188 protein-coding genes, 17 pseudogenes and 1 riboswitch (1 of these 206 only partly in view) are annotated in these 230,686 nt (G+C 69.3%); of the genes and pseudogenes, 113 read left to right on the top strand and 92 right to left on the bottom strand.

Going from position 1 to position 230,686, the window contains the following annotated elements; genetic code table 11:
• Positions 1–134 precede the first annotated feature (134 nt).
• Positions 135–791 carry an Rv1733c family protein gene (locus OG395_RS10670; RefSeq protein ID WP_442818539.1) on the top strand — a complete coding sequence of 219 codons (657 nt, stop codon included), beginning with the start codon at positions 135–137 and terminating at the stop codon, positions 789–791.
• A gap of 188 nt (positions 792–979) precedes the next feature.
• Here OG395_RS10670 and OG395_RS10665 read toward each other — a convergent pair whose 3' ends face one another.
• The 4 genes from OG395_RS10665 to OG395_RS10650 all read right to left on the bottom strand — a co-directional run bounded on the left by OG395_RS10665 (position 980) and on the right by OG395_RS10650 (position 4,484).
• Positions 980–1,855 carry a universal stress protein gene (locus OG395_RS10665; RefSeq protein ID WP_327242672.1) on the bottom strand — a complete coding sequence of 292 codons (876 nt, stop codon included), beginning with the start codon at positions 1,853–1,855 and terminating at the stop codon, positions 980–982.
• A 284-nt stretch (positions 1,856–2,139) separates the two neighbouring features.
• Positions 2,140–2,772 (bottom strand): CBS domain-containing protein, encoded by a 633-nt coding sequence (locus OG395_RS10660; RefSeq protein ID WP_327242671.1) that lies wholly within the window; start codon positions 2,770–2,772, stop codon positions 2,140–2,142.
• Between the two features lie 6 nt (positions 2,773–2,778).
• The gene (locus OG395_RS10655; protein WP_327242670.1) at positions 2,779–3,111 is read right to left on the bottom strand and encodes a CBS domain-containing protein; all 333 of its coding nucleotides are present in this window, start codon (positions 3,109–3,111) and stop codon (positions 2,779–2,781) included.
• Between the two features lie 698 nt (positions 3,112–3,809).
• Positions 3,810–4,484: a CBS domain-containing protein gene (locus tag OG395_RS10650; protein ID WP_327242669.1), complete on the bottom strand. Its 675-nt coding sequence runs from the start codon at positions 4,482–4,484 to the stop codon at positions 3,810–3,812.
• A 273-nt stretch (positions 4,485–4,757) separates the two neighbouring features.
• On the opposite strand from OG395_RS10650, the gene OG395_RS10645 reads away from it, so the two are divergent.
• Positions 4,758–5,666 (top strand): universal stress protein, encoded by a 909-nt coding sequence (locus tag OG395_RS10645; protein WP_327242668.1) that lies wholly within the window; start codon positions 4,758–4,760, stop codon positions 5,664–5,666.
• Between the two features lie 168 nt (positions 5,667–5,834).
• Here OG395_RS10645 and OG395_RS10640 read toward each other — a convergent pair whose 3' ends face one another.
• Complete coding sequence (locus OG395_RS10640; RefSeq protein WP_327242667.1) at positions 5,835–7,034, bottom strand: IS110 family transposase; 1,200 nt, start codon at positions 7,032–7,034, stop codon at positions 5,835–5,837.
• A 261-nt stretch (positions 7,035–7,295) separates the two neighbouring features.
• On the opposite strand from OG395_RS10640, the gene OG395_RS10635 reads away from it, so the two are divergent.
• The 3 genes from OG395_RS10635 to OG395_RS10625 all read left to right on the top strand — a co-directional run bounded on the left by OG395_RS10635 (position 7,296) and on the right by OG395_RS10625 (position 10,995).
• Positions 7,296–8,453, top strand: a complete 1,158-nt coding sequence (locus OG395_RS10635) for an RNA-guided endonuclease InsQ/TnpB family protein (RefSeq protein WP_327242666.1) — start codon at positions 7,296–7,298, stop codon at positions 8,451–8,453.
• A 187-nt stretch (positions 8,454–8,640) separates the two neighbouring features.
• A complete protein-coding gene (locus OG395_RS10630; RefSeq protein WP_327242665.1) occupies positions 8,641–10,215 on the top strand; it encodes an IS1182 family transposase in 1,575 nt (524 codons plus the stop codon).
• A 48-nt stretch (positions 10,216–10,263) separates the two neighbouring features.
• A complete protein-coding gene (locus tag OG395_RS10625; RefSeq protein ID WP_327242664.1) occupies positions 10,264–10,995 on the top strand; it encodes a transposase in 732 nt (243 codons plus the stop codon).
• Here the strand turns inward: OG395_RS10625 and OG395_RS10620 are convergent.
• A complete protein-coding gene (locus tag OG395_RS10620) occupies positions 10,961–12,280 on the bottom strand; it encodes an IS256 family transposase (RefSeq protein WP_442818538.1) in 1,320 nt (439 codons plus the stop codon). The genes OG395_RS10625 and OG395_RS10620 overlap by 35 nt on opposite strands.
• Before the next feature lie 101 nt (positions 12,281–12,381).
• Here OG395_RS10620 and OG395_RS10615 point away from each other — a divergent pair, with 101 nt between their 5' ends.
• Both OG395_RS10615 and OG395_RS10610 read left to right on the top strand, forming a co-directional pair.
• Positions 12,382–13,482, top strand: a complete 1,101-nt coding sequence (locus tag OG395_RS10615; protein WP_327242663.1) for a transposase — start codon at positions 12,382–12,384, stop codon at positions 13,480–13,482.
• Positions 13,483–13,490: 8 nt separating this feature from the next.
• Positions 13,491–13,646, top strand: coding sequence for a hypothetical protein (locus OG395_RS10610; RefSeq protein WP_327242662.1), 156 nt, complete (start codon positions 13,491–13,493; stop codon positions 13,644–13,646).
• Between the two features lie 521 nt (positions 13,647–14,167).
• On the opposite strand, the gene OG395_RS10605 is transcribed toward OG395_RS10610, so the two are convergent.
• Positions 14,168–14,368 carry a hypothetical protein gene (locus tag OG395_RS10605; RefSeq protein ID WP_327242661.1) on the bottom strand — a complete coding sequence of 67 codons (201 nt, stop codon included), beginning with the start codon at positions 14,366–14,368 and terminating at the stop codon, positions 14,168–14,170.
• 513 nt (positions 14,369–14,881) lie between these two features.
• On the opposite strand from OG395_RS10605, the gene OG395_RS10600 reads away from it, so the two are divergent.
• From OG395_RS10600 to mmsB, 4 genes are all read left to right on the top strand, one after another.
• Positions 14,882–15,796: a hypothetical protein gene (locus tag OG395_RS10600; RefSeq protein WP_327242660.1), complete on the top strand. Its 915-nt coding sequence runs from the start codon at positions 14,882–14,884 to the stop codon at positions 15,794–15,796.
• The gene (gene chvE, locus OG395_RS10595) at positions 15,796–16,914 is read left to right on the top strand and encodes a multiple monosaccharide ABC transporter substrate-binding protein (protein WP_442818537.1); all 1,119 of its coding nucleotides are present in this window, start codon (positions 15,796–15,798) and stop codon (positions 16,912–16,914) included. The genes OG395_RS10600 and chvE overlap by 1 nt, the downstream gene beginning before the upstream one ends.
• Positions 16,915–17,167: 253 nt before the next feature.
• The gene (gene mmsA / locus OG395_RS10590; RefSeq protein WP_327242658.1) at positions 17,168–18,718 is read left to right on the top strand and encodes a multiple monosaccharide ABC transporter ATP-binding protein; all 1,551 of its coding nucleotides are present in this window, start codon (positions 17,168–17,170) and stop codon (positions 18,716–18,718) included.
• Positions 18,715–19,956 carry a multiple monosaccharide ABC transporter permease gene (gene mmsB, locus OG395_RS10585; protein ID WP_327242657.1) on the top strand — a complete coding sequence of 414 codons (1,242 nt, stop codon included), beginning with the start codon at positions 18,715–18,717 and terminating at the stop codon, positions 19,954–19,956. The genes mmsA and mmsB overlap by 4 nt, the downstream gene beginning before the upstream one ends.
• 14 nt (positions 19,957–19,970) lie before the next feature.
• Here the strand turns inward: mmsB and OG395_RS10580 are convergent, their stop codons facing one another.
• On the bottom strand, positions 19,971–21,665 hold the full coding sequence (locus tag OG395_RS10580) for an ISAzo13 family transposase (RefSeq protein WP_327242656.1): 1,695 nt from the start codon (positions 21,663–21,665) through the stop codon (positions 19,971–19,973).
• A gap of 80 nt (positions 21,666–21,745) precedes the next feature.
• Here OG395_RS10580 and OG395_RS10575 point away from each other — a divergent pair.
• Positions 21,746–22,900, top strand: a pseudogene (locus tag OG395_RS10575) (aldose epimerase family protein).
• 205 nt (positions 22,901–23,105) lie between these two features.
• On the opposite strand, the gene OG395_RS10570 reads toward OG395_RS10575, so the two are convergent.
• The gene (locus OG395_RS10570; RefSeq protein ID WP_327242655.1) at positions 23,106–23,744 is read right to left on the bottom strand and encodes a CBS domain-containing protein; all 639 of its coding nucleotides are present in this window, start codon (positions 23,742–23,744) and stop codon (positions 23,106–23,108) included.
• 41 nt (positions 23,745–23,785) lie between these two features.
• Positions 23,786–24,244 (bottom strand): Crp/Fnr family transcriptional regulator, encoded by a 459-nt coding sequence (locus tag OG395_RS10565; protein ID WP_266978133.1) that lies wholly within the window; start codon positions 24,242–24,244, stop codon positions 23,786–23,788.
• Positions 24,245–24,884: 640 nt separating this feature from the next.
• Here OG395_RS10565 and OG395_RS10560 point away from each other — a divergent pair.
• Entirely contained in the window at positions 24,885–25,763 is an 879-nt protein-coding gene (locus OG395_RS10560; RefSeq protein WP_327242654.1) for a universal stress protein, read from the top strand.
• 342 nt (positions 25,764–26,105) lie between these two features.
• On the opposite strand, the gene OG395_RS10555 is transcribed toward OG395_RS10560, so the two are convergent.
• The 3 genes from OG395_RS10555 to OG395_RS10545 form a co-directional block, all read right to left on the bottom strand.
• A complete protein-coding gene (locus OG395_RS10555) occupies positions 26,106–26,762 on the bottom strand; it encodes a CBS domain-containing protein (RefSeq protein ID WP_327242653.1) in 657 nt (218 codons plus the stop codon).
• A 10-nt stretch (positions 26,763–26,772) separates the two neighbouring features.
• Positions 26,773–26,922: a hypothetical protein gene (locus OG395_RS10550; protein WP_327242652.1), complete on the bottom strand. Its 150-nt coding sequence runs from the start codon at positions 26,920–26,922 to the stop codon at positions 26,773–26,775.
• A 168-nt stretch (positions 26,923–27,090) separates the two neighbouring features.
• Positions 27,091–29,811 carry a SpoIIE family protein phosphatase gene (locus OG395_RS10545; protein ID WP_327242651.1) on the bottom strand — a complete coding sequence of 907 codons (2,721 nt, stop codon included), beginning with the start codon at positions 29,809–29,811 and terminating at the stop codon, positions 27,091–27,093.
• 428 nt (positions 29,812–30,239) lie between these two features.
• Here OG395_RS10545 and OG395_RS58250 point away from each other — a divergent pair, with 428 nt between their 5' ends.
• Positions 30,240–30,557 carry an FAD-dependent oxidoreductase gene (locus tag OG395_RS58250; protein ID WP_442818536.1) on the top strand — a complete coding sequence of 106 codons (318 nt, stop codon included), beginning with the start codon at positions 30,240–30,242 and terminating at the stop codon, positions 30,555–30,557.
• Positions 30,558–31,100: 543 nt separating this feature from the next.
• Here OG395_RS58250 and OG395_RS10535 read toward each other — a convergent pair.
• Positions 31,101–31,292 (bottom strand): hypothetical protein, encoded by a 192-nt coding sequence (locus tag OG395_RS10535; RefSeq protein ID WP_327242650.1) that lies wholly within the window; start codon positions 31,290–31,292, stop codon positions 31,101–31,103.
• A 525-nt stretch (positions 31,293–31,817) separates the two neighbouring features.
• On the opposite strand from OG395_RS10535, the gene OG395_RS10530 reads away from it, so the two are divergent.
• The 3 genes from OG395_RS10530 to OG395_RS10520 all read left to right on the top strand — a co-directional run bounded on the left by OG395_RS10530 (position 31,818) and on the right by OG395_RS10520 (position 39,607).
• Entirely contained in the window at positions 31,818–34,451 is a 2,634-nt protein-coding gene (locus OG395_RS10530) for a S8 family serine peptidase (protein WP_327242649.1), read from the top strand.
• A 128-nt stretch (positions 34,452–34,579) separates the two neighbouring features.
• Positions 34,580–35,524 (top strand): helix-turn-helix domain-containing protein, encoded by a 945-nt coding sequence (locus OG395_RS10525; RefSeq protein WP_327242648.1) that lies wholly within the window; start codon positions 34,580–34,582, stop codon positions 35,522–35,524.
• Between the two features lie 348 nt (positions 35,525–35,872).
• Complete coding sequence (locus OG395_RS10520) at positions 35,873–39,607, top strand: S8 family serine peptidase (protein ID WP_327242647.1); 3,735 nt, start codon at positions 35,873–35,875, stop codon at positions 39,605–39,607.
• 211 nt (positions 39,608–39,818) lie between these two features.
• Here OG395_RS10520 and OG395_RS10515 read toward each other — a convergent pair whose 3' ends face one another.
• Together OG395_RS10515 and OG395_RS10510 are read right to left on the bottom strand one after the other, a co-directional pair.
• Positions 39,819–41,480, bottom strand: coding sequence for an amidohydrolase (locus OG395_RS10515; protein WP_327242646.1), 1,662 nt, complete (start codon positions 41,478–41,480; stop codon positions 39,819–39,821).
• A gap of 21 nt (positions 41,481–41,501) precedes the next feature.
• A complete protein-coding gene (locus OG395_RS10510; protein ID WP_327242645.1) occupies positions 41,502–42,218 on the bottom strand; it encodes a TetR/AcrR family transcriptional regulator in 717 nt (238 codons plus the stop codon).
• A gap of 69 nt (positions 42,219–42,287) precedes the next feature.
• Between OG395_RS10510 and OG395_RS10505 the strand changes: the two genes are divergently transcribed.
• The gene (locus OG395_RS10505; RefSeq protein WP_327242644.1) at positions 42,288–43,733 is read left to right on the top strand and encodes a purine-cytosine permease family protein; all 1,446 of its coding nucleotides are present in this window, start codon (positions 42,288–42,290) and stop codon (positions 43,731–43,733) included.
• A gap of 163 nt (positions 43,734–43,896) precedes the next feature.
• On the opposite strand, the gene OG395_RS10500 is transcribed toward OG395_RS10505, so the two are convergent.
• Positions 43,897–44,517 (bottom strand): L-threonylcarbamoyladenylate synthase, encoded by a 621-nt coding sequence (locus OG395_RS10500; RefSeq protein WP_327242643.1) that lies wholly within the window; start codon positions 44,515–44,517, stop codon positions 43,897–43,899.
• A 301-nt stretch (positions 44,518–44,818) separates the two neighbouring features.
• On the opposite strand from OG395_RS10500, the gene OG395_RS10495 reads away from it, so the two are divergent.
• The gene (locus OG395_RS10495; RefSeq protein ID WP_327242642.1) at positions 44,819–45,046 is read left to right on the top strand and encodes a hypothetical protein; all 228 of its coding nucleotides are present in this window, start codon (positions 44,819–44,821) and stop codon (positions 45,044–45,046) included.
• 29 nt (positions 45,047–45,075) lie between these two features.
• Positions 45,076–45,906 (top strand): phosphotransferase, encoded by an 831-nt coding sequence (locus OG395_RS10490; RefSeq protein WP_327242641.1) that lies wholly within the window; start codon positions 45,076–45,078, stop codon positions 45,904–45,906.
• A gap of 97 nt (positions 45,907–46,003) precedes the next feature.
• On the opposite strand, the gene OG395_RS10485 is transcribed toward OG395_RS10490, so the two are convergent.
• From OG395_RS10485 to OG395_RS10435, 11 genes are read right to left on the bottom strand one after another with little or no spacing between them, the layout of a single operon-like run.
• Positions 46,004–47,020 (bottom strand): aromatic ring-hydroxylating dioxygenase subunit alpha, encoded by a 1,017-nt coding sequence (locus tag OG395_RS10485; protein ID WP_327242640.1) that lies wholly within the window; start codon positions 47,018–47,020, stop codon positions 46,004–46,006.
• Positions 47,021–47,022: 2 nt separating this feature from the next.
• A complete protein-coding gene (locus OG395_RS10480) occupies positions 47,023–47,247 on the bottom strand; it encodes a recombinase-like helix-turn-helix domain-containing protein (RefSeq protein WP_327242639.1) in 225 nt (74 codons plus the stop codon).
• Positions 47,248–47,276: 29 nt separating this feature from the next.
• Positions 47,277–48,212 (bottom strand): PDR/VanB family oxidoreductase, encoded by a 936-nt coding sequence (locus tag OG395_RS10475; protein WP_327242638.1) that lies wholly within the window; start codon positions 48,210–48,212, stop codon positions 47,277–47,279.
• Positions 48,213–48,249: 37 nt separating this feature from the next.
• Complete coding sequence (locus OG395_RS10470; RefSeq protein WP_327242637.1) at positions 48,250–49,875, bottom strand: thiamine pyrophosphate-binding protein; 1,626 nt, start codon at positions 49,873–49,875, stop codon at positions 48,250–48,252.
• A gap of 9 nt (positions 49,876–49,884) precedes the next feature.
• Positions 49,885–50,673, bottom strand: coding sequence for an SDR family oxidoreductase (locus OG395_RS10465; RefSeq protein ID WP_327242636.1), 789 nt, complete (start codon positions 50,671–50,673; stop codon positions 49,885–49,887).
• 19 nt (positions 50,674–50,692) lie between these two features.
• Positions 50,693–51,448 carry an SDR family oxidoreductase gene (locus OG395_RS10460; protein ID WP_327242635.1) on the bottom strand — a complete coding sequence of 252 codons (756 nt, stop codon included), beginning with the start codon at positions 51,446–51,448 and terminating at the stop codon, positions 50,693–50,695.
• Entirely contained in the window at positions 51,441–51,962 is a 522-nt protein-coding gene (locus OG395_RS10455) for a cupin domain-containing protein (RefSeq protein WP_327242634.1), read from the bottom strand. Before OG395_RS10455 ends, OG395_RS10460 begins: the two co-directional genes overlap by 8 nt.
• A gap of 12 nt (positions 51,963–51,974) precedes the next feature.
• Positions 51,975–52,763 (bottom strand): alpha/beta fold hydrolase, encoded by a 789-nt coding sequence (locus OG395_RS10450; protein WP_327242633.1) that lies wholly within the window; start codon positions 52,761–52,763, stop codon positions 51,975–51,977.
• Positions 52,760–53,557 carry an aspartate dehydrogenase domain-containing protein gene (locus OG395_RS10445; RefSeq protein ID WP_327242632.1) on the bottom strand — a complete coding sequence of 266 codons (798 nt, stop codon included), beginning with the start codon at positions 53,555–53,557 and terminating at the stop codon, positions 52,760–52,762. The genes OG395_RS10450 and OG395_RS10445 overlap by 4 nt, the downstream gene beginning before the upstream one ends.
• Complete coding sequence (locus OG395_RS10440) at positions 53,554–54,498, bottom strand: VOC family protein (RefSeq protein WP_327242631.1); 945 nt, start codon at positions 54,496–54,498, stop codon at positions 53,554–53,556. The genes OG395_RS10445 and OG395_RS10440 overlap by 4 nt, the downstream gene beginning before the upstream one ends.
• Before the next feature lie 31 nt (positions 54,499–54,529).
• Positions 54,530–56,014: an aldehyde dehydrogenase gene (locus tag OG395_RS10435; protein ID WP_327242630.1), complete on the bottom strand. Its 1,485-nt coding sequence runs from the start codon at positions 56,012–56,014 to the stop codon at positions 54,530–54,532.
• Between the two features lie 301 nt (positions 56,015–56,315).
• Between OG395_RS10435 and OG395_RS10430 the strand changes: the two genes are divergently transcribed.
• Positions 56,316–57,680 carry an MFS transporter gene (locus OG395_RS10430; protein ID WP_327242629.1) on the top strand — a complete coding sequence of 455 codons (1,365 nt, stop codon included), beginning with the start codon at positions 56,316–56,318 and terminating at the stop codon, positions 57,678–57,680.
• A 47-nt stretch (positions 57,681–57,727) separates the two neighbouring features.
• On the opposite strand, the gene OG395_RS10425 is transcribed toward OG395_RS10430, so the two are convergent.
• Positions 57,728–59,011: a TetR/AcrR family transcriptional regulator gene (locus OG395_RS10425; protein WP_327242628.1), complete on the bottom strand. Its 1,284-nt coding sequence runs from the start codon at positions 59,009–59,011 to the stop codon at positions 57,728–57,730.
• A 48-nt stretch (positions 59,012–59,059) separates the two neighbouring features.
• The gene (locus tag OG395_RS10420) at positions 59,060–60,154 is read right to left on the bottom strand and encodes an XdhC family protein (protein ID WP_327242627.1); all 1,095 of its coding nucleotides are present in this window, start codon (positions 60,152–60,154) and stop codon (positions 59,060–59,062) included.
• Between the two features lie 142 nt (positions 60,155–60,296).
• Here OG395_RS10420 and OG395_RS10415 point away from each other — a divergent pair, with 142 nt between their 5' ends.
• From OG395_RS10415 to OG395_RS10395, 5 genes are all read left to right on the top strand, one after another.
• Positions 60,297–61,169: an FAD binding domain-containing protein gene (locus OG395_RS10415; protein WP_327242626.1), complete on the top strand. Its 873-nt coding sequence runs from the start codon at positions 60,297–60,299 to the stop codon at positions 61,167–61,169.
• On the top strand, positions 61,166–61,702 hold the full coding sequence (locus OG395_RS10410; RefSeq protein WP_327242625.1) for a (2Fe-2S)-binding protein: 537 nt from the start codon (positions 61,166–61,168) through the stop codon (positions 61,700–61,702). Before OG395_RS10415 ends, OG395_RS10410 begins: the two co-directional genes overlap by 4 nt.
• Before the next feature lie 5 nt (positions 61,703–61,707).
• The gene (locus OG395_RS10405) at positions 61,708–64,095 is read left to right on the top strand and encodes a xanthine dehydrogenase family protein molybdopterin-binding subunit (RefSeq protein ID WP_327242624.1); all 2,388 of its coding nucleotides are present in this window, start codon (positions 61,708–61,710) and stop codon (positions 64,093–64,095) included.
• Between the two features lie 73 nt (positions 64,096–64,168).
• A complete protein-coding gene (locus OG395_RS10400) occupies positions 64,169–64,804 on the top strand; it encodes an SRPBCC family protein (protein ID WP_327242623.1) in 636 nt (211 codons plus the stop codon).
• Positions 64,805–64,903: 99 nt separating this feature from the next.
• Positions 64,904–65,443 (top strand): MarR family winged helix-turn-helix transcriptional regulator, encoded by a 540-nt coding sequence (locus tag OG395_RS10395; RefSeq protein ID WP_327242622.1) that lies wholly within the window; start codon positions 64,904–64,906, stop codon positions 65,441–65,443.
• 125 nt (positions 65,444–65,568) lie between these two features.
• Here the strand turns inward: OG395_RS10395 and OG395_RS10390 are convergent, their stop codons facing one another.
• A complete protein-coding gene (locus OG395_RS10390) occupies positions 65,569–66,732 on the bottom strand; it encodes a glycosyltransferase (protein WP_327242621.1) in 1,164 nt (387 codons plus the stop codon).
• A gap of 174 nt (positions 66,733–66,906) precedes the next feature.
• Between OG395_RS10390 and OG395_RS10385 the strand changes: the two genes are divergently transcribed.
• Positions 66,907–68,133 (top strand): FUSC family protein, encoded by a 1,227-nt coding sequence (locus OG395_RS10385; RefSeq protein ID WP_327242620.1) that lies wholly within the window; start codon positions 66,907–66,909, stop codon positions 68,131–68,133.
• 257 nt (positions 68,134–68,390) lie between these two features.
• The gene (locus OG395_RS10380; protein ID WP_327242619.1) at positions 68,391–68,750 is read left to right on the top strand and encodes a UBP-type zinc finger domain-containing protein; all 360 of its coding nucleotides are present in this window, start codon (positions 68,391–68,393) and stop codon (positions 68,748–68,750) included.
• A gap of 10 nt (positions 68,751–68,760) precedes the next feature.
• On the opposite strand, the gene OG395_RS10375 is transcribed toward OG395_RS10380, so the two are convergent.
• Positions 68,761–69,714, bottom strand: coding sequence for a DUF5996 family protein (locus OG395_RS10375; protein WP_327242618.1), 954 nt, complete (start codon positions 69,712–69,714; stop codon positions 68,761–68,763).
• A gap of 575 nt (positions 69,715–70,289) precedes the next feature.
• Positions 70,290–70,477, top strand: a riboswitch (cyclic di-AMP (ydaO/yuaA leader).
• A gap of 2 nt (positions 70,478–70,479) precedes the next feature.
• On the opposite strand from OG395_RS10375, the gene OG395_RS10370 reads away from it, so the two are divergent.
• Positions 70,480–71,247 (top strand): transglycosylase SLT domain-containing protein, encoded by a 768-nt coding sequence (locus OG395_RS10370; RefSeq protein ID WP_327242617.1) that lies wholly within the window; start codon positions 70,480–70,482, stop codon positions 71,245–71,247.
• Positions 71,248–71,947: 700 nt separating this feature from the next.
• Positions 71,948–73,591: a GMC oxidoreductase gene (locus OG395_RS10365; RefSeq protein ID WP_327242616.1), complete on the top strand. Its 1,644-nt coding sequence runs from the start codon at positions 71,948–71,950 to the stop codon at positions 73,589–73,591.
• A 3-nt stretch (positions 73,592–73,594) separates the two neighbouring features.
• Here OG395_RS10365 and OG395_RS10360 read toward each other — a convergent pair whose 3' ends face one another.
• Together OG395_RS10360 and OG395_RS10355 are read right to left on the bottom strand one after the other, a co-directional pair.
• Positions 73,595–74,074, bottom strand: coding sequence for a carboxymuconolactone decarboxylase family protein (locus OG395_RS10360; RefSeq protein WP_327242615.1), 480 nt, complete (start codon positions 74,072–74,074; stop codon positions 73,595–73,597).
• Entirely contained in the window at positions 74,071–75,150 is a 1,080-nt protein-coding gene (locus tag OG395_RS10355; RefSeq protein ID WP_327242614.1) for an NAD(P)H-dependent amine dehydrogenase family protein, read from the bottom strand. The genes OG395_RS10360 and OG395_RS10355 overlap by 4 nt, the downstream gene beginning before the upstream one ends.
• Positions 75,151–75,398: 248 nt before the next feature.
• On the opposite strand from OG395_RS10355, the pseudogene OG395_RS10350 reads away from it, so the two are divergent.
• Positions 75,399–76,184, top strand: a pseudogene (locus OG395_RS10350) (IS200/IS605 family accessory protein TnpB-related protein); the annotation flags it as partial.
• On the opposite strand, the gene OG395_RS10345 reads toward OG395_RS10350, so the two are convergent.
• Positions 76,164–76,946, bottom strand: a complete 783-nt coding sequence (locus OG395_RS10345; protein WP_327242613.1) for an alpha/beta hydrolase — start codon at positions 76,944–76,946, stop codon at positions 76,164–76,166. The pseudogene OG395_RS10350 and the gene OG395_RS10345 overlap by 21 nt on opposite strands.
• A complete protein-coding gene (locus OG395_RS10340; RefSeq protein ID WP_327242612.1) occupies positions 76,943–78,136 on the bottom strand; it encodes an MFS transporter in 1,194 nt (397 codons plus the stop codon). Before OG395_RS10340 ends, OG395_RS10345 begins: the two co-directional genes overlap by 4 nt.
• 74 nt (positions 78,137–78,210) lie before the next feature.
• Here OG395_RS10340 and OG395_RS10335 point away from each other — a divergent pair, with 74 nt between their 5' ends.
• A complete protein-coding gene (locus OG395_RS10335) occupies positions 78,211–78,969 on the top strand; it encodes a DeoR/GlpR family DNA-binding transcription regulator (RefSeq protein WP_327242611.1) in 759 nt (252 codons plus the stop codon).
• Between the two features lie 57 nt (positions 78,970–79,026).
• Here the strand turns inward: OG395_RS10335 and OG395_RS10330 are convergent.
• A pseudogene (locus OG395_RS10330) lies at positions 79,027–79,224 on the bottom strand (aminoglycoside phosphotransferase family protein); the annotation flags it as partial.
• Between the two features lie 226 nt (positions 79,225–79,450).
• On the opposite strand from OG395_RS10330, the gene OG395_RS10325 reads away from it, so the two are divergent.
• The 7 genes from OG395_RS10325 to OG395_RS10295 all read left to right on the top strand — a co-directional run bounded on the left by OG395_RS10325 (position 79,451) and on the right by OG395_RS10295 (position 83,379).
• The gene (locus tag OG395_RS10325; RefSeq protein ID WP_327242610.1) at positions 79,451–79,939 is read left to right on the top strand and encodes a hypothetical protein; all 489 of its coding nucleotides are present in this window, start codon (positions 79,451–79,453) and stop codon (positions 79,937–79,939) included.
• Positions 79,940–80,266: 327 nt separating this feature from the next.
• A complete protein-coding gene (locus tag OG395_RS10320; protein WP_327242609.1) occupies positions 80,267–80,467 on the top strand; it encodes a hypothetical protein in 201 nt (66 codons plus the stop codon).
• Positions 80,468–80,606: 139 nt separating this feature from the next.
• A complete protein-coding gene (locus OG395_RS10315; protein ID WP_327242608.1) occupies positions 80,607–81,053 on the top strand; it encodes a nitroreductase family deazaflavin-dependent oxidoreductase in 447 nt (148 codons plus the stop codon).
• Positions 81,054–81,718: 665 nt separating this feature from the next.
• Positions 81,719–81,940: a DUF6381 family protein gene (locus tag OG395_RS10310; RefSeq protein ID WP_327242607.1), complete on the top strand. Its 222-nt coding sequence runs from the start codon at positions 81,719–81,721 to the stop codon at positions 81,938–81,940.
• A gap of 99 nt (positions 81,941–82,039) precedes the next feature.
• Complete coding sequence (locus OG395_RS10305; protein ID WP_327249306.1) at positions 82,040–82,483, top strand: type 1 glutamine amidotransferase domain-containing protein; 444 nt, start codon at positions 82,040–82,042, stop codon at positions 82,481–82,483.
• Positions 82,484–82,807: 324 nt separating this feature from the next.
• Positions 82,808–82,939, top strand: a complete 132-nt coding sequence (locus tag OG395_RS10300; RefSeq protein ID WP_327242606.1) for a hypothetical protein — start codon at positions 82,808–82,810, stop codon at positions 82,937–82,939.
• 287 nt (positions 82,940–83,226) lie between these two features.
• On the top strand, positions 83,227–83,379 hold the full coding sequence (locus tag OG395_RS10295; RefSeq protein ID WP_327242605.1) for a hypothetical protein: 153 nt from the start codon (positions 83,227–83,229) through the stop codon (positions 83,377–83,379).
• Between the two features lie 436 nt (positions 83,380–83,815).
• Here the strand turns inward: OG395_RS10295 and OG395_RS10290 are convergent, their stop codons facing one another.
• The 5 genes from OG395_RS10290 to OG395_RS10270 all read right to left on the bottom strand — a co-directional run bounded on the left by OG395_RS10290 (position 83,816) and on the right by OG395_RS10270 (position 92,234).
• On the bottom strand, positions 83,816–87,241 hold the full coding sequence (locus tag OG395_RS10290; RefSeq protein ID WP_327242604.1) for a hypothetical protein: 3,426 nt from the start codon (positions 87,239–87,241) through the stop codon (positions 83,816–83,818).
• A 519-nt stretch (positions 87,242–87,760) separates the two neighbouring features.
• Entirely contained in the window at positions 87,761–88,585 is an 825-nt protein-coding gene (locus OG395_RS10285) for a carbohydrate ABC transporter permease (protein ID WP_327242603.1), read from the bottom strand.
• Positions 88,586–88,695: 110 nt separating this feature from the next.
• Entirely contained in the window at positions 88,696–89,844 is a 1,149-nt protein-coding gene (locus OG395_RS10280) for a carbohydrate ABC transporter permease (protein ID WP_327242602.1), read from the bottom strand.
• A gap of 5 nt (positions 89,845–89,849) precedes the next feature.
• Entirely contained in the window at positions 89,850–91,094 is a 1,245-nt protein-coding gene (locus OG395_RS10275) for a sugar ABC transporter substrate-binding protein (protein ID WP_327242601.1), read from the bottom strand.
• Between the two features lie 90 nt (positions 91,095–91,184).
• Entirely contained in the window at positions 91,185–92,234 is a 1,050-nt protein-coding gene (locus OG395_RS10270) for a LacI family DNA-binding transcriptional regulator (RefSeq protein ID WP_327242600.1), read from the bottom strand.
• Positions 92,235–92,359: 125 nt separating this feature from the next.
• Between OG395_RS10270 and OG395_RS10265 the strand changes: the two genes are divergently transcribed.
• Positions 92,360–94,483 carry an amylo-alpha-1,6-glucosidase gene (locus OG395_RS10265; protein ID WP_327242599.1) on the top strand — a complete coding sequence of 708 codons (2,124 nt, stop codon included), beginning with the start codon at positions 92,360–92,362 and terminating at the stop codon, positions 94,481–94,483.
• Positions 94,484–94,585: 102 nt separating this feature from the next.
• Here the strand turns inward: OG395_RS10265 and OG395_RS10260 are convergent, their stop codons facing one another.
• The 3 genes from OG395_RS10260 to asnB all read right to left on the bottom strand — a co-directional run bounded on the left by OG395_RS10260 (position 94,586) and on the right by asnB (position 99,801).
• Positions 94,586–96,586, bottom strand: coding sequence for a zinc ribbon domain-containing protein (locus OG395_RS10260; RefSeq protein WP_327242598.1), 2,001 nt, complete (start codon positions 96,584–96,586; stop codon positions 94,586–94,588).
• Positions 96,587–96,693: 107 nt separating this feature from the next.
• A complete protein-coding gene (locus tag OG395_RS10255) occupies positions 96,694–97,359 on the bottom strand; it encodes an IS607 family transposase (protein ID WP_327242408.1) in 666 nt (221 codons plus the stop codon).
• A gap of 588 nt (positions 97,360–97,947) precedes the next feature.
• A complete protein-coding gene (gene asnB, locus OG395_RS10250; RefSeq protein WP_327242597.1) occupies positions 97,948–99,801 on the bottom strand; it encodes an asparagine synthase (glutamine-hydrolyzing) in 1,854 nt (617 codons plus the stop codon).
• A gap of 290 nt (positions 99,802–100,091) precedes the next feature.
• On the opposite strand from asnB, the gene OG395_RS10245 reads away from it, so the two are divergent.
• Positions 100,092–100,901, top strand: coding sequence for an inositol monophosphatase family protein (locus tag OG395_RS10245; protein WP_327242596.1), 810 nt, complete (start codon positions 100,092–100,094; stop codon positions 100,899–100,901).
• 353 nt (positions 100,902–101,254) lie between these two features.
• Here the strand turns inward: OG395_RS10245 and OG395_RS10235 are convergent, their stop codons facing one another.
• Together OG395_RS10235 and OG395_RS10230 are read right to left on the bottom strand one after the other, a co-directional pair.
• Positions 101,255–102,121, bottom strand: a complete 867-nt coding sequence (locus OG395_RS10235; RefSeq protein ID WP_327242595.1) for an AraC family transcriptional regulator — start codon at positions 102,119–102,121, stop codon at positions 101,255–101,257.
• A gap of 378 nt (positions 102,122–102,499) precedes the next feature.
• Complete coding sequence (locus tag OG395_RS10230) at positions 102,500–103,270, bottom strand: SDR family NAD(P)-dependent oxidoreductase (RefSeq protein ID WP_327242594.1); 771 nt, start codon at positions 103,268–103,270, stop codon at positions 102,500–102,502.
• A 117-nt stretch (positions 103,271–103,387) separates the two neighbouring features.
• Between OG395_RS10230 and OG395_RS10225 the strand changes: the two genes are divergently transcribed.
• From OG395_RS10225 to OG395_RS10205, 5 genes and pseudogenes are all read left to right on the top strand, one after another.
• A complete protein-coding gene (locus tag OG395_RS10225; RefSeq protein ID WP_327249305.1) occupies positions 103,388–103,996 on the top strand; it encodes a TetR/AcrR family transcriptional regulator in 609 nt (202 codons plus the stop codon).
• A 61-nt stretch (positions 103,997–104,057) separates the two neighbouring features.
• Positions 104,058–104,507, top strand: coding sequence for a winged helix-turn-helix transcriptional regulator (locus OG395_RS10220; protein WP_327242593.1), 450 nt, complete (start codon positions 104,058–104,060; stop codon positions 104,505–104,507).
• A 369-nt stretch (positions 104,508–104,876) separates the two neighbouring features.
• Entirely contained in the window at positions 104,877–105,527 is a 651-nt protein-coding gene (locus tag OG395_RS10215) for an MOSC domain-containing protein (protein WP_327242592.1), read from the top strand.
• A gap of 300 nt (positions 105,528–105,827) precedes the next feature.
• Entirely contained in the window at positions 105,828–106,322 is a 495-nt protein-coding gene (locus OG395_RS10210; protein ID WP_327242591.1) for an AAA family ATPase, read from the top strand.
• A gap of 79 nt (positions 106,323–106,401) precedes the next feature.
• A pseudogene (locus tag OG395_RS10205) lies at positions 106,402–106,626 on the top strand (GNAT family N-acetyltransferase); the annotation flags it as partial.
• 13 nt (positions 106,627–106,639) lie between these two features.
• Here OG395_RS10205 and OG395_RS10200 read toward each other — a convergent pair.
• From OG395_RS10200 to OG395_RS10190, 3 genes and pseudogenes are all read right to left on the bottom strand, one after another.
• Positions 106,640–107,422, bottom strand: a complete 783-nt coding sequence (locus OG395_RS10200) for an IS630 family transposase (protein ID WP_327242590.1) — start codon at positions 107,420–107,422, stop codon at positions 106,640–106,642.
• Positions 107,311–107,781, bottom strand: a complete 471-nt coding sequence (locus OG395_RS10195; protein ID WP_327242589.1) for a helix-turn-helix domain-containing protein — start codon at positions 107,779–107,781, stop codon at positions 107,311–107,313. Before OG395_RS10195 ends, OG395_RS10200 begins: the two co-directional genes overlap by 112 nt.
• A gap of 349 nt (positions 107,782–108,130) precedes the next feature.
• Positions 108,131–108,952 (bottom strand): annotated as a pseudogene (locus OG395_RS10190) (IS5 family transposase).
• 454 nt (positions 108,953–109,406) lie between these two features.
• Between OG395_RS10190 and OG395_RS10185 the strand changes: the two are divergent.
• Positions 109,407–109,733 carry a hypothetical protein gene (locus OG395_RS10185; RefSeq protein ID WP_327242588.1) on the top strand — a complete coding sequence of 109 codons (327 nt, stop codon included), beginning with the start codon at positions 109,407–109,409 and terminating at the stop codon, positions 109,731–109,733.
• 675 nt (positions 109,734–110,408) lie between these two features.
• Here OG395_RS10185 and OG395_RS10180 read toward each other — a convergent pair.
• Entirely contained in the window at positions 110,409–111,146 is a 738-nt protein-coding gene (locus tag OG395_RS10180; RefSeq protein WP_327242587.1) for a flavodoxin family protein, read from the bottom strand.
• A 215-nt stretch (positions 111,147–111,361) separates the two neighbouring features.
• Between OG395_RS10180 and OG395_RS10175 the strand changes: the two genes are divergently transcribed.
• Positions 111,362–113,056, top strand: coding sequence for an acetolactate synthase large subunit (locus OG395_RS10175; protein WP_327242586.1), 1,695 nt, complete (start codon positions 111,362–111,364; stop codon positions 113,054–113,056).
• Positions 113,057–113,227: 171 nt separating this feature from the next.
• On the opposite strand, the gene OG395_RS10170 is transcribed toward OG395_RS10175, so the two are convergent.
• Positions 113,228–113,947, bottom strand: coding sequence for a TetR/AcrR family transcriptional regulator (locus OG395_RS10170; RefSeq protein ID WP_327249304.1), 720 nt, complete (start codon positions 113,945–113,947; stop codon positions 113,228–113,230).
• 94 nt (positions 113,948–114,041) lie between these two features.
• On the opposite strand from OG395_RS10170, the gene OG395_RS10165 reads away from it, so the two are divergent.
• Positions 114,042–115,757, top strand: coding sequence for a CocE/NonD family hydrolase (locus OG395_RS10165; protein ID WP_442818535.1), 1,716 nt, complete (start codon positions 114,042–114,044; stop codon positions 115,755–115,757).
• A gap of 165 nt (positions 115,758–115,922) precedes the next feature.
• Here OG395_RS10165 and OG395_RS10160 read toward each other — a convergent pair whose 3' ends face one another.
• A complete protein-coding gene (locus OG395_RS10160; RefSeq protein WP_327242585.1) occupies positions 115,923–116,597 on the bottom strand; it encodes a hypothetical protein in 675 nt (224 codons plus the stop codon).
• A gap of 408 nt (positions 116,598–117,005) precedes the next feature.
• On the opposite strand from OG395_RS10160, the gene OG395_RS10155 reads away from it, so the two are divergent.
• The gene (locus OG395_RS10155) at positions 117,006–118,007 is read left to right on the top strand and encodes a PHP domain-containing protein (RefSeq protein WP_327242584.1); all 1,002 of its coding nucleotides are present in this window, start codon (positions 117,006–117,008) and stop codon (positions 118,005–118,007) included.
• Here OG395_RS10155 and OG395_RS10150 read toward each other — a convergent pair.
• The gene (locus OG395_RS10150; RefSeq protein ID WP_327242583.1) at positions 118,002–120,860 is read right to left on the bottom strand and encodes a beta-N-acetylhexosaminidase; all 2,859 of its coding nucleotides are present in this window, start codon (positions 120,858–120,860) and stop codon (positions 118,002–118,004) included. The genes OG395_RS10155 and OG395_RS10150 overlap by 6 nt on opposite strands.
• Positions 120,861–121,504: 644 nt before the next feature.
• Here OG395_RS10150 and OG395_RS10145 point away from each other — a divergent pair.
• The 4 genes and pseudogenes from OG395_RS10145 to OG395_RS10130 all read left to right on the top strand — a co-directional run.
• Entirely contained in the window at positions 121,505–122,194 is a 690-nt protein-coding gene (locus OG395_RS10145; protein WP_327249302.1) for a hypothetical protein, read from the top strand.
• On the top strand, positions 122,191–122,871 hold the full coding sequence (locus tag OG395_RS10140) for a DUF4166 domain-containing protein (protein ID WP_327242582.1): 681 nt from the start codon (positions 122,191–122,193) through the stop codon (positions 122,869–122,871). Before OG395_RS10145 ends, OG395_RS10140 begins: the two co-directional genes overlap by 4 nt.
• 38 nt (positions 122,872–122,909) lie before the next feature.
• Entirely contained in the window at positions 122,910–123,608 is a 699-nt protein-coding gene (locus OG395_RS10135; RefSeq protein WP_327249301.1) for a TetR/AcrR family transcriptional regulator, read from the top strand.
• Positions 123,609–123,665: 57 nt separating this feature from the next.
• Positions 123,666–123,845, top strand: a pseudogene (locus OG395_RS10130) (recombinase family protein); the annotation flags it as partial.
• 212 nt (positions 123,846–124,057) lie between these two features.
• On the opposite strand, the gene OG395_RS10125 reads toward OG395_RS10130, so the two are convergent.
• Together OG395_RS10125 and OG395_RS10120 are read right to left on the bottom strand one after the other, a co-directional pair.
• Positions 124,058–126,406: an ABC transporter permease gene (locus OG395_RS10125; RefSeq protein ID WP_327242581.1), complete on the bottom strand. Its 2,349-nt coding sequence runs from the start codon at positions 126,404–126,406 to the stop codon at positions 124,058–124,060.
• The gene (locus tag OG395_RS10120) at positions 126,403–127,110 is read right to left on the bottom strand and encodes an ABC transporter ATP-binding protein (protein WP_327242580.1); all 708 of its coding nucleotides are present in this window, start codon (positions 127,108–127,110) and stop codon (positions 126,403–126,405) included. Before OG395_RS10120 ends, OG395_RS10125 begins: the two co-directional genes overlap by 4 nt.
• 214 nt (positions 127,111–127,324) lie before the next feature.
• Between OG395_RS10120 and OG395_RS10115 the strand changes: the two are divergent.
• The 6 genes and pseudogenes from OG395_RS10115 to OG395_RS10090 all read left to right on the top strand — a co-directional run bounded on the left by OG395_RS10115 (position 127,325) and on the right by OG395_RS10090 (position 135,551).
• Positions 127,325–128,625: pseudogene (locus OG395_RS10115) on the top strand (sensor histidine kinase).
• Positions 128,622–129,320 (top strand): response regulator transcription factor, encoded by a 699-nt coding sequence (locus OG395_RS10110; protein WP_327242579.1) that lies wholly within the window; start codon positions 128,622–128,624, stop codon positions 129,318–129,320. The pseudogene OG395_RS10115 and the gene OG395_RS10110 overlap by 4 nt, the downstream one beginning before the upstream one ends.
• A gap of 319 nt (positions 129,321–129,639) precedes the next feature.
• The gene (locus tag OG395_RS10105) at positions 129,640–131,268 is read left to right on the top strand and encodes an IS200/IS605 family accessory protein TnpB-related protein (protein ID WP_327242578.1); all 1,629 of its coding nucleotides are present in this window, start codon (positions 129,640–129,642) and stop codon (positions 131,266–131,268) included.
• A 182-nt stretch (positions 131,269–131,450) separates the two neighbouring features.
• Positions 131,451–132,002, top strand: a pseudogene (locus tag OG395_RS10100) (AAA family ATPase); the annotation flags it as partial.
• Between the two features lie 1,225 nt (positions 132,003–133,227).
• Positions 133,228–134,451, top strand: a complete 1,224-nt coding sequence (locus tag OG395_RS10095; RefSeq protein ID WP_327242577.1) for an IS110 family transposase — start codon at positions 133,228–133,230, stop codon at positions 134,449–134,451.
• 377 nt (positions 134,452–134,828) lie between these two features.
• Positions 134,829–135,551, top strand: coding sequence for a hypothetical protein (locus OG395_RS10090; RefSeq protein ID WP_327242576.1), 723 nt, complete (start codon positions 134,829–134,831; stop codon positions 135,549–135,551).
• Positions 135,552–136,755: 1,204 nt separating this feature from the next.
• On the opposite strand, the gene OG395_RS10085 is transcribed toward OG395_RS10090, so the two are convergent.
• On the bottom strand, positions 136,756–137,211 hold the full coding sequence (locus OG395_RS10085; protein WP_327242575.1) for an SRPBCC family protein: 456 nt from the start codon (positions 137,209–137,211) through the stop codon (positions 136,756–136,758).
• Positions 137,212–137,475: 264 nt separating this feature from the next.
• Between OG395_RS10085 and OG395_RS10080 the strand changes: the two genes are divergently transcribed.
• Genes OG395_RS10080 through OG395_RS10070 form a run of 3 tightly spaced genes read left to right on the top strand, consistent with a single transcriptional unit; the run spans position 137,476 to position 139,777 of the window.
• Positions 137,476–138,153: an ABC transporter permease gene (locus OG395_RS10080; protein ID WP_327242574.1), complete on the top strand. Its 678-nt coding sequence runs from the start codon at positions 137,476–137,478 to the stop codon at positions 138,151–138,153.
• Positions 138,150–138,827, top strand: a complete 678-nt coding sequence (locus OG395_RS10075; protein ID WP_327242573.1) for an ABC transporter permease — start codon at positions 138,150–138,152, stop codon at positions 138,825–138,827. Before OG395_RS10080 ends, OG395_RS10075 begins: the two co-directional genes overlap by 4 nt.
• Entirely contained in the window at positions 138,824–139,777 is a 954-nt protein-coding gene (locus tag OG395_RS10070; protein ID WP_327242572.1) for an ABC transporter substrate-binding protein, read from the top strand. Before OG395_RS10075 ends, OG395_RS10070 begins: the two co-directional genes overlap by 4 nt.
• 15 nt (positions 139,778–139,792) lie before the next feature.
• On the opposite strand, the pseudogene OG395_RS10065 reads toward OG395_RS10070, so the two are convergent.
• The 3 genes and pseudogenes from OG395_RS10065 to OG395_RS10055 all read right to left on the bottom strand — a co-directional run bounded on the left by OG395_RS10065 (position 139,793) and on the right by OG395_RS10055 (position 142,545).
• Positions 139,793–140,721, bottom strand: a pseudogene (locus tag OG395_RS10065) (PmoA family protein).
• Positions 140,718–141,209, bottom strand: coding sequence for a hypothetical protein (locus OG395_RS10060; protein WP_327242571.1), 492 nt, complete (start codon positions 141,207–141,209; stop codon positions 140,718–140,720). Before OG395_RS10060 ends, OG395_RS10065 begins: the two are co-directional and overlap by 4 nt.
• A gap of 172 nt (positions 141,210–141,381) precedes the next feature.
• Positions 141,382–142,545 carry an ABC transporter ATP-binding protein gene (locus OG395_RS10055; RefSeq protein ID WP_327242570.1) on the bottom strand — a complete coding sequence of 388 codons (1,164 nt, stop codon included), beginning with the start codon at positions 142,543–142,545 and terminating at the stop codon, positions 141,382–141,384.
• A gap of 106 nt (positions 142,546–142,651) precedes the next feature.
• On the opposite strand from OG395_RS10055, the gene OG395_RS10050 reads away from it, so the two are divergent.
• Positions 142,652–143,947 carry an alpha/beta fold hydrolase gene (locus OG395_RS10050; protein WP_327242569.1) on the top strand — a complete coding sequence of 432 codons (1,296 nt, stop codon included), beginning with the start codon at positions 142,652–142,654 and terminating at the stop codon, positions 143,945–143,947.
• A 76-nt stretch (positions 143,948–144,023) separates the two neighbouring features.
• Here the strand turns inward: OG395_RS10050 and OG395_RS10045 are convergent, their stop codons facing one another.
• Entirely contained in the window at positions 144,024–144,596 is a 573-nt protein-coding gene (locus tag OG395_RS10045) for a rhodanese-like domain-containing protein (RefSeq protein ID WP_327242568.1), read from the bottom strand.
• Between the two features lie 78 nt (positions 144,597–144,674).
• On the opposite strand from OG395_RS10045, the gene OG395_RS10040 reads away from it, so the two are divergent.
• Positions 144,675–144,953, top strand: a complete 279-nt coding sequence (locus OG395_RS10040) for a metal-sensitive transcriptional regulator (RefSeq protein WP_266978054.1) — start codon at positions 144,675–144,677, stop codon at positions 144,951–144,953.
• A 27-nt stretch (positions 144,954–144,980) separates the two neighbouring features.
• Here the strand turns inward: OG395_RS10040 and OG395_RS10035 are convergent, their stop codons facing one another.
• The 3 genes from OG395_RS10035 to OG395_RS10025 are packed head-to-tail and all read right to left on the bottom strand — an operon-like array spanning position 144,981 to position 147,584.
• Complete coding sequence (locus OG395_RS10035) at positions 144,981–145,763, bottom strand: sulfite exporter TauE/SafE family protein (RefSeq protein ID WP_327242567.1); 783 nt, start codon at positions 145,761–145,763, stop codon at positions 144,981–144,983.
• Positions 145,760–146,119: a rhodanese-like domain-containing protein gene (locus OG395_RS10030; protein WP_327249300.1), complete on the bottom strand. Its 360-nt coding sequence runs from the start codon at positions 146,117–146,119 to the stop codon at positions 145,760–145,762. The genes OG395_RS10035 and OG395_RS10030 overlap by 4 nt, the downstream gene beginning before the upstream one ends.
• Positions 146,120–146,171: 52 nt before the next feature.
• Positions 146,172–147,584, bottom strand: coding sequence for an MBL fold metallo-hydrolase (locus OG395_RS10025; protein ID WP_327242566.1), 1,413 nt, complete (start codon positions 147,582–147,584; stop codon positions 146,172–146,174).
• A gap of 156 nt (positions 147,585–147,740) precedes the next feature.
• Between OG395_RS10025 and OG395_RS58245 the strand changes: the two are divergent.
• Positions 147,741–147,911, top strand: a pseudogene (locus tag OG395_RS58245) (transposase family protein); the annotation flags it as partial.
• 321 nt (positions 147,912–148,232) lie between these two features.
• Here the strand turns inward: OG395_RS58245 and OG395_RS10020 are convergent.
• Positions 148,233–148,436 (bottom strand): annotated as a pseudogene (locus OG395_RS10020) (alpha-hydroxy-acid oxidizing protein); the annotation flags it as partial.
• Between the two features lie 163 nt (positions 148,437–148,599).
• Between OG395_RS10020 and OG395_RS10015 the strand changes: the two are divergent.
• The 10 genes and pseudogenes from OG395_RS10015 to OG395_RS09970 all read left to right on the top strand — a co-directional run bounded on the left by OG395_RS10015 (position 148,600) and on the right by OG395_RS09970 (position 156,577).
• On the top strand, positions 148,600–149,004 hold the full coding sequence (locus OG395_RS10015) for an Lrp/AsnC family transcriptional regulator (protein WP_327242565.1): 405 nt from the start codon (positions 148,600–148,602) through the stop codon (positions 149,002–149,004).
• Positions 149,005–149,147: 143 nt separating this feature from the next.
• A complete protein-coding gene (locus OG395_RS10010; RefSeq protein ID WP_327242564.1) occupies positions 149,148–149,972 on the top strand; it encodes an LLM class F420-dependent oxidoreductase in 825 nt (274 codons plus the stop codon).
• Positions 149,973–150,059: 87 nt separating this feature from the next.
• A complete protein-coding gene (locus tag OG395_RS10005; protein WP_327242563.1) occupies positions 150,060–150,488 on the top strand; it encodes a TIGR03668 family PPOX class F420-dependent oxidoreductase in 429 nt (142 codons plus the stop codon).
• Positions 150,489–150,549: 61 nt separating this feature from the next.
• Positions 150,550–151,071: a beta-N-acetylglucosaminidase domain-containing protein gene (locus tag OG395_RS10000; protein WP_327242562.1), complete on the top strand. Its 522-nt coding sequence runs from the start codon at positions 150,550–150,552 to the stop codon at positions 151,069–151,071.
• Positions 150,965–151,819, top strand: coding sequence for a discoidin domain-containing protein (locus OG395_RS09995; RefSeq protein ID WP_327242561.1), 855 nt, complete (start codon positions 150,965–150,967; stop codon positions 151,817–151,819). The genes OG395_RS10000 and OG395_RS09995 overlap by 107 nt, the downstream gene beginning before the upstream one ends.
• A gap of 312 nt (positions 151,820–152,131) precedes the next feature.
• Complete coding sequence (locus OG395_RS09990) at positions 152,132–153,097, top strand: NADPH:quinone oxidoreductase family protein (RefSeq protein ID WP_327242560.1); 966 nt, start codon at positions 152,132–152,134, stop codon at positions 153,095–153,097.
• Positions 153,094–154,281: an acyl-CoA dehydrogenase family protein gene (locus OG395_RS09985; RefSeq protein WP_327242559.1), complete on the top strand. Its 1,188-nt coding sequence runs from the start codon at positions 153,094–153,096 to the stop codon at positions 154,279–154,281. The genes OG395_RS09990 and OG395_RS09985 overlap by 4 nt, the downstream gene beginning before the upstream one ends.
• On the top strand, positions 154,278–155,393 hold the full coding sequence (locus OG395_RS09980) for an acyl-CoA dehydrogenase family protein (protein WP_327242558.1): 1,116 nt from the start codon (positions 154,278–154,280) through the stop codon (positions 155,391–155,393). Before OG395_RS09985 ends, OG395_RS09980 begins: the two co-directional genes overlap by 4 nt.
• A 300-nt stretch (positions 155,394–155,693) precedes the next feature.
• Positions 155,694–156,248 (top strand): annotated as a pseudogene (locus OG395_RS09975) (hypothetical protein); the annotation flags it as partial.
• A 134-nt stretch (positions 156,249–156,382) separates the two neighbouring features.
• Positions 156,383–156,577, top strand: coding sequence for a hypothetical protein (locus OG395_RS09970; protein ID WP_266978044.1), 195 nt, complete (start codon positions 156,383–156,385; stop codon positions 156,575–156,577).
• A 266-nt stretch (positions 156,578–156,843) separates the two neighbouring features.
• On the opposite strand, the gene OG395_RS09965 is transcribed toward OG395_RS09970, so the two are convergent.
• The gene (locus OG395_RS09965) at positions 156,844–157,182 is read right to left on the bottom strand and encodes a DUF779 domain-containing protein (protein ID WP_327242557.1); all 339 of its coding nucleotides are present in this window, start codon (positions 157,180–157,182) and stop codon (positions 156,844–156,846) included.
• Positions 157,183–158,045: 863 nt separating this feature from the next.
• Between OG395_RS09965 and OG395_RS09960 the strand changes: the two genes are divergently transcribed.
• From OG395_RS09960 to rbsD, 5 genes are read left to right on the top strand one after another with little or no spacing between them, the layout of a single operon-like run.
• Positions 158,046–159,062, top strand: a complete 1,017-nt coding sequence (locus OG395_RS09960) for a LacI family DNA-binding transcriptional regulator (protein WP_327242556.1) — start codon at positions 158,046–158,048, stop codon at positions 159,060–159,062.
• Positions 159,059–160,603: a sugar ABC transporter ATP-binding protein gene (locus OG395_RS09955; RefSeq protein ID WP_327242555.1), complete on the top strand. Its 1,545-nt coding sequence runs from the start codon at positions 159,059–159,061 to the stop codon at positions 160,601–160,603. The genes OG395_RS09960 and OG395_RS09955 overlap by 4 nt, the downstream gene beginning before the upstream one ends.
• A complete protein-coding gene (locus OG395_RS09950; RefSeq protein WP_327242554.1) occupies positions 160,593–162,542 on the top strand; it encodes an ABC transporter permease/substrate-binding protein in 1,950 nt (649 codons plus the stop codon). The genes OG395_RS09955 and OG395_RS09950 overlap by 11 nt, the downstream gene beginning before the upstream one ends.
• Before the next feature lie 37 nt (positions 162,543–162,579).
• Positions 162,580–163,485, top strand: a complete 906-nt coding sequence (locus OG395_RS09945; RefSeq protein ID WP_327242553.1) for a ribokinase — start codon at positions 162,580–162,582, stop codon at positions 163,483–163,485.
• Positions 163,482–163,871, top strand: coding sequence for a D-ribose pyranase (gene rbsD / locus OG395_RS09940; protein ID WP_327242552.1), 390 nt, complete (start codon positions 163,482–163,484; stop codon positions 163,869–163,871). The genes OG395_RS09945 and rbsD overlap by 4 nt, the downstream gene beginning before the upstream one ends.
• A 48-nt stretch (positions 163,872–163,919) precedes the next feature.
• On the opposite strand, the gene OG395_RS09935 is transcribed toward rbsD, so the two are convergent.
• On the bottom strand, positions 163,920–164,132 hold the full coding sequence (locus tag OG395_RS09935) for a hypothetical protein (protein ID WP_327242551.1): 213 nt from the start codon (positions 164,130–164,132) through the stop codon (positions 163,920–163,922).
• Between the two features lie 190 nt (positions 164,133–164,322).
• On the opposite strand from OG395_RS09935, the gene OG395_RS09930 reads away from it, so the two are divergent.
• A complete protein-coding gene (locus OG395_RS09930) occupies positions 164,323–165,543 on the top strand; it encodes a cysteine desulfurase-like protein (protein ID WP_327242550.1) in 1,221 nt (406 codons plus the stop codon).
• A gap of 365 nt (positions 165,544–165,908) precedes the next feature.
• Here OG395_RS09930 and tnpA read toward each other — a convergent pair whose 3' ends face one another.
• Entirely contained in the window at positions 165,909–166,337 is a 429-nt protein-coding gene (gene tnpA / locus OG395_RS09925; RefSeq protein ID WP_327242549.1) for an IS200/IS605 family transposase, read from the bottom strand.
• 51 nt (positions 166,338–166,388) lie between these two features.
• On the opposite strand from tnpA, the pseudogene OG395_RS09920 reads away from it, so the two are divergent.
• The 4 genes and pseudogenes from OG395_RS09920 to OG395_RS09905 all read left to right on the top strand — a co-directional run.
• Positions 166,389–167,588: pseudogene (locus tag OG395_RS09920) on the top strand (RNA-guided endonuclease InsQ/TnpB family protein).
• A gap of 711 nt (positions 167,589–168,299) precedes the next feature.
• Positions 168,300–168,931 (top strand): annotated as a pseudogene (locus OG395_RS09915) (reverse transcriptase domain-containing protein); the annotation flags it as partial.
• A gap of 33 nt (positions 168,932–168,964) precedes the next feature.
• Positions 168,965–169,474 (top strand): group II intron maturase-specific domain-containing protein, encoded by a 510-nt coding sequence (locus OG395_RS09910; protein WP_442818723.1) that lies wholly within the window; start codon positions 168,965–168,967, stop codon positions 169,472–169,474.
• 130 nt (positions 169,475–169,604) lie between these two features.
• Positions 169,605–170,346 (top strand): annotated as a pseudogene (locus tag OG395_RS09905) (IS701 family transposase); the annotation flags it as partial.
• A 341-nt stretch (positions 170,347–170,687) separates the two neighbouring features.
• Here OG395_RS09905 and OG395_RS09900 read toward each other — a convergent pair.
• The 7 genes from OG395_RS09900 to OG395_RS09870 form a co-directional block, all read right to left on the bottom strand.
• Entirely contained in the window at positions 170,688–171,473 is a 786-nt protein-coding gene (locus OG395_RS09900; protein WP_327242546.1) for an enoyl-CoA hydratase/isomerase family protein, read from the bottom strand.
• The gene (locus OG395_RS09895) at positions 171,470–172,717 is read right to left on the bottom strand and encodes a cytochrome P450 (protein ID WP_327242545.1); all 1,248 of its coding nucleotides are present in this window, start codon (positions 172,715–172,717) and stop codon (positions 171,470–171,472) included. The genes OG395_RS09900 and OG395_RS09895 overlap by 4 nt, the downstream gene beginning before the upstream one ends.
• Before the next feature lie 104 nt (positions 172,718–172,821).
• Positions 172,822–174,201, bottom strand: a complete 1,380-nt coding sequence (locus OG395_RS09890) for a cytochrome P450 (RefSeq protein ID WP_327242544.1) — start codon at positions 174,199–174,201, stop codon at positions 172,822–172,824.
• 10 nt (positions 174,202–174,211) lie between these two features.
• Entirely contained in the window at positions 174,212–174,772 is a 561-nt protein-coding gene (locus OG395_RS09885) for a GTP-binding protein (protein WP_037696762.1), read from the bottom strand.
• 3 nt (positions 174,773–174,775) lie between these two features.
• Positions 174,776–175,168 carry a DUF742 domain-containing protein gene (locus OG395_RS09880; protein ID WP_327242543.1) on the bottom strand — a complete coding sequence of 131 codons (393 nt, stop codon included), beginning with the start codon at positions 175,166–175,168 and terminating at the stop codon, positions 174,776–174,778.
• Positions 175,161–176,003, bottom strand: coding sequence for a roadblock/LC7 domain-containing protein (locus OG395_RS09875; protein WP_327242542.1), 843 nt, complete (start codon positions 176,001–176,003; stop codon positions 175,161–175,163). The genes OG395_RS09880 and OG395_RS09875 overlap by 8 nt, the downstream gene beginning before the upstream one ends.
• Complete coding sequence (locus OG395_RS09870) at positions 176,000–177,187, bottom strand: ATP-binding protein (protein ID WP_327242541.1); 1,188 nt, start codon at positions 177,185–177,187, stop codon at positions 176,000–176,002. The genes OG395_RS09875 and OG395_RS09870 overlap by 4 nt, the downstream gene beginning before the upstream one ends.
• Before the next feature lie 483 nt (positions 177,188–177,670).
• On the opposite strand from OG395_RS09870, the gene OG395_RS09865 reads away from it, so the two are divergent.
• Both OG395_RS09865 and OG395_RS09860 read left to right on the top strand, forming a co-directional pair.
• Positions 177,671–177,793, top strand: coding sequence for a hypothetical protein (locus tag OG395_RS09865; protein WP_327242540.1), 123 nt, complete (start codon positions 177,671–177,673; stop codon positions 177,791–177,793).
• Positions 177,790–178,047, top strand: a complete 258-nt coding sequence (locus tag OG395_RS09860) for a hypothetical protein (protein ID WP_327242539.1) — start codon at positions 177,790–177,792, stop codon at positions 178,045–178,047. The genes OG395_RS09865 and OG395_RS09860 overlap by 4 nt, the downstream gene beginning before the upstream one ends.
• A 179-nt stretch (positions 178,048–178,226) precedes the next feature.
• Here the strand turns inward: OG395_RS09860 and OG395_RS09850 are convergent, their stop codons facing one another.
• Positions 178,227–178,628, bottom strand: coding sequence for a nuclear transport factor 2 family protein (locus tag OG395_RS09850; protein ID WP_327242538.1), 402 nt, complete (start codon positions 178,626–178,628; stop codon positions 178,227–178,229).
• Positions 178,629–178,684: 56 nt separating this feature from the next.
• On the opposite strand from OG395_RS09850, the gene OG395_RS09845 reads away from it, so the two are divergent.
• Both OG395_RS09845 and OG395_RS09840 read left to right on the top strand, forming a co-directional pair.
• Entirely contained in the window at positions 178,685–179,248 is a 564-nt protein-coding gene (locus tag OG395_RS09845) for a PadR family transcriptional regulator (protein WP_327242537.1), read from the top strand.
• A gap of 339 nt (positions 179,249–179,587) precedes the next feature.
• Entirely contained in the window at positions 179,588–181,003 is a 1,416-nt protein-coding gene (locus OG395_RS09840) for a DEAD/DEAH box helicase (RefSeq protein WP_327242536.1), read from the top strand.
• A gap of 138 nt (positions 181,004–181,141) precedes the next feature.
• On the opposite strand, the gene OG395_RS09835 is transcribed toward OG395_RS09840, so the two are convergent.
• A complete protein-coding gene (locus OG395_RS09835; RefSeq protein ID WP_327242535.1) occupies positions 181,142–182,659 on the bottom strand; it encodes a glutamate synthase subunit beta in 1,518 nt (505 codons plus the stop codon).
• A 280-nt stretch (positions 182,660–182,939) separates the two neighbouring features.
• Positions 182,940–183,389, bottom strand: a complete 450-nt coding sequence (locus OG395_RS09830) for a DUF2871 domain-containing protein (RefSeq protein WP_327242534.1) — start codon at positions 183,387–183,389, stop codon at positions 182,940–182,942.
• A gap of 1,067 nt (positions 183,390–184,456) precedes the next feature.
• Here OG395_RS09830 and OG395_RS09825 point away from each other — a divergent pair.
• Together OG395_RS09825 and OG395_RS09820 are read left to right on the top strand one after the other, a co-directional pair.
• The gene (locus tag OG395_RS09825) at positions 184,457–185,707 is read left to right on the top strand and encodes an IS110 family transposase (RefSeq protein WP_327241299.1); all 1,251 of its coding nucleotides are present in this window, start codon (positions 184,457–184,459) and stop codon (positions 185,705–185,707) included.
• A 17-nt stretch (positions 185,708–185,724) separates the two neighbouring features.
• Positions 185,725–186,382, top strand: a pseudogene (locus OG395_RS09820) (serine/threonine-protein kinase); the annotation flags it as partial.
• A gap of 139 nt (positions 186,383–186,521) precedes the next feature.
• On the opposite strand, the gene OG395_RS09815 reads toward OG395_RS09820, so the two are convergent.
• The gene (locus OG395_RS09815; protein ID WP_327249299.1) at positions 186,522–187,196 is read right to left on the bottom strand and encodes a formylglycine-generating enzyme family protein; all 675 of its coding nucleotides are present in this window, start codon (positions 187,194–187,196) and stop codon (positions 186,522–186,524) included.
• A gap of 533 nt (positions 187,197–187,729) precedes the next feature.
• Positions 187,730–189,550 (bottom strand): PucR family transcriptional regulator, encoded by a 1,821-nt coding sequence (locus tag OG395_RS09810; RefSeq protein WP_327242533.1) that lies wholly within the window; start codon positions 189,548–189,550, stop codon positions 187,730–187,732.
• A gap of 250 nt (positions 189,551–189,800) precedes the next feature.
• Between OG395_RS09810 and dnaK the strand changes: the two genes are divergently transcribed.
• Genes dnaK through OG395_RS09770 form a run of 8 tightly spaced genes read left to right on the top strand, consistent with a single transcriptional unit; the run spans position 189,801 to position 198,669 of the window.
• Positions 189,801–191,693, top strand: coding sequence for a molecular chaperone DnaK (gene dnaK / locus OG395_RS09805; RefSeq protein WP_327242532.1), 1,893 nt, complete (start codon positions 189,801–189,803; stop codon positions 191,691–191,693).
• Positions 191,694–191,702: 9 nt separating this feature from the next.
• Positions 191,703–192,224, top strand: coding sequence for a nucleotide exchange factor GrpE (locus tag OG395_RS09800; protein ID WP_327242531.1), 522 nt, complete (start codon positions 191,703–191,705; stop codon positions 192,222–192,224).
• Positions 192,225–192,230: 6 nt separating this feature from the next.
• Positions 192,231–193,199 (top strand): DnaJ C-terminal domain-containing protein, encoded by a 969-nt coding sequence (locus OG395_RS09795; RefSeq protein ID WP_327242530.1) that lies wholly within the window; start codon positions 192,231–192,233, stop codon positions 193,197–193,199.
• The gene (locus tag OG395_RS09790; protein ID WP_327242529.1) at positions 193,196–193,579 is read left to right on the top strand and encodes a chaperone modulator CbpM; all 384 of its coding nucleotides are present in this window, start codon (positions 193,196–193,198) and stop codon (positions 193,577–193,579) included. Before OG395_RS09795 ends, OG395_RS09790 begins: the two co-directional genes overlap by 4 nt.
• Positions 193,570–196,197 (top strand): ATP-dependent chaperone ClpB, encoded by a 2,628-nt coding sequence (gene clpB, locus OG395_RS09785; protein WP_327242528.1) that lies wholly within the window; start codon positions 193,570–193,572, stop codon positions 196,195–196,197. Before OG395_RS09790 ends, clpB begins: the two co-directional genes overlap by 10 nt.
• Complete coding sequence (gene trxA, locus OG395_RS09780; RefSeq protein ID WP_327242527.1) at positions 196,194–196,649, top strand: thioredoxin; 456 nt, start codon at positions 196,194–196,196, stop codon at positions 196,647–196,649. Before clpB ends, trxA begins: the two co-directional genes overlap by 4 nt.
• 18 nt (positions 196,650–196,667) lie before the next feature.
• On the top strand, positions 196,668–196,928 hold the full coding sequence (locus OG395_RS09775; RefSeq protein WP_327242526.1) for a UBP-type zinc finger domain-containing protein: 261 nt from the start codon (positions 196,668–196,670) through the stop codon (positions 196,926–196,928).
• A 37-nt stretch (positions 196,929–196,965) separates the two neighbouring features.
• A complete protein-coding gene (locus OG395_RS09770; RefSeq protein WP_327242525.1) occupies positions 196,966–198,669 on the top strand; it encodes an FAD-dependent oxidoreductase in 1,704 nt (567 codons plus the stop codon).
• 170 nt (positions 198,670–198,839) lie between these two features.
• On the opposite strand, the gene tkt is transcribed toward OG395_RS09770, so the two are convergent.
• Complete coding sequence (tkt, locus tag OG395_RS09765; RefSeq protein ID WP_327242524.1) at positions 198,840–201,023, bottom strand: transketolase; 2,184 nt, start codon at positions 201,021–201,023, stop codon at positions 198,840–198,842.
• 756 nt (positions 201,024–201,779) lie between these two features.
• Here tkt and OG395_RS09760 point away from each other — a divergent pair.
• Genes OG395_RS09760 through OG395_RS09750 form a run of 3 tightly spaced genes read left to right on the top strand, consistent with a single transcriptional unit; the run spans position 201,780 to position 204,607 of the window.
• On the top strand, positions 201,780–201,989 hold the full coding sequence (locus tag OG395_RS09760; protein ID WP_266978009.1) for a ferredoxin: 210 nt from the start codon (positions 201,780–201,782) through the stop codon (positions 201,987–201,989).
• Positions 201,986–203,368 carry an NAD(P)/FAD-dependent oxidoreductase gene (locus OG395_RS09755; RefSeq protein WP_327242523.1) on the top strand — a complete coding sequence of 461 codons (1,383 nt, stop codon included), beginning with the start codon at positions 201,986–201,988 and terminating at the stop codon, positions 203,366–203,368. Before OG395_RS09760 ends, OG395_RS09755 begins: the two co-directional genes overlap by 4 nt.
• A gap of 12 nt (positions 203,369–203,380) precedes the next feature.
• On the top strand, positions 203,381–204,607 hold the full coding sequence (locus tag OG395_RS09750) for a cytochrome P450 (protein WP_327242522.1): 1,227 nt from the start codon (positions 203,381–203,383) through the stop codon (positions 204,605–204,607).
• A 312-nt stretch (positions 204,608–204,919) separates the two neighbouring features.
• On the opposite strand, the gene OG395_RS09745 is transcribed toward OG395_RS09750, so the two are convergent.
• The 5 genes from OG395_RS09745 to OG395_RS09725 form a co-directional block, all read right to left on the bottom strand.
• Complete coding sequence (locus OG395_RS09745; RefSeq protein ID WP_327242521.1) at positions 204,920–206,512, bottom strand: MFS transporter; 1,593 nt, start codon at positions 206,510–206,512, stop codon at positions 204,920–204,922.
• Between the two features lie 173 nt (positions 206,513–206,685).
• Entirely contained in the window at positions 206,686–207,165 is a 480-nt protein-coding gene (locus tag OG395_RS09740; protein ID WP_327242520.1) for a MarR family winged helix-turn-helix transcriptional regulator, read from the bottom strand.
• 337 nt (positions 207,166–207,502) lie between these two features.
• Complete coding sequence (locus tag OG395_RS09735; protein ID WP_327242519.1) at positions 207,503–210,220, bottom strand: M4 family metallopeptidase; 2,718 nt, start codon at positions 210,218–210,220, stop codon at positions 207,503–207,505.
• 151 nt (positions 210,221–210,371) lie between these two features.
• Positions 210,372–210,569, bottom strand: coding sequence for a hypothetical protein (locus tag OG395_RS09730; RefSeq protein ID WP_327242518.1), 198 nt, complete (start codon positions 210,567–210,569; stop codon positions 210,372–210,374).
• A complete protein-coding gene (locus OG395_RS09725) occupies positions 210,560–211,540 on the bottom strand; it encodes a TrmB family transcriptional regulator (protein WP_327242517.1) in 981 nt (326 codons plus the stop codon). The genes OG395_RS09730 and OG395_RS09725 overlap by 10 nt, the downstream gene beginning before the upstream one ends.
• Positions 211,541–212,075: 535 nt before the next feature.
• Here OG395_RS09725 and lpdA point away from each other — a divergent pair.
• The 4 genes from lpdA (at position 212,076) to OG395_RS09705 (ending at position 219,069) form a co-directional block, all read left to right on the top strand.
• The gene (gene lpdA, locus OG395_RS09720; RefSeq protein ID WP_327242516.1) at positions 212,076–213,488 is read left to right on the top strand and encodes a dihydrolipoyl dehydrogenase; all 1,413 of its coding nucleotides are present in this window, start codon (positions 212,076–212,078) and stop codon (positions 213,486–213,488) included.
• Between the two features lie 441 nt (positions 213,489–213,929).
• The gene (locus tag OG395_RS09715) at positions 213,930–214,841 is read left to right on the top strand and encodes an aminoglycoside phosphotransferase family protein (protein ID WP_327242515.1); all 912 of its coding nucleotides are present in this window, start codon (positions 213,930–213,932) and stop codon (positions 214,839–214,841) included.
• A gap of 797 nt (positions 214,842–215,638) precedes the next feature.
• Positions 215,639–217,789, top strand: coding sequence for a zinc ribbon domain-containing protein (locus tag OG395_RS09710; RefSeq protein WP_327242514.1), 2,151 nt, complete (start codon positions 215,639–215,641; stop codon positions 217,787–217,789).
• A 587-nt stretch (positions 217,790–218,376) separates the two neighbouring features.
• On the top strand, positions 218,377–219,069 hold the full coding sequence (locus OG395_RS09705) for a GlxA family transcriptional regulator (RefSeq protein ID WP_327242513.1): 693 nt from the start codon (positions 218,377–218,379) through the stop codon (positions 219,067–219,069).
• Between the two features lie 377 nt (positions 219,070–219,446).
• Here OG395_RS09705 and OG395_RS09700 read toward each other — a convergent pair.
• The 3 genes and pseudogenes from OG395_RS09700 to OG395_RS09690 all read right to left on the bottom strand — a co-directional run.
• Positions 219,447–219,629: pseudogene (locus OG395_RS09700) on the bottom strand (hypothetical protein); the annotation flags it as partial.
• A gap of 285 nt (positions 219,630–219,914) precedes the next feature.
• Positions 219,915–220,127 carry a carboxypeptidase-like regulatory domain-containing protein gene (locus tag OG395_RS09695; protein ID WP_327249298.1) on the bottom strand — a complete coding sequence of 71 codons (213 nt, stop codon included), beginning with the start codon at positions 220,125–220,127 and terminating at the stop codon, positions 219,915–219,917.
• Positions 220,128–220,460: 333 nt separating this feature from the next.
• Complete coding sequence (locus OG395_RS09690; protein ID WP_327242511.1) at positions 220,461–221,024, bottom strand: NADPH-dependent FMN reductase; 564 nt, start codon at positions 221,022–221,024, stop codon at positions 220,461–220,463.
• 97 nt (positions 221,025–221,121) lie between these two features.
• Between OG395_RS09690 and OG395_RS09685 the strand changes: the two genes are divergently transcribed.
• Positions 221,122–221,802: a TetR/AcrR family transcriptional regulator gene (locus OG395_RS09685; RefSeq protein ID WP_327242510.1), complete on the top strand. Its 681-nt coding sequence runs from the start codon at positions 221,122–221,124 to the stop codon at positions 221,800–221,802.
• Positions 221,803–221,963: 161 nt separating this feature from the next.
• On the opposite strand, the gene OG395_RS09680 is transcribed toward OG395_RS09685, so the two are convergent.
• The 3 genes from OG395_RS09680 to ctaD are packed head-to-tail and all read right to left on the bottom strand — an operon-like array spanning position 221,964 to position 224,720.
• Positions 221,964–222,596 carry a TauD/TfdA family dioxygenase gene (locus tag OG395_RS09680; RefSeq protein WP_327242509.1) on the bottom strand — a complete coding sequence of 211 codons (633 nt, stop codon included), beginning with the start codon at positions 222,594–222,596 and terminating at the stop codon, positions 221,964–221,966.
• Between the two features lie 27 nt (positions 222,597–222,623).
• The gene (locus tag OG395_RS09675) at positions 222,624–222,971 is read right to left on the bottom strand and encodes a hypothetical protein (RefSeq protein ID WP_327242508.1); all 348 of its coding nucleotides are present in this window, start codon (positions 222,969–222,971) and stop codon (positions 222,624–222,626) included.
• A gap of 21 nt (positions 222,972–222,992) precedes the next feature.
• The gene (gene ctaD, locus OG395_RS09670) at positions 222,993–224,720 is read right to left on the bottom strand and encodes an aa3-type cytochrome oxidase subunit I (protein ID WP_327242507.1); all 1,728 of its coding nucleotides are present in this window, start codon (positions 224,718–224,720) and stop codon (positions 222,993–222,995) included.
• A 669-nt stretch (positions 224,721–225,389) separates the two neighbouring features.
• Between ctaD and OG395_RS09665 the strand changes: the two genes are divergently transcribed.
• The 5 genes from OG395_RS09665 to OG395_RS09645 all read left to right on the top strand — a co-directional run.
• On the top strand, positions 225,390–226,463 hold the full coding sequence (locus OG395_RS09665) for a DNRLRE domain-containing protein (protein WP_327242506.1): 1,074 nt from the start codon (positions 225,390–225,392) through the stop codon (positions 226,461–226,463).
• Positions 226,464–226,514: 51 nt separating this feature from the next.
• The gene (locus OG395_RS09660) at positions 226,515–228,392 is read left to right on the top strand and encodes a DUF6531 domain-containing protein (protein ID WP_327242505.1); all 1,878 of its coding nucleotides are present in this window, start codon (positions 226,515–226,517) and stop codon (positions 228,390–228,392) included.
• Between the two features lie 413 nt (positions 228,393–228,805).
• Positions 228,806–229,756, top strand: a complete 951-nt coding sequence (locus tag OG395_RS09655) for an RHS repeat-associated core domain-containing protein (protein ID WP_327249297.1) — start codon at positions 228,806–228,808, stop codon at positions 229,754–229,756.
• Complete coding sequence (locus tag OG395_RS09650) at positions 229,757–230,335, top strand: hypothetical protein (RefSeq protein ID WP_327242504.1); 579 nt, start codon at positions 229,757–229,759, stop codon at positions 230,333–230,335.
• A 12-nt stretch (positions 230,336–230,347) separates the two neighbouring features.
• Positions 230,348–230,686 carry the 5' portion of a hypothetical protein gene (locus tag OG395_RS09645; RefSeq protein ID WP_327242503.1) on the top strand. It continues 273 nt past the right edge of the window, so the window shows 339 of its 612 coding nt (coding positions 1–339); it begins with the start codon at positions 230,348–230,350; the stop codon falls past the right edge of the window.

The raw sequence follows: 230,686 nt of genomic DNA, 5'->3' as shown, positions 1-230,686 counted from the left end.
CGTGGCGGCCGATCGTCGAGGTTCACCCGTGAAGACTTCCGCACTCTTCCGGGGGGCCGGACCAGAGCTCATCTCCCGGGCGCCGAACCCACCGCTGAGTGCGGGGACGGCGACGGCACGGGCGGAGGCGTGACATGTTCCAGGCCGACTCGCCCGGATCCGAGCCCACGTGGCCCAGGAAGCGGCACGGAAGCCGCATACGACGACCGTTCGAGCGCCACCGGAACCCACTGCAGCGGACTGCCGACCGTGTCCGCAGCCGCTGGCTCGCCGCTTCCGTGGTGTGTGCGCTGGTGGCAGTGTTCTGCGGCGTCGCTGTCGGAATCAAAGTCTGGGACGCCGACAGCATGACCGCGCAGCACGAGGCCCGACACCGCCACCAGGTGACGGCGACAACGGTCAGCAAGGCCGAAGGCCAACTCCCCGCCCGGTTCGCGGGGGCTTCGGAAGCAACGGCTCGGGCCTTTTGGGAGTATCCCGCCTCCGTACCACATACGGACACCATCGCGGTCACCCCGAACACACCAGTGGGCCGGACGGTCACGCTGTGGGTGGACGACTCGGGCAGGATTTCGGCTGCCCCGCATTCCCGTGGAGATCGCGTCATGCAGGCCGCCGCAGCCGGGGCCTGTGCCATGGGCGTGGTCGCCCTGTCCGCCGGATTGGTTGTCCGCCTCAGGCTCCGCCGCGTCGAGACGCGCAGCCTCGCCCGCTGGGACCAGGAGTGGGAGCGCGTCGAGCCGCGCTGGTCCGGCCGGCTGCGCCGGGACTCGGGGGCCGATGACGACTGACGGCTCCACCGGGGCCAGGACCACCGCCTCTGCTCCGATGCCGAGCAGGGACCCGCTGGAGCCGCTTCCACCGCTGCGCCGCGAACTCGGCACCGGCCCGCGCGGCCTCTCTGCGCAAGAGGCGGCTCGCCGCCGGGGTGATCCGACGCCACGCATCCAGGTCGGCGAAGGGCAGGAGATGCCGCTCCTCACCGGTGGGCGATGACGGCGACGGGCGCACGGGAATGATGAAGGACGGCGTGGGCGACGGGCCCGATGTGCGCGCCCACGGAGGACCGACGGATGCGACGCCCTACGACGACGAGACCCGCCTCGGCTCCGGTCTTCACAAGCTGCTCCGCCGTGTGGCCGACTGTCGCCCGTGCGACCACGTCGACGGACGGGAACATGTCGCGCCAAGGCTGCAGTCTCTCGTCCAGGCCGACGGTCATGCTGTCGGCCAGCTGCTCATGGAGGCTCGCATCGTACGCCGCGCCGTACCCGGCGAGGGGCGGAAGCGTCCAGGTCAACAGCGCATGCAGAGTGCATCGCCGACGTGATGCCTCCTCGAAGGCGAAGTCCAGGAGTGCGTCGCACGGTCGGCCGATATCAATGCCGACCACGATGTCCCGGTCCGTGTGAAGGCCTTCGGCGTGTGGCAGGGCGTCCTCGTGCGCACGTACCAGAATCACGGGTCGCTCGGTCAAGGGGATGGCGCCCATCCCGACCGAACCGAGGACGAACCCGGTCAGTGTGCCGAGCCCCCGGGAGCCGAGAACGAGCATGTCCGCCGAGGCCGCTGCGGTCGCGAGCGAGACTGCCGGCCGGCCGTCGACCGACCGGGCCCGGACCTCCAGTCGATCATGAAGGCGGCGAAGTTCGTCCACTGCGTCACGCAGGAGCGCATCGGCCCACTCACGGCCGGCGGCAGTGCCGGTGGCCGGAACACCGAGGGGGGACGACCAATCCGCGACATGGACAAGATGCAGCGGTGCGTCCCGCAGAAGCGCCTCGCGTGCGGCCCAGTGAACCGCTGCGGTACTTTCCGTCGACCCGTCCAGACCGACGACGATGCTGTGGTTCATGGCGACTCGTCTCCTACGGATGCGGACACGCGGACGCGGGGACGCGGGGTTCGTCGCAGCGCGTGCCGGGTGGATCGCCGGATGTACGAGAGTTCACGACAGGGGGCGGCCTCCTGCCCCGCCGGCGGCGGCAGGGGAAAGTCTGCCGGGGCCGTTTCGGGCGAGTGGCCCGCCCGGCCGACGACACCTGGTGGCCGTGAGGTGGCTCGTGCGGTCCTTGCACGGTGCGCTCCTGGGAACCGCGCCGAACGCACAGGCCATCAGCTCACGTAGGTTCCGATGTCTCACTGAGTTCCTTCCTGTGTTCTCATCTGGCCGTCCGACAGGTCGTCCTGCTCGTAGTCGAGCCGATCGATCACATCCACGACGCCGTCGACGCTCTGGCACATCCGCAGGATCACGGGAACGAGGCTGCTCCGGGGCACGGTGCCGCTGAGGGTGACCAGACCGTCGGCTACTTCTACGGTCAAAGCAGACGGGCTGAGCCCGAGTGCGCAGGTCAGCACATCCTCAAGAATCTCCTCCTGGATCGCGCGATCCCTTCGCAGGAATAATTGGAGGAGGTCGCTGCGGGCGACTATCCCGATCAGCCTGTCCTCGGTGTCGACGACCGGGAGCCTCTTCACTCTGTGCTCCTCCATCACACGAGCGGCACGGACCGCACTCCAGTCGGGGCGGGCGGTGATGGCAGGGCTGGACATGAGATCGACCGCGGTGGGCGTACCACTTCCGGCGTTGCGGCGACGGAGCAGATCGGCCTCGGAGACGACGCCCACGGGATGCCTGTCGTCATCCAGTACGGGCACGGCCGTGATACCGAACTCGTCCAGAAGTCTGGTGATCTCTTTGAAACCCGTGCCGCGCTGGACGCTGACGGCCGTGGGCGTCATCAGATCCGCGACACTGCGATTCCTCATCGGCGATCACCTTCGCGGGGGATTGTCGACGTTCACCCGAACCGCGACGTCCACGACTCCGGGGGCGGCGCCGGCCAGGGGCGCGTCGTGCGTCACCGTTACCGCCGGCGCGGTCATGAGCTGTCCGGCCGTATCGGAGCGCGGCACGTCCACCCCCTGCGCTCTGGGCAGCAGGTCCGCCCCGGAGATCACACCGGCGACCCACCCGTCGTCCGCTACGACCGGCAGCGCGCTGATACGCCACTGCCGCATGGACTCCACGATGTTCTGGGACGCCGCTCCGCGGTCGACCGACACCACAGTGTGGGTGATGTCGTTGACGGTGCGCAGGTGCTGCATGATTCCTCCCGGCGAGGGGTTGGCAACTGGTCGCGGGGGAGCGTGCATAAGGTCGGTATAGCTCGATCGTGTGATGGTCGGCTCGTGGGCTTGTGGTGCTCTGGGGTGGCCGGGGTAACGTCGCCGTGCGATCTGGGACGCCGGGTGCGGTGCCAGTGTGCGGGGCCCCTGCTCCACCGGAGTGATGGTTCAGGGCCTCCCCGTCGCCTCTGGCCGCACCCACTTGGCCAGGTCGCTAGGGGAACTGGCCTCCCGGGATCGGACCACGCACGGGATGCGTGTCGCTGCCTCGGGGTTGAGTACGCCGGGGACCAGTGCGCCCAAGACCGTTCGGGGCGTGCCAGTGCGCGGACTCACTCCCGCTCACTGCTCAGGAACGGTGTCGATACTCCGAGCGTGGGCACCGGCATGCGCAGGGGGTAGGGCCTTCCGGGGTTCGCCGGGGGCTGTTCGGCCCTCGGGCGCATGCGCGGGAAATCACGAGCAGCGGGGGAGGGCCCTTTCCGCGTCCTGCGCGAAGGGCAGGTGTCGAACTGGCGTGCGGCTCGGGTCCGGGCGCGGGGGCCCGCGGGTATCCGGTGGGCGCGGTGCGGCCCACCCAGCACCGTCGCAGCGCTCCGGCCCCGGCCCCGCGGCGCGTAATCCGCTGATCTTGCCCTGCCACCCCCACCGGTCGAGCTGTGGGGGCGATTCGCGGGTCACCACATGGGGTGGGCAGTCCGCTCCGGAGGACGGAGCCGGCCGTCCTCGAGGCGGGTGGTGAGATGGGACATCACCGCGACCACCCCGTCGAGCTGCTCGGTGAGACGTATCAGGACGGGTATCTCGCTCTGCCTCTCAAGTTCGCCTTCGAGGGTGACGACGCCGTCCACCACGTGGACGGCGACCACATCGGCTCTCAGCCCCATGGTGTCGACGAGCACGTCCTCGACGACACGGCGTCGTATTTCCGCGTCGGGTCGCAGAAACAGTCCCAGCAGATCGCGGCGGGTGACGATGCCGATGAGCCGACCCTCCTCGTCCACGACCGGGAGGCGCTCCACGCCGCGGCGCTTCATCAGACGGGCGGCGCCGGTCACGGTCTCGTCGGCGAGGACGGTCACCGCCGGCGACGACATCACCTCTCCCGCGGTGGTGGCCGTCGGCCGGCCCGCGCCCTCGGGAGAGGTGCCGGTCGCCGGCCCGGTGCCCGTCTGTCTGACCAGTAGGTCGCTCTCGGAGATGACACCGACCACCCGGTCTTCGCTGTCGAGCACGGGGAGTCCGCTGATGTTGTGCTGTGCGAGCAACTTCGCGACATCCTTGAAGGAGTTGGCGGAGACGACCGAAACGACCTCGTCGGTCATCAGGTCTCCCACCGTGATGTGCTTCATGGAGGCAACCCCCTGCCTATTCTCAGAGATTCACCGGGGTGTGGCGCCCGTTCTCGTCCCGAACTCAGGATCTGCTGGACCGCGACACCGCAAGCAGGGCCGAACGGGCCTCACCCGGGGACGTTCGGGTACGCCATGGTGCGGGAGAAGCGCACGGGGCGGAGGAGCCGACAGGGACCTTCGGCCCCCGCGGGGTGCTGAGCGGCCCTCTCGCAGTGCAAGGCCGCGGTGCCAGGGTGAGAGGTGCACCGGCAGCTTCGGTGAGGAGGAACCATGAATTCCAGTGACAGGGGTGGCCCGGTTCTCGGAGCGCTCGTGGCCGGGGTGGACGGTTCCGAGCCCGCCATGCGGGCCGTGCTGTGGGCTTCCGATGAAGCCCGACGGCGTGATCGTCCTCTGCACCTCGTCTACGCGGCCGACACGGACAGCCGGATGATCTACGCGTCCATGGAAACCATCGAGCAGGTACGGAACGCGGGTCGAGATCTTCTCGAGGAGACCGCAGCCATGGTGTCCGGGCGCTACCCCGGCCTGAAGGTGACGAAGGAGCTGAGCCGCCGTGAGCCGGTGGTGAGCCTGCACACCGCTGCGGGAAACCACGGCACGATCGTGGTGGGCAACCGTGGTCTCGGAGGTTTCAACTCACTGTTGCTCGGCTCGGTCGGCCTGAAGGTTGCTGCGGGTGCCAGGACGCCGGTGGTCGTGGTGCGCGGCACCGAAGGCGCTCCCGCGGCAGACGTTGTGGTGGCCGCCATCCACGACGAGCACGACGTGGACTGCGCACGCCACGCTGCGCGTGAGGCGGAGCTGCGCAAGGCGTCGTTGCGGCTTGTGCACGTATGGAACGTGCTGGAGTCGGTCGGGAATGTCGTGACGATGCTCGACGCCGTGGACGAGATGGCTCGCAACCACGTTCGCACGTTGATGGGAGTGACGGACCGTATCCGTGCCGACTTTCCAGGACTCACCGTGGAGGCGGATGCGGAGAAGAGCATGTCCGCCGCCGGTGTCCTGGTTGAGGCGACTCGGCACGCGGATCTGCTGATCATGGGTGGGCGGCGCTCGCCCGGGAACTTCGGCCCGACGCTCGGCCGGGTCACCCACAGCCTGCTGCACCATGCGAACTGCCCGGTCGAACTGATTCCGCGGCAGGGCAAGCGGACGACGGGTGAGTCGCAATGAACAGTGAGGAAGACAGCGGGACGCGCTGACTTCACCTGATTTCTCCCAGGATGCCCCGGCCTTCAGGTCGGGGAGGAATGGGTCCTTGGAGCGGAGCCGTGAAGCGGTGGAGTTCTCTGCGTACCTGCGGTGACCTGTGCTTTCGGGTGTTGATGCTCCTATTGGCTGTCAAGCGGCGGTTAGCCAGTCGCGGTAGGCGTTGGCGAGGGTGTGGTCACGGCGGGTGCCGCGTTCGATGCAGGAGATGACTGCGGGCCAGACGTTGAAGTGGTGGGCGGCGGCGGTGAGGGTGATTTTCTTGGCCTGGCGCGCGGGTCGCAGGTCGGCGATGGCGGGGACGGCCACCGCTGTGGTGAGGCAGCGGAAGACTTCCCGGGCGATCGCGCGTTTGAGGAGTCGGATGATCTCTTTCTTGGTCCGTCCGGCTTCGGTCTGCCTGGTCACGTAGTCGCGGGTGCGGCCATCGCTGGCCATCCGTACGAGGGCTATCCGGTAGAGAGCGGCGTTGGCGGCGCGGTCGCCGCCCCGGGAGAGACGGTGGCGGTTGGTTTTGCCGCTGGAGGCGGGTACGGGGGCGGCGCCGCACAGGGCTGCGAAGGATGCCTCGGTGCGCAGGCGTTCAGGGTTTCCGCCGGCTGTGACAAGGAGCTGGGCGGCGGTGTCGGGGCCGACGCCGTAGGCGGCGCGCAGGCCCGGATTCTGCTCGGTGACGGCGGCGTCCAGTGCCGCGGTGAGTGCGTCGTGCTCGGTGGTGAGGGCCTGGACGCGCTGGGCGAGGCTCTTCAGTGCGGTCAGGACGGCGACATGCAGCTGGTCGCCGGTGGGACGCAGGCGGGCGAGGGCGTTGATCTGCGTCTTGCCGTGCAGGGCACGGTACTTGGCGCGGATGCCGTCCGGGGCGGTGATGAGGATGTGGCCGATCTGGTTCAGGGTGGCGGTGCGGGCCTTGATCGCGGACCGGGCTGCGTTGTGGAGGGCGCGTATGCCGCTGACGGTGTCATCCTTCGGCGCGGCTGCCGCCCGTCCGGACAGGGCGGCGCGGGCGGCCGCGTAGGCGTCGATCGGATCGGACTTGCCGATCCGGCGGCGTTCGGCCTTGTCGGGCCGGTTGACCTCCACCACTGCCAGGCCCGCGTGGCGGGCGGCACGGGTGAATCCGAGGCCGTAGGAGGAGGTTCCCTCCACTCCGACGGCGGTCACGGTGCCGTGTGCGTTGAGGAACGCGATCGCCGCGGCGAAGCCGGCGGTCGTGGTCGGGAACTCGGCGTCGGTGACGTGGCCACCGTGGTCGGTGACGACCGCCACGTGGATCGTGTCCTTGTGGGAGTCGACTCCTCCGTACACGGTCTCGTGCGCTGTGTCCGTCATGCCCGCTGCTGTCATGCTGAAGGTGCCTTCCTAGCCGGAGGTGGCGCCCGGCCGGGTGGGGCAGACAGGACATTGAGGGGGCTTCTGACCAAGCTCCTATCAGGTCATGTTCCACCTGGCCGGAGCCATGAAGAACGGGTCCCGGCAGCCGGACAGAACAACCGGAGGACAGCCCAGCAGGGCGTCAGTCAGTGGTGGAGCCACGACCACCGGAACCCACTTACGAGTATCAATGTCAGTGGTCGGGGTTAGGTTGGACGGGTGAAGATTGTGGTGCAGGTGAAGCTGCTGCCGTCGCCCGAGGCGGCGGCGGTTTTGGCTGTGACCCTGCCTGCGTGCAATCGGGCGGCCGATGCCGTATCGGTGGTGGCTTACGAGACGGGCACCACGTCCCGCAACGCGTTGCAGAAGCTGGTCTACGCTCGTGTGAAGGCCGAGTTCGGGCTCGCTGCCCAACCGGCTGTCCGCACGGTGAAGAAGGTTGTTGACGCCTACGCGACGTTGCGTGCGAACATCCGGGCCGGGAACCTCGGCCCCGAGGGATCGAGGCGGCGCAGGCGTGCGGAGTCGAAGCCGGTTGTCTTCCGTCCCGATGCGGCTCAGCCGTATGACGACCGGATCCTGTCGTGGCAGCACGACGCGCAGACCGTCAGCATCTGGACCGTGGGCGGGCGGATCAAGGGCATCCGGTACACCGGGCACCCCGGCCAGTTGGCGATGCTGGCGAAGTACCGGCGAGGCGAGTCGGATCTCGTCCACCGTGACGGGAAGTGGTTCCTCATCGCGGTGTGCGAGGTCCCAGAAGCCGACCGGTTCGAGCCGGCGGACTGGATCGGGGTGGACCGGGGCATCGTGAACCTCGCGACCACATCGGACGGTGACAACTACCAGGGGCGGCGCCTCGGCCGGTACCGGCGCCGGCATGCGGCCAAGCGCGCCGAACTGCAGGCGAAGCAGAGCCGTTCGGCAACCCGCCGGGCCAAGCGCCGGGCAAAGAAGGAAGCCCGGCACGCCGCGCACATCAACCACAGGATCAGCAAGGAGATCGTGGCCGTCGCACAACGCACCGGACGCGGGATCGCCCTCGAAGAACTGAGCGGCATCCGTGACCGGGTACGGCCTTCCCGCGACCAGCGGGCCACGCTCTCCTCCTGGCCGTTCCACCAGCTCGAAGAACACCTGCGGTACAAGGCCCGGCGGGCCGGGGTACCGGTGATCGCGGTGGACGCCCGCTACACCTCGCAGATGTGTCCGCGTTGCGGACACACAGCGAGACACAACCGTCCCACCCGGGACGCCTTCTCCTGCCGTCGGTGCGGGCTCGCTGGCCCCGCCGATCACGTCGCCGGGGTCAACGTGCGCAACCGTGCACGCTCAGCGTGGGTTCTCGTCAACGGACCCGTACCACAAAGGGCTTGACCTCCCTGGCTGGTGGATGCGACCCGTGACCGCCCTGTCGTAGGGGGCAGTCGGGAGCGCGACAAGGTGTAGACGACTGAGCCAACAAGCTCGGTCGTTTACGACTCCGTTGGGAAATCCGCAAACCGGCTTCGTTGGCTTGCCGGGGTTGGCATGATCGTTCTGTTCGTCGGAGCGAGGGGGCTGGGTGTCGCTGGAGTTTCGGGACGACCGTGGGGTGCCGGAGCTGACTGCTCGGGTCGTGCGGGCGTCGTTTCCGAAGGGGACGCTGGCTGTCCGGGTGCGCGAAGTGCTTGGCCCGCTGTTCGAGGACGAATCCTTTGCTGAGGCGTTCGCAACGCGGGGACGTCCGGCGGTGTCACCGGGAGCACTGGCGCTGGTGTCGGTGCTGCAGTACGCCGAGGGCCACACCGACCGGCAAGCCGCTGACCAGGTGCGGGCCCGGATGGACTGGAAGTTTCTCCTCGGCCTGGAACTGGACGACCCGGGGTTCGACTTCTCTGTCCTCAGCGACTTCCGCGCCCGGCTGATCGAGCACGGCTTGGAGGAGAAGGTCCTTGACCTGGTCCTGGATCGGATCTCCGGCCTCGGGCTGCTGCGTTCCGGGGGGCGTCAGCGTACCGACTCCACCCATGTCCTCGCGGCCGTGCGGACGCTGAACCGGATGGAGTTCGTCGGCGAAACGCTGCGGGCGGCTCTGGAGGCGCTGGCCGCAGCCGCTCCGCACTGGCTGTCCCCGCTTGTGACCGCCGAGTGGGTGAAACGCTACGGGGCCCGGATCGACTCCTACCGCTTCCCCAAGGGCGACAATGTGCGCCAGGAGTGGGCCGAGCAGGTAGGCCGTGACGGCTTCACCATCCTGGGGGCCGTCCACGCGCCCGAGGCCCCGCGCTGGCTGCGGGAGATCCCCGCCGTCCAGGTCCTGCGCCGGGCCTGGGTGGAGCAGTACCACCGCGATGGTGAGGGGGTGCGCTGGCGGGAGGGCAAAGACCTCCCGCCGGGCAGACGCCGACTGTCCTCGCCCTATGACCCCGAAGCCCGCTACAGCGTCAAGCGGGGCTCAGGCTGGTGCGGCTACAAGACTCACCTGAGCGAGACCTGCGAGCCCAACGCCCCGCACCTGATCACCCATGTCGTCACTACGGACGCCACCGTCGCCGACACCGAGGTCACCGAGGTGGTCCACCAGGGCATGGCCGCACGTGAACTGCTGCCCGAGGAGCACGACGTGGACGCCGGCTACGTCACCGCCGCCCACATCCTGGCCGCCCGCAGGAAGCATGGCATCGAACTGCTCGGGCCGGTCGGCCTGGACACCCACCACAGCGGGCGCGATGCGCAGACACCGGACCTGACCCAGGCCGCCTTCCACACGAACTGGGAGGCCAGGAAGGTCATCTGCCCCCGGGGAGCAGCCAGCGTCAGCTGGTCCGAACAACGCAAAGCCAGCGGAACCCCGCTCGTCCGCGTGCACTTCGCACTCACCGACTGCGACCCATGCCCTCTGAGACCGAGGTGCACCAAGGCAGCCAACGGCAAGTGGGGCCGCAGCCTGACCCTGCTGCCCCGAGAACAGCAGCAGATCCTCGAACAACGACGCGCAGAGCAGCAAACCGACGCGTGGAAACAACGCTATGACACACGAGCCGGAGTGGAAGGCACCATCTCGCAAGCCGTCCGCCGCACCGGCATCCGCCGCACCCGCTACACCGGAGACTCTGCTGCGCAATTCCGTGCGGGGGTGAGGGTGGGCGCGCGATGATCGTTCGTGTGGTCGTTGTCCTGTCGTGCGGCCGTGGGGGTGGTGTGGATGTCGATGCGGCCGAAGGGGCTGCCGGAAGTCCCGGAGCAGACCGTGCTGGTGGCGCGGGCGGCGTTCCCGCGGGGGAGCCTGGCGATGCGGGTGCGAGACCGGCTCGCGGAGGTCTTCGCGGACGAGCCGTTCGCGTCGGCGTTCGGGGTGCGTGGGGCTCCGGGTCTGTCTCCGGGGGTGTTGTGCCTGGTCACGGTGTTGCAGTTCGCGGAGGATCTGACCGATCGGCAGGCCGCGGCGATGGCGGTGCGGGCGATCGACTGGAAGTACGCGCTCGGGGCGGAGCTGACGGACACCGGCTTCGATGCCAGCGTGCTGAGCAGGTTCCGTTCCCGGCTGGTCGGCAACGGCATGGAACGGGTGATCTTCGATCGTCTCCTTGAGTACTGCCAGGAGGAGGGGCTGGTCGCGGCCGGGGGCAAGCAGCGGACCGATTCCACCCATGTGATCAGTGCGGTGCGGGACTTGAACCGCCTCGAGCTGGCTGGGGAGAGTGTGCGGGCGGCGTTGGAGGCCCTGGCTGTCGCGGCGCCGTCGTGGCTGGCCGGACAGGTCGATGTCGCCGAGTTCGCTCACCGGTACGGGCCGCGGGTGGACGGCGGCGCAGAGGTTGTCAATTCCTTTGTGTATGTCGTGATGCGTGTTCTTGCTGGTCGGGCCCGTGGGGTGGTTACTGAGGGTGATCTTGCTGGGGTCAGAGGGGGAGGCGGTCAGGGAAGGCGAGCATGAAGTGGTTCATGGCGCGCTTCCAGCCGAGGGTGCCGGTGCCCCGGACGCGGCCTTGGGGGATGGGGCCGTCGCCGTCGATGTGCCGGCCCTCGATGCGGCGGATGCCGAGGTAGAGGAGCTTGATGGCGGCGTCGTCGGAGGGGAAGTGGCCGCGGGTCTTGGTGATCTTGCGGAGCTGGTAGTTCAGGGATTCGATCGCGTTGGTGGTGTAGATCACTCGACGGATGTCGCGGTCGAAGGCGAGGAAGGGGATGAAATCCTCCCAGGCCCGCTCCCAACTGGCAATCAAACCAGGGTAGTTCTTGCCGTAGTTCGCCCTCAGCTCGTCCAGGGCGGACAGCGCCTCGGACTCGGTCGCGGCCGTGTAGATGGGTTTGAGGGCGGCGGCGACCTTCTTGCGGTCGCTGTAGGAGACGTACTTCATCGACGCCCGGATCAGGTGGGTCACACAGGTCTGGACCAGGACTTTGTCCCAGACGGTGTTGATGGCCTCGGGCAGGCCGGTCAGGCCGTCGCAGCACACGATCAGCGCATCGCGCAGGCCGCGGTTCTTCAGCTGGCTGAGCACGTTCAGCCAGAACTTCGAGCCTTCGGTGTCCTGGATCCAGATGCCCAGGACGTTCTTGATGCCGTCGACGTCGACGCCGATGACCAGGTGGGCGGACTTGTTGGTGACCATGCCGCCGTCGCGGACCTTCACGCTGAGTGCGTCGATATAGAGGATGGGATAGACCTCGTCAACTGGCCTGTTCTGCCAGGCAGTTATCTCATCGGCCACCACATCAGTGATCTTGGAGACCAGGGCCGGGGAGACCTCGGAGCCGTAGACCTCCTTCAGATGCGCGGTGATGTCGCGGGTGGTCATGCCGCGGGCGTAGAGGGACAGGATCATGTCGTCGACCTGGGCCAGGCGCCGTCGCCCCTTGGGCACGATGACCGGCTCGAAGGCGGCCTTGCGGTCCCTGGGCACGTCCACCGTGACCGGCCCCGCCGTCGTGGTGAGTGTCTTGGGGAAGCTGCCGTTGCGGGAGTTCCCGCTGCCCCGACCGGCCGGGTCGCCGGCCTCGTAGCCCAGGTGGTCGGCCATCTCGACCTGCAGAGCCCGCTCCAGGACCGCCTTCATCATCTGCTGCAGCAGCCCGCCGGCCCCGTCGATGCCGACCCCGGCCTCCTCCGCGTCCGCCAGCATCCGGTCGATCGCCGCAGGCGACAGTGCCCCCGCCAGGCGTCGGGCGGCCTCCTCACGGCTGTCCATGGGCGCGGCCTGCGGGCTGATCTCGTTCATCAAGTCACTCACTGTGTGTCACAAACTCCAGGTCAGGACGGGCCCGACCAGCACCCAGCAAGACCATCACTTACACATAGGAGTGAACACCCTCCTGGCGCATGCCCGCCTCGCAGACGAAACGCGACCGGCTCGCGCAGGTCTTCGGCCAGGACGCGCTGGCGTTGTGCCGGGCGGCCTGGTCACCCGGCACACCCCCATGGATCCGTGAGATCGAGTCCGTACAGATCCTGCGGCAGATCCTCGTCCAGACCTACTGCCTGAGCACCGACACCAGGGGACGGGAGGTGATCAAGAAGCGGGCCGCCGACGACGAGGGTGTCCCGCCCGGTCATCGCCGCCTCGCCTCCCCCTACGACGCGGACGCACGCTGGGCGGCCAAGGGCGAGGATCTGTTCTGGATGGGCTACAAGGTCCACCTCACCGAGACCTGCGACACTCCCACCGAAGCCGAAGCCGAAGCCGGTGTTCGGGCGGCACCGAATCTGATCACGGACGTGTGCACCACAGATGCCACCGTGCCCGATGTGAAAGCGACCGCCCCGGTCCAACAACGCCTGGCCGAGCACGGCATCAGGCCCGCCGAGCACTACCTCGACTCCGGCTATCCATCCGCCGACCTCATCGCCGCCGCGCTGAAACAGGGCACCCATATGGTCACCCCGGTCCTGCTGGATCATTCCACCCAGGCCAAGGCCCACGCCGGCTTCGACAAGAGCGCCTTCACCATCAACTGGAAGGCCCGCCAGGTCCGCTGCCCCGCCGGCAAGACCAGCGCGCACTGGAACCCCGTGAAACAGCACGGAACGGACGCGATCGTCATCACCTTCGGCGTCCGCACCTGCCGCCCCTGCCCCTTCCGGGACCAGTGCACCAGCTCCGCGAAAGGCCGCCGCATGCTCACCCTGCGCCCCAGAGAGCCAGAAGAAGCCCTCACCCAGGCCCGCGCCGAGCAGAAGACCGAGACCTGGAAGGCCAAGTACGCCCTGCGAGCGGGCGTGGAAGGCACTATCAATCAAGCCCTCGACATCACCGGCATACGCCGGGCCCGCTACCGCGGCCTACCGAAAGTCCGCCTCCAACACGCCTTCTCCGCCACCGCGCTCAACGTCATCAGACTCGACGCCCACTGGACCGGACACGACCAGCATCACACCCGCAGCAGCCGCCTCGAACGCCTCGCCTACCGACTCACAGCCTGACTCAGGAATTGCGCAGCAGAGTCACCGGACTACCCAAAACCCACCTCGGCAACGTCCTCGCCGCCACCGCGATCAACATCATCCGCCTCGACGCCTGGCTCACCGGCACCCCACTCGGCAAGACCAGAACCTCCCACCTGGCCCGCCTCGAACTCGCCGCTTAAAACCACGGACACGCAACCGGTTTGCGGATTTCCCAACGGAGTCGTTTACGGCCGAGAAGTTGACGTCTCTCGACGCCGCGGCCGACGGCGGTGGTGCCGACCGTACTCTTCCAGCCATGGTCGTACTCGGCCTCGCCTTCGAGTACACCGTTGACGTACAGCCGGACAAGTCCCGCGGCGGGGTCGTCGACGACGGAGCTGGTACCAGGTGCCGGTCTCGGGTGCAAAGGTTGCGCCCGCGACGGCGGCGGCGTTGTTCGCTTCGGTGGAGTCGGCGGGGAGGCGGGTGAAGGCGAAGACGCCGGTGTCGGCGCGGAGCTGGAGGTAGAAGGCGCTCACGGCAGCACCGTCGGCGGAGACGAAGGTCTGGTATCCGCCGGTACGGCTCAGGCGCACCCAGGCGGCGACGGAGAAGGCGGCCGAGGTGTCGACGACTGTGCCCGCGTGTTCGGCGTAGCCGATTGCCGTCGTGTCGAGGCGGTACGCGCCGGTCTTGGCGGCGCCCCAGGCTGCCGCGCCGGTCAGGGTGACGGTGCACAGCCGTTGCCCGAGGTGTCGGCGGGGCTGGTGCCCGTCCCCTCGTCGAAGGCCCAGTGGGCTGCGGGGGCAGGGAGCGCTTCGGCTGCCGCGGCGGGGGCTGCGACGCCTCCGAGTGCGTACGCGAACGTTACGGCCGTCGCGGCGGCCATCAAGGTGCGGCGGCTCATGTGGTGATCGGTCATACGTGGTGCTCCTCAAGCTCGATATGCGGGTTCGAGATTTCGGACGCTTCTCGGTATGTCGACCGGCGGGAGCCTGCCGTCCCGTACGCCCCTCGTCAACACCACGCCGCACCGATGAAATCGACCGGTGCCGGGCCATTGACGATGCACGCTGTCCGCGACTACGTTCACGCCAGCATTTCGAACATGTGACGAAATACCGAACAGCTTCGGGGGTAACTGCCTTGCGCATGACGGGAATCACCACCCACGTCGCCGGAACGCCCAGTGGCGCCCGCGCCCGGGTGCCGCTCCACACCGACGAGGGTGTCATCGGCGTCGGAGGGGCCCGGTCCGATCGAGCCCGTATCGCTTGTCGCCCATGAACTGGCCCTGGAGGGGCTCTCGCGCGCCATCGTCGTGGTGGGCAGGGGTGATCCCGAGGCCGGCGCGGTCCCGCTGTGCTCGTCGTGGCAGACCCGTGCCGTTGTTGCCGAACCATGTACGAAATATCGAACAATCATGGGGGGTCACGTGACCACTGCCTCAGGAGCCCGCCGTCCCGGCGAATCCGCCCTCGCCGCGCTCGGCCTCGCCGCGCCCGCCGACAATCCTGCCGACTCCTCCCCGCACGCCTTCCCCGACGGCGGCACCTGGCGCACCGAGATCCCCTCGGTGGAGGGCCCCGAGGCGCTCGCCGTCGTACTGAAGGAGTCCTCGCGCCTCGATGTCCCCGTCCACCGCATCAGTCAGGGCAGCGGTGTCTGGATGCTCACCGACGCCGAGATCATCGAGATGGTGGAGGCCTGCGCCGAGCGCGACATCGAGCTCTGCTTGTTCACCGGACCGCGCGGCACCTGGGACATCGGCGGCTCCACGCGTACGGACTCGGGCGGCGCCGGCCTGCGCGCCCGCGGCCACGACGCGCTCGCCGGCTGTGTCGAAGATGCCCTGCGCGCAACGGAGCTGGGCGTCACCTGCCTGCTCGTCGCCGATGAGGGCGTGCTCTGGACGCTCCACCGGCTGCGGGCACGCGGCGTGCTGCCCGCCGACACCACCTTCAAGGTCTCCGCGCTGATCGGGCCGGTCAACCCGGCCTCCTACGCGGTCTATGAGCAGCTGGGCGCGGACTCGATCAACATCCCCTCCGACCTGACGCTCGCTCATTTCACCGAGATCCGGCGTGCCTCCGCGACCCCCATGGACCTCTACATCGAGGCCCCGGACGACCTCGGCGGTTACGTCCGGATGTACGAGGCGGCCGAGCTGATCAGGCGCGGCGCCCCGATCTATCTCAAGACCGCGCGCGAACGAGTCCGCCGCGGCCGTCTTGCGCTCGACCTGCTGGCCCGGCACGGGGCCGAGGTCGGAATGTCACCGCTCGGTTCCCGGCTGCCGGGCACCCTTCGCCGCTTCCCTGTTCTCGACGATGAGACCAACAAGGACTGATGACCATGAGAATCCGTACCATCACGACGGCTGCTGTCGCCTCCCTCACCCTGTGCCTCTCCCTCACCGCCTGCGGTCAGAGCAGTTCGGGCGGCAGCAAGGACACCGGCGCGGAGAGCGCCAAGGGCGGCACCGTCGGCATCGCCATGCCCACCCAGTCCTCCGAGCGGTGGATCGCCGACGGCAAGAACGTGGTCAAGGACCTGCAGGCGGCCGGTTACAAGACCAAGCTGCAGTTCGGCGAGGACGACCCCGACACCCAGGTCTCGCAGATCGAGAACATGATCACCCAGGGCGTCAAAGCCCTCGTCATCGCGGCCATTGACAACAAGTCGCTGAACAACGTGCTGCAACAGGCCGCCGACGCCCATATCCCGGTGATCTCCTACGACCGGCTCATCCTCGGCACCGACCATGTCGACTACTACGCCTCGTTCGACAACGAGAAGGTCGGCACGCTCCAGGGCACCTACATCGTGCAGAAGCTGGGGCTCGCAGACGGCAGCAAGAAGGGGCCCTTCAACATCGAGCTGTTCGCCGGCTCCAACGACGACAACAACACCCAGTACTTCTTCAACGGCGCGATGAAGGTCCTCCAGCCGTACATCGACAAGAAGCAGCTGGTCGTCAAGTCCGGCCAGACCAAGCTCAATCAGGTCACCACCCTGCGCTGGGACGGCGGCACCGCGCAGAAGCGCATGGACGACCTGCTGACGTCCTCGTACACCTCGGGCCGGGTGGACGCGGTGCTCTCGCCGTACGACGGCATTTCGATCGGCATCCTGTCCTCGCTGCGCTCCGACCACTACGGCACGGCGAGCAAGCCGTGGCCGATCGTCACCGGTCAGGACGCCGAGGTCGCCTCGGTGAAGTCGATCATCAAGGGCGAGCAGAACCAGACAGTCTACAAGGACATCCGCAAGCTTGCCGAGGTCGCCACCAACATGGTGGACGCGGCGCTGAGCGGCAAGAAGCCCGAGATCAACGACACCACCTCGTACAACAACGGGAAGAAGACCGTGCCTTCGTTCCTGCTGCAGCCGGTGAGTGTCGACAAGGGCAACTACACCAAGGAGCTCATCGACACCGGCTACTACACGGCCGACGACCTCAAGTGACCCACCAGGTCTCTCAGACCGACCGGCAAATGGAGGGCGGCGTCGCGGGGCCCGGCACGCACATCTGCGGCGTTGTCGTCAGTCAACAACTCCCCCATAGCCCTGAAGGGGCATGGGAGGGGCCCCCTTCGGGTTGCCTCCCTCCTCCGCCTTGCAGCTGCACGCACCGGACCCCGCTCCTTCTCCCACCCTCCCTTTGCCGGTCGGTCTCAGTCCCATCAGTAGCGGCAACGCAGATCAGAAAGGCACGACCATGGCGGGACCCGTCCTGGACATGCGCTCGATCGTCAAGAACTTTCCCGGCGTCAAGGCGCTCTCCGACGTCTCCCTGACCGTTCGCCAGGGCGAGGTCCACGCCATCTGCGGGGAGAACGGCGCCGGCAAGTCGACCCTCATGAAGGTTCTCTCCGGCGTGCACCCGCACGGGAGTTACGAAGGGGAGATCCTCTTCCAGGGCGAGCCCTGCCACTTCAAGGACATCAAGGCGAGCGAACAGCGTGGCATCGTGATCATCCACCAGGAGCTCGCCCTCGTGCCCTACCTCTCCCTCGCGGAGAACATCTTCCTCGGCAACGAGCATGCCGAGCACGGCGTGATCAATTGGCGCGACACCCTGCGGCACGCCACCGAGCTGCTGAGGCGGGTCGGTCTGAGCGATCACCCGGAGACCCGGGTCGCGGACATCGGCGTCGGCAAGCAGCAGCTCGTGGAGATCGCCAAGGCGCTCTCCAAGGAGGTGAAGCTGCTGATCCTCGACGAGCCGACGGCCGCGCTCAACGACGAGGACAGCGGTAAACTCCTCGACCTCATGCTGGAGTTGAAGACCCAGGGCATCACCTCGATCATCATCTCGCACAAGCTCAACGAGATCGAGCGGGTCGCCGACTCGGTGACCATCCTCCGCGACGGCCGCTCCATCGAAACCCTGGACGTGAAGGCCGCTCAGACCACCGAGGAGCGGATCATCCACGGCATGGTCGGCCGCGACCTCGAACACCGCTTCCCCGAGCGCACCCCGCACGAGGCGGAGGCGGGCAGCGCCCCGGCGCTGGAGATCCGCGACTGGACCGTACGCCACCCGATCGACCAGCAGCGCAAGGTCGTCGACTCGGTGTCGATCCAGGTGCGGCGGGGCGAGATCGTCGGCATCGCGGGCCTGATGGGTGCGGGCCGCACCGAGCTCGCGATGAGCGTCTTCGGCCGTACGTACGGGCGTTACGCGGGCGGCACGGTCCTCAAGGACGGCAAGGAGATCCGTACGAAAACCGTCCCCGAGGCGGTCGCGCACGGCATCGCGTACGTCACCGAGGACCGCAAGCACTACGGGCTCAACCTCATCGACACCATCACCCGCAACATCACTCTGAGCGCCCTGCCCAAGGTTGCCGGCCGCGGGATCGTCGACGAACACGGGGAGCGCAAGGTCGCCGAGGGCTTCCGCACGAGCATGAACATCAAGGCGCCGAACGTCTTCGAACGGGTCGGCAGGCTGTCGGGCGGCAATCAGCAGAAGGTGGTCCTCAGCAAGTGGATCTTCGCGGGTCCCGATGTGCTGATCCTGGACGAGCCGACCCGCGGTATCGACGTGGGCGCCAAATACGAGATCTACACCGTGATCGACAGGCTGGCAGCCGAGGGCAAGGCGGTCGTCTTCATCTCCTCCGAGCTCCCCGAACTGCTCGGTATGTGCGACCGCATCTACACGATGGCCGCCGGCCGGCTCACCGGAGAAGTCGCGCGGGCCGAGGCCACGCAGGAAGTGCTGATGCGCCAGATGACCAAGGACAAGAGGGAAGAGCGATGAGCGCGAATCTGACCGCCAACACCCCGACGGCGGCCCCGTCCGGCGGCAAGGACAAGGCCGGGGACAGCCTCCTGCAGCTGATGCTGGACGGGCTGCGCCGCAATATGCGCCAGTACGGCATGCTCATCGCCCTCGGCCTGATCGTCGTCCTGTTCGCCGTCTGGACCAGCGGCGACCTGCTGCTGCCGCGCAACGTCTCCAACCTGGTGCTGCAGAACAGCTACATCCTGATTCTCGCGATCGGCATGATGCTCGTCATCATCGCCGGCCACATCGACCTCTCGGTCGGCTCGCTCACGGCTTTCGTCGGAGCGGCGGCCGCGGTGCTGATGGTCGACCACGAGATGGCCTGGCCGCTGGCCGTGGTGCTGGTGCTGCTGCTCGGTGCCGTCGCGGGAGCGATGCAGGGCTACTTGATCGCGTATCTGGGCATACCGTCGTTCATCGTCACCCTCGCCGGAATGCTCCTCTTCCGAGGTCTGACGGAGATCTTCCTGAAGGGCCAGACGGTCGGCCCGTTCCCGGACGGCCTGCAGACGGTCGCCAACGGCTTCCTGCCCGCGGTCGGACCGGACACCAACTACCACAACTTGACCCTGCTGCTGGGGCTCGCGCTGATCGCCTTCGTGGTCTACCAGGAGGTACGCGACCGCAAGCGGCAGCAGGAGTTCGCGCTGGACGTCCTGCCCGCCAAACTGTTCGCCCTCAAGCTGACCGCGCTGATCGCCGCGGTCCTCACCGTCACCATGCTGCTGGCCAGCTACAACGGCGCACCGGTGGTGCTGTTGATCCTCGGTGTCCTGGTCGTCGGCTTCGGTTATGTGATGCGCAACGCGATCATCGGCCGTCATGTGTACGCGATCGGCGGCAACCTCCCCGCGGCCAAGCTGTCCGGTGTCAAGGACAAGAAGGTCGTCTTCCTGGTCTTCCTGAACATGGGAATGATGGCCGCCCTGGCCGGCCTGGTCTTCGCGGCCCGCTTCAACGCCGCCTCCCCCAAGGCCGGCATCAACTTCGAACTGGAGGCGATCGCGGCCTCGTTCATCGGTGGTGCGTCCATGAGCGGCGGCGTCGGCACCGTGCTGGGCGCGATCATCGGCGGGCTGGTGCTGGGCGTGCTCAACAACGGCATGAACCTCGTCGGGGTCGGCTCCGACTGGCAGCAGGTCATCAAGGGCCTGGTGCTGCTGGCGGCGGTCGGCTTCGACGTGTGGAACAAGCGCAAGGTCGGTTCGTAAGGGCTTGCCGGACATTAACTCGCCGTCTTGATCTCTGATGTCGGGGTGATGCCGAGGTGGGCGGCGAGGTCGGTGAGATCGTCGAGGGTGGCCAGCTGTGTTTCGGCGGGTTCGATGGCGTGCCCGATGTCGTGGAGGAGCCGACGGGTTTGGCTGATGGCCCGGTTGAGGGTCACGGGGGTGATGGTGAAGAGCGGCGCGATGACGACCTGGGGGAGCTTGAACCGCTCGTAGAGGATGGTGGCCAGGAGCCGGTCGACGAGGGTGAGGCCGGGGCGCCGACCGGTGTAGAGGCCGGTGGCGGGGGTCTTCTGCCGGTCGCCGCCGCGTCGTTGGTGAAGGTCCTCTTCCCGCTGGAGCTGTCGGGCCGTTGCCAGTTCGTTGACCAGCTGTTCCCACTGGTCAAGCCGCATGCCGGTCAGGGCCGGGTGAGTCAGCCAGTCGCGTCCGGGGCCGGGCTGGTTCTGTGGCGGGATGGGTGGGACCCCGTCGCGACGGTGTTCCTCGGGGCGCAGGGTGTAGTTCCAGTCGCCGTGCCAGTCATGGCGGCTCAGGGGCAGCGCGGTCATCTGCCCGTCACTGATGCGGATGCCGGTCTCATAGGCAGTGGTGTCGAGTTCGGCGCGGACGGTCAGCCCGGTGCGGGTGGTGGTCGCGGCGATGCTGTTGACGATGACCTCGTGGCTGGTCAGGGGCCTGCCACGCCAGTTCATTGTGATGTGGGAGAACAGCCGGTGTTCGACCTTGTTCCATTTTGAAGTGCCTGGAGGAAAGTGGCATACGGTGATCTCCAGGCCTGTCTCGACGGCCAGGGCAGCCAGCTCGAACTTCCAGGCGCGGGTGCGGTATCCGTTGGACCCGCCCGCATCCGCGGTGATCAGAAGGCGCCGGGAGGCGGGGTAGGCAATGCGGCCGGCCGCATGCCACCAGCGGCGGATCGAGGCGACGGCGAAGGCGGCGGTGTCGTGGTCGGTACCGACGCTGACCCAGCCGGCCTCCGCCGTCAGGTCATAGATTCCGTACGGGATCGCCTTGCCGAGATCGGCGTCGGGGAAGTCGTGAGTGCGGACCCGGACCGGAACGCCCTCGCGATGCCACTCACGTCCGGCGTTCTTGTAGTTCCCGACCAGCTCCTTCTTTTTCGTGTCGACGCTCACCACCGGGTCTCCCACGGCCTGGAACTCCTTGGCCTGCTCGTTGATATAGCGGAACTGCGCATCCCTGTCGGGATGTTGTGCACCTTCAACGGTCTTGGCGTTGCCCTGCAGGCTGAAGCCCTCCTCGCGCAGCAGGACGGCGACCGTGTCCGCCGAGACCCGGTGGCCCTGCCGGGTCAGATCTTCGGCCAACTGCCGGGTCGACTTCACCGTCCATCGCAGCGGCGACATCGGATCCCCGCGCACGTCCGGCTCGACCAGCGCCAGCAGCGCGGGCCGCAGCCCCGGATCCAGGTCCACCGCCCGCTTGCGACCCCCGCCCACCCGGCGGACCCGCCCCAACGGCGCCTCCCCGGACTCCAGTTCAGCTACCCCGCGCGAGACGGTGCCCTCACGCACCCCGGCCGCACGGGCGACAAGCCTGATCCCGCCGTGTCCCAGCGACCGCGCCTCCGCCCCTATGACCAGCCGACGCTGGCGCTCGTCCAAGTGCGGGAACAACGCCTGGAACTTCGCCGTCAGCACCGAATCGGCCCCCTCCGGAATCCCCATACCACAACAACGAGGCACGATCCCGGAAGCGACGGCTTGTTTCCCGGCAAGCCCTAACTTCTCAGAAGGAGCCGCACGACATGGACACGAGCAGACGCACGGTGATATCGGCGGCCGCGGCCGCCGGGCTGGGAGCGAGCACGTCGGTCGGAACGGCCCACGCAGCAGGCAAGCACGGAGTGCCGGTGAAGGAGCTCTTCGGCAGACTCGCCGACGGTACGAAGGTGTACCGGTGGACGCTGGAGAACGGCGGGACCCGGATGAAGGTCCTGTCCTACGGCGGGATCATCCAGTCCCTGGAGATCCCCGACCGTCACGGCCGGCGCGCCAATGTCTCCCTCGGCTACGACAACATCGAGTCGTACGTCGCCGGCACCACCTTCTTCGGCGCACTGATCGGCCGCTACGGAAACCGCATCGCCAAGGGCCGCTTCACCCTGGACGGAACCACTTACCAGCTCTCGGTCAACAACGGCGAAAACAGCCTGCACGGTGGCGCCAAGGGCTTCAACACGCGGGTCTGGGAGGTCGAGCCGTTCCAGGACTCCACGGGCGTCGGCCTCCACCTGCACTAGACCAGCATCGACGGCGAGATGGGATACCCCGGCACGCTCAGGACGAAGGTGACGTACACCCTCACCGCGCGCGGCGACTGGCACATCGACTACGAGGCGACGACCGACAAGCCGACGGTCGTCAACCTCACCAACCACATCTATTGGAACCTCGCCGGCGAGGGCAGCGGCACCATATACGACCACGAACTCGCCGTCGCCGCCTCCCGCTACACGCCTGTCGACTCCGGACTCATCCCGACAGGCGAACTGGCGAAGGTCGCCGGCACGCCCTTCGACTTCCGCCGGGCCAAGACGGTGGGCGAGGACATCCGGGTCGGCAACCAGCAACTGCTGTACGGCCAGGGCATCGACCACAACTGGGTTCTGGACAAGGGGGTCACTGCGGCGCCCGAGCACATCGCGACGCTGAGTGACCCGTCATCGGGCCGGACGGTGATGCTGTCCACGACCGAGCCGGGGCTGCAGTTCTACTCCGGCAATTTCCTGGACGGCGCGTTGGTCGGCACCTCGGGGAAGATCTACCGGCAGGGCGACGGCATGTGCCTGGAGACCCAGCACTTCCCGGACTCCCCGAACCGGCCGTCCTGGCCCTCGACGGTGCTGCGCCCGGGCCGGACGTACCGCACGAGCACGGTCCACACGTTCTCGGCCCACTGAGGGCTGCCCTGATCCGCTGTGCCCCGCAGGCCTTGACCCCGCGGGGCACAGCTATGACCTGAACACCGGGCTCCCCGGTTGGCCGGGGGAAACCGGTCGGAGCCGCACGGGGTGGCTCGCGAAGGGCGATCGCCTCTCGGCGGCGGGCTCCACGCGACTGGTTGTAACAACGCGCGAGCCCACCGACGCCGGCGAAAACCAGCCCCTAACCCGTGGTCCGGTTCAGGTCAAGGTGGATGTCCACAACGCCCTCGACCGCTCGGACGGCTCGGGCCAGCAACGGGATGAGCGTCCGGTCGCGTACCGAGCCGCCGAGCGTGACCACTCCGTCCACGACGGATACGGTCACCGCTCCTCCGGGGCGGGACAAGTCTGTGACGGTGCGGCGGATCTCGTCGGCAAGGTCTTCGTCCGAGCGGAGGAAGACCTTCAACAGATCACTTCGGCTGACGATTCCCTCCAGCAGTCCGGCCGCGTCGACCACCGGCAGCCGCTTCAGGTGGCGCTGGGCCATGATGCGTGCCGCCTCTGCTATGGGGGCGTCTGGATGGACGGTCACTGCCGGGCTCGACATCAGCTCCTGTGCGCTCACGGCGCCCGCCTTCACCCGGTCGGTCAGAGGCAGCTCCGGCCGGGTCGGGTCGTCGGTCCGGGACTCCTCCTTGGGGAGCAGATCGGCCTCCGAGACCACGCCGATCACTCGTCCCTCGCCCTCGAGTACGGGAAGGGCGCTCACCCTCCACTCTTTCATCAGCTCGACGATTTGCTTGTAACTGGCCTGTCCTCCCACCGCGATGGCGGTGTGGGTCATGACGTCGCTGACCGTGTGCGGCGAATGAGGCATGGTGATCTCCTCACCGGGGCCCGTCCGGCCGGGACGGGGGATCAGGTGACATGGGGCAGCCCACTTCCGTGCGGTGCGTACAGGTCCAGCAGACGGGCCCGGGCGGACTGAAGTCGGTGGGCTATCACCCGGCCGACCCACAGGGCCACGGCGGCGGCCAGTTCCGGATCCAAGTCGCAGGCGTGGCGCACCTGCGCGGCATCGAGTTCGTAGGCGCGTACGTGCGTCATCGCCTCGGCTCCCAGCTGCCACACATAAGGGCTGAACAACCATGACCAGCCGATCAGCTCTCCGTGCCCGAGTGACTCGATGACCGCCGGTGGTCCTTTCGGCATGCGGAAGTCGAGGCTGACGGTGCCGGTCCGCACAATCCAGAAGTGGTCGGCCCTCTGCCCCTCCTCAAAGATGCGTGTCCCCTCCGGGAACGACACTTCCCGGGTGAACTGCATGAGCCGGTCTCGATGCTTGGTGCCCAGCGACCGGATGGTTGGAGTGGTCATGATCTGGTCTCCTCCACAGGGCGGCACGGATCTTGAGATCGTTGTTGGCAGTGCCTGAGCCGGAGCCGGGCTCCTCTCGGCACTGTGCGTCCTTGTACTGCGTGCGGGTCCCACCAGTAGGGATCCACAGGGTCGTGCCATCCGCGGGCCGAGGCTGCCGTCGAGACCTGGTCGCCGTCATGTCGATGCTTCCTCCGGCGGAACTGAGAACAGCCTGCGCCGAAAGATCTGTGGTCCCCAGGGGCTCTACGGGGGAGACCTGGGGACCAATCGGCCCTAGATGCGAGCCGGGCTTCGGCGGTCGCCCGCGCGGGCCGCCGACTGCCCGCACGAGGAGTCTGCGCCCTGCTGAGGGAGCGAGCAGGGCATTCGGGTTGCCCGTGCCGCCGCGCTGCACGGCGGGACCCGAGGCGGCGGGGGAGAGTCAGCAACGTACGGGAGCCGGGGCAGCGGGATGGATCCACACCGAACACATACGTCAGGTCCTCCTGAGGGGTATATATCGATCGCACCGTTTATTACGAATATTAGGTCGAATGTCCAGGATCGGGTCCTGATCATCCCTCCTGGGAAGTTCAGGGGGATGGCACGGTGGCGACGTGGGCATCTGACGACAAGGGGACGAGAGGCGATGGGGACCATGGAGCAGCCCCTGATCGTGGGCGTGGATGGATCGGATTCGAGCTTGCGGGCGGTCGACTGGGCCGTGGAGGAGGCAGCCCGTCACGACCTTCCTCTGAGAGTTGTCTACGCCTCCCGATGGGAACGCTACGAGGGGGCAGGTCTGCATCGGGGCGTCGAGCGCCGCTCCGAGCAGATTCTGGCCGACACCATCGTGGCCACCGCGGTCACGCGCGCGAGCATGCGTAATCCGGATCTGAAGATCACCACCGAGGTTCTGGCGGAGGACACGGTCAACGCGCTGCTCGACGAAGCGCGCGAGGCTGCGATGCTGGTTGTCGGATCCAGGGGCCGGGGCCAGCTCAAGGAGCTCCTGTTGGGTTCCGTGAGTCTGGCCCTGGCGTCCCGGGCCCAGTGCCCTGTCATCGTGGTACGCGGCGACGCGGCAGGAACAGCCGGAGCACACGGCCGCATCCTGCTCGGCGTCGCGGACGTGGCCCACGGGTCGGCTGCCGTGAGGTTCGCTATCCGTGAGGCTGCCACCCGGCACTGTGAGATCGACGCAGTACGTGCCTGGCGTTGCCCCGCGTCCGAAGCGGTCGGCCTGCCGCGCGCCAAGGACTCTCCGCCTGCCCTCACCTGGGAGATGCGGGCGGCGACAGAGCTTGACCAAGCGCTTGAGGCCTCGATCGAGGAGAACCCGGCCGTTGCCGTCTCCCGCTCCACTGTCGAGGGGCCGGCCCACCAAGTCCTCGTCCGGCGCTCCGCCGCCGCCGACCTCCTTGTCGTGGGTGCGTCGCGGCGCAAGGGGCACATGGGTCTGCAACTCGGCCGGACGGCCCACACGGCGCTCCATCACTCCAGCTGTCCTGTCGCAGTGGTACCTCACCGTCCATGAACCACCGCCGAGTCATGGAGGTGGACGGACCGTGGGCTGGCAGGTGGGCGTGGCCTGCGCCGCGAAGCACGCCGCAGGGGAACACGCGCGGACCGGCCGGATCGGCGCAGTGCATGGCGGGCCCCAGCGCCGCGGCGGCGGACCGAAGACACTGGGGACGGCCGGAGCCCAGGTCGAGGCATCGGAAGGGCTCTCGTGCGCTCTGGTTGATCCGCGCATGTATGGACTTGTCCTCGCCCATGTCGGAGTGGAACGGCGGGCACCCCTCGGTGACCGGACCCGGTGCAGGGCGCGATCCGGTGCAGCGGTCGCGGACCGCCGGTGCCGCGAGAACGCCGTACGTCAGGGGACGGATGCGTCGTCGACGGCGTATCCGAGGTGCTGCGCCACGTGAACCACTCCGTCGACGGTGCGGCACAACCGTTCGATCACCGGGATCATGCTCTTGAACCGCACAGAGCCGTTCAGTTCGACACGGCCGTCGGTCACTTCGACGGTGATGGCGCCGGGGTCCTGGTGCAAGGTGAGGTCGAGTACGTCGCCGGTGATCTCGTGGCGGATGGTCTCGTCGTCGCGCAGGAAGATCTTCAGCAGATCGCGCCGACTGACGATGCCCACCAATGTGTCCGCCTCGTCCACGACCAGCAATCGTCTGACGCTCTGCGCCTCCATGAGCCGGGCCGCCTCGGCCACGGTCCAGTCCGCCCTGGCGCAGACGGCGGGCGCCGACATCAGTTCCTCGGCCCGCGTGCCCTCCGCTTTCTCCCGCTCACGCGGCTCGGGAGCCGGCAGGGACCGCAGGAAGTCCCCCTGATCGGCGGACTTCGGCAGAAGGTCGCCTTCCGACACCACTCCGAGCGGGTGCCCCACGTCGTCGACGACCGCGACGGCCGACACCTGGTGCTCGGTGAGTGTGCGCACGATGTCCTTGAACGCCGCATTCCCAGGGACCGTCACGACCTCGCGGGTCATCAGCTCGCCAATGTCTCGATGTCTCACCCGTCCACTCCTATCGCCCTGCGGCTTCCTGGGCGTCGACCGACATGTCGTCCTGCTCGTACGTGAGCCGATTGGCCACGTTCACCACTCCGTCGAGGCCCCGGCACACCCGGACGAGGCCGACCGGCCGGTGGTGGCCTGCCACCCGGGGTGCTTTCATGAAATTGACGGAAAGAGTCCGCACCAGGATGCGGAGAAGCGGCTGGCGGCCGTGCACCGCACAATCGGGATCCGCGAGAAGCGGATGGGCTCTTTCCGCCCTCGCGTGGAGTGGCGGCTCACCGGGGGCCACGATTCCGGGGGTGTCAGGATCCGCCGCGGGTGGTGATCAGGACGACGAGGCCGGCGACGGGTCCGTGTCGTTCGCGCCCGGGGCGGATTGAGGCAGCGGCTGCTGCGCCCAGATGACCTTGCCTTCGTGGGTATACCGCGTGCCCCAGTGCTCGGTGATCTGCGAGACGAGGAACAGTCCGCGGCCTCCCTCGTCCATGGTGGCCGCGTACCTCAGATGGGGTGAAGTGCTGCTGCCGTCGGATACCTCGCAGATCAGGTTGCGGTCACGCAGGAGCCGCACCCGGACCGGCGCGGAGGCGTGGCGGATGGCGTTGGTGATCAGCTCGCTGAGAATCAACTCGGTGGTGAACGCCAGTTCCGCCAGGCCCCACGCGTCGAGCTTCTCCGCGACGGCGGCGCGCATCCCGGCTACGGCGGCGGGGTCGAGCGGAACATCCCATTCGGCAATCTGGTCGGCGGAAAGCGCGCGGGTGCGGGCGATGAGCAGTGCTACGTCGTCCTTGGCCTGGGTGGGAAGGAGCGCGTCGAGCACCGCCCGGCAGTGCTGTTCCGGTGAACGGCCGGGATGGGCGAGGGCCTGGCGGAGCAGCTCCATCCCCACATCGATGTCCCGGGTGCGGTCCTCGATCAGCCCGTCGGTGTAGAGGACAAGCTGGGCACCGACGGCCAGATCCAGTTCGGCGGTCTTGAACGGCATGCCGCCGAGTCCCAGCGGTGGCCCGGCAGGAAGCTCGGGGAACTCCACGCGGCCGTCGGGGTGGACCAGCGCCGGGAGATGGTGTCCCGCGCGGGCCATGGCGCAATGCCGGGCGACCGGATCGTAGATCGCGTACAGGCACGTGGCTCCCACGATGCCCGCACCGACGTCCGCGCCCCCCTCTTCCTTGTCGATGCGGTCCACGAGGTCGTCGAGGTGGCCGAGGAGTTCATCGGGCGGCAGATCGAGCGTGGAGAAGTTGTGCACCGCGGTACGTAGCCGTCCCATGGTGGCGGCGGCGTGCAGCCCATGGCCGACGACGTCGCCGACGACCAACGCGACACGGTTGCCCGACAGCGGAATCACATCGAACCAGTCACCGCTGACTCCGGACTGTGCGGGCAGATAGCGGTGGGCGACATCCAGGGCGTTCTGTTCGGGCAGAGCGCGCGGCAGCAGGCTGCGTTGCAACATGACCGCCAGGGCGTGTTCGCGGGTGTACCGGCGTGCGTTGTCGATGCTGACCGCAGCACGGGCGACCAGTTCCTCGGCGAGTGACCGGTCCTCCTCGTCGAACGCTCCGGCCTCCCGCGAGCGCCAGAAGTTGGCCAGGCCCAGAACCACGCCCCGCGCCTGCAGCGGCGTCGTGAGGAGTGAGTGGATTCCGTAGTCGACGACGTTGCCCGTCCGTTCCGGGTCCTGAGCACGCCATTCGGGTGCGGATGACAGATCGTGCACCACCACGGACCGGCCGGTGGCGAATCCGCGTGCCTGAGGCGTGGAGGGAAGAAAGGTGATGAGCGCGCCGCACGGGTAGAGGGGGTGGTCGTCCCGGATGCCGCTGACGGCGGTGCGGCGCAGGTCGGCAGCCGCGCCGGTCGGCTCCTCCCCGAGCAGGACGGGGGCGGCGAGGTCGACCGTGACGAAGTCCGCGAACCGGGGGACGGCCGTCTCGGCCAGTTCCTCGGCCGTGCGCGTCACGTCCAGGGTGGTGCCGATGCCCACCCCCGCGTCGTACAGCAGCCTGAGGCGTTCGTTCGTCGTTTCCACCTTGCCCGTCAGTGCCAGAAGCTGGGTGGAGTCGCGCAGGGTCGCCACCGTTCCCAGGGGGCTTCCGTCACGGGCGGTGCGCCGCTGGTTCACCACCAGCATGCGACCCCCGGCCAAGTACATCTCGTCCGTGGCCACGCGACCGGAGACAAGCAGCTCCGCCGTGGCCGGGTCGAGGCTCTTCAGTTCCTTGACGGGGCGCCCCTGGGCGTCGGGCGGCAGATCGAGAAGCCGTTCGGCCTCGTCGTTCGCCAGCAGCAGCCGACCGTCGTGTCCGACGATGAGCACCCCTTCCCGGACGGCGTGGAGCACAGCGTCATGGTGCTCGTACATGCGGGTCATCTGGGCGGGATCGAGCCCGTGGGTCTGCCTTCGCAGCCGCTTGGCCACCAGGGCCGCCCCACCCGTGGCCAGGCCGAGCGCGCCGGCCCCGCTGGCAAAGATGAACATCAACTGCTTGTCGACCGCGTTGGAGATGTTCTCGACCTTGAGACCAGCCGCCACCAGGCCCACGACGGTCTTGTCGGGAGCGTTGACGGGGACAATCGCCTGGACTTCATGGCCAAGGGGCCCCTGGACGTTTTCCACGTGGACCTGGCCCGCCAGCGAAGGTTTGATGGTGCCGACGAACTGCTTTCCGATGAACTCCGGACGGGGGTGTGTGTAACGAGTCCCATGTGCGTCCGTCACCACGATGAAGTCGAGGCCGGCCAGTTTCCGCGCCACCTCGGTGAGCGGCTGCAGCACTTTGGAGGGATCGGGAGACTGGATCGCCTGCACAATCCCCGGCGAGTGTGCGAAAGTCTCTGCCGCAGCCACCGAACGGCGCTCCGCCTCCGTCTCGGCGTCATGGAACGACTGGAGAACCAGCGCCACAACCGCGCCCGCCACAAGCAGGACAATGACCACCGCCTGCAGGATGAACACCTGCCCGGCTACGCTTCGCGGCCCTTTGCCACTCAGTGACCGAGCCGATCCGCTGCGGGATCGGTCGGAATGGTCGACCATGTCGACATTCCTAACACTTTCTAGCTATGTATGCCCATTGGGTAACCTATCGTCTGATTCCTGCCGATCGACGCATCACGGCCTCGGCTTCGCACAGTGGATGCCATGCGGTGTACGGGACATGGAGACACTCCGGTCGGCGGCGACGAGATCTGGCTCGGGCCCTGCTTCCATCGTGCGCCACCGGGTGGGCTCCCGCGGACCGGACGGGCACGCGCGACACGTGGCGCTCCCTCGCCCGGGCCGGGCCGCACGCGGCCCCGACATGCAACGATTCGGCGGGGGACAGCACTTCCAGCAGAGCAGCGGCAGCCGACGGTGTCGTCCGCTGCGCCGAAGCCAGGGGCACGGTACGTCCACGGCCAGAAAGGGGAGTCACGGTGCAGTCACCTGCCGGGGCATGTGACGTGCGGGTGATCGGAGCAGGGATGGCCCGCCTCGCCTGCGCGCCGGATCTCGCCGGAGCCGGACTCGACGTACGTGTGGTCGAGGCATCGGATGCCCCGGGCGGCAGGATGCGCACCGACCGGCGGGACGGCTTCCTCCTCGACCACGGCTTCCAGGTTTTCAACACCTCGTACCCCCAGGTGAAGAAGCGCATCGCGCTCAGGGACCTCCACCCGAGGCCCTTCACCCCGGGGACGCTCGTGCACCGGGACGGGCGCCGGATCCGGGTCAACGACCCCACACGCCGCCCGCGCGAAGCCGCAGGATCTGCTGCCGGGGCGGTTCGGTTCGGCCCGTGATCTGCTGGCGTTCGGATCACTGACCGTCCGGGACATGCTGCTCCCGGTTGCCGCGATGAAACGCCGGACGGACCGGACGACACCCACCACGCTCGCCGAGGCCGGCGTATCCGAAGAGATGATCGACACTGTGCTGCGTCCGTTCCTGTCGGGTGTGTTCCTGGAGGAGGAGCTGGAGACGTCTTCGCGCTTCTCCTCGGCTGCGACGCCGCCCGCCACCGGCCCACTGTCCTGCTCGGCGCCCCCAACGCAGGCGGTCGGCCCAGTCGCTGGAAACCGGTCTGGACCGCGGCCGGCCATTCCCCGGCCACCCTCTCCGTTCAGCCGGTCGCGGATGGCCCCGGCAGCCCCGTCGTCGCCGTCGGCTCCGCCGGGACCGGAGGACGAGGCACAGTCGTCGGGGCCGACGGCCCGGAGATACGCGCCTGGGACATCTCGACAGGCCGACCGCTCGATCTGCCCATCCACGCCGCGCCGGAACCCGTCACGGCCCTGACCTGCACCACGCTCCACGGACACGACCTTCTCGTCTCCGGCACCGCGTCAGGCGCCGTTCGTGTCCATGACCTCACCACCGGCCTCACCAGCAGTACCGCCTCGGCGTACGAGCGTCCGGCGCCTGTGACCGGCCTCGTCCCACTTGACCTGCACCGCCGCCGGATCGCAGTGAGCGCCGCCGAGGACGGCGTACTTCGAGCCTGGGACCTCGCCGACGCGACCCCGCTGCCGGATCAACTCCTCCTGCCTGCATCTCTGGGACCCGGCCGACGGAGAAACCTTCGGCTCCGCCCCCCCAGCCGCGCCGTCCGTCGCTGTACGCGGTCGGCTGCGCCGTCGTGCACCGGCTGCCGTTCGCTGTCACCGCCGACCGGGACGCCGAACGCATGTGGTCCCTGCGCAGCCTGCGCCCGCGCGAAGTGCACGCGGTTCGTCACGCCGTCACCCGCCACGACCATCTCCTGCATCGAGCTCCGCGGGCGGCCCACCGCTGTCTTCGGCTGCGCCACCGCGTCCGCTATCCGATCGACGGCCACCCGACAGGCTCTCAGAGCGCGCGCAGGCGAGCAGGGCCCGGCGTCCGGCCGGCAGCCGCCGTCACCGGGGGCAGATCCTCATGCAGTCACCCCAACCATCCGATGCCGCTCGGAGATCGGAGAAGGCTCGTGATCCACATGATCGACGTCGACTCTCCGCCATGGCGAAAACACGACACACGGTGACTGTTGCCCTGAGGGGGCCGGTCGCATTTGATCGACCGTCGTGTACAGACACTCGATATCCGCAGCGTCCGCGCTGCTTCTCGTCGCGCTCATCCTGCCCGGTGACCTGGCGCACGCGGACTCGGACGACCTGTCCGGGCCGTCGGTGACGCGCATCGTCACGCTCGACAGCGCCCCGGCCGTGCAGCAGGCCGCCCCGCAGGACCGGGCAGCGGCACGCCGTACGGTCTCCGATACGCAGCGGACCCTGGTCGACGCCGCGCACGACGCGGGCATGGCGCTGTCCGTGAAACGCCGGTACCGCAATGTCGTCAACGGCCTCCTCGTCGAGGTGCCCGCAGGCCAGACCGGCCGGCTGGCCGAACTCCCCGGAGTGGCCGAGGTCACCGAGCCGGTGACGTACGAGATGCCCGAGCGGCCCACCCCGGTGCCCAAGGACGTCCTCGCAAAGGCGGTTGCCCAGGCGGGCCATGACGCACGGTCCGGCGATGCGGCCCCCTCGGGCCGGGAAATCGTCACGGCCACGGATCTCACCAACGTCCCGCAGGCCCATCGCCTGGGCTACACGGGCAAGGGAGTCACCGTCGGCATCATCGACAGCGGCATCGCGTACGACCATCCGGCGCTCGGCGGCGGGGGCTTCCCCAACGCGAAGGTGGTCGGCGGCTACGACTTCGCGGACGAGGACGCCGACCCGTACGACGACAGGTTCGGCCCGGCTGCCGGGCACGGCACCCATGTCGCGGGCATCGTCGCCGGGGACGACGCACACATCGAGGGCGTCGCACCGGACGCGACACTGCGCTCCTACCGGGTGTTCGGTACGAAGAACTCACCGACCGACGCCGTCATTCTGGCCGCCCTCGACCGAGCCGCCGCCGACGGGGTGGATGTCGTCAACATGAGCCTCGGCGCAACCGGTAACCGCAGCAGCAGCGTGCTGTCGCTCGCCGTGAACCACCTGGTGGACTCCGGCGTTCCCACGGTCGTCGCCAATGGAAACGGTTACGCCGGTCCGTTCAACGCCGCTGCGCCCGCGGTCGCGGACGGGGCGATTGCGGTCGGCAGCACCTACAGCAGCCGCTACCCGTTCCTCGCGTTCACACTCGATGACGGCTCAACGGCCCCCGTCCCGTACCTGGACTCCGGGCGGGCACCGGCCGCTCCCGTGACGGGCGCCCACCCGGTGGCCGTCATCGAGTCCAGCTGCGACCCACTGCCCGCCGGCAGCCTCGACGGCAAGATCGCATTGTTCGCCCCGTACACCGGCGCCGACGTCTTCAAGTGCCGGGTGATGGACCTGGCCCGCACCGCCGAGGCCGCGGGTGCGGTCGCCGCGGTCCACTACAACCCGTCGGGCACCGATCCGGATGCGCTGCCGTTCTCGCCCTGCTGCGGCAGCATCGGCATCCCCGTGGTGGGGATCCGCGCACGGGACGCCGAGCGAATCAAGGCCGCGCCGGCCGGGACCGAGCTGTCGTGGGGTGCGTACGCCGGTGCGCCGATGACCGCCGACGCCGCGGGGCTGATGGATCGCAGCTCCTCCTGGGGCCCGGGCAACGAGTTGGAGTTCAAGCCGGACGTCGCCGCTCCCGGCGGGTACATCCTGTCCGCGCTTCCCCCGGCCCAGGACTGGTACGGCGTCATGTCCGGTACCTCGATGGCGTCCCCGCACGTCGCGGGAGTGGTCGCCCTGCTGCTCCAGGCCCGGCCGGACCTCACTCCGGCTCAGGTGCAGACCGCACTGCAGAACACGGCCACTCCGCTCGCCATGACCGGTGATCACGAACGCGGCCGGCAGCCCGTCGCCCAGCAGGGCGCGGGCCGGGTCGACGCGGTCGCCGCACTGGCGTCGGTCTCCGGCGACACCGTGACGGCAACGCCGTCCGAACTCGCCCTGGGCGACCTCGAAGGCCGGCAACGGACCCGCCGGATCACAGTCCACAATCCGACCGCCCGCCCGGTGACCTACCGAATCGGGCAGAGCTCCGCCGTCTCCGCAGCCCCGCCGTACACCAGCGAGTGGCAGCCCACCGACGCCACAGGCGACGCCGAGGTCGACGGCCAGGACAGCATCATCGTGGCCGCGCACGGCAGCCGTACCGTCACCGTGCACATCCGGCAGCCCCGCGACGTCGCCGAAGGAACCCTGTTCGGTGGCTGGGTGGAGTTCACCCGGTCCGGCTCGACGGCTCCGGAGATCCGGGTGCCGTATCTGGGCATGGCGGGCGACTTCGACGCGGTGTCGGCGATCAACCCCACCTTCACCTCGATCAACAAGACGCTGGACAACCCGGCGCTGCGTCCCGCCTACTTCACCTTCGGCAAGAGTGTGCCCACCACCGTCGACCTCACCGACACGTCCACGGCCAACGACAAGGCCTGGGTCATGCTGTCCCACGGTTTCCCCCTGCTGGAGCGGATGCGGCTCCAGGTCCTCGACACCCGTGGCGAGGTGATCGACACCCCGTACGACGCATCGTGGGTGACCCGTAATTCCGGTGCGGGCACCGGGGTGGCGTTCTACAGCTGGGACGTCACACGTGCCGACGGCACCCCGGCGCCCGCCGGTACGTACCGGCTGCGCCTCGTCTTCGACAAGGCGCTCGGCGACCCGCAGGAGTCACCGGGCACCCAGATCTGGACCTCCCCGGAGGTCACCCTGGTCCGCTGACCGCGCGACCCACGTCACACCGGCCGTCGCGGCTTCGACGGCTTCGGTGGCACCGCCTGGGCCCCGCAGCCGGGTGCACCTGGCCGAGCTGCAAGAATCCGGCGAAGGAAACGGACCGGAGGGCGGCTTTGGCACTGGAAGATCTCGGGCTCGGCCCCTGCGAGGAGTCCGTATACAGGGTGCTGATCGAGCGGCCCTCGGCCTCGCTCGCCGAGGTGGCCGCGGCGGCGGCCGTCCCCGACGCGGAAATCGCGGACGCATTGAACTCGCTCGCGGCTCGCGCCCTGGTCAACAGACAGCCTGGAAGCGGCCATTATGTCGCCGCGCCGCCGTCGGTCGCGCTCGGCACGGAACTGACCGAGCGCCGCATCCGCCTCCACCGAGCGGAACTCGCGCTCGCCGAGCTGGTCGAGACCTACCGGACCGGATCCATGGGACGCGCGCAGCGCGATCTCGTCGAGGTCGTCGAGGGGCGGGATGCCGTACGCCAGCGCTACCTCCAGCTCCAGCTCTCCTCCCGGCACGCCATCGACACGTTCGTCACCGGCGACGTCCAGGTGGTCGGCCCGGAGAACACCGAGGAGCCGACCGTGCTGTCGCGCGGCCTGCAGGTGCGCGCCGTCATCGACCAGTCGTTCCTGGGCGAACCGAGCGCGGCCGACAATGTGGACGAGTCCCTCGCCCGGGGCATGCGGATCCGGACGGTCGATGGCGTACCGCTCAAGCTCATCGTCTGCGACGGTGAGATGGCGATGCTTCCGCTGCACGGCTCCGGCAGCGAGGTCGACCCCAGTCTCGTCCTGCGCGGCGGGCTCGCCAACGTCGCCCAGGCGCTCTTCGACGCCGTGTGGGAACGGGCCCGCCCCTACGGCGAACCGCACCACGGGATCGATGTCCTGGACACCCGCATACTGCGTCTCCTGCTCGCCGGTCTCACCGACCACGCGGTGGCCGCGCAGGTGGACATGTCGGCGCGCACTGTGCAGCGGCGCATCCAGGGGCTGATGGTCCAGGCCGGGGCGACCACCCGTATCCAGCTCGGCTGGTACGCACGCCACCACGGCTGGGCGTAACGGCCTCCCCCGTGACAGGGAGTGGGCTCCCGACGCCCTGCGACTCCGCTTGCCGCGTTGTCGTCAGTCACCGACTCCCCCATGGCCTTGAAGGCATGGGAGGGGCCCCCTCCGCGTCGACTCCCTCCTCCGCCTTGCAATCGAAGCCGCATGACGCCGCTCGCTGATCCACTCCCTGCCGTGGGGGAGGCCGTAGGGCGAGTCCGGGCTCCGCGGCCGTCGCTGACGGGTCTCCGCCAAGGCAGCTATCCGCCAGGGCAGAAGGGTCGACACGCACGGTGCCGCCGCGAAAACTCTTCGCAGCACCCGGAACCACCCATTCACCGGGTGCGTGGAGGAGAGTCATCCATGACCAGATTATCCGCGAGGCGGAGATCCCGGCTGCTCGCAGTGGGGGTGTCGCTCGTACTGCTGCCGGCCGGGCAGGCCGTCGCAGCCGGGGCAACGGGGACGGCGGGGGCGGGCACCGACCGTGCCACATCACCCGTGCACGCACCCAGCACCGCGCGAACCGTCACCCTGATCACCGGTGACCAGGTGACCGTGACCGACCTCGGCGCGGGCCGGAAGTCGGTCGCCGTGGAGCGTCCCAAGGGCGCGACCGGAGCGGTTCGCAGTGAGATATCCGACGGCCGGATCACCGTCGTACCTGACGAGGCCCGGCCCTACCTCCAGGCGGGCGTCCTCGACGCCGAGCTCTTCGACGTCACCGCTCTGATCGAGCAGGGGCTCGGTGACCCGTCGTCCGACGGCCTCCCGCTCATCGTGACGTACACGAAGAACGCCCGCAGCGCGACGCCCCACGGAGCCCGCCAGGTCCGTGGTCTGCCGAGCGTGGGCGGTGCGGCCCTGGAGGCGTCGAAGTCCGGGGAGTTCTGGCGCACGGTCGCACCGGACGTCACCTCCGAGGCGCGCAGCGCGACTTCGGGCCGTGTGCGTCTGTCGGGCGGCGTCGAAAAGATCTGGCTGGACGCCCGCGTCGACACCGCGATGGAGACCAGCAACGCCCAGATCGGCACCCCCGCGGCCTGGGAGGCCGGGCTGACCGGCAAGGGTGTCAAGGTCGCCGTCCTCGACACGGGCGTGGACCTGACCCATCCCGATCTCAAGGACCGGGTGAGCGAGACCAAGAGCTTCATCGAGGGGCAGGAGGTCGCCGACCGGAACGGGCACGGCACGCATGTCTCCTCCACTGTCGGCGGCAGCGGTGCCGCGTCCGACGGCAAGGAGAAGGGCGTCGCGCCCGGCGCCACGCTCGCCGTCGGCAAGGTTCTCACCGACCAGGGTTTCGGATCCGAATCGCAGATCATCGCCGGTATGGAGTGGGCGGCCAAGGACGTCCAGGCCAAGATCGTCTCCATGAGCCTCGGATCGTCGCAGGGCAGCGACGGCACCGACCCGATGGCCCAGGCGGTGAACACCCTCTCCAAGGACACGGGCGCCCTGTTCGTGATCGCGGCCGGCAACGCCGGCTACCCCGGCAGCATCGGCTCCCCCGGCGCAGCCGACTCCGCACTGACGATCGGCGCGGTTGACTCCGCCGACCGGCGTGCCCCCTTCTCCAGTCAGGGTCCGCGTTTCGGCGACAACGCGCTGAAGCCTGACCTGTCCGCGCCGGGCGTGGACATCCTCGCGGCCCGCTCGCAGCTCGTGAGCGGCAGCGGCCCGTACACATCGAAGAGCGGTACGTCCATGGCCACCCCGCACGTCGCGGGCGTGGCGGCGCTGCTCGCCGAGAAGCACCCCGACTGGAGCGGACAGCAGCTCAAGGACGGGCTGATGAGCACGTCCAAGCAGATCAGCGGCACGTCGTACGAGGTGGGTGCGGGCCGCGTGGACGTCCCGTCCGCGATCGCCGCGCAGATCACCGCGACCGGCAGCGCCGACCTCGGATTCACCAGTTGGCCCTACGAGGCGAACAAGCCGGTCACGAAGACGCTGACCTACACCAACGCCTCCGACCGGCCGGTCACCCTGGCGTTGACCGCCGAGGGCGCTCCCACCGGCGTGGTCACCCTCGCCGACTCCACCCTCACCGTGCCCGCGCACGGCACCGCGCAGACCACGGTCACCGGTGACGGCACCGCCGCGCCCGTCGGCGCCACCTCCGGCCGGATCGTCGCCAAGGACGGCGACACAGTGGTGGCGCACACGGCCTTCGGCCTGACCAAGGAGGAGGAGCGCTACAACCTCACCGTCCACGTCAAGGACCGCGACGGTGCCCCATCCGCCGCATACGTGGCTGTAAAGCAGCTGGCCAAGGACACGTCGGTCATCCCGGCCTCGGTCGGCGAATCCGGCACGCTCAAGCTGCGCGTGAAGCCGGGCATGTACACCCTGTCCAGCTTCCTCGATGTGCGTGGCAGCAAGGGCAAGGACTCGCTCGGCCTCGGTCTGCTCACCGAGCCCGAGGTCACCATGGACCGCGATCGCGAAGTCACCCTCGACGGAACGAAGTTGCGGGAGATCCGGGCCGAGGTGGACCAGCGGACCGAGACCCGTCAGCTGATCATGAAGTTCAACCGGTCCGCGAACGGCGAGTCCTTCGCGCCGGCCGTGCAGGTCCCGCCGAAGTACGACAGCATCTTCGCCGCGCCGACCCGCAAGCCCGCCACAGGCACCTTCGAGTACCGGACCGTCTGGCGGCTCGGCAAGCCGCAACTCGATGTCGAAGCAGGCGGCCGGCAGCTCGGCGAGACGGCCGTCCAGTACGGATCGGATCTGTTCACCGGGCGGAAGCGAATGTCCCTGGTGGACGCGGGCACTGGAAGCCCCACCGACTACGCCGGCAAGGACGTGACGGGCGACGCGGTCGTCGTGCGCCGCACCGACGCGATCACGCCCGCCGAGCTGGCCCAGAACGCGCAGGACGCGGGTGCCAAGGCCCTGTTTGTCACCGACGAGGTTCCCGGGCGGCTGATGGCCAACTTCAGCGGGGCCGGCGGGGCGACACGTCCGCTGTACATCGCGACGGTGAACGCGGAGGACGGGGCGCGGCTGATCGAGGCCGCCCGGCTCGGCCGGGGCGTGGACCTGACTGGTACTCAGTTCACCCCGTTTGTCTACGACCTCACCGAGGGATACCCGGGGGCGATCCCCGCCGATCTGACGTACCGGCCGGACAGGAGCGAACTGGCCGTCGTCAAGAACAAGTTCCACGCGACGAAGGCCGCCGACGGCGGCGAGTTCCGCTACTCGATCACCGACAGCTTCCCCTACGGCATCGGATTCCAGGAGAAGATCAAGTTCCCCGCGGAGCGCACCGACTACATCAGCTCCGGCCCTGGCGAGGACTGGCACGAGTCCATGTCCAACGGCCCGGGCGCCCTCGAGGAGCGCAGCGGCGTCGTGCACTACCGCGGCGGCACCCGCTCCGGGACGGACTGGTTCAAGCCTGTCTGGCACCCGTGGCTGGGTACCGGCCTCGGCTGGGGCCAGCAGCGCGCGGGCAACTACCTGCAGTTCAACACGCCGGGCTGGGGCGACTCGGGACCGGACCACACCGGCTTCGGCGATGTGTATAACGAGAGCTCGATGACTCAGTTCACCGAGGTGTACGTGGACGGGGTGCGGGTCGACCGCAAGCGCAGCTCGGGGGCGTACGCCCGGAACGTCAAGCCGACCGAGCAGGACTTCAAGGTCGTCACCGACACCACCCTGGACCCGGAGGTCTGGCGGCTCGCCACGAAGGGCCACTCCGAATGGACCTTCAAGTCGTCCGCCACGCCGGCCGACCGGTGGACGTATCTGCCGATGCTCAACCTCGGGTTCGATGTCGACACCGACCTGCACGGTGATGTGCGGGCCGGAAAGCGTCTCGATTTCGGGATCTTCTCCGAGTACGTCAAGGGCGCGCCGGACACCGGGAGGATCACCGGCTCCACGCTGGAGGTCTCCTTCGACGACGGCGCGACGTGGACATCCGTCGAACTCGATGGCGTACGTGGCAAGTCCGCCGCCTGGGTCGGCTCGGTGCAGGTGCCGGACGACGCGCGGTACATCTCCGTGCGGGCCTCGGCCGCCGACGACAAGGGCGGCTCGGTCAAGCAGGAGATCATCCGAGCAGTGGGTGTGCGGAAGTAGCCGACGGGGTGGGAGCCGCGCAGTCGGCGGCACGGCTCCCACCTGCCGCGTGTGCTGAGCACATGGAGCTGACCGCGGCAGCCCTCGCTGCCGTGGTCAGCTGTGCGCAGACCGACGCCCGTGCGGCCGGCCGACGTTCCCGTGCCGCGTAGTCCGGGCCTGCGAAACCGGCCTCCAGGACCGCCGGCCGCGCGTCAGCCGGCATGACGGATCAGAGGGTCGGGTCGCGATGGGTGGGCCGACCGTCGAGGACCGTGAGCACCACAGGGAGTTCGGGCAGATCGGTGGCGGGAGTGGTGAGGGGGTTGTCCGCGAAGACCGTGAGGTCGGCGCGGTTGCCGACGGCGAGCCGGCCGGCCTCGTGTTCCTCGCCCGCCGCGTAGGCCGGGTTGATGGTCATGGACTGGAGGGCTTCCAGGGCGGTCAGTGCCTGGTCGGGGCCGTGCGGAGGCTGGGTGAGATCGCGGCTGGGGCGGCGGTGGCGGGCTCCCGCCATGACGGCCAGCGGGGGATAGGGAGCGATCGGCCAGTCGGAGCCGAGGACGACGGTGGCGCCGGAGTCCCAGAGATCGCGACAGCGCCAGGCGCGGGAGGCGCGCTCCTCGCCGAGGCGGCGGGACCAGTTGTCGGTGTGGTCGGCCCGGGTGAAGTCGCAGCAGTGGGTGGGCTGCATGGAGGCCACGACGCCGAGCTCGGCGAAGCGGCGCAGGGTGTCGTCGGGCACGGTCTCGATGTGCTCGATCCGGTGCCGAACCACGCGATCGCCCGCGGCCAGGGCCTTGTCGACGGAGTCGAGGACGTGCCGGACGGCCGCGTCACCGATGGCGTGGGTCGCGGTGGGGACCCCGGCCCGGTGGAGCTCGCCGACGATGCGGGTGTAGGCATCGGGGTCGGGCCAGAAGGCGTGCGTGGACTCGCCGTGGCAGTCGGGGCGTTCCAGCCAGGCGGTGCCGTTGTCGATGGTGCCGTCCATGAAGAGCTTGACGCCCTCGTTGCGCCAGAGCCCGCCCCCGGTGCCCTGCTCCTCGATGAGGGCGCGCAACGCGTCGGCGTCGGTACCGGGCTGGCACCAGGGCGCGACCCGCAGCCGCAGCGGCAGCTCGCCGGCCGCGTCGAGGTCGGTGTAGAGCGCGAGGCTGTCGCCGTTGGCGTCCATGGCGTGACCGCCGGTGAGACCGGCGGCGGCCATGCTCCGCAGCGCGGCGGCGAGGCGGGCCCGGCGCTCCGCGTGCGTGGGCTGGGGGGCCGCGCGCTCCACGAGTTCGCAGGCGGCGTCCTCAAGCAGCAGGCCCGTCGGCCGGCCCGCCTCGTCGCAGACGACCTCGGCGGCCTGATCGAACCTGCGCGGCCCGTCGACGCCGGCGAGTTCGAGCGCGCGGGGGCTGGCCAGCATGGAATGGGCATCGAAGAGCTGGAGGAGGGCCGGAACGTCGTCCAGTACGGGGGCGAGGGCGGCAGCCTCGATGGGCCGGTCCCCGAAGACGTTCGGGTCCAGACCCCACCCGTGCAGCCAGGCTCCGGGCGCGAGGGTCCGGACCTCACGGGCCAGGGCTTCGCGCACCTCCTCCAGGCCGGCGCAGCCCGACAGGTCCAGTCCCTGGGTCAGTTCGGCCCCGGAGACCGGGTGAAGATGCCCGTCGACCAGGCCGGGAGTCACCACGGCCCCTTTCAGGTCGATCACCGTGGTCGAGGAGTCTGCCAGCGAACGTATCCGCCGGTCGTCACCGAGGGCGGCGATACGCCCTCCGGACACGGCCAGGGCGGTGTCCGGCAGCAGTTCGCCGGTGACCGGGTCGAGCAGCCGGGCTGAGAGCAGGACAAGGGGGTCCCGCCCTGCTCGAGCGAAGTCGAGAGCTTGGGGGAGGGTGCGCACTGTGGCTCCTTGAAGGGCTGGTCAGGTCGGGTCGGCCGGCTGCCCGGCAGCTGGAAGGTCGTCGCCGGCCGCCGCGGGCGCGCCGACCGGGTCCGTGCCGAGTTCGTCGGCGAGGCGGGTGAGCATGCCGCTCGGCAGGCCGAGTTCGCGTTCCGCGATGGCGACGGCCATGCGCATCACCGCGGGCGGACGGTTGCTGGTGTCGGTGTTCGCGTGGGCACCGAGGCCGTCGATCACCACCAGGATCTGAATGGTCGTCACATAGAGGTCGTCCGTGCGGAACTCGCCCCGCGCGACACCCTCACGGATGAGGCCTTCGAGCCGTCCGCGCCAGGCCTCCTCCTGTGTGCCGACCCGGTCCCGCAGGACGGGCCGGTAGCGGCTCAGGTGCCGGGCGTTGATCCAGAGCCGGCTGACGTCGTCGTACGCCTCTCCCGTTGCGTGAGCGAAGAAGCGTGCGAGGTACTGGATGGCGGTGCCGTCACGCCTCTCCGCCGGGACGAGGCGGTCGAGTTCGGCGCTCGCGGCGCTGCCGAATGCCTCGCCGACGAGGTCTTCCACCGCTGGGAAGTAGTGACTGATCAGCCCCGGGCGGACGTCGAGCTCTTCGCCGATCCGTCGCAGAGTGATGCACTCCAGCCCTTCTGCGAGGGCGACGGTGGCGGCCGCGTCGACGATTTCCGCACGTCGGTCCGCCGGTGATTTTCGAATTCGTTTGCGCTGGACGCTTGACGGCATACCCGCGATGTTATTGAGTGTGCGACCAATAAGCAAGCAGGTGGGTACGCCCAGCACTCGGAGGGCTCAATGGCTTCCACGATTTCCGACCCGAACACAGGCGCTGACGACGGACTGCCGTCCTCGGACCGGGCGCGCCGCATCGAGGTCCACGGCATCGACCACATTCCCGAGCGGGAACGCCACGGACGTGCGCGGGACCTGTTCGCCGTCTGGGCGGCGGCGAACGTCAACTACCTGAGCCTGGTGGTCGGCGGCGCGCTGATACTCATGGGCCTGAGCCTCTTGCAGGCCCTCACCGTGATCGTGGTGGGCAACCTCTTCTGGGTGCCGGTCGGCCTGCTGGCCGTCTCGGGACCGGCCTCGGGGACGCCGAGCGAAGTGATCATGCGCGCGATGTTCGGCGTCCGCGGCAACCGGGTGAACATCGCGGTCACCGGCTGGGTGATCTGTATCTGTTACATCGCCCTCAACCTGGCGGCGGCCGCGCTCGCCGCCTTCTCTCTCGTCGAGAAGGCCGGCATCACGCCGAACACGGGCGTCAAGACCGCTGTCGTCGTGGGTATTGCCGCGCTCACGCTGGCCATCAGCGTCTACGGCCATGCCACGATTCTGAAGCTCTACCTCCCGATCACCGTGGTCCTCACCGCGGCGTTCGCTGTCGTGGCCTTCAGCGTGTTCGGGCACGCGGACTTCGGCTACGAGCCGGCCGAGCCGCTGACCGGCGGCAGCCTGTGGGCGGCTCTCGCGGGCGGCGTCACCCTCATCGCCTCGGGCCCGCTCTCGTACACCAACAGTGCCGACTTCTCCCGCTACCTTCCCCGGGCGACATCCCCGAAGGCGATCGTGGGCTGGACCGCGCTCGGCGGCTTCCTGCCCAGTGTCGTCGTCACCGCACTGGGCGCGTTCGCCGCGACCGCGGTCGACATGACCGATCCGCAGACCGCGCTGGAGACGATCCTGCCCGCCTGGTTCACCCCCGTTTTCCTGCTCGCTCTGGTGCTGGGGACGATCGCCATCAACGCCATGACCGCCTACAGCTCCGGCCTCGCCCTCCAGGCCGTCGGCGTGCGTATCCGCCGCTCCCTCAGCGTCATCGTCGACGGAGTCGTCGGTGTCGCCCTGACCCTGTACGCGCTGCTCGTGTCCAACTTCCTCGACACGGTCAGCAACGTCCTCCAGCTGACCGTCGTCCTGCTCGGCCCGAGCATGGCCATCTACGCCACTGACATCCTGCTGCGCCGCAACCGCTATGACGGCCCCGGGCTGACGGACGAGACCCCCGACAGCCCGTTCTGGTTCACCGCCGGCGTCAACTGGGCGGGCGCCCTCGCGCTCACGGCAGGCACCGCAGCGGCGGCCCTCTGCGTGAACACCGTCTACGCCGGCCCGCTCGCCCGCGCCCTGGACGGAGTCGACCTCGCTCTGCCTGTCGGCATCACCGTGGCGTCGGCGGTCTACGCGGTCATGATGCGACGCTCCCGCTGCGCGCCCGGCACGGAGATGCGGGCATGAGCCGACGGCCGAGGGGGTCCTTTCCTCACGTGGATCCTCGACCCCCGCGCACTCCGGCGAGCAGCATGAGCGGCCGGACACGTCCCGGGCCCGACCGCCCCGGGGGCGGCGTCCGAGCCAGGCACGCGGGCCCATGCCTCGCACGTGGTCAGGCCGTTGGTGTCTATTCGAACCGGGTGGTGTCTCCTGCTCCTCGGCGCACGATGATGGCCTCGCCTTCGGAGAAGTCGATGACCGTCGTCGGTTCGGTGCCGCAGTCACCCGAGTCGACCACCGCGTCCACCTCGTGGTCGAGCCGCTCCTTGATCTCCCAGCCCTGTGTCATCGGCTCGTCCTCGTCGGGCAGGAGCAGGGTGCTGGAGAGCAGCGGCTCACCCAGCTCGGAGACCAGGGCCTGGGTGACCACATGGTCGGGAATACGGACTCCCACCGTCTTCTTCTTCGGGTGCAGCAGCTGACGCGGCACCTCCTTCGTCGCCGGGAGGATGAAGGTGTAGCTCCCGGGCGTGGCTGCCTTGATCGCGCGGAACACGTCGTTGTCGACGTGTACGAACTGACCCAGCTGCGCGAAGTCCTGGCACACGAGGGTGAAGTGGTGACGATCGTCGAGGTTCCGGATCGAACGGATCCGGCCGATGCCGTCTCGGTTGCCCAGCTGGCATCCCAGTGCGTAGCAGGAGTCCGTCGGGTACGCGACGAGCGCACCGGAGCGGATGATGTCAGCCACCGTGCTGATGGTGCGCCGCTGAGGATTTTCGGGGTGCACGTCGAAGTACTTCGCCATTCTTGGAGCTTATGTGATCCGGACTGCCATGGTGAGGCATTGAGGCGCGGACAAGGGCGAGGAGCGATTGATCCCCCGGTCCTGGCCCGGGCCGCGAAGCGGACGAACGAACGGACTTCTCCCGAGTCCGGCTGCGTACGCTCGCCATCCGGCACCAGGCGCCGGTCCGTCCACGCGTGCGTGCGCGTACGTTCGCCGCAGCCGATCCGCGGGCGCCTGCGGACGAGACCCGGGCAGGTCGTCTGCTCATCGTTGACGGCTATACCGTCAATGTGTTCCAGGTGGAACGGGAGGAACCCGTGTGTTACCCCGTCAACATCCAACGCCGGACAGCCGGGCGGCCGGCACCATCACCCCGGCCGACGACATGGAGATCTACCACCTGCCCGTCCTCACTCCGCTGATCCTGGGCGGACCGGTCATCGCCGTGGCTGGTGCGATGCTCCCTGCCGGCTGGGCGGCTCGGACCGCTACGGCGACCCCCTCTGCGTACCGAATAGCCGCCTCCGGCCGAAACCGGCATGCGTGAGGTGAGGCATGTCCGGCACGATGCTCGACGTGACTGATGTGACGCCCGAGTTGCTGCCTCATCCTCGCGTGCTTGCTGCTTTCGGTCTGACGGGGCCGCCTGTGCTGTTGGCCGGCGGCCAGGGGCAGAGCGTCTTCGCCGACGGCGCTGTCCTGAAGCCGGCAGGCAGCGCCGAAGGCGTCGAATGGGCTGCGGAGCTGTTCGCCGGAGTTCAGGGAGACGAGGGGTTCCGCGTGCCACGCCCGCTGCGGTCGGCGGCGGGTGGATACGTGGTCGATGGCTGGATGGCCTCCGAGTTCGTTGCGGGGGAGTCGGGCCCTGCGGGGAGGTGGGACGAACTCCTGGTGGCTGGAAGGGCCTTCCACCGGGCTCTGCGGACCGTCTCGCGCCCTGACGGGCTCGATCGCGAGCAGCATCGCTGGGCCGTCGCCGACCGAGTGGCGTGGGGCGAGACGACAGTCGCAGTGCCGCCGGACGTGCGCGAGCCGCTGCGCGGACTCTGCGCGTTGCTGCAGCCGGTCGAAGCGCCCAGCCAACTGGTCCACGGTGATCTCACGGGCAACGTGTTGTTCGCGCCCGGTCTGGCACCGGCTGTGATCGACTTCTCGCCGTACTGGCGTCCGGTGTCGTATGCCGATGCGATTGTGGCAGCCGACGGTCTTCTGTACTACGACGAGGACCGGGAGTTGGTGGAGTCTGCTGTTCCTGGTGCCGACGGACTCCAGATGCTGGTAAGAGCACTCATCTTCCGGCTCGTGGCCCTGGCCGTTCCGCCAGGGCCCGAGGGAGTGGTTCCGGCGGACGAGATGCGGCGCTTCACCCGGGTCGGCGACCGCGTTGCGCGGTGGATCGTCGGGTGACACCGCTCAGGTCCCCGGGAGCGCAGTCCTGCGGCCACGCGTCATGTGCGACGGCAGCGAGGCCAATGCACCGGGGCCGTCGCCAGGACCGTCCTTTTCAGGCGCCCGCCGACGACTGGGCCTCCGCCTCCGCGCGGTACAGCCGACGCAGCCGGACCACGCCCAGGTCGTGCTGGTACAGGTTCTCCCGCTGGTCGGCGTCCGTCGGCATGGCCTCCAGCATCACGCGGTCCTGCTCCAGGACCTCCCAATGGCGCTTCTCGACCAGGGTCTTGTACAGGAAGCGCCAGGACGCGCGCTGCCAGTCCTCGACGCGGCGGTAGCGCCAGAAGAAGACGCCCGTGCGCTGTTCGTCCACCGGGCAGACCATGCCCACGATGCCGAACGGTCCGCCGGGGCCGGCCGACGGCGGGTACGGGATGGACAGGTCGACCCAGTCCACGCCGGTGCGGCACAGTTCCACCCAGTCGAAGTTGACGCCGCGCTGGTCGGTCTTCTCGAAGAAGTAGCCGCGAGCGGTCTCCCGGATGCGGAACTTGGCTGTCGTGTCTCCGTCGAACATCGTGTGTGACTCGTGGTGCAGAAACGCACCGTGCATCGGGTCGAGCAGGTTCTCCACGGCGTACCGCCACGGCACGTTCCATTCGGCGTAGCACAGGAACGCGTCCACCCCGGGGTCCGTCAGCGGCTCGGGCAGCGTCAGCGCGGCCGGCTCGGGGTGCTCCTCGTCACCGAAGTAGGCGAGGATCGCGCCCGCGACCTCGCGCACCGGCAGCGAGGCGACCAGCTTCTTGCCCTCCAGGCTGCAGCCGGGCAGTCCGGGGACGGAGGAGACCGTGCCGTCGGTCTGGACCTCGACGCCGTGGTACCAGCAGGCGACCCGGTCACCGAGGTGCTTGCCGAGCGAGAGCGGCGCGCCGCGGTGCGGGCAGCGGTCCGCGAGCATCGACAGGGTGCCGTCGGAGCGGCGGAACAGCAGCCACTGCTCCCCGAGCGCGGTCACCTTGCGCATCGCGCCCGGGGCGACGAAGTGCGAGGGCACGACGGCGTGCCACTGGTTGCGCAGACCGGTGGCGTAGATGTGGTCCGCGGTGGCGGAGGACGACAGCGTCATGGTCAGGCTCCCAGTCGGTTCATCTCGGCGCGGAAGGATTCCTCGGTCCACGGTGTGCCGTCGGCGGCGTGGACCTGACGGGCGTTGAGCCCGCGGACCACGTCGGTCAGCTCGTGGCCCTCCTTGGTGAAGACGTCCTCGAGGGTCGCGGCGAGCTTGTACTCGTACGGGGTCGGCTCGTGCGTACGGGACTGGTGGACGTCCAGGTACGGCCAGGTGTCGGTCACGGTGTCTCCTGAAAGTGCGGGGGAAGGGGTCACAGGTCGAGGACGAGTCGGCCGGAGGCACACCGCGAGACGCAGATCATCATCGTGGCGCCGGCGGCGTGTTCGGCCTCGCTGAGCAGGAAGTCGCGGTGGTCGGGGGTGCCGTCGAGCACCCGGGTCTCGCAGGACCCGCAGATCCCGTCGCGGCACGAGCTCTGCACGCTCAGCCCGGCGCTCTCCACGGCGTCGAGGATCGAGATGTCCGCGCCGACCGTGACCGTCACCCCGGAGGTGCGGCACTCGACCTCGAACGCCTCGTCGTCACCGGTGCGTTCCACGACCGGTGCGGCGAACCGCTCCAGGCGCAGCCGGTCCTGGGGGCAGCGCTCCTCGACGGCCGTGAGCAGCGGTTCGGGGCCGCAGGAGTACACCAGCGTGCCGTCGGGCAGCTCAGCGAGCGCGGTGTCGAGGTCGATGTGGCCCAGCTCGTCCTGCGGGACGAGTGTGATGTCACCGCCGAGCGCGGCGAGTTCCGAGGTGAACGCCATCGAGGCCCGGCCCCTGCCGCCGTAGACCATCCGCCACGAGGTTCCCCCGCGGGCGGCCTCCCGGGCCATCGCCAGCAGCGGGGTGATCCCGATGCCACCGGCGACGAACACATAGGCGTCGGCGTCCTCCAGCGCGAAGCGGTTGCGCGGTTCGGAGACCGTGACCGGCTGCCCGGGGCGCAACTGTGTGTGCACGTATCGCGAACCGCCGCGCGAGGCGGGTTCGTTGAGCACGCCGATGCGGTAGACGTCCGGCGTGTGCGGGTCGCCGCACAGGCTGTACTGGCGTACCTGGCCGCCGACATGGACATCGAGGTGCGCGCCGGGCGTCCAGGCGGGAAGGGGTTTGCCGTCGGGGTGGGTCAGTTCGACGGACAGTACGCCTTCGGCCTCCCACGTCATACGACGGACGATCAGCTGCAGCGAGTTATCGCTCATGGCCTGTTGCCTCCTTACCGGCAGTACGGGGGCCGGGCTACTGGCCCGGGATCCTCACGGGTGGGGTGAACGGGTTCTTCATCGGGCCCAGTGCCGTCAGATCGACCTCGACGAGGGTCGGTCCGCCCGAGGCGACGGCCTCGTCGAGCACCGGTGCGGCGTGCTCCTCGGCGGCGATCCGCAGATACGGCAGCCCACAGGCGCGTGCCAGCAGTTCGAAGTCGGGGGTGACCAGGTCCACCCCGGACCGGCGCTCGCCGTAACGGTCCTGCATGTTGCGCAGTACGCCGTAGCCGCCGTCGTTGAAGACGATCAGCGTCAGGCGGGGCCGCTCCTGGGCGAGGGTGAGGAGTTCGCCGAGGTGGACGGCGAGTCCGCCGTCGCCGGCGATCACGACGGTGGGCGTGTCGGGCCGGGCGAGCGCCGCGCCGATGCCCATGCCGAGCCCCTGCCCGATGCCTCCGCCGCGCGGGAAGACGTTGTCGCACGGGTCGTACATCTCCAGCAGTCGGTTGCCCCAGCTGCTGGACGGAATGGTGACGTCGCGCGCCACGACCGCTTCGCGGGGAAGCGCGGCGCGGATCGCGTCGCAGATCGCGGCCTGTGGGCCGATGCTGTCGTGCAGGGTCGCCCGCACCTCGGTGCGTACGGCGGCGACGCGGTCCGCCCAGCCGGACTCGGCGGGCCGGGCGTGCGGCAGCAGACCGGTCAGAGCGGCGGCCGCATCGCCGTGCAGGGCGTGGGTGGCCGGGTACACGCGGCCGAGCGCGGCCTCGTCGATGTCCACCTGGATGTGCGCTCCGGGGAGCTTCAGCGTGTAGTCGGCGGTCTCGTTCGAGCGGAAGTGCGTGCCGATCGTGAGCAGTACGTCCGCGTCGGCGAGCAGCGCACGCACCGCGGGGGTGGTGGCGAAGTTGCCGATGACCTGCTCGTGGTCCTCGGGCACTGCTCCGCGCCCGGAGTTCGACGTGAGCAGTCCCGCTCCGGTCGCCTCCAGCAGCCGGACCAGTTCGCCGCGGGCGGCGACGGCGCCGCCACCGGCCCAGATCAGCGGGCGGCGCGCCGAGGCCAGGAGGGCTCCGGCGGCAGCCAGCTCGCTCGCCGCGGGAGCGGGGACGGCGGGCGCGGGGAGCTCGGCGGGTTCGTCGGTCTGCGTCGCGTACTGGAGGTCGATCGGCCACTCCACGCTTGCCGGACCGCCCGGCGCGGTCAGCGTGGCGTGGGCCGCCTCGCGCAGGATCCGTCCCGCCTGCTCCGCGTCCGGCACACTCGCCGCGTACGCCGAGACGGCGGTCAGCATGCCGAGCTGGTCCTTGGTCTCGTGGATGAAGCCCCGGCCGCTGCCCAGGAATTCGCTCTCCACCTGGCCGGTGATGTGCAGCACGGAGCTGCCCGCACTCAGGGACTCGATCAGTGATCCGGCTGCGTTGCCCGCCCCCGTGCCGGTCGAGGTCAGTGCGCAGCCGAGGGTGCCGCGGGCCCGCCCGTAGGCGTCGGCGGCGTTCACGGCGGATGCCTCGTGCCGGACGGGGACGAACCGCAGTTCGCGGTCGACGGCCTCGACGAGCGGCAGGTTGTGCACGCTGACGATGCCGAAGACGGTGTCGATGCCGAGTTCGCGGAGGACGGCGACGAGGAGATCGCCTCCGTTGTCGTAACGCATGGTGTCTCCTCAGAGGATGGAGCGGCCGACTCCGCCGCAGACGTCGATGCTGGTGCCGGTGATGTACGAGGCGAGGGGTGAGAGCAGGGCGACGACCGCGTACGCGACTTCCTCGGCCCGGCCGAGGCGGCCCAGCGCGATGCCCCGGTCGGCGGCCAGTTCCGCCTGCCAGTCCTCGTAGGTCATGCCGGAGTCCGCGGCCGCGTGGCGTCGGGTCCACTGGCCGGTGTCGATGAGTCCCAGACAGACGGAATTGACCCGGATGCCGTCGCCGGCCAGTTCGGCCGACAGGGACTTGGAGAGATTGAGGATGCCGGCGCGGGCGGCGCTCGTCGTGATCAGCCGGGTCTCCGGTTGCTTGGCGAGCACCGCGTTGATGTTGACGATGCTCGCCGCGCCGGAGGCGGCGAGATACGGGCGAGCCGCCTGCAGTGGGTTCAGCACCCCGGCGAACTTCAGCTCCAGCTCGTCGCGCCAGTCCTCGGCGGTGGAGTCGTCGAGACCCTTCATCCGGGACTGTCCGGCGTTGTTGACGAGTCCGTCGATGCCGCCGAACTCCTCGGCGGTGCGACGGACGAAGCCGTGCACCGCATCGGCGTCCCGTACGTCGCACACGCCGGTCAGCAGGCGGTCACGTCCGGCGCCGAGCCGGGCGACCACCTTGGCCAGCCGGTCGGCGTCGCGGCCGCAGGTGGCGACACGGGCACCTTCGTCGAGGAGGGCGCGGACCGTGGCCAGGCCGACGCCCGAGCTGCCGCCGGTGACCACGATGGTGCGGTCGGCGAGGCCCAGATCCATAACTCGTTTCTCCTACAGTTCAGTTCATGGTGAAGCCGCCGTTGACGGCGATCACCTGGCCGGTCAGGTAGCGGGACTCCTCGCCGAGCAGGAAGGAGACGATCCCCGTGAGGTCGTCGGGCTGCTGCGGCCGGGAGATGGCCCGGTTCATGCGGTAGAGGTCGTGCCGCTCGGCGGGCACGGTCTCGGTCGCCTCGCACTCGGTGAGCCCGGGGGCGACCGCGTTCACGGTGATCCCCCTGTCGCCGAGCTCGCGGGCCATGGCCCGGGTCAGCGCGATGACCGCGCCCTTGGAGGCGATGTAGTGGGCCAGGCGCGGGGATCCGTACAGTGCGGCGTCCGAGGCGATGTTGACGATGCGGCCAGGGCCTGCGAAGAGCGGATACAGCGTCTTCGACACCAGCCACGGGCTGCGGGCGTTGACCGTCATCAGCCGGTCCCACACCTCGACGTCGATGTCCTGGAACTCCTTGCCGCCCACGCCGTTGGCGAGCGCCGCGTTGTTGACCAGGCCGTACAGCGTGCCCAGCTCGCGCACGGCGTCGGCCAGCGCGTCCACCGAGGCGGGGTCGGCGACGTCGCAGCGTACGAAGTGTGCGTCGAAGCCCTCCGCACGCAGCTCCGCGACAGCGTGCTCGCCCCGCTCCTGTTCCAGTTCGGCGACGACGACCCGGAAGCCGTCGGCGCCCGCCCGGCGGGCCATGGCCAGTCCCAGGCCACGGCCCGCGCCGGTGACGACGACGGTGCGTGCGTCGGCCGGAGGCTGGTCAGCCACGGGTGACGCCGTGCATCGGCGAGTACTCGGGGTAGGTCGGCACCTGCGGCTTCTGCGTGCCGATGACGACGCAGAACAGGGCGTCGGTGTCGCCCTCGTTCTTGAGCGACCGGGTCACGCCGGCCGGGACGACGATCATGTCGCGGTAGCCGAGGGTACGGTACTCGGCCTCGTTCGGGCCGCGGTGGATGCCGACCTTGACCTCGCCCTCCAGGACGAAGAACGCCTCCTCGACGTCGTGGTGGGTGTGGGCCGGGCCCTCGGCGCCGGGCGGCAGCAGCATGTTGGAGAACGTGAAACCGCCGGACGGGATGATGCGGCTGTCGCTCTCGTGGTTGCCGGTGGCGCCGGAACCGACATAGCGGATCTGGCCGCGGCGGTACTGCGGGCCGGCCTTCTCCTGGAAGGAGAGGGTGTCGAAGTCCGCCACGCGGGAGCTCTTGGTGGCGATGAGGGAGTCGGTGTACGCGGCGAGGTCGCCGCCGTTGTCGTACTCGGTGGTGGTCAGAGGCATGGGGAACAGCTCCTATTCGGGAATGGATGCGGTGATGCGGAGGTGGGAGAGCACCCAGGCGTTGAAGTGCCCGGGCTGCTCCTGGTTGGCCAGGTGACCGGCGTCCTTGACGATCACGTAGGCGGTTCTGTGGATGGCCCCGGCGATGGCCTGGCTCGCCTCGATGCCGGTGACCATGTCCTGGTCGCCGCAGAGCACGAGCGTGGGCGCGGTGATCGAGGGGAGTTCGGCGCGCAGATCGGCCGTGGCCATGGACTCGGCGGCGTACGCGTAACCCGGCAGCCGTACCGATTCCGCCATGGTCCGCACGACCCGGCGCACCAGAGGGTCCGGAGCGCCCGGCGACACCAGCCGGGGTCCGCGCGCCTCGGCGAAGGCGTGCGCGCCGAGCTCGGCCAGCTCGCCCGCCCTCGCCCGCATGCTCTTGGCCTTCGCTTCGTCCGTGCCCGAGCCGGGACTGGAGTCGGCGACGATCAGTGAGGCGACGAGCTCCGGGTGGCGGGCGGCGAGCCGCAGCGCGATCACACCGCCCCAGGAGACGCCGAGCACATGCGCGTTCGTGGCACGCTCGCGGATGAGGGCGGCCGCCGTGTCCGCGAAGTCGTCGAGGGTGGGCGGCTCCTCGGGGTCGGGGGACTTGGCGTAGCCCGGGGCGTCCCACGCCACGACCCTTACGTACGAGGAGAGTTCAGCGAGCTGCGGGGCGAACGCGGCTGACGACGAGCCGATGCCGTGCAGGCACAGCAGCAGCGGACCCCGGTCACCGGCCTCCTCCACATGGACGTCGACGCGGCCGCTCAAAGGATCTGCCCCGTCCGTCCGGCGAGCGCCGCGAGGCTGCGCAGCACCGCGTACGGCACGACCTGGCTGGTTGCCGGATTGCCCGGGTCGGGCAGGTGCGCCACCTCGAAGCGGTACGCACCGTGCGGGCCGGACGCCTCGATCACATGCCGGGTGTGGTGCGCCGCCGGGTCGGCGACGACCTGGACCCGCACAGCGTCCAGGTCGCCGACGGCCAGCGCGACCGACGCGGCCACGTTCGTCGACTTGGGGAACTTCACCGGAACCTCGCGGGCGGTGCCGGACATGACCTCGACCGGTCCGGTTGCCGTCCGCATCCGGGTCAGCAACTCCTCATCCATCCAAGGCTGTTCGAGGGTCGACGGCAGCTTGGTGGTGGTCAGGCGCACCTCGTCCAGCGGGCCGAGCGAGCGTGCCGCCTGGAGCAGGTCGAGACCGCCGACGGCGCCGCCCGTGAAGTACACCCGGCCCGGCCCCGCCGCGAGCAGCCGCTTCGCCAGCTCGTCGTCGGTCAGCGCCCCGCTGCTGGCGATCAGCAGATCGGTGCCGGAGGCCAGCACCCGCTCTCCCCACTCCCGCACGACGCCCTGGCCCGCGGCCTCGACGATCAGGTCGCAGAGTTCCAGGGCCTCCTCGAAGGTGACCTGACGCGCGGGCGCGGCGTCACCGAGGGGACGGTTGTCGACGACGCACACCAGCTCGGCGCCGCCCACCTGCCCATCGGCGAGGGCGCTGCCGACGACCCGGCCGATCGCACCCCAGCCGACCACGCCGACCTTGCGTACGGTGCTCATACGGTTGCCTCCTGGACGTCGAGGGGAGCGAGCGGGCCGGGGTCCGGCGCGCCCGCCATGTGGCAGCGGATCTCCTTCGACGGCGGACCGGCCGTGCCCCACAGGTCGGACAGGTCGGGCACCCGCCGCCACACCCGGGCGATCCAGGCGTCCTCGACGATCTGGGCGACCTCGGACGTGTACTCGCAGACCAGCCCCGACGGGTCGGTGAAGTAGGAGAAGGTGTTGTTCCCGGGACCGTGCCGGCCGGGGCCCCACTGGGGGGTGATGCCGTGGTGGCGCAGCCGGCCGAGGCCCCGCATGAAGTGGTCGACCGAGGTCATCTCGTACGCCACATGGTTGAGCGAGGTCCACTCGGCCTGGTTGAAGGCGATGCAGTGGTGGTCGGCGTTGCAGCGCAGGAACGCCATCTGGTGCTCGGACCAGTCGGAGACGCGCAGACCGAGCACATCGCAGTAGAAGGCGACGGCGGCGTCGATGTCGGTGGTGTTGAGCACGGCGTGCGTGACCCCGACGGGCACGGCGCCGTCCCGGCCGCGCGGGACGACTGCCTCGACCTGGGCGCTGATCTCGATGAGGCGCCCCTCGGGGTCGGTGAACCGCAACCCGTAGCCGCCGCCCGCCTGTTCCAGCGGGCCGGGCCCGAAGACGGGAACGATGGAGCGTGCTTCGAGGCGCCGGGCGGCCTCGTCGACCTCGGCGGGGGTCGCGACGGCGAACGCGATCCGGCCGAGGCCGACCCGCTCCCGCTCGGTCAGATGGAGCACGTGGTGTTCGTCGCCCGTGCCGCGCAGCCAGCGGGCGCCGGTGTCGGACTCGACGGTCCGAAGGCCCCAGACCTCCTCGTAGAAGTCGGCGGCCTCGGTGAAGGCCGGCGTGTGTAGCTCGACGTAGCGCAGGGATCGGAGCCGGGCGATCGGACCGGGCGGTGGTTGGTGCATGAGTCTCTCCAAGACGGGCAGGCGTGCCGGGTCAGTTGGCCCAGGGGAGCGGGAGGTCGGAGGTGCCCCAGTACAGGGACTTCTGGCGCTGGTAGGCGCGGATCGCGTCGCGGCCCTTCTCCGTACCGAGGCCACTGTCCTTCCACCCGCTGAACGGGGTGGAGGCGCTGAACTGCTTGTACGTGTTGATCCAGACGGTGCCGGCCTCGATACGGCGGGCGATCCGCCACGCGGCCCGCAGGTCGCGGGTCCAGATGCCGCAGGCCAGCCCGTAGACAGAGTCGTTGGCCTGGCGGACCAGATCGTCCTCGTCGTCGTAGGGCAGAGCGACCAGCACGGGTCCGAAGATCTCCTCCTGGCAGGTGCGGGAGGTGTTCGGCAGCCCGTCGAGGACGGTCGGCAGGTAGTACGCGCCGTCCTGGTACCGCTCACCCTCGGGGGCGGACCCGCCGCACAGCACCCGCGCGCCTTCGGAGCGGGCGAGGTCCACATAGGCGGCGACGGAGTCGCGGTGGCGGTGGTGCACGAGCGGGCCGACCTGGGTGCTCAATTCGGTGCCGGGGCCGACGCGCAACTTGCGGACCCGGTCGACGAGTTCGCCGACGAAGGAGTCGTAGATCTCGCGGGCCACGAAGAGCCGGGAACCGGCGATGCAGGACTGGCCGCTGGACGAGAAGATCCCGAACAGCACGCCTGCCAGGGCCTGTTCGACCTCCGCGTCGGCGCGCACGATCGTCGGCGACTTGCCGCCCAGCTCCAGCGAGGCGGGGACGAGCTTCTCCGCCGCGACCGCGGCGATGGACCGCCCGGTCTCCGTGCCGCCGGTGAATCCGATGCGGGCGACGAGGGGATGGCGTACGAGGGCGTCCCCGACCACCCGGCCGCTGCCGGGCAGCACCGACAGCAGGGCTGTGGGCAGCCCGAACTCGTCGAGCGCCCGGGTGATCAGACGGCCGAGGGCGAGGGAGACCAGGGGGGTCCAGGCCGCGGGCTTGAGAAGGATCGCGTTCCCGGCCGCGAGCGCGGGAGCGATCTTCTGCGCGTCGCTGGCGACGGGGGAGTTCCAGGGGTTGATCGCGCCGACGACGCCGATCGGTTCGAACACGCTCATCGTGATGTACGGGCCGCGGGACGGGGTGACGGAGTCCTCCGCCGTCTCCAGGGCGGCCGCCATGTAGTGGAAGGTGCCTGCCGCGCTGAGTGCGAGGGCCCGGGTCTCGGTGAGGGTCTTGCCGGTGTCGGCGGTCTGCAGGGCCGAGAGCTCGTCGGCAGCCTCTTCGGTCAGCTCGGCGATCCGGTGCAGCAGCCGGGCGCGCTCGTGGGGGAGCAGGTCCCGCCAGGCGGGGTCCGCAGCTGCCTTCGCCGCGGCCTCGGCCGCTTCGGCGACCTCGTCCGCCGATGCGGAGTGGACGGTGGCGACAATGCGGCCGGTCGCCGGGTCGACGGTGTCGACGGGCTCGCCCGCACCGCGTCGCCACTGGCCCGCGATCAGGATGTCGGTGGGGAAGTGCGGCACGGGAGAACCTCCGGGCGAGGCGACGGAATGAGGGGACTTCGGGTGCGGATGCGCTCGGCGCGAGACCGGAGCGACTGGGTTGCCTGCACTGTCGAAGTGCTAGAAATCTAAGGGCTTAACTTTCTCTGCGCAAGGCCCGAGTTGAAATCGATATCGAGGGGGCCTTGAGCATGGGATCTGTGGCGGCGAGGATGGTCGACGAGTGGATGGCCGTCAGATTTCTAAGCCCTTAACCATTGACCGCTTAGATACGGGACCCTACTGTCTCCGCAACTCCTCTGTCCGCGGAAGGACCCCCTCCATGACGACTGTGGCCGGCAAGCCAGCCCTTGGCTCCATAGCCGCGAGACTTGAACGACTGCCGCACTCGCGCTGGCACGTCAAGGTCCGATTCCTGATCGGCGCCGTCACCTTCTTCGAGGCGTTCGACCAGCTGTTGGCCGCCTCCGCACTGCCCGTCCTGATGAAGGAATGGCACCTGACCACCGGGCAGGCCACCTTCGCCGTGACCTCCGCCTCCATCGGCATGCTGCTCGGGGCACTGGCCGCCGGCTGGATGGGTGACCAGATCGGCCGCGTGCGCACTGTCGCCCTCGGCGTCGCCGTCACCGGTCTCGCCAGCCTCGCCGTCGCCTTCTCCGGCAGCATCGAGACCTTCTCGCTCTTCCGGTTCGTCCAGGGGCTCGGCATCGGCGGTGTCGTGCCCGTCGCGGCCACCTACATCAATGAGATCGCCCGCTCCGACAAGCGGGGCCGCTTCGTCCTGTTGTACGAGATGATCTTCCCGGCGGGACTCGCGGTGGCCACCCTGGTCGCCGTATGGGTGGTCCCCAACTTCGGCTGGCGTGCGATGTTCGTCGTCGGCACCCTCCCGGTGCTGATCGCCGCCCTGTTGCCCCGCCATGTCACCGAGTCCCCGCGCTGGCTGCTGTCCCGTGGCCGCACGGAGGAAGCGGAGGAGGCTCTCGCCCGTATCGAGGCGGAAGTCGCCCAGGCCACTGCCGAGCCGCTGCCCGCACCCGCCGCGACGCTGCCCGACGAGACCTCCCAGGGCCGGCTGAGCGACCTGTTCCGGGGGCGCTATCTTCGGCGGACGGCCGTGCTGTCGGGCCTGTGGTTCGTCGCGTACTACGTCAACCACGGCATCTCCACCTGGCTGCCGTCGCTGTACACGAAGCAGTTCGGGCTGGATCTGACCACCGCGCTCGTCTACACCCTGCTCAGCAACGTCACCGGCCTGCTCGGCACGCTCGTCGTGGCCCTGCTGATCGACCGCATCGGCCGCAGGCCCGCGCTGGTCGGCGCGCTCGTCGGCACCGTGCTCTCGCTGGGCGTCCTCGCACTGGCCGGTGCGACCTCGGGCGGTCAGGTCGCCGTCTTCGCCTCGTGCACGACCTTCTTCCTGTACGCGATCAACGCGGGTCTCTACCTGTACTCGCCCGAGCTGTACCCCACGTTCAACCGGGCCAAGGGCGCCGCGTTCGGCGGTCTGTGGAACCGGTTCGGTGTCATCCTCGGTCCGGTGACCGTCGGCGCGATCATCGGCGCGGGCGGCAGTCTGGCCATCGTCTTCGCGCAGCTCGCCGTGGTGGCCGCGGTGGGCGCCGTGATCGCGTGGTTCGCCGTCGAGACCAAGGGCAGGACGCTGGAGGAGCTCAACGCCTGACACGCGATCGGCAGTCCCGGTGCGGGGCCGGTGTCCCGGAGCAGCGATCACTGCTCCGGGACACCGGCCCCCAGCGTTTGCCCCAGGGCTCCGAGCAGCCCGGAGAGCCGGCGCCGGTCTGCAGCGCCCAGCCCGGCGAGCAACTCCCGCTCCTGGGCCGACCGTACGGCGAAGACCCGGTCGGCGAGTTCGAGACCCTCCGTGGTGAGACGCAGCCGGACGATCCGGCGGTCGTCCGCGTCGCGCTCCCGCCGGATCAGACCCGCCGCCTCCAGACGGTCCGCGTGCTGGGTGAGACCGCCCGCGCGGACCGTGCCGGCCGCCGCCACCTCGCCCATCGTGCGGCGGTAGGGCTCGCCCGCGTCGCGGAGGGTGGCGAGCACGTCGTAAGCGGGCAGGCTGACGCCGTACTCACGGACGGTCCTGCCGATCAGCGCCTGATGGCGAACGGCGCACTCGCTCAGTATCGCGAACAGGGCCGAGGGGGAGTCGTCCGCACCGGGGGCCACGGGCTCCGCGCGAAGAGGCTCAGGGCGTACGGGCTCCGAGCCGGTCACGGAGGGGGGCCGCGGGGCCGCGCCGACCCCGGCCGGCCTGTCCGCGTGCGGGCGCGCGGGCATGCCCTCGCCTGCGGCCGCGGCGCCCGGTGCCGATGGGGCAGCGTCGGCCAGGGCTTCGCCGAAAGCGGTGGTGAGCACGTCCGCCAGCGCCGGAGCGAGCTCCTCGGTCGGGACGGAGGCCGCCGGTTCATGAGCGAAGACATAGCGCTCCATGATCACGCCGAAGAGGACGCTCCGAACCACGGCGGCGCGCACCTCGGCGTCGGCCGAGTCGCCGAGCAGCCGCGTGAGCGGCTCGCCGACCTGCTTCTCCAGGATCGTGCGCAGAAGTTCGGCGCTCGGCGGGTGGCTGACGGCCGAGCGGATCAGTGCGGGCCAGGGATCGTCGGCCGGCAGACGGTCCCACCGGTCGAGGTAGGCGCGGGCGAGAGCCGCGGGCAGTTCGCCCGAGTTGTCGGCCGCGGCCGCGAGCACGTCGTTGGTGACGCCCGACCCGCTGCCCACCGCCTCACGGAACAGACCGTCCTTGGTGCCGAAGTACGCCATCACCAGGCCGGGCGTCACCCCGGCCTCGGCCGCGATGGCGCGGACCCCTACGCCCTTGTAGCCGTGCGCGCCGAACAGCCGCCGGGCCGCGTCGAGGACCGCGTGACGGTTGCCCTCCGGGTCATGGGAGCCGGGGCGGCGCTGCGACGGCTGCCCTTCTCCCTGCCCGGTTCCTGACGTGGGGCTTCCGACCGGTCGCCGACGGCTCTTGCTCTCTGGATCCACAAGGTTCACATTAAACGAGTGTTCATAAAAACAGTCGTTCAAAAGCGGTCACACCCTGTGGACGGGACCGGTTCGCAGAGTGAGGGGGAGTGCGCTGCCGCCGCGCCGCATCGCGACGATCTCGGCCATGATCGACACGGCGGTCTCCTCGGGTCCCCGGCCGCCGAGATCGAGTCCGATCGGCGAGCGCAGCCGTGCGATGTCCGCTTCGGTCGTGCCCGCCGTGCGCAGTCGTGCGAGACGGCCCTCGTGCGTCCGGCGGCTGCCCATGGCTCCGACGTAACCGGCCCGGCTGCGCAGGGCGAGAGCGAGAACCGGCACGTCGAACCGGGTGTCATGGGTCAGCACGCACACCGCCGTCGCAGCGTCGACCAGGTCCTCATGGGCGCGGAACCAGCGGTCGGGCCGGTCGGCGACGACATCGTCGGCCCTGGGGAAGCGTTCGGCCACCGCGAAGGCGGGCCTGGCGTCGCAGACGGTCACCCGGTGGCCGAGCGCGGCGCCGATGTCTGCCAGGGGCCGGGCGAACTCGGCCGCGCCGAAGATCAGCAACCGTGGCCGGGATGCGAAGGACTGCACCAGCAACTCCTGCTGTGCTGCGCAGCCGGTGTCGTCGGTCGAACCGTCCCCGCTGGTCACGAGCCCGCTGGCGCCGCGGCCGAGCATTCCCTCGGCGGCCAGGCTCGCGGCCCGGTCCGCGCGTGGGTCGCCCAGCGAACCCGTCGCCGTCCCGCCGCCGACGACCAGGCCGCCGGCGCTGTCGAGGGGGGTGACCAGGGCGACCGGAGCGCCGGCCGCGATGTCGGCGGCAAGCCGGCCGAGCGGTACCTCCGGACCTACCTCGCGGACCAGTACCTCGATCGTTCCCCCGCAGGTCAGGCCCACCGCGAAGGCGTCCTCGTCACCGACTCCCCAGCGCTCGACCGTCGGGGCGGCGCCCGCGAGTACCTCCTCCGCGATCGCGCAGACGGCGGCTTCGACGCAGCCGCCGGAGACGCTGCCGACAATGCGACCGTCCTCGGACACGAGCATCGACGCGCCCGGACCGTGCGGGGACGAGCCCCAGGTCCGCACGACGGTCGCCATGGCGAAGCGGGTTCCGGAGCGCTGCCAGGCCGCTGCCTGGTCGATGACGTGTCGCATATCGCTCTCCTCGGGCCGTGAAATCTCGGGCAACCTCTTGCCAAGAAGAAACTTTAGTGTAAATCATTTCAGGTACTAGATAGATCTGTCCGTGTCGAATGCCATGACGCGACGACGACCCGAGAGGTCCGGTGACAGCAGGTTGAAACCCACATCCTTCGACTACACCGCCCCCAGCACTGTCGGCGAGGTGGTCTCCCTCCTCGCCGACGAGGAGCGGGAGGCCAAGGTCGTGGCGGGCGGCCAGTCCCTGATCCCCATGCTGAACATGCGCCTCGCCAGGCCCGGGCTGCTCGTGGACATCACCCGCATTCCCGAACTCGGCCGCCTCTATGTGGACGAGTCGGGCAACCTCCGCATCGGAGCCGCAGTACGGCAGGCCCACGCCGCCGCCGACAACGCGGTACGGGACGGATGGCCGCTCCTGGCCGCCGCGATCGGCCACATCGGACACCCGCAGATCCGCAACCGCGGCACCGTCTGCGGCAGCCTCGCCCACCACGACCCGGCCGCCGAACTGCCCACCGCGGCACTGGCCCTGGACGCCCGCTTCGTGATCACCGGGCCGCGCGGCACCCGTACGGTCAACGCCGAGGACTTCTTCGTCGCCACCTTCTCCACCGCCGTCGACGCGGACGAGCTCCTCACCGAGGTCGTGTTCCCGCCACCCCCGGCACACCACGGCTGGGCCTTCGAGGAACTGACCCGCAGGCACGGCGACTTCGCCACCGTCGGCGCGGCAGTCGTCCTGGAAAGGGACACCGCTGCGGGCACCGTCCGCACGGCCCGCGTGGTCTTCTGCGGCGCAGGCCCCGTCCCGGTACGTCTGCCCGCCGCCGAGGATGCGCTCGTGGGCAGTGACGCCGGCGAGCAGGCCCGCGCCGCCGCGGCCCGCGCCGTGCTGGCCGGCCTCACCCCTTCCGACGACGTCCACGCCACTGCCGAGTACCGGCGCGAGGGCGCCGCCCATCTCCTCGTCCACGCCTGCACCACCGCCTGGGAGCGCTGCCGATGACCCCCTCCGTCCCCACCCCGCTCGCCGCGCGCACACCGCCGCTCGCCGAGCCCTCCGCCTGGCACGAGATCGACCTCACCGTCAACGGACGACCGGTCACCGCCCAGGTCGAGTCCCGCCTGCTGCTCAGCGACTTCCTGCGCGACCGGCTCGGCCTCACCGGCACCCATGTCGGCTGCGAGCACGGGGTCTGCGGGGCCTGCACCGTCCTCGTCGACGACGAGCCGGTGCGCACCTGCCTGACCCTGGCCGTGCAATGCGCCGGTGCCGAGATCCGCACCGTCGAGAGCCTGGCCCCCGCCGATGCCCCCCTCACCCCCGTGCAGCGGGCCTTCCACGAGTGCCACGGCATGCAGTGCGGCTTCTGCACGCCCGGATTCGTCATGACGGCGACCGCCCTGACCGAGCGGTCCGAGCGCCCCGACGAGGAACAGGTCGCCGACGCGCTCAGCGGGCATCTGTGCCGGTGCACCGGCTACCGCAACATCCGCCGTGCCGTGTGCCAGGCACTCGACGAGCGATTCGGGGAGTGACCCCCATGTCCCACGACTTCGACCGGACCCGGCCCGGCAACGGCGGCTGGATCGGCCGTTCCGTCCCACGCGTGGAGGACGACCGGCTGCTTCGCGGCAACGGCCGCTACGTCGACGACATCGCGCTCCCGGGCGCCGTCGAGGCCGCCTTCCTACGCAGCCCGCATGCCCACGCCCGTATCGAGTCGGTCGACGTGACCGCGGCCCTCGCCGCACCCGGCGTCGTCGCCGTGTGGACCGGCGACGACGTGGCGGACCTGCCCGCGATGCTGAACAAGGAGGAACTGCGCACCCCGCCGGGCCTCGCCGAGCTCCTGGACCCGGTGGTCCGGATGACGCCCATGCCGCTGCTCGCCCGAGAGAAGGTCCTCTACGTCGGCCAGCCCGTCGCCGTCGTCCTCGCCGGGAACCGCTACCTCGCCGAGGACGCCCTGGAACTCGTCGAGGTGCGGTACGCCCCGCTGCCCGTGCTCGTCGACCCCGAACACGCCCTGATCCCGGACGCGCCCCTGCTGCACGAGGATCTGGCGGACAACACCGCGGTCGCCGTCGCCACTCGCGTCGGCGACCCGGAAGCGGCGTTCGCCGGCGCGCACGCGGTGGTGAGCGAGCAGTTCGATGCCCACCGCTATGTCGCCTCGCCGATCGAGACCCGTGCGATCTCGGCCCAGGTCGATCCGTACAGCGGCCGGCTGACCGTCTGGTCGGGCACCCAGACCCCGCACCGGTTGCGGGACGCCATCGCCCACACTCTCGGCCTGGAATCCGCCACGGTCCACGTCATCGCGGCGGACGTCGGCGGCGGCTTCGGCCAGAAAGGCATCCTCTACGTCGAGGAACTCCTCGTCCCGCACGCCGCCCGTCGCCTCGGCCGCCCCGTGCTGTGGCGCGAGGACCGCAACGAGAACCTCATCGCCTCCTCGCACGCCCGCGAACAGATCCACCGCATCGAGCTCGCCGCGGACGCCGAAGGCCGCCTCATCGCCGTACGCGACCGGATCACCGTCAACTTCGGCGCGTACAACATGACCGGCCTGGTCGTGCCGTACAACTCGCTGTGCCATCTCCTGGGTCCCTACCGCGTCCCGAACGTGCACATCGATGTCGTCGGTGTCCTCACCAACACCACCTTCGCCACGCCCTACCGGGGAGCCGGCCGCCCGGAGACGGTGTTCGCCATGGAGCGGGCGATGGACCGGCTGGCCGCCGAACTGGGCATCGAGCCCGAGGAGCTGAGGGCCCGCAATCTTGTGCGGCCAGACGAGATGCCCTACGCGACCGGACTGGTGGACCGCTCGGGCAGACCGCAGTCCTACGACTCCGGGGACTTCCCCGAACTCCTGCGCCGCACCGTCGCGAAGGCGGACGTCGAGCGGGTACGCGCCCAGCAACGCGAAGGTGCCCGCGACGGCAAGCGAGTCGGCATCGGGTTCGCCATGTACATAGAGGCCACCGGCCTCGGACCGTTCGAAACCGCGCGGATCGACATCGCCCCCAGCGGCCGGGTGCGGCTCGCCATCGGCGCCCCCTCCCAGGGGCAGGGGCACCGCACGTCCATGGCGCAGATCGCCGCCGACGCCATCGGGGTGCCGCTCGATGCCATCGACGTGGTCGGCGGCGACACCGAGGCCACTCCGTTCGGCGTGGGCACCATCGCCAGCCGCGCCCTGGTCAATGCGGGCAACGCCACCCACCGGGCCGGCCGCCTCGTCCGCGAGAAGATCGTCGAAGCGGCGGCCCGCCGCCTCGGTGTCGCGGCGGACGGGCTCGAGCTGAGCGACGGTGTCGTGCAGGCGAAGGAGCCGGGCGGTCCGTCCATCAGCCTGGCGGAACTGGCAGGGAAGGCACCGCTGCCCGGCACCCCCGAACCCACCGACGGCCGGCACGGCACCGAGATCAGCGAGACCGTGCATTTCCGCCCACCGGGTTTCGCGGTCGCGAGCGGAGCACACGCGGCCGTCGTCGAGGTCGACGAAAACACCGGCGAGATCGAGATCCTGCACTACGTCGTCGTCCACGACGCGGGCAACATCGTCAACCCGATGATCGCGGAAGGCCAGGTCACCGGCGGCATCGCGCAGGGAATCGGCGGAGCACTGTACGAGGAGATGGTCTACGGCCCCGACGGCCAGCCCCGCACCGGCACCTACATGGACTATCTGGTACCCACGTCCTCGGAGATCCCCGACCTCGACATGGACGAGATCTTCACCCCGAGCCCCATGAACGACCTCGGCGTCAAGGGCCTCGGGGAAGGCGGCGCGATCGCCCCCCAGGCGGTACTTGCCGGCGCCGTCGAGGACGCGCTGCGCCCCTTCGACGTGGTCGTACGCCGTGGCCCCCTCTCTCCGAGCCGGGTGCGCGCGCTCATCCGTACGGCAGCCCGCACCTGAGTCCGGCCCCACCTGAAACCGACTCCGCATCCACGTCCGGCCCCGGGCCGGACGACTCCCCGATTGGACAACCATGCAGCTCGACCACACCTTTACCGTTCCGGCGGACCCTGACGACGCCTGGAAGCTCTTCCACGACCTCGACCGGGTCGCGCCCTGCATGCCCGGCGCCGTGCTGGACACCCTCGACGCCGACTCGTTCACCGGCCGCGTCAAGGTCAAGATCGGTGCGGTGCAGATGAGTTACCGCGGCGAGGGCACCGTCACCCGCGACGATGCCGCCCGCTCGATGAAACTCGACCTCAGCGGGAGCGAGACCCGCGGCGCAGGCACCGCGTCGGCCGCCGTCACCGCGACGCTGACCGTCGACCCGGCCGGCACCCGGGTGCGCGTACGCACGGACCTCGACATCACCGGCCGTCCGGCGCAGTTCGGCCGGGGCATCATGACCGAGGTCGGCGACCGCATCGTTCAGCAGTTCGCCACCCGCCTCGAAGAGCTGCTGCGGGACGCCGGACCGGCTGCGTCTGCGGTGTCCACGGCGGGCACGACGAAAACGCTCCGGGGCCGGGTCGCGCCCGAGCCGGAGGCCATCGACCTCGGTGCCGCGGCGCTGCCCGTGCTGCTCAGGAAGGCTGCGGCGCCCACGGCGGCCGTGCTGTTCGCGGTGGTGGTGCTCCAGGTGCTGAGGCGGCGTTCCCGCAGGTGAAGCCCTACGGCGCAGGCACCCCCGGTCCCGACTCTTCCCCTCAGCGGTAAGATTCTCAGGGCCGTGAGAAGTCTGCGGGAGCCGTGCGAGGGGTTGAGGATGGCTGGATCGAGGCCGGGGGACCGGGACGCCGTGGCAAAGGTGATCGAGGACTGGGCGCGCGAACGGCCGGAGCTGGACACCAGTCCGCTGGAGGTCCTCGCGCGGCTCCACCGCTCGTTCCTGCGCTACAGCACCAGGCTCACCACGTCGATCGAGCGGCACGGTCTGTCCGTGGCGGGATTCGACGTGCTGACCGCCCTGCGGCGGTCGGGGAAGCCGTTCCGGCTGACGGCGGGCCAGCTCGCCGACTCCGGACTGGTGTCGTCGGCAGGGGTCACCCTGCGGATCGACCGTCTGGAGAAGGACGGCCTGATCGTCCGTGAACGGGATGCCGACGACCGCAGGGTCGTGTACTCGCGTCTCACGGACAAGGGCCTCACGACGGTGGACACCGTGTTCGCGGAGCATCTCGACAACGAACGCCGGATGCTCGCAGGGCTGTCGCCGTCCGAACGCCGCCAGCTCGCGCGGCTGCTGCGCAGGCTGGAGGACTCGATCCTCGAATCCGACGAGGAGCCGCCCGGCGCCGCGCAGTAGAGGGCGTGTCCCGAATCGTCGTGGTGCTCCCTGGTACGTCGCCGACGCCGGACCGGTCGCGCCGCAGGCCAGGCACCGGTGTTCCTGGTTCCGGCACTGACCGCCACGCGTGCCCTGCCCCGGTCTCAGCGAAGACCGGGCGCCGGAACGGCCCCGAGACTGCCGAGCAGTTCGCCGGCTGTCGGCGTGGCACACATCTCGGCCGCCAGGCGCTCGGCACTCGCCCGGTACGACGGTTCCTTGAGTACCCGTTCGACGGCCGACCGCAGGCGGGCGACACCGTCCGGGCCGAACCCGGCCGTCTCCTGCCCCGGTCCGTCCGCCGTGACGGTCAGACCTGCGCCCGCTCCGGTGACCAGCCCCGCGTTCATCGGCTGGTCGGCGAACAGGGGCACGCAGACCAGCGGGACACCGGCGGCGAGGGCGCCGTAGACCGTGCCCGAACCGCCGTGGCAGAGCACGAGGGAGGCGCTGCCCAGTACGTCGGCCTGGGGGACCCACTTCTCCACATGGACATTGCGGGGGATCGCTCCGAAATCCGATACTTCGGTGAGGGGGCCCGTGGTCAGCAGGACGCGCGCCGGTAGCTCGCTCACGGACGCCAGCACCGTCCGGTACAGGGCGGAGGCGTTCGGCATGCCGCCCACCTCGGTGCCGAGCGTGACGTAGACGAGCGGTTCTTCGCTGCCGTGCCACCGGTCCAGCAGAGCGTCCGGGGCGGGTGGCTGGTGGTAGCGCCGGGTCACCGCGTACGGCGAGGGGTCCAGGGACGCGGGGAGCCGGGTCAGATAGGGGGAGGCCCGGAGCCGTTCCCCGATGCCCGCACCGTACGAATCGAGTACCGGGCAGAGCAGTTCGTCGGTGGACTCGGCGAACTCCGCGGCAGAAACGGCGACCTGGGCATGCGGGACACCGTGGCGCTCGGCTGCCACCACCGACGCGAGCTCGTACATCTCGTGCAGGACCAGATCCGGCCGCCACTCCCGGCAGAGCTCCTCCAGCGTCGGCAGCATGGCGGTGGTGCACAGCCTGCCGAACACCTCCCTGGTCATCAGGGACACGCCCTCGTCCGCAGGCAGCCCCAACACCCGCATCATCAGCGGCACGAGCTCGGCCTCCGGCGGCTCCCCGCCGATGCGGTAGGGCTGTTCCCGGGTCGCCAGTAAACGTTCGAGCTTGGGCGGTGCGACGACGAGGACATCGTCCCCACGCGCCGCGCAGGCGTCGATGAACGGGACAAGGGGGTTGAAGTGGCCCGATCCGCTGGTCGAGGCGAAAAGTACACGCATGGCACGACCCTAGGGATCGGAGCCCCACACCCACAGGACTGCATTGCGCCGACTTCCGGCACTCCGCCGCCGTCGCGCCTTGCGAGCTCCTCTCACCCATCGACAGGGCCCACGCGCAACCCGTCCGGTGGATTCGTGGTGCTGCAAGCAGTCGTACGAGGGAAGGAGAGTGAAATGCCTGAAATCTCCGCACCTGTGATCAAGCTCGTACGGCAGACCACCGAGCCTGTCGCGGCGCAGACCCTGCGCTCGACGGCGGCCGCGGTCATCGCGTATGTCGTCGCGGTGTGGACCCTTCCGCAGCCCGCGCCGCTGACGGCTCCGCTGACCGCGCTCCTCGTCGTCCAGGTCACCCTGTACGCGACACTCACCACGGGCATCCGTCGCGTCAACTCCGTCGTCGTCGGGGTGCTCATCGCCATCGGCTTCAGCGCCCTGGTGGGTCTGAGCTGGTGGAGCCTGGGTCTGACGATCTTCAGCTCGCTGATCATCGGCCGGATGGTGCGGGTGGACGAGTTCGTGCCGGAAGTCGCCATCAGCGCGATGCTCGTCCTCGGCGTCTCCCAGGTCGCCGCCACCGCGTGGGACCGCGTTCTGGAGACCCTGATCGGTGCGGGCGTCGGCCTGTTGTTCAACCTGCTCGCACCGCCCGTATGGGTGCAGAACGCAGGCGTGTCCATCGACGAACTGGCACGGGAGATGGGACGGACGTTCCGGGCCATGGGCGAGGAGGTCGGTGGCCACATCTCCGTCGCGCAGGCGGCGGCGAGACTGCACGACGCCCGCAGACTCGACCACGACATCGTGGCCGTCGACGCCTCGCTGCGGCAGGCCGAGGAGAGCCTCCTGCTCAACCCCCGGATCCGGCAGGGTCTTCTGTACCGCATCGTCCTGCGTACCGGACTCGACACACTGGAGATCTGTGCCGTTGTGCTCCGCGTGCTGGCCCGCACGCTGACGGACCTGGCCAAAGCCCGGACCGAGGAAACCATGTTCCCGGAGGACGTGGCCGCCTCGCTCCGGGAACTCTTCGCGCAGATGGCCGACGCCATCGAGAGCTTCTCCACGCTGATCACCACCCCGGTGTCCGCCAATGCCGAGGAGGCGGAGTCGCGACTTGCCGCCGCACTGGCCGCCAGCCGCGCCACTCGGGACGTGGTGGCCGACCTCCTGCTCGAGGACGTCCAGGAGCACCCCCGACAGTGGCAACTGCACGGTGCGCTGCTCGCCGAGGTCGACCGCATTCTGGATGAGCTGGACATCGACAAGCGCGCCGAACGCCTCGGCGAGGAACTCGACCGCCACTCCGATGAACTGCACGAACGCCATCCCCGGCTCGCCGCACTGCGGCGGCGGCTCGGCAGCCACCGGGCCGCGCAGCCGACAGTCCCGGGGGCGTGAGGGCGAGCCGACAGGAGACCACGCGCCCCGCGACGCCCGAATGCCCTGGTCCTGCCGGCGCCCACACACGCGAACGCCCCCTACAGGGTGGGTACTTCACACCGTCGAGCGGCGCCCGGAGTCCGGCACGGCTGTTCGACGCAGGCGGAGCCGGCAGCCCGGCCTTACGATGCAGGAGGGGAACCGGAAGCCTCAGAGCGCCGGGGCCGAGACCCGCAGGGTCCGCGGTCTCGCGCCTGACCACGGAGGCACGTCACATGGCACCTGACCAGATCCCAGGCATCGATCTCGCCGCAGCTCCCAGCGGGGCGGGATGTGCGGACTGCTTGGCGGGCGACGGACCGGGATGGTGGATGCACCTGCGCCGCTGCGCCGCGTGCGGCCACATCGGCTGCTGCGATTCCTCCCCCTCGCAGCACGGTACGAAGCACGCACGCGAGGCAGGACATCCCTTCCTGGCCAGCTTCGAGCCGGGGGAGAACTGGCTCTGGAACATCGAGACCGAGGAATATTACGAGGGATTGGAGCTGCTGCCGCCCACCTCGCACCCGGTCGACCAGCCGACCCCGGGTCCCCAGGGCAAGGTCCCCGCGGACTGGGAGCGGCAGCTGCACTGAACCGCGCTCCTCATCCACCGGCGGACATACGGGTCCTCAGACACGGATCGGTCATCCCGCCGGGACAGGCGAGACGGTCGATGTCCCAGCCGGCGCGCCCCGCTCCGGCCTGATAGGCGCTTTCGTAGAAGGCGAGTACGGCCGCACGGGGATCGCTCTCGGTGCGGGCCGCGTCGTACGGCAGCACCGCCAGGTGGCTGCCGCCACGATCCACCCATTGCGCCGACACCGGAGTGAGCGGTTCCTCCGCCAGCCGCGCCGGTTCGGGAGCGGTGTACGAGTAGAACGCGGGCGCGGCGAACTTGTCGTCACCGAACCAGAAACCGAAGCTGATCACTTCCCGGGAGTAGGCCTCCCGCGTCACCGGGTCGATCCGCTGGGGCTGGTCGATCTGACGCTCCGAAAAGCGGGTGTGGGCGATATCGAAGGTGTGCCAGAAATGGTGCACGGGACTGACTTTCCCCGAAAACCGCGCCGCGAATTCCTCCAGTACCAGCGCCACTTGACTGAGAACCTGCCAATACCGGTTGGCGTGTTCGGGATCGTATGCCGCGTGCTGAGTGTCCTCGGCGAACGGCCGGTCGGCGTCAGGCAGATCGAATGGCTTGGGCACGTTGATATCCACCTCGATACCCAGCGCTTCCAGGGCGGCCATGACCTTCTCGTGGAAGGACGCCACGGACTGGCCCGAAAGCGGGAACGAGACCGTCACGCCGTCCAGTCTTGTGATGACGAGGCGATGGTCGACGAAGTCGAAGTCCACCGTGAAAATCGGGTTGCCGTCGATCTGCCCCATGGGGCGGGTGGTGATACCGCGGCCAGTGAGGTGAAACGGAACGTTCCACCAGTGATTGCGCCGGACACTGGCCGCGAGGCGGATCTTTCCGACGACCTGCGCGAAGCGGTGGAGCGTCTCTTTGGTGTCACGCCACTCGGCGAGCGGCATGGGCGGGAACAGCTCCATCGCCATCACTTCTTTCGTGCTGCCGGACGGTCCCGGTGGGCGGGCAGGGCGTTCTTCCGCACCATCATGGCCATGCCGAAGGCGTACGGCACCTCGTGCGACCGCCCTGGTGTCGTTCGCGTGAACCTGCGCGACCTGGCCGGGGTGGGCGGCCACTCGTGCGCCGCAGTCGGAGCAGACGCGTGACGCGCGGCTGCTCCCTTCCGTCTCCCCGGGGACGCCCTTCCCGACGAGCCGGAGGCCGGAGGGCCTGCCCGCCGACGCCAATATCTGCCTAATGTCGCAATTTTGGCGATTAGGGGAAGCTGCTCGACTGTCTGATGCATGCGCAACCCTCACGAGTCGAGGCTTTACGCGCCGGGCAAATCGCCCTTTTCGGACTGAGTGGTGAGAGTCACCTTTCGGGCGCGCGGACGCAGCGGCGTGCCGCCCGGTTCCCTGCTGCGCCAAGAAAATTGGCTTCGTGGGCAGGGGTGGATTGGGGGAAATTCCATGACTCGATCTTGTAAATGAATTGTGATCGAGAAATGGGGGCTTGTTCAGGTCGGAGTTTCTCGCCTACGGTCACCGTCAATCCGGATGGAACGCCGAATCCTGCCGCCGTCCGGGAACCCGACCACTCATGTACGGCAGGAGCGGGGGACCCAGGCAAGCCGCCGATCCGGTATCCGGAACGGCTAGGGGTGAAGTCGTATTCCCATACGGCCAGGCAACTCCAGCCTCAACCCGACAGCTCACCTCGTAGGCGACGGAGAGGAATGCGCCATGCCCGCAATGGGTAACCACCGTCGTCGTAAGTCCGGTTCGCTGACTCGCGGAATCATTGCCGTGAGCACGGGCGGAGCCGCTCTGGCTCTTCCGATGATCGGGGCGACCGTTGCCTCGGCAGCTCCGGCGCAGCCTGTCACCGCCGCCGCCAAGACGGTGGCGCCCGCTGCCGCCCCCGCCAAGTCGACTGCCGTGCGGGCGGCTACGCCCTCCACCTATTCCGTGATAGCCGGTGACACCCTTTACAAGATCGCCCTGAGCCAGTCCGTGAGCGGCGGTTGGCAGCAGCTGTACAAGGACAATCGAGCGGTCATCGGAGCCGACCCCGGCGTGATTCACCCGGGCCAGAAGCTCACCATCGGCGCCGAGGCCGCGCCCGCGGCTGTCGAGTCCACGACGGCTGCGAGCACCGCCGCTGCTGTCACCCCCAAGCCCGCGACGTACACGAACGACCTCGACGGCTGGATCAAGGAATCGCTGGCCGTCATGGCCAAGCACGGTATCCCCGGCAGCTACGACGGGATCCACCGCAACATCATGCGCGAGTCCTCGGGCAACCCCCGGGCCATCAACAACTGGGACTCGAACGCAGCCAAGGGCACGCCGTCCAAGGGTCTCCTGCAGGTCATCGACCCCACCTTCCGGGCCTACCACGTGCCCGGTACGTCGATGGACCCCTACGACCCGGTCGCCAACATCACGGCCGCGTGCAACTACGCCGCCGCCAAGTACGGCTCGATCGACAACGTGTTCGGGGCCTACTGACCCCCGGTTGCGTTGATTCGGGAATGACGGGTGGCGAAGGTCCGATGGGGCTTCGCCACCCGTTCCCGTCGGTGTCGCGCACGGGAGACGATTCAGAAGTCGATCCGCATGACGGCCCGCCTGAGTGTGGGCCTGCTGACCTCGGCGAACCCTGCGTCGGCGAAAAACGTCACGGCTGCCGACATGGAGCTCGCCCCCAGGGGATGCGCACTGCCGGCCGTGTGATCATCGGTTGGGCCTCGACCGCGCGAGCTCCGCGATCACGCGCGAAATCGACCGTGGCGCGTGCGGGCGCGTACGTGATGCCGATCAGGCGGAAGCCCTTGCGAGTGACGGAGCAGGTCACTGCCCAGGCGCTGTCGCCGGTCCTGTCCTCCTGCCGTCCGGTCCAGGAGGCGCGGGCGGGAAAAGGCGGGGGTAGGGCGTGCGGGGCTCGATCGCGCACCACCCGGCCGGCTCGTCGTCCAGACGGGCGACGAGACCGCTTGTCGAAGAGGCACCGGGATTACCGCACCGCTCTGCTCGCGCAGGCGCGCGTTCGCCGAGGAGGACCGAGCGCCACCGGGGCCGGCCCGCCTGATGCGTGACGTTGCGTGTCCGGGCGCCTCGATCGGGTGCATATTACCCGCAGGTATGTAGTGACTTGACACGCAAACAGCAGTAGAACCAGTTTCACTCTGAAGAGAGTGAGGCGTGTCACATGAGTGACTCCACCATGCATGATGCAGGCCCCAAGGGCGTTTCACGTCGAAGATTCATCACGGGAACTGGTTCTATTTTAGGAGTCGCGGCCCTCGCGGGTCACACCACCCCGGCCCAGGCCGGGGTCGGCTCCGCGGCCGCTCCGATCGGCTCCGGGGCCCATGTCCCGGCCCTGGTGATCGGGTCCGGATACGGCGGCTCCGTCGCCGCACTGCGTCTCGCCCAGGCAGGCGTCGACGTGCACATGATCGAAATGGGCATGGCCTGGGACACCCCCGGCCCGGACGGCAAGATCTTCGCCAACACGACATCCCCGGACAGTCGGTCGTACTGGCTCCGCACCAGGACGAAGCAACCCCTCAGCAACTTCCTCGGCTTCCCCATCGACAAGAACGTCACCCGCAGCACAGGGATCCTCGACGCCGAGGAGTTCAGCGGGATCACCGTCTACCAGGGCCGCGGTGTCGGTGGCGGCTCGCTGGTCAACGGCGGGATGGCGGTCACCCCCAAGCGCGAGAACTTCGGAGCCGTCCTCCCGTCGGTGGACGCCGACGAGATGTACGGCATCTACTACCCGCGCGCCAATGCGGCGCTCGGGGCCAGCACCATCGATCCGGCCTGGTTCGACACCGCCGCGTGCTACCAGTACGCCCGGGTCGGCCGTAAGCAGGCCGAACGTGCCGGCTTCCCGTTCGTCTTCGTGCCCACCGTGTACGACTGGGACTACATGAGGCAGGAAGAGGCCGGAACCGTCTCCAGGTCGGCGCTGGCCGGCGAGATCCTCTACGGCAACAACTACGGCAAGAAATCGCTGCAGAAGACGTACATCGACCGGATCAGAGCCACCGGCAGGGTCGCCATCTCGCCGCTGCACAAGGTCACTTCGGTCGCCCCGGCGGCAGGTGGCGGCTACACGGTCGTCATCGACCAGATCGACACCGGCGGTGTCACCACGGCCACCAAGACGGTGACCGCCGACCGGGTGTTCTTCGCGGCCGGCAGCGTGGGCACCAGCAAGCTGCTGGTCAAGCTGAAGGCCACCGGCGCGCTCCCCGGCCTGAACAACGAGATCGGCAAAGGGTGGGGCGACAACGGCAACGTCATGTGCGGCCGGGCCAATCATCTGTGGGACCCGACCGGCAGCCTTCAGGCGTCCATTCCCACGGGCGGCATCGACAACTGGGCCGCCGGTGGCGCGTTCGCCGAGGTTGCGCCGCTGCCCACCGGGATCGAGACATACGCCTCGTTCTACCTGTCCATCACCAAGAACCCGAACCGGGCCGAGTTCTCCTGGAACGCCGCGACGGGCACGGTCGACCTGAACTGGCAGACAGCTTGGAAGCAGCCGTCCATCGACGCCGCCAAGACGATCTTCGACAGGATCAACCAGAAGGAGGGGACGATCTACCGGACCGATCTCTTCGGCACCTACAAGATCTGGGGCGACCACCTCACGTACCACCCGCTCGGCGGCGCGGTGCTGAACCGGGCCACCGACAACTACGGCCGCCTGCACGGCTACGTGGGCCTGTACGTCATCGACGGCTCGCTGATCCCCGGCAACACCAGCGTCAACCCGTTCGTCACCATCACCGCGCTCGCCGAACGGAACATCGAGAAGATCATCGCCACCGACCTGTGACGATCAACGGCCGGGCAGCGCGCACACGGTGTCGAGACCCAGCACATGGTTGAGCCGGCCGAAGGCCAGCCATGATCCGATGCTCATGCTCAGCTCCACGATCTCGAGCTGGCTGTAGTGCGCGCTCATCCGGGACCAGAACGCGTCGTCGAGGTTGTGGTGATCCAGGGCGTACCGCTCGGCGTATTCGGCGGCCAACCGGGTCCGGTCGTCGAAAACGTCGGTGGTACGCCACTGGGTCACCGCGTCGGCGAATTCCCCCTCGATCTTCACACCGTCCCGTTCGGTCCGCCAGTCGAGGCAGAAGAGGCAGCCGTTGATCTGGGCGATCCGTAACCGCGCGGCTTCGAACTCGCGCAGTCCCAGGGTCGTGTGGGCGTACACCGCCAGCGAGAAGTTCGATGCGGCGATCCCGATCCCGGGCACCATCTCGCCCCACACGTACTCGATCGCGTCCTTGCCCTCGGGGATGTCGATGTTCATGGTTGTCTCCTTCCGAGCCTGCCGACTGCGGGGCGCAGCGGGACGTCGAGCGCGTCATAGAGTCCTGGTTCCGCGTCCACGAGCCAGTCGATGGCGTTCACGAGCCGGCCGACCGCGGTGGCGTTCCCGCCGGCGGATCTGTTCTCGCCCTCGTCGGTGGCCTCGACCGTGACCTCGATGCGCGGGCGGCCCTCGATGATCACTCGATGGGCGCCGTCTCCGCCCGGCGGCGTCGGCCAGTCCGGTGCGCAGGAGGGGTGAATGCGGGTGATGTGCTCGATGACGATGCGTGGTTCGCCCGCGACGATGCCCTGCACTTCGAACCGCACGGCGCCCTGAGTGCCGGCCTCGAACGTGCCCATCGTTCTGGTGCTCACCGTGGCGTCGAGCGAGCGCCGGTCCAACGTCTCACGGATGTCGTCGAGTTCGGCCCCCAGAGCCCTGGCCATCAGCCGTATCTGCCCACCCCACACCATGGTCGGGACGGTCGGTGCGAGCATCAGAGGCTCGTATTCCATCGGCTGGCCCATGCCGACCAGGTACCGGACCGATTCCGCCTGGTCGTAGGTGGAGTAGTCGAAGATCTCCTGACAGCGGATCACGTCCACGCAGGTGCCGAGTCCGCTGATCAGCAGCGGGAGTACGTCATTGCCCCAACCGGGGTCGACACCTGAGACGAACAGCGAGCCGCCACCGGCCGCGATGGCGGCCAGCACCGGATCCCGCAGCTCCGACGGGGCGCCCAACGGGTCGTACAGGGCGTACAGGGCGGGGGTGACGACCACGGCCCCGGCCCGGATCGCCCTGGTGATGTCGGAGAGAGCCTCGTCGGGGCGGATGTCGCCGGACGCGGCGTACACGACGGCCCGCGGACCGGTGGCCAACACGGCATCGACGTCGTCGCCCGCCACGACCCCCAGCGGACGATCGAGCCCACCGAGTTCGCCCGCGTCGCGTCCCACCTTGTCGGGATTGTGGACGAGTACGGCGGTGAGTTGGAGCGCCGGATGGGCCTCGACAGAGCGGATCGCGGCGCGGCCGACGTTGCCCGTGCCCCAGACAACCGTGGAAATCATGCGCGGAGGGTAGCGAGAGGACCTGTCACTTCCTAGTGCCGCGACGCGACGAGTTTGCCGGGCGGAGCAGACGAGTTTGCCGGGCGGGGCAGGGGAGTCGGCCGCCCCCGCGACGCCCCTCGGGCCGCGGCCGCCCGCGTCCGCCAAGGCTGACGGGGACGCCTTGCGGTCGGGGGCCGTTGGTCTCGCGGACGGTCCCTACGTCGGGGGTTGCGAGCTGCTGTCGGTTTGCTGAGCCGTAGTGAGTGAAGACGATTCCACTCGCCGCCGCATGCGCCCAGGGCATGGTCGGCGTCGACACCAACGCCGACCACTTCGCCGCCTACCGGCTCGACCGGCACGGCAACCCGATCGGCGACCCGCACCGTTTCCCCTACGACCTGTCCGGCACCACCGGCCACCGCGACGCACAGATCCGCCACGCCCTGACCCGTCTGATCAACTGGGCGGTGCGGGCCGGGGTCGCCGCGATCGGCATCGAAGACCTCGACTTCACCACCGAGAAGACCCGCGAGAAACACGGCCGCCAGAAGCGGTTCCGGCAGCTCATCTCCGGCATCCCGACCGGGAAACTCAAGGCCCGGCTGGTGTCGGTGGCCGCCGAACAGGGGCTCGCGGTCGTCGCGGTCGACCCGGCCTACACCTCCCTGTGGGGTGCCCAGCACTGGCAGAAACCGCTGGCCACCCCCCATCGAAAGATGTCCCGTCACGATGCCGCCGGCATCGCGATCGGTCGACGCGCCCTTGGACACCCGGTCCGGGATGGGGTATCCCCTGCTCGAACGTAGTTGAGAGCTTGGGGAAGGACGGCACCGCCCCCACACGACCGGAGTGATCGTGCGGGGCATCGGACCGCCCAGGCCGAACCAGGTCACCGGGGGCGTGAGGGAACCCGCCCACCCACCACGGACCGGCCCCCTGGAGGACCGTTGCCGAGCGGGAAGCGAAAGCGGGAACCCAGCGCATCCAACACCGTTCGGGATGCGCCCAGAACGCAACAGTGGGTCCAGGACTCACTTGTGCGCACTGGTTAGGAACGGTGTGCCGCTGAGTACGGTGTCGACGAAGCGGCCGCGCGGCACGGCGTTGGCGGCGAACCACTGGCCCAGACGGTGATCGGCGTCGGGGTGGACGAGCCCGGTGAAGCGGCAGCGCGAGGTGGCCAGGGCACCGGCAACCGCCTGTGTCACGGCCGGGGGAATGATCGTGTCCGTGAGTGGTGTGGCGAGGACCGCGCGGGTGGACAGGAAGCGGAAGACGTCGAGTGCCGGAGACCGCCGCCAGCTGTCCGGCGTGCGGATGATCTCGGTGAATCCCGCGCCGAAGGGAACGGACCATGCCTCGGGCGCGTAGACCGCCGGCGCGCACAGTCCGATGGAGACGACCCGGGATCCGTAGTGCGCCACCAGGTCGGCGACGGTCTGCCCGCTCATGCTGAATCCGATCAGGACCAGCGGGCCGCTGTCGGGAACACGGCTGTCGATCAGGGCTCGGGCCTGGGCGAATCTGCGCTCCAGACTCAGTTCGCTCAGCCGACCGGAGCTGTCACCGTGCCCGGAGAAGTCGAAGGCGAGAGCGTGGTGTCCGCGAGCGGCGAAGTCCGACAGCAGACCGGTGAGGCGTGACGTGTCGCTGGTACCGGCGCCGTGCAGGAGTACGGCTGTGGGGCGAGTGAGCAGGGTGGGATGCGAGATGTGCGGGACTGCTGCCAGGCAACTCAGAGTCTCGCCGTCGCACTTCAGTGGGAAGTGCCGCAGTGTGCTGCACCCCGGGCTCGTGTAGTCCGTGCCCGTCATGCCGCCTCGGCCTCCAGTCGGCTGGGAGCGCTGCGCGGCGAGCGGAGCAGGCCGGCTGCGCACGATGCCATGACGCAGAACCCAAGGGGCAGCAGGAAGGTCAGGTTGAGCGGGAGGAAGTGTGTCAGCGGTCCGATGACGGCGGGACCGGCCAGCATGCCGAGATAGCCCAGACCGGCGACACGCGAGACATTCGTCCCGGCGGCGCCCGGGTCGGCGTGGCCGGCGGCGCTGAAGAGCTGCGGGATGCAGCCGGACAGCCCGGCCCCGAACACGGCCCAGCCGACAAGGGCCAGCGGGATCCAGGTGGAGAACGTGGCTGTCGTCAGCCCCACCGCGGCCAGGGCCGCCCCGTAGCGGAGGATGGCGACGGGCCCGAAGCGCATGGCCACTCGGTCGGTCAGCAGTCGGCCGACGGTCATGGCGGTGGCGAACGCGCCGTAGGCGAGAGCGGCGGTGGCGGCGGTGGCGTTCAGGACGTCCCGCAGATGCAGAGTGCTCCAGTCGTTGGCCACTCCTTCGCAGAGCATGAGCATCAGCGCGAGTGCGGCCAGCGCCCAGATGCGGCGGGATGTCCGGTGTGCCGGTTGCGTCACACCGGCGGAAGCCTTCTCGGCAGGGGAGGGGACGTGTTCGGCGGGCAGGAGCCCGCGGGCGGCGAGTGCGGCGACGGTGAGGCCGAGGACGGCCACCGAGCCGAGGGTCGCCGCCGGGCTCCAGCCCCAGCTGAGTGTGCGCGCGCCCACCAGCGCGGCAAGGACGCCGCCGATGGAGAACGTGGCGTGGAAGGCGGACATGACGGGGCGTCGGTAGCCCCGCTCGACCTGGATGGCATGGGCGTTCATGCTGACGTCGAGGCAGCCGTTGCCGAGTCCGAGCAGTGCGAGTGCGGCTCCCAGCGTCCATGTGTCCGTGGCCAGACCCGGAAGGACCACGGCCGCGCTGCACAGAGCCGCACTCAGTGGGACGACGATGCGTGCGCCCCACCGATCGGTGAGCGGGCCCGTGATCCGCATGCCCGCGAAGGCTCCCGCGCCGAGGACGAGCAGCAGCCAGCCGAGCACGGCATGACTGATGCCCACGTGGCGCTCGACAGTAGGGATGTGGACCACCCACATCCCCAGGACGAAGCCGTTCAGGGCGAAGTAGGCGGTCGTGACCAGTCGGCCGGTCCGCAGCGATCTCTCCATGGCGACGAACATATCGAACATCTTTGATGTTCGAAAGCTTGCGTTGTGAACATCGATGGTGTTCCATCACTGATGTGGCGAGCACTGAGCGACTGAGACGGATCACCGAGGCGGTACGCGACGCGGGCAGGGCCGGCGTCGCGGAGTTGGCCGCCCTGACCGGCGCGTCGGAGATGACCATCCGCCGCGACCTGGAGACCCTGGCCGAGCAGGGCATTCTGGAGCGATACCGCGGAGGAGCGAGGAGTCTGCTGCTGCGCGGCGACGAACCCCCCTTCGGGCTGCGGGCGACGGAGGGGTTGGAGGTCAAGCGACGCATCGCCTCCGAGGTTGCCGGGCTGATCGCCGACGGGGAGTCCGTCGTCCTCGACAGCGGCACCACCTGCCTGGAAGTGGCCCGCGCGCTGGAGCACCGCCGCCTGACGGTCATGCCACTGTCCCTGCACGCGGTGAACGCACTGACCGGAGCACCGGACCTCACGCTGCTGGTGCCCGGTGGCCGCCCCCGGCCGGGAGAGCTCGCACTCACCGGCCCGCTCGCCGAGGCATCGCTGGCCGCCCTGCGTTTCGACACCGCGGTCGTCGGCTGCTGCGGGCTGAACGCCGCGAACGGCCTGACCGCGTACGACGTGGACGACGCCGCCGTCAAGCGATCCGCGATCGCGTCGGCCCGCCGCGTCATCGCGGTCACGGACGGCGCGAAGCTCTCCCGTACCGCCCTTGCTCTCGTCGCGCCCGTCACCGCACTGCACGCCGTCGTCACCGACGAGGCCGCGCCCGAGGCAGAGGTCGACGCACTGACTGCGGCGGGCGTGCTCGTGCGACAGGTGTGACCTGCGCGTCGGTTGAACAGCACGCGCCCGTCACTGCGTCTTCCGTCCTCGGGCGGCTCAGCCGTAACGGTCGAAGAGCGTCTGGAGATACTCCTCCGGTCTGCTGGTGAGCAGAGCCTGGGTGAGGTCGTCCCGCCCCGGTTCGCGCCAGGGCCCGGCGACCTTCTCCGCGGTCGGTGCGTAGGCGAGCGCATCCAGCATCCGCCAGTACAGGTGGGCTGCGGGATCATCGGCCAGGATGCCGCCCTCGGCGACGCAGTGCCCAAGGCTGTCCCATCGTGCCTGGTGAATCAGCGCGCGGCGTCGGATACGGTGCATCGCAAGGCGGAGAGGCGGCCTCATGCTGGGTGCATTCGGGCGTTCCGACAATGCAGCGAGGTGCCGTAGCTGTCGTCGTGCGCCCGCCAGGGATTACGGGACGGCCCTTGGTCAGCGACACTTCGGTGCCGATCGGCTGTCGGGGCGCGCCTAGGCTGTCGGTATGGCTGACCTGTACGCGGTGGACCTCGCCCTGAATCTCGGAGCTTCTGTACCGAAAGCCGTACTCGCCGATCTGCGATGGCATCTGGGCATGTCGGACGGCGGAGCCGAGGACGGAGCCGGGGGTGACGAAGAAGTGCCTGGCGACGCGCTGGACGACAGGTTCCCCTTGCTTGCGGGGCGCGGGCCCGCGGCGCGCGTCGGTGGGGTCCTCGTCGGCGAGCTCGCCCCGACGGCCGGCGGCTGGTGCCTGACGGCACGTCAAGAAGTGCATGCAGAACTGCTGCCGGAGCTGGACTCGCTCGCGGAGCGGCTCGTGTGGAATTCCGTCACCGAGGGAGTCGTCGGGCAGGTCCGGTTCTACGAGGACCACGTCCCGGAGCTGTGGGTCAACAAGTCGGGAACCCTGGTGAAGATCTCCCTGGTTGCCACGGCGACGGCGTCCCCGCCGCCTGGACAGTCGGCGGACAGCGACTCCGCAGCGCCGTGAAAGGGAACTGCCTGCGCAGTTCCGGTCCCCGTCAGGAGGGACCGCGCCGGGAAGGCATGGCGGGTCGACGGCGCCGCGCGCTGAGGACAAGACAGGGCTCCCGCTCCCTGCCCGAGGTGCTTCCGCTGTCCGTCCCGGGCGCGCTCGGAGGTGTGCTGCTGGGCAACAGGGTCCTCGCCGCCATCGGTATCGGCCGGCTCGCTGCCCGCCCCGCCGAACTGCGCCGCTCGCGCGCCGACGCGGAGCTGGCGCTGCGGGTCCTCGGCTCCGGCCGTTCGCCGCACCGCTTGGTTGTCGGACGTCTACGCGGCCTTGCTGTCACAGGAGTTGACGGACCGTATCGCTACCGAAGACGATCTCCCCGTCGTTCATCTGCGTGCCTACGACACGCAGCACAACACCTTCCGCTACCGCCTCAAGCGGCCGGCCCCGGCGGCGGGCATCGGTCTCCACGACCCGAAGGCAGGAGACCCGAAGGCCGGATTCGAGGCCATGCTGCAGCTGCGCCGGAGACCGCCCGACTCCTGACCCCGATCCGGCCGCCGCTGTGACACACGTACGGTCCGCGCCCTCGCGACGGCGGAATGATGAAAGAGTTCTCGGTGCAGTGGGACACGCCGATGTCCGCGTGTCCGAATGTCCGTATGCCGACGATGGGACAGATTCCATGCCTCTCAAGGGTGAGTACGAGCCGAGCCCCGCACAGTGGGTCCGCGATCAGGTCGAGCTGTTCGAGAGCTCGGGCGGCACGGAGGGGACCACGATGCGTGGTCTGCCGGTCATCATCCTGACCACGCGCGGAGCCAAGAGCGGAAAGACCCGCAAGACACCGCTGATGCGGGTCGAGCACGACGGAACGTATGCCGTGGTCGCCTCGCAGGGCGGCGCTCCCCAGCACCCCGTCTGGTACCACAACATCACGGCGGACCCCCGGGTGGAACTCCAGGACGGCACGGTCCGGCAGGACATGAACGCCCGCGAGGTCACCGGTGAAGAGAAGGCTGTGTGGTGGGAGCGCGCGGTCGAGGCGTTCCCCGACTACGCGGATTACCAGCTGAAGACCGACCGGCAGATTCCCGTCTTCGTCCTGGAGCCGGCGGCCCAGAGCCACTGACCACGACAACGGGGAAGCACCATCCGGGTATCCGGCACCGGGGGACCAAAGGGACAGCCGTCGGTGCTGAGACCTGACCTTGATCGCTCGGATGCTCCAGTTCCTGCTCGCTGAGGCGGAACCCATCTCTCCCGGGGCTCGACAGGGTGGCGAAACTCCGCTCTCCCGGCGGCGAGCGGGCCGTCCGTGCGTCGGATGCGGGCAGGGGCGGACCTGCGGTGCAGTTCGCCGTGCGCGGCGGCCCCTTCGGTGTCGGCGAAGGGGCCGGTACAGCGAGGCCCTCGACGGTGTGTTGCCCGCATTCCTCCGGTCTCGATGACCCGCGACTCCCGTCTCGCCTGACACGTGTGCAGCCCGGTCACGGCCCCTCTCAAGTCCGTCCGCGACGGCTTCCTCGCCGAGAACGGCTCGACGCACAGAGCCGACTCGCAGAGACCAGGAGGCAACCTGGGCGAGGACACTCCTCGCGGACCGGCGCGCTTGTGGCCCTTGTGGAAGGAATCCGGACAGGGCACAGGACACTCGCGGGCGAGCCACAGCACTGGGTCGCCATGCTGTACACCGACCTGCAGTGATTGCGTACGGTCACCCTCCGGGGTGCGGCAGAGAGAGGGCACTGATTGGCTGCGACGTGTCCCCACCCCCACCCGTCCCCAGGAGCGATCATGAGCGTTGCAGGCGAGTCCGCCAGTCGTGCGCAGCAGACGCAGGACAAGGTCCGTGAGCTGAACGAGCGTGCCGAGCACACGAGCGATCCCATGGAACGCCGTAGGCTGCACGACGAGGTCCGACGCCTACTTGAGCCCATACAGCAGGGCGGACGCGCGGCCGAGAACAGGCCCGGACGCCGTGCCGGCAGTCAGAAGGACGAGTTCCCGCCCCGGTGACGCACCGTTCGCGTCCAGCGGTACCGATGGCCTCCCCCGACCTGCAGGGGAGGCCATTCGTGCCCGGCGAAGGGACTCCCGGCCGAACCATCCGACAAGCTGGAGCACACCATCTCCGTGGCCGAGGCCAACGTCGAGGACTACGACGCCATCTACCTCACCGGTGGTCACGGCATGATGTTCGACTTCCATCAGAGCCAGGACCTGGAATCCCTGATCGCCCGCTTCTACGACTCCGGCCGGATCGTCTCGGCGGTCTGCCACGGGCCGTGCGGCCTGCTCGATGTCACTCTCGAGAGCGGCGAACCGCTGGTGAAGGGCAAGAGGGGCACCGGGTTCTCCTGGCCGCAGGAGGAGCTCGCCCAGCGGGACAAGGCCGTGCCGTACAGCCTGCAGGACGGGCTGAAGAAGCTGGGAACCGACTACAGCACCGCGGACAAGCCCTGCGACTCATACGTCGTGGAAGACGGTCGCCTGATCACCGGGCAGAACCCCGGCAGCACGAGGGCCGTCGCCGACGCGGTCGTCAAGCACCTCAGCTGACGACCGGAGCCGGGATCTGTCCGGCCGGGCAGATCCGCGGGGTGGGGTCCGTTCCGGGATCGGCTCTCGTCTTCCTCGTCCCGGAGCCTCGACGGCCCGTCGCCTTCGCAACAGTTGGCCGCCGGGGCGAATCAGCGGTTGGTCACCGGGCCCGCGCGGGCTCGTCGGCTCGTACGGTCCACAGAGTGAGCCGGAGACGGTCGCCCTCGCGGGGCGCGAGCCGGCCGGTGTCAGCCGAGTCCGCTTCACGTTGAGGCTGCGGCAACACAGAAGGCGGTCAACCTCCACAACACCCTCGCCGCTGAGGGCATCTACGCCGCCAACGTGGCCATCAACCTCATGATCGGCAGCCAGGCCCCCGAAGGCGTCCCGCACCGCTCGCCCGACGAGATCGCCCTCGACTACTGGGCCCTCCACACTGGTCGCGACCAGGCGGAACACCTCATCGGCGCCTGAGAGCCTGTCGGGTGACCTCTGATCGGGCGGCCACGCCCTGGCACGCACGCTTCCCGCGTTGCCGAAATATCCTGGTAGCTCCTTCCCCGAGCTCTCCGCTTCGTTCGAGCAGGGGAGACCTCATCCGAGGACATCCCGCCGCCTTGGAATCGCACGCACCAGACCGCGTCCACCATCCGATCGAAGGCCACCCGACAGGCTCTGAGGACAGCACGCCGACCACGGGCGGTGACCGGTCCCGTGCCTCCACCGCCTGGTAGCCGCCCGCTCTTCTTCCCCCGAGCATCATGAAGACCATCCTCAGCGCAGGCGGCAACAGCGGCATCGGCCTCCGGGTTGCCCGCGACCTCCTCGCCGACGGCCACCGGCTCATCCTGCTGGGCCGTGACCCGCGTAAGGGCGAGGCAGCCCTCGCCCCACGACCACCCAGCACCTCGTAGACGCCCCTCGCACCCTCACCGGGGTCTGACACCGCAGCATGCGACCCTGGCCACGGCGCGTCAGCCGTCTGCGGCACCGTCCTACGCCCTGCGTTTCGACGCCGTGTGCATCCGGGGATACCCCACCGGCCACTCCGACCACACCGAACGACGCCTCGCCGCGGTCGGGCGGCAGCGTCGGTCCGTCGCCGGCCCAGGAGGCGGGCCCGCCCGCCGGCTGACGCCGCCGACGGGGCGCCGGTCGAGTCGCGCGAGCTTCTCCTCGGCCCTGACCAGGCTGATCCTGAGGCCTTCGACTTCACCGAGCGCAGCGGGCCTGCCAGGTTGCGATCTGGCCCGCCGACCGACCGGCCTCGGCCGTCGTCCCGCCCATGCAGGTGGGGGCCCTGCTCAGGCCGATGCCCGGGCCCGGCCGCCGCAACCCACTCCGATGGCGCTACTCGACTGCCGTGGTCAGCGCCAGGGCTGCCTCTCTTACGTCGGGGTGAGGATGGCGTCGGAGGGCGCGGAGTCGAGTGCGCCAGTCCTGCGTCCAGCCGGTGCGGGCGCCCAGCGCCTGGGTGAGGGCGACGGCAAGCAGGCCGCCTGCGCAGCCGGCGTTCGCCGTGAGCCGCTCGACCGCGCACAGCAGCACGAGCGGGTCTCCAGGGCGACGGACGGTGTTGAGCCGGTTGTGGAGGGTCTCTGCCGTACGGGCGGCCAGGACGGGGCGGCCGGTATGCAGGGCTTCCAGACGTTGCAGCGCAGCGAGCAGCTGCGCCGGTTCCGCGTCGAGGTCGAGGGCCTTGGCGAACAGATGAATGCCCTCCGGCAGGAAATCGGCTGCCCCGCCCAAGAGTTCGGATGCGCGCAGGGCCGCTGCTCGGGGTCCCTTCCCTCCCGTCGCCACCGCGGTCGCGAGTCGCGCGACCAGGTGGCTGATCCGCTGCCGGGCGGGCCGGTCACGCTCGCCCTCCGCGTCCAGGTGACGTGCGGGTGCCTCGGCCTCGGCCGTGACGAGCTGCCCCAGCGCCTCCAGCAGCGGGCCCACGCCGTCGGCCGAAGCGGTCAGCGCCACCAGTCCGTCCGCCGCCGCGCGCCAGGACGAGCGGTTGTCCAGGTCGACGGTGGCCTCCAGCAACAGCTGCTCGGCCTCGGGGTACCACGGCGACCAGCGTGCGAGCAGGCCCATCGCGGCGTCGGCGGTCTCCACGTCGCTGCTGCCCGACACCTGGCCCACCAGCCGGGCGTAGGGGGACCGGTCGTCGGCCCGCAGCTCGTACGGACGGGTGCGCAGGACTGCGGCCTGGGTGACGGGCAGACCGTCGGCGGCGCGTTCCAGCAGGTGCCAGGCCGCGGGTGAGCGCAGCAGCTCGGCGGCAACGGGGACACAGGCCGCCTGCACGTCGGGGTGCTGTCCGGGTAGGTCGAATGCCTCGGCGAGAATCGCGGCGGCGGTGTTGACGGGCAGCCGGGAGGCGGCCAGACGAACGAGTTCCTTGCGACTGGTGACCTTGGCCGCCGGGGCGGGCGCGCCGTCGTCTGCGGGGAGCAGCGCGGCGCGCAGGAGCGCCTGCAGTTGGGACGGGGCGACGAACCTGGCCGCCCGGGTGGCCGCGTAGAGCGCGACCCTCGCCCTGTCGTCCGCGGCGTGGGCGAGCAGGAGGGGTAGTGCCGCGGCGGGACGGTCCGTCCACACCAGTGCTCCGAGGGCGGCTTCGGCGAGGACCGTGTCCGGGGAGTCGATGTACCGGCGGGCGGTCTGGAAACCCAGTTCGGGGATGGAGGCCGAGATGCGGATGTGTCCGGCCCGCACGTGCTTGGGCAGCGAGGCGTCGCCCGCCGCCCTGGTCAGCAAGCTGGCGGCGGCGGCCTGCTGGCGGGGCAGCCAGGTGCCGATGCGGTCGACGGGCGGCAGCCAGCGGGCGCCCTGCGCCAGGAACCGCCCGTAGGGTGGCGTGTCAGCGAGGACGAGGTGCAGGAGGTCCGTGCGGCGATGTGTCAGAACTCGTAGCACCGGGTGCAGTACGACAGCCGACCGTTCGAGTTCCAGCACCTGAACGGCCCGTTCGTCTCGGGTCGAGGGATCGTCGAGCCACAGGTCCACGGCCCGGCTCATGGTCGCGTTGTCGCCGAACTGGATGGCCTGCCAGAGGAGTTCCTGCAGTTCACGCATGTGGTGGGCGCGGCGGCCGAGGGCGCGGGTCAGGGCGAAGGTCAGTGAGTGGTCGACCTTGTCCGCGCCGGCTTCGAGCCATGGCCGGAGAGCCTCGAAGACCTGGAACTCCTGTCCGCGGCGCAGGCAGGTGTCGAGGCGGCCGAGGTTGGCGCCGCCGGTGTGCCCGGAGAGTCGCTGCAGCGTGTCCAACGCCCAGCCCACCAGGGTCTGTTCGCCGCCCACCGCGTGTTCCCGCAGCAGCGCGAGTGCCAGCGAGGAGAGGGCTTGCCGAGTTCGTCCGGAGCTGTCGCGCGCCTCGATGGCATCGGTCGTGATGCGGTCGAGCAAGGTGGCGTCCGCTCCGGTGAAAAGCCCGGGCGAGGTCTGTGCGAGGGCGGCGAGCGCGGATGACCGGACCGGCTCCTGCTCGTTGCGGAGCCGTTGCAGGACGTCGAGCAGTTCGGCGACGGCGGGGGCCTGGCCGGACCTGGCAGCGTTGCGGACCAGCAGCGGGTACGCCAGCGCCCGGTCCTCCGCTGCCGGGCGGCGGGTGGCGGCGAGCAGCTGCGGCTGGGCCTCGGCGACCGGGAGGTGGGCGACGGCGGCCAGCACGGTGTCCCAGCGCGCGCCGCGTTCGGCGGCCTGCGCGGCCATCCGACGCGCCTCGGCGTGCGCGCGGCGGCGAGGCAGTGCCTCGAGGAGGCTGCTGGCCAGGCTGCTGCGGCTGAGGTCCTGGCCGGCGGTGGCGGCATCGTAGAACGCATCGCGCCGGGACGGCGGCAGCGTGCGGAGCAGCAGCGCGAGGGAGTCCGGGTCGTGGCTCCAGGCCCGGCCGAGGTCCGTCAACTCCGGCGGCCCGATTTGGGCGACACGGCTCAGGGCCGTACGGGACACCAAGTCGCGCGGGGGACCGACGAGGCGTTCCGGTGCCGTGATCAGACGGATCGTGCGTCCCGGCGCGGCCTTGAGCAGGACACCCAGGCCGGCGCGTACGGGTCCGGGAAGCTGTGCCGGGCAGTGCAGTTCCAGCAGGTCGAGGACGCGCAGCGGCCGGGCTTCGACTGTTGCCTCGAAGACGTCCGCGTTGCGGTACCACCAGGGCGTGCGCGACTGCTCGGGCAGCTCGGCGAGCTGGCGCGCGACCTCGTCGAGCACCAGGTCCGGGTAGCGGCGGCCGAGGGCGTGCCAGCGGGTCACGGCCAGGAAGAGCCCGGGCAGCAGCCGTTCCACGGCCTCGGGTCCGCACCCCGGCAGCAGCCGTGCGGCCTCCTCGTCGCCCCACAACTCCTGTACGGACAGGATCAGCCGCTCTGCGAGGGCGGTGCGCCGGCTGGCGACGACGACGGTGGCGAGCTGCCGCCGCACGGCCGCCGGTGCGTCGTCCATCGCCCGTTCGAGGGCGGTGTCGCTGATGGGCAGCCGGAGCGAGGACTTCAGCGCATGTCCGCGGACGGTGCCGTCGGGGTCCGCGAGCCGCGCCTCCAGGAAGGCGACGTCCCCTCCGACGGCTGCGGCGAGGACGGCGAGCCTGCGTCCGTGCGGTCCGCGCGTGTCCAACTCGTCGAGCAGCGACCGGAGACGACCCGCGCCGCGGCCGTCGCCGTTGCGGACCTGGCTCTGCGTCCACGTGGCGAGCGCGCGCATCCGGGCGGGGTATGCGAGCGGGTCGAGAGCGGCGTAGAGGTGGTCGACGGCTGTGCGGGGGTCTTGGGGCTCGATGGGCATATCAGCCATTCTGGTGCCACCGGGCCCTCTGCCCGTACAGGTTTTCGCGCGACCCCCACCACCGCTCGACCGCTCGGCGGAGCACGGGCGGTCAGTCGCCCGGACCGGCGTCGGCGTTCGGTCCGCCTCGGGCGGCTGACACGGGTCGACGCGTGTCAGCCGCCCCCTGTTGTCCGTTGACGGAGTGGAGGAGTCAGGGTTGCTGCGTGTCGCTCGCGGGCCCTCTGGGGGCAGCTCCGCATCGCGCGGTCGGACGAGTAGGAGTCCGCCGTCGACCGCGGCAGCACGCATCACCGGAACCGGAAGCCGGCCGATCCGCTCCAGGGCAGCTGAGGCGAGTGCTTCCTCGGGTCGGGTTCCGGCCCCTCGGCAGCTCCGTGGCCCAGCAGTTGCTCTGCACCGGTACCTCCACCCAGCGAGGACACCGTGGGCCTCCACCGCCGTTGCGGTTGCCCGAGTCGACCCGAACGAGCCGTCGGCCTCTGTGCCGATCTCGGTGTGATCCGGGCCGGCCGGCACTCACTCCTTGACCGCACCCGAGTTGGCGCCGCTCACGAAGTAGCGCTGGAAGCAGAAGAACAGCGCGGCCACCGGAAGGGTGGAGAGCAGGGCCGCCGCCAGCTTCAGCGGATACTGCGTTCCGCCACCGAGTCCGCCCGAGACGAAGCGGGCCAGACCCGTGGTGAGCGTCTCGTACTGGCCGGACTGCGTGCTGACGAGGAAATGCGTGAACTCGTTCCACGACCCCTGGAACGACAGGATCGTCAGGGTGATCAACGCCGGTCTGGCCATCGGCAGGACGACGGACCAGAAGATCCGGAACACACCCGCCCCGTCCACCCGCGCGGCCTCCTCGACCTCGCGCGGCACCGATTCGAAGAACTGCTTCATGATGAAGATGCCCGCCGCGTCCACCAGCAACGGCACGACCATGCCGGAGTACGTGTCGAAGAGCCCGAAGGTGTTGAGCACCAGGAACTTCGGGATGAGCAGGGCCACTCCGGGCACCGCCATCACTGCGAGCACAAAGCCGAACAGTACCGAGCGGCCCCGGAAACGCAGCCGCGCCAGCGCGTAGCCCGCCATGGAGTCGAACAGCACCCGGCCCGCGGTCACCAGCACCGCCACCAGTGCCGAGTTGCCGAGCCAGCGCAGGAAGGGCACCCCTTCAGCGGCCTGGCTCAGCCCGAGCAGCCGCTGGTAAGCGGCTGTGGTCGGAGTGGTGGGCAGCAGGGCCAGCGGATGCGCGGCAGCGTCCGGGTCCGTCTTGAATCCGGTCACCAGCTGGAGGGCGAACGGCAGCAGATAGAGCAGACCCAGTCCCAGCACCACGGCGTATCCCACGAGCCGCCACCGCAAGGGGAAACGACTCAGAACAGGGCGTCCGCGGTCGCGCGGGTCGCGACGGTGGGGGGAGCGCTGAGGCCGGTCCCGTATGGCCGTTCCGGCGGCGGTCATCGGTTCCTCCCGGTGCTTGCGCCGCGCTCCCGCAGCGCCCAGCGCTGGAACGCGGTCAGGATGAGGATCAGGGCGAGCAGGACGAACGCGATCGCGGAGCCCTGCCCGAAGTCCGCGTTGTCGAAGCCCGCGGAGTACGACAGGAAGGCGGGTGTGAGCGTCGTATTGCCCGGAGCGCCCTGACCCATCACATACACCTGATCGAAGACCTGCCAGGTGGAGATCAGCCCCAGGGTCAGGACCAGGAACAGCACGGGGCGCAACGCCGGCAACGTCACATGCCAGAGCATCTGGCGGCGGTTGACCCCTTCCATGGCGGCCGACTCCTCCAGCTCCCGCGGAATGTTCTGGAGTGCCGCGAGGAAGATCAGCATGAACGTGCCGGAGGTGGTCCACACGGCGAGCAGGATGAGCGTGCACATCGCGACCGAGGGGCCCGAGAGCCACTCGAACCACGACAGTCCCAGGGCGGAGTGATCGGCCAGCATTCCGGTGGGCCGCTCGGGATCGACGATTCCCAGGCCGCCCAGGATCAGCGAGAGCACCCCGCGGGGGTCGGCGAACCAGTTCGGCCCCTTGATTCCGATCCAGGACAGCATGGTGTTGACGGACCCGCTGCCCTGGAAGAGAAAGAGGAAGACCGTTGAGACGGCGATGGAGCTGGTGACGGACGGGAAGAAGAACGTCGTGCGGAGGGCGCCACGCCCCCGGAGCAGCTTCTGGTTGACGACCAGGGCCAGACCCAGTGCCAGCACGGTCTGCAGGGGGACGGTCAGCAGTACGTAATAGGCGTTGTTACGCAGGGAGGTCGCGAAGAGTGTGCGGTCGAGTCCGTCCTGCGTGAGCAGCGCCCGGTAGTTGTCCAGGCCGACGAAATCGGCCTGGCCGGAGAACGGGTCGGACTGTCCGTCCCAGTGCAGCAGGCTCACCCACAGAGCCATCAGGATGGGAAGCACCATGAACAGGCCGAGGACGAGCACCATGGGGCTGACGAACAGCCAGCCCCAGGTGCCCTCCCCGCGAAGGCCCGCGCGCCGGGCGCGAACCTTCGCGGTCGTACCGGCTCTGCCGGGGGCGCTGTCAGGTGCGCCGGGGGAGCCGGTGGTGCGGGGGATACTGCCGGCGCGCATCGTGCGGATGGGCATGGGGCTCAGTTGCCCTTCGCGATCGCCTGTTCGCCGTTGCGCTGAAGGTCGGCGAGGATCTTCTTCGGGTCGGCGGTGCGCAGCGACTGCAGATCGGTGTTGAACTGGCTCAGGACCTTGTCGAAGCCGGCGATCGTCACCGGGCCCTGCGCGTAGGCGTTGCCCTCCACCCAGGCCTTGGCGGCCGGCTTCTTCTCGGCGTAGGTCTTGAGCGCGCTCGTCCGCGACGGCATGACACCGAACGCGTCGGCGAAGTCGAGCTGTTGCTGCGCGGAGGTCAGGTACTTCACGAGGTCGACTCCCGCCGCCCGGTGCGCGCTGTCGGCGGCGACTCCCCAGCAGTTGCTGAAGGCGAGGGTGCCTTTCCCGGCGGGTCCCTCGGGCAGCGGCGCGACGGTGTACTTCACATCGGGGTAGTCGAGCTTCATGCCGCCCTCGAGCCAGTTGCCCTCGATGGTCATGGCGGCCTTGCCCTTGCCCAGTGCCTCACCGCCCCAGCTGGTGTCCACCTGCTTGGCGAACTTCATCGAGCCGGACTTGAGCAGGGACTGGACGAAGTCGAGCCCCTTGGCGTTCTCCGGGGTGCTCGCGGTCATCTTCTTCTGGTTCGGGTCGGTGAGCCAGCCGCCCGCCTGCTTCATGAAGACTCCGAGCCGCTGGTACTCGTCGCTGGTGACCAGGCCGGTGACGCCGTTGCCGGTGAGCTTGTCCGCGACGGTCCTCAGCTCCTCCCAGCTCTTCGGATAGTCCTTTTCCGTCAGCCCGGCCTTCTTCCACAGGTCGGTGTTGATGGCGAGAGCGAGGGTGGAGGAGTCCTTCGGTAGACAGACCAGTTTCCCGTCGTACGAGAACGAGCCGCGCAGCTGCTCGGAGAAGTCGCCGGCGTCGGATATCCGGTCCCCGTACGGGTACAGCGAGCCGCCCTTCGCGTAGTTCGCGAACTGGTCGGAGTTGACGTAGAAGACGTCCGGCGGCTTGTGCCCGGCGAAGGACTGAGCGAGCTGCTGGTTCATGTCCTTCGCAACCTCGACCGAGACCGAGTTGCCCGACTTCTTCGCATACGCGGCAGCGGCGGTCTTGACTGCCTGGGTCTCGGCGTCCCCCGAGGTGGCGATCAGTACCGTCAGTTTCTGCTTGCCGGCCTTGTCCTGCGCCGGCTCCTTGTCGCTGCCGAAGCTGGATGAGCAGCCGGTGGCGGCCAGGAGCGCCGCGCAGGTGGCGAGAGCGGCGACGGCCGTACGGGTTGCCATGAATTCCTCCAGGTGGGATGAGGGTTGCGGCTCAGCTGCCCGGAAAGGGCGTGCTGTGAATAGGGGCCCGTCAACAGGCGCGGGAGTGGTTCAGTCGTCCGACGCGGATGTGCTGTTCCGCACGACGAGGGACGGTTCGAGCAGGACACGCTCGGGGGGAGCGCCGAGTTCCGACATCCGGGCCAGCAGAAGCCGGACGCATTCGCGGCCGACGGCCTCCAGCGGCTGGGCGACGGTGGACAGTCCGGGGGAGAGGAGGGCCGCCGTGGGGGAGTCGTCGAAGCCGACGACCGCGACATCCTTGCCCGGCACGGCCCGTCGCTCGCGCAAGGCGTGGTAGCAGCCCAGTGCGAGCATGTCGCTGGCGGTGATCACGGCCGTCACGCCCGCGTCGAGCAGTGGTCCGACAGCGGCCTGCGCCGAGGCGATGTCATCGATGCTCTGCGCCCGCTTACCACGCACCGGCAGGCCGTGCCGTTGCATGGCGCGCTGCCAGCCCATGGCACGGTCGTCACCGACCCCGGAGCCGCGCGGCCAGCCGAGGAACGCGATCCTGCGATGCCCCAGAGCCACCAGATGCTCGACCGCGGCGTCCGTGCCCGAGGCGCCGTCGACATCCACCCAGTCGCCGATCTGCCGGCCGGACCACATCCGGCCGAAGCCCACGAACGGGACACCGCGCTTTTCCAGCCAGGCCTGGCGCTGGTCGCCCCGATCGGTGCCGCTCAGCACGAAACCGTCCACGCTGTGCAGGTCGAGGAGCTCCTCGTATCCGTCGAGACCGGCGCTGCCGGGGGGTGAGGCGAAGAGCAGGATCCGATAACCGGCCTCGTCGGCGGTCTGGGACAGGGCGTGCAGAAACCGGTCCATGACCGGGGCCGAGGTGCCAGGGGCGGTGGGACGGATTCCGTACCCGATGAGTTTGCTCGATCGGGTACGCAGGGTCTGAGCCGCTCGGTGCGGCCGATAGCCCAGCTCGTCGATGGTGCGGCGGACCCGCTCCAGGGTTTCCGGACGCAGCAACTCGGGCGAGTTGAGCGCGTTCGACACCGTCTGCGGAGAGACTCCGGCCCGCCGTGCGACCGTGGCCAGCGTAACTGAACCAGTCTTGGGTCCGGGGGAGTTGGGCGAGCGGGGCATCAGTGTCTCCGGAACTGGTCGTACGAGCGGGCGAGTTCATTGGAGCGTTCCAAAACCGTTGTCAACGCACTGAAGTCGTCGTTAGGGTTCTTGGAACGCTCCAATGCCTGAGAGGTTCTGCTCTGTTGGACACCACTGTCAAGACCCACGACATGACGAACTCCGACACGGGGGCCGGCCCGGCGGCCGAAGGCCTCCAGCCGTTCCTGCATGACGCCTGTGTGACGCTGTACGCCCCGAGCTTCGCGATCTCCCACGCGGACGGACAGATCGGCGGTGCCGCCGACGGCTTCTACCACGGCGACAGCAGAGCCCTTGCCCGGCTGACCGTCGCGGCCGACGGAGTCGCGATCGCCCCTGTCCGAGGAGCCTTCCGGGGAGCTGACCGGGCAGCCTTTCGCAGCGTGCTGCGCGGCCTGGGCGAGGAGACACCGGATCCGGCCGTCACCCTGCACCGGCGCCGCCACGTCACCCCCGGGCATCTGGAGGAGACCCTCGAAGTCGCCAACGCCGGGCGGCAACATGTCCATGTCCGGCTGATCGTCACCGCCGGGACGGACCTCGCCCCGATCGAGCGCGTCAAGTCCGGACACGTCGAGAGCCCGGTCATCGCCAACGTCACGGAGGGCGGACTCGGTTGGTCCAGGGACACCTTCGCGGTACGACTCACCAGCTACCCGCGGCCTGCCGCCGTCGACCCGGCCGCCGGAACGCTGGCCTACGACATCGAACTCGCTCCCGGCTCGGCATGGACCGCTGAACTGCACTGCGACGCGGTTCATGAGGACGGCGACCAGTTCCCCGCGCCCCCGGCCGACAGCCTGCCCTGGCGCACACCGGTCCTGCGCAGCGCCGACCGGCGCTTCGACCACTGGCTGAGTCAGTCGGCCGCCGACCTCGACCGGCTGCGGCTGACCGACCCGGTCGATCCCGCCGACCAGTTCCTGGCCGCCGGGGCCCCGTGGTTCCTCACCCTCTTCGGCCGCGACGCCCTGTGGGCGGCCCGCATGCTGCTGCCGCTGGGCACCGGTCTCGCCGCCGGTACGCTGCGCACACTTGGCCGTCGGCAGGGCACGAAGTCCGACCGGCACACAGAGGAGCAACCCGGCAAGATCCTGCACGAAGTACGCCGCGCCACCCAGAACTTCAACGACAACTTCTCCCTGCCCCCCTGCTACTACGGCACGGTCGACGCCACCCCGCTCTGGATCACCCTGCTGCACGACTCCTGGCGCTGGGGCCTCGCGCCCGAGCAGGTCGAACAGCTCCTTCCGCACGCGGAGTCCGCACTCGCCTGGATGCGCGACCACGGTGACGCGGACGGGGACGGCTTTCTGAAGTACATCGACCACACCGGTCGCGGCCTGGCCAACCAGGGCTGGAAGGACTCCGGCGACTCCATCCAGTACCGCGACGGTCGCCTCGCCACCTCCCCCATCGCGCTGTGCGAGGTCCAGGCGTACGCCTACGAGGCGGCCCGCGGCGGCGCGGACCTGCTGCGCGCCTTCGGCCGCCCCGGCGCAGACCAGTGGGAGGAGTGGGCCGAGCGGTTGCGTGACCGTTTCCGCAGGCACTTCTGGGTGGAGGACGAGCGCGGACCGTACCCGGCCGTGGCGCTCGACGGGGAGAAGAAGCCAGTGGACTCGGTCACCTCGGGCTTCGGTCACCTGCTGGGCACGGGCCTGCTCGACCACGAGGAGAGCGCCCTGCTGGCCGCCAGGCTCAGCGCTCCCGACCTCGACTCCGGCCATGGTCTGCGGACCCTGAGCAGCAACTCCGTGTCCTACAACCCGTACGGCTATCACATCGGTTCCATCTGGCCGCACGACACAGCGATCGCGGTGCACGGCCTGGTCAGGGCCGGCTTCCCGGACGCAGCCGCGTCCCTGTCCGAGGGACTGCTGACCGCATCGGCGGCCTTCGACGCACGGCTTCCCGAACTGTTCGCCGGTCATGGAGTGGCGACCGACACCCGGCCCTCGCCCTATCCGGCGTCCTGCCGCCCGCAGGCCTGGGCGGCGGCCTCGTCCGTCATGATCCTCCAGTCGGTGCTGGGTCTCTCCGCCGATGTCCCCGGAGGAATACTCACGGTCGCGCCCGGCTTCGCGGAGGCCTACCGGCCGCTGAAGGTCGAGGGGCTCGCTGTCGCGGACGGGCGGCTGGACATCTCCGTCGACGTCGACGGCACGGCACACATCGAGGCCCCGAAGGGCCTGGTGGTCAGGAGGCAGCACACGACACCCCGTTGACCCGGAGCGGCTGTACCCGATCCGAGGCAGGGTCCCGTGGGCCGGGGTCAGGTCCGGTCTCGGGTCAGAGCGTCTCTAGAACTCTGTGTGTGCCTGTGAGATTCAGGCTTTTCGGGCGCGGCGTGGCCGTGTGCGGTTGCCGTCCGGTGGTCCGATCCTTGGGGTGAGGGGGTGGACTGCGGTGGCGTGCAGGTGGTGGAAGCCGGTCCGCTCGGCGGCGCGGGTGCGTCGTCGACAGGTTCTGCGTGAGAGCCGCCTGCGTCCGGGTAGAGGGTCTTCTTCCGGCCGGACGCGGGCGGGTACTCCATGACCTGGCACCGGCCCGGTGGGGGTGGGTGTCTGGGTGTCATGCCCCGCCGGACGCTGGACCATCCCGGTGGGGGTGGTGGCGGGGACCGTACGCGCGTCGGGCATACGGCGGGAAGTCTTCGGGCCCGGGGCCTGCCCTTGGGCGGCGTGCCGGGTGTCTCGGCCACCAGGGCCGGTGGGCCTGCTGGGGGTGGGGCGGCCCTTGCCCGGGGTGGTGTTGGTTTCGCGTAGCCGGGGTGGGGCCTGCTCCGCTTGGTGTTGGCGGCGCATGCGGTGGGTGGTCTTCTTCGGGCGGCGGACCGGGGTCACGGTGCCGTCGACGGTGGTGCGGATGGTGCGGGTGTGGGTGGTGGGGTCGGTGGTGGTGTGGGTCTGGGCGAGCAGGCCGCGGGAGACGATCCGGCGGGCGGCGGCATGGTCGCGGTCCATGGACAGCCCGCACCGGGTGCAGTGCGCCCATTTCCAGCCGCGTTCGGCCAGCCGGTCGGGGGCGGGGTGGTGGGTGAGGGTGGCCAGGCAGCCGGGGCACAGCTTGGAGGTGCCGCGGGCCGGGACGGTGACCACCGCGATGCCCGCCTTCGCGGCCAGGTGCCGCATCGCCTGGGCCACGGTGCCGCGCACCTGCCCGGACAGGCGGGCATTGCCGCGCCGGTGGCCTCGGGCTTCGAGGGTGGCGAGGTCTTCGAGGTAGACGACGCTCGCGCCGAGCGCTACGGCCTGGTCGACGGCCCAGCGGGCCGCCGACCAGGCCAGCGCGTCGTTCAAGTGCCGGATCCGGGCACACACCCGCCCGTGCTCGACCTCCAGCACCCGGGCCCGATCGAGGTGCTCACCCCAGGCCAGGTGCGGGGAGCCCAGCCCGTCCGCGAGGGCCCGCTGGTGATCGCGTTTGGCCGCGAGGTGCTCACGCACACCGCGCAACCGGTGCAGGGCGGCACTGACCGTCGTGGCGTCGAAGATCAGCGGACGCCCGTCGGTGAGAACCCGCCGGGTCTGTCCTTTGCCGGTCAGGCGGCCGAGCGTGCCGGTGAGCAGGGTGCCCACACCCCAGTCGAAGCCGAGTGCCACGGTATGCCCGCTCGCCTTGGTGGCCGGGGCGGGCCGGGAGTGCGGCAGGTCCACCGCGATCCTTCCGGCCCGGGTGGGGCGCAGGGTGGGGGTGTGCAGCACCGAGTCCACCCCGATGGTGCCCGGGAGCCGGATGTCGATCACGTGCCAGGCCCAGTCACGGCCCGAGGTGGGAGCCGCACACAGCGGAAGCTTGAGACGCAAACGGGCGGTGGTCTCGTCCACCCTGGCCAGGGTGACCTGCTGGCGGTCCATCGCGGCAAGCAGCACCAACTCGCCGACCTGCGGTGGTCCCTCCAGTACGCACAACCCGGTAGGCAGCTTCCCGTGCTCGGCCGCATACGCACGGATCTGGCGGGTGCGGTTACGGATTTCGGCACCCGCCACCCCGGCGGGCAGCAGCTTGCGCAGCGCGGCCCACTCCGCCTCGGTACGCCGACGGGGATCACCGGGCCAGGTGGCCAGGATCGCGGTCACGATGGTGCGCCGGCGCAGGGCCAGGCGCAGAGTCCTGGCCGCGTACTCCTCGGCGCCGCGGCGCACCCGGTCCGACACATACACCCCGGCCGGGGGCGTGACGTCCTGCCGCCAGTTCAGGCGGCGCATCGCCATCCACCCCTTGGACGGCAGGTCCTCGCCCCGCTCGTCCACCCCGGCAGCCAGCACGTCCAGCGAGTCCTCGTCCCACCGCGAAGCCACCAGAGCACCGGTCAGCGACTGACTCAACCGGGCCAGAAAACCCCACTCGTTCGAACAGCAAGCCCTGCCCGACCCGCTTACCACTGCCCTCCAGGACACCACGGAAGGCCGTACACGAAGCCGTCGCCATCAACCTAGCCACGACGTTCACCCGCAACTTCGGCTTCGGCTTCGGCTTTGGCTTCGGGGGCAGGGTGCTCCACGCGGCCCTCGGCCTCGGCCAGAAGCCGCCGACGCGCCGCGCGTGAGCGCATCCCGTACATACGGCCGGCGAAGGTGGCTACCAACGACATGAAGTCGTCCAGCAGCTCCTCCATCCCCCCGGCCGCCCCCTTGGCATGCAACACCTCGACGGTGACGTGGTGATGGGCCAGAACCTGTGTCAACCAGCCCGCACCGAAACGGGCCAGCCGGTCGCCGTGCGTGACCCGCACATGAGTGAACTCACCCGCCGCGGCCCGCTTCAACAGCCGGTCAAGCCCCGGCCGCGACTCCCGCAGTCCCGAGGCCCGGTCCTTGAAGACCGCGACCACCACCCCTGAAGCCGAGGCCCGCAGCTCGGCCTCCTGCGCGGCCAGCGACGACTCCTGCCCGCTGGTGCCCGAGACCCGCACATAAAGCGCCTCGCGCCGCTCAGGCGCATCCGGGGCGCCAGTCAGGGAATCCAACGCCGAGCTGGAGAACCGCCGTTCACGACCCACCCACACCACCGGAACCTTGCCCTCGTTCGCCCACAACCGCAGCGTCCCCGGATGTACACCCACCCTCCGCGCAGCCACCGCCAACCGAAGAAGTTCCATGGCGAGAAACCTACGACCCCGCTCCCACCCACCTCCTCAAAACGGCACGAACATCACACCGTCGCGGGAAGCGGAGCGAAATTGCCTACAGATCCACACGCACTTTGGTAAGTAGCATCCATGAGGCTCACTAAGCGAAACCCTCAACAGTTGAAGACCCTGTCGGGTGACCTCTGATCGGGCGGCCACGCCCTGGCACGCACGCTTCCCGCATTGCCGAAATGTCCTAGTAGCTCCTTCCCCAGGCTCTCAGCTTCGTTCGAGCAGGGGAGACCCCATCCGAGGACATCCCGCCTTGGAATCGCACGCACCAGACCGCGTCCGCTATCCGATCGAAGGTCACCCGACAGGCTCTCAGGCGGCCGAGGCCGTGACGAGGGCCGCGGCCGGCACCCGGAGCACCGTCCGGCGACGGTCCAGGGCGTGGCACATGCGCGCTGGACGCGCGGGCCCTCCCTGGCGCTGTGGCAACGCACGAACCCCGGCTCATGCACCACACTCTCGTGGCGACACCCGTCCAGCACTGTGGGCCGCTTCGCCGTCGCCGGCCATGGGCCCTGCCTTGCCGCGCACCCGGTGGGGGCTGCGTCAGCCGCCGGCGCCGAGCGTGAGCGTAGGCCGTTCCAGTTCGAACCAGACGGTCAGGTCCAGTGTGCGCTCCAGACCGGTGCGGTCCGCGGTGCCGACCTGGCCGGGCTCGGTGGCAATGATCTCCTGCAGCCGACCGCGGTCCAGCAGGTCGAGGGCGGGGCTGTTGCCTGCCGACAGCACGTCGCGGACCTGGTTCTGCAGCTCCACAGCGTAGGCCGGGTCCTGGGTGGAGGGGTACGGGCTCTTGACCCGCTCCAGAACCGAACGCGGCAGCAGGTCCGCGGTGGCCGCCCGCAGCAGACTCTTCTCCCGGCCGTCGAACGTCTTCATCGACCAAGGGGTGTTGAAGACGTACTCGACCAGACGGTGGTCGCAGAACGGAACGCGCACCTCCAGACCGGTGGCCATGCTCAGCCGGTCCTTGCGATCCAGCAGTACCCGCACAAAGCGGGTGAGGTGCAGAAAGCACACCTCCCGCATCCGACGCTCCAGCGGATCGCGTTCCCCGTCCAGGCGCGGCACCTGCGCCATGGCCTCTTCGTAGCGCTGGGCCACGTAGCCTTCCAGGTCCAAACGTTCGCGCAGCCCGGGCTCGAGCACCGAACTGCCGCCGCGGCCGTGCTGGCGCTCCAGGGCCGCCAGCCAGGGGAAAGTGCCGGCATCTCGTGCGGCAGGATCGTGGAACCATGCGTAGCCGCCGAAGACCTCGTCCGCGGACTCACCGGACAGTGCCACCGTGGAGTGCTCGCGGATCGCCCGGAACAGCAGGAGCAGCGACTGGTCCATGTCGCCCAGCCCCAGGGGCAGGTCCCGCGACCGCACGGCTGCGGCGCGCACGCTCGGATCCGCCAGCCCCTCGGGGGCGAGGACGATGTCCTGGTGGTCGGTTCCGACGTGCCTGGAGACGTCGTGCACATAGGGGGTGTCCGGGGTGGCCCGCAGATCGTCGGGGACGAAGTTCTCGCTCTGGCCGACGAAGTCGACGGCGAAGCTGCGCACGGTCTCCTTGCCGCGTAGCTGTTCGGCTGCCAGCGCGGTGACCGCGCTGGAGTCGAGCCCGCCCGACAGCAGGATGCACCGCGGCACGTCGGAGACCAGCTGGCGGCGGACGATGTCGTCGAGCAGCTCGCGTACCCGCGCGACGGTGTCGTCGCGGCTGTCGGTGTGTGCGACAGAGCGCAGCTGCCAGTAGGGGTGGGTGCGCAGGCCGGAGCGGTCGACGGTCACCAGCGTGCCCGGTTCCACTTCCCGCATCCCTCTCCAGATCGCGTGACCTGGGGTCTTGGCCATCGAGAACAGCTCGCGCAAACCCTCCAGATCCACCTCGCGGGGCACCATCGGGTTCGCCAGGATGGCCTTCGGCTCGGAGCCGAACAGCACGCCGTCGTCGGTGGGGAAGTAGTACAGCGGCTTGATGCCCATCCGGTCGCGCATCAGGTGCAGCCGCTCGGTGCGGCCGTCCCAGATCGCGAACGCGAACATGCCGTTCAGTCGCTCGGGGAGGTCGACGTCCCATTCCAGGTAGCCGCGCAGTACGACCTCGGTGTCGCTGTCGGTGCGGAAACGCCGGCCGTTTCGACGCAGTTCGTCGCGCAGTTCCCTGTAGTTGTAGGCCTCTCCCGAGTAGAGCAGCACGACATCGCCGTCCGGCGTGCGCTCCGTCATCGGCTGGACACCGCCGGGCAGGTCGATGATGGCGAGTCGGCGATGACCCAGCGCCGCGTGTCTGTCGAGCCACAGGCCGTGTGCATCCGGTCCGCGGCAGGCCATCGTCACGTTCATGGCTTCGGCGGTGGAGCGTTCCTGTCGCAGGTCGCGCCGGTAGGACACCCAGCCGGAGATTCCGCACATGGGGTGGCCCTCCTTGTCGTGGAGAAAGCATCCAGGGGATGCGCACCTTGCCGACTATAGGGATTAAGCAGACATAACGGGTGGCTGATGTCGGCCTCTCCGCGGCCGTGTCGAACCGCTCGCAGGCCACACGGAACAGCCTCAGGGCACGCTGTGCCCACGGACTTGTACGCCTGGGCGTGGTCAGGTACTGGGCAAGAGTCACCACAGCGAAGCAGGGCTACCGTCGGCGGCGGAAGCGGGTCGATTCCGCTCCGGCCGGTGGAATTGCCACCGATATCATGCCCGGCATGATCAACTCATACGCGAGCCTTGACGATGCTGGGGTTGCGATAGCTGCGGCACATGCCGGCGCCGACGTGGTGCGCACCATGTACGGCCAGCGGCTCACCCGCATCGACAAGGGAGCCGGGGACTTCGCCACCGCCGCCGATCTCGAGGCCGAGAGGACGATCCTCGGCGTCATCCGTGCCGCTCGGCCCGAGGATGCCGTGCTCGGCGAGGAGGGCGGGCAGCAGGGTACCGCCGACGCTGTGCGCCAGTGGCTGGTGGACCCCTTGTGCGGCACGCTGAACTACGCCGTCGGTAACATGCTGGTGGCCGTCAACGTGGCGCTGCGCGACGGGGCGGCAGCGGTGGCCGACCCGTTCAGCGGCGAGGTCTTCTTCACCGACGGTGAGACCGCCCGGGTACGGCACAACGGGGCCGATGCGCAGCTGGTGCCCACGTCCGCCACCCAACTGGTGGACGTCAACCTGGATCCGCCGTTCCCGAACGCACCTGGCTTCCGGGCCGTGGACCTGTTGGCCCACCCGGGGTTCATCGAGCGGTTCCGGCCGCGGGTCGTGTCCACGACGCTGGCGCTGGCCTGGGTCGCTGCCGGCAAGCGTGCCGCGTACGTCACCGATGGCGGCGACCTGTCCGAGAGCGTGCATTTCGCCGCCGGCATCGCTCTGTGCCGGGCCGCCGGCTGCGTCGTCACCGGGATCGACGGCGCCCGGATCGGGCAGGGAGGCCGCGGACTTGTGGTGGCGGCCGACGCCGAAACCCACGGGCTGCTGATGTCGGTGATCCGCGACCGAAGCGATAACCGCACCTGAACGGTCGCCCTCGCGCCGGCCTCAACAAAACCGCGCTCCGCAGGGGTGGGGGCCGGGGTGAGCAGCTGCGGCCCACGCCTGCGCTGCGCGTAGGGAGACGCAAGGAGCGTCATCGGGCCGCACCGCCCGCTCGTCGGCGCCCGCCGGCGGGCACGGTGCAGGACGGCGACCGGCACCTGCCGAGGGAAACGTCGATGTGGTGCTGAGGCAGCCCCTTGACGGGCACACAAACGCCCCAGGGTTCGTCCTGGACCCGGCGAAGAACCTCCTGGCGGTCAACGCCCTGGTCGACGCGCTGTTCTCCCCCCTCGAGACGGCCCGGGGCCGGTTCCGGGCCGCCGAGTGGTGCTCGCTCAGGCGGCGTATCGCTCCACGGGAATCCACAACTCCGCGTCCGCCTGCGCCCCGTCCTGCGTCGGGCGGACGCGCAGGATCTCGGGCCCCTGCCTGCTCCGGTACGGATTCGACGGGAACCACTGCGTGAACACATCCCGCCACAGGTACTGCAGCGCCCGCGGGAACGGGCCGGAGTTCTCGAAGACGGCCCACATCCCTGCCGGAACAGCAAGCACGTCCATATCCTCAGGCGCTTCAGCGTGCGTCACCACGCCGTGGTAGTAGTCGAGTTCACTCCCCTCGGCCCGGCTCGGATCGAGCTGGTCGCTCGCCCCGACGATCCCGTCGGGCTCCTGGTCGGAGAGCGCCGTGATACGCCGTAGCGTCTCGGGACCGATGCCCCGGATGAAGTCGGCGATCGCCGAGTTGACCCCCTCGTGGACGAGCGGGACGCGGGCCTTCTTGCCGACCACACGGAACTCCTCCTTCTCCACGATCCTGTATCGCATGCTGCTGCTCCCTTCAACGATGAGGCGGAAGGACATCCGTGGCTGGGAGTGCAGAGTCGCACCAGCACGCCGGGCCTCGCCCGGACCCACACCGTGTACGGCTCGGAACGCACGCGCAAAGGCTTCTCCCGAGCTGTAGCCGTAGCGCACAGCGACCTCCAGCAGTGTCCGCTCATCGGCGAGCACCTCGGCACCCGCCACGGTCAATCGCCTGCGGCGGATGTACTCCGACAGCGGGATGCCTGCCAACGCGGAGAAGAGTCGGCGGAAGTGGTACTCCGACGTCACTGCGATGTGCGCGAGATCGGCCACGTCGATCGGTTGGTCGAGATGCGACTCGATGTGCTCCATGGCCTGGTTCAGCTGCTCCAGCACCCCCGTCTCCTTCCCTTTCGATCACTCACGTTAGAGAGGCCCACTGTGCCGGACCCGACATCCTGTGCCCGAAGCGGTCGGGTCGACGGTGCACCCGTTCAGCGAGACGGAGAAGCAGGGCGGTCACAGTGTCCAGACGGGCGTGTGAGCTGCTGAAGGTCGCCCGGACCGCTTTCCGCCCCCGCATCGGCAAGCCCGGTCCCCGAGCGGTCCGCGACGCCGAGTTGACGGAACAGAACGCCGACGTTCCCACGGGATTGCGCGGAACCCATGGATCCCCGAGCATCCATGCCATGCTCAAGCGGCAAGGCGCTCGATGCGGCCGCCGCCGCGTCACGCGGCTGATTCCACGGCCCATGAACTCTTCTTGAGTTCGGGCTATTGGGCGATGACGGCGACGCCGGTGCGTCCGCCGTCCACGTCGAGGACGGCACCGTGCACGAAGTTTGCCTCGTCGGAGGCGAGGTAGACCGCTGCGGTGGCGATCGCGTCCGGAAGCCCGAAGCTGCCGGCAGGGGTGCCCTTCATCATGATGTCGCCGGGGTGGACCCCGGTCCCGGCCGGCTCCGGCGTGTGGACCACGCCGGGGGAAATGGCGTTGACGCGGATGCCACGGGGGCCGAACTCGGCAGCCCAGGCACGGGTGAGGGCTTCCATCGCTCCCTTGGAGGAACTGTAGACGGCGCCGATCGGGATACCGAGCCGGGCGATCCACGAGCCCAGGTTGATCACCGCGCCGCCGCCGGCCTCGATCATTGCGGGGACCACCGCGGCGGTCAGGAAGAACGGCGCTTTGACATTGACCGCATAGATCAGGTCGAACGTCTCCTCGTCGGTGTCGGGCGTGGAAGGGCTCGGGTAGATGCCGGCGTTGTTGACCAGGATGTCGATGCGACCACCCAGGGCACGGGCGGCTTCGTCGGCGAGGGCGCGGGAGGCGGGCGCGCTGCCGTCGAGATCCGAGGGCAGGAAGTCCGCCTTGCCGCCTGCGGTGCGGATCGCGGCGACGACTTCTTCGCCGCGCTCCCGGCTGCGGCCGGACACCGCGACGTGTGCTCCTTCAGCGGCGAAGGCCAGGGCGATCGCGCGTCCGATGTTGCTGGTGGCGCCGGTTACCAGGGCGGTCTTGTTCTGCAGACGGTTGCTCATGATGCGATCGACTCCAATTTTCGCAGGGCTTGTGGGGCCGATGGTGACTGGCAAAAAATGGACCTGCAAGTCCAATTTTGCTACGTTGGATTGACTGGTCCGAGGGGAGGAGACGGGATGCGCGGATCGTTGACCGCCAAGGGACAAGCGACGCGTGGCCGGATTGTCCAGGGGGCTGTCGCGGTGCTGCGGGAGAAAGGTGTCGCGGTGGCGACGCTGGACGATGTCCTTGCACGCACTCGTACGAGCAAGAGCCAGCTGTTCCATTACTTTCCCGGCGGCAAGGACGAACTGCTGCTCGCCGTCGCGCAGTTCGAGGCCGACCAGGTACTCGACGACCAGCAACCCCACCTCGGGTGCCTGGACTCGTGGGATGCCTGGTACCGGTGGCGTGACACGGTCATTGCGCGCTACGAAGAACAGGGCGACCAGTGCCCGCTCGGTTCGCTGTTCCTGCAGATCGGCCGCAACACCCCAGGGGCGCGGGCGATCGTGATCGAGTTGCTGCGCCAGTGGCAGGAGCACCTGGCGACGGGGATCCGAGCTATGCAAACCGCAGGACACGTGCCCATCTCGCTCGACGCCGACCGGACCGCAGCGGCGCTGCTGGCGGGAATCCAAGGAGGGGTGTCGATCCTGCTGTCGACCGGTCGATCCAGCCATCTCCATGCGGCGCTCGACGAGGGGATCATGGCGCTGCGCAACGCCGCGTCCGCTGAGATCTGAGCCCACATCTGCGCCCGCCGAGAATGTCGGCCGACGACGTGTACCGCGCTCGGTCGCGGACGTGCGCACACTCGCGGCAACCCGAGTGAACCCTTTCCCCGGATCTCACCGTACCCTCGACCTGGTCGGCGAGAAGTGGACGCTGCTGATCTTGCGTGACGCCTTCAACGGGGTGCGCCGCTTCGATGACTTCCGCCACCATGTGGGGCTCTCGGAGGCGGTCCTGGCCGGCCGACTCCGCAAGCTGGTCGCGGCCGGGATCCTGCATACGGTCCCGTACCAGGAACAGGGCAGCCGTACCAGGCGCGAATATCGCCTGACCCGCAAGGGGCGGGATCTGTGGCCCATTCTCGTGGCGCTCGGGCAGTGGGGCGAGACCTACGTCGCCGACCCCGAGGGGCCGGTGCTGGACATCCGGCACAGCGCATGCGGCGCGCCGGTTCACGTCGTGGTCGAGTGCTCCGGTGAGCATGGTGCGCTCACCCCGGTCGAGGTCACCGTCCTGCCCTGACCTGCGGCCCGGCGTCACACCTGAATGCGGGCGGCGAGCGAGTCGACCTGTTCTGCGGACCGCATCGCTACGACATCCCGTGCCGCCACATCCGGCCTCGGGCGGCGCAGTCCGATCGCCCATACCGTATCTGACGCTATGTCAATTACCTTGCACCAGCCGAAAAAGCCGTGTCCAGGTTCAACGGTCAACCCCCGAAGGCGCGTCGGGATTCCGTACGCAGCCCCTCCCCGTCGCCGTGCCCAGGGGCGGACCGCGGCGTCATGGTCCCGGTGCCCCGCCCGGTGCACGCCGGCTGGGTGATCGACGCCAAAGGGGCGGCAGACAAATGTGTCGCCCCGGCGCGCGGGGGACCGTACCGTCGCCCGAATGAAGCTGCTCTCCGTCAATGTTGGCAAGCCGCGACCCAACCCGTGGAAGCGTCTCAGGGCGACAGGGATCGACAAGCAACCCGTTCATGGTCCCGTCTCGGTCGTCGCCCCCGGCCCGAAGGGCACCGGCGCGGTGGGCCTCGTCGGTGACCGCGTCTACGACGTGAAGCACCACGGTGGTTCCGAGCAGGCCGTCTACGCCTATGCCCGCGAGGACCTCGACGGGTGGCAGACCGAGCTGGGCAGGCCGCTGTCCGGCGGCGTCTTCGGGGACAACCTCACGACACTTGGCCTCGACGTCAACGGCGCCCTGATCGGTGAGCGCTGGCGCATCGGGCCCCAGGTGGTCATGGAGGTGTCGTGCCCACGGATCCCGTGCGCCACGTTCCAAGGCTGGCTGGAGCGCGAGGGCTGGATCAAACGGTTCACGCAGGCCGCACTGCCGGGCGCCTATCTGCGCGTGATCGAGCCGGGAGAAATCCGTGCCGGCGACCCGGTCGAGATCGTGCACCGGCCCGACCACGATGTGAGCGTTGCACTGGTCTTCCGCGCGATGACGCTCGAACCGGAACTGCTGCCGCGGCTGCTGGTCGCCGACGCGTTGCCCGAGGAGAGCAGAGAACTGGCCCGCAGGCGAACGACCACCTAAAGGCCTGTCCCGTAGTCCCTGGCGGAACAGCGCGCGGCGTTGGATGCGGTGCATCGCAAGGTGGCGGAGCGTCCTCATGCTGGGCGTATTCGGGTGTTCCGACAATGCGGCGAGGTGCCGTAGCTGTCGTCGTGCGCCCGCCAAGGATTACGGGACAGCCATTAGCTACTGAACGTGATCGGGTGTTGTCGGGCATGCAGCTCATCGTGCTCCGCATGCCTTGCGCGATGGTGTGGTCGTGTGCCCGGGCGATCGGAATCCGGTTCGTTGCAGGGCGGCGGGACCACTAGGGTCAGGCGGGTGAGTGATCTTCAGCCCGTCGTATGGCTACTTACCGGTATGCCCGGCTCGGGTAAGACCACCTTCGCGAAGGCGTTGGCACGAGGCGGTGTCGTTCGTCTGCCAGTGGATGACCAAATGACAGCCCGGCATGGACGGATCGGTAAGGATCACGCCGAGTACGAACACCTCGCGCTTCAGGCTCCCGTGATCGAGGACGTTCGGCGTCAGCTCGTCGCACTCCTACGGGAAGGCCGTTCGGTAGTGCTGGATCACGGCCTGGGCACCCGCGCGGTCAGGGACGACTACAAGCAGTTGGTCACGGAGTATGGCGCCAAGTGGCGGCTCGTCTACTTCCAGGCTGATCACGATGAGTTGTTGCGGAGACTGGCCAAGCGGAACAACGAACAGGAACATGGCGTGATTTCGCCAGAGACGCTGGCCTGGATCGCCGAGCACTCCGAAGCCCCTGCGAGCGAGGGTGAAGAGCCCCCAGTACTTCCAACCTCAGCCTGACAAGGATTCCGGGCTGAGATGGCTGCCGGTCACGCAGATCCAGGTCCCGGTCGACAGCCGGGCCAGATCAGGTGTCACCGTCGCCCTGCGGCACGCCTTCAACGACCTGCGGCTCCACCGGCTGGAGGCGAACATTCAGCCGGCAAACAAGGCGTCTTTGGCCTTGGTCCAGCGCCTGGGCTTTCGTTACGAAGGTCTGTCGCCCGCCTATCTCTATATCGACGGGGCCTGGCGCGACCACGAACGTTGGTCCATCGCCGCACCGTCTCCATGGACGCCCGATCCTTCCCTTCCCGAGGTCTAGTAGACCGTCGCAGCTAATTTTTGGGATAAAGGTGACGCAGTTTGATGCGTGCGTCGTGGGTGGTGAACTGCCAGTCGACCTGACGTTGGTCGGTGTTGGTGGCGTTCTGCCAGGCTGAGAGTTCGGTGTTGAGGTTGTCGAGGTTGCTGATCCGGCGGTCGAGGCATTGCCGGGTCAGCGCGGAGAGTTCGATCTCGGCGATGTTGAGCCATGACCCGTGTTTGGGTGTGTGGTGGATCTCGAGGCGTTGGGCCAGGGCGAAGGCCTCTTCTGGTTCGAATGCCTCGTACAGTGAGGCGATGCCGTGGGTGTTGAGGTTGTCCATCACCAGCACCACGGCCTCGGCGTCGGGGTAGTCCACGCTCAGTAACTGTTTGACCTGGCCGGCCCAGTCGATCCGGGTCCGCTGGGACAGTGCCTGGACTCGACGCCATCCGCGCAGGGGTTCGACCCACACGAAGATCGAGCACGTGCCGCGGCGGATGTACTCGCTGTCCTGGCAGGCGTCGTGACCAGGGCGGGCCGGGAGCGGGTCGCGGGCATGGTCGAGGAGCTGGTAGGGCTTCTCGTCCATGCACACCACGGGACGTGCCGGATCGTAGGGCCGGGCATAGACGGCCAGCACGTCTTCCATCCGGGCCGCGAACTCCGCGTTCGCTCGTGGTGGGATGGTCCAGCACTTTCTCAGATGAGGACGCAGTTCCGTTTTTTTAAGACCCGCCCGATGGTGGAGTGGTCCAGGTCGGGGATGTCCTCGACCAGCGCGACGTGCTTCTCCAGCAGCCGCAGGGACCACCGGGTATAGCCCTGGGGTGGCTGTGAGCACGCCATCGCGATCAGCCGGGCTTCGACCTCACCGGTCACCGGCGAGGGCACCGGCGGGAGGTCGCGCCTCTTCCGCGCGATCGTGGCGTGCACATCGCCACCGGTCTCGGTGAAACGCTTGGCGACCAGCCGCAACGTCTCACCGGAGACGCCGAGCCGGGCCGCGATCACCTCCTTGGTGTCCACCTCACCCACCGAGCTGTCCAGCGCAAGCAGCACCCGCGCACGCATGATCATCGAGGCTCCACGAACACCTGTCGTGGTCACCCGGACCAGATCCTCACGATCCTGCGCGGTCAAACTGACCGGCCGCTTCTTCTGCGAACCCATGACAACAGTCCTATCTGGCAAGGGGGAAGGAACCTGCCAGACACCAACCTCCCAGTCAGGTGCACCATAACTAAGCGGCGACACGCTACTAGTGCCGTGACCGGCGATGGTTGTCCCGTGAGGAGCGTCGTCCGGTGCGTGCGATCGCAGGGCGGCCGGACGTCCTTGGACGGGGTCTGCCCTGCTCGAACGGAGCGGAGAGCTTGGGGAAGGAGCTACCAGGGCTTTTGGCCGATGCGGAAGGGGGTCCCCCTGGCCCTCAAGGCCTTGGGGGAGGGCGTGCCGGGCGGTGCGACGGGGCAAAGCCTGCCCGGAGGGGCACTGGGCATTTCTTCTGCGGTCACAGCCATTAGTTGATGGCGGAGGTGGCGACGGTGGCTTCGTAGCGGACGGCGAGCTTGTCGTGCCTGGTCGCGACGGCGCGGTGGCGTTTCAGCCGGTTGATGCCGCACTCGACGGCATGCCGTTCGCGGTAGTCGATCTTGCAGAACCTTGGTGGCCGCCCGCTGCGGCTGCCCAGGTTTTTGCGGTGGCGGATCTGGTCGGTCTTCTCAGGGATCGTGCAGGTGATGCCGCGCCTGCGCAGGTAGGCGCGGTTGGCGCGAGAGCCGTAGGCCTTGTCGGCCCGAACCCTGTCGGGCTTGGTACGAGGTCGTCCCGGACCCAGCCGCAGCACGCTGATTGCCTCCAGCACCGGCTGGAACTGCGGGGGAGTCATGCCGCTGCCCAGCGGTGATAACCATCGACAGGACCTTCTGACCCTGCTCGACGGCCAGATGCAGTTTGGCTGTCAGCCCGCCACGTGATCGCCCGAGTCCGTGGTCGACGGGCTCCGCCTGGACGCTGCCCGGCGGTTCTACCTGCAGATCCCCTTTTTACGCGCACCAGCGGCGTGCCGGTGCGCGCGGGCGATCGTAGAGTCCACGCTCATATCTCAGGTGATCAGCTCCTGGGCATCCGCTCTGGCTTGCAGCTCTTTCAAGATCCGCGCCCACGTGCCGTCTCGCCGCCGGCGCCGGAGCAAGCCATAGGCGGTCTCCCACTTGCCGTACCGGGCGGGCGCGTCCCCCCATGGCGCACCTGTACGCGTACGCCACCGAATCCCGTTGATGAGCTGCCGTTTCGTCCACCTCGGCGGACGGCCCGATTTCTTGTCCACCGGCAACAACAATCACCACGGGACGGTTGGCGGGAGAACGCGTCAGCCGGCGGACTGAGCGAGATGGTCGGCGGGCAGGGGAGAAGCTCGCCCTGAGGTCGCAGTCCTGTGGTGGGTCAGTCGACGTACTGGTATCGATGCGCCGGGCTGAACGGCACCGCTCTGCGGCCGTCTCCGGTGGATTCAGCCCAGCAGGCCGCCGGTGCAGCCCTTGCCCCCAGGATCTGAACGGCTCCGCGTTCGGCCTGCTCGCCACCGTCCACTCGCTTGGCAACCTCACCTCCTCCGCCGTGGCCGACGCGCTGTGGACCGCCATATCGCCGACCGCGGCGTTCACCCACCTTGCGGTCGGGATGGTCCTGGCCCTTGCGGGCCTGCTCATGGCGCGCGCGCCGGTGCAGCCCGGCGCTGACATCTCCGAGCCCCTGCGTGATGGGTTGTCCGCGCGGTGCGCGATCCTGGAGACATGGAGATCGAGATCCTGGTCGTACCGGACTGCCCGAACGAGATACCCGCCACCGAGCAGCTGCGCCGCGCGCTTGACGACGTCGGCCTGGGCGACACCACGTTCGCCACCCGGATCGTCACGACCCAGGCGGAGGCGGAGCGGACCGGATTCACCGGTTCGCCGACCGTACTGGTCAACGGGCGCGATCCGTTCGCGGAAGAGGGGCGGGAGCCGGGGCTGGCCTGCCGGGTCTACCGGAGCCCGCAGGGCCTGTCCGGGGTACCGCCGCTGGAGGGGCTGGGGCTGGCACTGAAGAAGGCCGCCGACGCCGATCTGCCTCGCTGACCGGCAACGGGCCGGCTCAGGTGTGGGCGGTCGCAGCCTGCTCCAAGCGGGTGTGCGGGGTGGCGGCGAAGTCCTCGGCGCGTCCCAGTTGCTTGTGCAGGTCAGGACTGTGGCGGCCGTGCGGTAGTGCAGCGTGCTCCTGAGTGCCCGGCCGGTCCACCGTTCGGACCGGTCGGTGAGACAGAGGTGGACCGCTCGCTCGCCGGATTCGGCAGTGTCCGAATGGAGCGCATCGGCCAGTGCCTGCCGCGTTGTCCGGTGGGGGGCGGCGCCGATGAGCAGGCGCAGTACCACCACGACGCCCACCGCGAGTGCGGGGGCGCCGATGATCTGGGCCATGCTTGCCGCACCGGTCAGCTGCAGCCCGTAGCCGAACAGTGAGGCCAGGCCCAGACCGACCGTCACGAAGCGGCTGCCCAAGGCGGGCAGCAACCCTGCCACCCCAATGATCAAGGTGAGGAGGACGACGGCAGCCGGCGACGACACTTCTTCCAGCAGCCGCGGCCCTGCCACACAGGCGACCAGCAGCGGTGCGAAGCCGGCCAGCAGACGAAGGTCGGCGAACAGCGGCCCGCCGTCTCCGTCGCGCGGGACGACCGCCCGCCCGCGTTGCCGGGGGCTGTGGTTGCCGGACCAGGAGCAGAACCGCCTGCATCGACGTTCCGGCTTCTGGCTTCAGCGGTGTTCCGGGTTCGGGAAGTCGAAGCGGCAGCCCGCGTCCCATTCGGATCGCTGGTTGCCGTGCGCCGGAATCCCGCCCGCGCGCTTGAGCATGGCCGCCAGGTGCATCAGGTTCCACGTCATGAAGGTGGTGTTGCGCTTGGTGAACTCGTTGTCGGGTCCGCCGGATCCGGCATCGAGATACGACGGTCCTGGGCCCGCCTCCCCGATCCAGCCCGCGTCGGCCTGCGGCGGGATGGTGTACCCGAGGTGCTGGAGGCTGTAGAGCACATTCATCGCGCAGTGCTTCACGCCGTCCTCATTGCCGGTGATCAGGCAGCCGCCCGCCCTGCCGTAGTAGGCGTACTGACCCTTCTCGTTGAGCAGGCTGGAACAGGCATAGAGCCGCTCGATCACCTTCTTCATGACTGACGAGTTGTCTCCCAGCCAGATGGGGCCGGCCAGCACGAGGATGTCGGCCGCCATCACCTGGTCGTACAGTGCGGGCCACTCGTCACTGGCCCAGCCGTGTTCTGTCATGTCCGGCCATACGCCGGTCGCGATGTCGTGGTCGACAGCCCGTACGACGTCGACGCTTACACCCTGCGCCTCCATCACGGCCCGGCTTCTGTCGATCAGCCCTTGTGTGTTGCTGACTTCGGGTGAGCGTTTGAGCGTGCAGTTGACGACGAGGGCGCGCAGGTCGTCGTAGCGAGCGGGCGACGAGTCGGCACTGGGCGACTGGGTGGTCACAGGTCCTCCTGGCTTCCGCCGCCATGCCGTCACGGCGGCCCAACACCGATCATCGTGCTGGCAGGGATCTGGCTACCGCTGCTACGGCACAGTCGAACACCGCCGATCACCCCGACAGCCGAGCACCCGGCAGGCCGGCCCCTGACGGACGTGCCCTTCACTCGACCGGGGGCTGGTGCGTGGTTCGCCCTCCGGCATGTGCATACGTTCGACCCATGGACACCCACCCCACCTCCGGTCCGCAGAATTCCGGGACGAGGACCGAGGACGTCGCGAACCTGATGGTCCGCTGTCTTGAGGCCGAGGGCGTGGAGTACATCTTCGGGATCCCTGGCGAGGAGAATATCCGTTTCGTCGATGCCCTGGACGGCTCGCGCATCCGATACGTCCTGGTCCGCCACGAGCAGGGCGCCTCGTTCATGGCCGAGATCTACGGACGCCTGACCGGGCGGGCCGGGGTGTGCTCGGCCACGCTGGGGCCCGGTGCGATCAATCTCCTGCTGGGTGCCGCGGACGCGACGACCAACAGCACACCGTTCGTGGCTCTCGCCGCGCAGGGATCGCTGGACCGGGTGCACAAGGAGTCCCATCAGGTCATCGATCTGGTGTCGATGTTCGCGCCGGTCACCCAGTGGTCCGCTCGCGTGGACAGCCCTGTCGCGGTGCCCGAGATGGTACGGAAGGCGTTCAAGACCGCGCAGAGCGAGCGTCCGGGAGCGGTCTTCGTAGCAGTCCCCGAGGACATCGAAGCCTCACGAATCACGAAGCCGCTCAACCCCCTGCAGGTCGACACGGTCCATGCCGACGCGCCGTCGCCCTCACAGATCGCGCGGGCGGCGGAGGTTCTCGCGACGGCGCGCCGACCGGTCGTGCTGGCCGGCCACGGCGCCGCGAGGGGCAAGGCGTCAGAGGCTCTCATGCGTTTTGCCGAGCGGCTGAACGTGCCGGTAGCGACCACCTTCCACGGGAAGGGCGTCTTCCCCGACGATCATCCGAACGCGCTCGGGGCGGTCGGCTTCATGCGCCACGACTATTCCAACTTCGGCTTCGACACCGCAGACGTCCTCATCTGCGTCGGTTATGAAGTCCAGGAGTTCGACCCGGTGAAGATCAATCCGGACGGCGACAAGCGCATCGTGCACCTGCACCGGTTTCCCGCCGAGGTGGATGCGCACTACCCGGTCACGGTCGGCGTCGAGGGCGATCTTTCGCAGGCACTGGACGCACTGGCGGCCGCGCTGCCGGACGGCCTCGACTACGCGTCAGGAACCGGTGCGTGCATCCGGGCCCTGCTCAACGAGGAGCTGGAGTACGGACGACGGAGCGACGCATGCCCGCTCGTGCCGCAGCGCGTGGTCACCGACGTGCGAGCGGCACTGGGGCGCGACGACATCGTGCTCGCCGACACCGGTGCCGGAAAGATGTGGATGGCCCGCCTGTATCCGGCGTACGAGCCGGACACCTGCCTGGTCTCCAACGGACTGTCCACCATGGGCTTCGCGCTGCCCGGTGCCATCGCCGCGAAACTGGCCCGCCCGCAGCAGCGTGTGCTGGCCATGATGGGCGACGGCTCTTTCCTGATGAACTCCCAGGAGCTGGAGACCGCCGTTCGCGAACACATCCCGCTGGTGGTCCTCGTATTGGTCGACGAGGAGTACGGCCTGATCACCTGGAAGATGGAGCTCGAACTCGAACGCCACAGCCACACCCGCTTTACCAATCCGGACTTCGTCGCCCACGCCGAGAGTTTCGGCGCCCACGGCTACCGCATCGAGACGGCCGGTCAGCTACTGCCGGTGCTGCAGCGTGCGCTGGCCGGCGACGGGGTGTCGGTGATCGCCTGCCCCGTCGATTACTCCGAGAACCTGCGGCTCACAGAGCGGCTCGGCGCGCTCCACGGCCCGTTCTGACTCGACGTGTCAACAACGCTCGTGATCAATACACTTTGGGTCTGTTGCGAAAGTGCTGGTCGCAGCCGTTCATGGATGGCTGTGACCAGCACGGTGGCCTCATGGCGGACAGAAGGCCTACGCATGCGCCCGGCGCTGCGGCCGACGTGTCCTTCTCGGAGGGCTTCCGGATCAGTCGGTGTCGAGGCCGTCGACCAGGCGGTTGAGGAACCGGGTGAACGTGGCTTCCGGGGTGAGCGGGCGTCCGGGTGCGGCGAGGGCCTCGGCGAGCTCCGGATGATGGCCGTCCGCGGCGACAGCGGTCAGGTAGCGGGCCTCGGCTGCGGCCCGGTCGGGTGATCCCGCGGCTGCGGTCTGCGCGATCTCGTGGGCGACGTGCCCGGCTACGAATCCGGTGAGCTGGGCGAAGACCTCCAGCTTCGCTGCGCCGTCCAGCCCAGTGGGCCGCAGGGCGGCAAGGGCGCGTTCCAGGAAGGCCAGGGTGTTGGGGCCGGGTGTCCGGCGGGCCGACAGGGCAGTGGGCAGCCAGGGATGCCGGAGCATGTGCGCGCGTTGGAGGTGGGCGATGGCCTTCAGGTCGGTGCGCCAGTCGCCGGTGCGGTCGTCCGCCGTCGACAGTTCGCCGCTGACGTGGTCGATCATCAGTTCCAGCAGTGTCTCCTTGTCGGGGGCGTAGCTGTAGAGCGACATGGCGCCGGCTCCGACCTGTGAGGCGACCCGTCGCATGGTGACCGCGTCCAGCCCTTCCGCGTCCGCGAGGGCGACGGCTGCCGCTGTGATCGCCTCGCGGCTGAAGGTGGGCCTGCGCCCCCTGCGGGGCCGGGTGGGGCCGAGCCAGAGTTCTTGGGGGTCGACGCTCGTGGCGCCGGACCCGCCGTCAGGGGTACCGATCTCCGTTTTCCTTTCCTCGCCGCTGCCTCTCGTGTGGAAGCCATCCAAGCATCCACTATTCTCGTACGTAGTACGAGAATAGTGGAGGGCAACGATGACATCACGCACGCACGACGCCCTGCCGAGGCAGGCCTGGACGCCGCCTTCCGGGAAGCCGCCGCTGTCCGCACGGCTGATGAGGGCGACCTGGCGCAATCTCCCGGCCAAGCGGCACGAAGCCGGGTGGGAGCCGGGTTTGGTGGTCCCGGCCGCCGACGGCAGCCCGTTGCGTACAGATCACTACTTTCCGCGCGCAGAGGGGGACTTCCCCACCCTTGTCGTGCGCTCGCCGTACGGCAGGGGCGTGCCGTGGTCACCCATGTACGGCATGCTCTTCGCCGAACAGGGCTTCCACGTGGTCCTGCAAAGCTGCCGCGGCACCGGTGGCTCGGGTGGCCGGTTCGATCTGTGGCGCAACGAGGCCGACGACGGCCAGGCCACGGTGACCTGGCTTCGAAAGCAGTCCTGGTTCAACGGACGACTGGGCACAGTCGGCCCCAGTTACCTGGGATATGTGCAGTGGGCGCTCGCCCTGGACCCACCACCGGAGCTGAAGGCCATGGTGGTGCAGGTGGGTCTGCACGATCCCTACACCCTGTTTCACACCGACGGTGCACTCCGCCTGGAGAACGCCCTCGCTGTCGGTGTCGGCATGACATACCAGCATCGGGGGATCGGCCCCTTCGTGAGGGCGACGCTGCGCCTGCAACGTCGACTGCGCGCCATCACCACCGCGCAGCCACTACGCGGGGCCCACGTGTCCGCCCTGGGGGGTGAAGTGCCCTGGCTGGACGACGTGATGACGCACCCTGACGCCAACGACCCGTACTGGCTGGGCGCGTCCCCGGGAGAAGCGGCGGAGCGGCTGAGCGTGCCCACCGGCCTGATCACCGGATGGCACGACGCGCTGGCCGACCAGACCTTCGAGCAGCACGGCCGGCTGCGTCGGGCCGGGTGTGAGACCGCACTGCTCGTCGGCCCCTGGACACACACCTCCGCACTTCAACAGGGCTGGCCCGAGGTGTTCGCCGAGAGCCTCGCCTGGCTGCGCGCGCACCTGTGCGCCGACCCCTCCGGCCTGCGCCCCACCGGAGTGCGCGTGCACGTCGGTGGGGCCGGCGAATGGCGGGACCTCGACGACTGGCCGCTGACCCCGGCCGCGACGTCATGGTTCCCCGCCCCGGACGGGTATCTCACCCAGCAGGCCCCCACGGACAACACACCGCTGACGTCCATCCGCTACGACCCGGCCGACCCCACCCCGTCCATCGGCGGCCCTCTGCTCTCCCGTACCGCCGGACCCCGCGACAACAGCGTCCTCGAAGCCCGAGAGGACGTCCTGACGTTCACCGGCCCGCCGCTGGCCGAGCCCGTGGACGTCCTCGGCCCGGTCTTCGCGCGGCTGAGCATCTCCACGGACACCGGATACACCGACGTCTTCACCCGACTGTGCGACGTGGACGCACAAGGCCGTTCCATCAACGTCTGTGACGGACTGACTCAGCTGCGGACGGTGGAGGAGGCGCCCTCGATGGTCACCGTACCGATGAGTTCGACCGCCCACCGGTTCGCCGCCGGTCACCGTATCCGCTGGCAGATCAGCGGAGGCGCCCATCCGCGCTACGCCCGTAGTCCCGGCACCGGGGAGTCGTCGGTCGACGCCACCGACTTCACACCGGTACGCATCACGCTCCACGCGGACTCAGCACTGATGCTTCCCGGAAGCACCCAGGCTGCGCAGCCCTTCGAAGGTGAACAGCCCGACGCATAGACAGCGGGGCGCCACCGGGAAGAAAGGAATACAGTCCCGGCGCACGACGTCCTCGTCCACCACCTGGTGGCCCTCCGGCGGATTCTGCCGCGGGCGGGCCACCCGGCGTCCGGGGAGGGCGTCGTCCGCAGCGCCGCGGTGTCACCGGCGCCGCAGGTCCGGGCCTCAGCAGCCGGGCGCGTGCGGGTCCTCCCAGCGGGCGGGGCCCGGGAGGCTGAGCAGCCGTATCAGGTGGAGCAATTCCTCGGATTCGCCGTGGGCTCGCAGCCGGTCAGGGGCGTGGCGGATGAGCCAGGCGGCGAGCTCGGCGCACATCTCATCCCTGTTCCCACGGCTGTGCCAAGGGAGTTGATCCCCCAGCAGGTCGTACTCCCACTCCCTCACCGCCCGGGCCAGGCTCTGGTCGGCCACGGGATGACGGAGTTCCGCCCAGACGGTGAGCCACGGACCGAGCTCGCCGGACGCCTCGGCGCACAGGACCAGGACCTCGAACGCCGGCACGGTGGGATCCGGGTCGGTGAGACTGAGCGCCCACCAGGCGTGCAGGAACTCCCGCACCGCTGCGGCTTGCCCGACAGGCCACCGTTGCCAGTGGCCTCGGGCGAATGACCATCCGGCCTCCTCCATACCGAGTGGTTCGACGAGGCCACGGACAAGTGCCGCGGCGAACTGAGGCAGGATGCGACGCAGCACGGCCGCGTGGTCGGTCCAGTCCGGGGCATCCCAGGTGCGAAGCAGGAGATCGGGGTCCAACTCCAAGCCCGGCACTTTCAACTGCGCGAGTTCCTCCGCGCTGCCCCAGTGACACGGGCAGTTGTATTCGTCGGAACGGGCGGTCATGCCACGGAAGGTGACGGCGAGGCCGTCCAGTGCAGCGCTGAGACGGAGTCGAGCGGGAGCCTCGTCACGATTCATCGAGGGCGCACGTCCTTCAGGTACTCCAGAGGGCTTCCGCCGGCCGAAGATTCCTATTCTACGTGGCCTCGATACTGGCTTCGTCGTGGCATGGCACGGCGGGAACATCACCGCCTGACGCCATGACCGTGCCACTGTTCCTGTGGCCCACCGACCCGCTTGGTGATCGGTTTGCCCAGGGGGCGAACTCGGCCGAATGCGCACCCCATGACACGTACCTCACCGGACTCGGGCCACCGTCCGTGTACAAGATGCCGCCTGCTGCCGGGCTGTGCCAACGTGGAGGGAGCAGCGGCGCAGCCCCGTCGTGCCGGGGCCGGAAATGAGGTGCCGATGGATCCGGTCGATGCCCTGCGACGGATTGCCTTCCTGCTGGAACGCGACCAGGCCGCCACGTACCGCGTCCAGGCGTTCCGTAAGGCCGCCGCCACGGTGGGGGCGATGACGGGCCACGACATCGCGGAACGAGTGGCTTCGGGGTCGCTGGAGTCGGTCAGGGGCATCGGGCCGAAGACGGCACAGGTGGTGCGTGAAGCGCTCGCCGGGGAAGTCCCTGGCTACCTCCAGCGCCTGGAGGCCGCCGCTGCGGATCCCCTCATGGAAGGGGGTGAAACGCTGCTCGCTCTGCTGCGTGGCGACTGCCATCTGCACTCCGACTGGTCGGACGGCGGAAGTCCGATCGAGGAGATGGGACGGACGGCGATCGAGCTGGGGCACGAGTGGGCGGTCCTCACCGACCACTCGCCCCGGCTGACTGTGGCGAACGGACTGTCGCCCGAACGGCTGCGCCGCCAATTGGAGGTCGTGGCCGCACTCAACGAGCAGTGGGCACCGTTCCGGCTGCTCACCGGCATCGAGTGCGACATCCTTCCGGACGGCTCCCTCGACCAGGAGGACCGACTGCTGGAGCAGCTCGACGTAGTGGTCGTGTCCGTGCACTCCAAGCTGCGGATGGACGCTCGGGCCATGACGCGCCGGCTGGTCGCGGCCGTGCGCCATCCGCAGGCGAACGTACTGGGGCACTGCACGGGCCGCCTGATCACCGGCCGGGGACGCCCGGAGTCGGAGTTCGACGCGGACGAGGTCTTCGCCGCGTGTGCCGAGGCGGGCACCGCGGTGGAGATCAACAGCCGTCCGGAGCGGCTCGATCCGCCCCGACGACTGCTGCGGCAGGCCGTCGACGCAGGCGTGCTGTTCGCGATCGACACCGACGCGCACGCGCCGGGGCAGCTCGACTGGCAGATCTTCGGCTGCGCCCGGGCAGAGAAGTGCGGTGTGCCCGCCGAACGGGTCATCACGTCGTGGCCGGTGGACGAACTGCTGGCCTGGTCATGACGCCGAGCCCGGTCCGTCCGTGGCGAGGGCGAAGACATGGAGGGCCGGTGACTTCGCACCCATGTAGCGGGGCCCCGTGGGCAGAGTGACGGATGCCAGCTGCCTGTGCGGATCGACGTCCACGGCGACGGAGTAGAGGTTCGCGGCACGGGTGCTCTGCGCACGCCCGCCGCCGTTGACCCTGTCGCCGTGGGCCGCGACCGCCGCCTTCTGCGGAACGGTGCTGCTCGCCCAGTCGGGGACGGTGACCGGAGAGGAGACCGTGGTTCCGTCGGTGTAGGTGATCGTCACCGTCCCCGTCAGTCCGGAGGCCGGGGCGTAGGTCGCGGTCATGAGGAGTCCGACACGTGACGCGTTACCGGACAGCGGAACGACCTGGCCATGGGCGAGGGCGTTGTCCTCGACACCGGCAAGCCCGGCAGGAAGGGTGAAGTCCAGGCCGTCGGCATGCACCTTCCCGCCGGCCGCGACACCGCCCGCCGCGAGGTTCTCGGCGGAGAAGCTGGACTGCGCACCGTCGATGTCGCCGGGCTGGGGGTTGCTGTCCCGGGTGACGGCGATGTTGTCGAAGGCCTGGGCCAGGTCGCGCAGCGCGACGGAGGTGAGGGCAGTGGCACGTATCCGGCTGCTGGTCGCCGGGTCGTCTCCGGCCTGCCGGTAGTCCGCGGTCGCCGAGAGCCGGTAGTCGCCGGGTTTCGCGTCCGCGCCGGTCCCGAGTTCGAAGTGCACGGTGCGGCTCTGCCCCGGCGGGACCGTGACGGTTCGGGGGGCGGGCGCGGCCCCCGGCGCCGTGTTGTCGAGCAGGTGGTGGGCCCCGAGGCCCACCCGGACCTGCGGCAGCGCCCGCCCGGTCGTGTTGGTGACCACGACGTCGACGGTGTCGGCGCCATCGGTGGTGAGTGTCGTCGGAGCGTCGACGGAGAGCCGCACGGCTGCGGAACCCGCCAGGAACGCCACCTCCGCGAGTGCCGGTTTCGCCGTCGGAGCGCCGACGAAGCGAAGCCAGCGGTAGCTGCCGGAACCGTCGGTCGGCAGGGTCAGCCAGTCGCGTGTCGGTGTCCACTCCACCGTTGCCAGGGTCCGGCAGCCGCTGTCCGGTCCGTCGGTACAGCCCTGCACGGTTCCGCCGACGAGCGAGGCCAGGTCGGCGGTCGAGTTGCTGCGGGGGAGCAGCCGTACTCCGGCCGGCCGGGTGGCGCCGTCCGTACCGAGGTCGATACCGACGGCGGTGCCCGCGGTACTCGCGACGAACGCAGTCGTCGGGTCGTTGTCGAAGGCACTTGCCACGCCGCTGGGTCCTACCGGAACGCCGGCGACCGGCCGCGCTGCCGGGTCGGCGGTCTCGGGAAGACCCGGCGGGCCACCGATCTCGTCGGCGAGGACTTCGTAGTCGAGATAGCTGCCAAGACGGGGGCTGCCCCACGCGGTGGAGGCAAGGATCTGTACTGGTCGGCGCAGATAGGAAAGCGGGTACGCCTCGGGCATGGTGTACGCGACGTCGCCCCATTCAGCCATCTCGATGCCCCGCACCTGGTCCGAAAGCGGCACGCTGTAGCTGCTGTAGAGCGCGTTGTCGTCGGGGATGTAGTTGCCGTTCGCGGTGCCCGGGGCGTACTTGGGGACGACATACAGGCGGGAGTGCTCGTTGCTGACGACGACGTCGTAGCCCTGGTCGAGAAAGGTCTTCTCGTCGCCGAGCCAGGCCTGGATACGGATGTCCTTGTTGACCGTCACCGACCCGCCGCCTCCGGCCTGCGGCCACCAGCCCCAGATCTGCATCCGCTTGCCGTGCCGGGCGAGCAGCTCGTCGAGATGGTTCTCATAGGCGAGGAAGACGTCTTCGGTCTTCGTGTACCCGTGCGCCGCCGCGTACTCGGCCAGCTGCGGGCACTGCGCCTGCAAGGCGGCGTTCGGGGTCTCGTCGCCGCCCAGGTGGATGATCGGTGAATCGAACAGGTCCGTGATCTCCTCGACCAGTCCGTCGAGCCACGCGACGTTGGCGGGTTTGGTGATGTCGACAGTGAAGCCGGGATCGACCCGTCCAGGGCTGATGATCGAGTTCATCGACGGACAGTCCCACCGCAGACCGGGGCGGTACGAGGTCAGGGTCGTCGCGTGGCCGGGGATGTCGAACTCGGGCAGGACGGTCACATGGTGGCGGGCCGCGAAGTCCTGCACCCGGCGCACGTCTGCCGGGGTGTACGACTTGGCGGCAGCCAGGCCGGGATAGCCGGGGAGATCCAGCCGGAAGAATTCGGAGTCGGTGAGGTGCCAGTGCAGGGTGTTGAGCTTCTGCCACGCCAGTTGACGGATCAGCTGCTCGATGGACGCGACCGACCAGTACGCGCGCGCGGTGTCGATCATCAGACCGCGCTCCTGCTGGACCGGCGCGTCCTGCGCGCTGCCGACCGGAATCGACGCGTGGTCGGGAGCCGCCTTGAGGATCTGCTCGACGGACTGCTCACCGTAATAGGTGCCCGCCGGGCCGGTGCCGGCGACCGTGACCGAGTGCGCGGTCACCGTCAGCCGGTAGCCCTCGCCCGGCCCTTCGCCGCCCGTGGTGAGGAAGATGTCGTCCGGCCCCGGGGCCGTGCCGGCGACCACGGGGAGTGGTTCGGCCCCGAGCCCCGCCAGGTCGGTGGCGAAGGTCCGGGCGTCGGTGTCCAGTGCGTCCGTGTACCGGCGGTCGACGACGATACGGGACCGCTCGGTGAGGGTGAAGGTGCCACTGCCGGCAGACCACTCCTGCAGGGGAGGGACGACGGCCGGGCTCCTCGCCGGTTCCGCCGTGGACGGGGCGTCGGCGCCGGCCGGGACAACGGCCCCGACGGCCATGCCCGTTGCAGCGACCACTGTGACCAACCATCGTCCGATTGCTCGGGACATGAGCCACCCCCAGAAATTGGCGTAGACCACCTGGACGGATGCGGACTTTACTGCGGACGCTCGGCGCGCACCAGGGATCGCGCACGCCGAAAGGCACCAGAGATCCGATCGTTTGCTTGCTGAGCCACTGTCAGGCCTTCGCGTGCAGGGTGGGCAGACCCAAGGAGCGCGCAGTTCGTGGCTGATCTGCTCGAGCATCCGGTTCGCCGGCTGCGGAAGAAAGGTTGGGTGGCTGGCGGATCGGATGCCGGCCGTGGTCCGCCGGCGTTCCGGGGCGGGGAAGACCGGGTGGCAGCCCGCGTCCCGCGACGACGCCGGTCGGTCCGCTGCACCTCGGGGGCTCCACCGTCTGCCGGGAGTGTCACCACGCCACCGGCGCATTGGGTGAGGTGGTGGCCCGCGATCCTGTCCGCGGAGTTCGATCTAGAAGTGCGACGCGACGGTACCTGCTGCGCTCCAACTGGCAGCGATCGTCGCCACGCGCCCCGGCGGGGAGCGTCCCATGTGCGGACACCGCGCTGCTTGAGCGATCGCTCAACTCCCTGTTATTGTCCGCATCTACAGCAGGTTGAGCGATCGCTCAAATGCTGCGGAGCGGGGGCGTGGGCGGAATGGGGCTGTACGTCGAGACGCGCATTCGCGCAGACCTTGAAGACCTCTGGGAGCGGACCCGAAATCCTGTGCAGCACCAGCGGTGGGATCTTCGCTTCACCGAGATCGCCTGTCTGCCGGGCGGGCCCGGCGATACCCAACGGTTCCGCTACGCGACCCGGGTACTCCCCTTCCTGACCATCACGGGCACTGGCATCAGTGCGGGCGAGCGCCGTCGGGCGGACGGCGAGCGGGTCTCGGCGCTTCGGTTCGCATCGGCCCATCCACTCTCCCTGCTCGCCGAGGGCAGCGGCTACTGGCGCTATGTACCGACACCGGACGGCATCCGCTTCCTGACCGGCTACGACTACAGGACGCGTTGGGGTCGCCCGGGGGCCGGAGCGGATCGGCTGGTCCTCCGGCCGCTGATGGGCTGGGCCACGGCCTGGTCCTTCGACCGGCTGCGGCTCTGGTGCGAACGCGGCATCAGCCCTGCCCGCTCGCTCGGGCACGCGCTCGCCGAGGTCGGCGTCCGGCTGCTGGCGGTCCTCTCGCTACTGCCTTTCGGGCCTGCCGCCGCGCTGGTTGCCGTCGTGGCCTCGCTGCTGCTGCCGCCCCTGCCCACCACACCCGCGGCGCGTCGCTGTCTGCGCAGACCTCCGGCCCGGACCGCCACTCCCGCCCTCCTCGCCCGTCTGGAGCATCCATGACTTCGATCTTCCGCTTCGCCATGGGCCAGGACTTCGACCGGCTGCATCCCCAGTTGCGACGGCGCTTCTCGGTCGGCCTGGAGAGTGGGGAGGCCTGCATCGGCCGCGGTGTCATGGACCGGATCTGGCACGGCCGGCCGTTCGTGAAGCCGTTCCTCGCCCTCGGCGGCGCGCGCAATGTCCTCGTTCCCCGGGCCGGCCGTCACATCCCCTTCACGATAGAGAACGTGCCGTACACCGACTCGTTCGGCCGCGAGACCGTCACCTTCGTGCGCACGTTCGCGCTGCCCGGCGGCACGCGCCGGTTCGACGCCACTATGGTCCACAGCCCCGAACGGTCCTGTGTTCTGGACTATCTCGGCACCCACCAGCACCTCGCCAGCGATCTATGGCTGAGCGCCGAGCCCGACGGTTCTCTTCTGATCCGATCCGGCGAACACCGGTTCCGGGAGGGGCCGTTCGACCTCCGTGTCCCGGAAATCCTCGGAGGCGACGCCGAGGTGCGCGAATCCTTCGACGACGTGACCGGCCGGTTCCGTGTTCGGGTAGCGGTGACCAACCGGCGCTTCGGTCCATTGTTCGGATACGAGGGAACGTTCCGCGCCCATTATGTCGACGCCCGCCGACACGGCGTCCGCGCGGGCCTGCGCCCCGTACGGGAAGAAGCGCGGGCGTGACTGAGGCGACCGATGGCCGGGACACCCGGACGAAACTCATGGAAGGCGCCCTGAACACGCTCTCTGAGCACGGGATCGCCAAGACTTCCGCCCGCTCCGTCGCGGCCGCCGCGGGGGTCAACCAGGCTCTGGTCTTCTACCATTTCGGCTCCGTCGACGAACTCCTGGCAGCAGCCTGCCGCTACGGGGCCGAACAGCGCGTGGTCCGCTATCGCGACCGCCTGGCTTCCGTCAGCACTCTCACTGAACTACTCCAGTGCGGACGCGAGTTGCATGCCGAAGAGCGGGCGGGTGGCCACGTCGCCTTCCTCGCACAGCTCCTGGCCGGCGCCCAGACCCAACCCCGCCTCGCTCCGGCAACCGCGGCCGGACTGAAGCTGTGGATCGACGAGATCGAGAAGGTTCTGATCCGGGTCCTCGGCTCCACCGCGCTCGCCGACTTCACCGACCCCGCCGGTCTGGCCCGGGCGGTGGCGGCGTCCTTCGTCGGTCTGGAACTGTACGAAGGGGTCGACCACGACGGCGCCGAACAGGCACTCGACGCGCTGGAGCAGCTCGCCACCCTGGCCGACGTTCTGGAAGAACTCGGGCCTGTGGCCCGACGGACCGTGCGGCACACGATCCGACACACAATGCGGCACACCAGCAGCACGCAAGCCACGACGGACGAGCAGGGGCAGCAGGGCGCACCGACTCCGGCGAGCACCTCCAGGAGGAGGGTGCGGCGCTCGAAGTAGGGGAGGGGGCGGTGTCTCCGGGGGCCAGGGCCTCTCAAGGCGTGCCACGCCTGCCTCATTCCCGGCGACACCCTGGTCGTCCCCTCCCTCGACCGCTACGGCCGCTCACTCCAGGACCTCGTCAACATGGTCGCCGAACTCCGTGAGCGCGGCATCGGCTTCCAGTCCCTGCCCGAGGCGCTCGACACCACCACCCCGGGCGGGCGCCCGATCTTCCACGTCTTTGCCGCCCTGGCGGAGTTCATCCGCGAACTCATCGTCGCCGGGACCCACGAGGGTCTGGCCGCCGCCCGCGGTCGGCGTCTCCGTCTGTACGCTCTGCAACCACATCCCGGAGCTGAAAGAGGTCCGGAACTCCCGCGTCCCGCGCCAGTTGGAGGGAGCCGGCCAACCTGCCCCCACCGCTCGTTGCGTTGGGGGCCGGAGGCACGAGCTCTCACCCTGACCTCCTATTCGGTGCGCAGGGCCGTGGCGGTTCGGGCCCTGGCGGCCCAGCCGGCGGGCAGGAGCGCACCCAGGGTGGCGATGAGCAGGCCGCCGAGTGCGAGCGGGAGCAGTTGGGCCCCGTGGTAGACGGTGATGACGGAACCGGGGAGGCGGAGCCCCACGCTGTCGCCCATCGCGGGGACGACCCAGCCGTGCAGGGCCACGCCCAGCGGCACGCCCAGAGCGCCCGCGACCAGTCCGGTCACGACGACCGAGGTGAGGACCATCGCGACGGTCTGCCGGGGGGTCATGCCGAGCGCCTTGTGGACACCGATCTCCCGGACGCGCTCGCGGGTGTCGAGCAGCACGCCGTTGAGCACGCCGAGCGCGGCGACGGCGACGAGCATCAGCGTGAGGGTCACGGACAGCGCGTTGAGCGTGACGACCATGTCGCCGCCGGCGTCGAGCCCGCCGACCCGAGCGGTGACCCCCAGCGGTGTCAGGTCCTTGTTCAGCGCGTCGACGTAGCCGGTCACGTCGGCGCCTGACGTGACCGCGATGTGATGGCTCGTCTCCGTCAGGTCGGGATGTGCGGCCGTGAGGGTCGAGGCGTCGGTGAAGACCTGCATGCCGTCGTTACGGGGGTCGAGGACCTCACCGACGATTCGGACCGTGACCGGCTCGGCCAGGCCGTTCAAGGTGACGGTGTCGCCGATGCGGGTGCCGGTAGCGGCCAGGAAGGGGGTCGGGACCACGGCCTCGCCGGGCCTGTCGATCCAGCGGCCCGAGACCATCGTGTAGCCGCCCCAGGAAGCGTCGCCGGTGAAGGCGATCACGTCGCTGGTGCCGGTCAGGCCGGACACGGTCGCCCGTACCGTCGCGGCGCTGTAGTACTTCCCGGTTCCGGCGGCGGCCTCGATGGCCGCGGCGACTGCAGCGGGATCCGCCTTGCGCCGCTTCTCGGGGCCAGGGCCTTGGGGTCCGAAGTCCGGCAAGGGCGCGGGCACGACGACATCGGCGGCGTCGTGGGCCTTGGCCTTCATCACCTGGCCGAGCGAGGCGCCCATCCCCACGGTGAACGTGACGGCGAGGGCGCCGAACAGGATCGCCGTGCCCATGGCCAGCGCGCGGGCGGGCCGCGCGAAGGGCCGGGCCAGGCCAAGGGCGACCGGCTGCGGCAACGGCAGCCGTCCGGCCAGGCGGGCCGCCCACCGGCCGCGGCCCGCCGAAGCGGTACGCCCGACGGCGAGCGCATCGACCGTACGCAGCCGCCCAGCCCGCCAGGCACTCGCCCACGCGGTCGCCGCCACCAGGCTGAGCACCCCGGCGATCACCGCCAGGTCGACCCAGGGGGCGATGGCCAGGGACGAGGTGCCGTAGACCTCCTCGGTCTCGGCCAGTACGGGGACGGCGAGCAGGTGGCCGGCGAGGAGGCCGAGGGCCGTGCCGACAGCGGCCGGGATCAGCGCCTGGCCCACGTAGGCCCGCACGACCTGGGCCGGGGTGAAGCCGACGGCCTTGAGGATGCCGATGCGGCGCGTTCCCGTGCCGACGGCCGACGCGACGACGTTGCCGACGATGAGCACCGACATGACCAGGCCCAGGGCACCGAACGCGATGAGGAATGGGACGTAGAGGGCGGTGTCGCGCTCGGCGGTCTTCTTGACGGTGAGCCATGACTGTTCGCCGACGGCCGTTCCCGGCGGCAGGGACTCCGTCACGGCCTTGCCGCCCGCGCTGATCTGCGCGGCGGTGCCCGCGTCGGTGAAGCGGTAGAGCATCTGGTAGCCGCCGCTGCCGGGCGCGGTGAGCGCCGGCATCTGGGACGGAACCACCCAGGCGTCAGCGGTCTGCGTGACCGAGCGGGCCACACCGACCACCGTCAGCGTCGGACCGCCGGACAGATCGGGGAAGGCGACCTTCATGCCCATGGTCGGGAAGAGTGAAGAGTTGGCGGACAGCACGATCTCGCCGGAGTGCGTGGGCCACCGCCCGTCGAGCAGTGCCACCTCGTCCACGTCCCGGCCGGGATCGCCCCGGCCGACCACGGTCATCGGCCACCCGGGGCCCGCCCCGTCCGACCGCGGGATGACCGTCGCCGTACCGAACGGCCCGGCCGCACTGCTCACCCCTTCGGCGTCCCTGGACTTCGACAGCTGCCCGGCACTCACCTTGCCCGCGTCGAACTGCACGGACAGATGCGCGCCGTGCTGCTTGGCGAAGGCCTCGTCGAAGGGCGCGCCGGAAACCACGAGCAGCGATCCGCCGAGGACGGAGGTGGCCACCGCCATCATCGTGGCGAGCCCGATCACCAGCGTCTGCACCCGGCGTCGTCCCACCCCCGAGCGCACCACCTTGCCGAGCGCTCTCATCGGACGGCCTCCGGGGCGACGGCCTGCGACCGGACGTCTTCGGCGATCCGGCCATCGGCGATCCGGACCGTACGGTTCGTGCAGGACCGGGCCAAAGCCAGGTCGTGGGTGACCACGACGACGGTCTGGCCCTCGGCATTGAGGCCGGTGAACAGCCTGCTGACGTCCTGTCCGGCGGCCGTGTCCAGGGCCCCGGTCGGCTCGTCGGCCAGGAGCAGCGCCGGCCGGTTCATCAACGCCCGGGCCACCGCGACGCGCTGCCGCTCGCCGCCGGACAGCCGCCCCGGGTAGGCGCGGGCCTGCCGGTCGATGCCCAGCAGTTCCAGGAGTTCCGCCGCCCGGTGGTCTGCCTCGCCACGTGCCATACCCGCGAGGCGCGCGGGAAGCACGACATTGTCGGTGACGGTCAGATCGTCGAGCAGGTTGAAGAACTGGAAGACCATACCGATCTTCGACCGCCGGTAGAGCGCCGATCCGGCTTCGCCCAGCCGATCCACCCGCACCCCGCCCACGGTGACGGTCCCCGTATCGGGCCGGTCCAGGCCCGCGATCAGATTGAGCAGCGTGGACTTGCCACTGCCGGAAGGGCCGAGGATCGCGACGGCCTCGCCGGGCTGCACGGTCAGCGACGCCTCGTCGAGAGCGGGCGGGCCGTCGTCGTATCGGCGGCTCACCTCACGCAGTTCGACCACCGGCATGGTCATGAAGGGCTCCTTCGATGGGGGCAGTTGGCTGCGTGAACGCTAGGAGCGGGCCCGGCCTGCACGCGTCGCCCGCCCGAACCCATTGCGGTACCGCGCTGGGATGAGCCCCGGAAACGTCATCCCTGCGATGTAGGCGGGTGATGTATCCGGTGCGGTGGGAATGACCACCGGGACGGACTCCGCGGGTTCGCGCGGTGGCGACAATGAACCGGTGATGGACGTACGTACGACGCTGGAGCGGCTGCGGGAAGCCGCCCGCCAGACGGTCCGCGACGCCGGGCTTCCGAGCGGCCCACCGCTGCGGCCCACCCGGCGCGCCTGGCAGTTCGACGCGCTGGTGGCACTGGCACTCGGAATCGCCACCGTCTACTACGGCATCGACAACGCCAATAACGTCGTGGTGCGTGAGATCGCACCCGGCGTGGAGCGCGTCGTGCCGCGCCCGTCCGGCCCCGGCGGCATGGCCTTCATGGTGACCCTCGCGGTCATCGCCTCGGGTGCCCTGGCGCTGCGCCGCCGCTACCCGCTCGCCGTGCTGTGCATCGTGACGGCCGCGACACTGGCGACACCGCAGAGCGTCCTGCGGCTGACCTTCTACGCGTTCGTCATCGCCGTCTACAGCGCCGCCGTGTACAGCCCGTACCGGGTGGTGACCCTGGCGGCGCTGCCGGTGTCGGTCGTCCTGGTCGGCACCTCGGGGAACTCGGTGACACCGATCGTCCCCAACGAATACATCGCCCTGCTGATCCTGGTCCCGATGGCCGTGGCCGCCGTCGGCCTGCGTACCTGGAAACTCCGAACCGACGAGGGCCGCACCCGGCTCTCCGCCCTGGAACGCGAACAGGCCGAGGCGCTGCGCCGGGCCGTCGAGCATGAGCGGGCCAGGATCGCCCGCGAACTGCACGACGTCGTCACGCACAACGTCAGCGTGATGATCATCCAGGCGGGCGCCGCGCGCAAGATCATGAAAACCTCCCCCGAGCAGGCCGGTGAGGCGCTGCTCGCCGTCGAGGCGGGCGGGCGGGCGGCCATGACCGAGCTGCGCCACGTCATGGGACTGCTCACCATGGCCGACGAGGGCGAGGGGGCGGACGGAGGTGCAGACCTGGCCGATACGGCGGCGGAGCTGGCCCCGCAACCCGGCCTGGACCAGCTGGAAACGCTGGTCGGACGGGTCCGGGACACCGGACTGCCCGTCGACCTGACCGTGGCCGGCCCGCCCCGTCCCCTCCCGCCCTCGAACTCGCCGCCTACCGCGTGGTCCAGGAAGCCCTGACCAACACCGTGAAGCACGCGTCCGGCGCCACCGCCACCGTGACCGTCGAATACGGCCCGGAACGGCTCCGGGTGGAAGTCACCGACACCGGTGGACACCCGGGCGCGGCCGCCGGAAGCGGCCGGGGCCTGATCGGCCTGCGCGAGCGCCTCGCCGTCTACGACGGAACCCTGAAAACCGGCCGACGCCTGAGCGGCGGCTACCGTGTGGAGGCCCTGATCCCCTTGGAGACACCGTGACCGAGCCGCTGCGTGTGCTCCTCGCCGACGACCAGACCCTGGTCCGCACCGGATTCCGGTTGATCCTCGGCGCCGACGGCATCGACGTCGTCGCCGAGGCGACCAACGGAACCGAAGCGGTCGAAGCGGTCCGCCGCACACGTCCCGACGTGGTCCTTATGGACGTTCGGATGCCCGAGATGGACGGCCTGGAGGCCACCCGCCGCATCCTCACCGGCGCCCCCGACAAGCCCCGCGTCATCATCCTGACCACCTTTGACCTCGACCGATACGTCTACGCGGCACTGTCCGCCGGGGCCAGCGGTTTCCTCCTCAAGGACGTCACGCCCGAGCATCTGACCGCGGCCGTCCGCACGGTCCGTACCGGCGACGCTCTCCTCGCGCCCGCCATCACCCGCCGTCTCGTACAGCGGTTCACCCAGCGTGGCAGCGACACCGCCGCCCTCCACCGCGACCTCGCCTCGCTCACCCCACGCGAACTGGAGGTCCTCGGCCTGCTGGCCCGAGGGCTGAGCAACGCCGAACTCGCCACCCGCCTCCACCTGGCCGAGGCGACCGTCAAGACGCACGTCGCCCGCATCCTGGCCAAGCTCGGACTCCGTGATCGTGTCCAGGCCGTTATCGTCGCCTACGAGACAGGGCTGGTCAGCGCCGGCGAACGCGAGGCCGCCCAGCAGTCCACCGAGCAGACATAGACCGAAGCCGAGGCTTGGCCGGCCCCCGCGCTGTTGTGCGACGGACCAGGGATCAGTAGTCAGAAACTGCGCATGTCCCGGTAGTTCACGCGTCCGTACCGGCATAGAACGGTCGCCCGATGTCCGCGTTCGGCGCGGTGTGGGGGTTGCGAGCTGCTGTCGGTTTGCTGCATTGAAGTGAGTTGTAGCGAGCGGGAGTGAGTCCTGTGGGTGGGTTTGTGGGGGTGGGAACGGGGGTTCTGGGGTCGAATGGGTGACCTTGACGGTTGTGGCTCGTTGGGTCGGGTGGCAGGTGTCCGGCCCGGGTGGGGGTGATGTGGTGGGTGGTCTGCGGGAGCTGACAGCCTCCTTCGTGGTGCCCGGGCCTTGCGGGGTGGCGGTCCGGGACCGCCTCAAACACCTCACGCCCCAGGACGAGAAGGTGCTGCGCGCGGTCGGCGAGCACCAGGGGGCACTGGCTTCCGGTGATCTCAAGGCCCGCTGTGCGGACGGTCTGGAGCACGGTGCGGAGACCTGGGCGGCGCGTAAGCGGGGGCTGACCGGGGTGTCGTCGTCGCGGATCGCGGGGGCCATCACGAAGGCCACGCACGATCAGTGGGCGCTCGCACGCCGTGGCCAGGCAGCGCACATCCAGAGCCTGGCGGCCGGGATCACGATGCTGCGGCACCGCCTGTCCCTCCCGCTCGGGGAGCCCGGAACGAGGCGGGCCGCGGGCGGCTACCGTTCCAAGGGCGAGTGGTTCCGCAAGTCCCGCCGCCTTGCGATGCTGGAAGCGCGGCACACGGCGGCTGTCGCCGACTGGGAGGCCGGGCGGGTCCGGGTCGTACGGGGCGGTAAGCGTCTCCTCAACACCCGCCACCACCTCACCGAGGCCCAGCTCACCGAAGACCAATGGCGGCAACGGTGGGAGGCGGGACGCTGGTTCATCGCTGCTGATGGTGAGTCGGGGAAGCGGTTCGGGAACGAGACGATCCGCGTCACCGACACTGGTGAGGTCAGCATCAGGCTGCCTGCCCCGCTCGCGCACCTGGCCAACGCCCGGCACGGCCGGTACACCCTCAGTGCCCGCATCGCGTTCGCGCACCGGGGCGCGGAGTGGGCCGACCGCATCGAAGCGAACCGGGCCGTCGCCTACCGCATCCACCTCGACGTGGACCGTGGCCGCTGGTACCTCACCGCATCCTGGCAACGCCCCGCCGTCCGGACCGTCCCGTTGGAGACCGCCCGCGCCCGGGGCATGATCGGCGTCGACACCAACGCCGACCACTTCGCCGCCTACCGGCTCGACCGGCACGGCAACCCGGTCGGCGGGCCGCATCGTTTCCCCTATGACCTGTCCGGTTCGGCCGGTCACCGCGACGCCCAGATCCGCCACGCCCTGACCCGCCTGATCAACTGGGCCAAGCAGGCCGGTGTCGCCGCGATCGGTATCGAGGACCTCGACTTCACCACCGAGAAGACCCGGGAGAAGCACGGCCGCCAGAAGCGGTTCCGGCAGCTCATCTCCGGTATCCCGACCGGCAGGCTCAAGGCCCGGCTGGTCTCGATGGCCGCCGAACAGGGCCTCGCGGTCGTCGCGGTCGACCCCGCCTACACCTCCCTGTGGGGTGCCCAGCACTGGCAGAAACCGCTGGCCACCCCCCAGCGCACCATGTCCCGTCACGATGCCGCCGGTATCGCGATCGGTCGACGCGCCCTCGGGTACCCGGTCCGGCGTCGGACGGCACTGCCCCCACACGACCGGAGTGATCGTGCGGGGCATCGGACCGTCCAGGCCGAACCAGGTGACCGGGGGCGTGAGGGAACCCGCCCACCCACAACGGACCGGCCCCCTGGAGGGCCGTCGCCGAGCGGGAAGCGAAAGCGGGAACCCAGCGTATCCAACACCGTTCGGGATGCGCCCAGTACGCAACAGTGGGTCCAAGACTCACTCATGCGCACTGGTTAGGAACGGTCTGGCACAGTCGGCATCGCGATGTCGAGCTGCGATGCCATGTCCAGCATCCGCCCGGTCGATCACGCCGCTGCTCGGGACTGTTGGGAAGTGCTGGTGGTGGTTGGTGGGAGGAGCACACGGCAGGCGGTCGTCTACTCTCGCAGGGTTTCGATCACCACAATTGGAGTGCTCGTATGACCCTGAGTGTGTTGCCGGTTGACTGCGAACCTGCTGCTGGTGTTGTCCTGCTGAGCGGTGTCCCCGGCAGCGGGAAGTCCACGGTGGCTGCCGCGTTGGCCAATCGGCTGCGGCTGGCAGCGCATGTTGAGGTGGATGAGCTCCAAACGATGATCGTCAGTGGCGGCCGGTGGCCCTCGGCGACCCCCGATCCGGAAGCCGACCGGCAGATCCTTTTGCGGGCCCGCAATGCGTGTCTGCTGGCCGACAGCTTTGCGGCGGCCGGATTCGTCCCCGTACTCGACGATGTCGTGGTACGCCGTTCGCACTTTGACTTCTACCGCGCCTCGCTGACGGCTGCGCCTTTGCATGTCATCTTCCTGGCCCCGGGGCCGGCAACCGCCTGGCGGCGCAATCAGGCGCGGGACAAAGTCCTGGCCACCAACTGGTCACCCCTGGACGAGGCGATGCGCCAAGAACTCGCAGGGGAGGGAACCTGGATCGACAACGCAGAAATGACCGTCGAAGAGACGGTGGAGTTGATCTTGTCCGTGACGGGTCTGACGCCCACTGCCGAAGCCGGCCGGTGCAGCTGGGCGGGCGATGTGACCGATAGCCTCAAGGTGCTGGACCGGTTCCCCAACTGGCGCAATTCGGCCCCAGCAGATTTGGCCGCAGATCAAGAGCCCGGACGACTTCACTCCCGTCAAGGTCGAGATCAAGATCGAATGATAGGGGAACACGAGGCGACTGCCGAACTCCGGCGGGTGGTGGAGGAATTGCGCGCCGCGACCGCCACGCGAAATGAGTGGAGCATGCTGAATTCGCTGCCCGCCGGGGCTCGGCCCGAGACGATCGGAGCCGACCTGCCGGACCGGTACCGGGAGTTTCTCGCGGTATGCGACGGGGGTACATGCGGAGACGTCACCGTGTTCGACGCCGCGACCGTCGGCGGCATGCAGTTCTACGCGGACCCGGTCGACGGGGCCGAGGTCAGCCTCGGCCGCGAGGAATGGTTCTGTCCCGGTGTCGTCTCCGACGAACCGATCTTCGTCAACCGTTCGACGGGGGCGGTCTGGCACTTCCCCGACACCGGGATCGAATGGTGGAAGTCGGCCGCCTTCGAGAGGGCGGCCGACGACTTCACCACGTTCTTCCTGGCGTGGGTGGCGGGGCCGCACTACATGCAGCTCACCGGCTCCCAACCGGAGGAGCAATGGCCCGATCTTCTCAGCATGCTGGGCCGACTGGGGGATGAACGACCGGCTGAAGTGCTTGCCCTGGGGTGACCCGGCCGAGCACTGTCGTCTGTGCCGACCCCTTCAGGACGACGGAGGTCCTGCGGGTCTGCTTCACGGTGAGCAGGGCAGCGCACTCCCAACGACCGGTTCTCCTTGTGGGGAGGTCATCCATGGGTGTCGCCGGGCTGCCCAATCCCTCCGTGGGGGCGACCGGAATGACCACTGCTTCGCCCGTCGAGTCGCTCTCCGACCGCTACGGCTCACCGCGCCCTCTCGCCCCCCCCGTTACCGTTTTCGTGGCCCCGCAATGGGGTGCCTGGCCCCCGGGTCCGGTATGGCTGTGTGCCCCCTGTCGAAGTCGATGACCTGGGGGGTGTTGCCGCCGGGCTTCGGGGCACCGCTTGACCGCTGATGAGGGGCCTGACGACCGCCTGGTCCGGCGCAATGCCGGACCGCTTTGCGGGTGGGGATGTCTGCGTAACGTGGTTGCCGGCGTGTGGTGCCGCAGGGACGGCTGGGAGTTGAGGCGACGAGAGGCGAGGGGCACGCGCACATGGTCGACACGACCGCGACAGATCTCTTCCTCGGTCTGGACCTGGGCAAGGAGTTCCACCACGCCCACGGCCGGACCGCGGACGGCAGAACCGTGCACGACAAACGGCTGCCCAACACCGAGCCGAAGCTGCTGGAGCTGTTCACCAAACTGGTGGCGAAGTTCGGCACCGTACTGGTGATCGTGGACCAGGTCGCCAACATCGGCGCGCTGCCGTTGACGGCAGCCCGCGCGGCGGGCTGCCGGGTCGCCTACCTGCCCGGGTTGTCGATGCGGCGGGCAGCCGACCTTCACCCGGGCGAGGCCAAGACCGATGCCCGCGACGCGTTCGTGATCGCGGAGACCGCCCGGTCCATGCCGCACACCCTGCGCGCGGTGGACCGCGACGACGAGGTGCTGGCCGAGCTGACGATGCTCACCGGCTACGACAACGACCTGGCCGGCGAGGTCAACCGCACCACCAACCGGCTGCGCGGTCTGCTCTCCCAGATTCATCCTTCCCTCGAGCGAGTGCTCGGCCCGCGCCTGGCCTACCCCTACGTCCTGGCCCTCCTGGCCAGGCACGGCTCGCCGGCCAGGCTGAAGAAGCTCGGCCGCACGCGGTGCGAGGCTCTGCTGAAGGCACACGGCTCGCGCAAGGCCCACCACCTCACCACCGAGATCTACGACGCGCTTGCCGAGCAGACCCTGGTTGTTCCCGGCACCGAGGCGTCCGCGCTGATCGTGCCGGGCCTGGCCGCCCAGCTCGCCGCCGCCCATACCCAGCGTCAGGCCACCGAGCAGGAGATCGCCGTCCTGCTGGAGGCCCTCCCTCTTTTCCATCTCCTGACGTCGCTGCCCGGTCTGGGCGTCAGGACCACGGCCGCGGTGATCGTCGCGATCGGTGACGGCACCGGCTTCCCCACCGCCGGACACCTCGCCTCCTATGCCGGACTCGCCCCCGCCACGAAGTCCTCGGGCACCTCCATCCGCGGTGAGCACGCACCCCACCGCGGCAACCGGCTCCTCAAACGTGCCTTGTTCCAGGCCGCGTTCGCCGCGATCGGCTGCAAGAGCGACCCGTCCTCCCGGATCTACTACGACCGCCAGCGCGCACGCGGCAAGACCCACACCCAGGCGGTCCTCCGCCTGGCCCGGCAACGCGTGAACGTCATCCACGCGATGATCCGCACCGGCGCCCTCTACGAACCACGCACTCCGAGTGACGTCGACCTCGCAGCCTGACACCCCATCCGTCTGCCCTTCAGCCCTCCTCACGTCCGCACGCCGGCACGGCCACCCCCGTCCTGCCGGCCACCGAGCTGCCCACCAGGCACCCGATCCGCCGGGAACATCCCGCTTCGCGGGACGTTCCCGAAAACCAGGACCAACCCCTACGAACCAGCCCCGCCAGGCTTGACGAAACAGATAGGGGCACCCCCCCGCGGATCCGCCGACCGCACTGACGTATCAGGTCGGGCTCCGGCTTCTCGTACGTACGCCCGGGCGGCCCCCTGGTGTCACACCTTCGAGATGCCCGATATGACAGCAAAACGGGGGGTTAGTACGTTTCATCACAGGTCGGCTGCACGGTCGGCGTCTCTGAGACAGGAAGAAGTGACATGACCACGCGCAAATTCGCCGTGACCGCCGCCGCAGTAGGCGCATCGGTCCTTGCCGTCACCGGCATCACGTATGCCTCGGCCGACGGATCCACCCAGGCCGCCCCGTCCGTCCAGAAGGCTGCCCCGGCCGCCCCGTCCGTCCCTCAAGCCGCCCCGGCTGTCCCGAAGTCCGTGCCGTCCGTCCCGAAGGCCGCCCCCTCCGGGACGCTCCCTGATGGGGACAGCGGATACGGGATGGGGGACGGCGGTCGTGATGACGGGGGTCGTGATGACGGTGGTCGCGGTGACGGAGGTCGTGATGACGGAGGTCGTGATGACGGAGGTCGCGACTATGGAGGTCGTGATGACGGAGGTCGTGATGACGGGGGTCGCGGTGACGGGGGTCGCGACGGTGGCTACGACCGCGGTTCGGACCGTGGCTACGACGGCGGACAGGACGGACAAATCCAATTCAACGATCGGACGTACTCCGCCGCCTCCGAGGGCTGCATCACCGCGGCCAGCGGACTGGGCTCAACTAGCTTCAGCATCAGCAACGACAGCTGGAAGACCGTTGAGGTCTATCGCGGGTCCACCTGCGACAACGGCTCTCCGGTCGCCACCGTCGGTCCCCACGGCGCCACCCACGGCGTCGTGACCCCCACGGTCCAGGGGGGCCTGTTCGCCAACGATGGCGTCGTGGGCAGCTTCCGGGTGATCGGTGACCACTACAGGTGGTAACCGCGCCACCCGCATCACTTGGAACCCGCGGTCCGTCGGAATCGGTCCGGGGTTTCCGGGAGGTCGGCCAGGGGCAGCAAGGGGCGTCGCGTCGGACAAGGACGCCGCCACCGGGTCCCGACCGGCAGCCGGTGCGCCGTCAACTCCGACGTCAGGAACCCCCGGGGCAGAGCTGGGCAGGTCGATGGCAGAGGAGTGGACAGGCACTCGGGGCTCCTGGTGGATGACGTTGCTCGGCAACTCATCCACCGGGAGCTTCGTCACATCCCCAGGGAAATCTCTTGTGTCCACGGTGCGCAGCTCTCCTCGGATCGCGCCGTTCGCCATTCCGGGACCCGGCATCAGCGGTGCTCGGGGTTGCCGACGTCGAGGCGACAGCCGACGTCCCCCTCCCGGCGCTGCTTCCGTGCGCCGGAATCCACCCGCGTCCTTGAGTAGCCGCGCCAGGTGCATCAGGTTCCTCATCATGAACGCGTATGGCGATGGGTGAGCCGATCTCCGGGCCACCCGTGCCCGCGTCCGGGCCAGGCGTCCGTCTTCCAGCCGTGCCCTTTCATGTCCGCCCACACGCCGGTCGCGATGTCGTGGTCGATCGCCCGGATCAGTTCGGTCGTGACGCCGCGCTCCGCCCTCACTGCGCGGCTGCGGTCGATCAGCCCCTCCGCGTTGCTGATCTCGGGGGGAACGCTGCAGCGTGCAGTCGGTGTGCATCGCGTGCAGAGGGTCGAAGCCGGACGCGTCGTCGGCATGGCCGGGTGTCCCCATGCGGGGGCTCCTCTGTGGGTACGGAAGAAGGTGAGGTCTGTTCATGGTCTACCGTCACGCGCGGGCTCACCCGACGATGGGCGCGCGGTTGCCACCCGTACGCAGCAAGTGCGGCTCACCCCATCGCCTCGCGTGCGAGGTGCGTACGAGAACCCATGTGCCGCGTCCGCCGCTCCGATTGAGTCGTACGGACGTCCGACGACGCTTCGCCTCCCGTATCACGGGCGCCTGGATCGATCGGACCGGCCCGGGCCGTGCTCCTCTGCGGACCGCCGCTCTCCTCTGTCCTGACGTCGGCGGGCCGGGCCCTGCCGTGGCGGGCGAGCCGGCCCCGCGGTCCGGCGCCCGCCGGCCTCGCACCCGCAGCGGAGTGCCCATGCGGTGTTCGTGGAGCTGGTCGACTGGTCGTCGGGACCGGTGATACACGGAGCGGGCGCTCTCAGCGGGCGCTCGACGCCTCCACCGCCACCTTGATCCGCTGCCCGAACGCAGGGGCGTCCCTGCGCGCGGCACCGGCGGCGAAGCCGACGAGGAGCTTGCCGATGCCGTGGCCCTCCAGAACATTGAAGATCCGCACCCGGGTCCTCCCGGCGGCCGTGGCCTCGAGGTCGTAGCCGCCGGTGGTGGCGGTGACGAGGTTCTTCGAGCGTTCCGCCCAGCGGATGCGTGTGGGCGCTACGAGTTCGGTGATCCCGAACTCCCGCTGAGTCTTCATGCCGGCGTCCTTCACCGTGCTCCTGAAGACCGTCCCCACCGCTGTCGGCCCGGTCGGCGACTTGTCGATCCGCTGCACTCGCGGGCTGAACTCCGGGTCGTGCTCGCCATCGGCGAGATAGGCGAAGACTTCGGCAATCGGACGGTCGATCTCGACCGTCGCCTCGAATTGAGTGCCCATGACCTCTCCTCGTCCCCTGATCGCTTGCGCTCCGGCTGCGGGGTGCGGCAGGTGAACGCAGGCCCGCGAAGGCGCGGGATGGTGATCATAAGTCAGGCGGAGGCGGGCGGCAGGCTTGATGGCACAGGGCAACGGACCCGCCTGGTCACCCGAGGGAAGCGGCGACGGCGGCCGCTCCGGGCGCCGCCCTCCGCCCCGCACGCCCGCCCCACGAACAGTCGATCAAGACGCGCGGGTGCCCGGCTCCCGCGCTCCAATGAACTCGTGACCGCGCCCCCCGACGACTGCCTCGCGCGCAATGACTGGATCTGCGGTGCCTATCTGACCAGCCGTCGCGAAATCCTCCGGGACGCCGTCCTCCAGCACCTCCAGCTGACCGCGGTCTCCGTGTGCATCGGACTGCTCCTCGCCCTTCCGCTCGCGCTTGCCGCCCGTCGCCTGCGCTGGGCGGCAGGACCCGTCCTCGGCGTGACGACCATCCTCTACACCGTGCCGTCGCTCGCCATGTTCTCGCTGCTGCTGCCGGTCTACGGACTTTCCGCCTCGCTCGTCGTCGCGGGGCTCGTCCTCTACTCGCTCACCCTTCTCGTACGGAACATCCTTGCCGGACTGCGCGCCGTGCCCGAGGAAACCCGGCAGGCCGCGCGCGGCATGGGCTACGGGCCCGTCCGGCTCCTTGTCGCCGTGGAGCTGCCGCTCGCTCTGCCCGCCGCCATGGCCGGGCTGAGGATCGCCACCGTCTCCGCGGTCTCCCTGGTCACCGTCGGTGCGATCGTCGGCTACGGCGGGCTCGGCAATCTCATCTACTCCGGGATGAACACCTACTTCAAGGCCCAGGTGCTCACCGCGTCCGTCCTCTGCGTCGTCATCGCGGTCGCCGCCGACCTGCTGCTGCTCGGCGCGCAGCGGCTGCTGACCCCGTGGACCCGTAGGCAGTCGTGAACACCCTCTCCGACACCTGGTCCTGGCTCACCAGCTCCGCCCACTGGACCGGCGACAACGGCATCTGGCACCGGCTCGAACAGCACCTGGTCCTCACCGTCGTCTGCCTGCTCATCAGCTGCCTCATCGCGCTGCCCGCTGCTCTCGTCCTCGGTCATCTCGGCAAGGGCGGGGCACTCGCCGTCAACATCTCCAACATCGGCCGCGCCGTCCCCACCTTCGCCGTCCTGGTCCTGCTGCTCCTCACCCCGATCGGCAGGTACGGCGAGGGGCCGACCGTCATCGCCCTGGTGCTGTTCGCCGTCCCGCCGCTGCTCACCAATGCGTACGTGGGGATGCGGGAGGTCGACCGTGATGTCGTACGGGCCGCCCGAGGCATGGGCATGACGGGGCGGCAGCTGCTGCTGCGGGTCGAAGTGCCGCTCGCCCTGCCGTTGATCCTCACCGGTGTACGGATCGCGGCCGTCCAGCTCGTCGCCACCGCCACTCTGGCCGCGCTGGCGGGCGGCGGGGGACTCGGCCGCATCATCACGGCCGGCTTCAACCTCGCCTCCACCCCGCAGGTGGTGGCCGGGGCGATCCTCGTCGCCGTGTTCGCCCTGATCGTCGAAGGGAGCTTCGAGCTCGGGCAGCGGCTCGCCCCCGACTGGGTGCGCGGCGAGGAATCCCGATGAGGGACGGCCGGACCATACCCGTACTCCTGACGCTGCTGCTGACCGCGGCCGCGTGCACCACCGGGCCCGCCCTGGAGGACCAGGGCGAGGTCACCGGTCCGCCGGGCGACAGCAAACACCTCACCATCGGCTCCGCGGGCTTCACCGAGAGCGACCTGCTCGCCCAGATGTACGCGCTGCTGCTCGACCGGGCCGGTTACTCCACCAAGGTCATCTCCGTCACCAACCGGGAGATCTACGAACCGGCACTGGAGAGCGGCCAGATCGACGTCGTACCGGAGTACGCCGCAACCTTCGCCGACTGGCTGAACGCGAAGAAGAGCGGCGCAGACGCCGCCCCCGTCGGCTCACCCGACCTCGACACCACCATGAAGGCCCTGCGCGCCCTCGCCACGCGCCGTGGCCTCACCGTCCTCGCCCCAGGCCGCGCCGTCGACCAGAACGCGTTCGCGGTCACCGCCCCGTACGCGGCGAAGCACCGGCTGAGGACGCTCAGCGACCTGGGCAGGTCAGGGCTTCCCGTGCGGTTGGCCGCGGGCGACGAATGCGTGCAGCGGCCCTACTGCGCTCCGGGACTGAAGAAGACGTACGGCATCGACATCACCGCCGTCGATCCCAAGGGCGTCGGCACCACACAGGCGAAACAGGCGGTCCGGAGCGGTCGGGACCAAATGGTCGTGACCACCACCACCGACGCCACCCTCGACGACTTCGGGCTGGTCCTGCTCGCCGACGACAAGCATCTGCAGAACGCCGATCACCTCGTCCCCGTCGTCAACCGGTCCCGGGCGGGAAGCCCGGGCGTACGCGACGCACTGGACCGGCTCAACACCGTACTGACGACCGCCGATCTCGCCCGGATGAACGAGCAGGTGGACAGCTGGCGGCGGCTCCCCGAGGACGTCGCCCGGAACTACCTGGAGTCCAAGAAGCTCATTCCGCGCAGTTGAGCGGTGTGCGCGCACCTACCAGGGGAGTTCCGCGATCCGTGCGGTGATCCGCTCGCGGTCCCAGACACCGTCCGCGACCAGCACCCGGTAGCGGCGGGTCAGCGTGGCGCCGGGGTCCAGGACCAGCTCGTCGTGGAACGCTGACGACGGTGCCACCGCGGCGAACGGATCGTTGCGTACGAACCAGTGCGCCGGATGCGTTTCGCCCGCGCCCGTGTGGTCGTTCTCCGGTGCATGGACGAAGACGAGCATCGCGTGCCCGTCGGCCCCGTCGTGCTCACCGCTGTACGCCAGCCACGCGGCCTGCCGGCCCATCAGTTCCGGGCCCTCGCCTTCCGCGGTGAGGATCCTGCCGTTCCGGAAGGCGCGCGGGCCGCGCCAGAACAGCCCGGTGTAGCCCGCGTTCGTCCGACCGTGCGTGGTCCGACTGCCGAAGCGCAGTTCCTCGTCCCGGCGGGTGGTGATCGCGGACGACCAGGTCAGCGCCCAGCTGCCGGTCGTGGTGTCCATTCGTGGACGCCGATCCGGCGCGCCTCGTCCGCCCACAGGTCGCCGGTGTGGGGATGCCGGCTCAGCCGCTCGGCGACCGTCGCCCTGCCTCCCCGCACCGCCACCTCGTCGAAGATCCGGTGCGCCGTGGAACCGACCCGCTCCGGGAGCGCCGGATAGCCCTCGCCGTGCACATGGGTGGTGCCGCCCCACAGGTTCTGCCCGGACAGATGGGAGGCCGTGAGCTGCAGGCCCTTGTGCCAGCGGTGGTCGTTGGGGCGGTAGTCGGTCACCACCCGGTCCGACAGGGTGCACAGCGGATGGATGTACGGCTTCGGCGCCTCCCGGCGAGCCTCCGGCCGGTACACGTACCGCATCGGTTCCACTCCGCTGCCGGCCACGGCGACCGCGATGTGGTCGCCGTGGCGGTGGACGAGTTCCAGCGACTCGGTCATGCCGTCACTGCCGACGGCTCGGGCGCCCAGCCGGCGGCACTGCCGTGCAGGGCGCTGTAGTACGGATCGCCGGAGCCGATCTCACCGGCGCGGACGGTGGCACCGGTGAAGGCGGCCTTGTAGAGCGCGGCGACGAGTTCGAGGCTCGTGCGGTCGTCGGCGCCGCTGCTGCTGCGCGGCCTGCGCCCGGGCCGCAGGTCGTCGAGCGGACCGCGCAGCTGCGCCTCGTGAGAGCTGGCCACGTCGGGGCCGAAGGCGGGCCGTTGCTCGGCCGGCATGAGGTCGAGGTCCGTGTACGGATGACCGATGCCCGCGTCCGCGCAGAACGCCTCGACGGAGCCGGCGTTCACATCGACCGCCGCGGAGATCTGCAGCGGCTGTTCGGCGGCGAGGGCGGTGAGCGCGGGCAGATGGCTGTCGCGTGCGATCGCATCCGTGCCGACGATCGCGACCCGGATCGGCCGTCGGTGCGGGGAATCTTTAGACATGACAAGCACCCCCTGGGCGGGCGACAGGGCACTCACCGGATAGCAAGCGCTTTCTCTCCGCGGAAACCTGGGCTTCGCGAGGGAGGCGGGTCAAGGGATCTTCGCACCGGGCATCGGGCGTACCCGATCGACGCGGGGCCCGGCGGATCGGTCGCACCGGCCCACCGGTCCGTCAGGCGTCCGCCACCGAGTCGAACTGCACCTCGCCGCGCCCCACTCCCCGCGCGTCCGCGTCCACCGACCGGCGCAGCGCCTCGTGGAGTTTCGCCGGAGTCAGTACGCCGAGGAAGCGCGACCCCTCCAGCACGGCCACCCACCCTGCGTCGTGCTGCAGCATCTCGCTGAACGCCTGCTTCAGCGGTGCCCCGACCGGTACCCACGCATCCATCCGGCGCGCCAGTTCGCCGACCGTGCCGTGTTCCCCGGCGATCCGCAGTGCGTCCGCCGGCACCCAGCCGTGCAGTTCGCCCTCGCCGCCGAGCACGACCGCCCAGCGGGCCCCCGCGCCGTTCAGCCGGGCCGCCGCCGAGCGTGCGGGTTCGTCGAGCAGGGCGATCGGCGGCTCCTCCAGGTCGTCCCGCTCGATCGTGGTGACCGACAGCCGCTTCAGTCCCCGGTCAGCGCCGACGAATTGGGCCACGTACGGCGTCGCCGGTGTGCCGAGCAAGGTGGCCGGCTTGTCGAACTGCTCGATGCGCCCCTCTCCGTACACCGCGATCCGGTCGCCCATCCGGACCGCTTCCTCGATGTCATGGGTCACCATCAGGACCGTCTTCCTGACGGCTGCCTGCAGGCTCAGGAACTCGTTCTGCAACCGTTCCCGCACCACCGGGTCGACCGCACCGAACGGTTCGTCCATCAGCAGCACCGGCGGATCGGCGGCCAGTGCCCGTGCGACACCCACCCGTTGGCGTTGGCCGCCGGAGAGCTGGGCGGGGTACCGGGAGCCGTACGTCTTCGGATCGAGTCCCACCAGATCCAGCAGTTCCGCCGCCCGCTCCCGGGCCCTGCCCCGCTTCCAGCCGATCAGGGAGGGAACGGTCGCGGTGTTGTCGAGGATCGTGCGGTGCGGGAAGAGTCCGACCTGCTGGATGACATAGCCGATCCGGCGGCGCAGCCGCACCGGGTCGATCCCCGCGATGTCCTCGCCGTCCACCAGGATCCGGCCCGAGGTCGGCTCGATCAGCCGGTTCACCATCATCATCGTGGTGGTCTTGCCGCAGCCCGACGGCCCGACAAGGGTGACGAGTTCCCCCTCGGCGACCTCGAAGGACAGCCCGTCGACCGCGGTTGTACCGTCCGGATAGACCTTGCTGACCTGCTCGAACCGGATCATGACTGCACGCTAGGAGCCCCCCGGGCGCGTCGCACACGGGCCGGGACTGTCCGAGTCACGGGTGTGTGCTGAACTGTCTGTGATACGTCTGATTCAGGAGCACCTTTTGACCAGTTACCGGCAGCCCGGCGTGGTTCTCACCGATCGCTGTTTCACCGTCCCGCTCGATCACGCCGATCCGGGCGGCGAGCAGATCGAGATCTTCGGCCGGGAGGCCGTCGCGAGCGGCAGGGCCGACGACGAGCTGCCATGGCTGGTGTACCTGGAGGGTGGACCCGGCTTCGGTGCCCGTCGTTTCGTCGGTACCGAGGCCTGGCTGGGGCGGGCGGTGAAGGAGTTCCGGGTGCTGTTGCTCGACCAGCGCGGCACCGGGCTGTCCACGCCGGCCAACCGGCAGACTCTTCCGCTGCGCGGCGGCCCGCGTGAGCAGGCCGACTATCTCGCCCACTTCCGGTCCGACAACATCGTGCGCGACTGCGAGCTGATCCGGCCGCAGCTGACCGGCGGCGCCCCGTGGACCGTGCTCGGTCAGTCGTTCGGCGGCTTCTGCGCGGTCCGCTATCTTTCGGCCGCCCCCGAGGGGCTCGAGGCCGTCCTGATCACCGGTGGACTGCCCTCGCTCGACGCCCACGCCGACGACGTGTACCGGGCCGCGTACCCGCGGATCGAGCGGAAGGTCGCCGCCCACTACGCCCGCTACCCGCAGGACGTCGAGCGCGCCCGCGAGGTCGCCGCGTACCTCCTGGAGCACCGCCCGGAGAGTGCCGGACACCGCCTGACGCTCGAGGGATTCCAGTCCCTGGGCATCATGCTGGGCGGCGGCAACGGCAGCCACCAGCTGCACTACCTGCTGGAGAACGCCTTCGTCCGCACGCCGCTGGGCATCGAGCTATCCGACACGTTCCAGGAGGCCATGCGCGCCGCCAACTCATTTGCGGGCCACCCGCTGTACGCCCTGATGCACGAGGCGATCTACGGCCAGGGCAAGGAGCCCACAGGCTGGGCCGCCGAGCGGGTCCGCGCCGAATTCCCGCAGTTCGACGCCGCCACCGCCCTGGCAGGCGACGCGCCCGTGCTCTTCACCGGGGAGAGCATCCATCCCTGGCACTTCGACGTGGACCCGGCCCTGCGCCCGCTGCGCGAGACCGCCGAACTGCTCGCCTCCCGTACCGACTGGCCCGAGCTGTACGACACCGAGCGCCTCGCCGCCAATGACGTACCGGTGGCCGCGGCTGTCTATCACGACGACATGTACGTCGACACCGAGCACGCGCTGCGCACCGCCGCGTCGATCCGTGGTCTGCGCACGTGGGTGACGAACGAGTTCGAGCACGACGGGGTGCGCGCCGGGGGACCGCGGGTGCTCGACCGACTGCTCGCCCTTGTCCGGGATGAGCTCTGACCTGCTTGTCCACGGCAGGAGCCGGTCACGCGCGTGGCGTGACCGGCTCCAGCCGTACGGGTACGTCCGGACCGCTTCAGCCCTGCAGGGCGTCCAGCGTGGCGTCGAAGTCCGCAGCCGAGCGCGGGGCCCGGTTGTGCGGCAACTTCGACAGGACGGCGGCCATTCCACAGGTGTTGGTCACCGCGGAGAAGACCAGACCGGAGCCGACGCCGGCCGACAGCCAGCGCGCGGCCGGGAAACGCCGGCCGGCGAGCAGACCGGCCACCACCAGCGAACCGGCGGCGAACCGGACCTGACGCTCCATCGGCCAGGTGGCCCGGGCGCCGGCGGGACGGTCCAGGTCGTGGCCCTCGCCCTCCCATGCGGACGTGCCGCCGGACAGCGTGACGGCGTCGATGTCCGCCGCGGCGAGGATGTCGCAGGCGCGGGTGGAACGCACGCCGGAGGCGCACACCACGAGCAGGGATCCGCGGGCTGCCGCCGCCTTGAGGGCGGGCAGCGCCTCTTCGAGACGGTCCAGCGGGATGTTCAGCGCGCCGGGCACGTGCCCGGAGGCGTGCTCGCCCGGAGCCCGCACGTCGATGACGGTGAACTCCGCGATCCGGGCTGCGGCCTGGGCGGGGGAGAGGGAGGCGGGGCTGGTCACGAGGGATGTTTCCTTTCGTCGCGGGGGGCGTACCCCGGACAGGGTAGAATACCCCTTGGGGTATTCGGAGGAGGATGTGTGGAAATCGACATGGCGGCCGACGAACTGAAGTCGGTACTCAACCGCCTTCGCCGCGCTCAGGGCCAGCTTGCCGCGATCATCAGGATGATCGAGGAGGGCCGGGACTGCGAGGACGTCATCACACAGATGGCAGCCGTTTCGCGCGCGCTCGACCGGGCCGGCTTCGCGATCATCGCGACGGGCCTTCAGCACTGCATGGCCGACGACGGTGCAGAGCCGGCCGACCGGGACCAGATGCGTGCCCGGCTGGAGAAGCTCTTCCTCTCACTGGCCTGAGCCCGGATCCGGGGTCGGTGCCGTGGCTCAGGCCACGGCATCGACCAGCATGAAGAGGGCCACGGCGAGCAGCGCAGCGCCGAAGATCCGCTGGAGTGCGGCCGTGGACACCTTGGTGGCCAGCCGCTTCCCGTCCCACGCACCGAGGACCGCCGCCGCCGTGAACGGGGCGATCACCGCCCAGTCCAGCGAGGTGGGCGTGGTGAGGCGGGTGGCCAGGGCGGCCGTGGAGTTCACCGTGATGACGAGCAGGCTGGTGCCGACCGCCGCCGTCATGGGCACGGCGAGGACGGTGACCAGGGCGGGAACGGCGAGAAATCCTCCGCCGACCCCGAGGAACCCGGTCACGGCGCCGAGACCGGCCCCGGCGCGGGCGACCCGCCCGGCGCCCGTACGGTCGGCGGCGTCCGCGGTGTTCGGCCCTGCCGAAGCCGCCTCGCACCGCGCAGGCACCCGCGGCCGGATCATCCGCACTGCCGCCACCACCGCGAGCACCGCGAACGCCGCCGTCAGTACTCCCGCCGGAATCCGGACCGACAAGGCCCCGGCCACAGCCGCCGGCACGATGCCGGCGACGGCGAAGAGGCCACCGGTCCGCCAGCGGACGTGACCGTCCCTGGCGTGCGCGACCAGTCCGGTCAGGGAGGTCGCGATGACGATCAGCAGAGCTGCGGTGGTGGCCGCGGCCGGGGTGAAGCCGAGCAGATAGATCAGCGCGGGAACGGCGAGGACACTGCCGCCGCCGCCCAGCCCGCCCAGTGCCAGACCGACCACGGCACCGGCGGCCAGGGCCAGGATGAGGGTGCTCATGCGACGGTGCCCGCCGCTCCGTGACGGTTCCGGACAGGCAGCCCCTCGGCCGCCCAGGCGGTCATGCCGCCGGTGACATCGACGGCCTCGGTGCCGCGTCCGGCGAGAATGCGGGCAGCCTGCCGGGACCGGTTGCCGGAACGGCAGATGACCACCACCGGGCGGCCTGTCGCCGAAGCAGGCAGCGACTGGCCGGCGGCCAGCCGGGAGAGCGGCAGATGGACGGCGCCCGGGGCGTGTCCGGCATTCCACTCGGAGGTTTCGCGTACGTCGAGCAGAACCGCCGCACCATCGGCGGTCCGGTGGAGGGCTTCGGCCGGGGTGACACGGCCGGGGCCGCGCCCGAAGAAGGACATCAGGGAAGACATGGGGAAGTGCTCCAGAAGTGCGGGAGGGGGAGTCCGACGGTCAGGCGGCGGCCGGTGCGGTGCCGGTCGTCCCGTCGGGGGCATCGGCAGCCGGATCCGAGAGCGTCAGGCCGGCGGCCTCCGCCGCGCCGAACCCGTCGTCGACCGCCACGACCTCCCGCCCGGCGGAGTCCAGCAGCGACGCCGCGATCGCCGCCCGCATTCCGCCCGCGCAGTGCACCCACACGACTCCGTCCGGCACCTCGTCCAGCCGCTTGGGCAGCTCGTGCACCGGAATGTGCACCGACCCGGCTATCGCGCCGGCGCTGCGTTCGGTGTCCCTGCGGACATCGAGAACCACCGGCTGCTCGCCGAGCTCGCGTGCCGCGGCGAGGCCCGCGAAGTCCGACCTCCGGAACGAGCGCAGCTCTTCCGTCGTGCGGACCCAGGACCGCGGGTCACCGGTCGCAGCGGCCACCGGGCGGCCGATGCCCACCCGGGCCAGCTCGCGCTGGGCGTGCGCGACGTCGGCGGCGCTGCTCGCCAGCAGGGTGACGGGCCTGCCCCACGGAATCAGCCAGGCGAGATAGGTGGCGAGCTGCCCCTCGCCCTCGAAGTTGAACGAACCGGCGACATGCCCCTCGGCGAACGCCACCCGGCTGCGCAGATCCACCACCCACTCACCTGCGGCCAGCCGCCGCGCGATCTGCTCGGCGTCGGCCGGGGCGGGCGGGGTCAGATCGAGTGGACGGGGACCCGCGGCGTTGGCCGGGCCCATGTGCGCGTAGTAGGCGGGGACGTCGTCCAGCCCGGCGAGCAGCTCGGCGACGAATGTGTCCACGTCCTTGACGAGCGCGTCGTTACGGGCTCGCTCGGCGCCGATCGTCGTGGTGTTCCCGTCGGCCTGCGCCGAGGAACAGAAGCTGCCGAAGCCGTGGGTCGGCAGCACGGGCACGGCGTCGTCGAGCTCGTCGGCGAGCCGGTGCGCGGAGGCGTGCTGGGCGCGGGCCAGCGATGCGGTCAACCGGGGCTCCACCAGGTCGGGCCGGCCCACGCTGCCGATCAGCAGCGAACCGCCGGTGAAGGCGGCCACCGCGCGACCGTCCTCCTCCAGTACGTACGAGGTGTGGTGCGGGGTGTGCCCGGGGGTGGCCATCGCGCGCAGCGTCAGCCCCTCGTCGACCGGGGCTGTGTCCCCGTCGGCGACCGGCACCCGGTCGAAGGAGACCGGTGCGGCGGCGGGCACCAGGTACTGGGCCCCGGTGACACGCGCCAGGTCCAGGCCGCCCGTCACGTAGTCGTTGTGCAGATGTGTCTCCACGACCAGGGCGATCCGCACGCCGCGCCGTGCTGCCGCGGCGATGACCCGGTCGATGTCGCGCGGCGGGTCCACCACGAGCGCGGAGTGCCGGCCGCCCGCCAGATAGCTGCGGTTGCCGAGGCCGGCGGTCTCCAGGGGGTCGACGAAGAACACGGCATGACTCCTTCCGTACGGTTTACCCCAGGGGGTATCTTTCACCGAGGTTAGCACTAATACCCCGGGGGGTATTCTTGGATCCTGGTGTGACGCAGGGAACGACACGGGACGGGCGGCTGGTTCCTGCTCGGTCCGGCGGCGGCGCGAGGTCGCGTGCCCGATCCCCGCCGTGTGCGCGGGCGCCGCTACCGCCTCGGTGTGCTGCTGGCCCTGTGCCTGACGGCGGTGCTCGGCGAAGCCCGTTCCTTCGCGCAGATCGCCCGATGCGCAGCGGACTCCGATCCGGAGGTCCGCGCCGGACTCGACCTCGGCCGCGACACGCCCAACGCTTCCACGCCTCGGGTGACTGCTGGCCCGCATCGACGGCGACGCTCTGGACGACGCCGTCGGCAGCTGGTGCATCACCTACGAGATGTGACCTTCACCGAGGACGCCTGCTGGAGAAAGGCGTCCTCGTCGCGAAACGCGGTCCGTTCGGTGACCGGCCTGCATGAGGGCCCGGGCCGGTTCGGTGAGATGGTGGACCAGGGCGAACCACTCGGTGGGCGAGGGACCGCCGGTGCAAGCGCGGCAGAGATTCGGAGCTGTCCGGGCGACCTGGAACGGCGCGGGCGTGTGGATCTGGCCACGGCTGGTTGGCGGGTTTCAGGTGAGGCGGCGGAGGGCCTCGGGGGTCAGGTCGGCGAGGGTGGGGTAGCCGTCGACGGCCATGATCAGGTCGGCCTCGGCCGGCAGCGAACGCAGGACGTGGACGACGCCGTCGCTGCCGGCCGGAGTCAGTCCGTAGAGATAGGGGCGGCCGATACCGACCGCAGTAGCGCCCAGGGCGAGGGCCTTGATGATGTCCGCTCACGATCGAGCGCGCGACCGCCGGACACGACATCCTCGCCGTCGTCGCCACCCGCGACCTGCTGGCCATCTCCCGCTACACGCTCGACCTGTTCCCGAACCTTCCCGGTATCGCCGCCGTGCAGGCCCGGATCGGCACCCACATGTTCACCGAGGGCAGCCGATGGCGCATCGCCGCCCTGGATCCGGACCAGCGCGCTCAGCTGACCGGCCCGCCCCGGCCCGAACCCCCGCTGCCCCGGGCGAGATCACCCTCTTCGACCGCGCCCTCATCACCCGGCTCGCCCACGACGGCCGCGCTCCCTACCAGACCCTGGCCAACGACCTCGGCGTCAGCCTCTCCACCGCCAAACGCCGTACCGAACTCACCCGCCGCGGCCTCCTGCGGTTCCGCTGCGACTTCGCCATCACGTCCGCGGATCGCTCGATGAGGCTCTCCGCGCCCAAAAACGAGAAGGGCGCGATTTTGCGCCGCCCGCGGCTGCACCACTCGCACGTGAAGGAGTGGCGGGCCGCTCGGGATGCCGGGACGGGCGCGGACTTCGAGACGCGTCCGGACGCTGCGTGACGCTCTCTTGCGGACTGCGAAGTCCGAAACGTGCTCCGCGATGGTTCTCCCGGGTGGTCATGGGAGCGGGATCGCCCGGGGCGGGTAGTCAACAGATCTGTGCCACCCGTTCCTTCCCGTACTCAAGCCTCGACGGAGCCGCCGTGAAATTCGGAGTCTCAACCTTCATCACCGACCAGGGGATCAGCCCGACCTCGCTCGGAACCGCCCTCGAGGAACGTGCTTTCGACTCGTTGTTCATCGCCGAGCACTCCCATATCCCGGCCGACCGCCAGACGCCCTACCCGGGCGGTGGTGAGCTGCCGGAGATCTACTACCGCACCCTTGACCCCTTCGTGGCCCTGACCGCGATCGGAGTGGTGACCGAGCGGCTGCTGCTGGGCACCGGCATCGCGCTGATTCCGCAGCGAGACCCGATCATCACCGCGAAGGAAGTCGCTTCGCTCGATCTGGTTTCCGGTGGCCGGGTGATCTTCGGTATCGGTGTCGGCTGGAACCGTGAGGAGATGAGGAACCACGGCACGGACCCTTCGACCCGTGGTCGGCTGACCGACGAGCGGCTGCGCGCCATGCGAGAGCTGTGGACCGCGGAGAAGGCCGAGTTCCACGGCGAGTTCGTGAACTTCGATCCGGTCTTCGCGTGGCCCAAACCCGTGCAGCGGCCCCATCCGCCGATCTACGTCGGCGGCGGCGAGGGCGCGTTCCCGCGCGTGGCGCAACTCGGGGACGCGTGGCTGGCCAACAGCGTGTCGCCGCAGGAGCTCGGTCCACAGATCGAGCGGCTGCACGCACGTGCCGAACGAGACGTGCCGGTGACGGTGTACGCGGCTCCCGACGAGCCCGAGCAGATCGAGGGCTACGCCCGTCTGGGCGTCGAACGGCTGCTGTTCTACGTGCCGACGATGCCCGAACGGGAGACGCTGGAGTACCTCGACCGGCTGGCCGAAGTGGCTGCCCGGTACCGCTGAGACGCCGGAAACCACTGCGCCTCGGTATGGGGACCGATCCGGAGAACTGCGACCACCGGAACGTCCGTGACTGACGTAAGGAGTGCGATGCCCACTCTGACGAGCGCTGAGGCACGTGAGCGGTTTGCTGCGGCGCGCATCGCCCACCTCGCGACGACCGGCACCGACAGCCGCCCGCACCTGGTGCCGGTGGTGTTCGCCCTGGACGGCGACACGGTGATGCTGGCCGTGGACCACAAACCGAAACGGACGATGCGGCTGAAACGCCTGGCCAACATTGCAGCCAACCCGTCGGTCTGTCTGCTCACCGACCACTACGAGGAGGACTGGGAACGACTGTGGTGGGTGCGGGCCGACGGTGAGGCCCGCGTGCTCCCCCCACCGGACCGCTTCCCCGAGGCTGCCCTCCGGGTCGGCCTGCTCACGGCGAAATACCGGCAGTACGCCGACCACCCTCCCGACGGACCGATGGTCGAAGTCTCGGTGCTGCGTTGGAGCGGCTGGCGCGCATCCTGAGCCACGCGGCCGTACGACCGGGCGGTTCTCGGCCGACGTCGCCGGAAAGCTGCCGGGCGAGTTGGCCGGGATCACCGCCAACCCGGTGATCCAGCCGTACGCCTCCAAGCCCTCGCTCTACACGGTCGCGGACTACTCCTGGAACGACGCCGCCTACGACGAGCGTGGCTCGTGGCTGCGGGGGCTCAAGGAGTACGCGGGCGGCGACGCCCGCACCGAGAAGGCGCTGCGGGCCTTCGCCGACATCAACTACAGCTCGGTCCTGAACAAGCAGGAGGCACCCGACCTGGCGGGCGAGTTCGCCCGCTACTGGCAGTCCGGCGACGCGGACCGGCTCACCTCCGTGCTCCGCGACCTGGGCAACGCGCCGGGCCCGCCTGCGCAGCAGCCTCCCGGACCGCGGCTTCATCGACGACTCGGGCCCCTGGCTGGACGCCACCGAGTCCTGGGCGACCGCCACCCGGACGGCACTGCGCATGGTCGAGGCGGCCCGCGCCGGAAAGGGCGGGCAGGCGTGGGAGCTCCGCCAGCAGCTGCCCGCGCTGGTGGCCGAAGCGAAGTCCTTCACCTACACGGGACTTGACGGCCGCAAGGTGCCGGTCATCGTCGGCAACGGGGTGCTGGACGGATTCATCGACAAGGCCACCGCCGAGCACGACCGGATCATCGGTGTGAGCGGCAGGCCCACGGCATCGACCAGCCTCGGTACGTGCCAGACCAACACCGTTGCCCGGATGCTCGACGGCGACGACTCGAGGTACTTCTGGAGCGACGGTGCGCCCGCCGCCGGCGATCAGGTCACCGTCGACCTGGGCCGCGTAAGGGAGATCGGCGGTATCACCCTGGCCATGGCCAAGCCGGGAAGCACCGGCGACTACCTCCACGATGGGGTGCTGGAGTACTCCGGCGACGGGCAGACCTGGCAGCAGCTCACCGCCTTCTCCGGAAAGCCGGACGTCACCGCGACCGTCCCCGCCGGGACGAAGGCCCGCTATGTGCGGGCGCGGGCAACCGCGGGCCAGACGAACTGGCTCGTCGTACGCAAGTTCGCCATCGAGACGGAGGGCGGTGCAGTGGCCGGCGGACCGCCCGCCGTCGCCGGATCCGCCCTGCGTTCGGCGGCCGACGGCGACCTCGGCATCGTCTACCGGGCGGCGCGCGCGCCCGAGGCCGGTGAGGCGCTGGAGCTGGGGCTCGGCTCCGCGCGCTCCGTCGGGTCCGTCACCGTCCTGCAGCCGGCCGGGTCGGACGCCCTCGCCGACATCCAGCTCCGGGGCACCGACGGGATCTGGAGGACCGTCGGTGCGCTCGACGGCCCCTACACCGGGTGAATGCGACCGGCCGGACGGCCGATGCGGTACGTCTCGCCTGGCGCGCCGGGTCCGCCGCACTCCAGATCGCCGAGCTGGTGGTCGGCTGAACCGGTAACCACGAGGGACCGTCTCGTAGGCCCATGACCCCGGCCGGCCCTGCTCCGGCCCACCGCGCGCCCGGCATCCCCGTACCTTCCGGGGCATGCCAGGCGCGCAGTCCTGTCCCGGTCCGGTCGAAACGGTCCGGGACAGGTTGTTCCCAGAGAGGCAAGCGACCGCTTAGTATGCTCCGGAGCAGTGGAAACGCCGACAGTGTTGTGGAGGCCCCTCATGCAGGCATGGCGAGTGCACCGGAACGGCGAGCCGAGCGAGGTGATGCGGCTCGAAGAGACGGACCGGCCCACGCCAGGCGACGGGCAGGTGCTCCTCAAGGTGCTTGCGGCGAACATCAATTTCCCCGACGCGCTGCTCTGCCGCGGCCAGTACCAGGTACGGCCGCCGCTGCCGTTCACCCCGGGCGTGGAGATCTGCGGTGAGACGCCGGACGGGCGCCGGGTGCTCGCCACTCCCGCCCTGCCGAACGGCGGATTCGCCGAGTACGTCGTCGCCGACGAGGCGGCGCTCCTGTCGGCCCCGGACGCCCTGGACGACGCCGAGGCGGCCGCCCTGCACATCGGCTATCAGACCGGCTGGTTCGGGCTGCACCGCAGGGCGCACCTCCAGGCGGGCGAGACTCTTCTCGTGCACGCCGCGGCGGGCGGGGTCGGCAGCGCGGCCGTCCAGCTCGGCAAGGCTGCCGGGGCCAAGGTCATCGGTGTCGTCGGCGGCCCCGAGAAGGCCAAGACCGCCCATGAGCTCGGCTGCGACCTGGTCATCGACCGGCGCAGCGAGGACATTGTCGCGGCGGTCAAGGAGTTCACCGGCGGACGCGGGGCGGATGTCGTCTACGACCCGGTCGGCGGCGACGCGTACGTCAAGTCCGTCAAGTGCATCGCCTTCGAGGGCCGGGTGGTCGTCGTCGGATTTGCGAGCGGCGTCATTCCCACCCCCGCGCTCAACCACGCCCTCGTCAAGAACTACTCGATCGTCGGACTCCACTGGAGTCTGTACAACGCCAAGGACCCGGCCGCGGTGCGGGCCTGCCACGAGGAGCTCACCGCGCTCGCGGCGCAGGGCGTCATCAAGCCACTGATCAGCGAGCGTGTCGCACTCGACGGGGCGGCGGCCGCCGTTCAGCGTGTCGCCGACGGCACGAGCACCGGCCGGATCGTCGTCCTTGCGGGGGGTGCCCGATGACGACCGTCGACGCGGCCGAACTGCGCCGCCTCACCCGCGAACTGCTCGCCGCCCACCCCCCGGCCGCCACCGACCGGACCGACTTCCTGAAGGCCCGCTTCGACGCCGGACTCGCCTGGGTCCACTACCCGGCCGGGCTCGGCGGACTCGACGCGCCGCGCTCGCTGCAGCCCGTCGTCGACGCTGAACTCGCTGCCGCGGGCGCCCCCGACAACGACCCGCGCCGCATCGGCATCGGCCTGGGCATGGCGGCCCCCACCATCCTGGGTTTCGGCACCGACGAGCAGAAGCAGCGCTTCCTGCGACCCCTGTGGGTCGGCGAGGAGGTGTGGTGCCAGCTCTTCAGTGAGCCGGGCGCCGGATCCGACCTGGCCGCGCTCGGCACCCGCGCGGTCCGGGACGGCGAGGACTGGGTGGTCGACGGGCAGAAGGTCTGGACGTCCAGCGCCCATGTGGCCCGCTGGGCGATCCTCATCGCCCGCACGGACCCGGACCTGCCCAAGCACCGTGGTATCAGCTACTTCATCTGCGACATGACCGACCCGGGCGTCGAGGTGCGGCCGCTGCGCCAGATCACCGGCGAGGCCGAGTTCAACGAGGTGTTCCTCACCGGCGTACGCATCCCCGACAGCAGGCGGCTCGGACCGGTCGGCGACGGCTGGAAGGTCGCCCAGACCACCCTGATGAACGAGCGTGTCTCGATCGGTGGATCCCGCATCCCGCGCGAGGGTGGCATGATCGGCCCCGTCGCCAGGACCTGGCGCGAACATCCCGGACTGCGCACCCACGATCTCCACCAGCGTCTGCTCACCCTCTGGGTCGAGGCCGAGGTCGCCCGGCTCGCCGGTGAGCGGCTGCGCCAGCAACTCGTCGCCGGACAGCCGGGCCCCGAGGGCTCCGGCATGAAGCTCGCCTTTGCCCGTCTCAACCAGGAGATCAGCGGCCTGGAGGTCGAACTCCGCGGTGAGGAAGGGCTGTTGTACGACGACTGGACCATGCGCCGCCCCGAGCTGGTCGACTTCACCGGACGCGATGCGGGCTACCGCTATCTGCGGTCCAAGGGCAACTCGATCGAGGGCGGTACGAGCGAGGTACTGCTGAACATCGTCGCCGAACGCGTCCTCGGACTGCCCGCCGAGCCACGCAACGACAAGGACGTCGCCTGGAAGGACCTGTCCCGATGACAGCACAGACCGAAGAGACCGTGGCGCCCGATCTGCTGTACTCGGAGGCCGAGGACGATCTGCGGGCCGCCGTACGGTCGTTGCTCGCCGACCGGGCCGACGCGCCGACGGTGATCGCCCGAATCGAGTCCGACACGCCGTACGACCCGCAGCTCTGGAAAGCCCTCGGCGCGGACATCGGCGCCGCGGGGCTGCTCGTGCCGGAGAAGTTGGGCGGTCAGGGTGCAAGCCATCGCGAGGCTGCGGTGGTCCTGGAGGAGCTGGGTCGCAGCGTCGCCCCCGCCCCCTATCTGACCAGCGCGGTCGTCGCCACCGAGACGCTCCTCGCACTGGGGACGGAGGACGGACCGGTCGGCGAACTCCTCGGCGAGCTGGCGGCGGGCCGCACGGTTGCGGTCCTCGCCGTACCGTTCTCCGCAGCGGTCGGGACCGTGACGGTGACCGGCACCCTGGACGGGATCGTCACCGCGGTCGCCGACGCGGCCGCCGCCGATCTGCTGCTCGTGCCGACCAGCGACGGCCTGTACGCGGTCGAGGCCGCTGCCACGGGCGTCACCGTCGAGCCGCTCGTCGCGCTGGATCTGACCCGCCCGCTGGCCACCGTCACCCTCACCGCGGCCACCGGCACCCGCCTCGCGGATGCGGAGGCCGCGCGCCCCGCTGTACGCCGCGGGCTGCTCGCCGGTGCCGGACTGCTCGCCTCCGAGCAGCTCGGTCTTGCCGAATGGTGCCTGACCGAGACGGTCCGGTACACCCGCGACCGGCACCAGTTCAACCGGCCCGTCGGCTCGTTCCAGGCGCTCAAGCACCGGATGGCGCAGCTCTGGCTCCAGGTCGTCTCGGCCCGCGCCGCCGCGCGCAACGCCGCGGACGCCCTGGCGTCCGGCAGCCCCGACACACCGCTCGCGGTGGCCGTGGCACAGGCGTACTGCTCCGGGGTCGCGGTCCGCGCGGCGGAGGAGTGCATCCAGTTGCACGGAGGCATCGGCATGACGTGGGAGCACCCCGCGCATCTGTATCTGAAGCGGGCCAAGGCCGACTCGATCGCGTACGGTACGGCGGGGCGCCACCGGGATGCCATCGCCGAGCTGATGGAGCTGCCCGCACCGTAGAGCAACGGCCTTGCGAACAAAGGGACGTGGGGCGGGGATGCGTGGCAGCCCCGCCCCTTCGTCGTTCCCGGCGGGCGGTTCCTGGTCGTCCATTCCCGGTGGCAGCGCCGAGGGGCAGCTGAACCTGTGGAGCTGCAACGGCGGAGGCGACCAGAACCGCGGTGGCGCCACCCCGCGTTGGACGACCCCGGCCCGGCCGGGGAACACCGGTCGACGGGCGGACGACGCCCGGATCAACTCTTGGCAGGTATCTGCCCGACGGAGGTGCCCCGGACCCATACTCGGTCGGGTCCGCCCGTCGGCGCCGTGTACCCGGGCCACCGGGACCCCGTACAGCTGCTCATCGACATCAAGACGGACGGTGCCGCCGCCTACCTCGAACTCGACCGGCAGCTTCAGCGCTACCGCCGGATGCTGACCTCGTACCACGACGGCCGGGTCCGCGCAGGCGCGGTCACCCCTGTCATATCGGGCGACCGGGCCGCCCGCGTCCCCATGGAGGCGCAGCGCACCCGCCTCGCCTTCTACGACGGCCGGCTCGACGACCTCGGCACTGCGGCAACCGCCTCGTTCATCCCGCTCATCAGCAGCAACTGGACCCAGAGCTTCAGCTGGCTGGGCGCGGGCCCCTTCCCCCTCGCCGAACGGGACAGGCTCCGCGCCCTCGTCACCACCGCCCATCGCGAGGGCCGACGTGTGCGCTTCTGGGCCACGCCCGACGTGGCGGGCTCCGAACGGGACGCCGTCTGGACCGAGTTGCTGGCCGCCGGGGTCGACCACCTCAACACCGACGATCTGGCGGGGCTGGAACTCTTCCTCCGCGCGAAGGACAGTGTTGCCCGGGATGGCATCTGACGGGCCGTACGGCCGGAGCAGGTGACAGTCAGTCAACACCCGGATGGCGGACACGCCAGTCCGCCGGATGGCCCCTCCGCTGCGCCACACTGGCGGCCGAATGCCGCATTCCGGCGCGGCGGAGGAGGTTGGCCATGGCCATTTCGATCTCACTGGTGCTGCTTCTGCTGATGCTTGCGGTCCTATTTCTCCGCAACGGCGGACTGAAACCCTCGCATGCGATCGTCTGCGCGATGCTCGGATTCTTCCTTGCGGGTACGAGCATGGGGCCGACGATCCAGGAGGGGCTGACGGCCACGGCGAATGTTGTCAGCAGCCTCCAGCCCTGACGCGCTCCCGCCTGCCTGGGGCACGTTCCGATTCCACGGATGAGCACAGAGGGAGCCGGAGCACGTCGGATCCAGGCCCGTACCGACAGGCAGGAGATCATCAGGGACGGTGAGGCGCACGATCCGATCAACCGGGACGACAGCCGCCCGGGTGCGAAACGATCCGAGGCGATGTGGGACCGACGGCTCCCGGCGCCGTCCCCGGGACAGGGGCGTCCAGATCCTGTCGTGTCCACGGCCCGGGGACCGCGACCGGCCCACGCGGATCAGCCACCGACGAGCCGCGAACGGATCAGGAACCGCACCCCCTCCGGAGCCTCCAGCGAGAACCCGCTGCCCCGCCCCGCCACCACATCGACGATCAGCCGGGTGTGCGCCCATACCTCGAACTGACTCCTCGACATCCAGAAGGGAACACGCTCCGCGACTCCTTCGACGGCGAGCGAGGCCAGCAGCACATCCGAGTCTCCGGTACGGAATTCGCCGTCCTGATAGCACATGGGCGCACTGCCGTCACAGCAACCGCCGGACTGATGGAACATCAGTGGTCCATGGGCCTCCCGCAGCTGTCGCACCAGATCGGCGGCTGCGGGCGTGAGCTCCACGAGAGGTGCGTCCGAAGGGGTCACGTGTCGGCCTTTCGCTGTCCGGCGCCGGTGAGGTGAACTCAGCCAACTCCCCGCAACGTTGCGGCAAGGTTGCACAGCCTCCTCCTGGGGCGGCCGCTGGGTCCAGTAGCGTGTGTATGACGGTGCCTCAGGGGGGGGAGGCGGGGAGAGGGCGACGCGCATGGCGGTGGTCCAGGTGAGGGACGCGAGCAGACCGGCCCTGGTGCGGATCCGCAACGCATCGGCGGTTCACCTGGCGCCGGAAATTGCTGACTTGGGCGTCGGAGGAGGCGCCACCGAGGCTTCCGGCGACCACGGCCGGCAATGCGCCCGGCGTTGTGACGCTTGACGAGTGCCGCGACGGGGCAAAGCTGCGTGGGGTGCCCGGACCGTCCACGGCAGTCATCCGGCTGCCGGCCCTGCGCAGTGGATGAGGAACACCTGCGAGTCGCGCGGTGGCCCGCATGCGGACGGCGCGGGCCTGTTCCGGGTCGCGGCCGATCGGGGCGCCGCAGTCGAACGGCGCGGACATCCACGCCTGTGGGGCGACCACAGGGGAGTCCGCGTGCCCGATGTTGCGCAACCGCCCCGCAGCTCGGTGGCGAAGAGCGCCGCGCCCCCGTACGTGGTGTAGCCGTGCAGCTCCAGGGTGCGACCGCGCCACCACGCCGGGGCGCCGCCCGCGCCACGCCCATATGAGCACTTTTCGTTACGGTTGGGTCTCGCTGCGGGGGTAGGGGGTTGCTCTTGAGGCATGTAATCGTTTCCAATCGTTCGTGTAATCGTTTCCATGATTTCGGCATCCACCGCGATGTCCCTGGATTCGAGGCCCACGGAAACCACAAGGAGGTGGTCCGGCAGTGGCGAGCATCAAAGATGTCGCAGCCGAGGCGGGCGTGTCCGTTGCCACGGTCTCGCGTGTCCTCAACAGTCATCCGTCCGTCAGCCCCGATGCGCGGGCCCGCGTCCTCGCCGCTGTCGACGCGCTCGGCTACCGGCCCAACGCCGTCGCCCGGTCGCTGCGCACCGACCAGACACGCACGCTCGGCCTGATCATCAGCGACGTGCTCAACCCGTACTTCACCGCGCTGGCCCGCTCCGTCGAGGAGGCGGCTCGCGCGCTCGGGTACAGCGTCATCATCGGAAACGCCGACGAGCGGCCCAAGCTGCAGGACCACCACATCCGCACGCTCCTCGACCGCCGGATCGACGGACTCCTCGTCTCTCCCACCGACGGCGGCTCCCCGGAGATACTGGACGCCGCGCGCGGTGGCACCCCGATGGTCTTCGTGGACCGCTGGATTCCCGGTGTGGACGTGCCCGTCGTACGGGCCGACGGCTGTCCCGCCGTCCGAGACCTCGTCGCCCATCTCTACCGCCTCGGCCACCGCAGGCTCGCCATCATCGCGGGCCCGGCCGCCACCACGACCGGCAGTGAGCGAGTCGAGGCCTTCCGGGACGCCCTGGGCGAGCACGGCCTTACGCTGCCCGACGCCTACATCGGGCAGGGCGACTTCCAGGCGGACAGCGGACGACGTGCCACCGAGCGGTTCCTCGCCCTGCCCGAGCGGCCCGACGTGGTCTTCGCCGCCGACAACCTGATGGCGCTCGGCGCACTGGACGCGATCCGCGCACGCGGTCTGCGGGTTCCGCAGGACATCGCGCTCGCCGCGTTCGACGACATCCCGTGGTTCGTCCACACCGATCCGCCGATCACGGCGATCGCCCAGCCGACCGGAGACCTCGGCCGAGCCGCCGTACGGGCGCTGGTCGACGTCATAGAGGGCCGGCCCCCGCAGTCCGTCACCCTTCCCGCACGTCTCGTCGCACGCAGGTCCTGCGGCGAGCCCGCTTCGTACCAGAGGAGCAACCTGTGAGCAGCCAGGACGAGTTGCTGCGCATCGAGGGAATACGCAAGACCTTCCCCGGCGTGGTCGCGCTCGACTCCGTCGACTTCGACCTGCGCCGTGGTGAGGTGCATGTCCTGCTCGGCGAGAACGGCGCAGGCAAGAGCACGCTGATCAAGATGCTCTCGGGTGCCTACCGCCCGGACAGCGGACGGATCCTGTTCGACGGTCACGAGGTACGTGTCCACGGCGCCCAGGACGCCGAGCGGCTCGGGATCGCCACCATCTACCAGGAGTTCAACCTGGTGCCCGAGCTGACCGTGGCCGAGAACATCTTCCTCGGCCGCCAGCCGCGGCGCTTCGGGATGATCGACCGCAAGAAGATGGAGGCGGACGCCGAGGAACTCCTGCGCCGGGTCGGCGTACGCGTCTCACCGAAGGCCAAGGTGCGCGAACTCGGCATCGCCCGGTTGCAGATGGTGGAGATCGCCAAGGCACTCAGCCTGGACGCCCGCGTCCTGATCATGGACGAGCCGACCGCCGTACTGACCAGCGAGGAGGTCGACAAGCTCTTCCGCATCGTCCGGCAGTTGCGCGAGGACGGCGTGGGGATCGTCTTCATCACCCACCACCTGGAGGAGATCGCGGCGCTCGGCGACCGGGTCACCGTTCTGCGCGACGGCCGCAGCATCGACCAGGTGCCCGCCTCGACACCCGAGGACGAGCTCGTACGACTCATGGTCGGGCGCAGCATCGATCAGCAGTACCCGCGTGAACGCCCGGAGACCGGCGATGTGCTGCTCTCCGTGCGGGGGCTGACCCGCGGCGGCGTCTTCCACGACGTCAGCTTCGACGTCCATGCCGGAGAGGTCGTCGGACTCGCCGGACTCGTCGGCGCCGGCCGCACCGAAGTCGTCCGCGCGGTCTTCGGCGCGGACCCCTACGACGCCGGGAGCGTCGAGGTGCGGGGCAAGCGCCTGGGCAGGGGCGACGTGAACGCCGCCATGGGCGCCGGGATCGGACTCGTACCCGAGGACCGCAAGGGTCAGGGACTGGTGCTCGACGCCTCGGTGCAGGAGAACCTCGGCCTGGTCACGCTGCGTTCGGCCAGCCGCGGCGGTCTCGTGGACCTCAAGGGGCAGCGCACGGCAGCCGCCCGGATCGCCGAGCAGCTGGGCGTACGGATGGCGGGCCTCGGTCAGCATGTCCGCACTCTCTCCGGCGGCAACCAGCAGAAGGTCGTCATCGGGAAGTGGCTGCTCGCCGACACCAGGGTGCTGATCCTCGACGAGCCGACCCGCGGCATCGATGTCGGCGCGAAGGTCGAGATCTACCAGCTCATCAACGAACTGACGGCCTCCGGCCACGCGGTCCTCATGATCTCCAGCGACCTGCCCGAGGTCCTCGGCATGAGCGACCGGGTGCTCGTCATGGCGCAGGGCCGGATCGCCGGCGAGCTGCCCGCGCACGAAGCGACCCAGGACGCGGTGATGGCGCTCGCCGTCAGCGCCCCGTCCGTGACAACCACCCCAGATGTGAACGATGAAGTGGAGGGCTCCCGTGGCCACTGACACGCTCAAGAGCAACACGGGCGCGCGTGGCGCCTCGGCGCTCCGCCGCATCCTGCTCGACAATGGCGCACTGAGCGCCCTGGTGGTCCTGGTGGTGGCGATGTCGCTGCTCTCCGGCGACTTCCTGACCACTCAGAACCTGCTCAACGTGGGTGTGCAGGCCTCCGTGACGGCAATCCTCGCGTTCGGTGTCACCTTCGTCATCGTCTCGGCGGGCATCGACCTGTCCGTCGGCTCGGTGGCCGCGCTCTCGGCGACCGTACTCGCCTGGATGGCGACGTCCGAGGGCGTCCCCGTGTGGATCGCGGTGATCCTCGCCGTGGCCACCGGCATAGCCTGCGGCCTCGTCAACGGCGCCCTCGTCTCGTACGGGAAACTGCCGCCGTTCATCGCCACGCTGGCGATGCTCTCGATCGGCCGTGGCCTGTCCCTCGTCATCTCTCAGGGCAGCCCGATCGCCTTCCCCGACTCCGTCTCGGTGCTCGGCGACACGCTCGGCGGGTGGCTGCCCGTTCCGGTCCTCGTGATGGTCGCGATGGGACTGGTCACGGCACTCGTCCTCGGGCGCACATACATCGGCCGCTCGATGTACGCGATCGGCGGCAACGAGGAAGCGGCCAGGCTGTCGGGGCTTCGCGTCAAGCGGCAGAAGCTCGTCATCTACGCCCTGTCGGGTCTTTTCGCCGCCGTCGCGGGCATCGTCCTCGCCTCCCGCCTGGTCTCCGCGCAGCCGCAGGCCGCGCAGGGGTACGAGCTGGACGCGATCGCCGCGGTCGTCATCGGCGGCGCCAGCCTCGCGGGTGGCGTCGGCAAGGCGTCCGGAACGCTGATCGGCGCGCTGATACTCGCCGTGCTCCGCAACGGGCTCAACCTGCTGTCCGTCTCGGCCTTCTGGCAGCAAGTCGTCATCGGTGTGGTCATCGCGCTCGCCGTGCTGCTGGACACGGTACGTCGGCGTGCCGGCGGAGGGTCCCCGACGCCGGCAGCCTCCGGTGCATCAGGTTCGGGCGGCAAGGGAGCGGCGAAACTCGTGATCGCCGCGGTGTGCGTGGCAGCCGTGGTCGCGGCCGTGTCCTTCTTCAACCCCGGCTCCTCCGGTACGACGACCAAGGTCGGCATGTCGCTCTCCACGCTCAACAACCCCTTCTTCGTGCAGATGAAGGCGGGCGCGCAGGCGGAGGCCAAGCACGCGGGCATCGACCTCACGGTGACGGACGCGCAGAACGACGCGTCGCAGCAGGCCAACCAGCTCCAGAACTTCACCGGTGAGGGCGTGAAGTCGATCATTGTCAATCCGGTGGACTCGGATGCGGTGGGACCCGCGGTGCGGGCAGCCAACAAGGCCGACATCCCGGTGATCGCCGCCGACCGCGGCGTCAACAAGGCGGACACCGCGACGCTCGTCGCCTCCGACAACGTCGCGGGCGGCAGGCTCGCCGCGAAGGCGCTGGCCGAGAAGCTCGGCGGCAAGGGCGACATCGTCGTCCTGCAGGGCACCGCGGGCACCTCCGCCAGCCGCGAGCGCGGTCAGGGCTTCGCCGAGGGAATCAAGGCGTACCCGGGGATCAAGGTCGTCGCCTCCCAGCCCGCGGACTTCGACCGCACAAAGGGCCTGGACGTCATGACCAACCTGCTGCAGTCCCACCCGGAAGTCACCGGCGTCTTCGCCGAGAACGACGAGATGGCGCTCGGCGCGGTCAAGGCGCTCGGCAGCAAGGCGGGCACGTCCGTCGACGTCGTCGGATTCGACGGCACCCCCGACGGACTGAAGGCGGTCGGGACGGGCACGCTGTACGCCTCGGTGGCCCAGCAGCCGAAGGAGCTCGGGAAGATCGCCGTGCAGAACGCGGTCGAGGCCGCGCGCGGCAAGAAGGTCGACAGCATGGTCAAGGTGCCCGTGAAGGTCGTGACGCAGAAGAACGTCGCCGACTTCTCCTGACCACCCACCCTTGGATCCCAGTGAAAGAAGGACAGCGATGCAGGACTACGACCTGCTGGTCGTAGGGTCGGCCAACGCCGACCTGGTGATCGGCGTCGAGCGGCGCCCCGCGCCGGGAGAGACCGTGCTCGGCTCCGACCTTGCCGTCCATCCGGGCGGCAAGGGAGGCAACCAGGCCGTCGCCGCGGCCCGCCTCGGAGCCAGGACCGCTCTGCTGGCCCGGGTGGGCGACGACGCCCATGGTCGGTTGCTGCTGGAATCGCAGCGTGAGGCCGGCGTCGACACCGGTGGTGTTCTCGTCGGCGGGGCGCCCACCGGGGTTGCGCTGATCACGGTGGATCCCTCGGGTGACAACAGCATCGTGGTCTCGCCGGGGGCCAACGCCCGGCTGACTCCCGACGACATCCGCGGCGCCGCCGACCTGCTCGCCGGCGCCCGGGTCGTCTCGGCACAGCTGGAGATCCCCCTGGAGACCGTGGCCGAGGTGGCACGAACCCGGCCGCCCGGTGCCCGGTTCGTTCTGAATCCGTCGCCGCCCGCGCCGCTGCCCGACGATGTACTCGCCGCCTGCGACCCGCTGGTCGTCAACGAGCACGAGGCCCGGTTCGTGCTCGGCGCTTCCGCGGGGCCCGGCCCCGAGGACTGGGCCCGGGCACTCCTCGCCCTCGGCCCGCAGTCGGTGGTGATCACCCTGGGCGCGGACGGCGCGCTGGTCGCCGACGGCCGTACGGACGCCGTGGCACGGATCCCGAGTCCCCGGGTGGACGCCGTGGACACCACCGGTGCCGGTGACGCCTTCACCGCCGCCCTGGCCTGGCGGCTCAGCCTGGGCGAGGACATCGCGACGGCTGCCGCCTTCGCCGTGAGGGTGGGCGCCGCAGCTGTCACCAGGGAAGGCGCGCAGGCGTCCTTCCCGACCGCCGAGGAGGTTTCCGCGCTGTGAAGAAGGCCGGAGTTCTCAACCGTCATCTGGCGGGGGCACTGGCCGAGCTGGGCCATGGCGACGGGGTCCTCGTCTGCGACGCGGGCATGCCCGTCCCGGCCGGTCCGCGGGTCGTCGATCTGGCCTTCCGCGCCGGAATACCTTCGTTCGCCGATGTGCTCGAAGGGCTGTTGGACGAGCTGGTGATCGAGGGCGCCACGGCCGCGTGCGAGGTGCGGGAGGCGAATCCGGCGGCCGCCGGACTGCTGGCCGGATGCCTGCCGGATCTGCAGCTGGTTCCGCACGACGAGCTCAAGGCGCTGTCGGCGGGGGCGCGGTTGGTCGTACGCACCGGGGAGGCACGGCCCTACGCGAACGTCCTGCTGCGCTGCGGAGTCTTCTTCTGATCCGTGTGCATATGAGTGAGGCCCGGTCCCGCAACGCGGTGCCGGGCCTCACTCATGCGGCACCCTCGGCGGTTCCGGGCGCTTGCCGGCGCCGTACGACTCCGGCACGGTGGGCACCGTCGCGCTCATCGTGTTCGTATGGGCGGTGCGCTCGGGTGTCGACCAGCTGCGGACCACTCCGACCGCTTCGACCGCGGCGCCGTCCGTCTGAGCGGATCGCGATGCGCCGTACCCACTGTGTGCCGACCTGAAGCGCGACACCACTGATCCTTGCCGGGCGTTCCTGTGGGATCCCGAAGGACCGGCGGCAGACATGCGGAAGGGAGAGAGCCCCGTTCCTCGGCCCCTCGCCGCAGCGGTCCCGGGCAAGCAGGGCTCCCCGCATCGGTAGCCGTGCTCCCGCACCCCGTACCGTGTCGCTCACCTCGTCATCTCGCCTACAGGAGTACGCATGAGCTTTGATGTCGACGCCGTCCGCGCCCAGTTCCCCGCCCTGAAGTCGGGTTCCGCCCGCTTCGACGCCCCCGGCGGCACCCAGACACCTCAGCCGGTGATCGACGCCATCGCGGACGCACTGGCCAACCCGCTGGCGAACCGGGGCCTCACCACCGAGGGCGAGCGCAACGCGGAGGCTGTCGTGACCGGCGCCCGCCGCGCGCTGGCCGACCTGCTGGGTGCCGATCCACGGGGCATCGTATTCGGCCGCAGTTCCACCCAGCTCGCCTACGACCTGTCGCGCACCCTCGCCAAGAACTGGAGCCCCGGCGACGAGGTGGTCGTCAGCCGGCTCGACCACGACTCCAATATCCGCCCCTGGATCCAGGCGGCCGAGACTGTGGGCGCCGCCGTCCGCTGGGCAGACTTCGACCCGGCCACCGGTGAGTTGACGACCGACGACATCGCACAGGTGCTCTCCGCGCGCACCCGCTTGGTCGCCATCACCGCAGCGTCCAACCTGATCGGCACCCGCCCCGACATCCCGGCTGTCGCCGACCTCGTACACCGGGCCGGAGCACTGCTGCATGTGGACGCGGTGCACTATGCCTCGCACGCCATTGTCGACCTGCCCGGCCTCGGCGCGGATTTCCTGGTCTGCTCGCCGTACAAATTCCTCGGCCCGCACCTCGGCGTGCTGGCGAGCCGCCCCGAGCTGCTGGAGACGCTGCGGCCGGACAAGCTTCTGCCCTCCACCGACGCGGTTCCCGAGCGCTTCGAACTGGGCACGCTGCCCTACGAGTTGCTCGCCGGAGCCCGCGCGGCGGTGGACTTCCTCGCCGGACTGGCCCCCAACACCGACGGCACCCGCCGGGAACGGCTGCTCGCCGCCTTCGCGGCGATCGAGACCCACGAGGACGCCCTGCGGGCCCGTATCGAGCAAGGACTGGCCGCCCTCGGCAGTGTCACCGTGCACTCCCGGGCCGCTCACCGCACGCCGACCCTGTTGCTCACCCTGGCGGATCGAAGCGCCACCGTCGCCTCGCGATATCTGGCGGAGCGAGGTGTCGACGCTCCGGCCGGCTCGTTCTATGCGCTGGAGGCATCCCGCAGGCTCGGACTGGGCGACGAGGGCGGACTGCGGATCGGTCTGGCCCCCTACAACAGCGCCGAGGACGTCGACAGGCTGCTGGACGCCCTGTCCGGCTTCCTGGGCACCTCGCCCGCCACCGGCTGACGCGGGCGGCCATTCGCGAGGTGCCGGTGTGCGTCAGGTGTCCTGGCGCCGGGTCGCGCTGTCCTGGCGCAGTTGGCCGGTGCCACGGGGCAAAGCTTGCCGGGAGGGGCACCAGCGCTCCAGCCGGACTTCGGTGTATGTCCTGGTCAACGGCTTGAGCGTGGGGACTGTAGCGGGATGGTGCCGGGTGCGGGGCGGGTTCGCCCGGCCTGCCCCGTGAACGAGTGACCTCGCCGTATGTGGTGGCAGCGGCGGGGATAGCCATCCCTGATCTTGCGTGGGTATCCCCGGCTTCAGTCGGGGAGGGAAACGCATCCTTGGTCCGGAGGCGCGAGGCGCCGGAGTTCGCTGTGCCTGGGGGATGGTCAGGCAGGCCGCTTCTGCCCTTCGATGTACTGGCGGATCACGGTCAGCGGTGCGCCGCCGCAGGATCCCGCGAAGTAGGAGCGGGACCAGAACACCGATCCCATGCCGATCCGGTTGATTCGCCCGGTGTACTCCGCTCGCAGGTACCTGGAGCTGACGCCCTTGAGGCTGTTGATCAGCTTCGACAGGGCGACCTTCGGCGGGTAGTGCACCAGCAGGTGCACGTGGTCGGCTTCGCCGTTGAACTCCCGCAGCTCCGCCTCGAACGTGCCGCAGACCTCGCGCATGATCTCCTCGCACCGCTTCAACATGTCGTCATCGAACACGCCGCGCCGGTACCTGGTGACGAACACCAAGTGGGCATGGAGGTGGGAGACGACGTGGCGACCGGTACGAATATCGGGGTTTGGTTCCCATCGTGGTGACATACGCCAAGCGTAGTATGATCTCCGAAGCGGGCCAGGAAGGGGGTGGGCCGGATGATCCGTGCGTACAAGTTCCTGATGCGGCCCACCGTGGGCCAGCAGGGCGCGCTCGCCGAGATGCTGCGGGATCACTGCTCGCTCTACAACGGCGCGTTGCAAGAACGCCGCGATGCCTACCGGCACAGCTCGAAGACGACGGTCCGGTACGGGCAGCAGTCCGCCCAGCTCAAGGACATCCGGGCCTTCGACCCGGAACGTTAGGGCCGTTGGTCGTTCTCTTCTCAGCAGGCGACGTTGCGACGGCTGGACAAGGCGTTCACCGGTTTCTTCCGTCGGGTCAAGGCCGCAGAGGCACCGGGGTATCCGCGCTTTCGTTCGGGCAAGCGGTTCGACACCGTGGACTTCCCGAAGGACGGCGACGGCTGCCGCTGGGATGCCACCCCGCACGACCCCGTCACCCGCGTCCGCCTCCAGGGCGTCGGACACGTCAAGGTGCACCAGCACCGGCCGGTGGCCGGGAAGGTCAAGACGATCAGCGTCAAGCGCGAAGGGCGGCGCTGGTACGTCATCCTCACCGCCGACCAGGAACAGCCCGAGCCCCTACCGGCGACCGGCAGCATGGTCGGCATCGACCTGGGCATAGCGAACTTCCTCGCCGACTCCCACGGCGAGTTCGTACCCAACCCCCGGCACGGGGCGAAGGCCGCCGCGAAGCTCGAAGCCGCGCAGCAGGCCCTCGCCCGGTGCAAGCGCGGCTCGAAGCGCCGACGCAAGGCCGTGGAGGTTGTGGCGCGGCTGCACCGCAAGGTCCGCCGTCAGCGCCTGGACCACGCGCACAAGACCGCGCTGAACCTGGTGCGTGACCACGATTTCATCGCGCACGAAGACCTCAGGATCCGCAACATGAGCAAGGTCCCGGCTCCGAAGCCGGACCCCGCCACGCCGGGCAGCTTCCTGCCCAACGGGGCCGTCGCCAAGGCCGGGCTGAACCGTTCGATCGCTGATGCCGGATGGGGGGTGTTCCTGACGATCCTCACCGCCAAGGCAGAATGCGCCGGACGGGAAGTGATGGCCGTGGACCCCCGCAACACCTCCCGGCGGTGCCCCGTATGCGGGCACACCGCCAAGGAGAACCGGCCCACACAACAGAAGTTCCGCTGCGTCTCGTGCGGCCACCAGGCACACGCGGACACGGTGGGCGCCCTGAACGTTCTACGGGCCGGGCTGGTCCGTCGCGAAGCCCAACCGGCATAGCGAGAAGCCACCCCCCTTCAGGGGGTGGAGGAGTCAGTACGCCCGACATGGGCAGCAGCTAAAGGGTGAAAGTCCCGACGAGAAGAGGTGAGACTAACTCGCTAGCCGAACGGCAAGGGCGTCATCGCGAGGTGGGGTCCGAAGGAAGCCGGAGGCAAAACCGGGTACCGATGTACAAGAACCGCATTTGAGGCTAGGCGTCTTGGGCAAGGTGGCTGACTGCATCGAAGCCCGTTCTCACCAAGAAAGACGCAGAGTATATGCGGCGGCGATCCGGGGAAAGTTGCTGTTCTTATTCGGGGAGGTCTGCCCGGGTGTCACCTGTAACGGTGTGTCGGCCGGGATTGTGACGACCGATGCCAGCAATGGCACTGGTTTGCCGGACAGAAGTCAGCAGAGGTCATAGTACCGAGACGGGAAGGCAGTAGGCCGACAAGGACTCGGGAAGGGCCGAACGTTTAGCGGATTGGAAGAAGGGTGTCTGCTCGCGCAGGTCACGATGACCGCCGTAAATCTGCCCCGGCAGACCCTGGGGTGACGGGGTCGGTGCATACGACCGCCCAGCCCAAGGGGCGCAGTGACCAGCCGGCGCTACACGCGGACAACAATCACCGCGAGGTCTCCCTCTGGGAGACGGTGTTCTCGAAGGAGAACCTTCTCGCGGCGCTCAGGCGCGTCGAAGCAAACCGGGGTGCCCCCGGCGTTGATGGGATGACGACGGATGAACTCCGGCCATGGATCGCCCAGAACTGGCCCAAGGTATGGGCTGAGCTCGATGCGGGGACATATAAGCCCGCTCCTGTCCGTCGGGTGACCATCCCTAAGCCGAATGGTGGGGAGCGGATGCTAGGTGTCCCACGGGTGCTGGATCGCTTGATCCAGCAGGCAATTGCGCAGGCCCTCGTGCCCGTCTTCGATCCCCACTTCTCTGGGGCGTCGTTCGGGTTCCGACCAGGGCGTTCGGCCCACCAAGCCGTAAGGGTTGGTCGCCGGGCCGTCCAGGACAGAAACCGTTGGGCCGTGGACCTGGACCTCGACAAGTTCTTCGACCGAATGAATCACGATGCGCTTATGGCGCGGGTGGCTCGCCGGGTGAGGGACAGAAAGGTCCTGAAGTTGATTCGGCGGTACCTGGAAGCCGGGATTATGAGCGACGGCGTGATGGTGAGGAACGAGGAAGGGACCCCGCAGGGTTCCCCTTGTCCCCGTTGCTGTCGAACATCATGCTGGACGACCTTGACCGCGAACTCTTCAAACGCGGACACCGGTTCGTGAGGTACGCGGACGATGTGATGATTTTCGTCCGGTCCGAGCGAGCGGCGCAGCGGACCCTCGCCTCGGTCACGGCCTTCATTGAGAAGACCTTGAAACTGAGGGTGAATCGTGAGAAGTCGAAGGCGTGCCCCATCTGGTGGACGTCACTCCTGGGATTCGGGTACTACCTCGCCAAAGGGCAGGTGAAGATCCGGGTGGACCGGAAGGCCGTGAGACGGCTAAAGTCCACCGTTCGGCGAGTCACCTCCCGGACGTGGGGCGTATCGATGGCCCACAGGATGGACAAACTCAACCGTTTCTCGGTCGGCTGGGTGGCCTACTTCAGTCTCTCCGACAGCCTTCGGGTTTTCGAGGAGATTGATCACTGGACCCGCCGCAGGCTACGGCAGGCCCAGTGGGTGCAGTGGAAGACCAGTCAGCGCAAGAACTCCATGCTCCAGAAGCTCGGTTACGAATTTGGAGACCAGGAGCAAGGCGTTGCAGTGCAACGCAAGCGATACTGGCGGGCCTCCCACCTGAAACCACTGGAAATCGCTATGAATAAAGCCTATTGGGATGCGCAGGGCTACAAGTCGTTCAAGGGCTCGTGGTCCCGCCTGAAGCTCGCCTGAGATCAGCTGGACGAACCGCCGGATGCGGGCCCGCATGTCCGGTGGTGTGGGGGGCGGGCCGGGCAAACCGGCCCGCCTACCCGATCTGCATGTGATCGATGACGTGCCTGCCTCCGTGTGGGAACAAGGGCTGCCCAAGTCCTGGACCGACGATCCCGAACGCTGCCACGCTGCCCGCATCCGCCAACACCGCCGATTCGCGACCAAGAACGAACTGGCTCGCACCATGGTCCTGCGGGCCCTTGTCTCGCCGCTGCCCGTCGCCTGGGTCGCGGCAGATGCCGCCTATGGGCAGGACTCTCGCTTCCGACGTTTCCTGGAAGACGCCGGCCTGTCCCACGCCGTGGGAGTGCCGAAGTCGCAGCAGGTCCACGGCCCCCGCATCGAGCACCTCATCGGCCGGGCCCCCGACGAGGCATGGCAGCGGCTCTCCTGCGGCGACGGTGCCCGCCTGCCGGCGGTCTGGGAGTTCGACGGCGACGAGCCCACCCGGCAACGCTGGTTGCTCGCCCGCCCCAGCATCACCAAGCCCGACGAGCTCGCCTACTTCCTCGCATCCGCCCCTTGGACGCCATCGTCGCCGATCTTGTGCAGATTGCCGGATGCCGCTGGAAGATCAAGGAATGCTTCCAGAGCGCGAAGAACGAATGCGGCCTGGACCAGTAAGAAGTCCGCCGCTACGTCGGCTGGCACCGACATATCACCCTCGCCATGCTTGCCCACGCGTTCCTGGCCGTCACCGCCGCCCAGGAACGGCAAAGGGGGAGGCAACCATGACACGCCCAACCTCGTGGACCTCACCCCGGCCGAGATGCGCCGTCTACTGGCGACTACCCACCGGCGTCCTACTCGACAGGGCAACCACGCGATGAACTGGTCGAGATGGCGCCGCCGGCACCAGGCCCGGCCCCGCCGCTGTCACTACACACGGCGAGGTCACTCGTTCACGGGGCAGGCCGGGCGAACCCGCCCCGCACCCGGCACCATCCCGCTACAATCCCCACGCTCAAGCCGTTGACCAGGACATACACCGAAGTCCGGCTGGAGTACTGGCCGCTGGGGCTGCGAGCGCAGCGCGAGATGCCCGACCCGATCGTGAGTGGCCGGGTACCTCGCCGCGCGCACTGTGCCCGCCACACGCGCCGAGGCACCCGGCCGTTCCCATGCCTCGGCGGTCCGTGGCGGGCCGGACGCTTGCATCAGCCTGGGAGGATCAGCCCCTTGCGTGCTGGTGGAGAGTGGCTGCCAGGAGATGGGAGTCGAGCAGGGAGACGTCTGCCGTCCTGTCCGCCCGTGCGTAGCCGGCCAGCATCCGTTTGGTCAGGACGAGCGCTTCGGGCGAGCGTCGGACGAGGGGCCTGGTCCAGGAATCGATCACCTTGTCCAGCTGGTCGAGTGGGGCGGTCCGGTGGAGCAGGCCGATACGGTGGGCCGTGTCGGCGTCGAAGACGTCGCAGGTGAGCATGAGCTCGCGAATCCTCGAGGCGCCGGCCTCGGAGACCAGGCGTCCCATCGCCCCGCCCCACGCCGGCGGTAGCCCTATGCCGACCTCCGGCATGCGAAAGCGGCTGGTGTCGGCACCGGCGCGCAGATCGCAGAAGGCGGCGAGGGCGAGACCCGCGCCGATGACCCGCCCGTGCAACCGGGCGATGGTGACCGCGTGAGTGTTCTCCAGGGCCTGGCACAGGCGGTGCGCCTTGTCGGCGATGCGCCGCAGGCTTACTCCGGACGGATCGGCGGCCAGTGCCTCCTGGTACTCGTTGCGGTCGGCACCCAGGCAGAAGTCCGTACCCAGTGACGACAGCGTCAGGATCCGGACGTCGGGTCTTTCGTGGAGGTCGTCGAGCAGGGTGACGAGGTCGTCGAGGACTGCGGCGTCCAACGTGTCGTCCTGCCCCCAGGGGTTGAGGCGGACATGCAGTACGGGGCCGTCCTGCTCGGCGCGTATCGCCTTGGGACTGGTCCGGGCGTGTGCGGGGGTGAGGGTCGATTCGGTCATGCGAGGGCTACGTCCAGATTCAGCAGGCGCCGGAACGCCACACGGGGCGCCATCGACGGGGGGCGTACGAGGGTGAGGCGGGGAAGGCGCCGGATCAGTTGGCGGAGAAGGGTCTGGGCTTCGAGGCGGGCCAGCGGCGCGCCGAGGCAGTAGTGGATCCCGCCACTGAATGCGAGGTGGCCGGGCGTGCGTTCGGGGTCGAACCGGTCCGCGTCGCTGTGTCTGGCCGGGTCTCGGTTCGCCGCTCCGACCATGAGGTGGACCATCTCGCCGCGGCGGATCTCGACGCCTCCCAGCACGGAGTCCTGCGAGGCGACCCTGCTGATCACGTGGGTGGGGGGGTCGTAGCGGAGCGTCTCCTCCACGAACCCGGGTGCGAGGCCCGGGTTGTCGGCGATCATGTCCCAGCGTTCCGGGCTTTCGACGATCCGGAGTGTCATCGTCGAGAGGAGGGTCGCGGTGGTCTCCAGGGCGGCCAGCAGGACGAACAACACCAGGAAGTAGACCGCCTCGTCGGCCTTGTCCTGGTCGGGCTCGATCACGTCCCACGTCTGGATCCACCGGGTGACGGGGTCATCACCGGGGTGGGAGCGCCGATCACGCACCAGGTCCATGAAATAGGTGCGGAGTTCGGCCGTGGCCGCGTCGGACAATGCCAGTTGGCTGGCCGACGGCAGCAGCTCCTGGGTGAAGACCTGATCGTGTGTCAGCTGCCGGAGCCTGGGCCAGTCGGCCTGCGGCAGCCCGAGCCAGTCACCTATGGTGGCCACCGGCAGCTCCTCGCAGACAAGCTCCGAGAAGTCCGCCTCGCCGGTGCGTATTCGCTCCGCGAAGGCATCGAGGAGCTGATCCGCGGTCCGGTTCACATTGCGGCCGATGCGCTCCACAGTGGCTCGGTCGAAGGTGCCCGCCGCCCGTCGCACCTTGGTGTGGTCCGGGGGGTTGAGCGCGGCGAGCGTGTTGCTCATCTCGCGTGAGGAGGGCGCGTTCCAGCGTGTCCCGGGCCCCTGGCGCTCCCGCCACTTCCTGTCGGGCTCCAGCCATTGACGGCTGCGCAGAACCTGGTCGCAGGCGGCGAAGCTCGTCACGACGGAGCCGCCCCAGGGGGCGGGCACCACCTCGCCCCGCGAGAGGAGTTCGGCGTATATAGGGAAGGGGTCGGCCTGCCCTCTGGCCGTCCGCAGACGGGAGAAGAGGGAGGCGGACGCCCGGCGGTCGTACGACGGGGTAGTGGCAACCACCATGGTGGCGGCTCCTTTCTGAGATCCAGCCGCCATGCATACCCACATGATCGTTAAAGCATCCACTACCGCTGAGTGCTCAGGAGGTTACTAAAATCACTCTTGCCTCACTCGCCCCTGGTCCACGCCAGGAAGCGGCTGAACAGGCCGCCCTTGGGCTGCGGCGCGACACCGGCGTTCGTGCGCGAGGGTCCGGCGGTGGAGGGTGAGGAGGCGGCCGTCTGCTGCTGGGGCATCTGGCCCGCGTTCGATCCGGCCGACTCGGCTGCCTGGGGAACAGCCCTCGGGGTGAAGCGGATCGGGAGGGTGACCAGCGAGCGGCTCCACGGGCTCGGCGCCCAGGTGAGCGCCTTGAACGGGACACGCATCTCGACGTCGGGAAGCCGGTTGAGCAGTGCTTCGACGGCAGTCACGGCGATCATGAAAGCCGGGTCCTTGGCGGGGCAGGCGTGCGGGCCCGCTCCGAACGCCAAGTGCGCCTTGGCGCTGAGCTGTTCGCGATGTTCGGTCAGCTTCGGGTCGGTGTTGGCCGCGGCGAATGAGATCAGGACCGGGTCGTTGGCCCGGATCACCCTGCCGCCGAGCTCGACGTCGTGAGTCGGGTAGTGGGCCGCGTAGTTGGCGATCGGCGCGTAGTTCCAGAGGGTCTGGGAGACCGCGTCCTCGACCGGAAGGCCGACCTGCCAGTCCTCTCCGAGGTACAGGGCGCTACTTGTGCCGATGGCCGCGGCCAGCGGCGCGGTGCCACCGGAGAGCAGGGTGACCAGCTGGTGCAGCACCTCCTCGTCGCTCAGCTGGGCCGGATGCCCCATCAGACGCGTCGTCAGGTCGGCCGCCGGGCGCCGCCGCTTGAGGGCGATCAGCTCGGTGAGCGCCCCACCGAGCACCTCGTCGGCCCCGGGTGTGCCCTCGAAGATGCCACTGATCCCGGCGATCACGCGGTCGCCGATCTCGGGCGGGCAGCCGAACAGGTCGCTGAAGACCAGCAGGGGCAGCGGCTGGGCGTACTCGGCCATCAGCTCCGCCTGGCCGCGGATGTCGGTACTGAACTGGCTGATCAGGTAGTTGGCGGACTGCTGTGTCTGCCTGATGAGCTGGTGCTCGTTGACCGTGGCGAGACTGTCGGTAACGGCCTGACGCAGTCGGGCATGTGCCGCACCGTCACTGAAGAGCGCGTTGGGGCGGTAACCCATCATGGGCAGTGCCGGGCTGTCGGCCGGGACGCGCCCCTCGTTGAGGGCGTTCCAGCGGCGGGAGTCGCGCACGAAGGAGGCGGGGTTCTGCAGGACGTACAGAGCGGCGTCGTAGCTGGTGACGAGCTCGGCCTGGACGTCGGGGGCGATGTCCACGGGCGCACTGAGACCGAACGAACGCAGCTGTGCGTAGTGGCTTTCGGGGTCGGCTCCGAACGAGGGGCCGTACATCTGGACGTTCCCGTGCGCGGGGCAGCCGGGGGGTATCTCCTGCGGTTCATGTGGCTGTTGCATTCCTGCGCTCCTAGCCGAGTTGGGACATGAGGTGTTTCACGAGGGTGATGAGGGCCTGCGCCGAGGAGTTCTCGTCCCGTACGTCGCACTCCACGACAGGGGTCTCGGCGGTGAGGTTCAGGGCCTCGCGCACCTCGTCGAGCGGGTAGTCCGTGGTGCCCTCGAAGTGGTTCACGGCGATGGCGTACGTCAGGCCGAAACGTTCGACGAGGTCCAGGACGGGGAAGGACTCGTGCAGTCGCTCCGGGTCGACCAGGACCAGCGCGCCCAGGGCACCCCGGGAGAGCTCCTCCCACATCTCCTTGAAGCGCTCCTGGCCGGGCGTTCCGAAGAGGTAGAGCACCAGGGTGTCGCTGAGGGTGAGCCGGCCGAAGTCCATGGCGACGGTGGTGGTCTTCTTGTCGGGTGTGCCCGACAGGTCATCGAAGCCCACGCTGGCCTCGGTGATCTCTTCCTCGGTCCGTAGGGGCTCGATCTCGGAGAGACTGCCGATGCAGGTGGTCTTGCCGACCCCGAAGTGCCCCACTATGAGGATCTTCACCGCGTGGGAGACATCTGGATCCAGGTACACGCGCTACGCTCCGAATCGATTCTTCAGGCCCTCGAGCACGGCGCTGACCAGTTCTCTGTCGACACGTTCGGCGCGCGGTATCGGTCTCCTCACGAGGATGAGACTGTCCTCCTCCAACTGCGCCAGCAGGATGCGGACGATGCCCAGGGGCAGATGCGTGTGCCCTGCCACCTCGGCCACGGACAGGAAGCCGTTCGCGACCAGGTCCATGACCTGCCCCGTTTCCGGGGACAGCGTGCGCGCCGCGACCGGTCCGTCCACTGCCGCCGCCGTCACGAGCGTCGTGTGCTCGTACTCGTGGTCCGGGGGCAGCGCTCGTCCGTTCGTGATCACGAAGAGAGGGACTAACGGAGACGTCAGTTCCAGCTCGTCATCCTGCTCGGGCCCGTCAGGCATGGCCTGTCCCCTTCCCCGGTGTCGCCGCCGCGGTCAGTCTGGGAACCACCTCGTGCAGACGCGTGGTGAACTCCTCTATGTCGCAGTCGTGTTCGGCGGCAGCGGCCAGGAAGGCGCCGGGGCCGGCCGCCATCAGGAAGATCCAGCCGTGCTGGAACTCGATGACCGTCTGACGCCATTCCGCGTCCTCGAGGACCCCCGCGAACTGGGAGGTGACCCGGCTGTATGCGTGGATGCCCGTCATGGCCGCGGAGACCGTGTCCGCGAGGTCGCGGCTCATCCCCTTGGTCGCCCCGCGGGGAAGGCCGTCCGATCCCAGCAGCACCGCGTGGCGGGCACCCTTGACCTCGGACATCACCTGGTCGAGCTCGCCAAGGACGAATCCCGCGTCACCGGAGCTCTGCTGCCGGCGGGCGCTCCCCCGCGCACCTCCGGCGTCCTCGGCGCTCACCCTCGGCGGCGAGGTGAGGTTGTTGCCCAGCCGTGCGACGAGGCGGTGCATGCGGAAGGAGATCTGCTGCATGTCCACATCGGGCGCGGCCGCGGCGGCGAGGTAGGCGCCCTGCCCTGCCCCGATCAGGAAGCTCCAGCCATGCGAGAACTCGATGATGGTCTGGTTCCACTGCCGGTCCTCCTCCGGTCCGGCGAAGTGGGCCGTCGCCCGGCTGAGCGACTGCATCCCGGCCATGGCGGCGGAGATGGTGCGCACATCCTTCTCGGCCAGGCCTTCCGTCGCGCCGCGAGGAAGGCCGTCCGCGGACAGCAGGACGGCGTGCCGTGCACGGGGCACGTTGTGCACGATGTCCTCGAGCATCCACGACAGGTCTGCGGTCATGCGTCTTCGGACCCTTCGAGCGAGGTGGCGTCAAGGTTGCGGCCGGAGAGCGTGCCGCGCTGGAAGGCCCCCAGGCTGCGCCCGGAAGCGCGGCCTGTCTCCCCCGGGATCAGCGGCGCCGCCGAGGTGGTGTCGGGATCGGGGACGCTCGCGATGGGCGCCTGGCGTGCGCCGCGCTTGGGCAGACCGTGCATCGTGCGCGACGTCGCGCTCTGGGGCCGGCTCTCGGTGGCGCGCCGGATATCGCTGACCGGAGCCTCCTGGGCGGGCGGTATCTCCTCCATGGTCCACAGCTCCTCGGGCAAGAGGACGACGGCCCTGACGCCGCCGTATCGGGAGACTCCGGTGACGTCCACCTTGAAACCGTGCTGACGCGCGATCAGGCCGACGACCGGGAAGCCGAACTTCGGCTGAGTCCCGAGCTGCGACAGACGGGGGGCGACCTCGCCGGAGAGCAGGGCGGTCGCCCGCTGCCGCTCTTCGTCGTTCATGTTGACACCGGCGTCGTCGATGACGATGCACAGGTTGTTCTGGACGCGCTGGAACGTCACCTCGATCGGCGCGTCGTGCTGCGAGAAGCTGGCAGCGTTGTCAAGCAGCTCCGCCACGGCGAGGGCGACGGGCGCGACCGCGGACGCCTTCAGGGCGAGACCGGCCTGCTGCATGATGGCGACCCGATGGAAGTTGCGGATCTGGCCCTGGGCACTGCGCACCACGTCGTAGACGCTGGCGGGCCTGTTGCGACGGCCGAGCGGCGCACCGCACATGACGGCGATGCCCTGAGCCTTGCGCGCCATCTGGGCGTTGGCGTGGTTGACGTCCAACAGGTCGCTGAGGACGGCGTGTCCGCCGTACTTGCGCTGGATGCCGTCCAGAAGTGTCGTCTGCTCGGCCGCGAGGCTCTGCAGGAAGCTGGCGGCACCCTTGAGGACGGCCTTGGTGTTCTCCTCCGCCGCTTCCTTGGCTTCGCGGAGCGTGGCGTCCTGCTCGTTCCGGAACCTCTGCAGCTCGGCGCGCGACGAGTGCAAGTGGCTGTCTGCCGTGAGTAGCTGGCGCCTCAGTTCGGCCTCGGTATGCTGCTTCTTCGCCCCCAGCGCTCTGTTGCGGGCGACGAGTGCCACGACCGCGACAACGGCTATCGCCGCCACCGCAACCAAGCACCACACAAGTGCGTCTCGATTCATGGAAACCTTTCCCGGCGCATGGCATGCGGACGGCTGCGGATACACCTCGCGAGGACCCGCAACACAGCTGATCGGCACGGTTCACCTGCTGTTACGCGGAGAGCATGCCGCCGATCGCGAATCAACATCTGCGTCAAATGGATCAAGATCACAGATGCCGGGATGCTATCACCGGAACTTCGCCTCCCCGGACGCCTGCTACGGCGCCGCACACGCCCAACACAGCCGCCGCAGCAGCGGGTTGACATGACCTTTCGACCCCGTATCTGCCATCCGCCACCCCTCTCGCCACCGATCCGTCAATCGGTTCTTCATAAGTGGAGTGACAATCTCTCACATCGATCTGAGGCACCGTCAACCGGACCCTTGAAGGACCTCATCCGCAGGTGCCGGCGCCCAGTTCATAGGCGCCGGGTGCGTGTTGTATGCTCGGTGAGAGAACGCCCGCGCAGACACCCGCGCAGGCGCCCGGGGATCCTCCGGATGCACCCTGCACGTTCCGCACAGGCCGATTCGCATGGCAGTGATCCCGTACCCAAGGCGGCCATCCTGCCGCCCGAGGAGCTCGCTCACCATCTGCGTCCCCGCGAAGTGGTGTTCCTGTGAGCACCCCGGCGGGCTACTTCGACGACCTGTACCGGGGCAAGGACGACCCCGGGCACCTGAAGGAGCGCTGGTATGAACAGCGCAAGTACGCACTGACCCTCGCCTCACTGCCCAGGCCCAAGTTGGGGAGCGCTTTCGAACCCGCTTGTTCGGTAGACGAGTTCTCGCGTCTCCTGGCTCCGCGATGCGAGCGGCTGCTCGCCGTCGACCGGGTCGGTCGCCTCCGTCTTGGGCACCGCCCGGCGCCGTGCTGAGCGTCTCGCGGACGCGGTCGGCGAAGAGCTCACCCGTCGCATCCTGCTGCAGCTGCCCGCGGGTTACGGGCTCCTCTTCGGCTGCCCCGAGCCGACCTGGGCGTCGCGCGGAACGATGGGCCGAGTCGTACCCCGGGGCAGGAGCGGGAGTCCGACGGCGAGCGCATGGGCGCGCTCCTTCAGGCGCCCATCGCCTCCGTCGCCTCTCGGGTGATCCGCTCGAACTCGGCGCCCATGGCCGCCGCCAGTGCCTGCGCGGCCGACATGGGGCGAACCATCACCATGAGGTCGTCGATCTTGCCGTCCTCGTCGAAGTGCAGGAAATCGCAGCCGTCGATCTCCCGGTCGCCAACCTTCGCCTTGAAGACGAGGGCGTGGTCGCGGCCGTCGGCCCCCGCTGTCTCGCGTACGTAATGGAAGTCGGTGAAGACTCGCGAGACTCCGCGCAGGATCGATGCGGTGATCGCCTTCCCGGGGTACGGCTTGAATGCCACAGGGCTGGTGAACACGACATTCTCGGCCAGCAGAGCCTCGATCGCGGCGTGGTCCTCGGCCTCGACCGCCTTGCGGAAGGGATGCATACCGGCGACCTCTCATAGGCAAATAGTTGATTAGGTGCAGATGTTAGGCTGCTGCCATGGCATTGCGCAATGCGGTACTCGCGGCACTTCTGGACGGCGAGGCCTCCGGGTACGACCTGGCCAAGGGATTCGACGCCTCGGTGGCCAATTTCTGGATGGCGACCCCGCAGCAGCTGTACCGGGAACTCGACCGGATGGAGTCCGACGGCCTGATCGAGGCCAGGCTCGTCCAGCAGGTGCGGCGTCCCAACAAGCGGCTGTTCTCCCTGACGGAGGCCGGACGCAAGGCCCTGCGCGACTTCACTGCCGAGCTGCCCAGGCCCACGGCCATCCGCGACGAGCTGATGGTCAAGGTGCACGCCATGGACGAAGGCGACCCCGACGCCGTGCGCGCGGCCATCACCGAGCGGCTGGAGTGGGCCAGGGCCAAGCTCGCCCGCTACGACCGGCTCCGGGACCGCCTGCTCGACGGGCGGACGGAGCAGGAGCACCTGGCCCACGCCGAGCGCATCGGCCCCTACCTCACCCTCATGCGGGGCCGGGCCTTCGAGCAGGAGAACATCACATGGGCCGAGCAGACACTGCGCGCCCTGGAACAGCGCACCGGCGTGTCCCGTTAGACCCGGCGTGTCCCGTCAGGCGGTGGGAGCGTCAGCGACGGCCGGGGGAGCAGTCATCCCGGGCGTGCTGCCCGCCACACGCGGAAGCCCCGCGCGGCGGCGTCGAGCAGGCGGCCGGCGCGCGAGTGCGCCCGGCCCGTGCAACGGCCCGGAGCCGTCGTCATTCCCCACGCCGCGCCGGTCCGCCGACGGCTGATCCAGGTGGCGCGCTCCCGGTGGGCCCGGGCTGCTACCGTTGGTCGGATCCCATCATCTTCATTTGCCCGTTCTTGCGGTTTGCCGGCTTCTGCGCCTGCCGGGAATTCCTCGATACGTGCCGCACATCGAGGAAGGCTCGTCATGAAGCACCCAGCTCGCACGGACACCCCGCAGGACGAGTCCGCCCTGGCGGAGACGATCACCCCGGCCCTGCCGGCGGCCGCGTCGTTCGCCGACCTGGATCTTCCGCCCGCCCTGCTGAAGACGCTCACCGGCCTCGGCGTGAACCACCCGTTCCCGATCCAGGCGGCCACACTGCCCAATTCCCTCGCGGGCCGGGACGTCCTGGGCCGGGGCCGGACCGGCTCGGGCAAGACCCTCGCTTTCGGTCTGGCTCTGCTCACGCGGATCGCCGGCAGGCGTGCGGAGCCGAAGCGGCCGCTCGGGCTGATCCTCGTACCGACCCGGGAGCTGGCCCAGCAGGTCGGCGAGGCGCTCACCCCGTACGCCCGGGAACTGAAGCTGCGAATGGCCACGGTGGTCGGCGGCATTTCGATCGGCAGGCAGGCCGGCGAACTGCGGGCCGGGGCCGAGGTCGTCGTCGCGACTCCCGGACGCCTGCACGACCTCATCGAGCGCAAGGACTGTCGCCTGGACCGGGTGCGCATCACCGTCCTGGACGAGGCCGACCAGATGTGTGACATGGGCTTCCTGCCCCAGGTCACCGAACTTCTCGACCAGGTGCGCCCCGACGGCCAGCGGATGCTGTTCTCCGCCACCTTGGACCGCGACGTCGACCTCCTGGTCCGCCGCTACCTCCACGACCCGGTGGTCCACTCGGTCGACCCGTCGGCAGGAGCGGTCACGACGATGGAACACCATGTACTGACCGTCCACGGCGCCGACCGGTATGCCGTCACGACCGAGATCGCGGCCCGGGACGGACGGGTGCTCCTGTTCCTGGACACCAAGCACGCGGTCGACCAGTTGACCAAGCACCTGCGGGCCAGCGGTGTCCGCGCCGCCGCGCTGCACAGCGGAAAGTCCCAGCCCCAGCGCACGCGCACCCTCGCGCAGTTCAAGAACGGTCAGGTCACCGCGCTCGTGGCCACCAATGTCGCCGCCCGGGGCCTGCACGTGGACGACCTCGACCTGGTGGTCAACGTCGATCCGCCCAGCGACCACAAGGACTATCTGCACCGGGCCGGGCGCACCGCCCGTGCCGGTGAATCCGGCAGCGTCGTCACTCTGGTCCTCTCGAATCAGCGCCGCGACATGAGCCGACTGATGGCCGACGCCGGCATTGCGCCGAAGATCACGAAGGTGCGCTCGGGCGAGGCGGAACTGAGTCGGATCACCGGTGCCCGTGTCCCGTCCGGCCTTCCTCTCGACGGTGGTCCTGCCGCGGCGCGTCCCGCCGGCGGCCATGCCCCGTTCCGTGGCATGGGCACAGCCCGGGGTGAGTCCGGGCGTGCCGCCGGCGGGTCCCGCCGCGGAGGCGAGGCCCGGAAGATGGCCGAGGCCCGCAAAGCCGCACGGGTGCGCCGCGGCTCGTAACTGCGCCGGGACCGGGGAGCGGACCGACGGCGGACGACGACCGGCTGAATGCGCGTGCCGAATCGCCGGAACATCGAGGCGTTCCGGCCGGCCCTGAGCCGCGTTCCGTCCCGACCGGCACGGCCACGCCGGAGGCGCTCATGCCGCCAGAGGCCGGTCCTCCGGCGCGATGGGGGCCGGCAGCACGGTGGAGCCACTCAGGTATCGGTCCGTCGCGGCCGCGGCGGACCGACCTTCCGCGATGGCCCACACCACGAGGGACTGGCCACGTCCTGCGTCACCGGCGATGAAGATCCCGTCCGTCCTGATGGGGACCGTCAGCTCGGCCTGCTCGGCCTGCTCGACCGTCTCGGCCGTGAAGGCGGAATTCCGGGCGAAGTTCCCCCGACCGTCCAGGGTGAGCCCGAGCTGCTTCATGAGACCGGTGCCCCGTTCGGGACCGTAGAAGCCGAGGGCGAGCAGGACCAGATCCGCCGGGATCAGCTGCTCGGTGCCCGGCCGCGGCCTTCTCACGACAGGTTCCACCTTCGCCAGGCGCAGTCCGCGCACGTGGCCGGCCCCGTCCCCTTCGAAACGGAGGGTGGCGGAGGCAAAGACTCTCGGATCCGCGCCCTTCCGCCCCCGGGCCTCCTCATGGGCATGGGAGATCCGATAGACCTTCGGATATATGGGCCACGGCTCGGTGTCCCGCCGGGTCTCGCCGGGCTCCGGATTGATATCCAGCTGCACCACGGAACTCGCGCCCTGGCGCAGGACGGTGCCGAGACAGTCCGAGCCGGTGTCCCCGCCGCCGATGATCACGACGTGCTTGCCCTCGGCGGTGACAGGAGGCGAGACGTAGTCGCCCTCCCTCACCCGATTCGCGAGGGTCAAGTAGTCCATGGCCTGATGAATGCCGTCCAGCTCGCGACCGGGGACGGGCAGCTCACGTTGTCCCCTGGCTCCTATCGCGACGACCACCGCGTCATGGCGTCTTCTGAGTTCGGTGGCGTCGAGATCGCTGCCGACGTCCACACCCGTGCGGAACTTGGTTCCCTCCGCCCGCATCTGCTCGATGCGGCAGTTCAGATGGTGCTTCTCCATCTTGAACGCGGGGATCCCGTAGCGCAGCAGCCCGCCGATGCGGTCCGCCCGTTCGTAGACGGCGACGGTGTGACCGATGCGGGTGAGCTGTTGCGCTGCCGCCAGTCCGGCGGGTCCGGAGCCGATGACGGCGACGGTCTTCCCGCTGAGCCGCTCGGGCGGTTGCGGTGCCGCGTACCCGCGCGCCCAGATTTGGTCGGCGATCGCCTGTTCGACGTTCTTGATCGTCACTGGATCGGCATTGATGGTGAGCACGCACGCGTCCTCGCACGGCGCCGGGCACAGCCGCCCGGTGAACTCCGGGAAGTTGTTCGTTGCGTGCAGGCGCTCGGCGGCGGCCCGCCAGTCGGCCCGTGCCGCGTAGGCGTTCCACTCGGGGATGAGGTTTCCCAGCGGGCAGCCGTGGTGGCAGAACGGTATGCCGCAGTCCATGCAGCGCCCGGCTTGCTCGGACACGAGTGGAAGGCGTGGCTGGCCCGCGTAGACCTCGTCCCAGTCGCTCAGCCGTTCATCGACGGGGCGCGCCGGGGCGGGCCGGCGGGGAACTTTGAGGAAGCCGAAAGGGTCGGTCATGCGCCGCCTCCGTCGCCCCTTGCGGTCTATCGGCGTTTCGGCCAGCCTACGCCTGCTTTCTACCGCTTTCATTGGCCTGTGGACTCCGGGACCCGTCCGGGCGGACCTGCGCGGCTCCTGTAATCAGGTCGTCGGCCGAGAACTCTCCGGGCACCCGGTTCCCCTTGAGGCAGTCGAGGTGGTGCTGCCGAACGTGTCGGAGGCGTCACCCGGCCTCGTCCGATACCTCATATCTCTCGCGTGCGAGGGCCTTCACGAGGGTCTCCCCGGCCTCGACGCCTCAGGTCAAGGTCTTCGCGGACTCCGGCTCCGTGGTCCCTGTCGTGGTGGCCTTGTCGAGACGCTTGCCGAGCAGGACGAACAGCAGGATGAGCCCAACGGTGAGCAGAGTGTGGCCCAGGCCGGCGATCCATGGCACGGCCTCGGGGACATGTTTGTCGAGCACTGTCTCGGTGCCGTGGACGCCCATCATGGTGACGGTGATCGCGATGCCCGCGTTGTAGAACCAGAAGAACGCGGTGAAGAGTTTCGTCCCGGACAGCTGGAACTGCTTGTCGAGGGCGAGGACGATGAGGAAGCCCAGCATGCCCAGGGCGAGCAAGTGGGTGTGCATGAGTGCCAGTTGTGTGTCGCCCCGAAAGTCGTGGGCCTTGGTGAACTCCCGGTGGAACAGTCCGGAGATCACTCCCAGAATCATGTAGACGTGTGCCGCTATGTACGACTTCCGCATCTCCGCGCCAGCCCCCTGCCGACCAAGTGCCGCCCCGACGAAAGTCATTGAAGCATTCCGGGTGGTAGTTGTCGGCCGGGTTCGAGAGAACGCACAAAGCCGGGTCGAGTGGACCTCGCCTGCCCCTGCATTGTTCCGGGGGTGTGCCGACCTCCCCGGCCCGGGCCGCAGCCCCGACCGGGCGCCGGGCTGCCGCGGTGTAGGCGCCGGAGCACCGCGCACCCCGACGGCGGCCACTTGATCCCCTGGGAAATCCCCGACGGCTGGGTCGCCGACCTGCGTCGCACCTTCCGCAGCCGGCGCTGAAGAGTCCCTCACAGGACCGGGCCCGGCCGGCACCCGAGGCGTCCGGACGGTCGGCACCCACCTGGTTTCGGGGGCCGGTCGAGGAAACGCGGCTCCTGAAACGAGAAGGCCGCGCAACGTGGCCGACCGGCGGGCACGCCACGGTTGCGCGCCGACACGTGGCCCGTGCTGGACGCGGCGGCCGCGACCGTGCGCGGGCCGAAGTTGCCCGGCACGCTGCCACTCCTGCACTGCCGGCGTGCGGTCCGGATTCTGCCTGGCCTCATCGCGGCAGGCGGAGACGGCTCGTCCTTCGATAGGGTGCCGTTCGACAGTGACAATCCCTGGGGGAGACCTGGGCTGATGAGTGGTCAGCAGCAGGACCGGAGCAGTTCCTAATTCGTGTGTAGGCGGTTCCAGATCAGCTCGTGGGTGAGCTGCTGGACTGTTGAAGCGGGTTGGGTTCGTAGCGGCCGCGTGGGCACCGGGCAGACTCCTGTCGGTTCCCGGCCCGTCGAGGCCTTATGAGAGAACGGTGGCGCCCGGTGTCTTCGGGCCGCTGCGGAACCCAACCCGGCCTCCCGTACGTAGATCGTTGTGGTGTGAGCCCGTCGCAGGGCGACCTCTTCGCTTCCTCCCGAGCCGCCGAGCTCTTCGTAAGACGGAGGCCCCTGCGGTGCGCTGGTGCCGCGAACGGCTAGTGAGATGGCGGACCGAAGAGTCCTGGAATTAGGTCGCCGCGTGGCCCGCACAGGCTCACCACCTGCGCACACAACAAGTGAATGGAGAACCGTGTGACCGTGTTCTGCGGGATCGACTGGGCCGAGAGTCACCATGACGTGGCTCTGGTCGATGACACCGGACAGCTGCTGGCCAAGCGCCGCATCACGGATGACACGGCGGGCTACCGGCTGCTGCTGGACCTGCTCGCCGAGTACGGCGACACCGCCGAGGAACCGATTCCCGTGGCCATCGAGACCGGGCGGGGTCTGCTCGTTGCCGCCCTGAACACCGGAACACGGCCGATCTACGCGATCAACCCCCTCGCCGCGGCCCGCTATCGCGACCGCCACAGTGTCTCGCGCAAGAAGTCCGACGCCGGCGATGCCCTGGTCCTGGCGAACATCCTGCGAACCGATGGACACGCGCACCGCCAGCTGCCCGCCGACACCGATCTCGCACGGGCGATCACTGTCCTCGCCCGTGCCCAGCAAGACGCGGTCTGGGCGCGTCAGCAGCTGGTCAACCAGGTCCGCTCGCTGCTGCGGGAGTTCTTCCCTGCCGCCCTGGACGCTTTCCTGGGCAAGCAGTACGGCCTGGCCCGCCCCGAGGCCCGCGCGGTGCTGACCTCGGCACCGACCCCGGCCAGGGCCGCCAGACTCACCCCGGCCCAACTGCGGGCGGCACTGAAACGCGCGGGCCGCACCCGGGGCATCGACGCCGAGGCCGATCGCCTGCGAACCATTTTCCGCGCTGACTACGCCCACCAGCCGCAGGCCGTCGAGGATGCCATGGGCTATCAACTTCTGGCATTGATACGCCAGTTGCACGCAGCCTGCCTGGCCGCCGAGGAACTCGCGACGGCGGTGGAGGAACATTTTCGCCGGCACCCGGACGCTGAGATCCTCCTCAGCTTTCCCGGCCTGGGAGTACAGCTCGCCGCCCGGGTGCTCGCCGAGATCGGAGACGACCGCAGCCGCTTCGCTGACGCCCGCGCTTTGAAGGCCTACGCGGGATCGGCTCCCATCACTCGCGCTTCGGGCAAGAAACGCTACGTCGGACGGCGCTTCATCAAGAACGACCGACTGATCACCGCTGGATTTCTCTGGGCCTTCTCCTCGCTGAGAGCCTCTTCTGGGGCTGACACGCACTACCGCCGACGACGCGAGCACGGGGACTGGCATGCCCAGGCCCAGCGGCACCTGTTCAACCGCATGATCGGCCAGCTCTACCACTGCTTGCAGACCGGACAACTCTTCGACGAACAGCATGCCTTCACCTCCTCGGCAGCGGTGTTGACCGTCGCAGCTTGACTTCTTAGGCACGTGAGATGTCTCTCAGGTTTCCGGCCGCTCGGGGAGACGACCCGACCACCATCGCCGGATACCGGCTGGCCGCCAACCTCGGCGCGGGCGGCATGGGCAAGGTGTATCTGTCGTACACGCCCGGCGGGCGGCCGGTGGCGATCAAGGTGATTCGCCCCGAATTCGGGCAGGACCCCGAGTTTCGGCGACGGTTCGCCCAGGAGGTCCAGTCTGCGCAGCGGGTGCAGGGCTTGTTCACCGCGCCCGTCATCGACGCCGACACCGACGGTGCGCAGCCCTGGCTGGCTACCGCGTAAGTACCGGGCCCGTCGCTCGCCGGTGCGGTCGTCGCGCACGGGGCGCTGCCTGTCGAGACGGTACTGCTGCTCATCGCCGGCATGGCCGAGGCCCTGCACGTCATCCACGGCGCGGGCATCGTGCACCGCGATCTCAAGCCGTCCCATGTGTTGCTCGCCGCGGACGGGCCGCGCGTCATCGACTTCGGTATCGCCTACGCCGCCGACGCGACCTCCCTCACCGGCAGCGGCGTGACCATCGGCACCCCCTCGTTCAATGGCCCCCGAGCAGGCCGCGGGGCGCAGGGTGACCTCGGCCACCACCGACATCTTCGCGCTCGGCCAGGTCGCGGCGTACGCGGCGACGGCGGTCGAGCCGGTCCTCGGGTCTGCGCGGCGCGGTCCGGGCGGCCGCAGCCGCGCCCACGTCCTCGGCTGGACACAGCAGGCGGCCTACCGCATGGGTCGGCGCCGATGCACCACTGCGCCGGTCCTGCGGGCGAAGCAGTCACTGCACATGACGCACGTCAGCGCAGCACGGAACGCGCGATGCGGAATCCTACGTCGTCGATCCGGAAGGTCGGGTGGCTGCGGCGCCGCACCGAGGCCCGGCAGCTCCAGTGCTCGTCGAACCAGCCACCGCCACGCAGGACCCGATAGCTGCCGTAGACCTCGGCATCGTAGATGTCCCAGCACCACTCCCACACGTTGCCCAACATGTCGTACATGCCCCACGCGTTGGGCTGCTTGCCACCCACGTCGTGAATCCGCTCGCGGGAGTTCCCACGGTGCCAGGCGATCTCGTCGAGCTGCCCGTACCGCGCGTCGGCCGTACCGGCACGACATGCGTGTTCCCACTCGGCCTCGGTCGGCAGCCGATACCCGTCAGCAGATGCGTCCCACTCGATGCCATCGACGTCAGTGCGGAGGCGATAGGCGGCTGCCAACCCCTCATGCTGGGAAAGGGTGTTGCAGAATCGGACCGCGTCCCACCAGGACACGCCTTCGACGGGCAACTGGTCGCCTTGCGCGCTGCTCGGACGCTGACCGGTGACCTGCGCATAGTGCGCCTGAGTGATCGGGAACGCGGCCAACCGATAGGGCGCGAGCTCGGTCGACCAGCTCCGCTGCGTTCGCCGGTCCGACAGCGTCACCCGCCCCGGCGGAACGGCGATCAACTCGATTCCTGCGTTCATGTCCATAAGCAGGCGATCATACTGAGGCGTGATCGTCGTTGCCTCGGAGCTGCCCGCAGGGTGAGCTGCGGAATTTCGGGAACCGATGTTGGCCGACACCGGCTCTGCCGAGTAAGGGACTTCAGCTGGACGGGGACGGTGTCAGGTGGCAACGAATGCGGTTGTCTCAGCGGAACAGTCCACGCGAACCGGCGTCATCGCCCACGTGAGGACAGGTCGATGAGCCGGCCCCGGCCGGCAACGGTGGCGCAACCCGCAACCCGCAACCCGCAACCCGCAACCCGCAACACGTCACGCTCAGCCCAAGCCGGATCGGCGCCGCCCGCGCCGCCCCCGTCCTCAACGGAGTCTGCAAGTGATCATCTTGGGCACTGGTGAACTCGGGCTCTCACAGACGAACATGGAACGCAGGAGTGATCAGCCCGGACGATGGCATCGGCTCCGCAACGTCTGTGGCGTGGGGCGGGCTCCGGAGCGGACACGACGCGGCACCACACCGACAAGCGACGGCAGATCGGTGCCCCCGCACCCGAGGGCAGTCAAAGGGACGTCGGACGAGGCGATGTTCGTGCCGTTCCCGGTTTGCCGAGAACGTTGCGGATGCGAGTGGCCACGTGCAGGTTGAGCCGGGTCTCGACATCGCTGAGATCGTGGTCGGTGATCTCGCGGATGCGCCGGAGACGGTAGCGCACGGTGCTTCGGTGGATCTGGAGAACGTCGGCGGTGGTGTCGTAGCTGCCGCCGCTCTCCAGGTAGCGCGAGAGCGTGGTGACCAAGTCGGTGTGGTGTCGGGCGTCGTACTCCAGAAGAGCTCCGAGCCATTCCCTGACGAAGCGGTCGGTCTCCCGTTCGCCGTCCCCGGTTCCCATCATGCGGCAGATGCCGATGTCCTCGAAGCTGGTGCTGCCGTGCGGTTCCGGAGATCTGCGCCGTACGGTGAGAGCTCGGACGGCCCCGTCGTAGGAGTGCGGCAGATCGGTGAAGAGGTCGCAGCGGCTGCCGATGCCGACGGCCCCGGTTGCCGTGCCGAGGTCCTGCGCCACGGCTCGGTACAAGGCATCCCCGGGATCGGGACCCGCCACCAGGACGACGGTGGTGGTCCCGCGGGCACCGATGAGCACATCCAGTCCCAGGCGCTCGGCCGCCCGCGCGACGGCGTCGTCCAGCGTCACCTCCTCCGCTGCTCCGTCCCACTGCAGCACGGCGATGCGGTGCGGCCCGTGAAGGTCGTGACCGAGGGCGGCCGCATGGACGAACACGCCGTCGGTCGCCTCACCGGAGATCAGCCTTTCGACCAGGTCGTGGCGCAGCCTCGGCTCCAGCTCGGCGAGAGCGCGCTCGTGGGAGAGCTCGGGGGCCAGGGCCAGGCCCGTCTCCTCCAGCGCCGCGGTGTCCAGCTTCCCCGCCCGTCGGTCGGGATCCACCAGGGCGACCAGTCCGAGCAGGTCGCCCGCCGCCTCGATGGGGACGACCAGTCGGTCCCGGTCGCGGACGGCGCCCTGCCGTCGCCGCACCTGCCGCAGCAACTCGTCTCGGGACCGGTGCGCCGATCCGGGGCGCGATCCGCCGCGGTCGGGGCCTGCCCACGCCCGCAGATTGCCGAACGGATCCTCGGTCAGTGCGGAGAATCCCGTGTGATCGTGCAGGGCCCGGAGCATCCCCTGTTCACCCTTGCCGGACGCCCCGACACGGGTGAGGGCTCGGTGAAAGGCGTTCTGGTACGAAAGGGCGGACACGGTGGCGCTGAGATCGACCCCCGGTCCGGGTTCCTCCGCGGTCGGCCACTGTTCCTTCTCGCCGCGGGCGGACTTCTCCCATGGCCGGCCCAGTCCCGCGAGTGCGGCTGCGGCCTGCCGGGCGAGGAGCTCGGCATCGGCGGCCTCCTCGGCCGAGGGAGTGTCCAGTATGCGAACGACGAGGTAGCCGAGACATCGCCCGCGGTGGCGCAGCGCCAATGCCCACAGGCAGTGTCCGTCCTGGTCGTCCCAGCGCCCGCTGCGGCCCTCCAGCGCAGCGATCCACCGGTCGACGCCGTCGGCGGCCGTCGGTTCGTCGCCCGTCACGGCGGGCTCGGCCGCCGTGGCGTTCACCGCCACGGTGCCCGGCGGGGAATGACCGGAGCCGGCCGTGGAACACCGGCGACACCGCTGCGCGACGCCGTGGTGGGCCGCATAGGCCGCTTCTGCCGCGAACGGCCCGGTGACGGCGATCGCCGCCATGGCCGCCCACACCACCTCACGTTCGTCGGTGGCGTCGAACATCGCCGTCGTGAGACGGAGGAACGTGTGCCGGCCGGCCCAGCGCTGCGGGATCGGGCGCGCACCACGCACTGTCGATGATCCGGAGCGGACAGCATCCATCGGAGATCCATTCGTGTCTCGACACAGCAGCTCTCCGCCTTTCACGCTACGCCGTCCGACGCAGGGCCACCTCAGCCGGCCCCGCGGGCGCCCTGACCTCACGGGACGGGCGGGCCTGCCCGGATTGGTCCTGCCGGGGCAGGGAAACGGGTGCGCCACCGCGCCACCCTTTCCTCATGTGGGGCCGCGAGCGGGATCGTGATCCCGGCAGCCGCGGCGTTCGGTCAGTGCCGCGACGGAGGAGAATCCCATGGCCAAGGCAGTAGGCATCGACCTCGGTACCACCAACTCGGTCATCGCGGTCTGGGAGGGCGGTGAGCCCACCGTGATCCCGAATGCCGAGGGAGCCAGGACCACCCCCTCGGTGGTCGCCTTCACCGACACCGGCGAGCGCCTGGTCGGACAGTTGGCACGCCGGCAGTCGATCCTCAACCCCAAGGGCACCATCACCTCCGCGAAGCGGTTCATCGGACGTCGCTTCGACGAGGTCCCCGAGGAGGCCAAGGCGGTCTCCTTCGACGTGGTCGAGGGACCGGGCGGGGTGGCCCGCTTCGAGGTGCACGGCAAGCAGTACGCGCCGGAGGAGATCAGCGCGCAGGTGCTGCGCAAGCTGGCCGAGGACGCGGGGAGGTCACTCGGAGAGCGGGTGACAGAGGCTGTCATCACCGTACCCGCCTACTTCAACGACGCTCAGCGACAGGCCACGAAGGACGCGGGAAAGATCGCCGGTCTGGAAGTTCTGCGGATCATCAACGAGCCGACCGCGGCAGCCCTGGCCTACGGTCTGGACAAGAAGGGCCATGAGACAGTCCTGGTCTTCGACCTCGGCGGTGGCACCTTCGATGTCAGCATCCTCGACGTCGGCGACGGTGTGGTGGAGGTTCGGTCCACGGCCGGCGACTCCCACCTGGGCGGCGACGACTTCGACCGCCGACTGGTGGACCATCTGGCGGACGCGTTCCAGAAGACCGAGGGCATCGACCTGCGCAAGGACCCGCAGGCCCTGCAGCGCCTGTTCGAGGCGGCCGAGAAGGCGAAGACCGAACTGAGTTCGGTCACCCAGACCCAGGTGAGTCTGCCGTTCGTCACGGCGGATGCCTCCGGGCCCAAACACCTCACCGAGACCGTTCGCCGCTCCACCTTCGACCAGATCACTGCGGATCTGGTGGAGCGCTGCCTGGCCCCGGTCAAGCAGGCGATGGGCGACGCGAAGATCAGTGACAACGACATCGACGAGGTCATCCTTGTGGGTGGCTCGACGCGTATGCCGGCGGTGCAGGCTCTGGTACGGCGCCTGACCGGCGGCAAGGACCCCAACATGAGCGTCAATCCGGACGAGGTGGTGGCGCTGGGCGCCGCAGTTCAGGCCGGGGTGCTCAAGGGCGAGGTCAAGGACGTCCTCCTGCTGGACGTCACTCCGCTCTCGCTGGGCGTGGAGACCGCGGGCGGCGTCATGACGAAGATCATCGAACGGAACACCACCATCCCCGCCCGACGGTCCGAGGTCTTCTCCACGGCCGAGGACAACCAGCCGGCCGTCGACATCGTGGTGCTCCAGGGCGAACGCGAACTGGCCGCCGACAACAGGGTGCTGGGCCGCTTCAGGCTGGAGAACCTCAGGCCCGCCCCCCGCGGGCAGACCCAGATCGAAGTCACCTTCGACATCGACGCCAACGGCATCCTCAAGGTCAGCGCCAAGGACAAGGACACCGGCGCCGAACAGTCGATCACGATCAGCGAGGGATCCAACCTCGACCAGGCCGAGGTCGATCGGATGATCGAGGAGGCCGAGCGCAACCGCACCGCCGACCAGGCGCTGCGCCAGGCCGTCGACGCCCGTAACGAACTCGACGCCGCCGCGTATCAGGTGGAGCGGCGGCTGGAAGAACTCGGTGACGCCGCGCCACAGCACGAGCGCGCCCGCGCCGAAATGGTCATCGAGGAGGCGCGTACCGCCGTCAAGGAGGAGGCGCCCGTGGACCGCGCCCGCGCCGTCAGCTCCGAACTCCAGCAGATCTACGCCGCACTGGCCACCCACTCCGCCGCGGCGGCACAGACCGCGGACCAGGGCGCAACGTCCGCCTCGGGCCGGCCGTCCGGTGGCGACGACGACGTCATCGACGCCGAGTTCGATCGGGGCTGAGGTGACGTCATGTCGGAACATGACCAGGCACCTCCCGCCGAGGACGCAGTTCGGACGGAGCGTCCGCAGGAAGAGGCACCCGCACCACAGGGCCCGTCGGACCTCGAGGCCGAGGAGCTGGAGGACCGGTGGCGGCGCGCACTCGCCGATCTGGACAACCTCCGCAAGCGGTATGCCCGCGACCGCCCCCGGGAGCTGGAGGCGGAACGAGCCAGGGCCACGGCCGCCTGGCTCCCGGTCGTCGACAACCTCGAACTGGCCCTCGCCCACGCCGACGCGGACCCCGAGACGATCGTCCGTGGTGTGCAGGCGGTACGCGATCAGGCCCTGGACGTCCTGAGGAGCCTCGGCTATCCGCGCCACGACGAGACCGGTGTCCCCTTCGATCCCGTGCTGCACGAGGTGGTCACCGTGGTCGAGGACCCGGAGACCGCCCCGGGCACCGTCGTCCAGGTGCTGCGACCCGGCTACGGCGACCCCGACCGCCAACTGCGACCGGCGGCGGTAGCGGTCAGCCGAAAGCAGGAGTAAGCCGCCATGGCACGCGACCCCTACGAGGTGCTGGGCGTCCCCCGGACCGCCGACGCGGCCGAGATCCAGCAGGCATTCCGTACCCTGGCCCGCCGTCACCACCCGGATGTCAACAAGGATCCGGCCGCCGAGGAGCGCTTCAAGGAGATCAACGAGGCGTACGGAGTCCTCTCCGACCCCGATACCCGGGCCAGGTACGACCGGTTCGGCGCCGACTTCCGGCAGATCCCGGAGGACTACGACGAGCGGGTCGCGGCAGCACAGGGCTTCCGCGGGGCCGGAGCGTACCGCGGCGGACCCTTCCAGGGAGGCCGGGGCGCGGGCCGCGGAGGCGCCCGGGTCCGGACGGAAGGGGACTTCGACACCGCCGGCTTCGACTTCGAGGACCTCTTCGGGAGCGTGTTCGGCGGCCGGGCGGGCCGCGGGCCGGGGCCGGTACCCGGTGCCGACCAGGAGGCCGAGCTCACCCTCACCGTGGAAGAGGCCTACCGCGGCGGTCGGCGGAAGATCACCCTGGGTGGCCCGGGCGTGGAGCGCAGCTATGACGTGAACATCCCCGCGGGCGTCGTCGACGGGCAGCGCATCAGGCTCGCGGGGGAGGGAGGCCGGGGCCGCGGTCAAGGCGCCGCGGGGGACCTCTACCTGGTGGTCCGTATCGCCCCTCACCCCCGGTACCGGCTCACCGGTCGCGACATCCACGTCGATCTGCCGGTCACCCCCTGGGAGGCCGTCCTGGGGGCGACCGTGCCGGTCACCGGCCCCGGCGGCACCGCGAAGGTCCACATCCCCCCGGGCACCTCCACCGGCCGGCGACTGCGGCTGCGCGGGGAGGGGATGCCCCACCCCAAGGGATCCGCCGGTGACCTCTACGCCGAGATCCAGGTGATCGTGCCCTCGTCACCGAGCCCGCGTGAACGCGAGTTGTTCGAGGAGCTGGCAGGGGTCTCGACCTTCGACCCGAGGAAGCAGGCATGAGTGACGATCAGCGTTCTCCCGCCGAAGAGGCCGCGCACGGCCGTGCCGTCGCCCAGTATCCCCTGGTCCGGATCTGCCGGATCACTCCCTACGAGCTGTCCCTGGCCGGAGTCGCCCGACGCAGCGGCCTGTCGCCCGACCTGGTCCGCCGCTTCGTAGCCCTCGGGCTGCTGGACGCCGAGCGGGACGCCCACGGGCGACTGTGGTTCCGTACCACCGCACCGTCGGCCATCGCCCGCGTGCAGCGACTGCGGACCGGTCTGTCGCTCAACTACGCGGCCGTCGGAGTCGTGCTGGACCTGCTCGACCGTATCGAGCATCTGGAGAGGGCGTTGCGGCGCAGTCAACGAGCCGCCGAGGAGCGAACGTCATGGACATGAACCGCCTCACGCAGAAGTCCCAGGAAGCGCTGCAGGAAGCGCAGAGCGTGGCGGTGCGGCTCGGCCAGAACGAGGTCGACGGGGAGCATCTGCTGCTGGCGTTGCTCGACCAGCAGGACGGCCTGACGACCCGGCTGCTCGCAGGAGCCGGCGCCGACCCGGCCGCGCTGCGAGGCGCCGTCGAAGCGGATCTCGCCAAGCGCCCGCGCACCACCGGACCGGGCGCCGCCCCCGGCCAGGTGATGGTCACCCAGCGCCTCGCCCGATTGCTCGACACGGCGGAGCAGGAGGCCAAACGCCTCAAGGACGAATACGTTTCGACCGAGCACCTGGTTCTGGCCCTGGTGGACGAGGGCTCGGCCACCGCCGTCGGTCGACGGCTCGCCGAACAGGGCGTCACCAAGGACACCTTCCTCGGCGCCCTCACCCAGGTGCGTGGCCACCAGAGGGTTACCTCCGCCAACCCGGAAGCCGCCTACGAGGCTCTGGAGAAGTACGGCCGCGACTTGGTCGTGGAGGCCCGCACCGGTCGGCTCGACCCGGTGATCGGCCGGGACGCAGAGATCCGGCGGGTGATCCAGATCCTCAGCCGCAAGACCAAGAACAACCCCGTTCTGATCGGCGAACCCGGCGTCGGAAAGACCGCCATCGTCGAGGGTCTGGCCCAGCGGATCGTGCGCGGTGACGTACCGGAGGGGCTGCGGGACAAGACGGTGTTCTCGCTCGACATGGGCTCGCTGGTGGCCGGAGCCAAGTACCGCGGCGAGTTCGAGGAACGCCTCAAGGCCGTCCTGGCGGAGGTCAAGGGTGCCGAGGGCTCGATCCTGCTCTTCGTCGACGAACTGCACACCGTCGTCGGTGCCGGCGCCGCCGAGGGCGCCATGGACGCGGGCAACATGCTCAAGCCGATGCTGGCCCGCGGCGAGCTGCACATGATCGGCGCCACCACGCTGGAGGAGTACCGCAAGCACGTCGAGTCCGATGCCGCCCTGGAACGCCGTTTCCAGACCGTCCTCGTGGACGAGCCGACCGTCGAGGACGCGATCTCCATCCTGCGTGGGATCCGCGAGCGCCTGGAGATCTTCCACGGCGTCAAGATCCAGGACGGCGCGCTGGTCGCCGCCGCCACCCTCAGCCACCGCTACATCAGCGACCGCTTTCTCCCCGACAAGGCCATCGACCTGGTCGACGAGGCGTGCGCGCGACTGCGCACCGAGATCGACTCCATGCCGGCCGAACTGGACGAACTCACCCGTCGGGTGACCCGGCTGGAGATCGAGGAGGCGGCCCTGGCCGAGGAGACCGACCCGGCAAGCCGTGCCCGCCTGGACGACCTGCGCCGTGAACTGGCCGACCTGCGGGGCGAGGCGGACGCCAAACATGCCCAGTGGGAGGCCGAACGCCAGGCCATCCGCCGTGTCCAGGAACTGCGTCAGGAACTGGAACGTGCCCGGCAGGAGGCCGAGGAGGCCGAACGCGCCTACGACCTGAACCGCGCCGCCCAGCTGCGCTACGGCACCATCAGCGAGCTCGAACGCCGCCTTGCCGCCGAAGAGGAGCAACTCGCCGTGAAACAGGGCGAGACACGGCTGCTCCGCGAGGTGGTCACCGCCGAAGAGATCGCCGAGATCGTCTCCGCCTGGACCGGCATCCCCGTCACTCGGCTCCAGGAAGGCGAACGGCAGAAACTGCTGCGCCTGGACGAGATCCTGCGCGAGCGGGTCATCGGCCAGGACGAGGCCGTACAACTGGTCGCCGACGCGGTGATCCGGGCTCGTTCCGGAGTGCGCGACCCGCGCCGGCCGATCGGCTCGTTCATCTTTCTGGGCCCCACAGGCGTCGGAAAGACCGAGCTGGCGAAGACCCTCGCCGCCGCACTCTTCGACAGCGAGAGCAACATGATCCGCCTCGACATGAGCGAGTACCAGGAGAGGCACACCGTGAGCCGCCTCGTCGGCGCACCTCCTGGATACGTCGGTTACGAGGAGGGCGGCCAGCTCACCGAGGCAGTGCGCCGCAAGCCGTACTCGGTCGTCCTCTTCGACGAGATCGAGAAGGCCCACACCGACGTCTTCAACACGCTGCTCCAGGTCCTGGACGACGGCAGGATCACCGATGCCCAGGGGCGAACCGTCGACTTCCGTAACACAGTCGTCATCATGACCTCGAACCTCGGATCCCCGTACCTGCTCGAGGACGCCACCGACGCCGGCGAGATCAAGCCCGAGGTAAGGGAACTCGTGATGGGCGAGCTCAACAGCCACTTCCGGCCCGAATTCCTCAACCGGGTCGACGACATCGTCCTGTTCCACCCGCTCGGCCTGGCGCAGATCGAACGCATTGTCGACCTGCTCCTCGACGAGCTGCGCCGTCGTCTCGCCGACCAGCGCATCTCCCTCGTCCTCACCGAACCGGCCCGCCGCCTCATCGCCGCCGAAGGCTACGACCCGGTCTACGGCGCCCGTCCGCTGCGCCGCTTCATCTCCCACGAGGTCGAGACCAGGATCGGCCGCGCGCTGCTCAGCGGCGAGGCGACCGAGGGCGTGACGATCCTGGTCGACGCCCAGGACGACGAACTGACCTTCACCCTCCAGGACGAGCCGCAGGAGTCGTCATGAGCGCCTCCCCGGTCAGTCACACCGTCCGCTGCGGCACCTGCGGCAGGACCAACCGTGTGCCCGCCGCCGCACAGGGCCGCCCCCGGTGCGGCAACTGCCGAGCTCCGCTGCCCTGGATCGCCGAAGCGGGGTACTCCGATTTCGGCACCGTCGCCGAGCAGGCCGGTCTGCCGGTCCTCGTCGATCTCTGGGCCACCTGGTGCGGCCCCTGCCGGATGGTCAGCCCCGCTCTGGAGAAGGTCGCCAACGACCTGGCCGGCCGGATCAAACTCGTGAAGGTCGACATCGACAAGTCACCGGCACTCGCCCGGCGCTTCGAGGTCCAGGCCGTCCCCACCCTGCTGGTCCTCGACCGGGGCCGGCCCATCGCCCGCCAGGCGGGCGCGGCGTCGGCTCCGGTGCTGCGCCAGTGGGTGGAGCAGGCACTGACGGGCAGCGCCCAGCCCACCTGACCGACCCTGGAGGTCGCCATGACCATCCCGCCCGACCCACACCTCTCACTGGTCCGACCCGTCACCGCCAGCACCCCGCAGGGGTGCGAGGAATGCCTGCGCCTCGATTCCCCCTGGGTCCTCCGGCTCTGTCTCACCTGCGGCCATGTCGGATGCTGCGACTCGTCCCCGATGCGCCATGCCCGCGGACATGCCGAGACGGCCGGACATCCCATTGCGCGGTCCTTCGAGCCCGGTGAGGACTGGCGCCGGTGTTTCGTCCACGAAGCCATGGTCTGAGTTCTCCCGCTCTCATCTGCCCCAAGGGAAGTGCACTGTGACCGCTGAAACGCCCACGCCGTATGACGCGTACCCGCAATTGACGGACGACCAGATCCAGGTGCTGAGCGCCTGTGGACAGTGGTGGCCGACCGTCGAAGGCGAACTGCTCTATCAGGCGGGCAGACCCAGTCAGGAATTCTTCGTCGTCCTCAGCGGCACGGTGGCCGTGGTGGATGATCACGGCGGTCACGAGAGGACCTACCAGCTCCATGGTCCGGGGAGTTTCCTCGGCGAGCTCGGCCTGCGCGAGGGGCAGGCCGCCTTCCTCAGCGCCGTGGTCCGTGCCCCCGGTGAGGTCCTGGTGGTCGGTTCGGCCGAACTGCGCGACCTGCTCGTCCGCGAACCCGCGCTCGGCGACCTCATCCTGCGCGCCTACTTCCTGCGTCGGACACTGCTGGCCGGGATGGCCACCGGTTTCAGGATCATCGGCTCCGCGTTCTCCCCGGACACCCGGAGGCTGCTCGAGTTCGCCGCCCGTAACCGGCTCCCGCATCGCTGGATCGATCTGGAGAAGGACACCGAGGCCGAGGCGCTGCTGCGCCGTGTGGGAGTGACACCCGAGGAGACCCCCGTGGTCGTCTGGCACGACGACCGGGTGCTGCGCAACCCCACCGACGCCGAGCTGGCACGGGTGATAGGCCTGCGCTCCGACACCCCCACAGAAGCCGTCTGCGATCTGCTGGTGGTCGGCGCGGGACCCGCGGGGTTGGCCGCGGCCGTGTACGGGGCCTCCGAAGGACTGGCCACGGTCGTCCTGGAAGCCGTGGCCACCGGCGGTCAGGCCGGAACCTCCTCCCGGATCGAGAACTACCTCGGATTCCCCGCCGGGATCTCCGGCACCGAACTCGCCGAACGCGCCGCTCTCCAGGCCGACCGGTTCGGCGCCCGGATCACCGTCCCCGCCGAAGCCGCACGCCTGGAACAGCGGGACGGGTCCCACGTCGTGACGCTCACCGACGGTGCCACGATCTCCGCCCACACCGTCGTGGTGGCGACCGGCGCCCGGTACCGGCGCCTGCCCGCGCCCGGCACCGAACGGCTCGAAGGAGCCGGGGTCCACTATGCCGCCACCCTCTGGGAGGCGAGGAACTGCCGCATGGACCCCGTGGCCGTCGTCGGCGGCGGCAACTCCGCCGGCCAGGCCGCGCTGTTCCTGGCACGTCACTCGCCCGCGGTGCATCTGCTCGTACGTGGCGGCGACCTCACCCACAGCATGTCCCGCTACCTGATCGACCGGATAGAACGGCACCCCCGGATCGATGTGCTCGTGAACACCGAGGTCCGGCAAGTCACCGGCAGCGACCGGGTCGAGTCCGTTCTCGTCCAGGACAACAGAACCGGCGAACGGCAGGTGCTGGCAGCGAGCGCCCTGTTCGTCTTCATCGGCGCGCACCCCGCCACATCCTGGCTCGACGCGGCTGTCGGCCTGGACCCGCAGGGCTTCATCCGTACGGGCCAGGACGTGGTCGACGTTCCCGCGAACCTCTGGCGCCACCTTGCCCGTGCCCCGCTCGCCCTGGAGACCGGTCTCCCGGGACTCTTCGCTGTCGGCGACGTCCGCAGCGGGTCGGTCAAGCGGGTGGCCTCCGCGGTGGGGGAGGGCGCGATGGCGGTCCGCCTGGTGCACGAGCACCTTCGGAGGGTGGGATCTCCGGGCATACGTCGACACGCGACGAGGGTCGCGACGATCCGAGGGTGAACAACGTGGCAACGCACTTCCGACATGTCACTCCGACAGGACGAAGTGGTCGTCAGCCGGGAGAGCCCACGCTCGCGGTGGTCAGGAGGCCACAGGGGCTGTCGTCGAACGCGTCTGCCTCCGGCCGGACAGCGGCAGTTCGACGACAGACCCTAGTGCCGGGAGAGGCACTAGGCGTGCCGCTCTCCACCGGGGTTCACCGTGCCGGAGGCCGCACGGATGCTGCCGAGGGCTGCAGCAACCACCGCTTGAGGCGTGATGTCGAATTCCTGGTAGAGGCGCTTGTAGTCGGCGGATGCGCCGAAGTGCTCGAGGCTGACGATGCGGCCCGCGTCGCCCACGATGTCGCGCCAGCCCTGACCGACGGCCGCCTCGACGCTCACGCGGGCGCGAACAGCGGGTGGCAGCACCGCGTTCTGATAGGCAACGGGCTGAGCGTGGAACCATTCCCGGCACGGCATGGAGACCACGCGTGCCTCGTACCCTTCGGCGGCCAGCAGATCACGCGCCTGCAGGGCGATGTGTACTTCCGAGCCGGTCGCGACGAGGACGACGTCGGGCTTCCCGTCTGCACGGTCCACGAGGACGTACGCGCCGCGGGCCGCTTCCTCGGCCGGGGCATGCGTGTCGGTGCCCCGTTCCAGGACGGGCAGCGGCTGCCGGGTGAGCACGAGACCGGCGGGCCTGTCCTGATGCTCGATGATGGTGCGCCAGCAGACAGTGGTCTCGTTCGCATCGGCCGGCCGTACGACGTCGAGGCCAGGAATCGCCCGTAGCGCGGCAAGGTGCTCGACGGGCTGGTGGGTGGGCCCGTCCTCGCCCAACCCGATGGAGTCGTGCGTCCAGACGTAGGTGGCAGGGAGCCGCATGAGCGCTGCCAGACGGACAGCCGGACGCATGTAGTCGCTGAAGACGAGGAATGTGCCGCCGTAGGGTCGTGTCAGACTCTGCAGCGCGATGCCGTTGAGGATTGCGGCCATGGCGTGCTCACGGATGCCGAAGTGCAACGTCCGCCCGTAGGCATTGCCCTTCCACTCGGCCGTCTGCTTGGCGACCGGGATGAAGGAGGGTTCCCCCTTCATCGTGGTGTTGTTGCTCCCCGCAAGATCGGCGGATCCACCCCACAGTTCGGGCAGGACGGGGGCCAGCGCCGTCAGCACCTCGCCGGATGCCTTGCGCGTGGCCATTCCGGCAGGGTCGGGGGGGAAAGTCGGCAGCTCGTCGGCCCAGCCGTCGGGCAGACGCCGGTCGCGCAACCGGTCAAGCAGCGCGGCCCGGTCAGGATGGGCGGCGCGCCACTTCTCATACACGCTCTCCCACTGGCGACGCGCAGCAGCGCCCCGCTCCCGCACCTTCCTGACGTGGGCCAGGACTTCGTCCTCCACGACGAAGCTCCGACCCGGGTCGAAGCCCAGCAAGGCCTTGGTGGCGGCGACTTCTTGGTCACCGAGCGCCGAGCCATGGGCCTTGCCGGTGTTCTGCTTCGTAGGGGCGGGCCAGCCGATGACCGTACGCAGCACGATCATGGACGGCCGCGAAGCGTCCTGCTTGGCGGCCGTGATCGCCGCCGCGAGGGCGTCGACGTCCTCGACATAGGAGCCGGTGTGCGTGAAGTCGACAGTCTGCACCTGCCATCCGTACGCGGAGTAGCGCGCGGCGACATCCTCGCTGAACGAGATCTCGGTGTCGTCCTCGATCGAGATGTGGTTGGAGTCGTAGAGGACGACCAGGTTGCCCAGTTCCTGGTGACCGGCGAGCGAACTCGCCTCCGATGTGACTCCTTCCATGAGGTCGCCGTCCGAGGCGACGACGTACACGTGATGGTCGAACGGGCTCTCACCCGGCGGGGCGTCGGGATCCAGCAGCCCGCGCTCGCGCCGTGCCGCCAGCGCCATCCCCACCGCGGCGGCCAGCCCCTGGCCCAGGGGGCCCGTGGTGACCTCCACCCCCCGGGTGTGGCGGTACTCCGGATGCCCCGGCGTTGCGGAGCCCCAGGTGCGGAGCTGCTTGAGATCCTGCAGCTCCAGTCCGTACCCGCTGAGGTACAACTGGATGTACAGAGTGAGACTTGAGTGCCCGCAGGAGAGCACGAATCGATCGCGTCCCAGCCATTGGTCATCGGCGGGGTCGTGGCGCATCACCTGCTGGAACAGCAGATAGGCCAGCGGGGCCAGGCTCATCGCGGTTCCCGGATGACCGTTTCCCACCTTCTGGACCGCGTCAGCGGCCAGAACGCGCACGGTGTCCACCGCTCGTACATCCAGCGGACCCCAGCCCACCGTGTCCGCGACCGGAAGTGCGAGCTTCGCATCACGACCCGCAATCATTCCGGTGGCTGCCTGTCGCTCGTCCATGGCCTTGCCTTTCTGGTTGCTTCGACGACCTCTTGGGTGCCTCGGTTTGCCCAGCGCCACACCGCCGGCCTGCGTATCCGCGCGTACGGGGAGGGAACGGGCCCGCTCCGCGCCTTCACCGGAGACGGTCGTTGCGCGGTGGGATTTCTGATGACCCCGGACGAGAGGGAGGGGCAGCCGGCCTTCGACGCCGGTCGACCGATGCGCCACGCCCGCAGGCTCGGATTCCGGTGAGCCGTGTCGGCGCCCAGGGCCGCGCGCGTGCCCCAGGCGCCAGGAGCCGCTCGAACCCTCTGGCGCGGGCTGAAGCGTCCTCGCTGCGCTCGCCGGTACGGCCGCATGCGCTCACCGCTCCCAGCAGGGGCACCAGCAGTCCGATGCGCAGTCGTCGGCCCAGCATCGGGCTCCCATCGCCGCTCTGCCGTGACGCGTCATTATCAACAGGCGTCGCCGTGACTGAATGCCGCGACATGCCGTTGACGGACGGCTCCCGGCGGAATGCCGGCGAACCGATGGGCTGGGCCGACGAATCGCTCGGGCACCGGAGCGCCGGCCGACGGGCGGTTTACGGGGCGGCGGTGTCATCGCGCGCCGTTGGCGCATCGGACCGGTGCTTCCCTGGCGCACGGGTCTGCTGCAGCCACTGCCTTCCCTGCTCCTTCGGCCGGCGCCCACCCGCACGGCCCAGCACCGTTGGCGTCGCACTCCGGTAGGTAATAGGACAGGGATAACGGTGGCACGGAGGAGTGGACCGGAATGCAGATCGTTGTCGACCTCAATCGGTGCCAGAGTTACGCGCAATGTGTGTTTCTCGCCCCCCAGGTGTTCGAACTGCATGGCGAGGAGGCCCTGATGTTCAGGCCGAGCGTGCCCGACGATCAGCATGAGCGCGTCCGACGCGCGGAAGCGGCCTGTCCGGTACAGGCCATTCTGGTCGGCGAGCCGGCCGGCCTCGGCGCCTCGTGATCGGCGACGGCCGGATCGTCGTAGTCGGCGCGTCGCTGGCCGGTCTGCGCGCCGCCGAGACGCTGCGCGAGCAAGGCTTCGCCGGATCGCTGACCCTGGTCGGGGAGGAGCCGCACCCCCCGTACGACAGACCACCGCTGTCCAAGCAGGTGCTGCTCGGGCGGGTGCGCGCGCAGGACGTCGCGCTGCCCAGCCGCAGGGCGGTGGACGCCCGGTGGAAGCTCGGTGCACGTGCCGTTGGGGTCGATCCGATCGACAAGCGGGTGATCCTCGCCGACGGTGAACAGCTCGCCTACGACCGGCTGCTGATCGCCACCGGAACCCGGGCCCGACCCTGGCCGAACGCCGACGAAGCCCGCCTGGACGGCGTACTCACCCTGCGTACGAACGACGATGCGGCCCGCCTCGCCGAACGCCTCGACGCCGGACCGCGCCGGGTGCTGGTGATCGGCGCCGGATTCATCGGTTCGGAGATCGCCTCCGCCTGCCGGGAGCTCGGTCTCGACGTAACGGTCGCCGAACGCGGACCTTCACCCCTCGTCGGTGCGCTGGGCGGGACACTCGGCACCTATGCCGGGAAGCTGCAACGCGCGCACGGCGTCGACCTGCGCTGCGGCGTGAGCGTCACCGCGCTGAAGGGTCGCAACGGCCGGCTCACCGGCGCCGAATTGTCCGACGGCGGCCGGATCGACGCCGATGTAGCCGTGGTCGCGCTGGGCGCCGTCCGCAACACCGAATGGCTTGACGGATCAGGTCTGGCCGCCGGCCCCAGCGGCGTCGCATGCGACGCGGGGTGCCGAGCCTTCGACATGTACGGGATCGTCACCGACGATGTCTTCGTCGCCGGAGACGTGGCACGCTTCCCGCACCCGCTCTTCGAGTACCAGATGCTGTCCCTCGAACACTGGGGCAATGCGGTTGCGCAGGCCGAGGTGGCGGCCCACAACATGATCAGCCCGGGGCCACGCAGACGCCCGCACCTGACCATGCCCGCCTTCTGGTCCAGCCAGTTCGGCCTGAACATCAAGTCCGTGGGCGTACCGACCTTCTCCGACCAAGTGGTCATCGCCCAGGGCTCGCTGCGCGAGGGGCGCTTCGTCGCCGTCTACGGCTACCGGGGACGCGTCACAGCGGCGGTCAGTGTGAACCGCGCCAAGTGGCTGGAGCACTACCAGTACCTCATCGAGACGGCGGCGCCGTTTCCTCCCGCGCCCGGTGCCGCCGACAGGCCCGGGTCGTTCGATCCCGTCCCCTCCGACGTGCCGTCCCCACAGCTGCTCTCGCACGGCCCGACTGTGGCTCTCACCGGTCATCTGCCGGACAGGCACCTGACTCTGGTGCGGCACGAACCGTCCCCGACCGCCACCCACTGTCGATGAGGAGCCCCACGCATGCCCCCGGACACCCTCTTTGAGCGCATCACCGATCACGCGAACCGCGCCGACCCGTATCCGCTCTACGCGGAACTGCGCGAGAGCGGGGTGGTGCGACAGGACAACGGCAGTTACCTGGTGGGCACCTACCATGAGATCGCCGCTCTACTTCATGACCCACGGATCGGCTCGGACCTCCGTAACCGAAAGGAGCCGGACCCGGACGCGGCTCTGGCCAGGTCGGACGAACTGCCGCCGTCCTTCATCGGTGTCGACGACCCCGAACACGACCGGCTCCGCCGCCTCGCCATGCGCCCCTTCGGTCCGCCGCACTCCCCGGGACGGATCGACGCCCTGCACGGCCCCATCACCCGGATCGCCGAGGAACTGATCCACTCGTTCCACGACAAGGACCGGATCGACCTCGTCGACGATTTCGCCTACCCGCTCCCCGTCACCGTGATCTGCCGGCTCCTGGGCGTGCCCCAGGAGGATGTGCCCCGTGTCCGCGCCTGGACGAACGCGATCATCGCCGGCTTCGACCCCACGCCCGGGGAGGACCCGGAGCAGCGTCGGCGGTCGGCTCAGGAGGCACGGATGGCGATGGCGCACTATCTGGGTGGCCTCGCCGAAGAGCGGCGCGGCCACCCGACCGAGGACATGCTCTCCGCCCTCGCCAACGACGAAGGGCCCGAAGGACGCCTCACACAACGGGAACTGATGGCCACAGCGGTACTGCTGCTCATCGCCGGTCACGAGACGACCGTCAACCTGATCACCAACGGCATGCTCACACTGCTGCGCCACCCCGACATCCTGGAGCAGCTGCGCGCCGCGCCCGAACTCCTTCCGAGGGCGGTGGAGGAACTGCTGCGTTACGAGCCCCCCGTTCACTTTCTGCCGCAGCGCTCACCGCTCACCGATATCGACGTCGCGGGCATCACCGTCCCCAAGGGCGCACCCCTGATCCTCGTGCTGGCTTCCGGCAACCGGGACCCCCTGAGATTCCATGACCCCGACCGTTTCGACCCGATGCGCGAGGACAATCAGCACTTCGGCTTCGGCAGCGGCATTCACAACTGCTTCGGCGCCCCGCTCGCCCGTATCGAGGCGCAGATCGCGCTCGACGCGCTCCTCCGCCACCTCGTCGACCCCCGTCTGGTCGAGGACCCGCCTCCGTACCGGCGCAGCCCGGTGCTGCGAGGTCCCCGCCACCTCCTGATCGAGCGCACCGCGGGAGCCTAGGGTCTTTCGTTGGGATCGCCGTCGGTCGCGCCCGGCCGGCCACCAGTGGGGTACTGCCCGATCGGCGGACCAGGGGCAAGGGCGGACGACGTCGCCGCCGGGCCGCAGTCACGAGGCGATCCAGGAGCTCCCGAACCGGCGGACCGCCGCCTGCCTGCGTCGCGGGCCCGGCCGCTTCCGCGCCGGCTCATGAACACCGACTCGGGCAGCGGCTGATCGTGTCATGGGCCGCGGCTTCCTTGCGAGAAGCCGGAAAGGTGCCCACCGTTTCGGCGGACACCTTTCCGTGTGCTTTTGGCGAAGTGCCGGGTCTCAGCCCTGCGTGGGCCGGGAGGTGCCGCGCAGCCCCAGCGCCGCCAGGACGGCTCCCAGCAGGCAGAGGACGCCAGTGACGGCAGCGGCGGTGTGCAGACCGTTCATGAACGCCTGACCGCTGCCCTCCACCACAGCCGACTTCAACTGGTCGGACATGGAACCGGATACCGGGGCGATACCCATGGCCACCGCGTCCTTGGCATCCTCAAGGCCGCCCGCGACGGCCGAGGGAACCCCGGCGTCGGTCAGCTCGCCGACGAGCGTGGCGCCGACCCTGCTGCTGATGAGCGAGACCAGCACCGAGGTGCCCAGCGCGCCGCCGATCTGCAGAGCGGTGGCCTGGAGGCCGCCCGCCACGCCGCCTTCCTTGACGGGGGCCTGACCGACGATGGCGTCCGAGGAGGCGGACAGGACCATGCCGACGCCCAGGCCGAGCGCGATGAACGGCGGCCACATCGTGGCGTACGACGAACCGGTGTCCCAGGTCAGCATGGAGAAGGTCGCGACGGCCTGGAGCACCATGCCCAGCGGCATGGAGAGCCGGGAGCCGAAGCGGCCTGTCAGCGCTGCCCCCAGAGGGGACGCCACCAACGAGGCGAAGCTGAGAGGCAGCGTTCGCACTCCGGCCTCCACGGGCGAGAAGCCGCGCACGTTCTGGAGGTAGAGCATCACGAAGAAGATCACACCGAGCATCACGAAGAAGTTGAGCGCGGTGACGATCGTGCCGATGGTCAGCGCACGAATGCGGAACAGGCGCATCGGAAGCAGCGGGTGCTCGACGCGGGTTTCGTACCAGCCGAAGCCCACCAGGATCAGCACGCCGGCTGCGACGGCGCCCAGGGTGCCGGCGGAGGTCCAGCCCCAGGTCTCGCCCTTGACGACGCCGAAGACCACGGACAGCAGGCCCAGTGCGAGAAGGATGACGCCGGGGACGTCGAAGCTGTGGTTGCCGCTGGAGTTCTTGCCCTGCTGCAGCACGGCTGCGCTGACGAGGATCGCGATCACGCCGATGGGGGCGTTGACGTAGAAGACGGACTCCCAGCTGACGTTCTCGACCAACAGACCGCCGACGATGGGACCGAGCGCCGTGGATACGGCCGAGACCATGGCCCATATGCCCACGGCCATGCCGAACTTACGCGGGGGGAAGACGGCGCGCAGCAGGCCCAGGGTGTTGGGCATCAGCAGACCCCCGAAGAAGCCCTGTACCGCCCGGAAGACGATGACGCCGTCGATGGAGCCCGACAGGCCGATCGCGACCGAGGCGAGAGTGAACCCGACGACGCCCACCATGTAGTAGGTGCGCCGGCCGAAGCGGTCGCCGAGCTTGCCGCCCAGGATCAGGGAAGCCGCCAGGGCGAGCAGGTAGGCGTTGGTGACCCACTGGAGGTCTGCAGTGGACGCCTCGAGCGCGCGGCCGATCTCCGGGTTGGCGATGGCGACCACGGAAGCGTCGAGCTGGACCATGAAGAGGCCGAAGGCCACCGCCAGGAGTGTCAGCCAGGGATTGGAGCGACGCCCCCGCCCACTCACCGCCTTCGGCGGGGAGTGAGCGGGCTGGGAAGAGTGATCCATGGTGGTGGATGGCATGGAAGTGCCTTGTCTGTCGAGAGTGGTGCCGGAGGAGGGAATAAGGAGAACGCGCTGTGCCCCGACCGCCGAGGGCGGTCGGAGCGTTCCGTCTCCGGGCAGGGGAAGGCTCCGCGGGCACAGAGACAGCCGTGCGCGCGGTGGGTCGCGTCCCGGGCGGGGGACTGCGGGATCTATTCGGGCGCGGGCGCGGGATGCAGGTGTTGCGCCAGCGCATTCAGCGCGCCCACTGCCGAACCCAAGGCGTCCATCTCACCGTCCGTGAGGGACTGCAGGGCGCGGGAGATGTGCGCACCTTCGAGACGCCGGACCTCGGCCAGCTCCCGTCGAGCCCTGGACGTGGGATACAGATGCGCGATCCGCTTGTCGCCGGCGTCCCGCCGGCGCTCCAGCAGCCCTTCCTCGGTGAGCTGGGAGACCAGGGCGCTGACGTTGTTCGGCCGCATCAGAAGGGCGTCGGCGGCTTCGCGCACCGTGGCGCCCTCCTGCTGCGAGACGAACCGCAGCAGCGCGAGCTGACCCTCAGGTGGCTTGGGCCTCGGGAAATCCCGGGCGACCCGGCGATCGAGGGACCGATTCAGCGCAGGCAGGCACGCCGCGAGCGCGGAGGCTACGCGGTCGATGTCCTGAACGGACGCGCGGGAATCGGGCATGCCGCGATATTAGGTCTGGTGTCATAGGTATGTCAAAGGAGGCATCTGGTTCGACGCTGTGTCGTTCGTACTCCGGTTGTGCCGCTGCCGCTGCCGGGGCTCGGTGGAGCCCTGCGCGTTGTTGCGGGCCAGGGCGCCGGGGGCGGAGCCGGACTCTCCGACCATGGTTGGGGCGTCGGGTGCCCGATCCCCCGACCGCCCTTCATCCGGGTCGGAGCCGGGTCATTTTGCAGGTTGATCACGAGCATGGGGTCCTGTGAGGCCGCGGGCCGACACCCGTACGCGAAGAGGCGGTCACCGGAAGATCCGGTGACCGCCTCCGGCGAGTTGACGGATGTTACTCGCAGGTGCCCGCGAACGTCTCGCGCGTCACCACGTCCGTCGCGGCGGCCGTGGTGTCCAGCCAGACGATCCGCTGTCCGTCACCGAGCGACGGGGCCAGCTGCGAACCGGAGGAGCAGGAGGCGAGGCTGAAGTTGTTCTTCCCGGCCAGCACGTCCGCCGTCGTGGAGGCCTTCACCTTGGTCGGGCCGTTCCAGGCGCCGAGAGCGCCCCAGAAGTCGTAGGTCGAGTAGGCGAAGTACTCGTCGCTGACCGAGAACTGGGCGACGTACAGGCTCTTCGGGTAGGTCAGGTTCTTCATCTGGGTCACGTCGGCGGCCGGCGTCGATCCGATGGTGGTGCTCGGGATCAGGAACCCGCCGCTGGTGCGGTAGAAGACGCGGTCCGAGGTGAGCTGGATGTCCGAGATCCAGTTGAACAGGAATCCGGTGATCCGCTTGTTCTGGGTCTTACCCGTGGCGATATCGTAGATGTACAGGTACGTCCCGTCGCCACCGGCCCAGGCGATGGTGCCGTTCTTCATGGCGAGGCGCGAGGCCTTGGTACCGGCTTCGGGCGTCACGTTGACCGTGGTGCCGTCGGCCTTGCGGAGCATGACGTCCTGTTCGCCGTCCGGCGTGGTGCTGATGTAGGCGAGGGCGCCGTTCTCGGTGACCGGCTCGGTCTCGTCGGCGTCCGGGGCGTCGACCAGCTTCTTGATCTCGCCCTGGCCCTTGTCACCGGCCCGGTAGATGCCGACGCCATCGGCCGTGATCCGGGTGAAGACGACGCGATCGCTGTCGAGGGACGGGTCGAGCAGGTAGGCGTCCTGCTGGGCCAGCTCGTGCGCGGAGTCGCCGTTCTGCTTGCTGAACCGGCCAACCGTGATACCGAAGGCGGCACCGCCCTGGTCCCAGGCGATTGCGTCACCGTGGCCGATGGCGTAGACATCGCCGCTGATCTGGGCGGCCTGCTCGTCGATGCCGCCGTACACCTCGTACGCGGGCAGGACGTCGGCGCCGATGGTGGTGCCGTCATGGGTGCCGGCCTTCTGCTCCCATCCCTCCTCGATGCCGTGGTCGTCGAAGGCCCGGCCGATGGCGTCGAGGTCGGCAGCTGAGACCTTCAGGGACTTCGCGGCCAGGGTGACCGCATTGCGCATGTCGGTGTAGCCGGACAGTGGGGTGAGATAGTTCTGGCTCGCCCGGTAGATGATCCGGTCGGCGAGGTTCGCGTCGATGTTCTTGCGGATGTCCCACAGTGCGCCACCGACGATGGTGGAGTTGTGGTGCACACCGCCGTTGTCGATGTCGAGCGTGATGGGCTCGTAGTCCTTCTGCGCGTTGCGGCCGTCGTTGAGGTCGCGCAGCGCACACTCCTCCAGCGGCTTGGTGCCGTTGCAGAGGTACTCGCCGATGAGGCCGGACGTCGGGTCGCTCATCGCGATGCCCTTGTCGGCGGTCTCCATGGCATTGCCGAAGTAGTCGGAGATCGCCTCGTTGAGCGCGCCCGACTGGTTCAGGTAGACGAGGCCGGCGGTGTGCTCGGTGACGCCGTGGGTCATCTCGTGGCCGACCACGTCCAGGCCCACGGACAGCGGAACGCCGTCCATGTGGCCGTAGACCATCTTGGAGCCGTCCCAGAAGGCGTTGGCGTAGTCCTTGCCGTTGTTCGCGACGTTGACGACGGAGTAGATCGTGCCGCCCTTGCCGTCGACGCCGTCACGGCCGAGCTTGTCCTTGAGGTATTCGTAGACCTTCGCCGCGTTCACGTGTGCGTCGACCGCGCCGGATGAGGTGCTGACGCCGTCGAACCGGTCGCTCGCGGAGGTCGCCAGGGGAACGTCCTCGGTGACCGGGCCGCCCGCCACGAGCGAGTAGCTCTTGCGCTGGGCGTCGTAGGTGCGTATCTGGCCGCCGGTCCGCGCGTACATGTCCCGGGTGGAGTCGACGAGCGTGTAGGACCCGCCCGTCTCCTTGTTGATGTCCAGCTGCGCCTCGGAGCCGTCCACGCGCACGCCCGTGCCCTTGGCCGGTGCGGCGTCCGCGGCGTCGATGTTGTTGTAAGAGAGGGCGATGCCGCCGATGTTCGCGTCGACGTACACCTCCTGGCGCACCGGGCTGCCGTTGGCCTGGGCGCCGGTGACGGTGAAGTGCCAGGCCAGCTTGCCGCCTCGGGCGTCCGGCAGGACGATCAGGCCGTGGCCCTCGGTCTTGGCGCCCTTGACCCGCGACAGCGTCGGGTCGAGGGAGAACACCCGCTTCTCGGCGGCGGCCTCGGACACGCTCGGCGTGGTGGAGACCGACAGGTCCGTGAACAGGGTGCCCGTGGCGGAGGTGACGCTCTGGCCGCCGTCGGCCGCCTCGGTCTGCACGGCGTATTCGGCGCCGAAGACCGGCACCCCGTTGTGCTTCTGCTGGAAGCGGACGGACGACTGCTTGCCGTCCTTGCTGGTGCTCAGGGTCTGGAGGTCTGTGACCGGAACCTTGTAGGTGTCCTCGTGGGCCTTCAGATGCGCCCGTGCGGCTTGGGCCGGAGTGCCCTCACGGACGGTGTCGTCGAGACGCTGAGTCATGGCGGGTGCGACGGGCACCCGGTCGCCGGTCACGGTGGTGGCCGGCGGTGCTTCCTCGTCGGCCCAGGCCGGTGACGTCAGCAGCGTCGAGCCGGTGGCCGCGACGACCACTGCGGCGGCCAGGACACGGCGGAGCCCTCTTTGACGTGTCGGGAACACGTGAACCCTCCCCTATCGCACTGTTGGGTGAAATCGCTCAGCTGCGTGAGGTGCGGGAGCCCCACGCGGTCGGTGCCTAGATGTTTGGGCAGGGTCGGCGGCGCGTACAAGGGATGTCCCTGGCGTGAACACGCCGCGGCGTAAATACGCCTCACATAGCGTTGTTTTCAATCCGGTTCGGAGCGATTTGCGAGTCGGCCTCGTCCAGCCAGCCGCTGCACGCCGCATGCCAGCCGAGCTGGAAACGCGTGGCTGCCCCCACCTCGACCATGAGGGACTGCAGGCGGCGCTGGACGGTACGGTGCCCCATGCCGAGCTGACGGGCGATGGCCGCGTCGGTCAGTCCCACGTACAACAGGGAGACGATCTGGCGGTCCACGGCGTCGAGTTCGGCTCCGTCGGCGTGCCCGGCCCTGGGATCCGTGTCGGAGGGAAGCAGGCGCCAGCCTCTCTCGAAATGCGCTTCGAAGAGCGAACTGAGCGCGGTGAGCAGTCCGGTACCGTGCACGACCAGCGCGACCGGGTCGATGCCTTCGCGACCGGGGCGAGCGGCAGCAGGGCGATCCGCCGGTCGACGATGATCAGTTTGATGGGCAGCTTGTCGACGACGGAGATGTACTGACCCTGGGCTGCATAGGTGGCTATGGTCGCCGCTGTTTTGGGACGTTCGAGCCAGTCGCGCTCGATGACGCCCCGGATGGCGATCCCGCGCCGCATCAGCACGTTCTCGATCTCGTCGTGATTGTCCTCGAAGGTGATCACCGCGTGGTAATCGTGCAGCGGAATCATGCTGCATACCTCGATGGTGGCCTGATCCTGCATCAGCAGGAGCCTGCGCCGGATCGCAGCCGCCCCCGACAGCACCTCGATGGGCGCTCCCGAGGCATGGGCCTGGGCGGAACGGTGACGTTCGGCAAGGGTTGTCACGAGCGACTCGACGCGGTGCAAGGCCGCCCTCCGGGATTCCAGCAGGGGGCCGAGAGCGAGCACGGGGGAGGAGGCCCGGTAGCGGAGGACGGCGTCGCCGACGGGTTGGGCGCTGGCGAGACCGCGTTCCACCAGGACGTCGAGGGCGCGCGCGACCTCCTCGACACGCCCGGTCGACTCGCCCGCGAGCGCGGCCGGTTCACTGTCGGGCCGGTCGACGAGGAGCCGGTACACGGCGTCCTCCATCGGCTCCAGGCCGAGGAACGTGAGCAGGGAGGCCTCTGCCGCATCCGGCGCGACGGGGGCGCCGCCCGACGGGCGAGGGCCGTCGGCGCTCAGTGCCGTCCTTCGACGCAGTGGCGCCGGGAAACACAGGACGCCTGCAACGGACACACGCCGCGACACCGGAGTGCTCCGGTCCCTGCCGCACCTTCGGCCACTGTCCCCGCCCCCTTGTCGTCCTACCGCCGCCGCCCGGTGATCACACTATCCGGCTGACCCCGTGCGTGATAGGACGCCATTCGGGGCGGTCGGCTGCGGGCGATGGCTTGGGCAGGGGGCATCGCGCGCGGCGGACTCGTCGCGATCAGCCATGGGTCAGCACCGAGCCGAAGCCGCATACGGACAACCGTGACCGTGCTGTGGAAGCTTCGGAAGCCGACCGAGGGAAGGGCCGAAGAGGTCAGCTCGCGAGAGCGGCGTGCAGGCTGGAGCGCGCCCTGGTGACTGATGGAGGATGCTGCTGGAGACGGAAAGGCGATCGACGAGGTGACCGGCGGAGCGATCGCCCGCATTGCCTTCCGGGTGATTCCTGCCGCGGACGGGTGTCGGAAACCACAGCCGCCGAGCCGGGTGCACAGGCTGTTCGACCAGGATGAGTCGGCTCTCAACGGAGGCCGGGCCGATCCCCATCAGAAAGGAAATTTCCATGGATGAGCAGGGTGAGCGCTTCGACGTCGTCGTACTCGGAGCAGGCCCAGGCGGATATGTCGCCGCCATTCGCGCTGCCCAGCTGGGCAAGCGCGTCGCCGTCGTCGAGGCCAAATACTGGGGCGGCGTCTGTCTGAACGTCGGTTGCATCCCCACCAAGGCATTGCTGCGCAACGCCGAACTGGCGCACATCGTCACGCGCGAGGCCAAGACCTTCGGTATCAAGGTCGAAGGGCAGGTGTCCTTCGACTACGGCGAGGCGTTCCGGCGCAGTCGCCGTGTCGCGGACGGCCGGGTCAAAGGTGTCCACTACCTGATGAAGAAGAACGGGATCACGGAGATCAGCGGCCGTGGCACGTTTGTGGACTCGCACACGCTCGACGTGGCCCAATTCGACGGCTCGACCCGGACAATCAACTTCGACCACTGCATCATCGCCGCCGGAGCGACTCCGAAGCTGCTGCCCGGGACCCGCCGTACCGCTCGCGTGGTGACGTACGAAGAGCAGATCCTTGCCGAGGACCTGCCCCAGTCCATCCTGATCGCGGGCGCCGGCGCGATCGGCGTCGAATTCGCGTATGTCTTGCACAACTACGGCGTGAAGGTCACCGTCGTTGAGTTCCTGGACCGGATGGCGCCGCTGGAGGACGCGGATGTCTCTGCCGAACTGGCGCGACAGTACAGGAAGTTGGGCATCGGTGTGCTCACCTCCACCCGCGTCGATTCGATCGACGAGTCCGGACCGCAGGTCCGCGTCACGGTCACCGGCAAGGACGGCGCGCAGCAGGTTCTGGAGGCCGACAAGGTTCTGCAGGCGATCGGCTTCACACCGAACGTCACCGACTACGGTCTGGAGAGCACGGGCGTACGCATCACCGAGCGCGGCGCGATCGATGTCGACGGCCGCTGCCGCACCTCCGTTCCGCACATCTACGCGATCGGCGACGTCACCGCGAAGCTGATGCTCGCGCACGCCGCCGAGGCGATGGGTGTGATGGCGGCCGAGACCATCGCGGGAGCCGAAACCATGGAGCTCGACTACCCGATGATCCCGCGCGCCACCTACTGCCAGCCGCAGATCGCGAGCTTCGGCTGGACCGAGGCGCAGGCACGCGAGAAGGGCTTCGACGTCAAGGTCGCCAAGTTCCCCTTCACCGCGAACGGCAAGGCGCACGGCCTGGGCGACACGACGGGCTTCGTGAAGCTGATCAGCGACGCGAAGTACGGCGAGATCATCGGCGGCCACCTCGTCGGCCCGGACGTCACCGAACTGCTGCCCGAGCTCACCTTGGCCCAGCAGTGGGACCTGACGGTTCATGAGGTCGCTCGCAATGTCCACGCACACCCGACACTTGGTGAGGCGGTCAAGGAGGCCGTACACGGACTCGCCGGGCACATGATCAACATGTGAGAAGGCGGCGCCACACGTTGCCCCCGGACTCCGCCTGCCCCGGACCCGGGGGGCCGGATGCCGGGGCTGCTCAGGGCCGGGACGAGGCAATTCGACGGTGACGACGACGGAGAGCGCCGGCACGTCCGTGCGCGTGCCGTCGAGCGCAGCACCGCCGACTGCGGTCCCCGGACCTGCCTCGGGTCCGACGGCGGCCGATACGAGCTGGGCAACCGTCAGCGAGCGCGGCGGCCGCGCCGTGAGTCGGAGTGGTACCGGAGATCGTCACGCCCGTCATTCGGAGCCGACCGACCGGCGGATTGGCCCAACACCCGTTCAGGTGGAGATCGTGGGGGTGAGACGAAGGGGTGGGCATGGCTCAGCGCCCGGCGATGCGCGTCGCGAGGGCGAAATCAGTTGACGGTTGGAGCACCCGGGCGATTTCTTTGACGGATGGTCAAGATGCATGCTGATGAGACGGACACCGACGCAGACCTCGTCAGGAGGCTGGTCAGTGGGCGGTTTCCGCAGTGGGCGGATCTGCCGGTCGAGCGGCTCGCCTCCGGGGGTACCGTCAATGCGGTGTACCGGCTCGGTGACGCGCTGTCCGTCCGGCTTCCCCTCAGGGAGGGAGGCGTCGAGGATCTGGAACGGGAGCAACGGTGGCTGCCCACGCTCGCGTCCGCTCTGCCCGTCACTGTTCCGACCGTGGTCGCAACGGGAGAACCCGCCGAGGGGTACCCGTGGGCCTGGTCGGTACACCGGTGGATCGAGGGTGAGAATCCGGTCGAGGACCACCTCGTCGAGCCCGAGCTCCTGGCATGCGATCTGGCTGAGTTCATCAGGGCCATGCGAAACACCCACGTCGAAGGCGGTCCCAGCGCCTACCGTGGGGCTCCTCTGGCGACCGTCGATGCCGAGACACGCGCCGCGATCGAGGAGCTGCGCCACTCCGACGAACTCTTCGACGCCGACGCTGCCGTGGCCGCCTGGCAGGACGCGCTTGCCGCGCCGTCATGGAGCGCAGCACCCCAGTGGGCGCATTCCGACCTCATGCCGAGCAACCTGCTCGTCGCGCGAGGCAGGCTCACCGCGGTAATTGATTTCGCCACTGCCGGGGTGGGTGACCCCGCCTGCGATCTGATCCCCGCGTGGAACCTGCTGCCGTCCTCGGCCAGGGAGGTGTTCCGGGACGTCGTGGACGTCGACGACGCGACGTGGATGCGCGGCCGCGGCTGGGCCCTGTCCATGGCCGTCATCCAACTCCCTTACTACCGCAATACAAACCCGATCATTTCCGCCAACGCCCGTCACGTCATTCGTGAGGTCCTCGCTTCCGAGTGCCCCGGCCGTCAAGGGTCGGCCAACCGTTGACCGGGCGGTGCACACGCACTCGGGCTCGTCACGTCACGTCGGGCGAGGGGCCCTGGCATGTGGTCTCTCACGGGTCTGCTGTCCTCGCAACGTGTGGAACGTCCCTTCACAGGCACCCACGCGCGGCGCTCACCTCGTACGCGTCCCGGCCGGCAGATTCCAGTGACCCGGTCCGGCCGGACGCGCCGTCTCCTTGTCCGCGACCTGAGGCGCGCCCTTGCGTCCGGCGGGGGTGGCCCGGCGGCATCGGCCGAACATTCGCGTGGTCCGGAGCCGTCGACAACACGTGCCGGTCACTGCCTCCGTGCCCGCTCACCGTCCCCGGACGGCTTACCTGTGGCTCGCGGGCTTCGCCGCCTCCGGGCGGGCGGTGGGCGGTCCCGGGCCGTGTTGCGGTGCGATGGTCCGCTCGCAGCATGGCCAGAGGCACAGGAAACGCGAGTCCCATGAGCGGACTGGAAGGGTCTTCAACTGTTGGGGGTTTGGCTTAAGCAGGCTGGTTGATGCTGCTTCGCGTTATTGGGACGGTTCCTCGGACTCTCCCACCCGTTTCCTCCTTCCTGGTAACGGTTTCCGCTGTTGTTGTGAGGGGGGTTCCTCCTTCTCTGCGTCGTGGGACGTCGACGATCTTGGTTTCCCCGTGCATTGCGGTGCCCCGGGGTGCGGAGGGCTCGGGCGGATCGACGGGACACGGTAAGGCCGTGTCCTTGTGTGAGGGTCGTTCGTTAGTCCGATCGAAGCGCCGGGGGTGGCCGCTTCGGGGGACTGACCGGGATCGTGCGGAAAAGGAAGGGGGGATGGGTGTGGCCAAGTTGATGGCGACGGCCACCTGTACCGCCTTCCGTGGTGTCCTGGAGAGCAGCGGTGAGCGGGTCGGGCAGGGCTTGCTGTTCGAACGGGTGGGGTTTTGGGCCCGGTTGAGTCAGTCGCTGACCGGTGCTCTGGTGGCTTCGCGGTGGGACGAGGACTCGCTGGACGTGCTGGCTGCCGGGGTGGACGAGCGGGGCGAGGCGCTGCCGTCCAAGGGGTGGATGGCGATGCGCCGCCTGAACTGGCGGCAGGCCGTCACACTCCCGGCCGGGGTGTATGTGTCGGACCGGGTGCGCCGCGGTGCCGAGGAGTACGCGGCCCGGGCTCTGCGTCTGGCCCTGCGCCGGCGCACCATCGTGACCGCGATCCTGGCCACCTGGCCCACCGATCCGAGGCGGCGCACCGAGGCGGAGTGGGCGGCGCTGCGGAAGCTGCTGCCCGCCGGGGTGGCGGGTGCCGAAATCCGTAACCGCACCCGCCAGATCCGTGCGTACGTGGCCGAGCACGGGTACCGGCCCGCCGGATTGTGCGTGCTGGAGGGGCCGCCGCAGGTCGGCGAGTTGGTGCTGCTTGCCGCGATGGACCGCCAGCAGGTCACCCTGGCCAGGGTGGACGAGACCACCGCCCGTTTGCGTCTCAAGCTTCCGCTGTGTGCGGCTCCCGCCTCGGGCCGTGACTGGGCCTGGCACGTGATCGACATCCGCCTGCCCGGCACCGTCGGGGTGGACTCGGTGCTGCACACCCCCACCCTGCGCCCCACCCGGGCCGGGAGGATCGCGGTGGACCTGCCGCACTCCCGGCCCGCCCCGGCCACCAAAGCGAGCGGGCATACCGTGGCACTCGGCTTCGACTGGGGTGTGGGCACCCTGCTCACCGGCACGCTCGGCCGCCTGACCGGCAAAGGACAGACCCGGCGGGTTCTCACCGACGGGCGGCCCCTGATCTTCGACGCCACCACCGTCAGCGCCACCCTGCACCGGCTGCGCGGCGTCCGCGAGCACCTCGCCGCCAAGCGCGATCACCACCGGGCCCTCGCGGACGGCCTCGGCTCCCCGCACCTTCGCTGGGGCGAACACCTCGATCGGGCCCGGGTGCTGGAGGTCGAGCACGGGCGGGTGTGTGCCCGGATCCGGCACCTGAACGACGCACTGGCCCGGGCGGCGGCCCGCTGGGCCGTCGACCAGGCGGCAGCGCTCGGCGCGAGCGTCATCTACCTCGAAGACCTCGCCACCCTCGAAGCCCGAGGCCACCGACGTGGCAATGCCCGCCTGTCGGGGCAGGTGCGCGGCACCGTGGCCGAGGCGATGCGGCACCTGGCCGCGAAGGCGGGCATCGCGGTGGTCACCGTCCCGGCCCGCGGCACCTCCAGGCTGTGCCCCGGCTGCCTGGGCGCCCTGACCCACCACCCTGCCCCCGACCGGCTGGCCGAACGCGGCTGGAGATGGGCGCACTGCACCCGGTGCGGGCTGTCCATGGACCGCGACCATGCCGCCGCCCGCCGGATCGTCTCCCGCGGCCTGCTCGCCCAGACCCACACCACCACCGACCCCACCACCCACACCCGCACCATCCGCACCACCGTCGACGGCACCGTGACCCCGGTCCGCCGCCCGAAGAAGACCACCCGCCGCATGCGCCGCCAACACCAAGCACAGACGGCCCCGCCCCGCCCGGACGGGCCGAAGACCACCCCGGGCAAGGGTCACCCCACCCCCAGCAGGCCCACCGGTCCCCAGCACCGAGGCGCCCCGCGCGCCGCCCGAGGGCAGGCCCCGGGCCCGAAGACTTCCCGCCGTATGCCCGATGCGCGTACGGTCCCCGCCACCACCCCCACCGGGATGGTCCAGCGTCCGGCGGGGCATGACACCCAGACACCCACCCCCACCGGGCCGGTGCCAGGTCATGGAGTACCCGCCCATGTACGGCCTGAGGAAGACCTTCCTCCACCCGGACGCAGGCGGCTCTCACGCAGAACCTGTCGACGACGCACCCGCGCCGCCGAGCGGACCGGCTTCCACCACCTGCACGCCACCGCAGTCCACCCCCTCACCCCGAGGATCGGACCCCGCCCAGGCGACCGCACACGGCCACGCCGCGCCCGAAAAGCCCGGAAACCACAGGCACACACAGAGTTCTAGAGACGCTTTGCCTCCCAGCAGGGAGTAAGCCGGTCGTAGCATCGGTGCTGGTCACAGACGCATGATGAGTACATGGAAATCCGACGAACGGCGGTCCGGCGTCGGCCGTGATCCGCTCCCCGACCTGGCCGGGAGGACTCACCGACCAGCGCCTCAACGAGTCGGCTACGGCACCCTCACCGTTGCTCCCACACCCGGTTTCCAGGAAGTCAGGCGCCACCCGCACCACCGATCCCGTCTTCGACTGGCCAGGGCACGTTCGAGGGAGTGCATCAGGTGTTGGAGGTCAAGTGCTTCGGCGCCTGGGCCATTTGTCGGGCCTTCGCCTCGATCCTGACCCGAAGCGGCGGCGGCGCGCTGGTGAACATGCCGGCGCCGGCATTATCGATCCAGTGTGCACACCGCGCACGGCCCGGAGGCATCCGATGAACCACCAGCGCCCTGGAGCGGGCCCGCTCACCGTGACAGTGTTCGTCTTCCCAGGAGCGCGGCTGCTCCATGTGACCGGTCCCATTGAGGTGTTCGCGTAGGCGAACGATTTCGGCGGGCGTTATCGGGTGCAGATTGCGTCCGAGGACGGGGCGGAGGTGACCACCCCCGCCGGGAGCCGCCTCAGCGCTGACCTTTCCGTCGATGACGTAGGTGAGCCGTGCGACGTTCTGGTGATCCCGGGCGGTCCGGAATGGGAGACGCTGATCAAGAACGACGCGCTCTTGGATGTTGTCCGGCAACTGAATGAGAAGGCCCGCTGCACAGCATCGGTGTGCACGGGAGCGTTTCTGCCGGCCGCGGCCGGACTTCTGGATGGCCGTCGCGCCGCGACGCACTGGCGGCAGTCACAGCAACGGGCCCTGCGTTTCCCGTCCGTGAAGGTCGAACCGGACGCCATCTTCGTGCGGGACGGGCGGATGATGACATCGGCAGGTGTCAGCGCCGGTATCGACCTGTCCTTGGCGCTCGTCGAAGATCACTACAGTGCGGAGGTCGCTCGAGCGGTTGCCAAGGACATGGTCGTCTTCATGCAGCGACCGGGTGGCCAGTCCCAGCTCAGCGCCCGTTCCCGGGCCCCGCACACCCGCTTGGAGATGCTCCGCCGGGTCCTGGACGCGGTCGCCGAAAACCCTGGGGCCCATCACACGCTGTCGGCCATGGCCCGCGGGGCAGGCGTCAGCGTCCGTCACGTGAACCGGCTCTTCTACGGAGAGGTGGGAACCACTCCGGCCCGGTATGTGGAGCAGGTCAGGCTGGAAGCTGCGCAGGTGCTGCTGGAGACGGGGTGATGACCCCATGCCGGTAGTAGCGCGGCGCACAGGGTTCGGCTCACCCGAATCGCTCCGCAGAGCGTTTGTGCGACACCTGGGTGTGACGCCTGGTGCGTTCCGGGCAAGTTTCCGGACGACCGGCGTGGGCGCGAAGGATTTGGTGTCTGAGGCGGTCTCGCCGGAGTCGGGGCACAACGGGCCGATGGCAGCGGGCAGGCAGCTGCCTCAGGCCGGCTCAGCGGCAAAACCCGGCGCAGCGCAGGACGGAAACTGTTCCGTCCATATGCTCGTGCCCTCAGCGCTGCACCGGGTCTCCACCCTCACCGATCCGGGACACCGGAAACAGGCCGCGACCTCCCGCATCGGTGGTATGAGCATGGCGGAGATGAGGGTTCGCCGTTGGCGAAGTCGCCGAACTGGGCCTCCCACAGCACCAGAGCGTCGGGCCGAGCCACTGAGTAGCCGTACTCGAAGGCCGGTGCCGCCAGTTCGGACAACATCGATTCGTAGAGTGCGAAGCCTGCGGCCTGCGAGCCGAGCGAGCCCAGCGGCGTGTGCTCCACGCCGGTGCGCCGGTCGCATCAGGACGCGCGGGCCGCCGAGTCGACCTCAGGGATAAGACGCGACTGACCGCATCCGCCTGGTCCCACTCGGTGAGAGGCTCCGCCAGCCCTCCGGGCCGATCGCATCTTCACGGTGAGTTGCGGGTGCGGCACGATCCGTCATCGCACGGTGCAGCGGGCTGCTGGACTGGTTGGCTTCGGCAAGGGTCGGCCGCCGACTTGGACGCGGTGACCGCCGGCTTCACCAGCGAACGGAGCTCGGGCGACGTGCGGATCGGGCCCATCAGTGAAAGGAGTTGTTCAGCCCTCGTTGTGTGCCAGCATCAGATCGAAGGCGGCCGGACCGGTGGCATCGAGGGTGAGGGGTGTGGCTTGGGCCGGGTACCCCGCAGCTACGACGGTGTAGTGGTCGCCTTCGAGATCGGTGAAGGCATAGGAACCGTCCTCGGCGGTGAGTGTGCTGCCGACGACTTCGCCCGCCAGGTCGAGGAGGGTGACGCGGGCCTCGGAGATCGGGCGGCCGTCGATGGGACCGGAACGTCCCGGCCCACTTCGTCGCCCACCGCCTCGGCGTCGCCCGGGCCCCCTTCTGGCCCAGCTGCCCCCGCACCTGCCCGTAAGCCCGCGTGCCCTGCGCTCGCAACCCGCGCCGCAAGCTGTTGACCTGCACCCGGGCCAGTGGCGAACGCCGCCCGGCGGTCGCGGCGGCGCTGGAGTAGCTGTGCGGTGTCGCGGGCGGCTGTGGCCTCAGGAGGGTAGACGTGCGACGCGGAGCAGGCGAACATACGACACGCAAAGGGGCCCGAGCTGTGGCAGCTCGGCCCCCTTCGGGGTGCGCGGTAGGGATCAGGCGGCCACGGCCTCGCTCGCGTGGCCGCGCAGCCGGGCGACGACCTCGGTCAGCTGCGCGGCGACCTCGGCGTCGTCGACGGGGTGCGTCTCGGCGAAACGGGTCACCGAGCCAGGGATGGAGAGCTTGGCGTCCTCGATCACCTTGCCGCCGGCGATGCCCACGGCCTTGCGGGCCTCGTCCTGCGCCCACACGCCGCCGTACTGGCCGAAGGCGGTGCCGACCACGGCGACGGGCTTGCCGCCGAAGGCGCCGGCACCGTACGGGCGGGACAGCCAGTCGATGGCGTTCTTCAGGACGGCCGGGATGGTGCCGTTGTACTCGGGGGAGAAGAGCAGGAACGCGTCGGCGTTCTGCGCGGCCGCGCGCAGCTTGGCCGCGGTGGCCGGGACGCTGCCCTCGATGTCGATGTCCTCGTTGTAGAAGGGGATGTCGGCGAGCCCCTCGAACAGCTCGACCTCGGCGCCCTGGGGGGCGAGCTTGACGGCCGCCTCGGCGAGCTGGCGGTTGTGCGAACCGGCGCGGAGGCTGCCGACGAGCGCAAGGATACGAACAGACATAGGAACTCCAAGGTCTGAAATATTACTGTCAGGATCCGGACCGAGGTCCGTTTAGATTCCTACCAGGCTAACCGGACCGTGGTCCAGTTTCTTCCCGATGCTTTACGCTGTCTTCATGTCCAGCGCCCTGCCGCCCTTCCCGAAGCACCAGGAGCCCATAGATCAGCCGCAGTTGCTCGATGTCGGCTCCGGTGCGGACGAACCGTGCCTGCGCGCCGACGCCGCACGCAACCGCGCCCGGCTGTTGGAGGCAGCCGGCCGGCTGGTCGCGGAACACGGTGCGGCCGGCGTCACGATGGAAGCGGTGGCCGAGGCGGCATCCGTGGGCAAGGGGACCGTCTTCCGCCGCTTCGGCGACCGCACCGGCCTGCTGATGGCGCTGCTGGACCACTCCGCGAAGAAACTGCAGGCCGATTTCCTCGGCGGACCGCCGCCGCTTGGCCCTGGGGCGCCGCCCGTCGAGCGGCTGCGGGCGTTCGGCGTGGCGGCCCTGCGCCGGTCGGCCGAGCAACTGGACCTGCAACTGGCAGCGCAACCGGAAGCGGCCCGGCGGCTCGCTCATCCCTCGCTTCGGGCGCTCGTCACACACGTCACGATTCTGCTGCGGCAGATCGTGCCGGATGCCGACTGTGACCTGCTCGCCCAGGCGCTGATGGGATATCTCGACCCCGCCTTGATCCACCATCTGACGAAGCAGTGCGGGATGCCCCTGGAGCGGCTGGAAGCCGGCTGGATCGACCTGGTCTCCCGCGTCACCTGTACCGAGCCGTCCCACTGAGTCCTCCGGCTCAGCGGGTGGGCGGCGGAACTCAGGCGTGGCGGGTGGCGGTCGGTCCGGTGGAAGGACGTGTTTCCTCGTAGGCCGGAGGCGCCGAGTTCACCCGATTCGGGAAGGTCCTTGCGGACGGTGTTCATGCCGGAACTTCTGCCGACGCTCCTTCAGGACGGCGCCTGCCGGTTCTGATCGGTGCTCAGCCAAAGGCGGATGAGGTCGCGGCGGCGCTCCGGCTCGGGGTGGTCCACGTACTCGGTGCGGCTGTGGAGGGTGACGTGGTTGTTCAGGAACTGCATGGCGCCCGGGCGCAGGTCCATGGCAAGCAGGAAGCGGCGATCGCTGTTGAGGCGGTCGAGCAGCTCCATCGCCTCCCGTTGCGCAGGGCTGAACGCCGGCACGTGGGCGCCGCGCAACGCCGAACGCATGTAGTCGGGGCCGTAGGACGTGGACGGTCGACCTGCACTGTCCGTGGTGTAGACGGCGCTCTGATAGAACCTGTCGGGCCCGTCCCCGGAGCGTCGGTCGCGCCACCAGGGCCGGTACAGCACCTCTGCCAGGTCGGGGCGGGTGCGCACGACCTCGTTGTGCACCGCGACCGAGCTGACGATGCAGCTGAGCCCGCCGGACTTCGCCGGCCGGATGCACAGCAGCGCGACGATGTCAGCGAGCTGCGCCCGGACAGCAGCGCGGAGCGCTTCGTCGTCGGTGTCGAGTGCCAGGGCGGCTTGACCTGAGCGATTCTTTGGGAGCCGGGCGCCATGTACACCAATCCCGCCGTTTGGCTGAACCGGGGCCACGGTCCCGTGCCGGAGGAGGAACGGACGTCAGCGGGCGACGAGCAGGACAACGCCGAAGACGCAGGTCACCACACCGATGCAGACTGTGACGGCCAACAGACAGCGCGTTTTGAGAAACCGGTAGCGGGTGGCGTACTCGATGACGAGTTCGGCCGAACGAGCGGAGACCCGGGCGTCGATCGCCCTCGAAGCGGCGGTCCAGTCGGCGGCGAAAACACGTTCGATTTCGGCCCTCTGGGCAACCGTCAGCCAGGGAAGCCGCTCGGCGAACCGGATGGCCCGGCGGCGCGCTTCCTCGTCCTCCGCACTCGACAGGAGGTAGTCGTCGAGCCCGGCGAGCGGGCCGTCGTCCTCCATGTCAGCCCCGATGAACACGCTGTCCTCCGGCAGGTGTCCTCACTTCTGTTCGTCCCCCGGCGCCGCCGCCGCCGCGGCCGGACGTCTGTCGATCTCCTCGATGGAGCTGATCTCCGGGTGATGGAGGTCGAATGCCGGTGATTCGGAGCGGATCCGTGGCAGCACGAGGAAGTTGTGCCGCGGGGGCGGGCACGACGTCGCCCACTCCAGCGAACGGCCGTAACCCCACGGGTCGTCGACCTCGACCGGCTTGCCGTACTTGGAGGTCTTCCACACGTTGTAGAGGAACGGCAGCATCGACAGTCCGAGGAGGAACGAGGAGATCGTCGAAAACGTGTTGAGCGCGGTGAAGCCGTCGGCGGCGAGGTAGTCCGCGTAGCGACGTGGCATGCCCTCCGCGCCGAGCCAGTGCTGCACCAGGAACGTGCCGTGGAAGCCCACGAACAGCGTCCAGAACGTGATCTTGCCGAGCCGCTCGTCCAGCATCTTGCCGGTGAACTTCGGCCACCAGAAGTGGAATCCGGCGAACATCGCGAAGACCACGGTGCCGAACACCACGTAGTGGAAGTGCGCGACGACGAAGTACGAGTCCGAGACGTGGAAGTCCATCGGCGGCGAGGCCAGGATGACGCCGGTCAGACCACCGAAGAGGAACGTCACCAGAAAGCCGATGGACCAGAGCATCGGAGTCTCGAAGGACATCGAAGCGCCCCACATCGTGCCGATCCAGTTGAAGAACTTCACACCTGTCGGCACGGCGATCAGGAACGTCATGAACGAGAAGAACGGCAACAGCACACCGCCGGTGACGTACATGTGGTGCGCCCACACGGTAATCGACAGGCCCGCGATGGCGATCGTCGCGGAGATCAGACCGACATATCCGAAAATCGGTTTTCGGCTGAAGACTGGAATGATTTCGGAAACAATGCCGAAGAACGGTAGCGCGATGATGTACACCTCCGGATGGCCGAAGAACCAGAAGAGGTGTTGCCAGAGCAGCGCGCCGCCATTGGCCGCGTCGAACACATGCGCACCGAACTTGCGGTCCGCCTCCAGCGCGAAGAGCGCGGCGGCGAGCACCGGGAAGGCCAGCAGGACCAGCACACCGGTCAGCAGGACGTTCCACACGAAGATCGGCATCCGGAACATCGTCATGCCGGGTGCGCGCATGCAGATGATCGTGGTGATGAAGTTGACCGAACCGAGGATCGTGCCGAAGCCGGAGAAGGCCAGTCCCATGATCCACAGGTCGCCGCCGATGCCCGGCGAACGGACGGCGTCCGAGAGCGGGGAGTAGGCGAACCAGCCGAAGTCCGCCGCACCCTGCGGGGTGAGGAAGCCGCTGACGGCGATGATCGAGCCGAAGAGGTACAGCCAGTACGCGAACATGTTCAGCCGCGGGAACGCCACGTCGGGCGCGCCGATCTGCAGCGGCATGATCCAGTTTGCGAACCCGGCGAACAGCGGCGTCGCGAACATCAGCAGCATGATCGTGCCGTGCATCGTGAACGCCTGGTTGAACTGCTCGTTCGACATGATCTGCGTGCCGGGGCGGGCCAGCTCGGCGCGCATGAAGAGCGCCAGCACACCGCCGATGACGAAGAACGCGAACGACGTGACCAGGTACATCGTGCCGATCGTCTTGTGATCGGTGGTAGTCGCCCATTTCACGACGATGCTGCCCGGCCGCTTTTGCTTTGCAGGCAGTTCGTCCTCGTACGAATCGTCGGAATCAGCCGGTCCGACGGTGACCCTGTTCGCCACTTCAACGCTCCTTCGGCCGACGGCATACCGGCCACGCGGGCACTGTAGGCGAGTGGATCCCGGCCGGCGAAGTGAGCTGCTGGGCATTCGGCCGATCGGAGTAGAGATCGGGTCCGCATCCGGGTGATTGCGCTTTCATATGCCCAGGCCGGAGCGAACAGAAGTGACGTTGTTTTCCTGTTCAGGAAGTGCCCCGCCAAAGCCGTCCCTGCCCGCGCCGTCGGCCCCCACGAGCTGTTCGTCGGTGTGTCCGGCCGAGTGCCGATCAGTCCACGCTTTCAGGCGTCACCCGATGGCGATGCGCCGGTGGGCGCCCGGCCTGCCCCAGGCCCCAAGGGCATCCATCGTGGCGCGCGGTACCTCGGGTGAACTGGATCCCGAGATCCTGCTCAAGGTTGGACCCGGTTGCAGATCGGATGCCCCACCTTGTTGGACGCCCCACCTTGTTGCACATGTAGGGGGATGCGGCGACGGCCCGCCGGGCGAACCGGCCGGCCGCCGCGCGACGTCAGGGTCGGCCGCCGGGCTGGAAGAAGGGGCCCGCAGGAGCGAAGTTCCGCGAGCAGACACCCGTGTCCTCACACCTCAGGTACGTCGGCATCCAGGGGGTTCACCAGTGCCGTGCCAGGGTGCGTGGTCGTCACCTGATTGTTTGGAGGAGCTCACACAATGGGCGCCCGGAGGACGACGGCGGTCGTCGGCGCCTTGCCGATCGGCACCCGGACGGATTTCCTCCACGGCAGCGTGACGCGCCTCTCGACGGCCGTCCGCCGGGACTCGCGGCGGGTGAGGCAGGGGAGTTCGGCCGCCCCGGTCCCTGTGGCCTCGTGCGTGACCGTGAACGCCCCGCAGGTTGTCCACTCCACCGGCGCCGAGTTGACCTGGCCCGCGTACACCGACCCGTCGACCGCGACCGGCGACGACATCGTCGAGTACCAGGTCCACCGCAGCGTCTTCCAGTCCTTCACCCCGTCCTCGCAGACCCTCGTCTCGCCCGTGGCGAACGACCGGACGGCGTTCACGGACTCGACGGCCACACCGACCCCGGCGGATTCGGCCGACTCGTTCGGCAACGTCTTCTACTACATGGTCGCGGTGAAGACGAAGGACGGGCAGATCATCCCGGCCCCGACCCAGATCGTCCGACTGCCCAAGGCGGGGCGGACGACCATGGTGCTCCAAGGCATCGGGACGGACACCACGCTGGCCTCGGCCCAGCCGACCAGCGGTCACGACCAGCTCTCCGACTCGGACATCAACCGTACCTGGCTGTCGGTGGGCAACAACTCGTCCACGTACGGCAAGACCCGGTCCCTGCTGAAGTTCCCGCTGTCCGGCATCCCGGCGAGCTCACGGGTCCTGGAGGCCCAGCTCGACCTGTGGGGCTTCACCACCACCACGGGCACCGACGGTGCGGTGTACGAGGTCCACGGTCTGACCAAGGACTTCGACGAGACCGCAGCCACCTGGAACAACACCACCGCCACCACCCCGTGGACGACCGCGGGCGGCGACATGGACGCGGCCGTCGCGGACACGGTCGGCACGGTCACCAACGACCCCGCGCGCCAGAGCTGGTACCTCACCTCGCTGGCACAGAACTGGGTCACGAACCCGGCCAGCAACAAGGGGCTGGCGCTCCGACTGCAGGACGAGTCGGCGGCGGGACCGCAGGAACGGACCGTCTTCCTCTCCTCGGAGGCGGAGGAGGCGCAGCTGCGCCCGCAGCTCGTCGTCACCTAGATCGACAAGTCGACGGAATCCACGTACTTCGCGCCGTACACCCCCGCGCGAATGACCCCGGGCGACGACTACACCGTCGATGTCACCCTGACCAACACCACCACCTCCGTGTGGCGGGCCGCCGACCGGTCGCTCTCCTACACCTGGACCCTGCCGGACGGCACGGACGCCACCACCGGCGGGAACCAGCTGCGCACGGCACTGCCCAAGGACGTCTATCCGGGAGAGTCGGTCACCATACCGGCCGCGCTGCGCGCTCCGATCAACTCGGACTCGGGCAACAAGCGCCTCGACTACGTCCTCAAGTGGGATCTGCGCGACGTCACGGCGGGCACCTGGCTGTCGGCGACGGAGTCCATCGCGCCGCTCACGCAGAACGTCCGCGTCGAGGACCCGACGTCCAACCAGCTCGGCCTGGAGAAGTTCTACTCGTATGCGGGCAAGAACACCGGTGCCGGCAGCTCGCTGATGACCAACCTGTACGCGGGCAACACGGTCTGGCAGTACAACGCCTTCACCAACCCGGGCCGCGGTCTGCAGACCGCGGTGCGCTTCGCGTACAACTCGCAGGACACCTCCGACACGGTGCTCGGCCACGGCTGGTCGGCCCAGGCCGCCATGCCGCTGCGGCTCGGTGCGGCGCTGGACTTCCACCCCAACCCGAACCCGACCGAGGTGACCCTCCCGGACGGCGACGGCACGGACCATGTCTTCCGCAAGCAGCCGGACGGCACGTGGAAAGCCCCCGCGGGTGTGCACTACCTGCTCCAGCAGGGCTCCGGTGTGGACTGCACCCCGGACAAGGACGGAGACCCCAAGGCCTGGTCGCTGACGCGCCCGGACCGGTCCCAGTTCTTCTTCGACTGCGACGGCTTTCTCACGTCGATCGCCGACAAGAACGGCAACACGCAGAGCTATACCTACGAGGAGCGCAAGTCCAACAACAAGCCCACCAAGTTCCTCCGCTACCTCACCGATCCGGCGGGGCGGCAGTCCCTCACCGTCGAGTACTACGCCAAGGGCCAGTCGTATCCGTACATCAATGACGCGGGTACGAAGGTCACGGGCAGCAACCTCACCAACCCGAAGGTCATCGACCACGTCAAGTCGATGACGGACGTCTCCGGGCGGAAGATTTCCTTCGTCTACTCCGACAAGCGGCTCCTCGGTGAGCTGACCGACGGCGACGGCTCCGCCCAGCCCAAGGTCTTCGGGTTCGTCTACGACGCGACGCAGGGCAACAAGAACGTCAAGCTGGTCAAGGTGACGGACCCGCGGGGCAACTCGACCTCGCTGGACTATTACTACCCGCAGACCGGGGACGACCCGAAGTTCCACTGGAACACCAAGGCGATCACGGACCGGCTCTCCTTCGCGACCGATTACGAGTACCGGGATCCGGACGGTACCGCGGGCTCGTTCATCGAGACCAAGGTGACGGACGCGGAGAACAACACCACCACCCATCTCATGGACGGCTTCGGCCGCCCGACCGAGATCACCAACGCGAAGCTGGAGGCCTCGAAGCTCGCCTGGGACGCGGACAACAACGTCACGCGTCTTGAGGAGGCCAACGGCGCCGTCTCCACATGGTCGTACGACCCGAAGACCGGCTACCCCCTGGAGAAGAAGGATGCCGAGGCCAACAAGAACGGCACTCCGGCTCAGACCTTCACCTACTCCACCGGCCTAACAACACCTACTCCTTCGACTACGACCCGCAGGACCGGATCGCCAAGGTCACCAAGTCCGGTGACGCTCCTTCCACCGAGTCGTACACCTACGACAGCAACAGCAACATCGTGTCGCAGACGGTCGACGGGCAGACCCAGACGTCCCGCTTCGACCGCAACCGTCTGCTGTCCACCTCGGCCGGCGGTGTCACCTCCACCTACAACTACGACCCGCTCGGCCGTGTCGACACCGTGAGCAGTGGCGGTCAGACGGAGCAGAAGTACTACTACGACGGCTTCGACCGGACCGTGAAGACGCGGGCCGGATCGGGCGCCGCCGCGGTGACGACGTCCTACGTCTTCGACCCGTTCGACCGGACCGTGTCGCAGACGACGTCCGGCGCGCAGGCCAGGACCACGGCGTTCACCTACCTCGGCATCGACAAGTTGGTCCTGCGCGAGGAGCTGAACGGCAAAGCCGACAAGTCGTACCAGTATCAGGCGTCCGGGCAGCGTGCCACGCAGATCAAGCACAAGGACGACGGGACCAAGGAGTATTCGCAGTACGTCACCAGTCCGCGCGGTGACGTCGAGGCCATCACGAAGGAGAGCGGCAACACCCGGTCCACGTACGGCTACACGGCCTACGGATCGGACGACAAGTCCCAGATGACCGGTGCGGACAAGCCGGACGCGGCCAACCCCGACAAGGACTCGTACAACGCCTTCCGCTTCAACTCTTCCCGCTGGGACAAGGCGTCGGGCACGTACGACATGGGATTCCGCAACTACGACCCGGGGCTGAACCGGTTCCTGACCCGTGACATGTACGGCGGCGCGCTGGCCGATATGTCGCTGGCCTCGGACCCGTTCACCGGCAACCGGTACTCGTTCGCCGGTGGCAACCCGATCAGCTTCATCGAACTCGATGGGCATCTTTTCGGGCTCTCACTCTCCGACATCGGTCACGCGACGCTGGACGTGGTGGGTCTGATCCCGGTCGTGGGTGAGGTCGCCGACGTCGCCAACGGCATCTGGTATGCCGCCGAAGGCAACTACGTCGACGCGGCCCTGTCGATGTCCTCGGCCATTCCGCTCGTCGGCTACGGCGCCAGCGCCGTCAAGGCCGGCAAGTACGCCAAGAAGGGAGTCGAAGCACTCGACACCGCCAATGACGTCCGCAAGGCGGAGGACAAGGCCGAGGCGGCCGTCGACGCCGGCAGCACCGCCCGCAAGGCCGACGGAGCCGATGCCCCTTCGGCCCCGAAGGAACCGGCTGCCCCCAAGGCCTGCAAGAACAGCTTCGTCCCAGGCACCCAGGTGGTCCTCGCGGATGGCTCCACCAAGGCCATCGAGAAGCTGACCGAGGGCGACCAGGTCCTGGCCTCGGACGTCGAGCGCGGCGACCTCCAGTCCCGCGAGGTGCTGAGCGTCCGCAGCCATGAGGGCTCCAAGCACCTGGTCACCGTCACCGTCGACACCGACGGCAAGAAGGGCAAGGCCACCGGAAAGGTCACGTCGACCGAGGCCCACCTCTACTGGCTGCCGGACGTCGGCCGTTGGGCCAGGGCGGACGCCCTCAAGTCGGGGATGTGGCTGCAGACCTCGTCCGGCACGTAGGTGCAGATCACCGCGGTTTCGCACACGACCCGGCAGGAGCGTGTCCACAACCTCACGGTGGACGCCGTCCACGACTATTACGTGCTGGCGGGCGGCGCCAGGATCCTTGTCCACAACTGCAACGAACAGATCGCCAAGGATCTCGACAAGCGTGTGCAGCAGATGCACGGCAAGCTCAACAAGAAGGCTCAGAGCAAGCGCACCACGGCCATGATCAGGGCCGACAAGGGCGACGGAACCTTCGTCGATGTCCTCGCATCCAGCGGGGACCGCATCGTGGACCCGAAGATCCGCAACGCGATGAAAACGGACGGCTCGGAGATTCTGGCCGACGTCATTCCCGGGGACGCGGAAGTGAGCGCTCTTGCCCACATCAAGAAGATGGGGTGGACTCCTGTAGCCGGTGCTGCCAACCGGCCGGTCTGCCCCTGGTGCCAGAACGAGCTGTTCCAACCGTTCAGCGACACCGTGGGCGCCGCCCGCCTTGTGGGGACTCACTGGAAGACTGTGATCCTCAACAAGTTCCGGAAGACACCGAGTGGGGATGCCCTCACCGGCGCCCGGTCGTTCGCTTGGTAGGGGATAGGGAAGATGTCCGAAGTTGAAGTAACGTCCGCGGGGCTGGCCGAGGTCAGCCCCGCGGGGCGGGCGGTCATCGCCTCGCTCGCTCTGTACAGGGTCTCGCTGTTCCCGATGGAGGGCCGATTCTCCGAGCTTTTTCCCGGTTCGGAGGCATTCTTCCAGCGGGCTGTGGCCGTCTCGAAGGTTCTGGCCTCGGGAGAGCCGGCCACGGACGAACTCGCAGAAGTTCTGGAGGTGTACAACGAGCTCGTCCAGCCCGATGGCGAGCACATCGAGGAACCGGACGGCCCGGGTGCCTGGGGAATGGATGTCCTGGACATCGCAGGTTACGTCCTCGAAGCGTGGGAC

The organism is Streptomyces sp. NBC_01320, from assembly GCF_035974375.1.
GTDB classification, from domain to species: domain Bacteria; phylum Actinomycetota; class Actinomycetes; order Streptomycetales; family Streptomycetaceae; genus Streptomyces; species Streptomyces yanii.
This window is presented reverse-complemented; position numbering and strand designations above follow the sequence as displayed.

Bases quoted from the DNA above. Each gene is read 5' to 3' on its own strand.
- OG395_RS10670 (WP_442818539.1), top strand. From the start codon at position 135: ATGTTCCAGGCCGACTCGCCCGGATCCGAGCCCACGTGGCCCAGGAAG.
- OG395_RS10665 (WP_327242672.1), bottom strand. From the start codon at position 1,855: ATGAACCACAGCATCGTCGTCGGTCTGGACGGGTCGACGGAAAGTACC.
- OG395_RS10660 (WP_327242671.1), bottom strand. From the start codon at position 2,772: ATGAGGAATCGCAGTGTCGCGGATCTGATGACGCCCACGGCCGTCAGC.
- OG395_RS10655 (WP_327242670.1), bottom strand. From the start codon at position 3,111: ATGCAGCACCTGCGCACCGTCAACGACATCACCCACACTGTGGTGTCG.
- OG395_RS10650 (WP_327242669.1), bottom strand. From the start codon at position 4,484: ATGAAGCACATCACGGTGGGAGACCTGATGACCGACGAGGTCGTTTCG.
- OG395_RS10645 (WP_327242668.1), top strand. From the start codon at position 4,758: ATGAATTCCAGTGACAGGGGTGGCCCGGTTCTCGGAGCGCTCGTGGCC.
- OG395_RS10640 (WP_327242667.1), bottom strand. From the start codon at position 7,034: ATGACGGACACAGCGCACGAGACCGTGTACGGAGGAGTCGACTCCCAC.
- OG395_RS10625 (WP_327242664.1), top strand. From the start codon at position 10,264: ATGTCGATGCGGCCGAAGGGGCTGCCGGAAGTCCCGGAGCAGACCGTG.
- OG395_RS10620 (WP_442818538.1), bottom strand. From the start codon at position 12,280: ATGAACGAGATCAGCCCGCAGGCCGCGCCCATGGACAGCCGTGAGGAG.
- OG395_RS10615 (WP_327242663.1), top strand. From the start codon at position 12,382: ATGCCCGCCTCGCAGACGAAACGCGACCGGCTCGCGCAGGTCTTCGGC.
- OG395_RS10605 (WP_327242661.1), bottom strand. From the start codon at position 14,368: ATGACCGATCACCACATGAGCCGCCGCACCTTGATGGCCGCCGCGACG.
- chvE (WP_442818537.1), top strand. From the start codon at position 15,796: ATGACCATGAGAATCCGTACCATCACGACGGCTGCTGTCGCCTCCCTC.
- mmsA (WP_327242658.1), top strand. From the start codon at position 17,168: ATGGCGGGACCCGTCCTGGACATGCGCTCGATCGTCAAGAACTTTCCC.
- mmsB (WP_327242657.1), top strand. From the start codon at position 18,715: ATGAGCGCGAATCTGACCGCCAACACCCCGACGGCGGCCCCGTCCGGC.
- OG395_RS10580 (WP_327242656.1), bottom strand. From the start codon at position 21,665: ATGGGGATTCCGGAGGGGGCCGATTCGGTGCTGACGGCGAAGTTCCAG.
- OG395_RS10570 (WP_327242655.1), bottom strand. From the start codon at position 23,744: ATGCCTCATTCGCCGCACACGGTCAGCGACGTCATGACCCACACCGCC.
- OG395_RS10565 (WP_266978133.1), bottom strand. From the start codon at position 24,244: ATGACCACTCCAACCATCCGGTCGCTGGGCACCAAGCATCGAGACCGG.
- OG395_RS10560 (WP_327242654.1), top strand. From the start codon at position 24,885: ATGGAGCAGCCCCTGATCGTGGGCGTGGATGGATCGGATTCGAGCTTG.
- OG395_RS10550 (WP_327242652.1), bottom strand. From the start codon at position 26,922: ATGAAAGCACCCCGGGTGGCAGGCCACCACCGGCCGGTCGGCCTCGTC.
- OG395_RS10545 (WP_327242651.1), bottom strand. From the start codon at position 29,811: ATGGTCGACCATTCCGACCGATCCCGCAGCGGATCGGCTCGGTCACTG.
- OG395_RS58250 (WP_442818536.1), top strand. From the start codon at position 30,240: ATGGCCCGCCTCGCCTGCGCGCCGGATCTCGCCGGAGCCGGACTCGAC.
- OG395_RS10520 (WP_327242647.1), top strand. From the start codon at position 35,873: ATGACCAGATTATCCGCGAGGCGGAGATCCCGGCTGCTCGCAGTGGGG.
- OG395_RS10510 (WP_327242645.1), bottom strand. From the start codon at position 42,218: ATGCCGTCAAGCGTCCAGCGCAAACGAATTCGAAAATCACCGGCGGAC.
- OG395_RS10505 (WP_327242644.1), top strand. From the start codon at position 42,288: ATGGCTTCCACGATTTCCGACCCGAACACAGGCGCTGACGACGGACTG.
- OG395_RS10500 (WP_327242643.1), bottom strand. From the start codon at position 44,517: ATGGCGAAGTACTTCGACGTGCACCCCGAAAATCCTCAGCGGCGCACC.
- OG395_RS10485 (WP_327242640.1), bottom strand. From the start codon at position 47,020: ATGACGCTGTCGTCCTCCGCCACCGCGGACCACATCTACGCCACCGGT.
- OG395_RS10475 (WP_327242638.1), bottom strand. From the start codon at position 48,212: ATGAGCGATAACTCGCTGCAGCTGATCGTCCGTCGTATGACGTGGGAG.
- OG395_RS10470 (WP_327242637.1), bottom strand. From the start codon at position 49,875: ATGCGTTACGACAACGGAGGCGATCTCCTCGTCGCCGTCCTCCGCGAA.
- OG395_RS10465 (WP_327242636.1), bottom strand. From the start codon at position 50,673: ATGGATCTGGGCCTCGCCGACCGCACCATCGTGGTCACCGGCGGCAGC.
- OG395_RS10455 (WP_327242634.1), bottom strand. From the start codon at position 51,962: ATGCCTCTGACCACCACCGAGTACGACAACGGCGGCGACCTCGCCGCG.
- OG395_RS10445 (WP_327242632.1), bottom strand. From the start codon at position 53,557: ATGAGCACCGTACGCAAGGTCGGCGTGGTCGGCTGGGGTGCGATCGGC.
- OG395_RS10440 (WP_327242631.1), bottom strand. From the start codon at position 54,498: ATGCACCAACCACCGCCCGGTCCGATCGCCCGGCTCCGATCCCTGCGC.
- OG395_RS10430 (WP_327242629.1), top strand. From the start codon at position 56,316: ATGACGACTGTGGCCGGCAAGCCAGCCCTTGGCTCCATAGCCGCGAGA.
- OG395_RS10420 (WP_327242627.1), bottom strand. From the start codon at position 60,154: ATGCGACACGTCATCGACCAGGCAGCGGCCTGGCAGCGCTCCGGAACC.
- OG395_RS10410 (WP_327242625.1), top strand. From the start codon at position 61,166: ATGACCCCCTCCGTCCCCACCCCGCTCGCCGCGCGCACACCGCCGCTC.
- OG395_RS10405 (WP_327242624.1), top strand. From the start codon at position 61,708: ATGTCCCACGACTTCGACCGGACCCGGCCCGGCAACGGCGGCTGGATC.
- OG395_RS10400 (WP_327242623.1), top strand. From the start codon at position 64,169: ATGCAGCTCGACCACACCTTTACCGTTCCGGCGGACCCTGACGACGCC.
- OG395_RS10395 (WP_327242622.1), top strand. From the start codon at position 64,904: ATGGCTGGATCGAGGCCGGGGGACCGGGACGCCGTGGCAAAGGTGATC.
- OG395_RS10390 (WP_327242621.1), bottom strand. From the start codon at position 66,732: ATGCGTGTACTTTTCGCCTCGACCAGCGGATCGGGCCACTTCAACCCC.
- OG395_RS10385 (WP_327242620.1), top strand. From the start codon at position 66,907: ATGCCTGAAATCTCCGCACCTGTGATCAAGCTCGTACGGCAGACCACC.
- OG395_RS10380 (WP_327242619.1), top strand. From the start codon at position 68,391: ATGGCACCTGACCAGATCCCAGGCATCGATCTCGCCGCAGCTCCCAGC.
- OG395_RS10375 (WP_327242618.1), bottom strand. From the start codon at position 69,714: ATGGAGCTGTTCCCGCCCATGCCGCTCGCCGAGTGGCGTGACACCAAA.
- OG395_RS10370 (WP_327242617.1), top strand. From the start codon at position 70,480: ATGCCCGCAATGGGTAACCACCGTCGTCGTAAGTCCGGTTCGCTGACT.
- OG395_RS10365 (WP_327242616.1), top strand. From the start codon at position 71,948: ATGAGTGACTCCACCATGCATGATGCAGGCCCCAAGGGCGTTTCACGT.
- OG395_RS10360 (WP_327242615.1), bottom strand. From the start codon at position 74,074: ATGAACATCGACATCCCCGAGGGCAAGGACGCGATCGAGTACGTGTGG.
- OG395_RS10355 (WP_327242614.1), bottom strand. From the start codon at position 75,150: ATGATTTCCACGGTTGTCTGGGGCACGGGCAACGTCGGCCGCGCCGCG.
- OG395_RS10345 (WP_327242613.1), bottom strand. From the start codon at position 76,946: ATGACGGGCACGGACTACACGAGCCCGGGGTGCAGCACACTGCGGCAC.
- OG395_RS10340 (WP_327242612.1), bottom strand. From the start codon at position 78,136: ATGGAGAGATCGCTGCGGACCGGCCGACTGGTCACGACCGCCTACTTC.
- OG395_RS10325 (WP_327242610.1), top strand. From the start codon at position 79,451: ATGGCTGACCTGTACGCGGTGGACCTCGCCCTGAATCTCGGAGCTTCT.
- OG395_RS10315 (WP_327242608.1), top strand. From the start codon at position 80,607: ATGCCTCTCAAGGGTGAGTACGAGCCGAGCCCCGCACAGTGGGTCCGC.
- OG395_RS10310 (WP_327242607.1), top strand. From the start codon at position 81,719: ATGAGCGTTGCAGGCGAGTCCGCCAGTCGTGCGCAGCAGACGCAGGAC.
- OG395_RS10295 (WP_327242605.1), top strand. From the start codon at position 83,227: ATGAAGACCATCCTCAGCGCAGGCGGCAACAGCGGCATCGGCCTCCGG.
- OG395_RS10290 (WP_327242604.1), bottom strand. From the start codon at position 87,241: ATGCCCATCGAGCCCCAAGACCCCCGCACAGCCGTCGACCACCTCTAC.
- OG395_RS10280 (WP_327242602.1), bottom strand. From the start codon at position 89,844: ATGCCCATCCGCACGATGCGCGCCGGCAGTATCCCCCGCACCACCGGC.
- OG395_RS10275 (WP_327242601.1), bottom strand. From the start codon at position 91,094: ATGGCAACCCGTACGGCCGTCGCCGCTCTCGCCACCTGCGCGGCGCTC.
- OG395_RS10270 (WP_327242600.1), bottom strand. From the start codon at position 92,234: ATGCCCCGCTCGCCCAACTCCCCCGGACCCAAGACTGGTTCAGTTACG.
- OG395_RS10255 (WP_327242408.1), bottom strand. From the start codon at position 97,359: ATGGAACTTCTTCGGTTGGCGGTGGCTGCGCGGAGGGTGGGTGTACAT.
- asnB (WP_327242597.1), bottom strand. From the start codon at position 99,801: ATGTGCGGAATCTCCGGCTGGGTGTCCTACCGGCGCGACCTGCGACAG.
- OG395_RS10245 (WP_327242596.1), top strand. From the start codon at position 100,092: ATGATCAACTCATACGCGAGCCTTGACGATGCTGGGGTTGCGATAGCT.
- OG395_RS10230 (WP_327242594.1), bottom strand. From the start codon at position 103,270: ATGAGCAACCGTCTGCAGAACAAGACCGCCCTGGTAACCGGCGCCACC.
- OG395_RS10225 (WP_327249305.1), top strand. From the start codon at position 103,388: ATGCGCGGATCGTTGACCGCCAAGGGACAAGCGACGCGTGGCCGGATT.
- OG395_RS10215 (WP_327242592.1), top strand. From the start codon at position 104,877: ATGAAGCTGCTCTCCGTCAATGTTGGCAAGCCGCGACCCAACCCGTGG.
- OG395_RS10195 (WP_327242589.1), bottom strand. From the start codon at position 107,781: ATGGGTTCGCAGAAGAAGCGGCCGGTCAGTTTGACCGCGCAGGATCGT.
- OG395_RS10185 (WP_327242588.1), top strand. From the start codon at position 109,407: ATGGAGATCGAGATCCTGGTCGTACCGGACTGCCCGAACGAGATACCC.
- OG395_RS10175 (WP_327242586.1), top strand. From the start codon at position 111,362: ATGGACACCCACCCCACCTCCGGTCCGCAGAATTCCGGGACGAGGACC.
- OG395_RS10165 (WP_442818535.1), top strand. From the start codon at position 114,042: ATGACATCACGCACGCACGACGCCCTGCCGAGGCAGGCCTGGACGCCG.
- OG395_RS10160 (WP_327242585.1), bottom strand. From the start codon at position 116,597: ATGACCGCCCGTTCCGACGAATACAACTGCCCGTGTCACTGGGGCAGC.
- OG395_RS10155 (WP_327242584.1), top strand. From the start codon at position 117,006: ATGGATCCGGTCGATGCCCTGCGACGGATTGCCTTCCTGCTGGAACGC.
- OG395_RS10145 (WP_327249302.1), top strand. From the start codon at position 121,505: ATGGGGCTGTACGTCGAGACGCGCATTCGCGCAGACCTTGAAGACCTC.
- OG395_RS10140 (WP_327242582.1), top strand. From the start codon at position 122,191: ATGACTTCGATCTTCCGCTTCGCCATGGGCCAGGACTTCGACCGGCTG.
- OG395_RS10135 (WP_327249301.1), top strand. From the start codon at position 122,910: ATGGAAGGCGCCCTGAACACGCTCTCTGAGCACGGGATCGCCAAGACT.
- OG395_RS10125 (WP_327242581.1), bottom strand. From the start codon at position 126,406: ATGAGAGCGCTCGGCAAGGTGGTGCGCTCGGGGGTGGGACGACGCCGG.
- OG395_RS10120 (WP_327242580.1), bottom strand. From the start codon at position 127,110: ATGACCATGCCGGTGGTCGAACTGCGTGAGGTGAGCCGCCGATACGAC.
- OG395_RS10095 (WP_327242577.1), top strand. From the start codon at position 133,228: ATGGTCGACACGACCGCGACAGATCTCTTCCTCGGTCTGGACCTGGGC.
- OG395_RS10090 (WP_327242576.1), top strand. From the start codon at position 134,829: ATGACCACGCGCAAATTCGCCGTGACCGCCGCCGCAGTAGGCGCATCG.
- OG395_RS10085 (WP_327242575.1), bottom strand. From the start codon at position 137,211: ATGGGCACTCAATTCGAGGCGACGGTCGAGATCGACCGTCCGATTGCC.
- OG395_RS10070 (WP_327242572.1), top strand. From the start codon at position 138,824: ATGAGGGACGGCCGGACCATACCCGTACTCCTGACGCTGCTGCTGACC.
- OG395_RS10060 (WP_327242571.1), bottom strand. From the start codon at position 141,209: ATGTCTAAAGATTCCCCGCACCGACGGCCGATCCGGGTCGCGATCGTC.
- OG395_RS10055 (WP_327242570.1), bottom strand. From the start codon at position 142,545: ATGATCCGGTTCGAGCAGGTCAGCAAGGTCTATCCGGACGGTACAACC.
- OG395_RS10035 (WP_327242567.1), bottom strand. From the start codon at position 145,763: ATGAGCACCCTCATCCTGGCCCTGGCCGCCGGTGCCGTGGTCGGTCTG.
- OG395_RS10030 (WP_327249300.1), bottom strand. From the start codon at position 146,119: ATGTCCTTCTTCGGGCGCGGCCCCGGCCGTGTCACCCCGGCCGAAGCC.
- OG395_RS10015 (WP_327242565.1), top strand. From the start codon at position 148,600: ATGGCGCATCGCCGCCCTGGATCCGGACCAGCGCGCTCAGCTGACCGG.
- OG395_RS10005 (WP_327242563.1), top strand. From the start codon at position 150,060: ATGCCCACTCTGACGAGCGCTGAGGCACGTGAGCGGTTTGCTGCGGCG.
- OG395_RS09995 (WP_327242561.1), top strand. From the start codon at position 150,965: ATGGTCGAGGCGGCCCGCGCCGGAAAGGGCGGGCAGGCGTGGGAGCTC.
- OG395_RS09990 (WP_327242560.1), top strand. From the start codon at position 152,132: ATGCAGGCATGGCGAGTGCACCGGAACGGCGAGCCGAGCGAGGTGATG.
- OG395_RS09985 (WP_327242559.1), top strand. From the start codon at position 153,094: ATGACGACCGTCGACGCGGCCGAACTGCGCCGCCTCACCCGCGAACTG.
- OG395_RS09980 (WP_327242558.1), top strand. From the start codon at position 154,278: ATGACAGCACAGACCGAAGAGACCGTGGCGCCCGATCTGCTGTACTCG.
- OG395_RS09970 (WP_266978044.1), top strand. From the start codon at position 156,383: ATGGCCATTTCGATCTCACTGGTGCTGCTTCTGCTGATGCTTGCGGTC.
- OG395_RS09945 (WP_327242553.1), top strand. From the start codon at position 162,580: ATGCAGGACTACGACCTGCTGGTCGTAGGGTCGGCCAACGCCGACCTG.
- OG395_RS09930 (WP_327242550.1), top strand. From the start codon at position 164,323: ATGAGCTTTGATGTCGACGCCGTCCGCGCCCAGTTCCCCGCCCTGAAG.
- tnpA (WP_327242549.1), bottom strand. From the start codon at position 166,337: ATGTCACCACGATGGGAACCAAACCCCGATATTCGTACCGGTCGCCAC.
- OG395_RS09900 (WP_327242546.1), bottom strand. From the start codon at position 171,473: ATGACCGAATCGACCCTCACCCCCGCACACGCCCGGACCAGTCCCAAG.
- OG395_RS09895 (WP_327242545.1), bottom strand. From the start codon at position 172,717: ATGGTGGTTGCCACTACCCCGTCGTACGACCGCCGGGCGTCCGCCTCC.
- OG395_RS09890 (WP_327242544.1), bottom strand. From the start codon at position 174,201: ATGCAACAGCCACATGAACCGCAGGAGATACCCCCCGGCTGCCCCGCG.
- OG395_RS09880 (WP_327242543.1), bottom strand. From the start codon at position 175,168: ATGCCTGACGGGCCCGAGCAGGATGACGAGCTGGAACTGACGTCTCCG.
- OG395_RS09875 (WP_327242542.1), bottom strand. From the start codon at position 176,003: ATGACCGCAGACCTGTCGTGGATGCTCGAGGACATCGTGCACAACGTG.
- OG395_RS09870 (WP_327242541.1), bottom strand. From the start codon at position 177,187: ATGAATCGAGACGCACTTGTGTGGTGCTTGGTTGCGGTGGCGGCGATA.
- OG395_RS09865 (WP_327242540.1), top strand. From the start codon at position 177,671: ATGCACCCTGCACGTTCCGCACAGGCCGATTCGCATGGCAGTGATCCC.
- OG395_RS09850 (WP_327242538.1), bottom strand. From the start codon at position 178,628: ATGCATCCCTTCCGCAAGGCGGTCGAGGCCGAGGACCACGCCGCGATC.
- OG395_RS09845 (WP_327242537.1), top strand. From the start codon at position 178,685: ATGGCATTGCGCAATGCGGTACTCGCGGCACTTCTGGACGGCGAGGCC.
- OG395_RS09840 (WP_327242536.1), top strand. From the start codon at position 179,588: ATGAAGCACCCAGCTCGCACGGACACCCCGCAGGACGAGTCCGCCCTG.
- OG395_RS09835 (WP_327242535.1), bottom strand. From the start codon at position 182,659: ATGACCGACCCTTTCGGCTTCCTCAAAGTTCCCCGCCGGCCCGCCCCG.
- OG395_RS09830 (WP_327242534.1), bottom strand. From the start codon at position 183,389: ATGCGGAAGTCGTACATAGCGGCACACGTCTACATGATTCTGGGAGTG.
- OG395_RS09825 (WP_327241299.1), top strand. From the start codon at position 184,457: ATGGAGAACCGTGTGACCGTGTTCTGCGGGATCGACTGGGCCGAGAGT.
- OG395_RS09815 (WP_327249299.1), bottom strand. From the start codon at position 187,196: ATGGACATGAACGCAGGAATCGAGTTGATCGCCGTTCCGCCGGGGCGG.
- OG395_RS09810 (WP_327242533.1), bottom strand. From the start codon at position 189,550: ATGGATGCTGTCCGCTCCGGATCATCGACAGTGCGTGGTGCGCGCCCG.
- dnaK (WP_327242532.1), top strand. From the start codon at position 189,801: ATGGCCAAGGCAGTAGGCATCGACCTCGGTACCACCAACTCGGTCATC.
- OG395_RS09800 (WP_327242531.1), top strand. From the start codon at position 191,703: ATGTCGGAACATGACCAGGCACCTCCCGCCGAGGACGCAGTTCGGACG.
- OG395_RS09795 (WP_327242530.1), top strand. From the start codon at position 192,231: ATGGCACGCGACCCCTACGAGGTGCTGGGCGTCCCCCGGACCGCCGAC.
- OG395_RS09790 (WP_327242529.1), top strand. From the start codon at position 193,196: ATGAGTGACGATCAGCGTTCTCCCGCCGAAGAGGCCGCGCACGGCCGT.
- clpB (WP_327242528.1), top strand. From the start codon at position 193,570: ATGGACATGAACCGCCTCACGCAGAAGTCCCAGGAAGCGCTGCAGGAA.
- trxA (WP_327242527.1), top strand. From the start codon at position 196,194: ATGAGCGCCTCCCCGGTCAGTCACACCGTCCGCTGCGGCACCTGCGGC.
- OG395_RS09775 (WP_327242526.1), top strand. From the start codon at position 196,668: ATGACCATCCCGCCCGACCCACACCTCTCACTGGTCCGACCCGTCACC.
- tkt (WP_327242524.1), bottom strand. From the start codon at position 201,023: ATGGACGAGCGACAGGCAGCCACCGGAATGATTGCGGGTCGTGATGCG.
- OG395_RS09760 (WP_266978009.1), top strand. From the start codon at position 201,780: ATGCAGATCGTTGTCGACCTCAATCGGTGCCAGAGTTACGCGCAATGT.
- OG395_RS09750 (WP_327242522.1), top strand. From the start codon at position 203,381: ATGCCCCCGGACACCCTCTTTGAGCGCATCACCGATCACGCGAACCGC.
- OG395_RS09745 (WP_327242521.1), bottom strand. From the start codon at position 206,512: ATGCCATCCACCACCATGGATCACTCTTCCCAGCCCGCTCACTCCCCG.
- OG395_RS09740 (WP_327242520.1), bottom strand. From the start codon at position 207,165: ATGCCCGATTCCCGCGCGTCCGTTCAGGACATCGACCGCGTAGCCTCC.
- lpdA (WP_327242516.1), top strand. From the start codon at position 212,076: ATGGATGAGCAGGGTGAGCGCTTCGACGTCGTCGTACTCGGAGCAGGC.
- OG395_RS09715 (WP_327242515.1), top strand. From the start codon at position 213,930: ATGCATGCTGATGAGACGGACACCGACGCAGACCTCGTCAGGAGGCTG.
- OG395_RS09710 (WP_327242514.1), top strand. From the start codon at position 215,639: ATGGGTGTGGCCAAGTTGATGGCGACGGCCACCTGTACCGCCTTCCGT.
- OG395_RS09690 (WP_327242511.1), bottom strand. From the start codon at position 221,024: ATGTCTGTTCGTATCCTTGCGCTCGTCGGCAGCCTCCGCGCCGGTTCG.
- OG395_RS09685 (WP_327242510.1), top strand. From the start codon at position 221,122: ATGCTTTACGCTGTCTTCATGTCCAGCGCCCTGCCGCCCTTCCCGAAG.
- OG395_RS09665 (WP_327242506.1), top strand. From the start codon at position 225,390: ATGGGCGCCCGGAGGACGACGGCGGTCGTCGGCGCCTTGCCGATCGGC.
- OG395_RS09660 (WP_327242505.1), top strand. From the start codon at position 226,515: ATGACCCCGGGCGACGACTACACCGTCGATGTCACCCTGACCAACACC.
- OG395_RS09655 (WP_327249297.1), top strand. From the start codon at position 228,806: ATGACCGGTGCGGACAAGCCGGACGCGGCCAACCCCGACAAGGACTCG.